General features: G+C 50.6%; 223 protein-coding genes, 6 tRNA genes, 3 rRNA genes, 1 other RNA gene, 10 pseudogenes and 1 other annotated feature (2 of these 244 only partly in view). Of the genes and pseudogenes, 112 read left to right on the forward strand and 131 right to left on the reverse strand.

All coding sequences use genetic code 11. The features are described 5' to 3' along the window. Positions 1–1720 carry the 3' portion of a carbamoyltransferase HypF gene (hypF, locus tag JM656_RS04880; RefSeq protein ID WP_203360250.1) on the forward strand. 521 nt of this gene lie to the left of the window's left edge, so the window shows 1720 of its 2241 coding nt (coding positions 522–2241); its start codon lies off the left edge, out of view; its stop codon occupies positions 1718–1720. Between the two features lie 180 nt (positions 1721–1900). Here the strand turns inward: hypF and norW are convergent, their stop codons facing one another. Together norW and norV are read right to left on the reverse strand one after the other, a co-directional pair. Further along, positions 1901–3034, reverse strand: a complete 1134-nt coding sequence (gene norW, locus JM656_RS04885; protein WP_203360251.1) for an NADH:flavorubredoxin reductase NorW — start codon at positions 3032–3034, stop codon at positions 1901–1903. Then, positions 3031–4479: an anaerobic nitric oxide reductase flavorubredoxin gene (norV, locus tag JM656_RS04890; protein ID WP_203360252.1), complete on the reverse strand. Its 1449-nt coding sequence runs from the start codon at positions 4477–4479 to the stop codon at positions 3031–3033. The genes norW and norV overlap by 4 nt, the downstream gene beginning before the upstream one ends. 187 nt (positions 4480–4666) lie before the next feature. Between norV and norR the strand changes: the two genes are divergently transcribed. Next, positions 4667–6184: a nitric oxide reductase transcriptional regulator NorR gene (gene norR, locus JM656_RS04895; RefSeq protein ID WP_203360253.1), complete on the forward strand. Its 1518-nt coding sequence runs from the start codon at positions 4667–4669 to the stop codon at positions 6182–6184. Here the strand turns inward: norR and gutQ are convergent. Beyond that, positions 6181–7146 carry an arabinose-5-phosphate isomerase GutQ gene (gutQ, locus tag JM656_RS04900; RefSeq protein WP_203360254.1) on the reverse strand — a complete coding sequence of 322 codons (966 nt, stop codon included), beginning with the start codon at positions 7144–7146 and terminating at the stop codon, positions 6181–6183. The genes norR and gutQ overlap by 4 nt on opposite strands. Positions 7147–7435: 289 nt before the next feature. On the opposite strand from gutQ, the gene mltB reads away from it, so the two are divergent. From mltB to luxS, 15 genes are all read left to right on the forward strand, one after another. Next, positions 7436–8515, forward strand: coding sequence for a lytic murein transglycosylase B (gene mltB / locus JM656_RS04905; RefSeq protein ID WP_203360255.1), 1080 nt, complete (start codon positions 7436–7438; stop codon positions 8513–8515). A gap of 215 nt (positions 8516–8730) precedes the next feature. Further along, the gene (pncC, locus tag JM656_RS04910; RefSeq protein ID WP_203360256.1) at positions 8731–9228 is read left to right on the forward strand and encodes a nicotinamide-nucleotide amidase; all 498 of its coding nucleotides are present in this window, start codon (positions 8731–8733) and stop codon (positions 9226–9228) included. Positions 9229–9308: 80 nt separating this feature from the next. Next, positions 9309–10370 (forward strand): recombinase RecA, encoded by a 1062-nt coding sequence (gene recA, locus JM656_RS04915; RefSeq protein ID WP_203360257.1) that lies wholly within the window; start codon positions 9309–9311, stop codon positions 10368–10370. Positions 10371–10474: 104 nt separating this feature from the next. Beyond that, positions 10475–10975, forward strand: a complete 501-nt coding sequence (gene recX, locus JM656_RS04920) for a recombination regulator RecX (RefSeq protein WP_203360258.1) — start codon at positions 10475–10477, stop codon at positions 10973–10975. Positions 10976–11229: 254 nt separating this feature from the next. After that, complete coding sequence (alaS, locus tag JM656_RS04925) at positions 11230–13857, forward strand: alanine--tRNA ligase (RefSeq protein WP_203360259.1); 2628 nt, start codon at positions 11230–11232, stop codon at positions 13855–13857. Between the two features lie 238 nt (positions 13858–14095). Continuing rightward, positions 14096–14281 carry a carbon storage regulator CsrA gene (gene csrA, locus JM656_RS04930; RefSeq protein WP_000906486.1) on the forward strand — a complete coding sequence of 62 codons (186 nt, stop codon included), beginning with the start codon at positions 14096–14098 and terminating at the stop codon, positions 14279–14281. Between the two features lie 344 nt (positions 14282–14625). Next, positions 14626–14718 (forward strand) — tRNA-Ser (locus tag JM656_RS04935). A gap of 3 nt (positions 14719–14721) precedes the next feature. Further along, a tRNA-Arg gene (locus JM656_RS04940) sits at positions 14722–14798 on the forward strand. Between the two features lie 93 nt (positions 14799–14891). After that, positions 14892–14968 (forward strand) — tRNA-Arg (locus JM656_RS04945). Positions 14969–15162: 194 nt separating this feature from the next. Further along, positions 15163–15239, forward strand: a tRNA-Arg gene (locus tag JM656_RS04950). A 62-nt stretch (positions 15240–15301) separates the two neighbouring features. Next, positions 15302–15378: transfer RNA gene (locus JM656_RS04955), tRNA-Arg, on the forward strand. A 269-nt stretch (positions 15379–15647) separates the two neighbouring features. Next, complete coding sequence (gene yqaB / locus JM656_RS04960; protein WP_203360260.1) at positions 15648–16214, forward strand: fructose-1-phosphate/6-phosphogluconate phosphatase; 567 nt, start codon at positions 15648–15650, stop codon at positions 16212–16214. Continuing rightward, positions 16211–16639: a YqaA family protein gene (locus JM656_RS04965; RefSeq protein ID WP_192613202.1), complete on the forward strand. Its 429-nt coding sequence runs from the start codon at positions 16211–16213 to the stop codon at positions 16637–16639. Before yqaB ends, JM656_RS04965 begins: the two co-directional genes overlap by 4 nt. A gap of 72 nt (positions 16640–16711) precedes the next feature. Then, positions 16712–18268 (forward strand): glutamate--cysteine ligase, encoded by a 1557-nt coding sequence (gshA, locus tag JM656_RS04970; protein ID WP_203360261.1) that lies wholly within the window; start codon positions 16712–16714, stop codon positions 18266–18268. A 149-nt stretch (positions 18269–18417) separates the two neighbouring features. Then, positions 18418–18933, forward strand: a complete 516-nt coding sequence (gene luxS, locus JM656_RS04975; RefSeq protein WP_192613200.1) for an S-ribosylhomocysteine lyase — start codon at positions 18418–18420, stop codon at positions 18931–18933. Positions 18934–19061: 128 nt separating this feature from the next. On the opposite strand, the gene emrB is transcribed toward luxS, so the two are convergent. From emrB to JM656_RS05035, 12 genes are all read right to left on the reverse strand, one after another. Next, positions 19062–20597 (reverse strand): multidrug efflux MFS transporter permease subunit EmrB, encoded by a 1536-nt coding sequence (emrB, locus tag JM656_RS04980; protein WP_203360262.1) that lies wholly within the window; start codon positions 20595–20597, stop codon positions 19062–19064. Between the two features lie 16 nt (positions 20598–20613). Then, complete coding sequence (gene emrA, locus JM656_RS04985) at positions 20614–21786, reverse strand: multidrug efflux MFS transporter periplasmic adaptor subunit EmrA (RefSeq protein WP_203360263.1); 1173 nt, start codon at positions 21784–21786, stop codon at positions 20614–20616. Positions 21787–21915: 129 nt separating this feature from the next. Further along, complete coding sequence (gene mprA / locus JM656_RS04990) at positions 21916–22446, reverse strand: transcriptional repressor MprA (RefSeq protein ID WP_203360264.1); 531 nt, start codon at positions 22444–22446, stop codon at positions 21916–21918. Between the two features lie 460 nt (positions 22447–22906). Beyond that, on the reverse strand, positions 22907–24091 hold the full coding sequence (locus tag JM656_RS04995) for an MFS transporter (RefSeq protein WP_203360265.1): 1185 nt from the start codon (positions 24089–24091) through the stop codon (positions 22907–22909). Between the two features lie 133 nt (positions 24092–24224). Beyond that, the gene (proX, locus tag JM656_RS05000) at positions 24225–25220 is read right to left on the reverse strand and encodes a glycine betaine/L-proline ABC transporter substrate-binding protein ProX (protein WP_203360266.1); all 996 of its coding nucleotides are present in this window, start codon (positions 25218–25220) and stop codon (positions 24225–24227) included. Between the two features lie 68 nt (positions 25221–25288). After that, positions 25289–26344, reverse strand: coding sequence for a glycine betaine/L-proline ABC transporter permease ProW (gene proW, locus JM656_RS05005; protein ID WP_203360267.1), 1056 nt, complete (start codon positions 26342–26344; stop codon positions 25289–25291). Continuing rightward, positions 26337–27539 carry a glycine betaine/L-proline ABC transporter ATP-binding protein ProV gene (gene proV / locus JM656_RS05010; RefSeq protein WP_203360268.1) on the reverse strand — a complete coding sequence of 401 codons (1203 nt, stop codon included), beginning with the start codon at positions 27537–27539 and terminating at the stop codon, positions 26337–26339. Before proV ends, proW begins: the two co-directional genes overlap by 8 nt. A gap of 356 nt (positions 27540–27895) precedes the next feature. Continuing rightward, the gene (nrdF, locus tag JM656_RS05015; RefSeq protein WP_203360269.1) at positions 27896–28855 is read right to left on the reverse strand and encodes a class 1b ribonucleoside-diphosphate reductase subunit beta; all 960 of its coding nucleotides are present in this window, start codon (positions 28853–28855) and stop codon (positions 27896–27898) included. Positions 28856–28865: 10 nt separating this feature from the next. Further along, positions 28866–31010 carry a class 1b ribonucleoside-diphosphate reductase subunit alpha gene (gene nrdE, locus JM656_RS05020; protein WP_203360270.1) on the reverse strand — a complete coding sequence of 715 codons (2145 nt, stop codon included), beginning with the start codon at positions 31008–31010 and terminating at the stop codon, positions 28866–28868. Beyond that, complete coding sequence (gene nrdI / locus JM656_RS05025) at positions 30983–31393, reverse strand: class Ib ribonucleoside-diphosphate reductase assembly flavoprotein NrdI (RefSeq protein WP_203360271.1); 411 nt, start codon at positions 31391–31393, stop codon at positions 30983–30985. Before nrdI ends, nrdE begins: the two co-directional genes overlap by 28 nt. Continuing rightward, positions 31390–31626: a glutaredoxin-like protein NrdH gene (gene nrdH / locus JM656_RS05030; RefSeq protein ID WP_203360272.1), complete on the reverse strand. Its 237-nt coding sequence runs from the start codon at positions 31624–31626 to the stop codon at positions 31390–31392. Before nrdH ends, nrdI begins: the two co-directional genes overlap by 4 nt. Before the next feature lie 273 nt (positions 31627–31899). Then, a complete protein-coding gene (locus tag JM656_RS05035) occupies positions 31900–32331 on the reverse strand; it encodes a carboxymuconolactone decarboxylase family protein (RefSeq protein WP_203360273.1) in 432 nt (143 codons plus the stop codon). Positions 32332–32422: 91 nt separating this feature from the next. Between JM656_RS05035 and JM656_RS05040 the strand changes: the two genes are divergently transcribed. After that, a complete protein-coding gene (locus tag JM656_RS05040) occupies positions 32423–33760 on the forward strand; it encodes a PLP-dependent aminotransferase family protein (RefSeq protein WP_203361221.1) in 1338 nt (445 codons plus the stop codon). 50 nt (positions 33761–33810) lie between these two features. Here JM656_RS05040 and JM656_RS05045 read toward each other — a convergent pair whose 3' ends face one another. Beyond that, positions 33811–34137 carry a DUF883 domain-containing protein gene (locus JM656_RS05045; RefSeq protein ID WP_203360274.1) on the reverse strand — a complete coding sequence of 109 codons (327 nt, stop codon included), beginning with the start codon at positions 34135–34137 and terminating at the stop codon, positions 33811–33813. A gap of 161 nt (positions 34138–34298) precedes the next feature. Between JM656_RS05045 and JM656_RS05050 the strand changes: the two genes are divergently transcribed. Continuing rightward, positions 34299–34655 carry a DUF2002 family protein gene (locus JM656_RS05050; RefSeq protein WP_192613190.1) on the forward strand — a complete coding sequence of 119 codons (357 nt, stop codon included), beginning with the start codon at positions 34299–34301 and terminating at the stop codon, positions 34653–34655. Positions 34656–34690: 35 nt separating this feature from the next. On the opposite strand, the gene alaE is transcribed toward JM656_RS05050, so the two are convergent. Then, positions 34691–35128 (reverse strand): L-alanine exporter AlaE, encoded by a 438-nt coding sequence (gene alaE / locus JM656_RS05055; RefSeq protein WP_203360275.1) that lies wholly within the window; start codon positions 35126–35128, stop codon positions 34691–34693. 696 nt (positions 35129–35824) lie between these two features. Here alaE and stpA point away from each other — a divergent pair. Further along, complete coding sequence (gene stpA, locus JM656_RS05060; protein WP_203360276.1) at positions 35825–36226, forward strand: DNA-binding protein StpA; 402 nt, start codon at positions 35825–35827, stop codon at positions 36224–36226. Between the two features lie 94 nt (positions 36227–36320). Here the strand turns inward: stpA and JM656_RS05065 are convergent, their stop codons facing one another. Continuing rightward, entirely contained in the window at positions 36321–36848 is a 528-nt protein-coding gene (locus JM656_RS05065; RefSeq protein ID WP_203360277.1) for a rhodanese family protein, read from the reverse strand. A gap of 9 nt (positions 36849–36857) precedes the next feature. Continuing rightward, a complete protein-coding gene (locus JM656_RS05070) occupies positions 36858–37157 on the reverse strand; it encodes a helix-turn-helix transcriptional regulator (protein WP_203360278.1) in 300 nt (99 codons plus the stop codon). Positions 37158–37340: 183 nt separating this feature from the next. On the opposite strand from JM656_RS05070, the gene JM656_RS05075 reads away from it, so the two are divergent. Then, on the forward strand, positions 37341–37499 hold the full coding sequence (locus JM656_RS05075; RefSeq protein ID WP_192613185.1) for a YqaE/Pmp3 family membrane protein: 159 nt from the start codon (positions 37341–37343) through the stop codon (positions 37497–37499). A gap of 26 nt (positions 37500–37525) precedes the next feature. Here JM656_RS05075 and csiR read toward each other — a convergent pair whose 3' ends face one another. From csiR to JM656_RS05120, 9 genes are all read right to left on the reverse strand, one after another. Further along, entirely contained in the window at positions 37526–38218 is a 693-nt protein-coding gene (gene csiR, locus JM656_RS05080) for a DNA-binding transcriptional regulator CsiR (RefSeq protein WP_203360279.1), read from the reverse strand. 51 nt (positions 38219–38269) lie between these two features. Beyond that, positions 38270–39670, reverse strand: a complete 1401-nt coding sequence (gabP, locus tag JM656_RS05085) for a GABA permease (protein WP_203360280.1) — start codon at positions 39668–39670, stop codon at positions 38270–38272. Positions 39671–39791: 121 nt separating this feature from the next. Continuing rightward, complete coding sequence (gene gabT / locus JM656_RS05090; RefSeq protein WP_203360281.1) at positions 39792–41075, reverse strand: 4-aminobutyrate--2-oxoglutarate transaminase; 1284 nt, start codon at positions 41073–41075, stop codon at positions 39792–39794. A 35-nt stretch (positions 41076–41110) separates the two neighbouring features. Then, positions 41111–42559, reverse strand: a complete 1449-nt coding sequence (gabD, locus tag JM656_RS05095) for an NADP-dependent succinate-semialdehyde dehydrogenase (RefSeq protein ID WP_203360282.1) — start codon at positions 42557–42559, stop codon at positions 41111–41113. 23 nt (positions 42560–42582) lie between these two features. After that, the gene (lhgO, locus tag JM656_RS05100; RefSeq protein ID WP_203360283.1) at positions 42583–43851 is read right to left on the reverse strand and encodes an L-2-hydroxyglutarate oxidase; all 1269 of its coding nucleotides are present in this window, start codon (positions 43849–43851) and stop codon (positions 42583–42585) included. 23 nt (positions 43852–43874) lie between these two features. Further along, entirely contained in the window at positions 43875–44852 is a 978-nt protein-coding gene (gene glaH, locus JM656_RS05105; RefSeq protein ID WP_203360284.1) for a glutarate dioxygenase GlaH, read from the reverse strand. Between the two features lie 290 nt (positions 44853–45142). Further along, positions 45143–46573 carry a DUF2272 domain-containing protein gene (locus JM656_RS05110; protein ID WP_203360285.1) on the reverse strand — a complete coding sequence of 477 codons (1431 nt, stop codon included), beginning with the start codon at positions 46571–46573 and terminating at the stop codon, positions 45143–45145. A 41-nt stretch (positions 46574–46614) separates the two neighbouring features. Further along, positions 46615–47562 carry a hypothetical protein gene (locus JM656_RS05115; protein ID WP_203360286.1) on the reverse strand — a complete coding sequence of 316 codons (948 nt, stop codon included), beginning with the start codon at positions 47560–47562 and terminating at the stop codon, positions 46615–46617. A gap of 542 nt (positions 47563–48104) precedes the next feature. Beyond that, positions 48105–48971 carry a LysR family transcriptional regulator gene (locus tag JM656_RS05120; RefSeq protein WP_203360287.1) on the reverse strand — a complete coding sequence of 289 codons (867 nt, stop codon included), beginning with the start codon at positions 48969–48971 and terminating at the stop codon, positions 48105–48107. A gap of 198 nt (positions 48972–49169) precedes the next feature. Between JM656_RS05120 and speB the strand changes: the two genes are divergently transcribed. From speB to JM656_RS05170, 11 genes are all read left to right on the forward strand, one after another. Then, the gene (speB, locus tag JM656_RS05125; protein WP_203360288.1) at positions 49170–50147 is read left to right on the forward strand and encodes an agmatinase; all 978 of its coding nucleotides are present in this window, start codon (positions 49170–49172) and stop codon (positions 50145–50147) included. Positions 50148–50237: 90 nt separating this feature from the next. Next, on the forward strand, positions 50238–51749 hold the full coding sequence (locus JM656_RS05130; RefSeq protein ID WP_203360289.1) for an aldehyde dehydrogenase: 1512 nt from the start codon (positions 50238–50240) through the stop codon (positions 51747–51749). Positions 51750–51889: 140 nt separating this feature from the next. Further along, positions 51890–53431 carry a cytosine permease gene (locus tag JM656_RS05135; RefSeq protein WP_203360290.1) on the forward strand — a complete coding sequence of 514 codons (1542 nt, stop codon included), beginning with the start codon at positions 51890–51892 and terminating at the stop codon, positions 53429–53431. Then, on the forward strand, positions 53431–55122 hold the full coding sequence (gene betA / locus JM656_RS05140; protein WP_238929195.1) for a choline dehydrogenase: 1692 nt from the start codon (positions 53431–53433) through the stop codon (positions 55120–55122). The genes JM656_RS05135 and betA overlap by 1 nt, the downstream gene beginning before the upstream one ends. Positions 55123–55511: 389 nt before the next feature. Beyond that, positions 55512–55724, forward strand: coding sequence for a cold shock protein CspG (gene cspG / locus JM656_RS05145; protein WP_192613158.1), 213 nt, complete (start codon positions 55512–55514; stop codon positions 55722–55724). Between the two features lie 10 nt (positions 55725–55734). After that, positions 55735–55923, forward strand: coding sequence for a cold-shock protein (locus JM656_RS05150; protein WP_192614395.1), 189 nt, complete (start codon positions 55735–55737; stop codon positions 55921–55923). A gap of 80 nt (positions 55924–56003) precedes the next feature. Continuing rightward, positions 56004–56231: a hypothetical protein gene (locus tag JM656_RS05155; protein ID WP_192613157.1), complete on the forward strand. Its 228-nt coding sequence runs from the start codon at positions 56004–56006 to the stop codon at positions 56229–56231. Between the two features lie 117 nt (positions 56232–56348). Further along, the gene (locus JM656_RS22480; protein WP_193568791.1) at positions 56349–56435 is read left to right on the forward strand and encodes a hypothetical protein; all 87 of its coding nucleotides are present in this window, start codon (positions 56349–56351) and stop codon (positions 56433–56435) included. After that, positions 56425–56598: a GnsA/GnsB family addiction module toxin gene (locus JM656_RS05165; RefSeq protein WP_203360291.1), complete on the forward strand. Its 174-nt coding sequence runs from the start codon at positions 56425–56427 to the stop codon at positions 56596–56598. The genes JM656_RS22480 and JM656_RS05165 overlap by 11 nt, the downstream gene beginning before the upstream one ends. 135 nt (positions 56599–56733) lie before the next feature. Continuing rightward, positions 56734–56907, forward strand: coding sequence for a YnfU family zinc-binding protein (locus JM656_RS22230; RefSeq protein ID WP_255565741.1), 174 nt, complete (start codon positions 56734–56736; stop codon positions 56905–56907). 200 nt (positions 56908–57107) lie between these two features. Next, positions 57108–57464 (forward strand): DUF1294 domain-containing protein, encoded by a 357-nt coding sequence (locus JM656_RS05170; RefSeq protein ID WP_203360292.1) that lies wholly within the window; start codon positions 57108–57110, stop codon positions 57462–57464. Between the two features lie 36 nt (positions 57465–57500). On the opposite strand, the gene JM656_RS05175 is transcribed toward JM656_RS05170, so the two are convergent. The 3 genes from JM656_RS05175 to JM656_RS05185 form a co-directional block, all read right to left on the reverse strand. Next, positions 57501–58199, reverse strand: a complete 699-nt coding sequence (locus tag JM656_RS05175) for an RluA family pseudouridine synthase (RefSeq protein WP_203360293.1) — start codon at positions 58197–58199, stop codon at positions 57501–57503. Between the two features lie 100 nt (positions 58200–58299). Further along, complete coding sequence (locus JM656_RS05180) at positions 58300–58686, reverse strand: hypothetical protein (protein ID WP_203361223.1); 387 nt, start codon at positions 58684–58686, stop codon at positions 58300–58302. Positions 58687–59099: 413 nt separating this feature from the next. Next, positions 59100–59606 (reverse strand): hypothetical protein, encoded by a 507-nt coding sequence (locus JM656_RS05185; protein WP_203360294.1) that lies wholly within the window; start codon positions 59604–59606, stop codon positions 59100–59102. A gap of 597 nt (positions 59607–60203) precedes the next feature. On the opposite strand from JM656_RS05185, the pseudogene JM656_RS05190 reads away from it, so the two are divergent. The 3 genes and pseudogenes from JM656_RS05190 to JM656_RS22235 form a co-directional block, all read left to right on the forward strand. Beyond that, positions 60204–60329 (forward strand): annotated as a pseudogene (locus tag JM656_RS05190) (DNA ligase); the annotation flags it as partial. After that, a complete protein-coding gene (locus JM656_RS05195; protein ID WP_238929231.1) occupies positions 60329–60505 on the forward strand; it encodes a hypothetical protein in 177 nt (58 codons plus the stop codon). The pseudogene JM656_RS05190 and the gene JM656_RS05195, both read left to right, overlap by 1 nt. After that, a pseudogene (locus tag JM656_RS22235) lies at positions 60489–60677 on the forward strand (hypothetical protein). Before JM656_RS05195 ends, JM656_RS22235 begins: the two are co-directional and overlap by 17 nt. Positions 60678–60803: 126 nt before the next feature. Here the strand turns inward: JM656_RS22235 and JM656_RS22240 are convergent. Continuing rightward, positions 60804–60986: pseudogene (locus JM656_RS22240) on the reverse strand (hypothetical protein); the annotation flags it as partial. Positions 60987–60989: 3 nt separating this feature from the next. Between JM656_RS22240 and JM656_RS05200 the strand changes: the two are divergent. The 3 genes and pseudogenes from JM656_RS05200 (at position 60990) to JM656_RS05210 (ending at position 62962) form a co-directional block, all read left to right on the forward strand. Beyond that, positions 60990–61460, forward strand: a complete 471-nt coding sequence (locus JM656_RS05200) for a GNAT family N-acetyltransferase (RefSeq protein ID WP_203360295.1) — start codon at positions 60990–60992, stop codon at positions 61458–61460. A 101-nt stretch (positions 61461–61561) separates the two neighbouring features. Next, positions 61562–61692, forward strand: a pseudogene (locus JM656_RS05205) (helix-turn-helix domain-containing protein); the annotation flags it as partial. A gap of 64 nt (positions 61693–61756) precedes the next feature. After that, positions 61757–62962, forward strand: coding sequence for a DUF4375 domain-containing protein (locus JM656_RS05210; protein WP_203360296.1), 1206 nt, complete (start codon positions 61757–61759; stop codon positions 62960–62962). A gap of 292 nt (positions 62963–63254) precedes the next feature. Here the strand turns inward: JM656_RS05210 and JM656_RS05215 are convergent, their stop codons facing one another. Both JM656_RS05215 and JM656_RS05220 read right to left on the reverse strand, forming a co-directional pair. Next, positions 63255–63605 carry a putative T6SS immunity periplasmic lipoprotein gene (locus JM656_RS05215; RefSeq protein WP_203360297.1) on the reverse strand — a complete coding sequence of 117 codons (351 nt, stop codon included), beginning with the start codon at positions 63603–63605 and terminating at the stop codon, positions 63255–63257. Next, the gene (locus JM656_RS05220; protein WP_203360298.1) at positions 63602–64159 is read right to left on the reverse strand and encodes a type IV secretion protein Rhs; all 558 of its coding nucleotides are present in this window, start codon (positions 64157–64159) and stop codon (positions 63602–63604) included. The genes JM656_RS05215 and JM656_RS05220 overlap by 4 nt, the downstream gene beginning before the upstream one ends. A 236-nt stretch (positions 64160–64395) precedes the next feature. On the opposite strand from JM656_RS05220, the gene JM656_RS05225 reads away from it, so the two are divergent. Beyond that, positions 64396–65488, forward strand: a protein-coding gene (locus tag JM656_RS05225; protein ID WP_203360299.1) for an IS3 family transposase whose coding sequence is annotated in 2 segments (ribosomal slippage) — positions 64396–64649 and positions 64648–65488 — 1095 coding nt in all. Because the reading frame shifts where the segments join, the coding sequence is not laid out codon by codon here. A 793-nt stretch (positions 65489–66281) separates the two neighbouring features. Here JM656_RS05225 and JM656_RS05230 read toward each other — a convergent pair. Together JM656_RS05230 and JM656_RS05235 are read right to left on the reverse strand one after the other, a co-directional pair. Then, a complete protein-coding gene (locus JM656_RS05230; RefSeq protein WP_023317204.1) occupies positions 66282–67634 on the reverse strand; it encodes an SIR2 family protein in 1353 nt (450 codons plus the stop codon). Between the two features lie 888 nt (positions 67635–68522). After that, entirely contained in the window at positions 68523–69515 is a 993-nt protein-coding gene (locus JM656_RS05235; protein WP_063418963.1) for an ankyrin repeat domain-containing protein, read from the reverse strand. Positions 69516–69689: 174 nt separating this feature from the next. Between JM656_RS05235 and JM656_RS05240 the strand changes: the two are divergent. Next, positions 69690–69837: pseudogene (locus JM656_RS05240) on the forward strand (ATP-binding protein); the annotation flags it as partial. Between the two features lie 66 nt (positions 69838–69903). Here JM656_RS05240 and JM656_RS22245 read toward each other — a convergent pair. Further along, positions 69904–70032: pseudogene (locus JM656_RS22245) on the reverse strand (IS3 family transposase); the annotation flags it as partial. 240 nt (positions 70033–70272) lie between these two features. Between JM656_RS22245 and JM656_RS05245 the strand changes: the two are divergent. The 3 genes from JM656_RS05245 to JM656_RS05255 all read left to right on the forward strand — a co-directional run bounded on the left by JM656_RS05245 (position 70273) and on the right by JM656_RS05255 (position 71936). After that, positions 70273–71127: a DUF6387 family protein gene (locus JM656_RS05245; RefSeq protein ID WP_203360300.1), complete on the forward strand. Its 855-nt coding sequence runs from the start codon at positions 70273–70275 to the stop codon at positions 71125–71127. A 122-nt stretch (positions 71128–71249) separates the two neighbouring features. Next, positions 71250–71456, forward strand: a complete 207-nt coding sequence (locus tag JM656_RS05250) for an AlpA family transcriptional regulator (RefSeq protein WP_001064738.1) — start codon at positions 71250–71252, stop codon at positions 71454–71456. A 204-nt stretch (positions 71457–71660) separates the two neighbouring features. Then, positions 71661–71936 (forward strand): hypothetical protein, encoded by a 276-nt coding sequence (locus JM656_RS05255; RefSeq protein WP_001065761.1) that lies wholly within the window; start codon positions 71661–71663, stop codon positions 71934–71936. A 173-nt stretch (positions 71937–72109) separates the two neighbouring features. Here the strand turns inward: JM656_RS05255 and JM656_RS05260 are convergent, their stop codons facing one another. Beyond that, the gene (locus JM656_RS05260) at positions 72110–72415 is read right to left on the reverse strand and encodes a hypothetical protein (RefSeq protein WP_000813690.1); all 306 of its coding nucleotides are present in this window, start codon (positions 72413–72415) and stop codon (positions 72110–72112) included. A 69-nt stretch (positions 72416–72484) separates the two neighbouring features. Further along, positions 72485–73049, reverse strand: a pseudogene (locus JM656_RS05265) (helix-turn-helix domain-containing protein). Between the two features lie 995 nt (positions 73050–74044). Between JM656_RS05265 and JM656_RS05270 the strand changes: the two are divergent. Next, on the forward strand, positions 74045–74470 hold the full coding sequence (locus JM656_RS05270; protein WP_023317202.1) for a hypothetical protein: 426 nt from the start codon (positions 74045–74047) through the stop codon (positions 74468–74470). A 136-nt stretch (positions 74471–74606) separates the two neighbouring features. On the opposite strand, the gene JM656_RS05275 is transcribed toward JM656_RS05270, so the two are convergent. The 8 genes from JM656_RS05275 to JM656_RS05305 all read right to left on the reverse strand — a co-directional run bounded on the left by JM656_RS05275 (position 74607) and on the right by JM656_RS05305 (position 80432). After that, complete coding sequence (locus tag JM656_RS05275) at positions 74607–74927, reverse strand: hypothetical protein (RefSeq protein WP_001594383.1); 321 nt, start codon at positions 74925–74927, stop codon at positions 74607–74609. A 26-nt stretch (positions 74928–74953) separates the two neighbouring features. Beyond that, the gene (locus JM656_RS05280; protein WP_023317201.1) at positions 74954–75340 is read right to left on the reverse strand and encodes a hypothetical protein; all 387 of its coding nucleotides are present in this window, start codon (positions 75338–75340) and stop codon (positions 74954–74956) included. A 49-nt stretch (positions 75341–75389) separates the two neighbouring features. Next, a complete protein-coding gene (locus JM656_RS05285; RefSeq protein ID WP_001594380.1) occupies positions 75390–75662 on the reverse strand; it encodes a hypothetical protein in 273 nt (90 codons plus the stop codon). A 188-nt stretch (positions 75663–75850) separates the two neighbouring features. Then, positions 75851–77110 (reverse strand): relaxase/mobilization nuclease domain-containing protein, encoded by a 1260-nt coding sequence (locus JM656_RS05290; protein ID WP_089582236.1) that lies wholly within the window; start codon positions 77108–77110, stop codon positions 75851–75853. After that, on the reverse strand, positions 77107–77511 hold the full coding sequence (locus JM656_RS05295) for a hypothetical protein (RefSeq protein ID WP_012139001.1): 405 nt from the start codon (positions 77509–77511) through the stop codon (positions 77107–77109). Before JM656_RS05295 ends, JM656_RS05290 begins: the two co-directional genes overlap by 4 nt. A gap of 177 nt (positions 77512–77688) precedes the next feature. Further along, entirely contained in the window at positions 77689–78633 is a 945-nt protein-coding gene (locus JM656_RS05300; protein WP_023317199.1) for an ankyrin repeat domain-containing protein, read from the reverse strand. A 15-nt stretch (positions 78634–78648) separates the two neighbouring features. Beyond that, a complete protein-coding gene (locus JM656_RS22485) occupies positions 78649–79089 on the reverse strand; it encodes a hypothetical protein (protein WP_016246254.1) in 441 nt (146 codons plus the stop codon). A gap of 356 nt (positions 79090–79445) precedes the next feature. Beyond that, a complete protein-coding gene (locus JM656_RS05305; RefSeq protein WP_023317198.1) occupies positions 79446–80432 on the reverse strand; it encodes an ankyrin repeat domain-containing protein in 987 nt (328 codons plus the stop codon). A 519-nt stretch (positions 80433–80951) separates the two neighbouring features. On the opposite strand from JM656_RS05305, the gene JM656_RS05310 reads away from it, so the two are divergent. After that, positions 80952–81616 (forward strand): IS1 family transposase gene (locus tag JM656_RS05310; protein ID WP_223349789.1). Its coding sequence is split into 2 segments (ribosomal slippage): positions 80952–81168 and positions 81168–81616, totalling 666 coding nucleotides; the frame shifts between segments, so codons are not numbered across the junction. A 45-nt stretch (positions 81617–81661) separates the two neighbouring features. Here JM656_RS05310 and JM656_RS05315 read toward each other — a convergent pair. From JM656_RS05315 to JM656_RS05325, 3 genes are read right to left on the reverse strand one after another with little or no spacing between them, the layout of a single operon-like run. Then, positions 81662–84901, reverse strand: coding sequence for a type I restriction endonuclease subunit R (locus tag JM656_RS05315; protein ID WP_001096907.1), 3240 nt, complete (start codon positions 84899–84901; stop codon positions 81662–81664). 58 nt (positions 84902–84959) lie between these two features. After that, entirely contained in the window at positions 84960–86153 is a 1194-nt protein-coding gene (locus JM656_RS05320; protein WP_001356249.1) for a restriction endonuclease subunit S, read from the reverse strand. Continuing rightward, positions 86150–87697: a class I SAM-dependent DNA methyltransferase gene (locus JM656_RS05325; RefSeq protein ID WP_000101606.1), complete on the reverse strand. Its 1548-nt coding sequence runs from the start codon at positions 87695–87697 to the stop codon at positions 86150–86152. Before JM656_RS05325 ends, JM656_RS05320 begins: the two co-directional genes overlap by 4 nt. A gap of 211 nt (positions 87698–87908) precedes the next feature. Here JM656_RS05325 and JM656_RS05330 point away from each other — a divergent pair. Further along, positions 87909–88178: pseudogene (locus tag JM656_RS05330) on the forward strand (integrase core domain-containing protein); the annotation flags it as partial. A 1115-nt stretch (positions 88179–89293) separates the two neighbouring features. On the opposite strand, the gene JM656_RS05335 reads toward JM656_RS05330, so the two are convergent. From JM656_RS05335 to smpB, 6 genes are all read right to left on the reverse strand, one after another. Next, positions 89294–90190 (reverse strand): plasmid partitioning protein RepB C-terminal domain-containing protein, encoded by an 897-nt coding sequence (locus tag JM656_RS05335; RefSeq protein ID WP_000614783.1) that lies wholly within the window; start codon positions 90188–90190, stop codon positions 89294–89296. Beyond that, positions 90187–91083 (reverse strand): ParB/RepB/Spo0J family partition protein, encoded by an 897-nt coding sequence (locus JM656_RS05340; RefSeq protein WP_000936465.1) that lies wholly within the window; start codon positions 91081–91083, stop codon positions 90187–90189. Before JM656_RS05340 ends, JM656_RS05335 begins: the two co-directional genes overlap by 4 nt. Continuing rightward, complete coding sequence (locus tag JM656_RS05345) at positions 91073–92629, reverse strand: recombinase family protein (protein WP_000135613.1); 1557 nt, start codon at positions 92627–92629, stop codon at positions 91073–91075. The genes JM656_RS05340 and JM656_RS05345 overlap by 11 nt, the downstream gene beginning before the upstream one ends. 282 nt (positions 92630–92911) lie before the next feature. After that, entirely contained in the window at positions 92912–94141 is a 1230-nt protein-coding gene (locus tag JM656_RS05350; protein WP_001062342.1) for an integrase domain-containing protein, read from the reverse strand. A 166-nt stretch (positions 94142–94307) separates the two neighbouring features. Further along, positions 94308–94671: a transfer-messenger RNA gene (gene ssrA, locus JM656_RS05355) on the reverse strand. Positions 94672–94917: 246 nt separating this feature from the next. After that, entirely contained in the window at positions 94918–95400 is a 483-nt protein-coding gene (gene smpB, locus JM656_RS05360; RefSeq protein WP_192613142.1) for an SsrA-binding protein SmpB, read from the reverse strand. Positions 95401–95570: 170 nt separating this feature from the next. Between smpB and ratA the strand changes: the two genes are divergently transcribed. After that, positions 95571–96008: a type II toxin-antitoxin system toxin RatA gene (gene ratA, locus JM656_RS05365; protein WP_203360302.1), complete on the forward strand. Its 438-nt coding sequence runs from the start codon at positions 95571–95573 to the stop codon at positions 96006–96008. Then, positions 95998–96288, forward strand: a complete 291-nt coding sequence (locus JM656_RS05370; protein ID WP_203360303.1) for an RnfH family protein — start codon at positions 95998–96000, stop codon at positions 96286–96288. Before ratA ends, JM656_RS05370 begins: the two co-directional genes overlap by 11 nt. Before the next feature lie 63 nt (positions 96289–96351). Here the strand turns inward: JM656_RS05370 and bamE are convergent, their stop codons facing one another. The 3 genes from bamE to nadK form a co-directional block, all read right to left on the reverse strand. Continuing rightward, positions 96352–96696: an outer membrane protein assembly factor BamE gene (bamE, locus tag JM656_RS05375; RefSeq protein ID WP_192613139.1), complete on the reverse strand. Its 345-nt coding sequence runs from the start codon at positions 96694–96696 to the stop codon at positions 96352–96354. Positions 96697–96845: 149 nt separating this feature from the next. Then, positions 96846–98507, reverse strand: coding sequence for a DNA repair protein RecN (recN, locus tag JM656_RS05380; RefSeq protein ID WP_203360304.1), 1662 nt, complete (start codon positions 98505–98507; stop codon positions 96846–96848). Between the two features lie 85 nt (positions 98508–98592). Beyond that, positions 98593–99471, reverse strand: coding sequence for an NAD(+) kinase (gene nadK, locus JM656_RS05385; RefSeq protein WP_203360305.1), 879 nt, complete (start codon positions 99469–99471; stop codon positions 98593–98595). Positions 99472–99593: 122 nt separating this feature from the next. On the opposite strand from nadK, the gene grpE reads away from it, so the two are divergent. Continuing rightward, on the forward strand, positions 99594–100187 hold the full coding sequence (grpE, locus tag JM656_RS05390) for a nucleotide exchange factor GrpE (protein ID WP_203360306.1): 594 nt from the start codon (positions 99594–99596) through the stop codon (positions 100185–100187). A 59-nt stretch (positions 100188–100246) separates the two neighbouring features. Here the strand turns inward: grpE and JM656_RS05395 are convergent, their stop codons facing one another. Next, positions 100247–101533, reverse strand: a complete 1287-nt coding sequence (locus JM656_RS05395) for an HlyC/CorC family transporter (RefSeq protein ID WP_192614393.1) — start codon at positions 101531–101533, stop codon at positions 100247–100249. 19 nt (positions 101534–101552) lie between these two features. Beyond that, positions 101553–102344 carry an inner membrane protein YpjD gene (locus tag JM656_RS05400; RefSeq protein WP_203360307.1) on the reverse strand — a complete coding sequence of 264 codons (792 nt, stop codon included), beginning with the start codon at positions 102342–102344 and terminating at the stop codon, positions 101553–101555. A gap of 165 nt (positions 102345–102509) precedes the next feature. Here JM656_RS05400 and ffh point away from each other — a divergent pair, with 165 nt between their 5' ends. The 5 genes from ffh (at position 102510) to rplS (ending at position 106131) form a co-directional block, all read left to right on the forward strand. Beyond that, positions 102510–103871, forward strand: coding sequence for a signal recognition particle protein (ffh, locus tag JM656_RS05405; RefSeq protein WP_203360308.1), 1362 nt, complete (start codon positions 102510–102512; stop codon positions 103869–103871). A 254-nt stretch (positions 103872–104125) separates the two neighbouring features. Continuing rightward, positions 104126–104374, forward strand: a complete 249-nt coding sequence (gene rpsP / locus JM656_RS05410) for a 30S ribosomal protein S16 (protein WP_162382693.1) — start codon at positions 104126–104128, stop codon at positions 104372–104374. An 18-nt stretch (positions 104375–104392) separates the two neighbouring features. Then, positions 104393–104941, forward strand: coding sequence for a ribosome maturation factor RimM (gene rimM, locus JM656_RS05415; protein WP_203361224.1), 549 nt, complete (start codon positions 104393–104395; stop codon positions 104939–104941). A 30-nt stretch (positions 104942–104971) separates the two neighbouring features. After that, positions 104972–105739 (forward strand): tRNA (guanosine(37)-N1)-methyltransferase TrmD, encoded by a 768-nt coding sequence (gene trmD / locus JM656_RS05420; RefSeq protein ID WP_192613132.1) that lies wholly within the window; start codon positions 104972–104974, stop codon positions 105737–105739. A 44-nt stretch (positions 105740–105783) separates the two neighbouring features. Beyond that, the gene (rplS, locus tag JM656_RS05425) at positions 105784–106131 is read left to right on the forward strand and encodes a 50S ribosomal protein L19 (protein WP_203360309.1); all 348 of its coding nucleotides are present in this window, start codon (positions 105784–105786) and stop codon (positions 106129–106131) included. 162 nt (positions 106132–106293) lie between these two features. Here the strand turns inward: rplS and JM656_RS05430 are convergent, their stop codons facing one another. The 14 genes from JM656_RS05430 to JM656_RS05495 form a co-directional block, all read right to left on the reverse strand. Then, positions 106294–106512 (reverse strand): DNA-binding transcriptional regulator, encoded by a 219-nt coding sequence (locus JM656_RS05430; RefSeq protein WP_097408476.1) that lies wholly within the window; start codon positions 106510–106512, stop codon positions 106294–106296. A 76-nt stretch (positions 106513–106588) separates the two neighbouring features. Beyond that, a complete protein-coding gene (locus tag JM656_RS05435; RefSeq protein WP_203360310.1) occupies positions 106589–107752 on the reverse strand; it encodes a phage late control D family protein in 1164 nt (387 codons plus the stop codon). Continuing rightward, positions 107749–108213 carry a phage tail protein gene (locus JM656_RS05440; RefSeq protein ID WP_203360311.1) on the reverse strand — a complete coding sequence of 155 codons (465 nt, stop codon included), beginning with the start codon at positions 108211–108213 and terminating at the stop codon, positions 107749–107751. The genes JM656_RS05435 and JM656_RS05440 overlap by 4 nt, the downstream gene beginning before the upstream one ends. A 13-nt stretch (positions 108214–108226) precedes the next feature. Further along, positions 108227–110668: a phage tail tape measure protein gene (locus JM656_RS05445; RefSeq protein ID WP_203360312.1), complete on the reverse strand. Its 2442-nt coding sequence runs from the start codon at positions 110666–110668 to the stop codon at positions 108227–108229. Next, positions 110658–110780 (reverse strand): GpE family phage tail protein, encoded by a 123-nt coding sequence (locus JM656_RS05450; protein ID WP_000763322.1) that lies wholly within the window; start codon positions 110778–110780, stop codon positions 110658–110660. Before JM656_RS05450 ends, JM656_RS05445 begins: the two co-directional genes overlap by 11 nt. A gap of 32 nt (positions 110781–110812) precedes the next feature. After that, a complete protein-coding gene (locus tag JM656_RS05455; protein WP_203360313.1) occupies positions 110813–111127 on the reverse strand; it encodes a phage tail assembly protein in 315 nt (104 codons plus the stop codon). Positions 111128–111180: 53 nt separating this feature from the next. Further along, the gene (locus tag JM656_RS05460; RefSeq protein ID WP_001207672.1) at positions 111181–111699 is read right to left on the reverse strand and encodes a phage major tail tube protein; all 519 of its coding nucleotides are present in this window, start codon (positions 111697–111699) and stop codon (positions 111181–111183) included. A 12-nt stretch (positions 111700–111711) separates the two neighbouring features. Next, positions 111712–112905: a phage tail sheath protein gene (locus tag JM656_RS05465; protein ID WP_203360314.1), complete on the reverse strand. Its 1194-nt coding sequence runs from the start codon at positions 112903–112905 to the stop codon at positions 111712–111714. Between the two features lie 135 nt (positions 112906–113040). After that, positions 113041–113619, reverse strand: a complete 579-nt coding sequence (locus JM656_RS05470) for a tail fiber assembly protein (RefSeq protein ID WP_203360315.1) — start codon at positions 113617–113619, stop codon at positions 113041–113043. Beyond that, positions 113619–115322, reverse strand: coding sequence for a phage tail protein (locus JM656_RS05475; RefSeq protein ID WP_203360316.1), 1704 nt, complete (start codon positions 115320–115322; stop codon positions 113619–113621). Before JM656_RS05475 ends, JM656_RS05470 begins: the two co-directional genes overlap by 1 nt. 11 nt (positions 115323–115333) lie before the next feature. Further along, on the reverse strand, positions 115334–115864 hold the full coding sequence (locus tag JM656_RS05480) for a phage tail protein I (RefSeq protein ID WP_203360317.1): 531 nt from the start codon (positions 115862–115864) through the stop codon (positions 115334–115336). Further along, entirely contained in the window at positions 115857–116765 is a 909-nt protein-coding gene (locus JM656_RS05485; RefSeq protein WP_203360318.1) for a baseplate assembly protein, read from the reverse strand. The genes JM656_RS05480 and JM656_RS05485 overlap by 8 nt, the downstream gene beginning before the upstream one ends. 5 nt (positions 116766–116770) lie before the next feature. Further along, positions 116771–117121 (reverse strand): GPW/gp25 family protein, encoded by a 351-nt coding sequence (locus tag JM656_RS05490; RefSeq protein WP_203360319.1) that lies wholly within the window; start codon positions 117119–117121, stop codon positions 116771–116773. After that, a complete protein-coding gene (locus JM656_RS05495; RefSeq protein ID WP_203360320.1) occupies positions 117118–117759 on the reverse strand; it encodes a phage baseplate assembly protein V in 642 nt (213 codons plus the stop codon). The genes JM656_RS05490 and JM656_RS05495 overlap by 4 nt, the downstream gene beginning before the upstream one ends. A gap of 148 nt (positions 117760–117907) precedes the next feature. On the opposite strand from JM656_RS05495, the gene JM656_RS05500 reads away from it, so the two are divergent. Then, the gene (locus JM656_RS05500) at positions 117908–119407 is read left to right on the forward strand and encodes a hypothetical protein (protein ID WP_203360321.1); all 1500 of its coding nucleotides are present in this window, start codon (positions 117908–117910) and stop codon (positions 119405–119407) included. A gap of 50 nt (positions 119408–119457) precedes the next feature. On the opposite strand, the gene JM656_RS05505 is transcribed toward JM656_RS05500, so the two are convergent. The 11 genes from JM656_RS05505 to JM656_RS05550 form a co-directional block, all read right to left on the reverse strand. Then, a complete protein-coding gene (locus JM656_RS05505; RefSeq protein ID WP_203360322.1) occupies positions 119458–119907 on the reverse strand; it encodes a phage virion morphogenesis protein in 450 nt (149 codons plus the stop codon). Beyond that, the gene (locus JM656_RS05510; RefSeq protein WP_203360323.1) at positions 119900–120367 is read right to left on the reverse strand and encodes a phage tail protein; all 468 of its coding nucleotides are present in this window, start codon (positions 120365–120367) and stop codon (positions 119900–119902) included. The genes JM656_RS05505 and JM656_RS05510 overlap by 8 nt, the downstream gene beginning before the upstream one ends. Next, complete coding sequence (gene lysC / locus JM656_RS22250) at positions 120330–120575, reverse strand: Rz1-like lysis system protein LysC (protein WP_238929197.1); 246 nt, start codon at positions 120573–120575, stop codon at positions 120330–120332. The genes JM656_RS05510 and lysC overlap by 38 nt, the downstream gene beginning before the upstream one ends. Then, a complete protein-coding gene (gene lysB / locus JM656_RS05515; protein WP_203360324.1) occupies positions 120463–120888 on the reverse strand; it encodes an Rz-like lysis system protein LysB in 426 nt (141 codons plus the stop codon). The genes lysC and lysB overlap by 113 nt, the downstream gene beginning before the upstream one ends. Next, on the reverse strand, positions 120885–121394 hold the full coding sequence (locus JM656_RS05520) for a lysozyme (RefSeq protein ID WP_097408503.1): 510 nt from the start codon (positions 121392–121394) through the stop codon (positions 120885–120887). The genes lysB and JM656_RS05520 overlap by 4 nt, the downstream gene beginning before the upstream one ends. Continuing rightward, the gene (locus JM656_RS05525) at positions 121378–121599 is read right to left on the reverse strand and encodes an HP1 family phage holin (protein WP_203360325.1); all 222 of its coding nucleotides are present in this window, start codon (positions 121597–121599) and stop codon (positions 121378–121380) included. The genes JM656_RS05520 and JM656_RS05525 overlap by 17 nt, the downstream gene beginning before the upstream one ends. Continuing rightward, complete coding sequence (locus JM656_RS05530; protein WP_096971392.1) at positions 121590–121793, reverse strand: tail protein X; 204 nt, start codon at positions 121791–121793, stop codon at positions 121590–121592. Before JM656_RS05530 ends, JM656_RS05525 begins: the two co-directional genes overlap by 10 nt. Beyond that, complete coding sequence (locus JM656_RS05535; RefSeq protein ID WP_203360326.1) at positions 121793–122299, reverse strand: head completion/stabilization protein; 507 nt, start codon at positions 122297–122299, stop codon at positions 121793–121795. The genes JM656_RS05530 and JM656_RS05535 overlap by 1 nt, the downstream gene beginning before the upstream one ends. Positions 122300–122398: 99 nt before the next feature. Beyond that, positions 122399–123160 carry a terminase endonuclease subunit gene (locus JM656_RS05540; protein ID WP_203360327.1) on the reverse strand — a complete coding sequence of 254 codons (762 nt, stop codon included), beginning with the start codon at positions 123158–123160 and terminating at the stop codon, positions 122399–122401. Between the two features lie 3 nt (positions 123161–123163). Next, positions 123164–124348, reverse strand: a complete 1185-nt coding sequence (locus JM656_RS05545; RefSeq protein ID WP_203360328.1) for a phage major capsid protein, P2 family — start codon at positions 124346–124348, stop codon at positions 123164–123166. Between the two features lie 31 nt (positions 124349–124379). Further along, complete coding sequence (locus JM656_RS05550; protein WP_203360329.1) at positions 124380–125243, reverse strand: GPO family capsid scaffolding protein; 864 nt, start codon at positions 125241–125243, stop codon at positions 124380–124382. 164 nt (positions 125244–125407) lie between these two features. Between JM656_RS05550 and JM656_RS05555 the strand changes: the two genes are divergently transcribed. Then, the gene (locus JM656_RS05555) at positions 125408–127177 is read left to right on the forward strand and encodes a terminase ATPase subunit family protein (protein WP_203360330.1); all 1770 of its coding nucleotides are present in this window, start codon (positions 125408–125410) and stop codon (positions 127175–127177) included. After that, on the forward strand, positions 127177–128214 hold the full coding sequence (locus JM656_RS05560; RefSeq protein WP_203360331.1) for a phage portal protein: 1038 nt from the start codon (positions 127177–127179) through the stop codon (positions 128212–128214). Before JM656_RS05555 ends, JM656_RS05560 begins: the two co-directional genes overlap by 1 nt. Positions 128215–128245: 31 nt before the next feature. Here JM656_RS05560 and JM656_RS05565 read toward each other — a convergent pair whose 3' ends face one another. From JM656_RS05565 to JM656_RS05610, 10 genes are all read right to left on the reverse strand, one after another. Then, entirely contained in the window at positions 128246–128968 is a 723-nt protein-coding gene (locus JM656_RS05565) for a hypothetical protein (RefSeq protein ID WP_203360332.1), read from the reverse strand. Positions 128969–128970: 2 nt separating this feature from the next. Beyond that, positions 128971–129792, reverse strand: a complete 822-nt coding sequence (locus tag JM656_RS05570; RefSeq protein ID WP_203360333.1) for a hypothetical protein — start codon at positions 129790–129792, stop codon at positions 128971–128973. A 395-nt stretch (positions 129793–130187) separates the two neighbouring features. After that, positions 130188–130370 (reverse strand): hypothetical protein, encoded by a 183-nt coding sequence (locus JM656_RS05575; RefSeq protein WP_203360334.1) that lies wholly within the window; start codon positions 130368–130370, stop codon positions 130188–130190. 114 nt (positions 130371–130484) lie between these two features. Next, positions 130485–132707 carry a replication endonuclease gene (locus JM656_RS05580; RefSeq protein ID WP_203360335.1) on the reverse strand — a complete coding sequence of 741 codons (2223 nt, stop codon included), beginning with the start codon at positions 132705–132707 and terminating at the stop codon, positions 130485–130487. 1 nt (position 132708) lies between these two features. After that, on the reverse strand, positions 132709–132930 hold the full coding sequence (locus tag JM656_RS05585; protein WP_203360336.1) for a TraR/DksA family transcriptional regulator: 222 nt from the start codon (positions 132928–132930) through the stop codon (positions 132709–132711). Beyond that, positions 132930–133157: a DUF2732 domain-containing protein gene (locus tag JM656_RS05590; protein ID WP_001246240.1), complete on the reverse strand. Its 228-nt coding sequence runs from the start codon at positions 133155–133157 to the stop codon at positions 132930–132932. Before JM656_RS05590 ends, JM656_RS05585 begins: the two co-directional genes overlap by 1 nt. Before the next feature lie 69 nt (positions 133158–133226). Then, positions 133227–133427: a hypothetical protein gene (locus tag JM656_RS05595; RefSeq protein ID WP_000085637.1), complete on the reverse strand. Its 201-nt coding sequence runs from the start codon at positions 133425–133427 to the stop codon at positions 133227–133229. After that, positions 133414–133641 carry a phage filamentation protein Fil family protein gene (locus JM656_RS05600; RefSeq protein WP_203360337.1) on the reverse strand — a complete coding sequence of 76 codons (228 nt, stop codon included), beginning with the start codon at positions 133639–133641 and terminating at the stop codon, positions 133414–133416. Before JM656_RS05600 ends, JM656_RS05595 begins: the two co-directional genes overlap by 14 nt. Before the next feature lie 7 nt (positions 133642–133648). Further along, complete coding sequence (locus tag JM656_RS05605) at positions 133649–134158, reverse strand: phage regulatory CII family protein (protein WP_203360338.1); 510 nt, start codon at positions 134156–134158, stop codon at positions 133649–133651. A gap of 35 nt (positions 134159–134193) precedes the next feature. Continuing rightward, a complete protein-coding gene (locus JM656_RS05610; protein ID WP_097408529.1) occupies positions 134194–134418 on the reverse strand; it encodes a hypothetical protein in 225 nt (74 codons plus the stop codon). A 125-nt stretch (positions 134419–134543) separates the two neighbouring features. On the opposite strand from JM656_RS05610, the gene JM656_RS05615 reads away from it, so the two are divergent. The 7 genes from JM656_RS05615 (at position 134544) to JM656_RS05645 (ending at position 140066) form a co-directional block, all read left to right on the forward strand. Beyond that, positions 134544–135122 (forward strand): phage repressor protein CI, encoded by a 579-nt coding sequence (locus JM656_RS05615; RefSeq protein WP_238929199.1) that lies wholly within the window; start codon positions 134544–134546, stop codon positions 135120–135122. Between the two features lie 4 nt (positions 135123–135126). Continuing rightward, positions 135127–136152: a site-specific integrase gene (locus tag JM656_RS05620; protein ID WP_203360340.1), complete on the forward strand. Its 1026-nt coding sequence runs from the start codon at positions 135127–135129 to the stop codon at positions 136150–136152. Between the two features lie 99 nt (positions 136153–136251). Then, on the forward strand, positions 136252–136638 hold the full coding sequence (locus JM656_RS05625; protein ID WP_203360341.1) for a hypothetical protein: 387 nt from the start codon (positions 136252–136254) through the stop codon (positions 136636–136638). Next, positions 136635–136928 (forward strand): hypothetical protein, encoded by a 294-nt coding sequence (locus JM656_RS05630; protein WP_203360342.1) that lies wholly within the window; start codon positions 136635–136637, stop codon positions 136926–136928. The genes JM656_RS05625 and JM656_RS05630 overlap by 4 nt, the downstream gene beginning before the upstream one ends. 105 nt (positions 136929–137033) lie before the next feature. Beyond that, positions 137034–137930: a hypothetical protein gene (locus tag JM656_RS05635; protein WP_203360343.1), complete on the forward strand. Its 897-nt coding sequence runs from the start codon at positions 137034–137036 to the stop codon at positions 137928–137930. A 294-nt stretch (positions 137931–138224) separates the two neighbouring features. Beyond that, positions 138225–138635 carry a DUF2946 domain-containing protein gene (locus tag JM656_RS05640; protein ID WP_370552304.1) on the forward strand — a complete coding sequence of 137 codons (411 nt, stop codon included), beginning with the start codon at positions 138225–138227 and terminating at the stop codon, positions 138633–138635. A gap of 63 nt (positions 138636–138698) precedes the next feature. After that, entirely contained in the window at positions 138699–140066 is a 1368-nt protein-coding gene (locus JM656_RS05645; RefSeq protein WP_203360344.1) for a PepSY domain-containing protein, read from the forward strand. Positions 140067–140070: 4 nt separating this feature from the next. Here the strand turns inward: JM656_RS05645 and JM656_RS05650 are convergent, their stop codons facing one another. From JM656_RS05650 to JM656_RS05665, 4 genes are all read right to left on the reverse strand, one after another. Further along, positions 140071–140556, reverse strand: a complete 486-nt coding sequence (locus JM656_RS05650) for an OmpA family protein (protein WP_203360345.1) — start codon at positions 140554–140556, stop codon at positions 140071–140073. A gap of 15 nt (positions 140557–140571) precedes the next feature. Beyond that, positions 140572–141795 carry a diguanylate cyclase DgcN gene (dgcN, locus tag JM656_RS05655; protein ID WP_203360346.1) on the reverse strand — a complete coding sequence of 408 codons (1224 nt, stop codon included), beginning with the start codon at positions 141793–141795 and terminating at the stop codon, positions 140572–140574. Beyond that, a complete protein-coding gene (locus JM656_RS05660; RefSeq protein WP_203360347.1) occupies positions 141788–142306 on the reverse strand; it encodes a YfiR family protein in 519 nt (172 codons plus the stop codon). The genes dgcN and JM656_RS05660 overlap by 8 nt, the downstream gene beginning before the upstream one ends. A 159-nt stretch (positions 142307–142465) precedes the next feature. Then, complete coding sequence (locus tag JM656_RS05665; RefSeq protein ID WP_203360348.1) at positions 142466–142840, reverse strand: DUF2799 domain-containing protein; 375 nt, start codon at positions 142838–142840, stop codon at positions 142466–142468. 214 nt (positions 142841–143054) lie between these two features. On the opposite strand from JM656_RS05665, the gene aroF reads away from it, so the two are divergent. Both aroF and tyrA read left to right on the forward strand, forming a co-directional pair. Beyond that, positions 143055–144125 carry a 3-deoxy-7-phosphoheptulonate synthase AroF gene (aroF, locus tag JM656_RS05670; RefSeq protein WP_162382701.1) on the forward strand — a complete coding sequence of 357 codons (1071 nt, stop codon included), beginning with the start codon at positions 143055–143057 and terminating at the stop codon, positions 144123–144125. 10 nt (positions 144126–144135) lie between these two features. Continuing rightward, positions 144136–145257 (forward strand): bifunctional chorismate mutase/prephenate dehydrogenase, encoded by a 1122-nt coding sequence (gene tyrA, locus JM656_RS05675; protein ID WP_192613126.1) that lies wholly within the window; start codon positions 144136–144138, stop codon positions 145255–145257. A gap of 101 nt (positions 145258–145358) precedes the next feature. Here the strand turns inward: tyrA and pheA are convergent, their stop codons facing one another. The 4 genes from pheA to JM656_RS05695 form a co-directional block, all read right to left on the reverse strand. Next, a complete protein-coding gene (gene pheA / locus JM656_RS05680) occupies positions 145359–146519 on the reverse strand; it encodes a bifunctional chorismate mutase/prephenate dehydratase (protein ID WP_203360349.1) in 1161 nt (386 codons plus the stop codon). 22 nt (positions 146520–146541) lie between these two features. Beyond that, positions 146542–146667, reverse strand: a sequence feature (Phe leader region). Then, positions 146619–146666, reverse strand: coding sequence for a pheA operon leader peptide PheL (gene pheL / locus JM656_RS05685; RefSeq protein WP_102000890.1), 48 nt, complete (start codon positions 146664–146666; stop codon positions 146619–146621). Its footprint overlaps the feature before it by 48 nt. A 162-nt stretch (positions 146668–146829) precedes the next feature. Then, positions 146830–147822, reverse strand: coding sequence for a tyrosine-type recombinase/integrase (locus tag JM656_RS05690; protein ID WP_203360350.1), 993 nt, complete (start codon positions 147820–147822; stop codon positions 146830–146832). A gap of 66 nt (positions 147823–147888) precedes the next feature. After that, on the reverse strand, positions 147889–148197 hold the full coding sequence (locus tag JM656_RS05695; protein ID WP_203360351.1) for a DNA-binding transcriptional regulator: 309 nt from the start codon (positions 148195–148197) through the stop codon (positions 147889–147891). A gap of 102 nt (positions 148198–148299) precedes the next feature. On the opposite strand from JM656_RS05695, the gene JM656_RS05700 reads away from it, so the two are divergent. Genes JM656_RS05700 through JM656_RS05720 form a run of 5 tightly spaced genes read left to right on the forward strand, consistent with a single transcriptional unit; the run spans position 148300 to position 152435 of the window. Beyond that, entirely contained in the window at positions 148300–148587 is a 288-nt protein-coding gene (locus JM656_RS05700; RefSeq protein WP_203360352.1) for a Cox family DNA-binding protein, read from the forward strand. 33 nt (positions 148588–148620) lie between these two features. Then, on the forward strand, positions 148621–148941 hold the full coding sequence (locus JM656_RS05705) for a hypothetical protein (protein WP_203360353.1): 321 nt from the start codon (positions 148621–148623) through the stop codon (positions 148939–148941). A 15-nt stretch (positions 148942–148956) separates the two neighbouring features. Then, on the forward strand, positions 148957–149517 hold the full coding sequence (locus JM656_RS05710) for a 3'-5' exonuclease (RefSeq protein ID WP_203360354.1): 561 nt from the start codon (positions 148957–148959) through the stop codon (positions 149515–149517). A 2-nt stretch (positions 149518–149519) separates the two neighbouring features. After that, the gene (locus tag JM656_RS05715) at positions 149520–149738 is read left to right on the forward strand and encodes a hypothetical protein (RefSeq protein ID WP_203360355.1); all 219 of its coding nucleotides are present in this window, start codon (positions 149520–149522) and stop codon (positions 149736–149738) included. A gap of 39 nt (positions 149739–149777) precedes the next feature. Further along, complete coding sequence (locus JM656_RS05720) at positions 149778–152435, forward strand: toprim domain-containing protein (protein WP_203360356.1); 2658 nt, start codon at positions 149778–149780, stop codon at positions 152433–152435. 66 nt (positions 152436–152501) lie between these two features. Here JM656_RS05720 and JM656_RS05725 read toward each other — a convergent pair whose 3' ends face one another. The 4 genes from JM656_RS05725 to JM656_RS05740 form a co-directional block, all read right to left on the reverse strand. Next, the gene (locus JM656_RS05725) at positions 152502–154262 is read right to left on the reverse strand and encodes an ATP-dependent endonuclease (protein ID WP_203360357.1); all 1761 of its coding nucleotides are present in this window, start codon (positions 154260–154262) and stop codon (positions 152502–152504) included. A 272-nt stretch (positions 154263–154534) separates the two neighbouring features. After that, positions 154535–154864, reverse strand: a complete 330-nt coding sequence (locus JM656_RS05730; RefSeq protein ID WP_203360358.1) for an ogr/Delta-like zinc finger family protein — start codon at positions 154862–154864, stop codon at positions 154535–154537. Beyond that, complete coding sequence (locus JM656_RS05735) at positions 154864–155883, reverse strand: phage portal protein (protein WP_203360359.1); 1020 nt, start codon at positions 155881–155883, stop codon at positions 154864–154866. Before JM656_RS05735 ends, JM656_RS05730 begins: the two co-directional genes overlap by 1 nt. Then, entirely contained in the window at positions 155880–157664 is a 1785-nt protein-coding gene (locus JM656_RS05740) for a terminase large subunit domain-containing protein (protein ID WP_203360360.1), read from the reverse strand. The genes JM656_RS05735 and JM656_RS05740 overlap by 4 nt, the downstream gene beginning before the upstream one ends. A 143-nt stretch (positions 157665–157807) precedes the next feature. Here JM656_RS05740 and JM656_RS05745 point away from each other — a divergent pair, with 143 nt between their 5' ends. Both JM656_RS05745 and JM656_RS05750 read left to right on the forward strand, forming a co-directional pair. Next, positions 157808–158647: a GPO family capsid scaffolding protein gene (locus JM656_RS05745; protein WP_203360361.1), complete on the forward strand. Its 840-nt coding sequence runs from the start codon at positions 157808–157810 to the stop codon at positions 158645–158647. Between the two features lie 34 nt (positions 158648–158681). Next, entirely contained in the window at positions 158682–159878 is a 1197-nt protein-coding gene (locus tag JM656_RS05750) for a phage major capsid protein, P2 family (protein WP_238929201.1), read from the forward strand. Between the two features lie 1031 nt (positions 159879–160909). On the opposite strand, the gene JM656_RS05760 is transcribed toward JM656_RS05750, so the two are convergent. The 3 genes from JM656_RS05760 to bamD all read right to left on the reverse strand — a co-directional run bounded on the left by JM656_RS05760 (position 160910) and on the right by bamD (position 162804). Then, positions 160910–161296, reverse strand: coding sequence for a hypothetical protein (locus JM656_RS05760; protein WP_203361356.1), 387 nt, complete (start codon positions 161294–161296; stop codon positions 160910–160912). Between the two features lie 157 nt (positions 161297–161453). Then, on the reverse strand, positions 161454–161792 hold the full coding sequence (raiA, locus tag JM656_RS05765) for a ribosome-associated translation inhibitor RaiA (RefSeq protein ID WP_162382704.1): 339 nt from the start codon (positions 161790–161792) through the stop codon (positions 161454–161456). Between the two features lie 274 nt (positions 161793–162066). After that, the gene (gene bamD, locus JM656_RS05770) at positions 162067–162804 is read right to left on the reverse strand and encodes an outer membrane protein assembly factor BamD (RefSeq protein WP_203360362.1); all 738 of its coding nucleotides are present in this window, start codon (positions 162802–162804) and stop codon (positions 162067–162069) included. A gap of 131 nt (positions 162805–162935) precedes the next feature. Here bamD and rluD point away from each other — a divergent pair, with 131 nt between their 5' ends. From rluD to kgtP, 9 genes are all read left to right on the forward strand, one after another. After that, on the forward strand, positions 162936–163916 hold the full coding sequence (rluD, locus tag JM656_RS05775; protein WP_203360363.1) for a 23S rRNA pseudouridine(1911/1915/1917) synthase RluD: 981 nt from the start codon (positions 162936–162938) through the stop codon (positions 163914–163916). Continuing rightward, positions 163913–164644: a purine nucleoside phosphorylase YfiH gene (gene yfiH / locus JM656_RS05780; protein WP_203360364.1), complete on the forward strand. Its 732-nt coding sequence runs from the start codon at positions 163913–163915 to the stop codon at positions 164642–164644. The genes rluD and yfiH overlap by 4 nt, the downstream gene beginning before the upstream one ends. A gap of 129 nt (positions 164645–164773) precedes the next feature. Further along, positions 164774–167347, forward strand: coding sequence for an ATP-dependent chaperone ClpB (gene clpB / locus JM656_RS05785; protein ID WP_203360365.1), 2574 nt, complete (start codon positions 164774–164776; stop codon positions 167345–167347). Positions 167348–167800: 453 nt separating this feature from the next. Then, positions 167801–169342 (forward strand): 16S ribosomal RNA (locus JM656_RS05790). 85 nt (positions 169343–169427) lie between these two features. Continuing rightward, positions 169428–169503 (forward strand) — tRNA-Glu (locus JM656_RS05795). Between the two features lie 216 nt (positions 169504–169719). Continuing rightward, a 23S ribosomal RNA gene (locus JM656_RS05800) occupies positions 169720–172629 on the forward strand. Between the two features lie 92 nt (positions 172630–172721). Further along, positions 172722–172837, forward strand: a 5S ribosomal RNA gene (gene rrf, locus JM656_RS05805). Together the 16S, 23S and 5S rRNA genes with 1 tRNA gene alongside form the textbook arrangement of a ribosomal RNA operon. A 229-nt stretch (positions 172838–173066) precedes the next feature. Then, the gene (locus JM656_RS05810) at positions 173067–173213 is read left to right on the forward strand and encodes a hypothetical protein (protein WP_203360366.1); all 147 of its coding nucleotides are present in this window, start codon (positions 173067–173069) and stop codon (positions 173211–173213) included. 121 nt (positions 173214–173334) lie between these two features. Next, a complete protein-coding gene (gene kgtP / locus JM656_RS05815) occupies positions 173335–174633 on the forward strand; it encodes an alpha-ketoglutarate permease (RefSeq protein ID WP_203360367.1) in 1299 nt (432 codons plus the stop codon). On the opposite strand, the gene JM656_RS05820 is transcribed toward kgtP, so the two are convergent. From JM656_RS05820 to trxC, 5 genes are all read right to left on the reverse strand, one after another. Next, positions 174630–174902: a YfiM family lipoprotein gene (locus JM656_RS05820; protein WP_370552330.1), complete on the reverse strand. Its 273-nt coding sequence runs from the start codon at positions 174900–174902 to the stop codon at positions 174630–174632. The genes kgtP and JM656_RS05820 overlap by 4 nt on opposite strands. Positions 174903–174997: 95 nt before the next feature. Then, positions 174998–176353: a CDP-diacylglycerol--serine O-phosphatidyltransferase gene (pssA, locus tag JM656_RS05825; protein WP_203361226.1), complete on the reverse strand. Its 1356-nt coding sequence runs from the start codon at positions 176351–176353 to the stop codon at positions 174998–175000. A 114-nt stretch (positions 176354–176467) separates the two neighbouring features. Continuing rightward, the gene (gene pat, locus JM656_RS05830) at positions 176468–179128 is read right to left on the reverse strand and encodes a protein lysine acetyltransferase (RefSeq protein WP_203360369.1); all 2661 of its coding nucleotides are present in this window, start codon (positions 179126–179128) and stop codon (positions 176468–176470) included. A gap of 35 nt (positions 179129–179163) precedes the next feature. Further along, positions 179164–179862 (reverse strand): tRNA-uridine aminocarboxypropyltransferase, encoded by a 699-nt coding sequence (gene tapT, locus JM656_RS05835; RefSeq protein WP_203360370.1) that lies wholly within the window; start codon positions 179860–179862, stop codon positions 179164–179166. Positions 179863–179931: 69 nt separating this feature from the next. Further along, the gene (gene trxC, locus JM656_RS05840) at positions 179932–180351 is read right to left on the reverse strand and encodes a thioredoxin TrxC (RefSeq protein WP_192613116.1); all 420 of its coding nucleotides are present in this window, start codon (positions 180349–180351) and stop codon (positions 179932–179934) included. A gap of 214 nt (positions 180352–180565) precedes the next feature. Here trxC and JM656_RS05845 point away from each other — a divergent pair, with 214 nt between their 5' ends. Next, positions 180566–181645 (forward strand): tRNA/rRNA methyltransferase, encoded by a 1080-nt coding sequence (locus tag JM656_RS05845; RefSeq protein ID WP_203360371.1) that lies wholly within the window; start codon positions 180566–180568, stop codon positions 181643–181645. Between the two features lie 96 nt (positions 181646–181741). Here JM656_RS05845 and ung read toward each other — a convergent pair whose 3' ends face one another. Beyond that, positions 181742–182431 carry a uracil-DNA glycosylase gene (gene ung / locus JM656_RS05850; protein ID WP_203360372.1) on the reverse strand — a complete coding sequence of 230 codons (690 nt, stop codon included), beginning with the start codon at positions 182429–182431 and terminating at the stop codon, positions 181742–181744. 317 nt (positions 182432–182748) lie between these two features. On the opposite strand from ung, the gene grcA reads away from it, so the two are divergent. Both grcA and JM656_RS05860 read left to right on the forward strand, forming a co-directional pair. Beyond that, entirely contained in the window at positions 182749–183132 is a 384-nt protein-coding gene (grcA, locus tag JM656_RS05855) for an autonomous glycyl radical cofactor GrcA (protein WP_096756118.1), read from the forward strand. A 116-nt stretch (positions 183133–183248) separates the two neighbouring features. Next, positions 183249–183398, forward strand: a pseudogene (locus JM656_RS05860) (LysR family transcriptional regulator); the annotation flags it as partial. Positions 183399–183415: 17 nt separating this feature from the next. Here JM656_RS05860 and srmB read toward each other — a convergent pair. Beyond that, entirely contained in the window at positions 183416–184750 is a 1335-nt protein-coding gene (gene srmB, locus JM656_RS05865; RefSeq protein ID WP_203360373.1) for an ATP-dependent RNA helicase SrmB, read from the reverse strand. A 131-nt stretch (positions 184751–184881) separates the two neighbouring features. On the opposite strand from srmB, the gene trmN reads away from it, so the two are divergent. Next, positions 184882–185619 carry a tRNA(1)(Val) (adenine(37)-N(6))-methyltransferase TrmN gene (trmN, locus tag JM656_RS05870; RefSeq protein ID WP_203360374.1) on the forward strand — a complete coding sequence of 246 codons (738 nt, stop codon included), beginning with the start codon at positions 184882–184884 and terminating at the stop codon, positions 185617–185619. On the opposite strand, the gene nadB is transcribed toward trmN, so the two are convergent. Then, positions 185604–187226 carry an L-aspartate oxidase gene (gene nadB / locus JM656_RS05875; RefSeq protein WP_203360375.1) on the reverse strand — a complete coding sequence of 541 codons (1623 nt, stop codon included), beginning with the start codon at positions 187224–187226 and terminating at the stop codon, positions 185604–185606. The two genes, trmN and nadB, sit on opposite strands and share 16 nt — an antisense overlap. Before the next feature lie 272 nt (positions 187227–187498). Here nadB and rseD point away from each other — a divergent pair, with 272 nt between their 5' ends. The 12 genes from rseD to acpS all read left to right on the forward strand — a co-directional run bounded on the left by rseD (position 187499) and on the right by acpS (position 196994). Further along, on the forward strand, positions 187499–187654 hold the full coding sequence (gene rseD, locus JM656_RS05880; protein ID WP_203360376.1) for a rpoE leader peptide RseD: 156 nt from the start codon (positions 187499–187501) through the stop codon (positions 187652–187654). Further along, positions 187651–188226 (forward strand): RNA polymerase sigma factor RpoE, encoded by a 576-nt coding sequence (rpoE, locus tag JM656_RS05885; protein ID WP_000003307.1) that lies wholly within the window; start codon positions 187651–187653, stop codon positions 188224–188226. The genes rseD and rpoE overlap by 4 nt, the downstream gene beginning before the upstream one ends. Before the next feature lie 31 nt (positions 188227–188257). After that, positions 188258–188908 (forward strand): anti-sigma-E factor RseA, encoded by a 651-nt coding sequence (gene rseA / locus JM656_RS05890; protein ID WP_162379149.1) that lies wholly within the window; start codon positions 188258–188260, stop codon positions 188906–188908. After that, positions 188908–189861, forward strand: coding sequence for a sigma-E factor regulatory protein RseB (gene rseB / locus JM656_RS05895; protein ID WP_203360377.1), 954 nt, complete (start codon positions 188908–188910; stop codon positions 189859–189861). The genes rseA and rseB overlap by 1 nt, the downstream gene beginning before the upstream one ends. Continuing rightward, positions 189858–190337, forward strand: coding sequence for a SoxR-reducing system protein RseC (rseC, locus tag JM656_RS05900; RefSeq protein WP_203360378.1), 480 nt, complete (start codon positions 189858–189860; stop codon positions 190335–190337). The genes rseB and rseC overlap by 4 nt, the downstream gene beginning before the upstream one ends. A 195-nt stretch (positions 190338–190532) precedes the next feature. Next, positions 190533–192332, forward strand: a complete 1800-nt coding sequence (gene lepA / locus JM656_RS05905; protein ID WP_203360379.1) for a translation elongation factor 4 — start codon at positions 190533–190535, stop codon at positions 192330–192332. Between the two features lie 15 nt (positions 192333–192347). After that, the gene (lepB, locus tag JM656_RS05910; RefSeq protein ID WP_192613105.1) at positions 192348–193322 is read left to right on the forward strand and encodes a signal peptidase I; all 975 of its coding nucleotides are present in this window, start codon (positions 192348–192350) and stop codon (positions 193320–193322) included. Positions 193323–193546: 224 nt separating this feature from the next. Continuing rightward, positions 193547–194227 carry a ribonuclease III gene (rnc, locus tag JM656_RS05915; protein WP_162379144.1) on the forward strand — a complete coding sequence of 227 codons (681 nt, stop codon included), beginning with the start codon at positions 193547–193549 and terminating at the stop codon, positions 194225–194227. After that, complete coding sequence (era, locus tag JM656_RS05920; protein WP_203360380.1) at positions 194224–195129, forward strand: GTPase Era; 906 nt, start codon at positions 194224–194226, stop codon at positions 195127–195129. Before rnc ends, era begins: the two co-directional genes overlap by 4 nt. 13 nt (positions 195130–195142) lie before the next feature. Further along, positions 195143–195871, forward strand: coding sequence for a DNA repair protein RecO (recO, locus tag JM656_RS05925; protein ID WP_192614389.1), 729 nt, complete (start codon positions 195143–195145; stop codon positions 195869–195871). Between the two features lie 11 nt (positions 195872–195882). Then, positions 195883–196614 (forward strand): pyridoxine 5'-phosphate synthase, encoded by a 732-nt coding sequence (gene pdxJ, locus JM656_RS05930; RefSeq protein ID WP_203360381.1) that lies wholly within the window; start codon positions 195883–195885, stop codon positions 196612–196614. Continuing rightward, positions 196614–196994, forward strand: coding sequence for a holo-ACP synthase (acpS, locus tag JM656_RS05935; RefSeq protein ID WP_203360382.1), 381 nt, complete (start codon positions 196614–196616; stop codon positions 196992–196994). The genes pdxJ and acpS overlap by 1 nt, the downstream gene beginning before the upstream one ends. A gap of 12 nt (positions 196995–197006) precedes the next feature. Here the strand turns inward: acpS and JM656_RS05940 are convergent, their stop codons facing one another. Continuing rightward, entirely contained in the window at positions 197007–197267 is a 261-nt protein-coding gene (locus tag JM656_RS05940; protein WP_162379139.1) for a YfhL family 4Fe-4S dicluster ferredoxin, read from the reverse strand. Between the two features lie 55 nt (positions 197268–197322). Continuing rightward, positions 197323–198171 carry a MurR/RpiR family transcriptional regulator gene (locus JM656_RS05945; RefSeq protein WP_203360383.1) on the reverse strand — a complete coding sequence of 283 codons (849 nt, stop codon included), beginning with the start codon at positions 198169–198171 and terminating at the stop codon, positions 197323–197325. Between the two features lie 115 nt (positions 198172–198286). Between JM656_RS05945 and murQ the strand changes: the two genes are divergently transcribed. The 4 genes and pseudogenes from murQ to tadA all read left to right on the forward strand — a co-directional run bounded on the left by murQ (position 198287) and on the right by tadA (position 200550). Continuing rightward, entirely contained in the window at positions 198287–199180 is an 894-nt protein-coding gene (gene murQ / locus JM656_RS05950; protein WP_203360384.1) for an N-acetylmuramic acid 6-phosphate etherase, read from the forward strand. A 59-nt stretch (positions 199181–199239) separates the two neighbouring features. Continuing rightward, positions 199240–199359: pseudogene (locus JM656_RS22490) on the forward strand (hypothetical protein); the annotation flags it as partial. Continuing rightward, positions 199356–199991: a phosphatidylglycerophosphatase C gene (gene yfhb / locus JM656_RS05955; protein WP_203360385.1), complete on the forward strand. Its 636-nt coding sequence runs from the start codon at positions 199356–199358 to the stop codon at positions 199989–199991. The pseudogene JM656_RS22490 and the gene yfhb, both read left to right, overlap by 4 nt. 55 nt (positions 199992–200046) lie before the next feature. Continuing rightward, positions 200047–200550 (forward strand): tRNA adenosine(34) deaminase TadA, encoded by a 504-nt coding sequence (gene tadA / locus JM656_RS05960; RefSeq protein WP_162379135.1) that lies wholly within the window; start codon positions 200047–200049, stop codon positions 200548–200550. Between the two features lie 8 nt (positions 200551–200558). On the opposite strand, the gene mltF is transcribed toward tadA, so the two are convergent. Next, complete coding sequence (gene mltF, locus JM656_RS05965; protein ID WP_203360386.1) at positions 200559–202106, reverse strand: membrane-bound lytic murein transglycosylase MltF; 1548 nt, start codon at positions 202104–202106, stop codon at positions 200559–200561. Between the two features lie 256 nt (positions 202107–202362). Here mltF and purL point away from each other — a divergent pair, with 256 nt between their 5' ends. From purL to glnB, 5 genes are all read left to right on the forward strand, one after another. After that, complete coding sequence (gene purL / locus JM656_RS05970; RefSeq protein ID WP_203360387.1) at positions 202363–206250, forward strand: phosphoribosylformylglycinamidine synthase; 3888 nt, start codon at positions 202363–202365, stop codon at positions 206248–206250. 565 nt (positions 206251–206815) lie between these two features. Further along, entirely contained in the window at positions 206816–208246 is a 1431-nt protein-coding gene (gene qseE, locus JM656_RS05975; protein WP_203360388.1) for a two component system sensor histidine kinase QseE/GlrK, read from the forward strand. Between the two features lie 23 nt (positions 208247–208269). Next, positions 208270–209001 carry a two-component system QseEF-associated lipoprotein QseG gene (gene qseG / locus JM656_RS05980; RefSeq protein WP_238929203.1) on the forward strand — a complete coding sequence of 244 codons (732 nt, stop codon included), beginning with the start codon at positions 208270–208272 and terminating at the stop codon, positions 208999–209001. Then, complete coding sequence (gene glrR, locus JM656_RS05985; protein WP_304521088.1) at positions 209001–210335, forward strand: two-component system response regulator GlrR; 1335 nt, start codon at positions 209001–209003, stop codon at positions 210333–210335. The genes qseG and glrR overlap by 1 nt, the downstream gene beginning before the upstream one ends. Before the next feature lie 76 nt (positions 210336–210411). Further along, entirely contained in the window at positions 210412–210750 is a 339-nt protein-coding gene (gene glnB / locus JM656_RS05990; RefSeq protein WP_002914032.1) for a nitrogen regulatory protein P-II, read from the forward strand. 36 nt (positions 210751–210786) lie between these two features. Here the strand turns inward: glnB and hmpA are convergent, their stop codons facing one another. After that, entirely contained in the window at positions 210787–211977 is a 1191-nt protein-coding gene (gene hmpA, locus JM656_RS05995; RefSeq protein ID WP_203360391.1) for an NO-inducible flavohemoprotein, read from the reverse strand. Positions 211978–212302: 325 nt separating this feature from the next. Here hmpA and glyA point away from each other — a divergent pair, with 325 nt between their 5' ends. Next, a complete protein-coding gene (gene glyA, locus JM656_RS06000) occupies positions 212303–213556 on the forward strand; it encodes a serine hydroxymethyltransferase (protein WP_192613087.1) in 1254 nt (417 codons plus the stop codon). A 139-nt stretch (positions 213557–213695) separates the two neighbouring features. Here glyA and JM656_RS06005 read toward each other — a convergent pair whose 3' ends face one another. After that, positions 213696–214889 carry an ROK family transcriptional regulator gene (locus JM656_RS06005; RefSeq protein WP_203360392.1) on the reverse strand — a complete coding sequence of 398 codons (1194 nt, stop codon included), beginning with the start codon at positions 214887–214889 and terminating at the stop codon, positions 213696–213698. Positions 214890–215002: 113 nt separating this feature from the next. Here JM656_RS06005 and JM656_RS06010 point away from each other — a divergent pair, with 113 nt between their 5' ends. The 4 genes from JM656_RS06010 to JM656_RS06025 all read left to right on the forward strand — a co-directional run bounded on the left by JM656_RS06010 (position 215003) and on the right by JM656_RS06025 (position 221861). Next, positions 215003–218269: a DUF5107 domain-containing protein gene (locus JM656_RS06010; RefSeq protein WP_203360393.1), complete on the forward strand. Its 3267-nt coding sequence runs from the start codon at positions 215003–215005 to the stop codon at positions 218267–218269. A gap of 72 nt (positions 218270–218341) precedes the next feature. Further along, positions 218342–219781 (forward strand): sugar porter family MFS transporter, encoded by a 1440-nt coding sequence (locus JM656_RS06015; protein WP_203360394.1) that lies wholly within the window; start codon positions 218342–218344, stop codon positions 219779–219781. Next, entirely contained in the window at positions 219781–220623 is an 843-nt protein-coding gene (locus tag JM656_RS06020) for an aldose 1-epimerase (protein ID WP_203360395.1), read from the forward strand. The genes JM656_RS06015 and JM656_RS06020 overlap by 1 nt, the downstream gene beginning before the upstream one ends. A gap of 89 nt (positions 220624–220712) precedes the next feature. Beyond that, positions 220713–221861, forward strand: a complete 1149-nt coding sequence (locus JM656_RS06025; protein WP_203360396.1) for a 3-phenylpropionate MFS transporter — start codon at positions 220713–220715, stop codon at positions 221859–221861. Here the strand turns inward: JM656_RS06025 and csiE are convergent. From csiE to JM656_RS06060, 7 genes are all read right to left on the reverse strand, one after another. Beyond that, positions 221856–223133: a stationary phase inducible protein CsiE gene (csiE, locus tag JM656_RS06030; protein WP_203360397.1), complete on the reverse strand. Its 1278-nt coding sequence runs from the start codon at positions 223131–223133 to the stop codon at positions 221856–221858. The genes JM656_RS06025 and csiE overlap by 6 nt on opposite strands. Before the next feature lie 241 nt (positions 223134–223374). After that, positions 223375–223980, reverse strand: coding sequence for an SIS domain-containing protein (locus JM656_RS06035; protein ID WP_203360398.1), 606 nt, complete (start codon positions 223978–223980; stop codon positions 223375–223377). Next, entirely contained in the window at positions 223977–225614 is a 1638-nt protein-coding gene (locus JM656_RS06040) for an FGGY-family carbohydrate kinase (RefSeq protein ID WP_203360399.1), read from the reverse strand. The genes JM656_RS06035 and JM656_RS06040 overlap by 4 nt, the downstream gene beginning before the upstream one ends. A 17-nt stretch (positions 225615–225631) precedes the next feature. Next, on the reverse strand, positions 225632–226585 hold the full coding sequence (locus JM656_RS06045) for an ABC transporter permease (RefSeq protein ID WP_203360400.1): 954 nt from the start codon (positions 226583–226585) through the stop codon (positions 225632–225634). Position 226586: 1 nt separating this feature from the next. Beyond that, complete coding sequence (locus tag JM656_RS06050; RefSeq protein WP_203360401.1) at positions 226587–227576, reverse strand: ABC transporter permease; 990 nt, start codon at positions 227574–227576, stop codon at positions 226587–226589. Further along, positions 227569–229077: a sugar ABC transporter ATP-binding protein gene (locus tag JM656_RS06055; protein ID WP_203360402.1), complete on the reverse strand. Its 1509-nt coding sequence runs from the start codon at positions 229075–229077 to the stop codon at positions 227569–227571. The genes JM656_RS06050 and JM656_RS06055 overlap by 8 nt, the downstream gene beginning before the upstream one ends. Positions 229078–229179: 102 nt before the next feature. Next, positions 229180–229415, reverse strand: the final stretch of a protein-coding gene (locus JM656_RS06060) for an autoinducer 2 ABC transporter substrate-binding protein (protein WP_203360403.1). It continues 748 nt past the right edge of the window; only the last 236 of its 984 coding nucleotides appear in the window; its start codon lies off the right edge, out of view — the gene reads right to left on this strand; it ends in the stop codon at positions 229180–229182.

Raw genomic sequence — 229415 nt, forward strand, 5'->3', positions numbered from 1 at the left:
CCACGCGCAGCCTGTCGCGTGTCCGGCGTGCGGGCCACATCTTGCGTGGCGCTCTGCCGATGTGCAGGCAGAAAAAGAAGAGGCGTTGCAGGCGGCGGTAGCGATGCTGAAAGCCGGGGGGATTGTTGCCATCAAAGGGATTGGTGGTTTTCACCTGGCCTGCGATGCGCGCAACAGCGATGCGGTAGCAACGCTGCGGGCGCGTAAGCACCGTCCGGCAAAACCGCTGGCGGTGATGCTGCCGACAGAAAAAGGTCTGCCGGAAGCGGCACACCGTCTGTTGACCACGCCCGCCGCCCCGATTGTGCTGGTGGATAAACAGTACGTTGATTCGCTCTACGACGGCATTGCGCCCGGGCTTGCGGAAGTCGGCGTGATGCTGCCCGCCAATCCGTTACAGCATTTGCTGTTGCAGGAGATGAACTGCCCGTTGGTGATGACCTCCGGCAATCTGAGTGGTAAACCTCCGGCCATTACCAACGCGCAGGCACTGGACGACTTGCAGGCGATTGCCGACGGCTTCCTGTTGCATAATCGCGACATCGTGCAACGGATGGATGATTCCGTGGTGCGTGATAGTGGCGAAATGCTTCGCCGTTCACGGGGTTATGTGCCGGACGCGCTGGCGTTGCCGCCGGGTTTTCGCGACGTGCCGCCGATGCTCTGCCTGGGGGCCGATCTCAAAAATACCTTCTGCCTGGTGCGTGGCGAGCAGGTTGTTATTAGCCAGCATCTGGGCGATCTCAGCGATGATGGTATTCAACACCAGTGGCGTGATGCGCTGCGCCTGATCCAGAGCATTTATGACTTTACGCCGCAACGCATTGTCTGCGATGCGCATCCGGGTTACGTCTCCAGTCAGTGGGCGAGTGAGATGAATCTGCCGACTGAGATTGTGTTGCACCATCATGCCCACGCGGCAGCGTGTCTCGCCGAGCACGGCTGGCCGCTGAATGGCGGCGATGTGATCGCCCTGACGCTGGACGGCATCGGGATGGGCGAAAACGGCGCGCTGTGGGGCGGGGAGTGTTTACGGGTTAATTATCGTGAATGTGAGCATCTTGGTGGACTGCCCGCCGTGGCGCTTGCCGGTGGCGATCTTGCCGCGAAGCAACCCTGGCGTAACCTGTTAGCGCAGTGTCTGCGTTTTGTGCCTGACTGGCAGCGTTATCCGGAAACCGCCGACGTGCAGCGACAGAACTGGAACGTGCTGGCGCGGGCGATTGAACGCGGGATTAATGCACCACTGGCCTCGTCATGTGGGCGTCTGTTTGATGCCGTTGCCGCCGCGTTAGGCTGTGCGCCAGCGTCGCTGAGTTATGAAGGGGAAGCTGCCTGTATGCTGGAAGCACTGGCTTCACAGTGTCAGAGCATTGAACATTCGGTGACGATGCCATTGATCGGAAATCAACTGGATTTGGCGACCTTTTGGCAACAGTGGCTGAACTGGCAGGCAACGCCCGCCGAACGGGCATGGGCTTTCCATGATGTGCTGGCGCGTGGGTTTGCCGCCATGATGCGTGAACAGGCCGCCTCGCGCGGGATCACGACGCTGGTATTCAGCGGTGGGGTGATGCATAACCGCCTGCTGGCGTCGCGTCTGGCCTTTTATCTTGCTGATTTTACGCTGTTGTTCCCGCAGCAATTACCGGCGGGCGATGGCGGACTTTCGCTGGGGCAGGGAGTGATTGCTGCGGCGCGCGGGTTGGCGCAAAAGTAAAAAAAGCCCCGGGACTGGCGGGGCAAAGCAACAGGTAATACGCACTTCCGTGTGCAAGAGGTTACTCAATCAAGGCGTGGCAGTATTGCCGGATGGCGACGCGTAGCGTCTTATCCGGCCTACAAAGCGCCACATGCCGTAGGCCGGATAAGGCACAGCCGCCATCCGGCACCACGTCACTTACGCTGGCAGCGTTTTCAACAGGGCGAAAGCCTCCTTCATTCTGTCTTCACTGACCACGAAGGCGCATAACTGGCCTTCGTCGTTCATCCCTTTGGCAACCATTCCGTCAGCTTCTGCCACGATGTGCCAGTGCAGATCCTGACGTTGGGTTTCCCCGGCCAGATGTAACGGCAATTCCGGCGTTTTGATTTTTACGAGCATCGCGGGCAGTTTCAGCGCAACGTTGCCGCCGAGCAGGTTTTTCGCCAGGTACATTGCGCTGAGCTGAATCGGCTGCAGGAAAGGCAGTACCTGACCATTGATTTCCGCACAGTCACCGAGGGCATAAATATCCGGATGATTGGTTTGCAGGTAGCTGTCCACGCAAATGCCGCGATTGAGAGTGACACCGGCGCGACGCGCCAGCGCCGTTTCCGGACGCAAACCGGTGGCGGCGATCACCACGTCGACCTCGACACTGCGTTGGCGATCGAACGTTGCACGGATCCCGGACGCCGTTTTCTCCAGCCCCTGAAGCTGTGATTTCAGCAACAGATGTACGCCCATCTCGGTCAGGCGATGCTGTAAGCGACTGCTCACTTCTGGCGGCATGAGTGAAGCCAGAATGCTGGCGGCATTATCAATTAACGTCACCGCTTTACCCGCCCGGCAGAAATCCATCGCCAGCTCGCTGCCGATCAGTCCGCCGCCGACAATCAACACCCGGTGCGCGTCGCGCAGTTGCGTTTCACACGCGCGGTACTCCTGCTGACTGTTCAGAGTGAGCATTAACTCACGCCCGGCAACGGGCGGGACAAAGGCTGAAGCGCCAGTCGCCAGTACCAGCTTGTCGTACGCCCACTGCATACCCTGACTTTTCACCACGTGGGCATCGGCATCAATGTCGGTGACCCAGGTGTGCGGGAACAGGCGTAAAGTAAACTGTTCGGCAAACTCCCCCGCCGACTGGCGGGTGAGGTCGTCAGCGCGCTGCGCCTGGCTGATAACGTGGCTAAGATCGGGCTTGTTATATTCATCAATACTGTCAGCCGCAATCAGGGTTAACGGGATATCAGCATCCTGTTTACGGATGTTTTTGACTAACTGGCGGGCGGCGAAGCCCGAGCCAATAATGACAATTCCGTGGCTCATTTTGCCTCCGTTGCCAGTACGTCGAAGACCTCTTTACCCAATGAACATTCCGGGCAGAGGAAGTTGTCCGGAACGTCGCTCCACGGTGTTCCCGGAGCGACATCCTGCAGGGGTTCGCCTTTGGCGGGATCGTAAATCCACTGGCATACGCTGCATTGCATGCTGGGGCCGAGGTCGGCTGCCGCTGCGGCGGCACAGGCGCAGGCTTCTTCTTTGGCGGTCGCTGTGGCGCTGGTTTCCGGCAGCGGAGCGAGCGCCCACTGACGTGCAATCTCGCGACCGTGCTGACGGCACAGTTCCAGCGCATCCAGATCCGGACGCCATTTGGCTTTCAGGCTCAGCGACATCTCGAAACCGGCATCCTGTAAGCGGGTAGAGAGACGGTCAACCGCGCCACCGCTCCAGCCGTGAGATCCAAAGGCGCTGGCGCGTTTGTTGCGAAAACGCAGACCGGTCATCTCTTCGACCAGACCGGCGATTTTCGGCATCATCACGTTGTTCATCGTGGAGGTTCCAACCAGCACGCCCTTGGAGCGGAAGACGTTGGTCAGAATTTCATTTTTATCGCTGCGGGCGACGTTAAATATTTTCACCGCCACGTTCGGGTCCACTTCGTTAATGCCCTGAGCAATGGCATCCGCCATCATGCGGGTATTGTTCGACATGGTGTCGTAGAAAAGGGTGATGCGGTCTTCCTGATAATCCGCCGCCCATTTCAAATACATCTCAACGATCTGTGTTGGGTTGTCGCGCCAGACCACGCCGTGGGAGGTGGCAATCATCTCTACCGGCAGATTAAAACCGAGGATTTCGGTGATTTTCGGCGTCACCAGGCGGCTGAACGGGGTCAGTATGTTGGCGTAATAGCGCTGGCACTGTTCGAACAATTCGGTCTGATCCACTTCGTCATTAAACAGACGTTCATCGCAGTAGTGCTGACCAAAGGCGTCGTTACTGAACAGAACCGCATCGCCGGTCATATAGGTCATCATGCTGTCCGGCCAGTGCAACATCGGGGTTTCAACGAAGATCAGTTGTTTGCCGTTGCCGATATCCAGTGAATCGCCGGTTTTCACCACGTTGAAATTCCACTCCGGATGGTGGTGATGGCCGGTGATAGAATCAATGGCATTCGCGGTGCAGTAGATTGGCGTATCCGGGATCTGCATCATCAGTTCGGTCAGCGCGCCGGCGTGGTCCTCTTCTGCGTGGTTGATGATGATGTAATCAATGTCTGCGAGGTCAATTTCACTGCGCAGGTTTTGCACGAATTCACGGCTGAACTTATGGTCGACGGTGTCGATCAGCACATTTTTTTCTTCACGGATGAGATAGCTGTTGTAGCTGCTGCCGCGCAGCGTTTTATATTCAGTCCCGTGAAAATCACGGACTTCCCAGTCACGTTGGCCAACCCAATGAATGTTATTTTTAACCAGAATAGACATAGCAACCTCAATGAATTCAGTGTTTTCCCAAAAAGATGTCTTTCTGATTGCAGGTTGCATGCCAACTTTTTAATATTTTGATTTTAAACAGTTTTTAAAATTATACTCCTAAATTGGTAGTCAAAATGACTATTCATTAAATGGTCACTATGACAATATGAATGGTCAAAATGACAATGAGGGCGTTATGCGTTTTTCCGTTGATGTACTGGCGAGTATCGCCATTGAATTGCAACGCGATATCGGTCATCAGGACCGGTTTCAGCGCCTGATAACAACGTTGCGGCAGGTGCTGGAATGTGATGCTTCCGCGCTGTTGCGCTACGAGGCGCGCCAGTTTATTCCGCTGGCGATTGATGGTCTGGCCCGCGATGTGCTCGGCAGACGCTTTACGCTGGAAGGGCATCCGCGTCTGGAGGCCATCGCCCGCGCCGGGGACGTGGTGCGCTTCCCGGCCGACAGCGATTTACCCGACCCCTATGACGGATTGATTCCAGGACAAGAGAGCCTGAAGGTACACGCCTGCATTGGCCTGCCGCTGTTCGCCGGACAGAACCTGATTGGCGCGCTGACGCTCGACGGCATGGCGCCAGACCAGTTTGATGTTTTCAGTGATGAAGAACTGCGTCTGATTGCCGCGCTGGCGTCCGGGGCGCTGAGTAACGCGCTGCTGATTGAACAACTGGAAAGCCAGAATATGTCGCCGGGTTCATCCTCCGCGTTTGAGTCGGTGAAAGAGACGCAGATGATTGGCCTTTCGCCCACCATGATGCAGTTAAAAAAAGAGATCGAGATTGTGGCGGGCTCTGACCTTAACGTGCTGATCAGCGGTGAGACGGGGACCGGTAAAGAGTTGGTGGCAAAAGCCATCCATGAAGGCTCGCCGCGTGCGGTGAATCCATTGGTCTATCTCAACTGCGCCGCGCTGCCGGAAAGCGTGGCGGAGAGTGAACTGTTTGGTCATGTCAAAGGGGCGTTTACCGGGGCCATCAGCAACCGCAGCGGTAAGTTCGAAATGGCCGATAACGGCACCCTGTTTCTGGACGAGATTGGTGAACTGTCATTAGCGCTGCAGGCCAAGTTGCTGCGCGTATTACAGTACGGCGATATTCAGCGTGTTGGCGACGATCGTAGTCTGCGCGTTGATGTACGCGTACTGGCGGCGACCAACCGTGATCTGCGCGAAGAAGTCCTGGCCGGGCGTTTCAGGGCCGACCTGTTTCACCGCTTGAGCGTCTTCCCGCTTTCCGTACCGCCTCTGCGCGAGCGCGGTGAGGATGTGGTGTTGCTGGCGGGCTATTTTTGCGAGCAGTGTCGGCTGCGGTTGGGGCTTTCACGCGTGGTGTTGAGTCCTGCCGCGCGCAGTCACCTGTTGCACTATGGCTGGCCAGGGAACGTGCGCGAACTGGAACATGCGATCCATCGTGCCGTGGTGCTGGCGAGGGCAACGAAGGCTGGGGATGAAGTGCTGCTGGAAGCCACGCATTTTGCGTTGCAGGACGCGTCGGCTGTACCGCCGCCGGAACCGACGACAGAATTGCCGCTCAATCACAATCTGCGTGACGCGACGGAGCGTTTTCAGCGGGAGATGATCCGCCGGGCGCTGGCGCAAAATAATCATAACTGGGCGGCCAGCGCGCGGGCGCTTGAAACAGACGTCGCCAACCTGCACCGACTGGCGAAGCGTCTGGGACTCAAAGATTAGAGAATGCCTGCCTGATAAAAATCCTGCAGGTTAATGGCGCCGGTGAGTTTGCCGTTTTCATCCACCACCGGGGCGGCGGTAATTTTGCGCTTCATCAGGATCTCTTTGGCGTCAATGGCGCGGCTTTGTGCCTGTAGCGTGACGCCATTGTGGGTCATCGCGTCACTGACCGGCGTGGTGAGCGCACCGCCGCCCACTAACCAGCGACGCAGGTCGCCGTCGGTAAATACGCCTTTCACATAGGCTTCATCGTCACAGACGGCGACCAGACCCAGCCCGGTTCGACTCAATTCCAGCATCGCGTCCATTACGCTTGTGGCAAGCTGAACCTGAGGCACCGCATCGTCACGACGCATCAGATGATGCACGTTATTCAGCAAACGTGCGCCCAGTGCGCCAGCCGGGTGAGAGCGGGCGAAGTCTTCCTCGTTAAAACCGCGCGCCTGCATTACTGCCATCGCCAGCGCATCGCCCATCATCAGGGTGTTTACCGTGCTGGAGGTTGGTGCCAGATGCATTGGGCAGGCTTCACGTTCGACGGAGATATCCAGCACGGCTTTCGCCGCCAGACCCAGCGGGGATGTGGGTTTCCCGGTCATCGCCAGCAGGGCGACCGATTTGTCTTCGAGGCGCGGAATGATGAGATCCAGCTCTTTCGCGCCGCCGGAATAGGAGATAAACAGCATAACGTCACGACTTTCGATCATCCCCAGATCGCCGTGCAGCGCTTCCGCCGGGTGAACGAAAAAAGCCGGAGTCCCGGTGCTGGCGAGGGTTGCCGCGATTTTTTTGCCAATATGACCGGACTTGCCGATACCGGAGACAATCACCTTGCCTTCGCAGTGGATAATGGTATTCGCGGCGCGGACAAAATCATCGCCCAGACGCTCCGGCAGACGGCTCGCTTCCTGTAGCTCCAGCATTAATGTCTGACGACCCGCGTTCAGTAGTGCATCACTCATTGGTTTCTCCGGTTATGATCACTTCAATCCCTTTTGCCGATGATCAGGGACAACAAAACTGCCGCTGTTCCCGCTTATTCACGCAATAGCAGTACGCGATGATAGTGCATTCAGGCGCCGTGAATCATAGGAAAAGATCATGTTGAAGAGGAATTCATCACTGGCGTGATAAACGGAATCGCGATTTTTGCTGCTAAAAATAGGTAGCGATAGCGACTACCGCTTCCTTGTGCGGCGGAGGATGCTTTACCATACTTCACTCTGGCTGAATTTGTTTAATGGATGGCTCATGTTCAAGCGTCGTTATGTAGCATTACTTCCCCTTTGTGTGTTGTTGGCTGCCTGTAGCAGCAAACCGAAACCTTCAGAGACTCAAACGACAACGGGGACGCCGTCCGGCGGTTTCCTGCTTGAGCCCCAACACAATGTGATGCAGATGGGCGGTGATTTCGCCAATAACCCCAATGCGCAGCAGTTCATCGACAAAATGGTGAGCAAACACGGCTTCGACCGCCAACAGTTGCAGGAGATCCTGTCACAGGCCAAACGTCTGGATTACGTGCTGCGTCTGATGGACAGACAAGCCCCGACGGCTCAAGCGCCTACCGGACCTAACGGCGCATGGCTGCGCTATCGCAAGCAGTTCATCACCCCGGATAATGTGCAAAATGGCGTGGTGTTCTGGAATCAGTACGAAGATGCGCTGAATCGCGCATGGCAGGTTTATGGCGTACCGCCGGAAATCATCGTCGGGATTATCGGGGTTGAAACGCGCTGGGGGCGTGTGATGGGCAAAACGCGCATTCTGGATGCGCTGGCGACGCTGTCGTTCAACTACCCACGCCGGGCGGAGTACTTCTCCAGCGAGCTGGAAACCTTCTTACTGATGGCGCGTAACGAACAGGATGATCCGCTGAACCTGAAAGGTTCCTTTGCGGGCGCGATGGGTTACGGACAGTTTATGCCGTCCTCCTACAAAGAGTATGCGGTCGACTTCAACGGCGACGGTCATATCAACCTGTGGGATCCGGTTGATGCCATCGGTAGCGTTGCAAACTACTTTAAAGGACACGGTTGGGAGAAAGGCGATACGGTGGCGGTGATGGCTAACGGCCAGGCGCCAGGCCTTGCGAATGGCTTTAAAACCCAGTACAGCATCTCCCAACTTGCTGCTGCCGGGTTAACGCCGCAGCAGTCGCTGGGTAATCATCAAAAGGCCAGCTTGTTGCGTCTTGATATCGGTACCGGCTACCAGTACTGGTACGGTTTACCGAACTTCTATGCCATTACCCGCTACAACCATAGCACCCATTACGCTATGGCGGTCTGGCAACTTGGTCAGGCCGTCGCGCTGGCACGCGTGCAGTAATACTCTTTTGCCGGATGGCGGTTTTGCCTTATCCGGCCTACGGGGCTGAGTTCCTTTGTAGGTCGGATAAGATGCCTGAGCATCGTCATCCGGCGCTATTTTTAACGCGGTTAATCTATTTCCTGAATCCTCCTCGTAAAATCGTCACCTCATCCCCATCTCATTGAGGGAAGTGGTATCTTGTCGAGCATATTTTTTAACTGACAGAGGTCGGAATGACTGACAGTGAACTGATGCAGTTAAGTGAACGGGTGGGGCAGGCGTTAAAAGCACGCGGCGCCACGGTAACGACAGCGGAATCCTGTACGGGCGGCTGGGTGGCAAAAGCCATTACCGATATTGCCGGGAGTTCCGCCTGGTTTGAACGCGGGTTTGTTACCTACAGCAATGAAGCAAAAGCGCAGATGATCGGCGTTCGCGAAGAGACGTTGGCCCAGCATGGCGCGGTCAGTGAACCCGTGGTGGTGGAAATGGCGATTGGCGCGCTGAAAGCCGCCAGAGCGCACTTCGCAATCTCGATAAGCGGAATTGCCGGGCCCGACGGCGGTAGCGAAGAAAAACCCGTTGGTACGGTCTGGTTTGCCTTTGCCAGCGCCAGTGGCGAAGGGATTACACGTCGGGAATGTTTCAGCGGCGACCGCGAGGCAGTGCGTCGTCAGGCGACGACTTACGCGCTGCAAACCCTCTGGCAACAATTTCTACAAAACACTTGATACTGTATGACCATACAGTATAATTGCGTCAACAGAACAGAATTCATTATCCGGTTTCATCCGGCATGACAGGAGTAATAATGGCTATCGACGAAAACAAACAGAAAGCGTTGGCGGCAGCACTGGGCCAGATCGAAAAGCAATTCGGTAAAGGCTCCATCATGCGCCTGGGTGAAGACCGTTCCATGGATGTGGAAACTATCTCCACCGGTTCGCTTTCACTGGATATCGCGCTGGGTGCTGGCGGTCTGCCGATGGGGCGTATCGTCGAAATTTACGGACCGGAATCTTCCGGTAAGACAACCCTGACGCTGCAGGTTATTGCCGCCGCGCAGCGTGAAGGTAAAACCTGTGCGTTTATCGATGCAGAACACGCACTGGACCCGGTTTATGCCCGTAAGCTGGGCGTCGACATTGACAACCTGCTGTGTTCTCAGCCGGATACCGGTGAGCAGGCGCTGGAAATCTGTGACGCGCTGGCGCGTTCGGGCGCGGTTGACGTTATCGTGGTCGACTCCGTTGCGGCGTTGACGCCGAAAGCGGAAATCGAAGGCGAAATCGGCGACTCTCACATGGGCCTTGCGGCACGTATGATGAGCCAGGCGATGCGTAAGCTGGCAGGTAACCTGAAACAGTCCAACACGCTGCTGATCTTCATCAACCAGATCCGTATGAAAATTGGCGTGATGTTCGGTAACCCGGAAACCACCACTGGTGGTAATGCGCTGAAATTCTACGCTTCTGTTCGTCTGGACATCCGTCGTATTGGCGCGGTGAAAGAGGGCGACAACGTGGTCGGTAGCGAGACCCGCGTGAAAGTCGTAAAGAACAAAATTGCAGCACCGTTTAAACAGGCTGAGTTCCAGATCCTCTACGGTGAAGGTATCAACTTCTATGGCGAACTGGTTGACCTGGGCGTGAAAGAGAAGCTGATCGAGAAAGCTGGCGCCTGGTACAGCTATAACGGCGAGAAGATCGGTCAGGGCAAAGCGAATGCGACGAACTGGCTGAAAGAGAATCCGGCGACGGCGAAAGAAATCGAGAAGAAAGTACGCGAACTGCTGCTAAACAACCAGGATTCAACGCCAGATTTCTCCGTTGATGATGGCGCAAACGTTGCGGAAACCAACGAAGATTTTTAATCGTTAACCGTGCCTGATGGTGACGCTCTGGCGTTTTATCCGGCTTATAATCAGAGGGCTGCATTTATGCGGCCCTTTTTGCATTTTATTTTTCGAAGGTTGTTATGAGCGAATCTACACCGCGCCGACCCGCTTATTCCCGTCTGTTAGACCGTGCAGTTCGTATTCTGGCGGTACGTGACCACAGTGAACAAGAGTTGCGCCGTAAGCTCTCAGCACCGGTGATGGGTAAAAATGGGCCGGAAGAAATAGACGCGACCGCAGAGGACTATGAACGGGTTATCGCCTGGTGCTATGAACACCAATATCTTGATGACAATCGGTTTGTCGTTCGCTTTATCGCCAGCCGTAGCCGCAAAGGTTATGGTCCGGCACGGATACGCCAGGAACTGAATCAGAAAGGTATCGCGCGTGAAGCAACGGAAAAGGCCATGCGTGAATGCGAGATTGACTGGTGTGAGCGCGCACGTGACCAGGCCTTTCGAAAATACGGCGATCCACTGCCGACAGACTTTTCAGAAAAGGTAAAGGTTCAGCGTTTCTTGCTCTATCGTGGCTACCTGATGGAAGATATTCAGGATATATGGCGAAATTTTGATGATTGAGCACATACGGGATTTTACTTCCCCGTAAAGAAAACTTATCTTATTCCCACTTTTTTCCGTTCGGGCGAGGGTTGTTTTAGGATGACCGCCGTCTGCGACGAATATTCCTTAAATACACAAAATCATTCAAGTCGCATCAAGGCGGCAAGTGAGTGAATCCTCAGGGCTTACTGGAGTAAGTGACTGGGGTGAACAAGCGCAGCCACCGCAGAGGCGGTTTGAAGGATGAAGTGTAGATTGATTTCAGGATAATTATGAGCAAGAGCACCGCTGAGATCCGTCAGGCGTTTCTCGACTTTTTCCATAGTAAGGGACATCAGGTAGTTGCCAGCAGCTCCCTGGTTCCAAACAATGACCCAACTTTGTTGTTTACCAACGCCGGGATGAACCAGTTCAAGGATGTTTTCCTTGGGCTCGACAAGCGTAATTATTCCCGCGCAACAACCTCACAGCGTTGCGTACGTGCGGGTGGTAAACACAACGATCTGGAAAACGTCGGTTACACTGCACGTCACCATACTTTCTTCGAAATGCTGGGTAACTTCAGCTTCGGCGACTACTTCAAACACGACGCGATCCAATATGCGTGGGAGCTTCTGACCGGTGAAAACTGGTTTGCCCTGCCAAAAGATCGCCTGTGGGTGACCGTCTACGAAACCGACGATGAAGCCTTTGAAATCTGGGAAAAAGAAGTCGGCATTCCGCGCGAACGTATCATCCGCATTGGTGATAACAAAGGTGGAGCGTATGCGTCTGACAACTTCTGGCAGATGGGCGACACCGGTCCTTGCGGCCCGTGCACCGAGATTTTCTATGACCACGGCGACCATATCTGGGGCGGCCCTCCGGGAAGCGCAGAAGAAGATGGCGACCGCTACATTGAGATCTGGAACATCGTCTTCATGCAGTTCAACCGTCAGGCTGACGGCACCATGGAACCGCTGCCGAAGCCTTCTGTGGACACCGGTATGGGGCTGGAACGTATTGCGGCTGTGCTGCAACACGTTAACTCCAACTATGAAATTGACCTGTTCAGCACGCTGATTAAGGCGGTTGCGAAGGTTACCGGCGCGACAGACCTCAACAACAAGTCGCTGCGCGTTATCGCTGACCACATCCGCTCCTGCGCATTCCTGATTGCCGATGGTGTTGTCCCGTCGAACGAAAACCGTGGCTATGTGCTGCGTCGCATCATTCGTCGTGCGGTTCGTCACGGCAACATGCTGGGCGCGAAAGAGACATTCTTCTACAAGCTGGTTGGTCCGCTGGTTGAGGTGATGGGTTCTGCCGGTGAAGAGCTGAAGCGTCAGCAGGCTCAGGTTGAACAAGTTCTGAAAACCGAAGAAGAGCAGTTTGCCCGTACGCTGGAGCGTGGTCTGGCGCTGCTGGATGACGAACTGGCGAAGCTGACTGGCGATACGCTGGACGGCGAAACGGCTTTCCGTCTGTATGACACCTACGGTTTCCCGGTTGACCTGACGGCGGACGTTTGCCGTGAGCGCAACATCAAAGTTGATGAAGCAGGCTTTGAAGCCGCCATGGAAGAACAGCGCCGTCGCGCGCGTGAGGCCAGCGGTTTTGGCGCGGACTACAATGCGATGATTCGCGTTGATGGCGCGTCAGAGTTTAAAGGCTATGACCATCTGGAACTGAACGGCAAGGTCACCGCGCTGTTCGTTGATGGTAAAGCGGTAGATGTGATTAATGCAGGGCAGGAAGCGGTTGTCGTGCTGGATCAGACGCCGTTCTACGCTGAATCCGGCGGTCAGGTTGGCGATAAAGGCGAACTGAAAGGCGCAGGCTTCGCATTTGCGGTGAGCGACACGCAGAAATACGGCCAGGCAATTGGTCATGTCGGTAAGCTCTCTGCAGGTTCTCTGAAAGTGGGCGACGCCGTGCAGGCCGATGTGGATGATGTGCGCCGCGCGCGTATTCGTCTGAACCACTCCGCAACGCACCTGATGCATGCGGCATTACGTCAGATTCTGGGCACGCATGTGGCGCAGAAAGGTTCTCTGGTTAACGATAAAGTTCTGCGTTTCGACTTCTCCCATAATGAGGCCATGAAACCGTCAGAAATCCGTGCCGTGGAAGACCTGGTGAACGTGCAGATCCGTCGCAACCTGCCGGTTGAAACCGATGTCATGGATCTGGACGCAGCAAAAGCGAAAGGGGCAATGGCGCTGTTTGGCGAGAAGTATGACGACCGCGTTCGCGTACTGAGCATGGGCGATTTCTCCACCGAGCTGTGCGGCGGTACGCACGCCAGCCGTACCGGGGATATTGGCCTGTTCCGCATTGTTTCCGAGTCCGGTACTGCGGCAGGTGTTCGCCGTATTGAAGCGGTCACCGGTGAAGGTGCAATAGCGACTCTGCATGCGGAAAGCGATCGCTTAAACGATATTGCACAGCTGCTGAAAGGCGATAGTCAGAATCTGGGTGACAAGGTTCGTTCTGTACTGGAACGTACGCGTCAGCTTGAAAAAGAGTTACAGCAGTTGAAGGAACAGGCTGCGGCGCAGGAGAGTGCGAATCTTTCCAGCAATGCTGTCGATATCAACGGCGTGAAGCTGCTGGTCAGTGAGCTGGCGGGTGTTGAACCGAAAATGCTGCGTACCATGGTTGATGATCTGAAAAATCAACTGGGGTCGACGGTTATCGTTTTAGCAACGGTAGATGAAGGTAAGGTTTCTCTGATTGCGGGCGTGTCTAAGGATGTGACCGACCGTGTGAAAGCCGGAGAACTGGTAGGTATGGTCGCTCAGCAGGTGGGCGGTAAAGGCGGTGGTCGTCCGGACATGGCGCAAGCCGGTGGTACGGATGCTGCGGCTCTGCCTGCAGCGTTAGCCAGTGTGAAAGGCTGGGTCAGCGCAAAACTGTAATAACTATAAGCGTTAGCGAGCGCCGTAGATCTGGGTTTACGGCGTTTGCATCAACGCTATCGACAACGATAAAGTCAGGTTGAAGTTGTGTATATCGGCTAAACTTAGGTTTAACAGAATGTGATGCCGTGACTGCTTACACTAAGGTGTTTGTCATCGCTTACTTTTTGGCGTTATATGATGGATAATGCCGGGATACAGAGAGACCCGACTCTTTTAATCTTTCAAGGAGCAAAGAATGCTGATTCTGACTCGTCGAGTTGGTGAGACCCTCATGATTGGAGATGAGGTCACCGTGACAGTTTTAGGGGTGAAGGGCAACCAGGTACGCATTGGCGTAAACGCCCCGAAAGAAGTCTCTGTCCATCGTGAAGAGATCTACCAGCGTATCCAGGCTGAAAAATCCCAGCAGTCCAGTTATTAAGGTTTCCGCGTCTCATCTCGTTCGGTGAGGCGCAACCTGATTCCCGCTCTAAACCCTCTTTTTTATCCCATCAGCTCCATTTTCTTATTCTGCCTCTGTGTTTGTTGACCGACTTTTCCGTTCGCCTCGTTTTTTTGTTCCTCATTGATGCGTGTTAAACACCGATTTGTTTGTTGATAAAACACTCTTTTTGCCGTTTTTGCAGACTAATTGCGCGTGAAGTGTGCAAACGATAAAAGTGCAGGAAAAATTGTTTGACTTATAAGTCCCAGAAAGTAATATGTGCGCCACGCAGCGACGAAGAGCTTTTAACGAGTTCTCCGAAGCACTCGCAAGAGGCGTTTGGTGAGGTGGCCGAGAGGCTGAAGGCGCTCCCCTGCTAAGGGAGTATGCGGTCAAAAGCTGCATCCGGGGTTCGAATCCCCGCCTCACCGCCATTTGCATCCGTAGCTCAGCTGGATAGAGTACTCGGCTACGAACCGAGCGGTCGGAGGTTCGAATCCTCCCGGATGCACCATATTCTCTTTTACTTTCAGTAATGAAAGTATGAGTGAGCGATACGGCTTTAGCAGCGGTATCAAAAATCTGCAGTAAAGTAAGTTTCCCTGATGCATCCGTAGCTCAGCTGGATAGAGTACTCGGCTACGAACCGAGCGGTCGGAGGTTCGAATCCTCCCGGATGCACCATCTTCTCAGAAATAACAATCGGTTTGTTGTTTCATGGTCTGCGATAACATCGTAGATACCAGGGAGGATAACGTTGCTTTAGCAACGACCCACAGGGCGAGGCGCAGCCGAGTAATCCTCCCGGATGTACCATCTCTTACTTGATATGGCTTTTGTGGCGATATCAATATCAGCAGTAAAATAAGTTCCCTGATGCATCCGTAGCTCAGCTGGATAGAGTACTCGGCTACGAACCGAGCGGTCGGAGGTTCGAATCCTCCCGGATGCACCATCTCTTATTTGATACGGCTTTTGTGGCGATATCAATATCAGCAGTAAAATAAGTTCCCTGATGCATCCGTAGCTCAGCTGGATAGAGTACTCGGCTACGAACCGAGCGGTCGGAGGTTCGAATCCTCCCGGATGCACCATCTTCTCGGAAATAACAGTCAATGTGTTGTTTCATGGTCTGCGGACATACCGCAAGTACCAGGGAGGATAACGTTGCTTTAGCTACGGCCCGCAGGGCGAACACCAGTGAGTCATCCTCCCGGATGCACCATCTTCTGCAAAACACTTCGTTTCTTCGCACAAACACTTCTTTCCTTCACACACTGAACAATCCTCACTATCTCCATCAGCGACAAAATCAATCAATTACGATAAAGTAACGTCTGGTCATTAGGCTGGTGAGAACGCAATGTACGAACGTTATGCGGGTTTGATTTTTGATATGGATGGCACCCTCCTGGATACTGAACCGACGCACCGTAAGGCGTGGCGTGAAGTATTAGGACGCTACGGCCTGCGTTTTGACCTTCAGGCAATGGTAGCACTCAACGGTTCTCCAACCTGGCGCATTGCTCAGTCGATCATTGAACTCAATCATGCCGATCTTGACCCCCATTCGCTGGCGCGAGAAAAAACCGATACGGTAAAAAGCATGCTGCTGGACAGCGTCGAACCGTTGCCTTTAGTTGAGGTGGTGAAGGCCTGGTATGGTCGTCGCCCGATGTCAGTAGGAACCGGTAGTGAAAGCACCATCGCTGAAGCGTTGTTGGCTCATCTGGACTTACGTCGCTATTTTGATGCGGTCGTCGCGGCTGATCATGTTCAGCATCACAAACCCGCGCCTGATACGTTCTTGCTGTGCGCGGAACGCATGGGCGTGATTCCAGCGCAATGTGTGGTGTTTGAAGATGCTGATTTTGGTCTGCAGGCGGCACGTGCGGCGGGAATGGATGCTGTGGACGTTCGATTATTGTGAGTGATGGACTGTCGCTCCTGTCACTGTTTGCCAGTAGTTTTCTCAGCGCCACGCTATTGCCCGGAAATTCAGAAGTTGTTTTAGCTGCGATGTTAGTTTCCGGGGTAAGTCATCCCTGGGTCTTAGTCTTAACAGCAACAATGGGTAATAGCCTTGGAGGGTTAACTAACGTTATCCTTGGGCGTTTCTTCCCGTTACGTAAAACGTCGCGCTGGCAAGAAAAAGCCACGGGCTGGCTTAAGCGTTATGGAGCAGTCACACTGCTATTAAGCTGGATGCCGGTCGTGGGGGATTTACTGTGCTTACTGGCGGGATGGATGCGCATCTCATGGGGGCCAGTGCTCTTTTTTTTATGTCTTGGTAAAACGTTGCGCTATGTTGTGGTCGCAGCGGCTACTCTTCAGGGCATGATGTGGTGGCACTAATTGTAGATAGACACACATGGTCACCATTACAATTATGCTAAATAAAACGATTTTGACAGGCGGGAGGTCAATTTGATCCCGGACGTATCACAGGCGTTGGCCTGGCTGGAAAAGCATCCTCAGGCATTGAAGGGGATTCAGCGCGGGCTAGAGCGCGAAACACTGCGCGTTAATGCTGATGGCACATTAGCAACGACGGGTCATCCAGAGGCGTTAGGCTCTGCGCTGACGCATAAATGGATAACGACCGACTTTGCTGAAGCGCTGCTGGAGTTTATCACTCCGGTCGATGGCGATATTCAACATATGCTGACATTGATGCGCGATCTGCATCGTTTCACGGCCAGAAACCTGGGCGATGAACGGATGTGGCCGCTGAGCATGCCTTGCTATATTGCCGAAGGGCAGGATATCGAACTGGCGCAGTATGGCACTTCTAACATCGGCCGTCTGAAGACGCTGTATCGCGAAGGGCTGAAGAATCGTTACGGCGCGTTGATGCAAACCATCTCTGGCGTGCATTACAACTTCTCGCTGCCGATGGCGTTCTGGCAGGCGAAGTGTGGCGTAACGGAAGGCGAAGATGCGAAAGAAAAAATCTCCGCCGGTTATTTCCGTCTGATTCGTAACTATTACCGTTTTGGTTGGGTGATCCCGTACCTGTTTGGCGCGTCCCCGGCGATTTGCTCTTCGTTCCTGCAAGGAAAACCGACCACGCTGCCGTTTGAGAAAACGGACTGCGGCATGTACTACCTGCCGTATGCAACGTCTCTGCGCTTAAGCGACCTCGGTTATACCAATAAGTCGCAAAGCAATCTCGGTATTACGTTTAACGATCTGCATGAGTATGTGGCAGGATTAAAGCGCGCGATCAAAACGCCTTCCGAGGAGTATGCGGAGATTGGCCTGGAGAAAGACGGCAAGCGCCTGCAAATTAACAACAACGTTCTGCAGATTGAAAACGAACTCTATGCGCCAATTCGTCCGAAGCGTGTAACGCGTAGCGGTGAATCGCCGTCAGATGCGCTTTTGCGCGGCGGTATTGAGTACATAGAGGTGCGTTCGCTGGATATTAACCCGTTCTCGCCGATTGGCGTGGACGAGCAGCAGGTGCGTTTCCTTGATCTGTTTATGGTCTGGTGCGTATTGGCGGATGCGCCGGAAATGAGCAGCGACGAACTCCTGTGTACGCGTACTAACTGGAATCGGGTGATTCTGGAAGGACGTAAGCCAGGCCTGACGTTAGGTATTGGCTGTCAAACGGCGCAGTTCCCGCTGCCGAAAGTCGGTAAAGACTTGTTCCGTGATCTAAAACGCGTGGCACAAACGCTGGACAGCATCCACGGCGGAGAGGAATATCAGAACGTCTGCGATGAACTGGTCGCCTGCTTCGATAATCCGGAACTGACGTTCTCGGCACGCATCCTGCGGTCTATGATTGACACAGGAATTGGTGGAACAGGCAAAGCGCTGGGCGAGGCCTATCGTAATTTGCTGCGTGAAGAGTCGCTGGAAGTATTGCAGGAGCAGGACTTTATTGCTGAACGCGAGGCATCGAAACGTCGTCAGCAGGATGTTGAAGCGGCGGATACCGAGTCGTTTGCAGAATGGCTGGAAAAGCACGCCTGACAGAAAAGAAAAAGGCCACTCGGGAGTGGCCAAAATTTCATCTCTGAAAACAGGGATGATGATAACAAATGCGCGTCTTTCATATACTCAGACTCGCCCCGGAACAAAGAGTTCAGTTTATTTTTAAAATAATTATCGGAGGTGGCTAAATGCCGTTGTTAGATAGCTTCACTGTCGATCATACCCGGATGGAAGCACCTGCAGTCCGGGTCGCGAAAACGATGAACACCCCGCATGGCGACGCCATTACCGTGTTTGATCTGCGTTTCTGCATCCCAAACAAAGAAGTGATGCCGGAAAAGGGCATTCACACGCTGGAGCACCTGTTTGCGGGCTTTATGCGTAATCACCTTAACGGTAACGGCGTTGAGATCATCGACATCTCCCCGATGGGCTGCCGTACAGGTTTCTATATGAGCCTGATTGGTACGCCGGACGAGCAGCGCGTGGCGGATGCCTGGAAAGCAGCGATGGCGGATGTGCTGAAAGTGCAGGATCAAAACCAGATCCCGGAACTGAACGTCTACCAGTGCGGTACGTATCAGATGCACTCGCTGAGCGAAGCGCAGGAGATTGCGCGTCATATTCTGGAGCGCGATGTTCGCGTGAACAGCAATGAAGAGCTGGCGCTGCCAAAAGATAAGCTGCAGGAACTGCATATCTAGTTGCTGTGCCGGATGGCGATGCTGACGCATCTTATCCGGCCTACAATGAGAAATGTCCTCGTAGGTCGGGTAAGCGAAGCCGCCACCCGACACAAAAAAAAGCCAGTTCAAAAGAACTGGCTTTTTTACTAGTGCGCACCGCCGCCGCCGCCCGCACCAAAGGGCGGTTTGGCGAACCAGACCAGTCCGAGCAACACCAGAAATATCCCCGCCGACATCCAGAAAATTTCATTGGCAGAGATAATCAACCCCTGGCTGGTTATCTGCTGGGCGAGCCAGCCAGACGCCTGCTGTTCGGTCATGCCCAGCCCCTGGAGCTGATCGTACATGGCCCTTGCATTGGGGTTATACGGATTCACCGCCTCGGTTAACTGTGCATGGTGCATGGACTCGCGGCTGGTCCACATGGTGGTCGTAATGGAAGTACCAATGGAACCCGCCAGCGTTCGCGTAAAGTTCGACAAACTCGACGCCGCCGCCAGACGCTCAGGCGGTAAGCCGGAGAGGGTGATCGTTGTCAGTGGCATAAAGAAGCAGGCCACAGCGAAACCCTGAATAAACTGCGGCCAGGCCGATGCGCCGAAATCCATGCCCGGCTCGAACGTGTATGCGCGCCAGTAGAAGCAGACGGCGTACATAATAAAGCTGAACGTGACCAGCCTGCGCATATCCAGCTTGTGCGCGAAGCGTCCGATAATGGGCGACAGGATCACCGGAATAATCCCCACTGGCGCAGAGGCCAGACCTGCCCACGTCGCGGTATAGCCATACACTTCCTGCAACAGCTGCGGCAGCAGGACGATAGCGCCGAAGTAGAGCATATAGGCCAGACTGATACACAGACACCCTATGGTGAAGTTTCGCGACTTAAACAGCGAGAGATCGACAATGGGGTTATCGTCCGTCAACTCCCAGACAATCAGGAAGCTGATGGCGACCACGGCGACCACGGTCAGAATGATAATCTCCTGCGAGGCGAACCAGTCCAGCTCTTTGCCGCGGTCGAGCATAATCTGTAGGCTGCCGATCCCGACCACCAACAGCGCGAGGCCGATGGCGTCAATCCGCCGCTGCTCGGTGCGGGTTTCCCGTCCGCGCAGGGTTTGCAGCGTCATCAATACGACCACCGCACCGATAGGCACGTTGATGAAGAAGATCCAGCCCCAGTGGTAGTTATCGCTGATATAGCCGCCGAGAATCGGGCCGCAAATCGGGGCGACAATCACCGTCATCGACCATAACGCCAGGGCGATAGAGCGCTTGGCGGGCGGATAGTTATTCAGCAACAGGCTCTGCGAAAGCGGAATTAATGGCCCGGCAACAATCCCCTGTATCACACGAAAGAAGATCAGCATATTGAGGCTGTTGGAGACGCCGCAGGCCCACGACGCAATGACAAAGGCGACGGTGGACCACATGAACAGCTTCACTTCGCCAACGCGTTTCGCCAGCCATCCGGTGATCGGAATCGAAATGGCGTTTGCCACCCCGAATGAGGTGATCACCCATGTTCCCTGGCTCAATGAAGAGCCAAGGTTCCCGGCGATAGTTGGGATCGCCACGTTAGCAATGGTGGAGTCCAGAACCTGCATGAACGTTGCCATCGACAACGCGATCGTCATAATGACGAGCTGTGCGCCTTCCAGCGGTTTTTGCTGTTGCATCACACGCACCTCAGGATTAACCCGCGTTGGCCAGGACTATCTCTTCGATCAGCTTATTGACCGGAGCGAGACTGATTTCTCGGGCATCGCTTTCAGAAACGGGCGTTGTGCGCACCTGGCTTGCCAACACCTGCCCATCGCGATTTGAGGTATCTACCGTCACTAATGTCGATAAACCAATACGCAGAGGATGTTGCGCCAGTTGCTGCGCATCCAGTTCAATACGGACTGGCAGACGCTGTACAACTTTGATCCAGTTGCCGGTGGCATTTTGCGCAGGGAGCAGCGAGAAGGCGCTGCCTGTTCCCATATCGAGACCGACGACTTTCCCGGTATATTTCACGTCATCGCCGTAAATATCGCTGATGACGGTAGCCGGTTGGCCAATGCGCATATGCGCCAGCTGAGTCTCTTTAAAGTTTGCATCGACCCACAGATTGTTCGCCGGAACGACCGCCATCAGCGGTGTGGTCGGGCTAATCTGGGCGCCTGGCTGAACGGCGCGGCGAGACACGTATCCTGTCATCGGGCTGACAATTTTCGTACGTTCCAGCGCCAGCCATGCATTGCGGACTTCCGTCGCCGCTTGTTGCACGGCAGGCTGATCTTCCAGCCGACTACCGAGGATCATGGCCTGATTAGCGTTATATTGTTGAATCGCGACGTCAAGTTGCGCCTGGGCGCTGGCGACAGCATCACGCGCGTGTTGCAGCTCTTCGCGGCCAATCAGGTTGGCGTTACCCAGCGGAACACGACGATTAAAGTCACTTTGTGCCTGGGCCAGCGCGGTTTTCTGCACTTCAATGCTCGCCTGCAACTGCTTGCTGTTGATCATTAACTGGTGTGTTTGACGCACGCTGGAGGCTAATGCTGTTTTGGCTTTTTCAAACGCCTGTTTGGCATCGGTCTGATCGAGCGTGACCAGCACATCGCCTTTTTTGACAAAGTCAGTATTATCAGCCCAGACTTTGGTCACGCTGCCTGATACCTGAGCCATGATTTGCACCTGGTTCCCTGCCACGTACGCATCATCAGTCTCTTCGGCATGACGCAATACTAAAAACCAATAAATCCCATATGCCACGGCAATAATAATAAAGAGCAAGGTGAGAAGGATAAGCATACTTTTACGTTTGCCATTCTTCTTAACCGGTTGCTGCGGGGTTTGAGTCTCCGCATTTGCGCTCATGTTGTTCTCCACGATCTTATTTCTCACATCGGCTGAGCCGACCTGTTTGTCAGAAAGGCCAGCAGTGTCACGTGCTGGCCTGTCAGTTTTTTTCTTTTATAAATCTGGATTTTTGAGCGTGTCGACGCGTTAGCGTAGTGCCTCAAGAACGGCACCGTCCTTATCCATCTGATCGAGACGGGTCAGGAGCTTACGCGTGATGTGCTCAAGCTGATCTTTTTCGGCGGTGCTGAGTGATGACCAGAGCTGATGCAGGCAGTGGTGCTGAGGTGGGAGAACCTCACGCAAAAAATCATGCCCCTTTTCAGTCAATTGCAGGTGCAGACAACGACGATCGTTATCGCTTTCACGACGTTCGATCCAGCCGCGTTTTTCTAACTCATCCGCGATTCGTGTTGCGTTAGTACGGGACGAACCGAGTGCACAACTCAGTTCCGATGGCTGAATACTGTGGTTTTCCTGAGACTCCAGCGTAATCAACGCCATAAACAACGTCTCGTTAATCCCTTGAGCTTTCAGCATTTTATTGCGGTTTTCCAGCAACTTACCCTGCATATGCATGCAAAGACGGGTCAGAAGAATTTCCTGATATGGGAAATCTTCGTAGCGGCTGGCGCGAAATTTTAGCATTTGTTCAATGGGCGTAAACGAACTATCCATTTGGGCATGACCTCATTAATTTCAGCCGATATAGTAACGACAGTGACAAATAAAGTAAATGTATTATTAAATTAAAACGATTCTTGCTGGTTATAAAATCGCCAGTATTTTCCGGGCTAATCCGTAGTCCGGAAAACGCAACGATGCGGGGAGCGAGCAAACAACGAATAAGCAGTACGGGAGGCATGAAACCTGACATGACCCCAGCGGGGGGAAACCCCCGACGGGTAAACGTAAAAGCGAACGGGTTACCGCTGATGACTATCGGTACGCTGTCTTCACATCCCTCAGCGATCGTCGCCGGACTGGGATCAGACAGGTGGGCAGGGCTTTCCATAGGATTATATGATTCGTCACCGATGTTAAATAATCAGGATAAATAATTCCTATAACCTTAACAGACTGGGGGGCACCTTAACACCCTAAGGAGCCCAAACAGGCATAAACGCTTAGCGTCTGCTTAATTTACGGCTTCTTGTCGATGAAAACCTCGCCACCAGACCAGAAGGTTAAGTGCGGCAACGGTCGTCCCCGCCAGACAAACGCCAGTCCACCCTGCATGTTGCCAGGCGGATGCGGACACCAGTGAACCGGCAGCGCCGCCGATAAAATAGCTGGTCATGTAACCCGCCGTCAGACGGTTACGCGCATCCGGGTGAATGCGATAGATAACCGTTTGGTTGGTGATGTGTACGCCCTGAACCGTCAGATCCAGCACCAGAATACCGACAATCAGCGCCAGCACGGAGGTGTGTCCATACCAGATTGCCAGCCAGGAGAGCAGCAACAGCAACAGGCCGATGGTGGTCGTAAGATGGGATTTTCCTTTATCGGCAAAACCACCTGCAGGCCGTGCGCCCAACGCACCTGCGGCACCTGCCAGACCAAACAGGCCAATCATCCCTTCGGAATAGTTAAACGGCGGTGCGGCAAGCAAAAAGGCCATTGAGGTCCAGAGGATGCTGAAGTTGGCAAAGGTCAGGCATCCTAACAGTGCGCGGGTGCGCAGCAGTTTGTCGTGGAGAAACAGGCTGAATACGGAACCCAGCAGTTGCGGATAGTTGAGATGGGTTTCCGGTTTCATCTTCGGCAGTCCACGCCACAGCGCGATAGCCATCAGCGCCATCAACACGGAGGCGACCCAGAACACGGTTCGCCAGCCGCCGAGATTCGCGAGCAATCCGGCGACGGTTCGCGCCAGTAAAATCCCCAGCAGCAGACCGCTCATGATAGTGCCGACCACCTTACCGCGCTTATCCGGCGTGGCGAGGGTGGCGGCCAGAGGAACCAAAATTTGGGCGACGACCGAGAACAATCCGGTGAGCGCCGTCCCCAGGATCATCATGGCAAGCGACTGGCTGCTGGCGGTGATCAGCATGCCGCCTGCCGCCAGCAGTGTCATTGAGACAATCAGCGTCCGGCGTTCAAACATGTCGCCCAGCGGAACCAGAAACAATAATCCGGCCGCATAGCCCAGCTGTGCGGCTGTGACGATAAATCCGGCGGAGCTGGCCGAAAGCGAGAACGTGCGGGCGATGGTGTCGAGCAGCGGCTGCGCGTAATAGTTGCTGGCGACCGCCAGACCGGTGGCGACAGACATCAGGACAATCAGCGCCGGACTCAGTGGATGGGTGGGGTTATTCATTGTTATCAGTATGTTTTGATTGAGTGACAACAATCATAACGAATGAAAATGAATTCAGGTGATGGATTGTGCGGTTTAGCGGGGGAGGTGAAATGTGCCTGATGGCGTCTTGCCATCAGGCATAAAGCTTACATTACTTCTGAGCGGCCAACGCTTCTTTCACCCAGCCGTCAAATTGCTGCTGGTGAGCTTTGATCCAGCCGTCAACATGACCCTGAATATCACCTTCGGAAGCCTTACCTTCATGCATCATCGAGTTTTGGGCGTTGATATCCGCAACTGACAGTTTCATGACGGCAAACAGTTTCGCCGCCGCCGGGTTTTTCTCAGCCCAGGCTTTGTTGGCGACAATATGCATTGTACTCACCGGGAAGCCATAGTTCGCACCGTTCGGCAGTTTGGTGTCGATATCTTTCTGCACACCCGGCAGAGAGGAGAACGGGACCTGCAACCAGACCACATCTTTACCTGGTTTCAACACGTCGCTCACCCAGTACGGTGTCCAGGTGTAGTAAAGCACTGGCTTGCCTTCTTTAAAACGGGCGATGGTATCGGCCATCATCGCCGCATAGTTACCCTGGTTGTGGTCAACGGTTTTCGTCAGGTCATAGGCACCTAACTGATGATTAATGGCCGCTTCACAGCCCCAGCCTGGGTTACAGCCGGTTAAGTCCGCTTTACCGTCGTTGTTGCTGTCGAACAGTTTGGCGATTTTCGGGTCTTTCAATTGCGCGATATTGGTGATGTTGTATTGTTCGGCGGTTTTTTTGTCGATCAGATAACCCTGGGCGGCGCCCGTGACGAATACCCCCTCGCGATAGAACTTCTTATCGCCACCCGCAGCGGCGTACATATCATCATGCAGCGGCTGCCAGTTCACGGCAGTAAACGTGGCATCGCCAGAGGCAATGGAGGTGTAACCCACGTTGTAGTCGACTTCACTCGGTTTACTGACGGTATAACCGAGTTTTTCCAGCGCCCGGCTGACCAGCAGTGTCTGGAAGGTTTCTTCGGAAATAGTGCTTTGAATTGGCTGTACGGTGACGCCTTTGCCCGGTAGGTCAGCAGCGAAAGCGCTGGTAGATACAAGGGTGGCAAACGCTGTGGCAATGATTATTTTCTGTCGCATCGTTGTTCCTTAATTATTGGAGGGACACTGAGGCCCGGCAGGCATCGCGCTACCGGGCAACAGGTGAATTACTTGATGAAAGGGCGGGTAAAAAGCCCAACAGGACCGGTGGTATACCAGCGGCGGTTGCCACGGCTGCGCGCGTCGCGCCCCACGGCTTGTGTCAGACGATCCAGAATGATGGCGAGGATCACTATGCCCACCCCGCCGACAGTGGCCAGTCCCATATCGAGACGACCGATGCCGCGCAGAACCATCTGGCCCAGCCCGCCAACAGCAATCATGGAGGCGATCACGACCATGGAGAGCGCCAGCATCAGTGTCTGGTTGACGCCTGCCATAATGGTGGGCATTGCCAGCGGCAACTGAACTTTGAACAGCATCTGGCGAGGACTGGCGCCAAATGAGCGCGAAGCCTCAATCAGGTCCGCTGGCACCTGGTTGATCCCCAGAATGGTCAGACGCACAATCGGTGGCAGGGCGAAGATGATGGTCACCACCACGCCTGGCACATTGCCAATGCCGAATAGCATCACAATCGGCACCAGATAGACGAACGCTGGCGTGGTCTGCATCGCATCCAGCAACGGGCGGATAATCTTAGATGCCCTGGGGCTACGCGCCAGCCAAATTCCCAACGGTAACCCGATAATGACGCAGAACAGCAGCGCGGTGAGCACCAGCGCGAGCGTAATCATCGCCTGCGACCAGGCACCGATCGCGCCAATGGCAATTAGCGAGACCAGCGTGGCGATCCCCATGCCGAGGCTCGACATTTGCCAGGCGATCAGAGCAAAAAGAATAATCGCCACTGGCGCTGGCATTCCCAGCAGCAGTTGCTGGAAGGCGCTCAGGATATAATCTACCGGCACACGGATCCCCTGAAAGGCTGGGCGGAGGTGAAGTACTATCCAGTCGATCCCCTGCGTCACCCAGCTATCCAGTGGGATCAGCGTCTTATGGAAAGGATCCATAATATTAAAATGTTCCGGCGCTGGCGCAGGCGCGCTGTTCAGCCAGTCTGCACCGCCGCTGTTGGCAGGCGCGCTGCCCCAGGCATCTGCCGATTGTGCGGTGTTCTCTGTTGCCGGTGCGATATCCCACGGATTGTTTTGATCAGCCATTATTTGCCCCCTCGCGATCTAAAGCCTGTAACAGCATGCGTTTTGAAATGATGCCGACATACTGTTGTTCCTCGTCGACGACCGGTACTGCACAGGGCGCCTGACCAACATGAGAAAGCAATTCGCTGAGTGGGGTTTGCGCATCTACGGCTAATGGCTGTTCGATCAATGCCGCTTCCATGCCTTGCGCCTGACTTAATGCCGATTTTAAGGAGTCAATTGACACCACGCCGACATACTTATTTCCGCGTTCAATGACGTAGCCGAATTCGCGGTCTTCATCCTGTAATAATTTCAGCGCAGAACGTGGACCGAACCCTGGGGTTTTACGAATTAATCCCACGGGACTACGGCGGGCAATATCTTTCGCGCTGAACACCTGGCTAATATCAACGCCACGGAAGAAGGTGCGGACATAATCATTCGCCGGATTATTCAGAATCTCATCCGGTGTCCCGACCTGTACGACTTCGCCATTTTGCATAATGGCAATACGATCGCCAATACGCATCGCTTCATCCAGATCGTGGGAAATAAAGACCACGGTTCGTTGATGTTTCGCTTGCAGTTTTACCAGTTCATCCTGCATCTCAGTACGAATTAACGGATCGAGGGCCGAGAAGGCTTCATCCATTAATAAGATGTCAGGATTGATGGCTAATGCGCGGGCGAGACCGACACGCTGACGCATGCCCCCGGAAAGTTCATCCGGGTAGCCGTGAGCATAATTCTCCAGCCCAACCTGGCGTAACGCATCGAGCGCTTTTTCCCGACGTTCATTCGCAGCAATACCGGCTAATTCCATGCCGAATGCTGTATTGTCCAGCACCGTCATGTGCGGCATTAATGCAAATGACTGGAACACCATCGCAATCTTTTTTCTGCGCACCTCGCGAAGTTCTGCATCGGATATTTTTGCAATATCGACACCGTCAATCAGAACTTGCCCGCGGGTGGGTTCAATCAGGCGATTGAGAAGGCGTACCATTGTGGATTTACCCGAACCGGATAATCCCATGATGACAAATATCTCGCCTTCTTCAATGGCCAGACTGGCGTCTTTAACGCCAAGCGATAGCCCCGTTTTATCCAGAATTTGCTCTTTCGAAAGTCCTTTTTCAATATATTTGAAAGCTCGCTGTGGATGCTCACCAAATATCTTATAGAGATTTTTAACTTCTAATTTAATTGCCATGCAATAGATTGTTTCCTGTTATTTATATATGTCAATATGTTACCTGATAGAAATAGTCACCTTTTTCTACCCTAACATACTGAGAATCTGAGACAACCCTGAATTTGTTAATGATGTTAATGCAATGGAATGCTATTCGGCAGGATTTCCCGTGATATAAGGGCTGAGCGCCAATGATGATGTGACGATATTTTTTGTAAGGGGCATTTGAAATGCGCCTGAATTGTCAGTATTCAGGCGGATAAGACGGAAGATAATGAGTGTAGATCACACAATAATAATTGAATGACAAAAATGTGATCGCGTTAAAAATATTAACGCAAATATCAGCGCGATATTTACGTCAATAGCCATTATCAGAAACTCCAGTCTTCGTCTTTGGTTTCTACCGCTTTGCCCATGACATAGGATGATCCCGACCCAGAAAAGAAATCATGATTTTCATCGGCATTGGGCGACAGCGCGGCAAGGATTGCCGGATTAACGTCGGCCATTTCTGCCGGAAACAACGTGTCATATCCCAGGTTCATTAAGGCCTTATTGGCGTTGTAGCAAAGGAAGGCGTTGACCTCCTCGACCCAGCCGGTTTCTGCGTATAATTCTTGCGTATAGCGGACTTCGTTGTCATACAGTTCCATCAGCAGTTCAAGGGCAAAATCCTTCAGCGATTCACGTTCCGATTCTGAGAGTTTCTCCAGCCCTTTTTGGTACTTGTAACCGATGTAATAGCCGTGGACCGCTTCATCACGGATGATCAGGCGGATCAAATCGGCGGTGTTGGTCAGTTTGCCGCGGCTGGAAAAATACATCGGGAGCCAGAAGCCGGAGTAAAACAGAAATGATTCGAGAAATACGCTGGCAATTTTCTTCTTCAGCGGTTCCTCGCACGCGTAACAGGTCAGGATAATGTCTGCTTTACGCTGTAACGGTTCGTTGCGCTCACTCCAGGCATAGGCGGCGTCGACGTCTTTGGTCTGACAAAGCGTCGAGAAGATAGAACTGTACGAACGGGCATGTACGGCTTCCATAAAGCTGATGTTCGACAGCACCGCTTCTTCATGCGGGGTCAATGAATCCGCCATCAACGAGGGCGCACCCGCGATATTCTGAATGGTGTCGAGCAAGGTTAAGCCGGTGAAGACGCGAATAGTCAGTTGTTGTTCAACGGCGCTCAGTGATTGCCAGGCTGGCGTATCGTTAGACAGCGGCACCTTCTCGGGCAACCAAAAGTTGCTGGTCAGGCGATTCCACACTTCCAGGTCTTTATCGTCCTGGATCTGGTTCCAGTTGATGGCGCTGATACGTGATAGTTTCACTTCGATCTCCTTACAGCGCGCATGACACGCAGCCTTCAATTTCAGTACCTTCCAGCGCCCTCTGGCGTAGTCGGATGTAATAGAGTGTTTTGATGCCTTTGCGCCAGGCGTAGATCTGCGCTTTGTTGATATCGCGGGTGGTGGCGGTATCGGGGAAAAACAGCGTCAGCGATAGCCCTTGATCCACATGCTTTGTGGCTTCGGCATAGGTATCGATAATTTTCTGCGGGCCAATCTCATAGGCGTCCTGGTACATCTCCAGATTCTCGTTGGTCATAAATGGCGCCGGGTAGTAAACGCGCCCGGTTTTGCCTTCCTTGCGGATCTCCACTTTCGACACAATAGGATGAATGCTGGATGTCGCATGGTTGATATAGGAGATAGAACCGGTCGGCGGCACCGCCTGTAAATTCTGGTTATAGATACCGTAGCGCATCACATCATCGCGCAGTTGCAACCACATTTCGCGGGTCGGCAGCGTTATGCCGGCACGGGCAAACAGCGCCCGGACTTTCCCGGTTTTTGGTTGCCAGTCGCCGTGCAGATACTGCGCAAAATAGTCGCCGCTGGCGTAGCGGGATTGGGTAAACCCGGCGAAGGTTTTACTGCGTTCGCGCGCCAGCAACATCGAGGTATGCAGCGCATGCCAGGTGACGGTGTAGAAATAGAGATTGGTGAAATCCAGTCCCTCCGGCGAACCATAAGCAATCCCTTCCCGCGCCAGGTAGCCGTGCAGGTTCATTTGTCCAAGTCCGATGGCATGTGAAGCGGCGTTGCCTGCGTCAATCGAGGGGACGCTACGCATATGGCTCATGTCCGATACTGCCGTCAGACCGCGAACGGCGATTTCCACGCTGCGGCCAAAGTGGGGAGAGTCCATGACGTGGGCAATGTTCAGCGATCCGAGGTTACAGGAGATGTCGTGACCGATGTCTACGTAATCCAGGTTTTCGTTATAGGTGGATGCGCTGTTGACCTGCAATATCTCCGAGCACAGATTGCTCATATTAATACGCCCGGCAATGGGACTGGCGCGATTGACCGTGTCTTCGTACATGATGTACGGATAGCCGGACTCAAACTGGATCTCCGCAAGGCGCTGGAAAAAGTCGCGGGCGTTAATGGTTTTTTTACGGATGCGTTCGTCGGCAACCAGCTCATGGTACAGGTCGCTAACTGCAATATCGCCAAACGGCTTACCGTAAATACGCTCCACGTCATAGGGTGAGAACAGCGCCATTTCAGCGTTCTCCTTGGCTAACTGAAAAGTGATATCCGGGATCACCACACCAAGCGACAACGTTTTGATACGGATTTTTTCGTCGGCATTTTCACGTTTGGTATCAAGAAAACGCAGAATATCCGGATGATGCGCGTGCAGCCAGACCGCGCCTGCTCCCTGGCGCGCCCCAAGCTGGTTGGCATAGGAGAACGCATCTTCCAGCATTTTCATTACGGGGATCACCCCCGAGGACTGGTTTTCAATGCGTTTAATCGGCGCACCAGCTTCGCGCAAATTAGAGAGCAAAAACGCCACACCGCCGCCGCGTTTAGAGAGCTGAAGCGCCGAGTTTACCGCCCGCCCAATCGACTCCATGTTGTCTTCAATGCGCAGCAGAAAACAGGAGACCAGCTCACCCCGCTGGCGCTTCCCGCAGTTTAAAAAAGTCGGCGTGGCAGGCTGAAAGCGCCCGGAAAGCATTTCATCAGCGAGCTGGATCGCCAGCGTTTCGTCGCCCTGCGCCAGCGTCAACGCCACCATGGTGACGCGGTCTTCAACGTCTTCCAGATAGCGTTTACCGTCAAAGGTTTTCAACGTGTAGCTGGTGTAGTACTTCCATGCGCCGAGGAATGTCTGGAAACGAAAACCGCTGGCATGTGCCCGGGCAAACAGCGATACCACGAACGCGCGGTCATAGCGGCTGAGCACGTGGTTATCGTAATAGCCTTCACGTAACAGATAATCCAGACGCTCATCCTGGCTGGCAAACGCCACGGAATTGGGCTTCACATGCGTGGTAATGAATACCTCTACCGCCTGGCGGTCTTTGTCGAACTGAATATGGCCCGCTTCGTCATACAGATTCAGCATGGCATTCAGGGCATGATAATCCGTGGTTATCGGCGTCACGCGTTCTGCGGTTGTCGTTGCCAAAATTCGTTCACTCCTTTTCGGACCTTATCGATATCGCCCGGCGTTCCCATCAGCTCAAAGCGATACAGGCAGGGCACGCCGCATTTTTGTGAAATAACGTCTCCGGCGCGGCCATACGCTTCACCGAAATTGCGATTGCCAGAGGCAATAACGCCGCGAATTAACGCCCGGTTGTGTTCATCATTTAAAAAGCGGATCACCTGTCGGGGTACCGCGCCCGCAGTGCCTCCACCGCCATAAGAGGGCACCACCAGAAGGTAAGGTTCATCCACGCGGACTCGTTCCCGCTCATTGAGCGGGATACGGATGGCGGGCAACCCCAAACGCAGCATAAAGCGATGCGTATTTTCGGAGCTGCTGGAGAAGTAGACGAACTGGCTCATGCGTGGGGTTCGGCGCGCAGACGGTTAATCATGTCGGGGCGGAATCCAGACCAGCTGGTTTCCCCGGCGACCACGACTGGCAACTGGCGAAAACCCTGGGCACGCAGGGTTTCTGCCGCATCAGGGAGCCTGTCGACGTTCACCATCTCAAAATCAAAGCCACGGCTTTCCATCGCCCGTTTAGTTGCGTGGCACTGAACGCAATTATCTCGAGTGTAAATAGTTATGCGCATGATTCGTATTTCCATTTAAAGTTAGAGAACGGCGCGAAGGTATGCGTCGGGTTGTATGTGTTTCGATAAAGGAAATACTAGATGCAGTTGTAAAAAGATTCAAACATACAATATATGGGAAATTTAGATTGGTTACGCCCCCACTAATGCGCTCAGCGGGGAGGGGGCGTTATTGGGGGAAATTGCCGGATAGCGACATAAGCGTGTTATCCGGCCTGGGACATATGCACAGCTGTAAGCCTGATAAGCGATAGCGCAATCAGGCAACAAAAGTTACATCCGCATGCTCACTGCCAGACGGTTAAAGCAGTTCATCAGGCCAATCGCAAAGGTCAGATCGCTTACCTCTCTGGCGCTAAAATGGTCGAGCAACGGCAGATAAACGTCATCTTCCGCGCGGGTGCCGACAATATCCGTGACGGATTCAGCCCAGGCGAGCGCTGCGCGTTCCTGTTCACTGAAACGATGGCTTACCCGCCAGCCTGCCAGCGCATCCAGTTTGGTTTGCTCAACGCCGGATTTACGCAGCGCTTTGCTGTGCATTTCAAGGCAAAACGCGCAGCCATTGATTTGCGAAATGCGCAGATAAACCAATTCCATTAGCGTGGTATCCAGCGCACTGTTTTCCAGTGCTTGTTTCGCCTGAACCAGAGCGTTATAGACTTCAGGGCTAAGTTCATAATAGGGCTGGCGTAATGTTGTCATGGTGTTTCTCCTCGTTTCAATGACTGCACTGTAGCACTATAATGGACTGTTAAAGAGAGCCATATTTTCACATAAAAAGCAGGCCATAATGATGCCGCGCTATCAGCAAATCGCCCGTCAGTTAAAAAATGCCATAGAACAAGGTGAACTCAAACCTGGCGCACGGTTGCCGTCCAGCCGCACGTGGGCGCAGGAGTTGGGCATTTCCCGCTCAACGGTGGAAAATGCGTACGGTGAGCTGGTGGCGCAGGGCTGGCTGGAACGGCGTGGACAAGCCGGAACGTTTGTCAGTGGCCATCTGCGTTTGGAAAAACCGCATGCCGCGCCGGCTGTTTTTGCCGGAGAAAGCCAGACGCCGCAGCCTTTTCAGATGGGATTGCCCGCGCTGGATCTCTTCCCACGCGAGATATGGGCACGAGTGATGGGACGCCGTCTACGTACCCAGACGCGTTTTGACCTGGCGCTGGGCGAGGTTTGCGGCGAATCCGTGCTGCGTCAGGCGATTGTCGACTACCTGCGGGTCTCACGCAGCATCGAGTGTGAGCCGGAGCAGGTGTTTGTGACGTCCGGATATGCGTCCTCGATGATGCTCATCCTGCGGGCGCTGGCACAACCTGGGGACGGCATGTGGGTGGAAGACCCTGGTTTTCCTCTGATTCGCCCGGTTATCGAGCAGGAGCGGGTTGAACTATTGCCCGTGCCGGTCGATGGCGATGGTCTGGATGTGTCGGCGGGGATCCGCGCTTACCCACAGGCGCGTTTTGTCCTGCTAACGCCCGCGCATCAAAGTCCGCTGGGCGTGGCGCTGTCATTGACGCGTCGCCATCAGCTCCTGGAGTGGGCCGCCAGTTCACAGGCGTGGATTATCGAGGATGACTATGACAGTGAGTTCCGCTATCACGGTAAGCCGCTGCCTCCGCTGAAAAGTCTGGATGCGCCGCAGCGCGTGGTGTATGCCGGAACGTTCAGCAAGTCACTCTTTCCGGCGCTGCGCACTGCATGGCTGGTGGTGCCGATGAATCAGGTCGCGCGATTTCGTGAGCAGGCGGCATTGATGGCCAGCAGCGTGCCGGTGTTATGGCAGCAGACGTTGGCGGATTTCATCCGCGACGGCCATTTCTGGCGGCATTTAAAAAAGATGCGTCAACATTATGCCGAGCGTCGTCACTGGATAGAAGAGGCGTTAACGGAACAGGGCTTTCACGTGGTGTCGCAGGAAGGGGGCATCCAGATGGTGATTTCAGTAGAAGGTGATGATGTTTCTCTGGTAGAGAAGGCGAATCATGCCGGGTTGGCGGTTCAGGCGTTGAGTCGCTGGCGAATAAGAGAGGAAGGGCAGGGCGGATTGCTGCTGTCGTTTACCAATATCACCACCGCCGCGATGGCGAAACAGGTCGCGCAACAGCTCAGGCAGGCGATAGCGTCGTGAAGCAATGCCGGATAAGACGTTTTGGCGCCATCATCCGGCATATCGGCCTGTTAGCGACGCCGACTCAGTAGCGCGCCGAGAAAAATACCAACCGCCGCTGCGGTACCCACGCTGCACCAGGGTTTGTCGCGTACAAAAGTATCCGCGCAGCCAATGGCGTCCCGGGCTGCCTGCTGGACGCGAGTGCGACCATGCATACGTGCGCGAGTCTCTTTCAGCAAAGCCTGCGCTCTGCGTCGTGCGTCCTCCGCTTCGTCTTTGGCGTCACTCCCCCAGGACTTAAGCACCTCTTCCAGACTGTCAGCTAATCGACTGGCATCATTATGAATATCCTGTACATCTTCATCTACGTCGTTTCGGTTGGGTCTGTTAAACATATGATCCTCCATTGATTTCGATGTGCTTTTCAGTGTAGACCATAATTTTATCTTCCGACGTTCATCACGCTGTATTCGTATGTTTATGGACTTTTCTGAAAGCGCTGCTAATGCTGAATCAGGTATGGTAAGGCCGCGGTAAAAGATGACGAGGAAATTATATGTATTTACGACCAGATGAGGTGGCGCGCGTACTTGAAAAAGTAGGCTTTACCGTCGATGTAGTGACACAAAAAGCATACGGTTATCGGCGTGGCGAAAATTATGTCTACGTGAATCGAGAAGCGCGTATGGGACGAACCGCATTAGTGATTCATCCGACATTAAAAGAACGAAGCTCTTCGCTGGCAGAGCCTGCAACGGATATTAAAACCTGCGATCACTATCAGCAATTTCCACTGTATTTAGCGGGCGAGACGCACGAGCATTACGGTATTCCACACGGATTTAGCTCGCGTATTGCGCTGGAACGTTATTTGAATGGGTTGTTTGGCGAGGCGAAACTGAACGCAAACTAATAAAGCGACTGGCGGGGCCAGTCGCCAGTGATGACTCAGGCGTAACTGCTGACCTTAAACAGGCGACGGCAGTAATCGAGAAAATAACCGTACACTGCACCCATCAACATCGATACCACAATATTCGAACTCACGGCGGCGGTGATTTGATGCCAGTCAGCGCCAACCGTCAGCAAAATAGCGACATAAACCGGCGACTGGAAGGTTACATAAGCCAGAATATCCGCCAGGTTTTTCACCCATCCTGCCGAACTTGCCTTGCGCGAAACGCGCATGAACAGATCCCGGTACATTCCATACGGCCATGCGATAAGGATGTTAACCGGTATAGCCACCAGCCTGGATGAAAGTGACTGTTCAAAGGTCATTCCGGAGAGGAATATCTCGATCAACATGTTCACGACAGAACAGTAAACAACCATCGCGAACGTGTCAGCGACAGCATGACGCAAGCGTGACTGCGGTGAGAACATGTTAATGCTCCTTGTCAAAGGGGATTAATCGTCGTTAAATACTGCCCTGTAGTGAATTAGCGAAGCCTTTTCGCTTTTGCATAGAGTATATCTCTATATAATAACTAGCAATTAGCGTAAAATTTTTATTTATGCGCTTTTTGTCGATAAAATGCTCTGTGATGGTCTGTTTTTTGTACGTTTCGGGATTTTCGGTGTCCGTTTGCAGGAAATGTATTTTAAATCAAATCGTTATAGCGTCTTGTCTTTTCGGTTTTTTTGAGAATCATTGTGAAATGTATCAGATTCAACAGAGAACTCGGCGGCGCAGGCGGTTTTTGTCTTACCAGCATGTTTAATGCTGTATTGGGTTATTTTGCAGTATAAAATTCCATCTAAACGATATGGCTAATTAATCGCTTTTTATAAATTTTTATTCATTACAGCTCCAGCGGTGAGTGAGTGACATTCTCCGTGAGTCGCTTAGTTTTCGCGGATTTTCTGGTACACCACAGGAAAATATATTTTTTTATTTATTCACAAAATGCAATTCGGCTGCAATATATTCACTGGCGGGTGTTTGATAAATAATCATTATAAAGTGACATTTCATAATATTCTTAAACACGCCTGGGTCTGGAAATATCATTAAATATCGAATACACTTCCTTCTGTAATACTGTTTTTGGCTTTCTGCGTTAAAAGGTTTTTATTATTATGAATTTGATGTTACAGAACTTAAATAATATTCGTACGCTGCGTGCAATGGCTCGCGAATTCTCCATTGACGTTCTTGAAGAAATGCTCGAAAAATTCAGGGTTGTCACTAAAGAAAGACGTGAAGAAGAAGAAGAACAGCAGCGTCAACGTGCAGAGCAGCAAGAGAAAATTAATACTTTTCTCGAGCTGATGAAAGCGGACGGCATTAACCCGGAAGAATTACTGGGAATGCAAACTGCGGCACCTCGCGTAACGAAAAAACGTCAGCCGCGTCCGGCGAAATACCGTTTTATCGATTTTAATGGTGAAACGAAAACCTGGACCGGGCAGGGGCGTACACCTAAGCCGATTGCTCAGGCGCTGGCAGCCGGTAAATCTCTGGATGATTTCCTGATTTAATACGGGTCGTGATATGCCGGATGGCAGCATTACACTGCCTCCGGTTTATTACCGGAAACCGGACTCCACATTACAATACTGACCTGCCGGGTTCTTAATGCGCACGACGGTTCCAGGGCATTTTATCGAGCAGACGCGCCATCCCGCAAAAACCGGTGAATCCGGCCAGCATCAGCCCCACGCCGACGAAACCGCTCAGCAGGAAGAAACCCTGACTTACCGCGTATCCCAGCACAACCCCGAGCAAAATCAGCCCGCCAGCGGCAATCTGCACCTGACGCATTAGCGGCAACGGCTGCGATGTGTCCTTTGCGACGGGCAACGACGCCGCTTTCCAGCCATCAATACCGCCTTCCAGCAGCCAGACTTTTGCTGGCGCAGCAACCGCCTGTAGCCTTGCCATACTGTTTTGTGTGCGCCGCCCCGACTGACAATGAAAGATAACGTACTCCCCGCGCAGACGGTCGGGAAATGCGCCCTGTTCAAGCGTAGTGAGCGGAACCAGATGGGCATCAGGAATATGTTCATGCAGATACTCATCGGCATCACGGATATCAATCAGGTTCGCGCCCTGTGCAATGAGTGCCTGCGCCTCGCGTGGGGAAATCGTCCCGTTTGTCATAGTGGCTCCTTATGGGCAATACAGGGTTTTCAATGTGGCGATAAGTGAACCTACCGCCTCATTTTTAATGAAGTAATGAATACGCTGGGCATCCCGCTGGCTGTCGATAAGTCCTTCTTCGCGCATCCGCGCCAGATGTTGCGATGTGGCAGAAGGACTGAGTCCTGTCGCCCGCGCCAGTTCGCCGGCACTGGTGCCCGGCGAGCCGCAGAGCATGCACAAAATCAACAACCGCTTTGGGTTACTCATGGCTTTTAGCAGGGCGGCAGCCTGTTCGGCGCTGGCCTGGAGTTGTTCGAGTTCAGTCATGGTTATTTAAGTATTATCTAAATTAAGGTAATTCTAAAGTAAGGAGCAACAGTATGCCAGCGTCAAGAGCGTAAAAGAGGGTAAACGAAAAGGGGTAAATTGGCAGAGTCGGCTAAACTGACTACGCTTAGAGAGAAAATCTCTTTTTTAAACAATGAGTAATTTTACTTTTTTGGAGTGTGTATGGGTTTCTGGAGAATCGTGATTACCATCCTTCTTCCCCCGCTTGGCGTGCTGCTGGGGAAAGGATTCGGCTGGGCATTTATCCTTAACATCATTTTGACGCTATTGGGCTATATCCCCGGCCTTATCCATGCTTTCTGGATCCAAACTCGCGACTGATTTTTGCCGTACGGCAAGAACAGACCTCAGGTCTGCTCTTGCTGGAGCTTGCCGGACATCGCCTGTTGAATGATCGGAATCGGCGTCAGTAAGTGCTGGCGCATTAACTCGCTGGCGCGTTGTGCATCCCGCGCCAGAATCGCCTCGGTGAGCGTCTGGTGCTGAATGTGTTTGTCCTCCAGCATTTCGACCGACAGCACCGTTTCACGCAGCCAGATAAACCGGTAGCGCGCCGCAAGATCAAACAGGCGTTCACGCATTTGCAGCAGATAATGTGAACCACATCCGGCGACAATGGCGGAATGAAACGCCTGATGACGCTGATCCCACTCATCCAGCATTCCTTCACTGGCGTCGCTTGATTCCAGTTTATTCAGCATATGCGCTCTGGCGAGGATCTCGGCTTCCCACGCGTCGTCTCCGCGCTCGATAGCCAGTCGAACCAGCATGGCTTCCGTATTGGCGCGGGCATCAAATATATCGAGCAGCTCCTGCCCGGACATGGATGCCACACGGTAGCCTTTCTGATTGACGACGGTCACCAGCCGCTCCGCCACCAGTTGGGAAAGGGCTTCTCGTAACGGCCCCACGCCAAGTTCATAGCGTGAGGTCAGTAAACTCATGCGCAGTTTTTCATCGGGCTGATAAATACCGCGGATGATGTCATTTTTAAGCCAGTGGTATCCATCTATGGCCGTCGGTTGGGAAGTGGCGGTCATGGGTACGACTCCTTAAGAAAATCACTATCCCGGCTTGCGCCGGGAACAGGTCTAACGTGTATTTTGTAACGGTGCCTTTTGCCACGATAGCAGTTTTTTCCAGCGTGACATAATCGGGACCGTACAAATGATCCCCAGGCCCAGAAGCCCTGTGGATATCACCTCAAGCTGCTGTGCAGGTCTGAATAACATGGCGATCAGCACGAAGGCGATAAAGGCAATTACCAGCCAGGTTAACCACGGATAGAGCCACATTCTCAGTTTAATTTCGCTCCCCTGTGCCAGCAGAATTTTGCGCATCCGTAATTGAGAGACCGCAATAACCAGATACACCAACAGCGCGATGGCGCCTGAACTGTCGATCAGGAATTTAAACACTTTCGCCGGGGCATAATAATTCACGACAACCGTTAAGAATGCCGCGCCCGTCGAGAGCAGCACCGCCACATAAGGCGTTTTGCTGCGGTTGGTTTTGCCCATAAACGCCGGTGCATCGCCGCGATGGCTCAGGGAGTAGAGCATCCTGGAGGCCGTATACAGCGCGGAGTTCAGGCAACTGGTAACCGACAGTAAAATGACGCAATCCATAATCAGTTTAGCGTACGGAATATTCAGCAGTTCCAGCACCGAACGATATGAACCTACACTCTTCAGTCCTGGCATGTTCCACGGGATCAGCGCCACCACCACGAAAATTGAGCACAGATAGAAGATAGAAATACGCCAGATAACCGAGTTGCTCGCCCGCACGATGTGCTTATCCGGGGTGTCGGACTCTGCGGCGGCGATAGTGACGATTTCCGCCCCCATAAACGAAAACATCGTAATCAGCATGGCGCTCAGTACCGCACCAAAGCCATTTGGCATAAAGCCGCCATGATCCCATAAGCGTGATACACCGCCCACGTCGGCATACGGATAAAAACCACTGATCGCCACCGCGCCCAGCGCAATAAACGCCAGAATGGCAACGACTTTGCACAGCGCCAGCCAGAATTCAAATTCACCGTAGTTTTTGACGCTCAGCAAATTACTGCCCGTCAGGGCGAGCGTGATCACCAGCGAAAACAACCAGATAGGTATGCCCGGGATCCATGAATTCAGGATGATGGCAGCGATATTGGCCTCCAGCGGAATGACCAACACCCAGAACCACCAGTACAGCCAGCCAATGGTATACCCCGCCCACGGGCCGATAGCTTTATCCGCATAGGTGGAAAAGGATCCGGTGTCTGGCGTGGCGACAGCCATTTCAGCCAGCATACGCATGATCATCACCACCAACAGACCGGCGAACAGATAGGCCAGCAGAACAGCAGGCCCGGCTTCAGCAATAGCGACGCTGGAACCGACAAATAAACTCGCGCCGATAACACCGGCAATAGATAACATGGTGACGTGGCGTGATTTCAGCCCGCCCCCTAAAGCATGTGATTCTGACGATTGCCCCATCTTCTATCCTCTCGAAAGTGTGTCACTTGGGAGAGCACCCCGACATTTCCCGCGTCGGGGCACGCGTATTATTGTTGTATTTACTGCATCGTCATCATTCCGTTAGCAACGAGGTATAGCCTTAGCGTTGTTTAACCTCATCGAAACACTGGGCGATAATCTCCAGCCCCTGGCGGATCTGCGCATCTTCAATGGTCAGCGGTACCAGAATACGCAGCACGTTGTAGTAAGGGCCGCAGGAGAGCAGGATCAGGCCTTTGTCGCGCGCGCGGGCGACGATTTCTGCGGTCAGCTTCGCATCGGGTTTGCTGTGATCGCCGTTTTCAAACAGTTCGATGGCGATCATGGCGCCCAGTCCGCGAACATCGCCGATTTCCGGGTGTGTTTCGGCAATCGCCAGCAGCCCTTCACGCAGGGTTTTGCCCAACGTGTTGGCCTTTTGCAGCAGATTTTCCTGCTCGAAAATTTTCAGTACTGCCAGCGCGGCGGCGCAGGCAATCGGGTTACCGGCATATGTACCGCCCAGACCACCTGGGGCAACGGCGTCCATCACTTCGGCACGACCGGTCACGCCCGCCAGCGGGAACCCTCCGGCAATGGATTTGGCAAAGGTCGTAATATCCGGGGCGACGCCCATTTGTTCCATGGCGAACAGCGTACCGGTACGACCTGCGCCGCTCTGCACTTCATCGGCAATCAGCATGATGCCGTGCTCGTCGCAAATCGCGCGCAGGCGTTTCATAAAGGCTGGGGAGGCGGCATAAAAACCGCCTTCGCCCTGGACAGGCTCGATGACGATGGCGGCAATGTCTTCCGGCGCGGCATCGTTTTTGAAGATGCGCTGAATGCTGGCAATCGCATCGTCATCGCTGATACCGTGCAGTGCGCAAGGGTACAGCGCGCGATAAACGTGGCCCGGCATCAGTCCCATCCCGGCAGAATACGGATTCACTTTCCCGGTCAGCGAGAGCGTGTAGTGGGTGCGACCGTGGTAAGCGCCGCTAAACGCTATGGTGCCGCTGCGTTTGGTGGCAGCGCGGGCGATTTTCACCGCATTTTCAACAGCTTCTGAACCGGTGGTCACCAGCAGGGTCTTCTTGGCAAAATCCCCCGGCACTTTCTGGTTCATGATTTCGCACAGTTCCAGGTACGGTTCATAGGCCAGCACCTGAAAACAGGTGTGCGACAATTTTTTCAGCTGTTGTTCTACTGCCGAGACGATCCCCGGATGCAGGTGTCCGGTATTCAGCACCGCAATGCCGCCCGCAAAATCAAGAAACTCACGGCCTTCAACATCCCAGACGCGGCAGTTTTCTGCGCGATCGGCAAAAATGGGGTGAATCTGCCCAACGCCGCGAGGAACGGCGTTGCTGCGGCGCTGCATTAATTCTTTATTGGTGCTCATTCGCTTTCTCCAGTCTTCAATCAGGTAAGGTTTACTTAAAGGCCGATACACATGTATTTGATTTCTAAATAATCTTCGATACCGTATTTGGAACCTTCGCGGCCAAGGCCGGAGGCTTTGATCCCACCAAAGGGCGCGACTTCGTTAGAGATAATGCCGGTGTTGATCCCAACAATGCCGTACTCCAGCGCTTCGCCGACGCGGAAGACGCGGCTCAGATCGCGGGCATAAAAATAAGCCGCCAGACCGAACTCGGTGTCGTTGGCCTGGGCTATCACGTCAGCTTCATCGTGAAAGCGGAACAGCGGAGCGAGCGGGCCAAACGTCTCTTCTTTGGCTACTTTCGCATCACGCGGGACATCCGCCAGAATGGTGGGCTGGAAGAAGTTGCCGCCCAGCGCATGCGCCTCACCGCCCGTGACCACGCGCGCGCCTTTCCCGACGGCATCCGCGATATGTTCTTTTACTTTGGCGACGGCTTTCTCATCGATCAGCGGCCCGGTAGTGACGCCCGCCTGTAAGCCATCGCCGAGATGCAGTTTGTTCACCGCTTGCTGCAGTTGTTCCGCAAAGCGCTCATAAACGCCGTCCTGCACATACAGGCGGTTGGCGCAGACGCAGGTCTGCCCGGCATTACGGAATTTTGAGGCCAGCGCCCCTTCCACGGCTTTATCCAGATCGGCATCGTCAAAGACGATAAACGGTGCGTTGCCGCCAAGCTCCAGAGAGACTTTTTTGATGTCTTTGGCGCACTGTTCCATTAACTGACGGCCAATTTCTGTGGAGCCGGTAAAGGAGAGTTTGCGTACCAGCGGGTTGCCGGTCAGTTCATTGCCGACGGCGCTTGCTGATCCGGTAACGACGTTAAAGACGCCGGCGGGAACTCCGGCGCGATGTGCCAGCTCCGCCAGCGCCAGCGCGGAAAACGGGGTCTGACTGGCGGGTTTGAGCACCATGGTGCAGCCCGCAGCCAACGCCGGACCGGCCTTACGGGTGATCATTGCCGACGGGAAGTTCCACGGCGTAATGGCGGCCGTGACGCCAATCGGTTGTTTGATGACGATCAGACGCTTGTCTGCCTGATGACCCGGAATGGTGTCGCCATAAATACGTTTGCCCTCTTCGGCAAACCATTCAATAAAGGAGGCGGCATAGACGATCTCGCCTTTCGCTTCCGCCAGCGGCTTGCCCTGTTCCAGGGTCATCAGGCGCGCCAGATCGTCCTGGTGTTCCATCATCAGGTTGTACCAGCGACGCAGAATATTGGCCCGCTCTTTGGCGGTCAGCGCACGCCAGGCGGGGAGGGCGCGATTCGCGGCTTCAATGGCCTCGCGGGTTTCGGTGGCCCCCATTTTGGGGACGCTGCCCAGCGGTTGGCCGTTTGCAGGATTGTTCACTGCGATCACGTCGCCGCTTTGGGCATCGCGCCACTGGCCTTCAATAAAAGCCTGCTGGCGGAACAAGGTTGGATCGTTAAGTTGCATGATTGCTTCCTGTCTCAAGGTGTTTAACGGGTAAATGCGGCGTGTAAGGTGTCCACGCTACGTGCCGCACGCAGCGTGCGTCCGGAATTGTGTTGGCTCTCCAGTAGCGTCTGCACTTTGCTGACGATATGGGCACCGATCGGAATAGCCGATGTCGCTGCCGGAGAGGGGGCGTTACAGGTATGGATAGAGCGCGGTGTGGTCACAAACAGAAAGTCGTCGATAAGCTTTCCGTCTGGCGAAACCGCCTGCGCCCGTACGCCCGCAGGCCACGGCTGGAGATCTTTTAATGTCAGGCTCGGGCAGTATTTTTGTACCAATCGCAGGTAGCCGCTTTTGCACAGCGAGTTTTTCATTTCACTGAGGCCAGAACGCAGATTGTTTTGCAGTACACGACGGATCCCGGACGATCCGAGGATCTCCAGCGTGTCGCTGAAGGAGAAGTCGCGCTTACGATAGCCTTCGCGTTTGAAGGCGAGCACGGCGTTGGGGCCGACGGTGACGCTACCGTCGATCATACGGGTGAGATGCACGCCAAGAAACGGCATCGCCGGATCGGGGATCGGGTAGATCAAATGGTTGACGATGTGATTATGCTCGGGCGCCAGGCGGAAATACTCGCCACGGAACGGGCAGATAATAAAACCGGGATCGACACCCAGCATTTTGACCAGTCTGTCGGCCATCAGCCCGGAGCAGCCGATCAGCGTTGAGGCTTCAAATTCCTGCCCCTGCCGGGTGTGGACAACCACGCCGGTCGCGTGCTCTTTCAGGGCGCTAACCTCGGCGTGATAAACAATGTCGCCGCCTTTCGCCTGGAAGATTTTCGCCATTGCTGCGGTGACTTCGCGATAGCTGACAATCCCGCTGGAAGGCACAAAAATGCCGCCCAGTCCGGTAATGTTCGGCTCGCGTTCGCGCAACTCGTCGGCACTGAGCCACTCGCGCTCAATCCCGTTGGCTGCCGTACGATCCCACAGCGCCCGCATCCGTTCCATTTCCAGTTCGGAGGTGGCGACCAGCATTTTTCCGCACTCGTCGTAGCGAATGCCGTTTTGAACGCAGAAGGCTTTGGTGGCCTTGTTTCCCGCCAGGCAAAACTGCGCTTTCAGGCTGCCAGGGGTGTAGTAAACCCCGGCATGAATTACGCCGCTGTTGTGGCCCGTCTGATGACAGGCCGGTGCAGACTCTTTTTCCAGCACCACAATTTTGGCGTCCGGGTAGACATCAATCAGCTGCATGGCGGTCGACATGCCGATAATGCCGCCGCCAATAATCACAAAATCATACATCCGCTCTGTTCCTCGGGTGGCGCTTATTGGTGCGTCTGGTAGCCGTGAGTGGCGTAGGCGAAATAACCGCGCTGGCGCATCAGTTCACGACGTAAATCAGGATGAGCGGTAAAACGATCGCGTCCGTGCAGCCAGAACAGGTTGTTAATCAGCAGGAATTTGCCGACCGGAACGGGAACGGAAAGGATGTTTTTACTGGTTTCCAGCGCATCCGAAAGATCGCTAAGCCAGGTGCCTTCTTCAAAATCTTTCGGCTGCACGAACTGGTCGATGTAACGCATGACCGGACGGCCCAGTGGGTCGACGTCGAACACCGGGTGAAAGACATCGTGACTGACGTTTTTGCTTGGCGGTGCTGCCCAGCGCATCGCCCGGCGTGCCAGAGGATGCGAGAAGTATTCTTCCAGGTGTTCCCAGTCATCAAGATGCAGCAGCAGCGAATTACCGCCTTCCATATTCTGCTCATCGATTTTCATCATCAGCACGTAATCGGTTACCTCTTCGACGAAGGTTCCGTCGTTGTGCAATTCCAGTACGCGGTGAGGCTGGCGCAGGTAGCTGTCTGAACTGTCGACATTTTTCACCACAAACCGCGCATAGTATTGACCGCTCATCGCGTCATAATTGGAACGCCCAATCAGATGCGCCACGGCGGTGGCCAGTTTGACCATGTCGTCAGCCTGCGCCACGTTGTCGACCCCTTCAGCGCCGATCAACAGAGCGCCTTCGCCTCGCTCCAGCAGCGTTTTGATCAGCAGCGGTTGCAGTTGGTTGCCGCAGAGATCGTCGAGGATCTTGCTTACCTTAAAGCGTAAAAATGATTTGTATTCCAGCGCCTGCACCGGCCACTGCGCAACCTGCTGTAAGAATTGTTGGGTCGTGTCGGAGCTAAACGTCAGTTCCAGCAGTCGCGGTGATTGTGCGGACGGGGCGACGGTGAAACCGGTGTAGCTCCGGGCTGAATCCCCAGCGTTGGGTTTTACGGCAGTCAGTGCATTCATCAGAATCGATCCTCTCGGTAGATTGTCGTGGGAGACATGGCGATGCTCATTTCGTAGCCATAAATTAAAAATATCTACATTTTTGATAAACGCATATAAAACGGCCAAATTGTTTAATTTTTGTGATCGACGGCAACAAATATTTAACAATGTGCTTTGTGTGGATAAGGGCGGGAGAGGGACGGCGGGTTAGTTAAATACCATTTAAAACAGTGTGTTAATTAGAGATAACCGCTAGAGGAACGCTCCAGCGGTGTACTCATAGATAAGTCACAGGAGAGGGGATGCTCTCAGCCAGCGCGGTAGCCCATAATGGCGAACAGCGTTTCGCCGCCTTGTGCGCCACTGGCCAGAAAACCTTCAGCAGTGAGCGCTAACGGGCGTCGTGTCACCGAATTCCCGACATTACCGCCGATAATTTCAATTTCATCAGCACCGACGGAAACCACTAAATCCGTATGGCTGCTGTAATTGCCAAGATGCTGGTGATCGTAGTCGACGACTTTATCGGGATCCCGATCCCAGCACACCAGATCGCCCACCTGGGGTTTACGCTCATTCAGCCTGTAACCCCAATACAAGGCATTGGCGTTACCCTGATTTCTGTCCCGGATAGACTTACTGATGTAGGTCGCATGCGAGGCCGAATAGGCAAACCGATGATCGGCCCCCGCCTGGCGCATCACCCATGAGATAAACGCCGCTGACCACGGCCAGTCATGATCCCGCCCGTCCAGATCGTCTCGTCCGATCTTTGCCCAATACAGACCGACGCGCTGCCACCAGCCATCTTCACCCTCTTTACGCCCGGTATGGATAATGCCCCCGCTGCGGTTGTAACGCTGATCGCCGAAAAAGCGCCATTCTTCGGTTGCGATTGTCGCCGCACTGGCGGTAAAACCTGTAACGGAAGAAACCGCAGGTTGGGGTTCTGACGCGGGTGCTGCTGCTCCGTTTCCGCTTGCCGCTTCGTCAATAAACGGCACCGTGCCTTGCTCCGTGAGAGGCATGGCGACCGGAATTACCGGTATACCGGTCGCCGGTCCCACGGGTATGCCGTGGGCATTAATCGGCACCTGCGAAAGATCCCAATTGCCACGTTCAATTTCGACGCGCAAACATTTTGTCCGGTAGACCGTGGGATGCAGTACCGGGTTACTATGGTTGGCTAACCATGAATTTCGCACCCTGACATACTCGGAAATCCACGTGCGTTCATTCCCTCCGCTGGCTGGAGGAACCTCACGAAACCGGGAACGCAGGAACGGCAAAATGCTGCCGCTATGGATAAAAGAGTCATAGATGACCAACATGGAAAGCGCTTCTTTAAAGCCAAACGTTTGTGCCCATTTCAGCGCGGGAGTGAAGTAGCGCTCATCAAAAAACAGGTCCTGAACGGTCTTCATTATCGGGTCGTCGCTGCCTGCGCGACGAAGCAGACTCTTGAACTGCTCATGATCAACCAGCGGTGTATTTCCGATCAGGGGAACGAAGGGGGCAAGTTCGGCGCTGAATTGCCCGTTTGCGTTGACGTATCGGGCGACCAGATCTTTCAGTTTGCCGTATTCGGTGGTTTGCGAACGGCCAAACGTTATTTGTCGAATTTGATGCGGCCCATCAGGGAATATTGCGATGACGGAATAATTCCCCTCGGCTGAACCGGTTTCAAAAGCATTCAGAACGCGTTCACAAATACTTTTTTGCACGGGGGTGAGTATCATAAAACTCCTCCTGTTATCGAGAGTGAGTGAATGCACATTGCTCATTTTTTCTTACGGGCGGGCTGGTCTGGATCGGGGGGTTTTGGGCCGGTGGAGCGTATCTGCATGACGCGCTGAAGTGTGTCGAACCAGAATTGGCCGCCGAGCGAGACCGCGAAAATGGTGACCAGCAATCCCGCTGCTTTTGCCAGGTATTCCCACACGGTGTGCGGCAAACCTTTCCATCCGAATGAGAGGCCGGACGTCTCCAGGGCGGATACCGCCTCTGTATATTTTGTTGTGGCTATTTCGACTTGAGCGTTTGCTTGTGCAACGTTGACAACTATCGTTTTGTTCTTCGCTTTTTCAGCCTGATTTTCCGCGCTGGTCAGGGCCTGCTGCGCAGTGCTCACCATTTTTTCGCGAGCCGCAGGATTTGAGGCCAGTACTGTCGCGATATTGATAGTGTCGACATTTCCGCTGAGAACCAGAAGCGCGGCGATGATAAGCGTGATGGTCTGCGTTTTACGTTTGTACCAGCCGGAGGCGCGGTCCATCACGGCATCGAACTGTTTTGCGACGGCCTGGCGAAACTGAGTTGCATCGTTTTCAGTCTGCATCACAAATGTTTCAAGGATCCCTTTTATACGGTTATTTTCTGCCGTTCCCGGCAGCGAACTCACCCCTGCGGACAGCGTCGCCATGACGGTTTTCCCCACCACCAGCGATTCCACAACCTGCCCGACTATTTCTGGGGGAATATAAGAGGGGAGACCGTTTTGACCTTTGCTAAGGGATTGAATCAAAGGATGCGCATAAAACTGGGTAATAAACTGTTCCTTCGGCGCCAGCTCTCCTGAAAATAACTCTTTCAGCGCCAGGTCAAGATTTTTGCTGCGGATATTGGCCCAGGCAGAAATGGCTTCAACAATAGCGGTGCAGGCAATTCCGAACGTAAAGTATACGGTCATAAGCCCAATCAGTACGTCGAGCGTCTCCAGTCCAAACATGTTGTTTTCCTCACCATCAGGCGTGTTCAATCAACCGCTTTCGGAAATCGCATAGATTTCTCCCTGAAATATGAATCAGATACCATTAATAATCGTTAATATTTTCGTCGTAATTTATCGCGCGATATCAATCATTCGTCGCATCCCGCTGGGGTTCCCGTGTGGAAAACAGTGAGGATGGTGATGCGTCAGGGAAACTGAATAACAAAATGATAAGGCGCGCTGGCGCGGGGGAGGCAGGTCGTCGTCTGAACGATTGAGGTGTATTTTACGTTTATTACCTCTCTATTAGTTATAAATAAATTTTCTGTAAAAAGAGTTAATCACTTTTGGCATAAACTTAATCTTATCTCAATGCCAATATCAGAATAACGACGTGCTTCTTTGTTGATATAAATATCATTGCAGCGGTTGAATGTTTTAACTGAAAAATAAGGCGATAACCGGGGCGCGTTATTATTTGTCCGGCCAGGGCATCACCGGGAATTATCGGCTACTGCCCGCGCGTTGTCATTTCCGGTATTTTTTCTCAATGTTATCTATCAGGCAGACGCGGAATAAGAATGACTCATCAGCTCCTCCAAAAACAGGCGAAGGATCGCCGGTTGTGTGGCTCCCCGTTTTGTTATCGAAGAAAACGGCCATTTAGAGCCAAATTGCTCAGGCTCCAGCTGGCGCATTTGACCCGCGTTAACCCACTGGCGGGCATAGTGCCGGGGGAGAAAACCGAGGTACGCGCCGGTCAGAATGAGAATGGCCTGTGCTTCGACATTGTCGACGGTAGCGGCGGCATAGCTTGATTTGAGCAATTGCAGATCGCGTTGTTGCAGAAAGCCGCGTGCGACAATTTGACTCTCACGAATCGCATCGATGAGGGCATCGCCGCGTGGAGGATTATCGAAAAGCGGATGATAGCGGCTGCAATACAGACCATCAGGCTCATCGTATAACTGCGTATAACTGAGCCCGGCCACCTCAAACGGGAAATGGCCAATGGCGACGTGCAATCGCCCGTCAAGGACGCGTCCTTCTAGCTCTGCGGGCGTGCCAATGTAGATATCCAGTTGCACATCGTGACCGTGGGAGACGAACTGGCGCAACGTACGCGACAGGACGCTGTCGTTGTCAGTGGCGGTATTGTCAATGATGCCCAGATAGAGCTTGCCGGAGATGTGCCGCTTGAGCGCGGAGGTATCCATACAAAACGTATCCACCGCCAGAAACAGCCGTTGCGCCGCCTCGTAGGTGGCGGTGCCGTATTCCGTCAGTCGAAACCCGCAACGCCCGCGTTCGCACAATTTGACGCCGAGGCGAGTCTCCAGGCTGGTCATGTGTTCGCTGATCGTGGACTGGCTCACATTCAACGCCGCCTGAGCTGCAGAAAAACCGTTACATTTCACTATGGTCATGAAAATTCTGAGTAGCTTAAGGTCAATATTCTGCAGTTGATTCACGTCTCTATCTCCTCATGCGTTACTTCGGAAAAGCCGATATGAATATCTGATGTTTTCTATTTTTATCATGCAAATTGTTGTCCATAGTCATTGTTATGGCAAGTCAACCTGTGCCAGGTCGTTTCAGAAAATTCACAGACTGGGGGAGAAAGTATGGGGAACAATAACTACGAGTCCGGACGATTGAATCTGCCGTTTGTCGGCCATTGTACGTTTGCCAAAGCGCCGGTATGCCTCAACTGGGAAGAGATTGATGCCGATGTCGCGATTCTGGGCGCGCCCAACGATATGGGGACGCAGTGGCGCTCTGGTGCCCGCTTCGGACCCCGCGGAATTCGCGAGGCGTCTACGTTATTTTCGTTTGGTCATGCTGGTGCCTATGATCATGAAGACGATGCGCTGTATCTGACGCAAGACCAGGTAAGAATGGTCGATGTGGGCGATGCTGACATCGTGCACACCGATATGACCAGCAGTAACGCAAACATTGAACTGGCGGTACGTAAGATCCTGGCTTCCGGCGCGATGCCGGTGGTGCTGGGCGGCGACCATTCCATTCACGCCCCGGTCATTAAGGCCTATGAAGGGCGCGGGCCGATTCACATCGTCCATTTCGATGCCCACCTCGACTTCGTCGATGAGCGCCACGGCGTGCGCTATGGCCATGGCAGCCCGCTGCGCCGTGCGTCAGAAATGAATCACATCGCGGGCATGACGCAACTCGGTATCCGCAACGTCTCCTCATCCAACCGCAGCGACTACGACGCGGCGCGTGCAGCGGGTTCCAATATTCTGTCGGTACGCGACGTACGCCGTTTAGGCGTTGAAGGCGTGCTGGAGCAGATCCCGCAGGGCTGCAACTACTACCTCACCATTGATATCGACGGTTTTGACCCGTCGATTGCCCCGGGCACCGGTACGCCGAGCCACGGTGGTTTCCAGTACTACGAGGTGCTGGAGATTATTCAGGCGCTGGCGAAACGCAGTGGCGGCAACATTATCGGTATGGATTTGGTTGAAGTGGCGCCCGCCTACGATCCCTCCGGCGTGACCTCGATTCTGGCAGCCCAACTGCTGATGAATAGCATTGGTTTTATTTTCTACGAGCGTAAGCAATCCCAGGCTCGCTAAGCAACAAGTGGGTGGTTAAACCACCCCTCTGAACCCTACCTGCATAACCCGTGAGTTAAAAATCGGGTGTAAAAAAAAGAGGATCATCAAATGGATGCAGCAGTAACGCACTATCTCAATCGTTACGGTATTTTAGACGCGACACGACGCTTTTTGAGCAAACCGCAGAAGATGTTTATTGGCGGAGAGTGGGTTGACGGTAGCGAAGGGGAGGTCAGCGCCGTTATCGAGCCTTCCACGCAGGGTGTGTTGACCACGATCCCGTTGGCTACCGCGTCTGACCTTGATCGCGCCGTGGCGGCGGCTCGCCAACAGTTCGACCACGGTGAGTGGCGTCGTCTTAAACCGCTGGAGCGCGAGCGTATGCTGCATCGCCTGGCCGATCTGATTGAAGCCAATGCCAGAGAACTTGCTGAGATCGAATCCATTGATATGGGGAAATCGGTGAAGCAGGCGCGCGACGTTGATATCCAGGGCACCATCGACACCTTTCGCTACTTCGCGGGCTGGGCCTCAAAACTGCATGGCCGCACGGTAGAACCTTCGCTGCCGGGCAATTATCTGGCGTATACCCGCAAAGAGCCGATCGGCGTGGTGGCTGCGATTGTGCCGTGGAACTTCCCCCTGCAAACCATGGCGTGGAAACTGGCGGCGGCGCTGGCGGTGGGATGTACTGCGGTGATTAAGCCCGCTGAACTGACCTCATTATCGACACTGCGTTTTGCTGAACTGGTTCAGGAAGCGGGTATTCCGGACGGCGTGGTGAATATCGTCACCGGATACGGCAGTGTGATTGGCGCGGCCATGACCGCGCATCCGGGGATCGACAAAGTGACCTTTACCGGTTCGACGCCTGTCGGGCGTTCCGTCGGGCAGACGGCGGTTGAAAACATCAAGCGCGTGACCCTGGAGTTGGGCGGGAAATCCCCGGTTCTGGTGCTGGAAGATGCCGATATCCCTGCCGCCGCACAGGCGGTGGCCAACGGGGTATTTTTTAACTCCGGCCAGGTCTGCGATGCGGGGACCCGCGCCTATATTCACCGCAGTATTTACGACCGTTTCCTGGCGGCGCTCGCCGACTATACCGCCACGCTGAAAATGGCCCCGGGCCTCGATCCGGAGTGCTTCATTAGCCCGCTGGTTTCCGCCAAACAGCAGGACACCGTGCTGTCATACATTGACGCTGGCGTGCGCGAAGGGGCGACGCTTTACTATGGTGGACGTCCCCAGGACAGAGACGGATTCTTCGTCGAACCGACCATTTTTGCTCACTGTCGCAATGATATGCGTATCGTGCGCGAAGAGATCTTCGGCCCGGTGCTGGTCACCGCGCCGTTCGATACCGTCGAAGAAGCGGTTGAGCTTGCCAACGACTCGCCGTTTGGTCTGGCTGCGGCGATCTATTCAAACGATTTGGCCCGCGTGCATACCCTTATTCCCCAGCTACATGCCGGTTCGGTGTACGTCAACGCGCACAGCACCATCGACCCGGCGCTGCCGTTCGGTGGTTTCAAGGAGTCCGGCTTTGGTAAAGATCTCGGCCCAGAGCAGCTTGACTACCTGATGGAAACCAAAACCGTGTGGATCACCTTGCCTTCATAGTCTGACTTATCGGCCCTTCCCGCGCAGCGTCATGCTGCCCGGAAGGGTCTGGTACGGCACAACACACTGAGCTAACGAGCCGGCAACCGCCTGGCTTAATGAATTCTTATTGCTTCACCCTTCCTACCAAGGGGTACCCTATGCAACCAGAATCAACCGCAGTGAAAGGGACAAGCAGTGAACAAAGTCCAATAGAAGGACGCTCGATCGACTTTGTGCCAGAACAGGAACGCACCGATAAACTCTCCAGTCAGGGACCCTTCTGGTTTGTCGGCAATTTTACTTTTTTTACCATGACCATCGGCTTTGTCGGGCCGAGCGTCGGACTTGATGCGCTATGGACTACGCTTGCGGGCACTCTGGGCATCATGTTCGGTACGCTGTTCATGGCTTTCCACGGATCGCAGGGACCGCACCTGGGGCTGCCGCAGATGATCCAGTCGCGCGCGCAGTTTGGCTATCGCGGCGTGGTGCTCGTGTTGTTAGCAACGCTGTTTGTGTTTGCTGGCTTCAATATTGTCAACCTGGTGCTGATGATGCAGGGGTTGAAAACGCTGTTTAGCTGGAACCCGTTCCAGGTCGCGCTGGCGGTGACGGTACCGGCAACCATTCTGGCCATCCTCGGCCACGACTGGATGCACAAAACCTTCAAATGGTCGTTGTTTTTATCGTTGCCGTTGTACGGTCTGGTGACGCTGGCGGTGCTGATGGGCTGGGTTCACGATGCTCCGGCCGTCGAAGGGGCGGCGAAGGCGGCACCTTTGGGTTTCAACTGGACGGGCTTTGTTGCTCAGTTTGCGGCCGCCGCCAGTTACAACATCGCTTACGCACCGTATGTGTCCGACTATTCGCGCTATCTGCCAAAAAATACCTCCAGCGGTAAATTGATCGCCGCCGTGTTTCTGGGGGCATCGTTGTCGGGGGCCTGGATGATCTCGGTGGGCGGCTGGTTGGCGTCGCATCTGCGCGCGACGGATGTGCTGGTGGCGCTTAATACGGTTGGCGCTAACTTTTCTCCTCATCTGGGGACTGCCGTTGTGGCCATCACTATCCTGGCGTTCCTGCCGGTGATTGCGATGAATATCTACAGCGCCAAACTGACAGCTATTACCAGCGTGGACTCCTTCAGGAAGATAGAGCCGACGGCCAAAGCACGCATCGTGGCCATCATCTTTGTGGTGCTCCTGCAACTGGGCGTGGCGATGAGCATCTACAACTCCAGCTCGGGGTTGTCCGTGCTGAATATCTATCTGGTGGTGATGCTGTACTTCCTGGTGCCCTGGACGGCGGTCAATCTGACGGATTATTTCTTTGTACGCAGAGGGCGTTACGCCATCCCGCACTTCTTCCAGCCGCACGGCAACATTTATGGCCGTTGGGGGGCGCGTGGTTTGCTCTCTTACCTCGCGGGTTTTCTCGCGATGGTGCCGTTCTTTTGCATCTTCGACGGCGGTCGTGAGGTGTTTGTTGGGCCGATAGCCCGCGCGATGGGCAGCGTTGATCTGGCCTGGCTGGTAGGGCTTATTGCCTCCAGCATCGTCTACTACGTCTCCTGCCGTTCACTGAACCTGCATCATGAAGAAGCCGTGATTTCGCATATTGAATTACACATGCCGGAGTACACCACGGGTAATAAAGGTGTGCCTGTCGCAATTGTCCAGAACCAAAATGGAGCAAGATAATGATGTCTACTAAACAGTTCGACTACATCATCGTAGGGGCAGGATCGGCCGGCTGCGTACTGGCAAACCGCCTGACTGAAGATCCGCGTGTGAACGTACTGGTTATCGAATACGGCGGAAGCGATCGCAACATTATTATCCAGATGCCCAGCGCGTTTTCGATACCGATGAACACCAAAAAATTTAACTGGCACTACGAAACCGAGCCGGAACCGCATCTGGATGGGCGTCGTCTGCACTGTCCGCGCGGAAAAGTGCTGGGCGGATCGTCATCGATCAACGGCCTGGTCTACATCCGGGGTCACGCTTACGACTTCGATGAGTGGGAGTCGTTAGGGGCCAAAAACTGGGGTTATCGCAACTGCCTGCCTTACTTCCGTAAAGCAGAGAACTACAAGTTTGGCGGCGATGATTATCGTGGTTCAGAAGGCCCGTTGAGCACCAACAACGGCAACAACATGCAGAACCCACTGTATGGCGCCTGGGTTGAAGCCGGTGCGCAGGCGGGCTATATCAAAACGGATGATACGAACGGCTATATGCAAGAAGGCTTTGGCGCGATGCATATGACGGTTAAAAATGGCGTGCGCTGGTCTACCGCAAATGCCTATTTGCGACCAGCTATGACACGACCTAACCTGACCGTCGTCACCAATGCGATGACGCGCAAGCTGGTGCTGGCAGGTAAACGCGTTGTTGGCGTCGAGTATGAGCAGGGGGGAGAAATCCACACCGTGCGCTGTACGCGAGAAGTGTTGATCTCTTCCGGTCCAATCGGTTCCCCGCACTTGTTACAGCGCTCCGGTATTGGCCCCGCCGAGGTTCTGCGTAAAGCCGGAATCGAGGTGAAACACGATCTCCCCGGCGTGGGGGAAAACTTGCAGGATCACGCCGAGATTTATATCCAGTTCCAGTGCAAAGAACCGGTCTCGCTGAACAGCAAAATGGGACTGTTTTCTAAAGCATTAATTGGCCTGCGCTGGCTGCTGTTTAAAGATGGTCTGGGGGCGAGCAACCATTTCGAAGCGGGAGGATTCATCCGTTCAGAAAAGGGGTTGCGCTGGCCGGATATTCAGTTCCATTTTTTACCTGCGGCAATGCGTTACGATGGCGATAAGCCGTTCAAGGGACACGGTTTTATGGTGCTGACCGGCCCTAACAAACCGAAGAGCCGTGGCTATGTGCGGGTACGTTCTGCCGATCCGTATGAGCATCCGGAAATTCGTTTTAACTACCTGGAGCGCGAAGAGGATCGTGAAGGTTTTCGCCGCTGCGTGCGTCTGACGCGTGAGATCATCGGTCAGCCCGCGATGGACAGTTTTCGTGGCGAGGAGTTGGCTCCCGGCCCGAACGTCAACACGGACGAGGAGATCGATGCGTTTGTGCGCGCCAATATGGAAAGCACGATGCATCCGTGTGGCTCCTGCCGGATGGGGGAAGACTCGCTGGCGGTCGTCGATTCCGAACTGCGCGTGCATGGTCTGCAAGGGGTTCGCGTGATTGACTCTTCCGTGTTCCCAACGGAACCGAACGGCAACCTGAATGCACCGACGATCATGCTGGCGGAACGTGCGGCGGATCTGGTTCGGGGCCGCGCGATGCTCGTGCCGTCAGAGGTTGAAGTCGGCCTGGCGGATAAGTGGGAAACGCAGCAACGTACCCACGAACCTCGCCGTAAAGTGGCCGTCTGAACACATTTCGTAACGCGTACGGTGATGGCCGGTCCGGTGCGCAAATGGTGCTTCACATGGGAGGATGACCACGCGTGGATTAACAAAACGTATCCCGCCCGCTAAGCGGGGGAGTGGCGGCAGTGATTAGGGTCATTGCCGCCCGTTTTGGATTTATCCCGGTATTGACGAGGAAAGATAAGAATTATTTTTAAGCAAAACTAAAGCTTGCTATGTTTGGTTAACCATGCGTTAATGACTGTGCGGTTTGATACAAAATTATCTGAAGTAGTCATTGTAATATTTCTCATCATGATTCCCTCTTGAGATTCCCTTTAGGTTTTTTTCTCTCTGATAAATTTTCTTTCGGACTATTTTGCCCAAGGGCTAACTCAATAAGGTAATAATTTATGTCTAATAAAATGACTGGTTTAGTAAAATGGTTTAATGCTGATAAGGGTTTTGGTTTTATCACCCCTAAAGATGGCAGCAAAGATGTATTCGTCCATTTTTCTGCAATTCAAAGTAACGATTTCAGAACGCTTAATGAAAATCAGGAAGTTGAATTTTCGGTAGAACAGGGCCCTAAAGGTCCAACGGCAGTCAATGTCGTGGCGCTCTAAGGTAACTGATATTACTAACCATATTCACTTCCGGTGTCCATGTTGTCATGGTTCACAATACAGAACATCAACGTTTGATGTCACTGAAAGCAATCCCTTCGGCGCAAAATGTATTTTTTGCAAGTCGACAATGATGACATTCGATAATGTCGCGTTGTACGTCCGTTCCGGTCAGGCTCCATTAGATTTCAGAAAATAATGCATATTGGCTCCGCACTGGAGCCATATTTGATTTCAGTATGATAACAGATGGCCTGCAGAGGGCATCACGGTGGGGTTATGAAAAAAGTGATTGTATTTTTTAACGCAGAACCTGCTGCTGTTGTTTCCGTTATGAGTGGCATCACGACAATTTTACGTGAATATCCCAATGGCGAGAAAACGCATTTACCGGTCATGTCTGCTGGATTTCCTTCCCTGACGGGCGATCATCAAGTCGTTCATGTCGCCTCCGATCGCGATATTAGTTCAGAAGAAATTCTGGATGCCGCGAGAAAGTTTCTTTAGCGAAACCGTACATCTCTTCCTCTTTCACTGCTGAATCCCGGCCTGTTTTTGCCTAAAGAATGAGCATCGCCAGTTCTCGGGGTTATTGAATGTTTCAGCAGGATAGCTTATAAATATCTGTGCCTTACAGGCAAACTGAAATCATTAACCTTGCTGGCGCGTTGCTGCCTTTACAAACCAGAAGAGGTCAACAGTGAACATTGAAGACTTAAAAAGAAAAACAGAAGCGGATATATCGGAATTTATCACGAAGAAAATAGTGGAACTGAAAAAGAAGACCGGGAAAGAGGTCTCGGATATTCAGTTTTCCGCTCGTGAGAAGATGAGCGGTCTTGAAAGCTATGACGTAAAGATTAAATTAATTTAATTCTTTTTTCGTTCCTTGAGCTTTATTTATATAAAACATCACTTTTCTCTGAAGTGATGTTTTTTTGTTTTGCGTTGCATACGATTTGACCACCGCGTGATACGATGAAGCTCATTCATTGAAAGGTTAATCATCATGTCATTTTTCGATTACGCAATGAAATTCATTGGTGGCGCTTCTACAACTACCGTCACTTGCCCAGAGTGTGGTCTCAAGTCTTCCCAGTCCGCGTCTAAAATTCGTCTGAAGCAGGCAATGCTTTGCCCTGGATGTAAGGCCCTGTTTATTGTGCCGCGCTCAGGCTCGTGATGTGGATTCTGGTGGCGGTTAATGACGAGAGACGGGATTTCAGAACCGGTATTTTAACATGTGGAAGTTCCGAATTAACCTGCCGATTTTTTAGTCTGGGTGATGAGGGGCAGTTTGACGATAGGTGATTAACGGGTGAAATGAGGTTCATTTCTGGTTTATGCTTCGTAGCGGATTTATGGAGCGGGAAGGCCGTCAATATGAGAATTAATCAACTTTGTTACAGCGTACTGGTGCTCTCATTGATAGCCAGCTATTTCGTTTTTCATTCGTTCTGGGCATGGTTGTTGCTGGTCAATATATTCACTTTTCTGCTCTATGGCGCAGATAAATATGCTGCACGTCGCGACTGGCAGCGCGTGCCAGAAAAGACGCTTCTGATCTTTGGCCTTGTAGGTGGGTGGCCCGGTGGTGTGATCGCGCAGCAGTTGTTCCGGCATAAAACCCAGAAACAACCGTTCAAAACCTGGTTTATGGTGAGTGTTATTGTGAATTTGGTCGTGTTGTTAGGTCTGGTATATCAAAGCGAATTACTTGAGCAAATAACAACACTGTGAGACTGGCGTCTGTTTCACGCTTAGAGATTAGTGGCTTCAGAACGGGCAGGCATGGTTAGCTGTGATCTTTTCCAGGCTTATGGGATGAACAAAATGCAACTGACAGGCGTGCAGCATCAACCGTGGCGTCCGCTCGGTGCCTGGCAACAGGCGCCCACCGTACAGGTCGCAGCCCAAAATAGGGTGGCCCAGTTGCTGGCAGTGAATGCGTAGTTGATGGGTACGCCCGGTCTCCGGGGTTAGCGCTACCCGCGTTACCGGCAGTAACGTTTGATCTTCCCGTTCGTAATACAAGCGCTCAATGACCCGATAGCGGGATCGGGCGGGTTTGCCGTTGATTGCGCAAATTGACATCAGCGGGAACAGCGCGGGGTCTTTGGCAATCGCCGCGTCTATTACCCCTTCATTGTCGTTCAGATGTCCGCAAAGCAGTGCGCTGTACACTTTGGTCACTGTACGCTGACTGAACTGTTGGCAGAGTGCGGCATTGATAGCCTTATTACGGGCAATCACCATCAGCCCGGACGTCCCGAAATCAAGGCGGTGGACCAGGGTGCAACCGGGGAATATCTGTACCAGCCGATGATGCACCGAATCGATATTTTGCGGATTTTTCCCCGAGAGACTGAGCAATCCTGTGGGTTTATTGATAAGGACCAGGTGATCGTCCTGATAGAGTATTTCTATCTTGTCATGGCACGGCGGGGCAATAAAGGAATCGAAAATCGTAGACATCAGGCTGCCCGGATGGAGAGTGAGGACGGATAATAACGAATTTTTAGCTGACTGGCGAATCTTCAGTTTCATTGAGTGGACTGGCGGAGTATCGGTTTTTTCATGTGCTTTTATCCAGCTCAGCAGTGAGTTTTAGGATTTCATCCTGAATGTATTTTCGCCGCTGTTTGAATAAATATCGGGAAGGAATCACCCTCTCAATAAGGGTTGGTTTTCTGCTGACATATCGCGAAACCAGCTCTTTGATATCGTCCTCTGACCATTCGTCTATAACGGGAGTGGGGTTATAAAGAAGGTTTGTCTGCAGAGCGGGGGCGACTTCCTCATCCAGAATAGTAAAAATCTCTTCCCGACTTAGCCCGGAGTCCTTCAGCACTTGCGCCATCCATCTGTAGTCATAGTCCTGGAGATCACGCCAGGTGAAAAGTTCAGATAACGCATACCAGACAGGGGCACGGGTAATCAATTCGGCTTCGCTAAGCTGCATAGACATTTTTTCCCTGTGGTGAAATGTATCGGGTTCCCGCAGATGAAATACCGGGTCGGGCGCGAATGCATACGGCTAAAATTATGCTGTAAAAGCAACCGATGGCCAGAGCCCGGGCGATTTAACAGCATTGGACATCATCACGAACTTCCGAACCCGTTGCATGCTACTTTCAGTAGTGCGTTATGAAACATAAAGCCCGTGATTTAGATTTTTCTCTTTGAGTCAGGGTCTCTGTCGATACTGCGATACAAGGCAGTCTACCGTATCACCGCGTTGTTATATATGCTGTAAATCGTGGGATATAAGGTCTGTACGAAACAAAATCCGCCCATGGGCGGATTTTGGCTGCAACTAATTAGGAACGCGCCGCAGCATATCGATGACTCAGGGGAGAATAACCAGAGTTTGGCTTACAGTTCGATTTTGCATGCTTTGATGAATTTAGTTACGGATTTTTTAGCAAACGAGACAGATCCGGAGCCTGATGAGAGTTGATTCCCTTTGCTATCCATAACTCCAATTAAAAAGTCTTGTCTGGAGGTTTGAGCCTGTAGTTGACGTAGAAGAGTCATAATTTTATCTTTTTCAGTGCTGGTAAGCGCTATAGACTCCGGGCTTCTTCTTATCAATGTCGTGTTCAAGGCTACAGGCTGGTTATCATCAATCTTGATGAGCGTCTGATAACTCCCTTTTCCTGTGACAACCGTATTTCTATCTGCTTCAACCTGACTGATCGCTAACTTTCCTTCAGAGCAATCAAATACAACCGACTGATTTTCATTCGATATTTCTCCAATGAGTTCAGCTTTTTTACCAGCAGAGAATATATCGTTCTCGACAACCGTTTTCCATGATGCCTGTGCAACGGGTAAGTATGTAAATGAAAATAAACTTATAAGCACTATTTTTCTTAACATTTAAGACGCCTTTTTTTGGTTGTCTGGCGGTTCGTGTAACATGTTTCCGCAGTAGAGTAGAGAGTGGATCTGGTATTGAGTCCTGCAAACCGGAAACATTTTAATCAATGTATTGGAATTTATTTTGCTTTTAAGTGGCTTGCCGAAGCGGGGCGGTTGCTAACCAAACACAGTCAGACCAACGATAAACACCGGGGTTGTAACGGTGCTGGTTGTTACACATCTTGGGAGCTGTTGGTTTAGTTTAATGTCTGGTGGTACAACGTCATGACTGTTCATTATTAAACCAGTATCTATAAGCCCACTCTATGATGATAAGGTTACATTACTGCCTTTTTTTAATAATTTAAAAGTGTGGCTTTGTGTATTATTGAATTTGAGTGTGTAATTCAAATTTATGATGAATGAATTTAATTTTAATGATTTTCTGTTTGGATTGTTTTTCAAGATTTATTATTTTGGGGTAAGGTTTGTTAATTATTGGCGAGAGGAACGATCGCTGACCCTGGTCCAAAATAAGTGCTGTGATAAATCAGAGATCTTCGCCTTTCTGGCCGGGATCTCAAAAAGTGCGTGGAACTAAAAGTGGTGTGTTTACACATGGGCCGCATCGTGAAGGTTAACTTCCACGAATACACGCCAGATGGCAGTTTGCGTCACCCACGTCTGAAATGGCCGAAATGTTTGCGCGATACCGAAGACCGTATTGGAGATAAAGAATGATGCTCGGCTGGATGATTGTCTTTTTAGTCGTCGGCATCGCTATCGGCAGTCTGGTGATGTCCAGTAGCATCAACGATTACGTAAAAGCCGGTGTTATGCAAAGGCGCGGCCGCATTTACCGCATTGTAGATATCACGTATACACTGAAGGAGATTAAGGATGATTATGTTAAGTAAACGGGAGAAGGAAACCCTGCGTGAAATCAGCAAATAGTCGTGTTTCCATGCTCACAGGTAGTCAAAGACGCGCGCCAAATTGGAACGCATGAACCTTGTGGCCAACGTTGCGGCAGAAGGTAAAACTGAGAATTACCAACTGACAGAAAAAGGTCTTCGTCTTCTGCTGTAACTGACTGAAGCGGGAGCCATTTAAATGATTCCATACATCGTATTGGCCTTTGCTAAAATGGGGAGTCGTTCTCGGCATGAGGTCCGCTTGGAAAACGGAAAATATCCTACGCTAAGCCTGTTCTTGTTAAAATAACAGCCATGAAAGGCGGCAGTTCGGATATCGAAAATTATTGTATGTTAAGGCTGTTTTTTTAACCCTTTCGACTTTAGCTGGTCTCAGGCGATGAAACTTACCGGAAGCCGGTATCCTGTTGCTTTTCCAGATATAATCGCCTGTCAGATTGATATGCTCCCAGCCTAACGGGGTTTTATGATAATCAGAAGGTTCAATAATGGTGATGAAATTGCGTTATTCAGCATATTTTTATCATCAGTACATACGATAGCTTCACACTACTACACACATGAACAAATAGAGGCATGGGCTCCGGCAGATATTGACCCGAAACAATGGGCCATTCACATGAGAGAACTACGGCCATTTATCGTTGAGATGGATGGTGAAATAGCTGGATACGCAGATGTCCAGCCGAACGGATACATCGATCACTTCTTTGTATCGGGAACCTATCCGAGACAGGGAGTCGGGACACTATTGATGAATACCATTCATGAAGAAGCCAGACAACTTGGAATTGGTGAACTTACGTCAAATGTAAGTAAGGCAGCGGAAGCATTCTTTCTACGACACGGTTTTCATGTAGTGGAGCGAGGTTTTCCTGTTCGTCGTGGCGTAGTATTGCAAAATGCATTGATGCGAAAAAAACTCTTGAAGCAATAAAAAGCTGATTGAAAGGAAGTATCGTCCTTTGCATGCAGTTGATATCAGTCAGTATAAAAAATCATCTTAACGTACAATAATTTCGATATCCAAACTGCCCCCTGAAACGACTACAGGCATTCTACTTCCAGTTAAGAATGTCTGGTGTCAGCAGGAGCGTGAAATAAGGCGCTTCGATGCGGCTTGTCGTTTCGTTTTCAACCATACGCTCGCTCTCCAGGATGAGAACCATGCAAAAATCAGTAATTAATACTCTTCGCAGACATTTTCGTTCCATCTAACCTCAAAGCCCATACATGAAAAATATGACATCCAAAAAGCTTCCAGCCATCTCATGGCCACAATTTTTGCTTTCTGCTCCGTATTTTACCTCCGCGCTGTCCGATTCGGTCAGCGGCAGCTTCTCTGACCTACCAGCTTTGCCAAGAGCCGTGCTCTATTGGGATTTGTTTGATGCCGAGATCAGCAATGGTGGCGTGGCGCAGTACTTCTATAACCAAGCGTTGTCGCTCCCAGGGTTCGACCAGGTGCCCGAGTTCGTTGCGGCTCATCCCGTTCTGAACCAGTATCGGCATTTTGTTGATGAGGTTCACAAGGCATGGTACGACGTCTCAGAACAGGTACATGCTGCGGAGGACGAAGGGGATTGGCCCGAAGAGCTATTTAAGAGTCTCAAGCCTAAATTTGAAGCGTTGGAAACAGCGTTCTTCGCCATCAACCACGATATCTCGCAGGCGTTGAATGCCCATCTACTCGGGGACCCACATGCATATTTCGATATTGCCCCACTTGATGACGTCACCGCGAATGGTCTGGCGTGGATTGAATGCCGAGGCAAGGGCTTTCGTGGCAAGTTACGCTTCGTTGACGGCTTCCCCGTCGGCCCCAACGTCTTTGAGCGCGGGAATAATGGAGAATGCGACGTGGTGTGGTTCTCCAGGGATCGCCAGATCATGGTCTGCGAGCGAGTTGGAGAGGGCGGAAAAGCTCGAAATCGTGACACCATTCATTACCCAAGTTTTCGTACGCATCAAATGAGATTTAACGGGGTGGGCCTGGAGTCGCAATCCGATGGACGTTCGTTCTGGTACAAGGAGGGGCTGCATGAGTCTTACCACGATAACGGGTGTATTAAGTCAAGTAAATTGTATGCGGCGGGTAATGAGCTCGTGATGGAATATTTTCACAAAAGCGGCCAGTTGATGATGCGAACAGAGCAACATGAAGGTCAACAATGCTGTGTGCGATATTGGCCGAACGGTCAGATCAATACCCGCAGCACCAAGGAAGATGCTCACGAGGAGCGATATCAACAGTGCTTCGCTGAGGATGGAACCGACCTGGCTCCCAATGGCAACGGAACTCTGCGTCAGACGATTAGCGATGGAGGTTGGTGTGAGGGTAGACTAGTGGATGGCCTCCTTGAGGGTGAGGTCACATGCCATAAGAAGGACGGCTCGCTGGACGGCAAGGCGTTCTTCAAGCGTGGTAGAGATAATTAACCGCGAACCTGGTAGCACATTTTGTTGGGCTCTGTCGCATTAACGATGGCAGTTCGACCAAATTTGCGTTGTAAAATGGCTGCTATGCCTGCTTAAAAAACAGGCTTAGCGTAGGAGATTTTCCGTTTTCCAAACGGACCCGGGCATCATCAAGTACCATAAAATAATTAGACCGCCTATTAAGGCGGTCTAATTATTACTTCGAGTTAAGTTAAAATCACCATGATGCTATGTCAGCAAAACGTAATTCAACTACGCCGTAAAGAAACAAATAAGCCGATAACAACATGATTTATTTCTTTAAATCTACTACGTTATTTTCATTATCGATAATGAACGTGAAGTAATAATTTTCCCCATCAATGGCATAAGTAGCGTTATACGCCACCCCCTTATCAAGATTGGCATTGAAGCAAGTATCCGGATAAGTAAGCCGGACTGAATCTCTAAACATCAATTCCTTGTAATCCGCTCCATTTGTTGTCAACCCATAGCGAGTAAGGACATCTTGCTTGTCGACTGTAAAGCAAACACGCTCGCCATCGATGTATATCGATCTATGTTTACTCATCTTCGCGCCGTCCTTCCCCGGACAACCTGTAAGCAGAACAATCAAAGGAACTAGTAAAAGCAATTTTCTCATCCGGGGAATCTCCCTAAAACCCGTTCGTATTTCTTCATCAGATCATGTGTTGATTCTGCAGGGTTATAATCCCTGTAATCAATTAGATACGTGTAGCGGCTGAATCCATATGTTTTTAATAGCCAGTAATCGCTTACGATCGAGGCTTGTTGTTCCAGACTGTAATCTAGTAATTTATTCTTATCCAGACTGTATGTGTAATCAGCAAAACGGGAAAACATCCCCCTCATTCTTACCCACATTCCGTGCTGGTGCTGCCAGACGTGCATCATTTCGTGCATGAAAAGGTGTTGCTGTTCTACTCGGCCCTTTTGCGGAGCCGAAAAATCATCTTCATAATTGTCTTGTCGAAACCACATTTCACCATTAGGGGCCATAGCAATATTGGCAGGCTGTAGATTAAATGGCAGATAGCTTTCTAAATGAACCCATACTTTGTTGTAATGGATGCTGTAGTGATATAGAGAACTTGCCAGATAAATTTCACCAATTCTTAATCGTCGAAGACCTCCTTCATTTGTCTTCGGCCAAGTTACAGAATTTGGGTTATTCATTCCTTGCCCCCTCAATAAATTAACACTTAGTCGTAAATCGTATACTAACGGTAGAGCTATTTTTCACGGAAGCCCTTAATAAAGGGGGGAAACCTTGATTTAGGAACTTTCCTACACCAGGTCATTGGAGTTAGCGCGACGCAATGGTCTAGTTGTTTGTAAGTATCCCGCATAATCGAGCCATTCACATTTAGAGATCATCCGGCATAATCAATCTGCCAACGAAGGAGATCGTTATGCGTAAAGCCCGTTTTACTGAGCATCAGATCATCGCTGTGATTAAGTCGGTTGAAGCCGGACGAACTGTTAAAGATGTCTGCCGGGAGGTCGGTATTTCTGAAGCCACCTGGTACAACTGGAAGCCCAGATACGGCGGCATGGAGGCTTCTGATATTAAAAAGATCAAGGGTCTTGAGGGCGAGAACCGACGTCTCAAACAGATGTTTGCCGACCTGAGCCCTGAGAACCGGGCACTGAAAGACGTTATCGAAAAAAGCTTTAAAACCCGCCTTTAAGCATGAGCTGGTCACTCATCTGATAACGACGTTCAGACTCAGTATCCGTCAGGCCTGCCGGAGTCTGAACCTGAGCAGAACGGTTTACCATTACCGCCCGGATACCACGCGTGACGAACCCGTTATTGTCGCGTTGCAGGCAGTGGCAGAGCGATACCCACGATACGGTTTTCCGAAACTCTTCCAGGTTCTGCGGCGGCAGGGATACCCGTGGAATCACAAAAGGATCCACCGTATTTACTGTCTGCTGAAGCTAAATTTTCGCCGTAAGGGCAAACAACGGCTGCCGGTGCGTAATCCCTCGCCACTGGTCACGCCGGAAGCGCTGAACCAGAGCTGGTCTGTCGATTTTATGCATGATTCCCTGGTCTGTGGCCATCGTTTTCGCACGTTCAATGTCGTTGATGACTTTAACCGTGAGGCGTTGTCGATTGAAATCGATCTGAATCTGCCAGCTCTGCGAGTGGTCCGTGTACTCGACAGGATCGCGGCAAATCGTGGCTATCCGGTCATGCTGCGCATGGATAATGGTCCGGAATTTATCTCACTGGCACTGGCTGAATGGGCAGAGAAACATGCAGTAAAACTGGAGTTTATCCAGCCGGGTAAGCCGACGCAGAACGCTTTCATTGAGCGCTTTAACCGGACATACCGTACAGAAATACTCGATTTTTATCTGTTCAGAACGCTGAATGAAGTACGGGAAATCACGGAAAAATGGTTGTCAGAATATAACTGTGAACGCCCGCATAAATCACTGAACAATATGACGCCGGAGGAATATCGACAACACCATTATTTGGCCGGGATCTAAAAAAATGCATGGAACTAAAGCGGGTCTATTTACAGGAGGGCAAGATAGTCTTCACGCGTCATTGATTGGGCGAAACGTCCGCACATAGAAACCTCCAGTCACCAGACTGAAAGTATAGGGAAGGGATACAAAAAAGCCCGCATAAGCGGGCTTTCATGTCACTAAAGAGCCGCGGCTCCTTTGCGTATCCTTTTTTGTCTCCTCACCGTCTGGTCGGTGTCCTGCTGAGACTGCTAACTTCCTGTTTTTGCTAGTGCCGTCCTGGCACTGTCCAATCAAGCTGGCGTCCCTGTGCTTTTAATTATAGTGTATTGATATTTAATGTTTTTGTTTAAATTAATTTCGTTATGGGTTCCAAAAAGGAACCATAAAGTAGAACCACAGAACCTCGCATGGCTCCAACATGCCTAGCGACTTCAAAATAACACGCTCTATGGCAAACTAAATGTAAGTGTGGCTGGATATTTAGCGTCTGATTACTGAGAGGGTCAATAAAAACTGCTCTATCTCAAATACTGTAGTGGCCCATAAACTTGTCCGCTTGAGTCGATGGTGTACCTCGTCCGTTCAGGCCCGGAGTGGCCAATTAGCAGAGTATTCATGTCTGCTATGAGCGAGGATCGGACGTAAAACAACTGTAAAAAACTATTTAACTCAGGCAGACATGTCAAGATTCAGTGAAAATGTCTAATCACTGGTTCGTTAGAAATGCCCATATGTTGAAAAGGCTGCTGCAAAAAAGCCTCTCGCAGCGGCCTCTTTAATATAACGTCATTGTGTGCATCATCTTTAATTATGGGTTTAACTCAAACTGTTCCCCGTTTATTAATTTTCGCAATAAGTCAAGTGCCTCAGATGAGTATTTTCCGACACCACTTTTCCCAGATTTAATGAAAACATGATAATTGTTGTCTGATGCTTTAATGTTAAAGTCGGTTAGTTTTCTTAATTTTTCGAATTCTTGATTAACATAGTGCCACGATCCCATGTCGAGAATCCTTGCCAGATCAGACATTGTATATGGAAAACTAGCATTTAGTGCCTGCCCATTATTGAGTTCAGCGATACCATACATTTTTGCTAATGCATCATCATGCTCTGCAATATTGCGGAACATCTCAAAATCGTATGGAAGTTCTTGTTTAACAAGGGATTCTGATGCGAATGTGTACGTTCTGGCTAGAAATGCACGCACAAGTTTTGGATTAACGCTAATTTCCGGTGTATTAGATGATAACGCATCAAAAATCCAACCAAAATTATTTGCGTATATCACCTTGATTCGAACGCTTTTATTCTCACCAACACCGATTAGCAATTCCTTTTGATGAGAACCAGTGGCCTCGCAGTCCTTACTGAAGGAGACAAGATAAATATTTGGAATCAATGCATTATTGGGAGCGATGATTTCATCTATATCAGAGAGAATTGCCTTTATGTTTTCATCATTGATACTGTACCCAAAGAAAAACAAGGGGTGTTCAGCAAAATATGTTAGCAACTTAGCACTGATATATTTCTTACGTTTATAGAAATCAACATAATCTTCATTTGTAATAACAATACTTTCAACTTCATGACTGCTACCATGAATTTTCATGATTTCGCCATAAGATGAATAATTCACTTTAACAACGTTATGACCAACTATTGCCTGATAATTGTCAAATATTTTTTCTAATGTGTCGTCATAATTTGTTGTGATTATTGCATGAGGTTTTACTTTCCTTAATTTCTGAACTTCCTCTGTATATTCCATGTTCGAGAAATCAACGGAGTTTGATAATTCATTCAGAATGGATGCAATTTCATGCTTAATATAAATATCTTTTGGAGTCGTTCCTTCAAAGTATGTCTCTGGATAGCGATCCTTGCCATCATCCCAAGCCCATTCAGCATAGAAGTCACAAAAATCGCTAGCAATCAAAGGTTTGTTATCACCCTTTGTTTGGCTGTAGTAACCATAAGGGCGTTTGATCAAGGGGCATATTTCCGCTAGTTGCTTTAATAGACCTTCCCAGTCAGGCGCTTTTATATATCGTTGTGAAATACCTGCACCCATGAATAAAATGGGTTGGACTTGTAAGTTTTCAAGGCAAGATTTAACATCTTCGATTATTTCTTCTTGATATTCCGTAAAGTCCATATAGTTACCTCAGGGATAGGTGATTGCTATGTGATGCACCGCGAAACGGTTCGGGGCTTTGTGACACCCAAACTTTACCCCGGTTTCCCAGCGTTTCCTTTGTATATAATATCATTGAAGTTAATTGCGTTTCTCAGAAATCTTCTTAGGATGTGATTGCAATAACGGCAACACAGCGCACACATCGCGGCTGATCAGTGAGTATGAAGTGGTTTACTGAATTTGGCCGCCTGAATCGAGAGACAAAATGTCCGCTCCTGGCACTAAGCAGAAGTTCCCGAACAACGTAAGCTGGCATATGCCCTCGTTCCTCCGTGGGGACTATCGATCTATTTGCCGGTTGTGTTTAAGCAATATCGCCAGCGGCGTGAGCTCTCAGTGCATTCAATCAAGCTCACAAATCACACAGTCTTTACTTTTTTTAGATTCCCTAATGGTTTCGCGTCATAGCCTCAGCCAGATAAACCTGAGCTGCTTTAGGGGTATATGCCTTTCCGAGCATAAAGGATACTGTTTCTATGAAAACTGATCGCGAGAGCACGATTAGGAGATCAGAACCTGATTTGACATTGATACTGGCTATCAGCGATGGGCAGTTCTCGAATACATCTGACAATCATTTACCTCATTAAGTTTTATTTCCAGAAGTGCCGTGATCCAGCACGAGTGCTGATAATCAATATCACTTGGGTAATGATTGACAAGTTCACTAAACAACGAGCAGATATTTTAAAATTGCCTGCAGCTTCCACATCACCAGGCAGAGGCGTCAGACCCTTAGCACCATACGATTCATAGAGTAATTCCCAATATAGTTGATGCTGAATTTCTTTGTTCATGTTGAGGCAGTATATTGAAACAATGAGAATGAATCACACATATAAGCTCTCACAATCTTCCGCCGTTTTTGACTGTTGCAGATATACTTTTAGCAGGTTTTAAATGCCTGGAGATTTCTTTCTGTTCTCGACGGATTTTGTATGAATTAATTTCTTCATAATCCTTGTGTTTATTTATTTTTGATAAATCAACCAAGAGATTATTTCTTATCATCCACTTTACAATTCGCTTGTCGATATCTTTATAGAGAGGGCCGCCTTTATATTTATAGAAGTGAATATCATGAATTTCACTGATGAAATCAAGTATGGATAAGATTTCTTTATAATCACCAATGTAACTGTTAATGGTGAAATGGTCTTTATTAAGTTCTATTTTGAATCCATGTTCAGAAAGGTAATACAAGAAAAAGGCTGAGTCGAGATCACAAAAATCTACATGCAGCGTTCTTCTGTCAAATTTATCAATATGCGAGAGAATGATATCATGTAATTCATAATCATATACATTTTCAATAAATCCTTTCCCTGAATGATCAATTTGATTGACATTGCATCCAGCATCTATTGCTACGGATAAAACTTCCGGGGAAAGGGGCATGAAGAGAATATTCATTCCTTTTTTATCGATGTGATTTATATCACAACCAGCATTAATTAATTCTGTCAATCCTTCAGCATTCCTGTAATGTTCAAAAATGCATGTGTAGCCATTAGTATCCGTATGCGAGGTGTCTAAACCCAGTTCAATCAGTTTCTTCAGTATTTCTGGATTTTTTTGATGAAAGAGCGCATTTTGCCCATGTCCGTTGATATGGTGTATATTAATTCCATAACTGAGCAGGCAATCCATGGCTTCCAGGGTTCTGCAGGCAAAAATGGCATTGTTGCCGTTACTGTTAACAGCATTAATGTCATAGCCTATTTTTAAAGCTTTCTTTATATCATCAGGTGATCTTGCATTGAAGAATAATTCAGAAATGGCAAGGTCTAATGCCTTTTCTAATAATCCCTTTTGTAATAAGGATATGACTAATTCCATAAACACCCCCATGAAAAAATGTTTAAGTCATTAGATATCAGAAATTCTGTGAAATGCAACAACTGGGGAAAGGTGTTCATGATGTGCGGAATAAAAATTTCCACAAACCACCCGTGGATACATCAGAAACACCTGCAGTAAATTTACGCCTGTAACCTGCCGTCCGGACTATAGGACCAAACCTTCGCGGGAGATGCTACCATTACATCGGCAATGTTGAACCGGATTTTACATCACACACGTCGTACAAATAAAAGGAGAAGGCTATCGACTGAAGCAAAAACGGAAAGCCGGGGTTATCGCTGAAGCTAATCCTGAGTAAACAAGGTGGATCAACATTAGACCGTCGGTGGTGGCGGTATGCGGATCACTTTTTACCCGTTGTTGACCCCTGGCGCTCCCAAACCATTTCCAGTGCTCTGATGGTAAGTTTGTTGTCAGGTGAGAATTGAATTTCATTGCCCACCCCTCCGGTTTTTCTGGCGAACAGGTCGAGAACAACGACAAGATACGCCCAGAGTAAAGTAAGAGGCAGGGCGTAGTCGGTCCATGTCCCTGCCTCTCCTTTCCTGACAGGACGTAGACCCTGGCAAGTTGCATCAAAAGATAACAAATTTCTCAGTTCAACTTCCTTCTGGCTAGGTTAACTTGCAAGCAGGAACTGCTTTTCATCGATTAGTGAATACGGTAGTTTTTTCAAACTAACTGAACTCTATTCGTATGACTTAAATCTTTAAGAAGGCAGGAGATTTGAATTTTGAAAAACTGGTCACCAGAGCATACTAAAGAAATCAAAGCTTGGCTTGACATAGATAACTATCGCAAGCTCGAAGACATCAGTTTAAATGCCTTGTATCACGAACTTTGGGCAAGAGCACTTCTGTACAAGCCTGGGCCTACTGACGAAGAAAAGAAAGGGCTATGGGTGTACATGACTGAAATTTTCAGTGGGAACCCCCATCTTTTCAAAGGGAAGCATCTCGATTATCCAACAGTTAACGATACTCTCTACAGTCCTCCACACATTTTTATCACGGATATCACCAGGCTTGCTGAACTTAGTGTGATGGCTCTTAGTGTGAATCTTTTCACCTGGGAGGAAGGAAACGATGAATATTGTGTTAATGCGCCTCATCACGAAGCTTATGTGTCACAACTCTTGTCCCCCTTATGTGAGAAAACGGTGTTGTTTGAAATCGATCTTGGTAGTGGTACTGACGATGAAATAGCCGAATCGATAAAAGCGGCCCTGCCACAATGGAGATCGGTAAAAGGAGTGGAAGTTAATGAAACCGGTATCGTTCGTTTCGGCTATGGAACCATTAAAAAAATCATAAATTACAGGTTGGTTGCGATGCTGGACATCTTACTTTGGGCAAAAAGGAAAGAACTAAGAATCTCAGATGATCGCCTCTCCCGGCTTCTTTATACTGATGAAGATGAAGAAACAACTACCCGTTTAGGGTATCACATTAAAGACTCAGATCGTCCGCTTGCGATGAAAGCTGCAACGATAGACTTCATTAGGCAGTTCAATTTTTTCATGAACCGAAATCCCCACCTGAAAAACATGAGAGTTTCAGATGTGATGAAACTCTCTGATTCTAACTGATCTCGAATTCCCGAAGTCTACTACTGCAGGGCAGACCGTAACCCTGCAGTTAGGAAGCTCGCTCCTTTCTTTTCCCAACTGTTCGTATAGTGATCCCATCACAACGACAAAGGGAAAACAAAATGAACAATCAAAATACCCGCCTAATTCGCTTGCCAGAAGTTATGAACAGAACCGGCTATGGCAAGGCCTGGATTTATCGTCTAATCAACGAAGGTTTATTTCCACAACCAATAAAAATTGGTTCGCGTGCAATTGCATTTGTCGAAAGCGAAGTTGATGAATGGATCGCATCTGCAATTGAACGTTCACGTAAAAATGCAGCCTGATTACGGGGCTAATGATGAGTGTATTAAATTTGGTGTGTAAAAATAAATGGTGCTATTCAACAATGAGCCGAGGGCCGCCTGATATTTTATAAGTAGTATTAGGTTAGGCTTTGGTATTAAGAAGTAATAACAATAGTCATTGGTGGAAATTATGATGGCATTTTTACCGTGACATTATAAATTAATAAGTACAGGAGATTTAAAATGAATAATTCAATCAGAGTACCGGAAGATAAAGATTTTGTATGTGCATTTGTGACTTCACCGGATAGCTTGTATGAGGCTATTGAAACCTATCGTAATTATGTAGATCCAGTCGAAGAGATAGAGTTTGAGCACGTCCTTCTTTATTTGTTGTGTTCTATACTGGTCGAAGGTGCTACAGATGTTACCATTAATGATGAAGTACGAATGTGTATTGAGCACCTTGTCAATGAAAAAAATATTATCAGAAAGAATAACGCAGGTAAAAAGGTGTAAAGTCTGTAATAAATTATCATGGGTACAGACAGCACAAGTCTGTACCTTCTTATTTTAATCCTACTGGTAATGATATATAAAAATTATGTGCTTTTGATAGCGGTCATGTGGTTTTGCTATAGTAAGCATTGCAGGATAGGAATATCCTAAACTTTCATTCTCTGCCCTTTGTTTTATTTAAGATAACTGAAAAATACAGGGTTTAAACGATACTGGTATTTAAACTCAGTAGGTATAATAACATTCGTATCAATCAGTTCATCGATGGCCCGATAAAATCGGGCTGGCGTAATATGTATATCTTCCTGCTGTGCGATGGATGTTGCACGGTGAAAGTTCAGGTAAACAGTGTTTTTATCTGGTGTGTATGAAGCGATTAATGTGAGAAGCCAAAACACATAGTGAGCAGTATTGTTCAGATTGCGTTGTTCATCTGATAATTTATTCTGGTAAAGGTAAGCAGGGAGTCTTTGCTTCATAAAGATATCCTTTGTTTTGTTAAGTTTTTCGCTGGTGTGGGGCGTAAAATCACCGCGCTGTTATGTCTTTTAAAAGGGAATGCCGTCAGTTGGATATCTGTTTCTGGATTTTTTTTACAGGCTTTGTTTTGCGCCCTGCGCGATAAAAGTTGAATGAAGTGGCAAAATCTTCAGTCTCAAGTCTGGATTTACTGAATTTATCCATCAGATCTTCATTGAAACGATGAGGAATACCTTTTACGCATAAATTAGAATTCAGGTAAACCTGACCGTCTTCAGCGTTACGGATCAGTATTTTCCTCTCAAATAATTCTCTGAATGCACGTGAAACATTCGATTTATTCAGTCCTAACTCTCTGGCAGTACGTGACTGTGAAAAGTCAGGGATAATATTTCCATAATCAATGACTGAGAAAAGATAAAGAACAATTCTGAATGCCGTTGGTGTCAGATCCATTCGGGCGAGTGTGGCCGTATTATCTTTGAAGATCATCGAAAAATCGTCACGAAAGGATGTCTTTTTACAGGCACTTGCTTTAACTTTTATTTCTTCCAGATCTTCGGGCATAACATCTAATGCTTCTGCAATGATTGCTTTTTGTTCTTTAGTTAACATAACACTTGTGTTTGACATAATGGCTCCTTTTTTATTATTGTGATAACAGATATGGCATATTAAATTTGTTTGTCAATATTATTAGTAATAAAAATTTAAAAATATTATATTTATTGCTCTGTGATTATTTTTTTTAGTGAAATATTAAGGGTTGTCAGAGTTATTACGAAGGGTGCTAAATTTCACCATCACCCGTTATGTCATTAATAATTTTTGGTTCTGAAAGATACAACCAATATTCTATCTTAACTTGTTGATGTAATTGATTAATTTTCTTTTTGTATTTGCAAGATAAAAGAGTGATAAAGAAACAAGAAACCGAAATTTAGCTTTAGACTGACACAAAATTCAATTGTACACAGTTTGATAAACACTGCTATTGCTGATTTTCCTTCGTAATATTATTCCTTAAGTGAAGCCTGCGCACCTGTATGTTGCGCCACTGGGCTTCAGAACATTGCTATAGTGTTTAACTGTCAGTAGAAATACGCTTCGCGCAGGAGTTCAGACAGTTGGGTTTAGCTCTCAGCACAAATACGCTTCGCGCAGAGATTCAGACTGCTGAGTTTAGCGAAAGAGTGGACCCGACTACATGATTTACCCGTTAACTTAATACGGCTCACGCCGGAACCCCTTCGGAAAAATCCTTTCTGCTTCAGCGAGTGAGTGCTGTGGGCACTCAGCGGCGCTGCAAGAGGGATTAAACGTTGGGTTTTCATCTGACGGGTAAAAATAATCTACATATATCTGTCGTCGGGGGCGTGAGCCGGTGCGTAGCACTCTCTCAAAAAAATTCCTGAAGGGGTTTTATCTGAAATATGGAAACTACCTGGCTTTTGAAAAAAAGAAGTGGTAATGCAATCGATCGGACTCAACATTGCAACAGCGTAAGCTGTTTTCAGTATTAAAAGAATAAATAGTTGTCATTTTAAAATAAAACATTTTCAATTTTGTATTGATTTAAATTTTAAAGCTGATAGTACTTAATTATAAAAACAAAAAAGGAGAGGGTTATGAGTAATATTTGTGTTTCTTCTCAGGAAGAAAAGTTTATATTTGTTGTTGATAAATATATAACACACCATCGCGACAGTGTTAATAACAATATTTTTTACAGAAAACTTTATGTGCTTTTCGCTGGATACCATCTGAAGTATTTTTATTCACGGGCGCAATATCGCAATTCGTGTTATCACGTTGATAATATCATGCAGATGTTTATGGGTGTCGTTTCTACCCTGAAGGCCCCTCTGCTCAGGCAACTCGCAAACAGTGACACATTACTGCATTGCCTGAATTCGCTCGTGAATTATATTTCAGGCAATCTGGATGAAGCAGAGCACATTTATGCTGATTTACTGGCACAGTATGAAAAGAAACGCATTGCACGTTCTCTGGCTTATACACCACCAGGATCCGTGGTCAGGAAAAGGCTGTGAGGCAGCGGATACGTACTGGACAGGGGATGGCAGAGTGACATAAAAGCAGTCGTTTCCCGCAAGACATTACCGGGCATTAAAAAGGCAGGAGCCACCGGTCTGGTGTCCTGCCTGGCGGGATTGTTTTACTGTGGTCTTACTTATCAATGACCTGCCAGCCATCATCCGTTTTGATCAGCGTGACAGCCGCTGTGCGTTTTTCGTTATCGACAACAGCTGTTACATTGCATTTGTAGCTTTTATCCGATAGTTTTTCGCAGTCATGCTTTTTGACAGATTTTAATTCCCGCAGTGCGTCTTTCGGGACATCTTTACCTGCTATGGATTTAACGATGGCATTCGTCTGCTCCATGACCTTATTCATCGCAGTGTAAATATCCTGCTCAGACGGTTCACCGGTACAGCCACTCAGCAAAAAAATGGACGCAATGAGTGTGGTAAATGCATATGTTTTCATAAAATAATCCCAGACTGTAGAGTACGTTATTGAATAAGGCCGGTTTTCATCTTGCTGTTGTTTTCAGAGAACGTCCACTTACTGACCGTTTCGCCTTTAAATTCGATTTCCAGCGTTTTGGCCTGCGTCTGTGAACCGCCTGTCAGCAACCCGACCACTGGAATGAATGTGGTGGCATCAAACTGATTGTTATCCATCGAATAAGTCCATTCTTCATTGCCACTATCAAGTGTAGTTTTGGTTTCGGGCTCACCTAATGCGGTAATGATTTCTGATTTCGTTGTTTTATTTTTTATAATTTTCGACTGCAGACTTTGTGCTGTTTCGTTTTTTAGATGCTGGTTGCCTGATGTTGAACAACCAGAAATAAGGAAAGCAGAAATAAAAAACACAGAAATCATGAATCTGTTCATAAGTTCTCTCATATTAATTTTTTATGTTTACGGTGGTATGAAATTAATATCACCGTATAAAAACAACTCTGTCTGCATATTTCTTTTTAATAATGCAGATAAGAATAATGACGCTGGCAAAAAACGTAATGACTGAGACAGGAGTGCTGCCGGTCAATGAAAATACTAACCAGGCGAGAGCTAATGCCACGAATTGAAACAGGAATGCCACACTGAGCGGACTCTCACCGTAGGCGACTTTTGCATGGCATCCTTTGCAAATCCGCACGCCGTGCGGGCTTTGTGTAAAGCAGAAGGGGCAGCTAATCGTTTTATTATCCATCATGACTCCGTGGCCTGATTTAAGGTGATGTATTTTTGAACATTTTCGATGAATGATCCGCTTTAGTAAAATTGCTTGTACCGATCGATGGATCTCTGTTAATAGGATATAACTATCATAACAAGATTATCGATCTATATAAACGATCAATATTTTATTGACTATCACTAAAGTATGGATTAGTTAACTTATGGTGCAGGATGGGGGTTATTTTTAACTAATTGTTCTTTAATGGGATTTGTTGTCATGGAATGACAGGGTGTCAGAAGATGCAGGTGCAGGATTTGGTGGAAAGGATGTGCAGTGGCATGTAACAGAGACATGCCCCTGCGCCTGAGAAGTGCCACAATATGGCCGAGCAATACAAGCCACGAATGCAGACGACGCTGGCGGGGTATCTGACGAGCTGTATTGTGCAGTTTGCTCCTGAGTTGAATGACACCCACTGTTTCCTGTTGTCTTTCCAGACGAATTTTTTCTTCAAGCTGAAGGATTTTCTCCAGAATCGTTTCCCGGTTTGCAACCTGTTCTTCAGGCTCGCATGATGGCACTGGCACTGGCACTGGCACTGGCACTGGCACTGGCACTGGCACTGGCACTGGCACTGGCACTGGCACTGGCACTGGTACAGTCTGTTGTTGCTCTTTTTTCAGTAAGGCCAGGTGCTCTGGTGTAAAATCAATCTGCGTTTGCAGAGAAGACCAGCCATACTTTTTTCCAAGCTGAGACGCTTTAAAGGCAATACCCTGGTACTGAAATGAAAATCCATTCATTTTTCCGGTCGACGCGATATTGGGTTTACAGGTCACACCTTTCTGTTCCAGCATGTCGATAAAAGTCAGTAAATCGGGACGATGCGTTAAGACATTATCAATCAGGGTCTGCAACTGAGACTTAGGGCAGGGAACTGCTGTTCGTTCTGCCATCATCAGCTCATTGCGTGAGGGTTTTCTTTTAGCCTGAGGGCGACTGCTGGTTGCAGGTGTTGTTTCAGTGAGTCCGTGTATTCGCTCCAGTTCGCTGATAATGCGGGTGCTGATGAGATTTTCATTTTTCCCCATGTACAGCTTTCCACCGGCCATGTTAATGCGACTTGCAATGATATGGATATGCTGCCCGTCGGTATCATCGTGAAGGATATAACAGCGAAGGTGCGTTTCAGTGAACCCCATCCGGGTCATATAATCGTCGGCGAATGCCGCCCATTGTCTGACTGACAGTGTTTCTCCCTTTGGCAGGCGAAGCGAATTATGCCAGACAGGTTTGGCGACACCGGGGCGCAGTAGTCTTGTGCCTTCAAATTCACTGATAAGTTCAGCAGCAGTGCTTCCCGTCATGTTGCCACCGATAATATAAGGCGTGATTTTGTGGTGAGATCCTGACTTAAGGCTATAGAGAACCACACCTGCAAACTGTTTACCCCGCTTTATTTTCTGCATGCCTTTCACTGGTCTTGCTCCAGAAAGGTTGATGGAATAAGGTGATCCCTGAGAGTTTTGATTTGTCTGCGCAGGGCGAAGAGTTCTGTACGGGTCAGTTCGCTGTCAGGGCTTTTGCTGTCGAGATGATTCAGCAGGCGGTTTAAATCCTGTGAAAGGTTGCCGAGTTTAACCCATGCTTCACGATTGATTTCAGGTAATACCGGTGGGAGTTTGTTGAGGGATGCCATTCTTAGCCATTCCCCTTTTTTATAAGGGCCTCTTTTACTATCGAGAATAGATAATTCTTCTTCGTTTAACCGAACGCTGACGCAGTGAGTTCGAACTTCATTAGGTGAATATTTTGCTGTATGGAATTTACCTCTTCTTGAGCTTCTTGATAGATCTTCTTTACTTTCATTTTTATGCATATCTAACCTTTTTTAAAATGTGTTCATGATCTACAGTTAGCGCATTGGTAAAATAAGTCAAGGCAGTGTCGAAATTTATAAATAAGAGAGGTGGAGCAGATTGCTAATTAGGTAATCTGCTCTGGGTAAAAATAGGGTTCATATTAAATTCATTATGACAGTGAGGAGGGGCGGAGGTTACAATCTACGTTTTACTGGCATTAAAGAGATTGTTTGTTTCATAATTTCGCTAAGTTTCTTTCTCTCATGTTCTGCTATATATTTACAAATCTCATCATGTCGAATATGCTGTTCCAGTTGTTTTTTATCTATTTTGATGTCATTGCGGATAAACCATTTAATGGTTTCAATGTCCCCGCGTAAATCATAACCTCGCAGTACAATATGGCGAAAATGTGTGTTGCTGATATCTGTCTTCTTCTTTAGTTCACTGAAGAAAGAGCTCATTTCATTTTCATTGGCACTTAGATAAACCTGGCAGTTATCAGAGATAGTAAAGTTAAGGTTTTTCTTCTGAAGCAAATCCATTATCTGCAGACTTTCGCTGTTGAGGTAGTTGAAAATTACTGGACTGCTATCCTTCATACTAATATGACGAATGAGCATTTTGGCTTTGAAATCGCCTAATGAATAGCAAATTTCAAAAATACCGTGACCCTGGTTATCTTTGTGGTTTATATCGCAACCGGCCTGTACCATCAAATCAAAGATAGAGTGATTTTTTACGTAAAAAAGTATTGTTCTTCCGCATTTATCCACATTGTTGACATTAATTCCAGCATTGATCAGGGTTTTGCAACAGGATATATTATCAGCTAACGAGCATAAACAGGTTTGGCCGAGACCATTTTTGTGGTGTATATCTACGCCGGAATCAATCAATTTTTTCAGTATGTGAGGATTTCGCTGGTTAAACAAAACATTGTGACCATAGTTGTCAGAATGGTTAAAATCTATTCCTGCTTTAACCAGAGTGTCAATCATTTTTGGGTTTTTACAGTAAAACAGTATATTTCTTCCAAACGAATCCAGTGTATTAATATCGGAGCCTGCATTAATGCAAGCCTGAATGTCTTTTGGAGTTTTACAAGAGAGTAATGCATTTATTGCGTTGTTATTCATAATTTTTCTCCTCTGTTAAGCGACTAATCTGATATAGTTGTCATGGTTGGTTTTATATTCCTTTATTTTTTTAATGTCTTCGTAAATTCGAGCGAGTGAAAACCATGAGATCTCTTTCAACATGTTTTTGTTGCTTACATACAAAATGTTACCACCGCGAAATGAAAAAGCATTATGGAATGTACTTTCATTCGTCGTTTTGAGAAATCGAATGAAATTTTTTATTGTCTCTTTTTTGTTCATGTTATAAGAGGTGAATGTATAGATAGAGAATACGGTTAAAATATTTCTCTTCGAGACCATATGTCTTGAGAAATAATCGAAATAAAATCTTTGCTCCTGAGTGTCACTTTTGCAGAAAAAAGAAAATTGTGGATTATATAATCTATAAAGATCTGCGTTCTTTTTTGTTTTGGCGAGATAGTTAGTCAGGCTTGGATATTTTGTTTTATTCATTTTAGTTCTCCTTTATTTAATTAACAAAGGAAATATATATTATTAAATAAACAAAATGCAAATATATTTTTATATTTATTTAATTAAATAGTTATATTTTTATTATATTTCATATAAGGTGTTGTTTTTCATTGTTATTTTATTTTTATCAAAAAGTGCTGTGTTTTATTTGATTGATTTGGTTTGAGAGTAGTGATTGATATAGTATGAATTGGCGATGAGGGTGTTTTAAAAAATAAATTTATCAAAGTGCAAAGGTGCAATGTGGGGCTTTGTATTAAATTAATGATGTTAGCGCCCCTTGGCTATCTAACTAAAGGTTAAAGCCAAGGGGAGAGTGTTCAGGCAGATTCAATTCATAATCTTTTTTTTGTAATTGCTTTACAGGTAACTGGTTGAAGCGTTGTTCGTAAAACCTTTTGCTCTCTCTGTAATTTGTCCTGGAGGATTTCTTCATAAAAGTAGCGTTCTTTTAGCGATTCTATATCAACTTTTATATCATTACGTATTAACCATTTAATTAGCAGTCTTCCTGCATAGTGCGTCAGTAGATATGTACTGCTTATGTAAAACCAAACATGACTAATGTCTGTCAGCTTCTTTAGTTGTAAAATTAATTTTTTAGCGTCGGCATTTGTTGGTGTGATAATGCACTTATCACTTATCTCAAATTCATTTTTTTGCTTTATAAGTAACGACAATAGCTCAATTGATTTAAATGTAATGTTCGTGAATACAATTTTTGAACTGTCTTTAAGATGAATATTACGGATAAGAAAACGAATGTAGTTATCGTTTTTAGATTCCCAGTGCGTATATTTACCAACTATGCTATTATTTTCTGACTGCCAGTGATCGAATGCTGTCTGTCCACTTATATTTTTATGATTAATGTCGCAACCAGCCTCAATTAGTGCATCGTACACATATCCTTCAAATGGAATGAAAAGAAAGGAATTGCCATAGCTATCTTTGGTATGGATATCTAGTCCTGCTTTGATAAGATATTTTACTAACCCTGGTGAAACATCAATATGTTGAATCGCAAGGGTGCCTGACTTATTCCGGTGGTTAACATTAATACCATTGCTGACAAGAAGTTCCACTGTTTCAACATTTTGAGCATAGAATAATGCATTATTACCGTCATTATCCAAGTGGTGAATGTCAATGTCAGCGTCAATCATTGCCTGTATAGCTTCAGGTACATTACAGGTAAAAAGAGCAGTTTGACCTTTACTATTGCACATATTTATATCCATGCCAGCCTTAAGGCAACGAAGGACACCATTTTTAGACTTTACACGGAATAGGTTATTTTTATTATTTTCTCTTGATATCATTGTTTATCTCCTTTTTTGTTGTTTTCAAGATATTAATGACACCAGATTTTACGGTATTCAAATTTATTTTTGTTTTATTAGGGGGTATCTGATTTGGTTTGCTTAAGGTTATTCTTAACTTAATGGAACATAGGGACGTTAAGGTTATCCTATGTGATGTGGATTAACCATTTTCACAAGAATATTTATCCATATTGGAACTAATCTGTATAAAGGAGATAATTAGAGGCTCAGATATTAATACTATAGAGAGTAATGCTATAGGATATGGAAAAGATCATGTAATATAATGGTGGTTATTAATGTTCATCTTAATTTTGGAAATTAAATGAGTAGTGTTTTTTATGAGGTTTTTTGCTGTTGATAATTCTTATTAAAATTTGAAGAGCATCCTTTAAGTTATTCGGCTTGAGGATGCTCATTTAAAATTTAAGCAGCGTAGTCTTTTTCAACAGCCAGGAAGGGGTGATGCTGCCAACTTACTGATTTAGTGTATGATGGTGTTTTTGAGGTGCTCCAGTGGCTTCTGTTTATATCAGCTGTCCCTCCTGTTCAGCTACTGACGGGGTGGTGCGTAACGGTAAAAGTACTGCCGGACATCAGCGCTATCTCTGCTCTCACTGCCGTAAAACATGGCAACTGCAGTTCACTTACACCGCTTCTCAACCCGGTACGCACCAGAAAATCATTGATATGGCCATGAATGGCGTTGGCCTCAACACGATTTTACGTCACTTAAAAAACTCAGGCCGCAGTCGGCAACCTCGCGCATACAGCCGGGCAGTGACATCATCGTCTGCGCGGAAATGGACGAACAGTGGGGCTACGTCGGGGCTAAATCGCGGCAGCGCTGGCTGTTTTACGCGTATGACAGGCTCTGGAAGACGGTTGTTGCGCACGTATTCGGTGAACGCACTATAGCGACGCTGGAGCGTCTTATGAGCCTGCTGTCACCCTTTGACGTGGTGATATGGATGACGGATGGCTGGCCGCTGTATGAATCCCGCCTGAAGGGAAAGCTGCATGTAATCAGCAAGCGATATACGCAGCGAATTGAGCGGCATAACCTGAATCTGAGGCAGCATCTGGCACGGCTGGGACGGAAGTCGCTGTCGTTCTCAAAATCGGTGGAGCTGCATGACAAAGTAATCGGGCATTATCTGAACATAAAACACTATCAATAAGTTGGGACCATTACCAAATAGTTTATATGCTAAAAATTTAGGGAATCATTTTCCTAATTCTCCAGCTAAAAGTTCAGCCTGCTTCAAAACAGTCTCTGTGGCGAGCAATGACATATCAGGCGGATAACCATATTTTTTGAGCAGACGTTTTACCACCACGCGAATTTTTGCTCTTGCTGCTTCTTTCACTGTCCAGTCAAGACTGACATTGTTGCGGATAGCCTCCGTAAGTACGACTGCCAGTTCTCGTAGTTTTTCCTTTTCCATTAACTCGCGAGCACTGTCGTTATCTGCAACAGCAGAATAGAAGGCATATTCATAAGCGCTGAGGTTTAACTGGCTGGCAAGGCTGTCAGATTCCTGGATAGTCTTGGCAAGCTTGATTAGCTCATCAATTACCTCCGCTGCGGTCAGTACCTTGTTCTGGTAGCCATTGATTGCAGAGGTCAGCATATCAATCAGTTTTTTGCCTTGGGTGATACTTTGATTCGAGCGAACCTTGATCTCGTCAGAAAGCAGTTTTTTAAGCGTTTCCAAAGCAATATTTCTGTGTTGGTAATCCTTCATTTCCTGAAGGAATTCTTCAGAAAGAACGGAAATATCAGGTTTTTGTATCCCAGCAGCGTCAAAAATATCAACAACTTTATCGGTAACCAGAGCCTGATCGATAGTCTGTTTTACCCGAACTTCGAGACTGTCATTGTGTTCTTCTTCTGATCCGTCTGAGTTTTCAGTAAATTTATTCAGTCTGGCTTTTACTGCCTGGAAGAATGCTACTTCGGGTGCCGCTTCCATTGCTTTATCGTGCGGTGTCGCCAATGCAAATGCCTGCGATAAGGCTGCAACCGCAGCGAGGAAACGCATTTTACCTTTACCGTTATCCAGCCCTAAAATATGGTTTTCTGATTCAAGAATAATTGTCAGGCGTTGTGAGGTAGTTGCGGCAAAGTAAGCTTTGTAATCGTATCCATGCATCATGCCTTCCAGGATTTCCAGCTTTTCCTGCATGAGCGTTACGGCTTCTTCCTGAACCTCAGCAGGATCTCCACGTCCACCTGCATCAGAGTAAAAGGAGAGGGCTTCTTTTAAATCAGAGGCAATGCCCAGATAGTCAACAACCAGACCGCCTATCTTATCTTTATACACACGGTTCACACGGGCAATTGCCTGCATAAGGTTGTGGCCTTTCATTGGTTTGTCGATATACAGCGTATGCATGCTGGGAGCGTCGAAGCCGGTTAACCACATATCACGCACTATCACCAGTTTCAGCTTGTCGTCGTCATCCTTCATACGGTTAGCCAGAACCTGACGTTCTTTTTTTGTGGTGTGGTGTTTGGCAATTTCTGGCCCGTCAGCAGCAGAAGAGGTCATGACGACTTTTATTATACCGTCATTTAAATCATCGCTGTGCCATTCAGGTTTTAAGGCTATGATTTCTTTATATAGTTCAGCAGCAATACGGCGGGACATGGTAACAATCATGCCCTTACCATGATCGGCATTGGATTTTAAGCGCTGCTCAAAGTGCAGAACCATATCCGCCGCAATCGCTTTAATACGTTTTGAACTGCCAATCAAACCTTCGATTCTGGCCCATTTAGAACGTTCTTTTTGCGTGAGCGTCAGTTCGTCCTCGTTAAACTCATCATCAAAGTCTTCAATAAGCTGACGACCTTCATCACTGATGGCAATTTTGGCAAGACGGCTTTCATAAAAGATACGAACTGTTGCACCATCTTCAACGGCCTGCGAGATATCGTAGATATCAACATAGTTACCAAAAACAGCAGGCGTGTTGACGTCCGTTTTTTCTATGGGGGTTCCGGTAAAGCCGAGATAGGTCGCATTAGGTAAGGCATCACGCATATATTTGGCAAAGCCGTAAACGGTGCGTTTACCTGTTACGTTGCCTTCGCTGTCTTTCACGTCAACTTCTTTGGCGCTGAAACCGTACTGGGAACGGTGTGCTTCATCAGCGATAACGACAATATTGGTTCTGTCTGACAACAACTCATAGATATTGCTGCCATCATCAGGCTGGAATTTTTGAATAGTAGTAAACACCACACCGCCAGAGGCGACACGCAAATATTCTTTGAGTTCTTCCCGGTTGTTGGCCTGTTTTGGTGTCTGACGAAGTAGCTGGGTCGCGGAAGAGAACGTACCGAATAGCTGATCATCTAAGTCGTTACGGTCAGTAATCACAACAACTGTCGGATTATCCAGCGCCAGCACAATTTTCCCGGTATAAAACACCATCGAAAGCGATTTACCGGAACCCTGAGTATGCCAGACTACGCCCGCTTTGCGATCTCCGGTTTTTTGCGCATTAACAAGATCTTTACTGTTACGTCCCTGCTGGCGCAGTGCCACTTCGGCAGAGGGGGAGTCCGCATTCACCGCTGAGGCACGAATAGTGGAAAGAACTGCTGCATTGACCGCGTAGTACTGGTGATAAGCCGCCATTTTTTTAACAGTACGGATACTGATAATCCCTTTGCTGTCTTCATGTTTGCTGGCCTCAAACACGATAAAGTGGCGGATTATATCCAGCAGCGTTACAGGATTAAGCAACCCCTGTAATAAAACTTCAAGCTGTGGTTGGGTACTGGTGGCTTGCGTTTTACCGTTAGCAGTTTTCCACGTCATATAACGACTGAAATCGGCAGAAACCGTCCCCGCTTTGGCTTCCAGCCCGTCAGATATCACATTAAAAGCATTGTAGTTAAACAGACCGGGGATTTGGTTCTGATAGGTTTTAATCTGATTATAGGCACCTGTTACCGTTGCATTTTCGTCAGCGGCATTTTTAAGTTCGATAACGACTAATGGCAGGCCATTGATGAATAAAATAAGATCAGGTCGGCGGGTATGGTTGCCTTCTTTGATGGTGAGCTGATTAATGACCAGAAATGCATTATTAGTGGGATCGTTAAAGTCGATCAGGCTGGCCAGTTCTCCTTGTGTATTACCATCCTTGCTGACTTCGATATTGATTCCTTCGGTCAAAAGGCGATGAAAGGTTAGATTGTTTGCCATTAGGTCAGGTGAGCTGATCTGCATCACCTGTTTTAGAGCTTCTTCACACTTCTGCTCACTAAGGTGCGGGTTAATTCGTTGCAATGCTGTACGCACTTTATCTTCAAGGATAACCTGCTGATAGCTACGTAACGGATTGATTCCACTGGGTTCAATGTCCGGGCCGTAAACATACTCATAGCCCAGCCCTTGCAGGTGCTCAATTGCCATTACTTCAATATCGGATTCGGTCATCTTTGCCATGCGTACTGTCCTTATTGCCGCTTAACCAGAGAGCGGGCTGTACACCCGCATAATTATTTTATGCTACTGATGCGATTGCTTCTTCCGCATACTGAACCCGTACTTCGCCGCTCATCAGTTTGGGAAGGAGAGTGTCGCGCAGAGATTCTATGTTTTTAATTTGTGAGTTGTTAATACTTATTTTTTTCCAGAAGAAATCAATCTGTGTAGTGAATTCTTTCACCATACACTCCGGGGGGAGTTTGAATTCTGGGCGTTGTAATCCGTCAGCCGACAGCTGATTTACAGTTGAACCGTTAGTTGCAGCAACAACTTGCTCATGCATATCTTTGGAGCAAAGTAAATAGTACAGAAAAGCATTGGTTAAGTAACTATCGTCATTGATGCTGATTTTAAATAAATGATGCGTATATATGGATAATTCGCTTTCTGTTTTTGGAATTATAGCAGGATACCCTATGAGTCGATATTCATGGCCCTGTTCTGTATTGGCTACAATGATATCCCCAGGCTTTATAATATGCCTTTCTTTAAAATCACCATTGTAGTATTTTATACCTGCACTCTTATAACCACCGCCCTCAAGTACTGAGTTCAAACTAAAAAGTGGAATGCCGTTATCTGACGTGGTAAGGCCGGCTCCCTTGTAGCTTAATCCCTTAGCTACTGTAATATGACAATCAAGAGTCGTTATTTCCCAATCCGCATGCGTCTCTTCAATAAACCACTGTCTAAATAGGGTTTCTGCCATGGATTCCAGAGTTTTATTCTGGCGATGAAGCAGGTCTATTTTGTCTTTAAGAGAGGACAAAATAGAGGCGATGGCTTTTTGTTCAGATTCATCAATTGGTAAGTAAAGAGGAATCAAATTTAGCGATGCTTTATTTAATTTTGGTTGAGCAGCACCTGTTAAATAAGGAGATAGATCAAGTTGTGAAAAATATTGGATTATCAATGCCGTTAAATGGGGCTTTTTAGCTTTAAGGACATGAGCGTGATTATTAACCCAAAATTTTCCAGTAGCTTCAAATGCTATAGGTGTTTTTCTGGACTTTAAGTTTTCTCCATCTTCAGAAATAAGGATGTAGCTGCCATCAAAAATATAATTGTCGATATAATCGACAATTCCTGACGCTCCATAATATGGAAAATTTCCTTTCTTATGGGCTCGTTCCATAGCACTCAAAGGAATTCTTTGTGCGTTGCAAAAATCTGCTAATTCAGTTATACAAAAATTTCTCCACCTACTCATAAAACCACCTTCGCCAGATTATCAACGATGGCTCTGTTCAGACGCGCCTCTTCTTCCAGTTGCGCTTCAAACTCAGCTTTAAGAGCCGTAAAGCGTTCTTTAAAGTCGAAATCGTCTTCTTCATCAGCAAGACCAACATAACGGCCAGGTGTCAGCACATAATCGAGTTTAGCAACTTCAGCAATGTCTACTGACGCACAGAAACCAGCGACGTCTTCGTAGTCGCCACCTTTGTTACGCCAGTTATGATAGGTATCAGCGATGGTTTTTATATCGTCGTCAGAAAGTACTTTGGTACGACGATTAATTAAATGACCGAGATTACGGGCATCAATAAACAGAATTTCTTTACTACGATCACGATACTGGTTGCTGTTATGACGGTCACGGCGCATAAACCATAATGCAGCAGGGATCTGAGTATTCAGGAACAGCTTTGCCGGTAAGTTGACGATACAGTCAATCACATTGGCATCTTTTACCAGTGCAGCACGAATATCACCTTCACCAGAGCTTTTAGAAGTTAATGCCCCTTTTGCCAGAACAACACCCGCTTGCCCTTTAGGAGACAAGTGATACAAAAAATGTTGCATCCATGCAAAGTTAGCGTTGCCAGCAGGTGGAATGCCATATTGCCAGCGGGCATCACCACGAAGCTGCTCACCAGACCAGTCGGAAACGTTAAACGGTGGGTTAGCTATGATAAAATCAGATTTCAAATCTTTGTGAGCATCGTTAAGAAATGAACCTTCATTATTCCAGCGAACGTGTTCAGAATTAATCCCACGAATTGCCAGGTTCATTTTTGCCAGACGCCAAGTGGTCTGGTTGGACTCCTGCCCATAGATCGAAATATCGTCAATATTTCCCTGATGTGCTTCTACAAATTTTTCTGACTGAACGAACATACCACCAGAACCACAGCAGGGATCAAAGACACGGCCTTTATAGGGTTCCAGCATGTTAACCAGCAGGCTTACAATAGATTTTGGCGTATAGAACTGGCCGCCTTGTTTGCCTTCTGCCAGTGCAAATTCACCTAGGAAGTATTCGAATACGTGACCTAAAACGTCAGCAGAGCGTGCTTTGGCATCTCCTAGTGCAATGTTGCCAATCAGATCTATCAGCTCACCCAGAACAGTGGCGTCGAGGTTTTGTCGGGCATAGACTTTCGGCAACACACCTTTTAACTGTGGATTGCCCGCTTCGATAAGCTCCATCGCATCATCAACCATCTTACCGATTTCAGGAAGCTTGGCCTTAGAAATCAGATAGTTCCAACGTGCAAGCTCAGGGACAAAGAAAACGTTGTAAGCGGTGTACTCGTCTTTGTCTTCCGGATCAGCACCTGCGAACTCGCCTTTACCGGCTTTCAGCAACTCATAATGAGATTCAAAAGAATCAGAAATGTACTTAAGGAAAATGAGGCCTAGTACGACGTGCTTGTACTCGGCTGCATCAATGTTTTTACGCAGTTTGTCTGCCGCTTTCCACAGGATGACCTCTAACGGGTCTGTTTTGATTTCTTTAGGTTTTCTGGCCATTAGCGTAACCTTATGAAGGGGGAAGATGGCCCTATTTTGCCTTAAAGTTCCGCTTGTTACGAGCTTATACAGCGATTAATTATTATCTGGTTTTAGTGTGTTCGTGTAGCTCAGCAAGTGCAATGACTCATGGAGTAAATGCTTTGTAGCGGGATTGTAGATGTCAGGTCATTGCCGTCAATGGAGCCAGTGTCATTGGCATAATTGCTGCACAGCCGATGCCACGCGCACATTCGCTAGTTCACTGTGGTTCATCGTGTGTACTACACCAGTACGCAGTCCGGGAAGTAACGGCATGGCAGAATCGTTTGTAAAGACGTTCAAGCGGGATTATGTGTACGTAGATGATCTGCTGGATGCAGTCTAAATGATGGAAACAATGGCAGAATAGATAGAGGATTATAATAATCTGCATCCACACAAGGGGTTGAACATGAAATCGCCACGCGAATATCGTGATGCCATATTAGCAGTTAATTAGCCGTGTCCGTTTTAGCAGGGACAACTCCAGTATTCAAAAAAGCTTTCTTAGTGCATATGCATGAGGTGAATAGATGTACAGGCTATGACAAACCATAGTTGTAATTTTTAATGTTTAAAATTCTCCGTTACAGTAGGACATTCCTTGTACATTAAATTCCATCTAAGGTTGAATTTTTAATTTAATAAGGTCGCAATCTAAAATGATGTGTATGGGGTTATTTGTAAGATGATTTTTTATTTTTGATAGTGGTGATTAAGGGAGCGGGTAATGTTTGTCTATTCAAAAATATAGAGATTCAAGGTTGGTAGCAGTTTGGCTTCTTTTATAACCGAAGGGCAGAAAAGCAAGGGGAACTCGAAGAAGCAAGCGCAGCGGCTTCGCAGAGTTAGCCCTTGCTTCTCTTATAATTGGCATTATTCATTCAAGAACAATAGGATCTTCGCTTGTACAAGCGAAGCTATAATAAAAACAATCAATTAATAATTTTAAAAGTATTAAACAAGAACCTATTGACATTCATAAAATACAAGTTATTTATAATGTATGCCATAAATAAAAAGTTTTATGTCATATGTATCCTGCACTATGTGCAGTTAATGTACCACTTGTCCCATAGATGGGAATATTGGAAAGGTTACTTTGTTTTGAAGTAGCCTTTCGTCCTTCAATATTAACGATTACTTATTGCTATTACCAAGTCCAGTCGAATCGAAGAACATCTTTTATCTGAAACGACTCCTAATACCCGGTTAAAGCCACAATATCTCTCGCATACGTAGACCAAAGAAAAATTATGATATTAACTATGTGATTTTTTTTAGTGTTAAGTTGAATAATTAAATACTGGAGAGTTTTCTGTGCACTACCAATTGCTGGTTCATCTGTTCTGCCGCTGATGTTTCTGACGAATCTCCCGGTGACACAGAACTGTCCCTCTCTACCAGCCTTTATTCGACTCAATGTCCGGCTGCTGATACGCAGTTATCCCTTCGTATCAATGACTGACACTTAAACGTAATGCTTTGGTTGCTGGCGTATCTGACAGCTTCTTCGGCGTGAAGGTCGTTGTGTAAGTATACTTCTTGGTTTATTTAGGCTATATAAAACCATGACTATGACTTGCTGTTTTCAGTAAGAGTCTTATCATCCAAAGAATTTATTCTAGAAATTCTTTTTAACTCATTAAGATAATCAACCTCGTTTTCTAAGAACCAATGAAGAACTTTAGAATTGCCAAGTAATTTATTAATATATGACTGGATTATAACGAATTTCAACATATCTGAACCATACTCGGTTTGAAGCTTTTTCGTTTCTTCCGAAGTTGTTGCCATTTCTTGTTCCAGACGAAGTATGGTTTTTTTTATGTCCTTTTTATAGGGAGTGTTTTTCCCTTTATTTACTATCATCGATGCCGGTGTTGCATCCAAGATGCTCATTGCAAATTTTTTACTATAATTATCAAAATTAATCATTGTACCGACTGCTTCAATTTGGCGAATTGGCTTCATTTTCCTCAAAACGTCAAATGTAGCCTTAGGTATAGGTTTATCAGAAAGTTTCGCAATTACACTTGGATCTATGCCGTTCATCACATTCGCTTTATCTTTTATGGCATCAACAGATATGCCCAAAGCAGCACTAAGTTTTTCAATTGATACTTTTGCCAGAGACTTAATTATCATTCTATGTTCTTCAACTACATTTATATGATTCACTTGTTTGTTAGGAGTGAAAGCATCATCTATGCTCGAAAGTATACATGGAGCTTTTTCTATACCTAAGTCTTTTAAAGCCTCAACCCTTAAATGGCCATCAAGTATCTTAGTGACATCTTTATCTTTGTCATAGAATACTATTATTGGTTCAATAATACCTAAGCTTTCGATAGAGGTAACTATTTGATGATATTTATGGCTTCGCTTTACGTTTTCTAATAATTCCTTAGATGGAATTAACTTATTAGTTTCCAGGTAAATAAAATTATCGCCAAAACGTATCTGAATCATTTTAATACCTCTTTGTTTACTGGGGTTAATATCTGAGATGGTAGTTCTGAAAGATTCTCTTGTTCAAGTATATGTTGAAAGCTTTTATTCATCATTATGATGTTAAAAATCTCATTTACTATTAGTAGGTTGGTTTTTATGAATTTTGAGTTGTTATAAACAGATTTATGTTCAGCGATACTATTTTCATAAAGCTCAATCAACTCCTCTGCAGTCATCCTTTTTGATGGTTTGTGATAATAAAATCCGGCTGCTTTTGCACCTTTATTCCCAACTGTTCTTTGATTTAGAATGTGTTTTATCTTTATAATGTCCCGACTTTTTATTAATTTTTTATCATATGCTTCGGTAAGAATATCTTGTGCTTCCTCAGTTTCACATCTTGCAAATTGCACTGCGAGATACAGAGGCAAATTACCCCGTTCGACTGCTGAGAGAAGTTTATGCTCTCCCTTATCAAGTAGCATATTAATACTGCTCACCCAGTTCGATGAATATCCAGTAATCTCACTTATTTCGGAGTCTGAAAGTCCTCTGATTTTCATGTCTTTAATCACCTGTAATAACTCATTAGAACGTGGTCTTCTCCTTGCAATGTTTTCAACTAAACTCATAACGTAAGCATCTTCTTCTGATACATCTCTTATAATTGCTGGAATAATAGTTTCACCTAATGCAACGAGAGCCTCTATTCTCCCTTGACCACAAATTAAAGCATATTTGAAATCGCCTTCATCAATAGCTCTTACGCTTATTGGCTTGCTTAATCCTCTTTTTTTTATGCTTTCCTTTATTTCTTCATGCACTACCTTATTTCTTGTTCGTGGGTTAAGAAATTTTATTTTTGCAATCTCAATTTGAATTATTGGGAATTCATTTTTTTCAGGCAGCATATAGTTCCCTCACTTTCATGCGAGTAATAATTTGTAGAAGTTTATCAAGATTATCAAATCTATAGAGATCTAATCGAATGTTGTTTGTTTCCGTCATGCACATTTTATTATATTCGTTTTCAATCTTTGGTATGATATAAAAATCAAGAGGTGAAATATTTTGTGAATTCATTCGTATAACAATTGTTATGTCTGCTTTCTGTGAGTTATCAAACCGGACTTTCCATCTAAGTTTACCTGATTTCATATGTATGCATTTAGTAACAAGGACGGAAATTAAAAACTCATCATTGATGTAAAGCATTGGGGCATATTTATACTCGTCTATATGACAGTTACTTTTTAAAATTTCACCCTTAAAATCCTCAATTATCTCTGAGTAAAATGATCTTAGTGCTTCATTTATTTTGAGATAGCTGTAATCATGTTCTGGCTTATAACCAATCAAAGTATATGCTCTTAAAAGACCACCAAATCGGGTTCTATAAACAGAAGATGAAGGGCCTGTATCATCTTCATCAATGATAAAGCCTGATAGTTTTCCATTAGATTCTAATTTTTGTTTTAGTTTTTCTAATAGATCTTCATTAGTCAAATGAATGGATCGGAGCTGAATTATTTCTTGAGCTTTATTGTATTTTTTCTTTGAAATAATAGGTTTATATGCCTTGTCACATCTAACCCATTCATGTTTGGGGTTTTTTACAAGCCTACTTTTTAATTTAGATGAGGTTTTGTTATATATGTTGTTTCCAATATATTTTTCATTTGTCAAAATTTGATGTATTTTTGCACGAGTCCATAATGTTCCATTTTCTGCAGGTATGTTCTGTTCATTTAATCTCTCAGCAATAATGAATTCTGGGACGTTATTATCTATAAAGAGATCATATATTCTATTTACAATTTTTATTTCATTTTTTGGTCCCGGAATTAATATTACCCTATCTGTTTGAATACTCTTTCTTTTGCGGAAACTCAATATTTCTTTAGCTATGCCATTTTCGTCTACTAAAAGACGTCTCAGCCCATAACCAGCCATACCGCCTTGATGATAACCAAGCTTTATTAAATTTACTTGCCCTATAAATACCTTATCAGATAGATTCCTGCTGTGATATGCAGCACTAGATCTTTTTATATTCAGTATAACAGAGGACTCTAAAGGGAAATCTTTAGTGGGTATAGGTTCGGAACAATATATAAGATCTACACCATTTCTCTCAAATAGAAAGGAATAATATGCCGCTTCATCACTATTTTGAAAACGACCAAAACGGCTCACATCATAAAATAATACAGCCTGTATATCTATTTTCTTTTGTTCTACATCGCTAAGTAACTGCTGCAAAGAATGCCTGCCTACGATACTGACTCCGCTCTTACCTGCATCATCGTAGGTATAAGCGATTTCCATATTGTTCTTTTCAGCATAATCTTTGATATATTCGGACTGATTATGTAAAGAATATTGCTGATGGTCGGTAGACATCCTCAAGTACTGCGCGACCCTAACTCTATGATTTTTGTCATTTTCGCTAGCCATGCACGAAACCTCATGGATGATTCAATACAATGTAGTGGATAAAATTGATCAAATTTCAACCGAATTCAACTGTTTTATCATTGATTAGAGCGAATTTGGTAGATCTTCGAGGTGTATGATAATCGAGAAGAGATGTGAATTATTTAGCTGATATGACCGACAGCTTTCGTTATGTGGACTCAATGTCCCCATTTGTAAATGGCTATGCTTAGTCCACATAGGTTAATGGTGTGATTATTAATTCTTTAACTAAATCAAGATAGTTAATCCATCATGGGAGAGTTATGCGGCAATAACTTTGCATTTTTGAGACGAAACATAGTCACTCCACCATTGCATGAGAACCACCCGTTCAGTGAGATACTCTGCACGATTGTAGGCTGCAATTATTTCATCTTTCTTCGAGTGGGCAAGGGCGGCTTCTAAGACATCAGTCCTAAACTTGCCAGACTCCTCAGCAGCCGTTCTAGCAATGGATCGCATACCGTGAGCTACAAGCTCACCTCCGAAACCCATACGGATTATGGCCGCATTAGCTGTTTGTTCATGCATGTGATTGAGTGGAGCTTTGATACTGGGGAACACCCACTCTCTATGCCCGCTGATGACTTTCATTAAATCCAAAACTCGCAAAGCTTCTTTGCTCAGTGGAACTTTGTGAGGCTTCTTCATTTTCATAAACTCCGCCGGGATGTTCCACATGCCAGTTTCAATATCAATATCTGACCATCTTGTGCGAACAGCTTCACCTGGGCGAACCCATGTGAGAAGTTGCCACTCAATCAGTAGCCTTGTTTCCAAACGGATAGAAGCATTGTTTAGAGCAACCAAGAAGCGAGGGAGTTCGGAAGGGGGTAATGCTGGCATATTCTGTTTTTTTGGCTTGCTGAACCGTTGCCCCAGGTTGTCTGCCGGGTTGAATTCTATGAGTTCTTCTGTTGCTGCATAGCGGAAAATTTCATTCAGGCGGGATATGATGCGGCGAAGTGTTTCAAGGACACCTCGTTTTTCTATGGGTTCTAAATGCTGTTTAAGCATTTTAGGGCGAATCTCCTTAATTGGGGTATCACCCAATGTGGAAAAGATATTTCTCTCTAGGCTTCGCCAGATGTCGTTAGCATGATCTTGGGAGATGCCTGACGTTTTGACTTTCTCATCAAGCCACTTCTTGGCTACTGCTTGAAATGTATGTTCCGTGGCATCTTTCAGTGCATTGGCTTTTTGGTTGTTATGAACTTGGGGGTCTATACCATTTGTAAGCAACGACAAGTATTCATCACGTAAAGCTCGTGCCTTCGCAAGTGTAAGGTGAGGATAGGTTCCTAAGCTCACCTTAGTTCGCTTTTTGGTCACAGGCACTGCATATCTGAAATACCAATTTTTCTTCCCTCCCTTCGCCAGGGGAGCGATTCGCAACAGCAAACCATCGCCGTCAAAAAGGTTAACCTCTTTTTCGGCAGGTTTGGTGCTTTTGATTTCAGTGTCAGTGAGCTTCTTAGCGATTTTGGCCATGTTTGGGACCCTCGATTTTAGGACCCATCTTCGTGGGTCCCATTCAGGGTGCCATAACTCGTAGTTCTCAGCAATTCTCACTAGACTACAATAGACGTAAAAAAGCCCGCAGAGCTTGTGCTGTGCGGGCTTAGTAGACTTTACTGAACTTCAGTACATCAATATTTGGTGGAGCTGGCGGGAGTTGAACCCGCGTCCGAAATTCCTACATCCTCGGTACTACATGCTTAGTCAGTCTTTACATTCGCCTGGCACCTGCGGACAGACACGCCACTACCAGACTAGCCTGATTAGTTTTAACGCTTCAACCCCAGGCAGGGCTTCCACGCGATCTCTTTTGGGTTTGACCTCTCTTTGATCCCCGTCTTAAGAGCGGAAGCTAGGGAGAGAGGGCTCAGAGCAGGTTATTAAGCTGCTAAAGCGTAGTTTTCGTCGTTTGCGACTATTTTTTTGCGGCTTTTTACGAGGCAAACCGCCCCTCGGCATGCACCTTGGGTTTCGCGAATCCCGTCGAATCCAGAATCAGCCCCAATGTGTTAAATTAAGTATAACAGATTAGTGAAGCCCAATACCAGCCTGTATCTGGTCGCTTTGCGCTCATATAGCGCTTCTTTCATGCGGTTATGCGGTTTATTTAGAGAGTCAGCGACGGTTTTCTACCTGACGATCAACGCAGGTCATGATTCCTGATTAATTTGGAGGGACACTACCTGGAGATGAGCATTGAGGAGTGGCCAGTTGCAATAAGGAAACTGGCCACAAAGTTTGGCTGGCGGTTATCGTCCCGCATTTTTCATGATACGAGCTTTATCCAACTGCCATTCACGCTCTTTCACATCCGAACGTTTGTCGTGCTGTTTTTTACCTTTCGCGACGCCAATTTTCACTTTGCACCAGGCGTTCTTCCAGTACAAGGAGAGCGCCACAACGGTGTGGCCTTCCCGGTTCACGCGGCCATAGAGAGAGTCTAACTCACGCTGATTAAGCAGCAGTTTACGGGTACGGGTCGGATCGCACACGACGTGCGTAGAGGCTACTGCCATAGGCGTGAAGTTGGCGCCAAACAGGTATGCTTCGCCGTCTCTCAGGATCACATAGCTGTCGCCAATGTTGGCTTTGCCCGCGCGCAGGGATTTGACTTCCCAACCTTGCAGGGCAAGTCCAGCTTCGAACTCTTCTTCGATAAAGTATTCGTGTCGGGCGCGTTTGTTAAGCGCGATGGTGGCTGAGCCAGGTTTGTGTGCTTTTTTCTTCGTCATAATGCCGCTCAGTATAGGTAATCTGGAATCGAAAAACACCCCATTATCATCCTGCGGGGGGAAGGCATTATCTTAGCATGAACCCGCAAGCACCTGACCGGAGGTATAGCGTTTTTTTTACCAGATGATAAATGGTATTATTTGTTCGATTTATGTTGATGGAAATAACTATGCCTCAGATAAGCCGGACAGCTTTAGTACCTTACAGTGCGGAGCAGATGTATCAGTTAGTGAATGATGTTCAGTCCTACCCCCAGTTTTTACCGGGCTGCATTGGCAGTCGTGTTCTGGAGTCGATGCCAGGGCAGATGACTGCGGCGGTGGATGTCTCGAAAGCGGGGATCAGCAAAACGTTCACCACGCGTAATCAACTGACGGATAATCAGAGCATCCTGATGCATCTGGTCGATGGGCCGTTTAAAAAACTGATTGGCGGCTGGAAGTTTACACCGTTGAGTCATGAAGCGTGTCGCATTGAATTTCAGCTCGATTTTGAGTTTACCAATAAGCTTATTGAGCTGGCGTTTGGGCGTGTCTTCAAGGAGCTGGCCTCCAACATGGTGCAGGCTTTCACCGTTCGCGCTAAAGAGGTTTACAGTGCCGGCTAAAATTGTCGTGGAGGTCGCCTATGCCTTGCCTGAGAAACAGTATCTGCAGCGTGTGACGCTGGCAGAAGGCGCGACGGTTGAAGAGGCTATCCGTGCTTCCGGGCTGCTGGAATTACGCACCGATATCGATCTCACGAAGAACAAAGTTGGTATCTATAGTCGCCCGGTAAAACTTGCCGATGCGGTTCATGATGGTGATCGGGTTGAGATTTATCGGCCATTAATTGCTGACCCGAAAGAGTTGCGGCGACAGCGCGCAGAAAAGTCAGGCAATAAGTAGCTGTGAGATGACAGCCACAATAAAAAAGGTGCTCATTGAGCACCTTTTTTGATATTTGCGAGCTTATTTATTGCTGGTCAGTGCTGGCTTGTTGTCGATGTTAGTTAACACGCCGTTGCTGTTAAAGGTCAGCGTCAGTGTTTGTTGCGTCACACCTTCGTGCCCTGGTTGCTGACGGAACACATAAAACCATGTGTTTGTGCCAAACGGATCGGACATCATTGGAGTACCCAGAGCATAAGCAACTTGTTGTTGCGTCATGCCGACACGCACTTTGGATACATCGTTAGGTGTCAGATAGTTCCCCTGGTTGATATCAGGACGGTAAACCACTCGCTCCAGAGTGGAACAGCCTGCAGTCAACATCAGTAGTACTGCTGCGGCAGCAGTCAGCGTTTTACAGCGCATAGTGATTTGATTCCTTTTCGGGCCCGAGCAGTACGCGGCTCATATGTAATATGCCGATGATAATAGACCTTTCACCACTTTAAAACCTTTTGGTGTCGGCTCTTACGGCGATTTCGTTGTGTACTCTGACCCTGAAGGTGAAAAAAAGTTTACGCCGCCAGCAGTTCTTTCGCGTTTGCGAGGGTATTGCGCGTCACTTCGCTACCGCCGAGTAAACGTGCTAACTCCTGCAGACGTGCACGTTTGTCCAGTGGTTGCATGTGCGTCTCGGTCATTGCGCCGTCGGTTTCTTTGCTGACGAAGAAGTGTTGATGACCACATCCCGCCACCTGCGGCAAGTGGGTGACGCACATCACCTGAGTAGACTCACCAAGCTGACGCAGCAGTTTACCGACGACCGCAGCGGTTGGACCACTGATACCCACATCCACTTCATCAAAGATGAGCGCTGGGGTTTCCATCTTACGTGCCGTGATCACCTGAATAGCCAGCGCAATACGTGACAGTTCGCCACCAGAGGCCACTTTAGCGATCGGCTGCATAGGTTGCCCCGGGTTTGTGGTGACCTTAAATTCAACACGGTCAGCACCGTCCACACTTAAATGGTGCTCGTCAAACTTCACGTCGATGGCAAAAATCCCATGCGGCATGGAAAGGAGATGCATGCTTTCGGTAATGAGTTGCCCCAATTCCTGCGCATACAGCTGACGCTGACCGTGCAGCGTTTTCGCTGTTTCCAGCGCCTGAAGATGGTGCTTATTTACTGCCAGTGTCAGGGTTTCCAGAGAGTCAGCCTGGTCGTCAAGCTGCTGCTGTTCTTCCAGCAGAGACTGATAAAATTGCGGCAATGCTTCCGGACTAACGTGATGTTTACGGGCCAGCGAGATTTGCTTTGAAATCCGCTGCTCCAGTTCGAACAGGCGATTGGGATCTAAATCCAGACGGTCACAGTAGTGGCGCAGTTCATCGCTGGCTTCGCTAAGCTGAATTGTGGCTTCTTCCAGCATGTCGAGAATGCCAGAAAGTTTACCGTCGATGCCTGCCAGTTCACTGACCAGCTGTTTTGCCGTATACAGCTGACTTTGCAAATTAACGTCTTCGCCATCTGCCATGATTGCCAGCGCATTCTGGCTGGTCGTGAGCAGTTGCCCACTGTTGGCCAGACGCTTGTACTCTTCGTCTATTTGTTCAAATTCACCGGGCTGTGGATTGAATTCGTTCAGCTCTTTTAGCTGGTATTGCAGTAATTCGGCCCGGGCGGCGCGTTCCTGGCTTTGTTGCTGGTGATGTGCCAGATCGCGGCAGCTTTGATGCCACAATTGATAACGTGTAGCCATTTCCTGAATCAGCGTGGATTCATTCGCGTAGCCATCAAGCAGATTTTTTTGATGCTCAGACCTGGTCAGGAGCTGATGCGCATGTTGACCATGAATTTGAATGAGCAACTGGCCAAGTTCGCGCAGTTGCGACAGGGGAACGGCGGTACCGTTGATGAAGCCGCGTGAGCGACCATCGCTACTGATTACGCGGCGTAGCAAACACTCGCGGCCTTCTTCAAGCTGATTTTCCTCGAGCCAGCGTAGCGCGGCCGGGGTATCTTTCAGAGAAAAACGGGCGCACAAATCGGCGCGCGAGGCGCCAACGCGCACCATGTCGGCATCGGCCCGTCCGCCCAGGCACAAGCCGAGCGCATCAATTGCAATGGATTTACCCGCCCCGGTTTCACCGGTGATGACGGTCATTCCGCTCTGAAAATCGATCTCGAGTTCACGAACGATAGCAAAATTGCTGATGGTCAGTTGTGCCAACATAGCTGTTTTCCTGTATGAAAAACCATAACTGTAATTACGTACAGTATAAACTGGTTTTTTATACAGTAAAGAGCCTGGCGCTAAATTAGAATAATTTTTTTGACCAGCCCAGTTTGGCGCTTAATGTATTGAAATAGCTGTAATCTTTAGGGTGAATCAGATTCAAGTGATAATCACAGCGGCGAATCAGGACATCTTCTCCTTCCTGTATAGGAAGTGCAATCTGGCTGTCGCAGCTGATCTCAAGATCGTTTCGGCGATGCGAAAAACGCAGGCGTATCGTACTGCTGCTGTTGATCACCAGCGGGCGAGCCGAGAGCGTATGCGGGAACATCGGCACCAGGGTGATCGCGTCCAGCGAGGGGGTCAGAATGGGGCCGCCAGCGGAGAGCGAATAGGCCGTGGAACCCGTAGGGGTGGAGATAATCAATCCATCGGAACGCTGAGAAAACGCAAAAATTTCGTCAATATAAACTTCGAACTCGATCATGTGCGCCACTTTGCCTGGGTGCAGAACCACTTCGTTGATGGCGGTACTGATGCGTTTCTGGCAGTTTTGCTGGCACACCTGGGCTTCAAGCAGGAAGCGTTTTTCACTGATGTAGTGGCCTTCCAGCACATCGGCTAACTGCTGCAGGGCATTGTCAGGGTCAAGGTCGGTCAGGAATCCGAGGTTGCCGCGGTTGATGCCGATGACTTTGATGTCATAGCGCGCGAGGGTGCGTGCCGCACCGAGCATGTTGCCGTCGCCGCCGACCACCACCGCGAGGTCAGCCTGTTGACCAATCTCCGCAAGCGTGCCGGTTTGCACATTGTTGAGCTGTAATTCATGGGCGATTTGCTGCTCCACGATAACCTCATAACCTTTGGTGCATAGCCAACGGTAGAGCATTTCATGTGTGGTCAGTGCCGTGGGGTGACGTGGATGTCCCACAATGCCAATACACTTGAAATGATTATTCATTTTCTCGAGGTCCTTGTAGCGAAGATTGATGACAATGTGAGTGCTTCCCTTGAATCCCTGAATCTGATCCCCATAATAAGCGAAGTTAGCGAGATGAATGCGAAAAAAACGCGGAGAAATTCATGAGTAGTAAAGAACAGAAAACGCCTGAGGGGCAAGCCCCGGAAGAAATTATCATGGATCAGCACGAAGAAGTTGAGGCGGTTGAACCAGACGCTTCTGCTGAGCAGGTGGATCCGCGCGATGAAAAAATTGCGAATCTGGAAGCTCAGCTTGCTGAATCCCAGACGCGTGAACGTGACAGCGTGTTGCGTATCAAAGCGGAAATGGAAAACCTGCGCCGCCGTACTGAGCTGGACGTAGAAAAAGCGCACAAATTTGCGCTGGAAAAATTCGTCAATGAGCTGCTGCCGGTAGTGGATAGCCTGGATCGTGCGCTGGAAGTGGCCGATAAAGCCAACCCTGACATGGCATCTATGGTGGAAGGTATTGAATTGACGCTGAAATCCATGCTGGATGTTGTGCGTAAATTTGGTGTTGAAGTGATTGCAGACGTCAACGTGCCGTTAGATCCGAACGTGCATCAGGCGATTGCTATGGTGGAATCTGAAGATGTTACGCCAGGCAATGTACTGGGTGTGATGCAAAAAGGGTATACGCTGAACGGCCGTACCATTCGTGCAGCCATGGTCACCGTGGCGAAAGCGAAGGGCTAATCTGCCTCTCATAGTGCCGGGTAGCGGCTGACGCCTTACCCGGCCTACAATTCCTGACCTTATTCCGCCACACTTTCCCGCAGCGGTTTTACCGGCAACACCTGCACCTGTTTAATCATATTGTCCTGCACGTCGAGAATATCGATATCGTACTGGCCGATACGTACGCGGGTACCCGCTATCGGGATCTCTTCCAGTGCTTCCAGGATAATGCCGTTTACCGTCCGGGCATCGTCTTCGGGGAGATGCCAGTTAAACGCCTTGTTGATTTCACGAACGTTGGCGCTACCGTCAATGATTACCGAACCGTCATTTTGAGGCGTCACTTCTTCTGCCAGGGTGGGGGACATGGAGGTCGTGAAGTCACCAACAATCTCTTCCAGAATGTCTTCAACCGTCACCAGCCCCTGAATATCGCCGTATTCGTTGACCACCAGACCGACTTTCTTTTTATTACGCTGAAATTTGACCAGCTGCGTACTGAGCGGTGTTCCTTCCGGGACGTAGTAAATTTCATCGGCGGCGCGCAGCATCGTCTCTTTGGTGAACTCTTTCTTTTCCGACATTAGTCGCCAGGCTTCACGAACCCGCAGCATGCTTATGGCATCATCCAGTGACTCGCGATAGAGCACGATGCGTCCGTGCGGCGAGTGCGAAAGCTGGCGCACAATCGACTTCCAGTCGTCGTTGATGTCGATCCCGATAATCTCGTTGCGCGGAACCATAATGTCGTCAACGCTGACCTTTTCCAGGTCCAGCACCGACAGCAGCATATCCTGATTGCGACGGGAAATTTGCGAGCGCGATTCGTTCACGAGGGTCCGCAGCTCATCTTTACTCAGCGAACTACTTATAACGATATCCGTTTTGATGCCCATCATTCGCATCAGCAGACGGGTAATGGTATTGAGCAGCCAGACCAGCGGCATCATCAGTATCTGCAATGGTGCAAGCAGGAAGCTGCTTGGGTAAGCGACCTTTTCCGGGTACAGCGCGGCGATGGTTTTTGGTAAGACTTCCGCGAACACCAGCACCACAAAAGTGAGCACGCCGGTGGCGATCGCTACGCCAGCATCACCGTACAGTCGCATACCGACAATCGTGCCGAGCGCCGACGCCAGAATATTCACCAGGTTATTGCCGATCAGCACCAGACTGATCAAACGGTCCGGCTTGCGCAGCAATTTTTCCACGCGTTTTGCAGGGCGGTTGCCTTGTTTCGCCAGATGACGAAGGCGGTAGCGGTTCAGCGTCATCATTCCGGTTTCGGAGCCGGAAAAATAGGCTGAAATAACCACCATGATGATCAGCGTGACGATCAGCGTGGTGGTGGAAATATGTTCCAGGGGAAACTCCTTAGAGGGTTTAGCTTACAAACTGCTGCAATACACGACTGCCAAAATAGGCCATTGTCAGAATGCCCGCGCCAGCAACGTTAAACCAGACGACACGGCGTCCGCGCCAGCCTTCATGGTAATGCCCCCACAACAGGACAATATAGACAAACCATGCCACGATGGAGAGCACGGCCTTGTCGATATTTTCCATGCTGAACAGGTTATGCATGTAAAACAGACCGGTACAAAGGGTCAGCGTCAGCAGTACGACGCCAATCTGCGTGATGTGAAACATTTTGCGCTCAATGCTCATCAGCGGCGGCATTTCATTACTGAAGGCCAGTTTTTTGTTCTTCAGTTGGTAGTCGATCCACGCCAGTTGTAAGGCGTACAGCGCAGCAATAATGAGCGTTGCGTAAGAGAACAGCGACAGTCCGATGTGTATCATCATGCCTGGCGTGGCTTCGAGGTGAGTAATGTACTCATTCGGCATGAACGTGGCGAAGGCCAGATTGATCAGCGCGAATGCGTAGACAATAGGTAACAAGAGCCAGCCGCGATTGCGTGAGGCAACAATGGTCATCACGGTGCAAATCATCAGGCTGACCAGCGAGCCAACGTTTAACAGGCTCAGGTTTTGTCCGCTGCCGTCGCCCGGCAGAATGCGGGCTTCCAGCGCGAACGCGTGACACACCAGCGCTATGACTGCGGAGAGGATGGCCATACGCCGCCAGCCGCTGTTTTTTTGCAGCAGACCAGGAACGATCAGCGCGAGGCTGATGGAATAGGCGACAAGGGCGAGCAGGGCAAAAACGGGCATATTAAGTGTCGACAGTTGGCCAGTAGGAAGAGAAGCAGTATAGCGTTACGTGACCGCTGCTCCAACCGTTGCATAACAACAAAGACGGCTTCATGTTATACTGCGGCAAAATTCTGTAGATGTGTCGCGCTAGCGACCAACCGTTTCCACCCCAGGCGAGAGACAATGTTTGATAATTTAACCGATCGTTTGTCGCGCACACTGCGCAATATCAGTGGCCGTGGACGCCTTACTGAAGACAACGTTAAAGAGACGCTGCGCGAAGTGCGCATGGCGCTGCTGGAGGCTGACGTTGCGCTGCCGGTAGTGCGTGAGTTTATCAATCGCGTAAAAGAGAAAGCGGTTGGTCATGAAGTTAACAAGAGCCTGACGCCAGGGCAGGAGTTCGTCAAGATTGTCCGTAACGAACTGGTTGCGGCAATGGGCGAAGAAAACCAGACGTTGAATCTGGCTGCACAGCCGCCGGCTGTCGTGCTGATGGCGGGTTTGCAGGGGGCGGGTAAAACGACCAGCGTCGGTAAGCTGGGTAAATTCCTGCGCGAGAAGCACAAGAAGAAAGTGCTGGTTGTCTCTGCCGACGTCTATCGCCCGGCGGCGATCAAACAGCTGGAAACGTTAGCTGAGCAAGTTGGCGTCGATTTCTTTCCATCTGACGTGGGTCAGAAGCCGGTTGATATCGTTAATGCGGCGCTGAAAGAAGCGAAGCTGAAATTCTACGACGTGCTGCTGGTGGATACCGCCGGTCGTCTGCACGTCGATGAAGCGATGATGGACGAAATCAAACAGGTTCACGCCGCGATTAATCCGGTTGAGACCCTGTTTGTGGTTGACGCCATGACCGGTCAGGATGCCGCCAATACGGCGAAAGCGTTTAATGAAGCGCTGCCGTTAACCGGTGTGATACTGACGAAAGTGGACGGTGACGCCCGCGGCGGTGCGGCGCTCTCTATTCGCCACATTACCGGTAAGCCCGTTAAGTTCCTCGGCGTCGGCGAGAAAACTGAAGCGCTGGAGCCGTTCCATCCGGACCGTATCGCTTCCCGAATTCTCGGCATGGGCGATGTGCTGTCGCTGATCGAAGATATCGAAAGCAAAGTTGACCGCGCGCAGGCTGAGAAACTGGCCAGCAAGCTGAAAAAAGGCGACGGCTTCGATCTGAACGACTTCCTTGACCAACTGCGTCAGATGAAAAACATGGGCGGAATGGCGAGCCTGATGGGCAAGCTGCCGGGCATGGGACAGATTCCTGACAACGTCAAATCGCAGATGGATGACAAAGTGCTGGTGCGTATGGAAGCCATCATCAACTCGATGACCCTGAAAGAGCGCGCCAAGCCGGAAATCATTAAAGGTTCCCGTAAACGTCGTATCGCAGCCGGTTGCGGTATGCAGGTACAGGATGTTAACCGTCTTCTGAAACAGTTCGACGACATGCAGCGCATGATGAAGAAAATGAAGAAAGGCGGTATGGCGAAAATGATGCGGGGTATGAAAGGGATGATGCCCCCCGGGTTCCCTGGCCGCTAATCTTACAGGCCTGGCTTATTTGCCATTTCGGCACCGGGGTGTGCTCGCCATCCTCACGTACTGTGTGTACGCTCCGGTGGCTGCGCGCACGCCGGCACCGAACTGTCGGCATCGCCGACGGCCTTTTATAGCAGAGTGATTAACTGCTGATTGCAATTTCCCCAGAAATGAGTAAAATTTTCGGGCTTTTAATATGACACCCGGGCCCCGTCCCTCGATGGGGCCCGGGTGTTCTATTCACACAAGAGGATGTTATGGTAACTATTCGTTTAGCTCGTCACGGCGCTAAAAAGCGTCCGTTCTACCAGGTTGTTGTTACTGACAGCCGTAATGCACGTAACGGTCGCTTCATCGAGCGCGTTGGCTTCTTTAACCCAATCGCTAGCGAAAAAGAAGAAGGCACTCGCCTGGATCTGGATCGCATCGCTCACTGGGTTGGCCAGGGCGCGACTATTTCTGATCGCGTAGCTACGCTGATCAAAGAAGCAAACAAAGCAGCTTAATCTGTCACGGTGGTCATGATGAGCAAGCAACTCGCCGCACAAGTCCCTGTTGAACCCATAGTTCTGGGGAAAATGGGTTCTTCTTACGGTATTCGTGGTTGGCTCAGAGTGTTTTCTTCCACTGAAGACGCCGAAAGCATTTTTGACTATCAGCCCTGGTTTATCCAGAAGGCGGGTCAGTGGCAGCAAGTACAGCTGGAAAGCTGGAAGCACCACAATCAGGATCTGATCATCAAGCTGAAAGGCGTTGACGATCGTGATACTGCGAATCTGCTGACCAATTGCGAAATTGTCGTGGATTCTTCGCAGTTGCCTGCGCTTGAAGAGGGAACCTACTACTGGAAAGACCTGATGGGCTGCCAGGTAGTGACCACTGAAGGCTACGATCTCGGTAAAATCGTCGACATGATGGAAACCGGATCAAATGACGTCATCGTCATTAAGGCAAACCTGAAAGATGCGTTTGGTATCAAGGAACGTCTCGTACCGTTCCTCGATGGGCAGGTTATCAAGAAAGTCGATCTCACTACTCGTACTATCGAAGTAGATTGGGATCCTGGTTTTTAAACCACCGGATAAACGGTAAAAGACGGCGCTATGTGGATTGGCATAATTAGCCTGTTTCCTGAAATGTTCCGCGCAATTACCGATTACGGGGTAACTGGCCGGGCAGTAAAAAATGGCCTGCTGAGCATCCAGAGCTGGAGTCCTCGGGACTTCACGCATGACCGGCACCGTACCGTGGACGATCGTCCTTACGGCGGCGGACCGGGGATGTTAATGATGGTGCAACCCTTGCGGGATGCTATTCATGCAGCAAAAAGCGCGGCGGGTGAAGGCGCAAAGGTGATTTATCTGTCACCTCAGGGACGCAAGCTTGATCAAGCGGGCGTTAGCGAACTGGCAACGAATCAAAAGCTGATTCTGGTGTGTGGTCGCTACGAAGGCATAGATGAGCGCGTGATCCAAACCGAAATTGACGAAGAATGGTCAATCGGCGATTACGTTCTCAGTGGTGGTGAGTTACCAGCAATGACGCTGATCGACTCCGTTTCCCGGTTCATTCCGGGGGTACTGGGTCATGAAGCTTCGGCAACGGAAGATTCTTTTGCCGATGGATTGCTGGACTGTCCACACTATACCCGACCTGAAGTGTTAGAGACGATGGAAGTACCGGCGGTGTTACTGTCGGGGAACCATGCTGAGATACGTCGCTGGCGTTTGAAGCAGTCGCTGGGCCGTACCTGGCTTAGAAGACCTGAACTTCTGGAAAACCTGGCTCTGACTGAAGAGCAAGCAAGGTTGCTGGCGGAGTTCAAAACGGAACACGCACAACAGCAACATAAACATGATGGGCATGCGTAACACGCTCCCGATATATCAGTTTACCCAGGATAAGAGATTAAATTATGAGCAACATTATTAAGCAACTTGAACAAGAGCAGATGAAGCAGGACGTACCTTCCTTCCGTCCGGGTGATACCGTGGAAGTGAAAGTATGGGTTGTTGAAGGTTCCAAAAAACGTCTGCAGGCATTTGAGGGCGTGGTTATCGCTATTCGTAACCGCGGTCTGCACTCTGCATTCACTGTTCGTAAAATTTCCAACGGCGAAGGCGTTGAGCGTGTCTTCCAGACTCACTCTCCGGTAGTTGACAGCATCTCTGTCAAACGTCGTGGTGCTGTTCGTCAAGCTAAACTGTACTACCTGCGTGAGCGTACTGGTAAGTCTGCTCGTATCAAAGAGCGTCTTAACTAAGAACGCTTTCACGCTGCATCCAAAGCGTGTTAGAAAACAAGGGGTTAGCGATATGCTAACCCCTTTTTTTGTCTTTATGTCCACGGAATGTCCACTCAGAATCGTTGTGTGTCCATCAGTGGCCACGGATAGCAGATAATAAAAAACCTGCCGAAGCAGGTTTTAGAGCCAGAGTTGATGTTGCTGATACCTGGTGGGGTGGGGTGGAGCCGGTTCGATTTCACCTGGTTTAACGATGAAGCGGGCTAGGGTCTCATGAGTTACAAAAGTGCATCCACAGTTGATGTTTTGGCATTGATGGTAACGTTCTTTTGTTTCAGAGCTTAAGTACCGGCTTGACCGTGCATGGGCTGCATCCTGGCATAACGGACAATGCATCATAATCTTTCCCCCTCTTTTGCTGACTTGTGGGGATAATAAACCCGCAACTTACATTTGCAAGTTATTGTTTGCTTTTTTAACTCTCATCTTCTTCATACTCAACATCTGTAATTTTGACTTCCAACTCTAAGCCCGTCGTGAAGCCGCTCCCGTTAAGGCTGTGCACCACACGGCTGATTATCCACGCCTGCTCGTCTATAACGCGCTTAAAGCCTTTTACTGCAACTGGTGTTTCAGGAAATAAATCAGCGCGGCCAGTGGCGAGCGTAATCGAAAACTCCGCCACCCCACGCTGTATCCTGTCCCACTTCGCCTGAGCCGCGCGCATGGCCTGCGCCTTTGTCGCGTAGATGGTCGTGAGTTCCAGAACATTGTCGGACTCACCAGCCATATACTCACCTTCCCGCGCTTCCTGCTCCTTTTTCTTTTTAGCCTTTGCCGATGTTTTGACGGCCTTCGGGTGCTGCAGCGCACGCAGGTGCTGCTCTTTGGGTTTGCGTTTGAGCTTCACCTTTTGCTTTTGCGGTTTCGGGTCTCTGGTGTGCAGCCATTTAGCCGTGACGCCGGTGTATGCCTCGCGGTCGGCAATGGCGAACTGATGCCGGTCGCCGTCACCGCGTTCGACGGTCATTTGCGGGATGGCCTTGCCACTGGCCGTCATCGCGCTACCGGCTTTCAGGAATAACAATTTCCCGGCTTTGACCGAAACCGTTGCCCCGTTCCGCTCCGCCAGTCGGGACAAAAATGCCGCGTCGGATTCCTGAGACTGGTCAATATGTGGCACAGCAACAGATTTCAGGGGATCAGCCACGCTGGCCGTCAGTTTGTTACGCTGCGCGACAGCCTCAACAATCACCCCGAGCCTGGTGTCGTGCCATGACTGTTCCCGGCGCGAGTTCAGCGTCCCGCGAAAATCCGCGCTGCGCCCCCGGATGGTCAGCCTGTCAGGCGCACCCCGGTGCTCGATTTCGTCGACCGTGAAACTCCCTTTGTTTATCAGCGCCGAGCCCTGCCAGCCCAGCCACAGTGTCAGCGATGCCCCGCGCGGCGGCAGCTCGACCAGCCCGTCAGAATCATCAAGCTCGATATCAAGCTGGTCAGCCTCGAATCCGCGATTGTCGGTCATGGTCAGCCCGATAAGCCGGTCGCTGAAATTCTGTGTGATATCTGCGCCATCGAGCGTGAGCATAAAGTCAGGGGCGATGCGCCCCCCGGCCTGAATATTCATTCCCGTTATCATCCCGTCAGCCCCCCGAGCCAGTTACCGGCAGACGTGACCAGATTGTCAGCCTGCGTTTTCAGGTCGCCGTAGATGGCCGCGAGGGATTCATCCACCCGCTTAAGCGACAGGCTAAAGTCGATTTTTTTAGCCGCGCCGTCGCTGAATAACTCAGTGTGGTTGTGAGTCACTTTATCGATGACATACATCCCGTGGATCATGCCGGTTCCGTCAATCAGCGGCCATGCGCGCCCCTCGTCGGCCATCAGTTCAATGGCCTGCAGAGACAGACGCCCGCCGGTGATTTCAGGGTAAAGCGTTCCCGACAGCGTGCGCGAGGTTTCCCCCTCCCCGAGATACTGATAAGCCGGTGGCTTTCCAATACGGTCATTTGACACCCAGCGGTAATCCTTCGAATACTGCATTGACTGATGCGGCAGGGTGCGCCGTTCAAACACAAAAAATCCCAGCACCATTAACATTTTTACCCCTCCCTCAGTCGAGTCTCATACTGGATCGCTGGCGCGCACGCTTCTCGCGGTCAAGTTTGTCGACGGCGTCACGGAGCTGGCGGTCAAGGTCACTGCCCGGCGCGACCCCGCCCTGCATGTTGATGTTATATTCGCTTTTGCTCTGGTCGATATAAGACCGGCCTGCGGGCGCTGTGACCGGCTGATACGCCTGATAGCCGCCATAACCTGCGGTCGCAGGGATATACCCGCCATTCGGGGACGCTTTATTCGCTTTCGCGGCGGTCTGGTCGAGGTCGCTGGATTCTTTTTTAATAACGCCGAGTTTTTCCAGCAGCCAGCCAACCTTGCCGCTCAGGCTGTTAAACATCTTGAGCGGCATCATCAGCGCATCAGCCAGCGCCTGACCAAAAGTAACGCCGACATTTTTGCAACTGTTGAGCGTGTCCTGCGTGGCTTTCACCGGCGCAAGCAGGTCTTTAAACCACTGGCAGACGACACCCAGCTTTTCAGCGATGGCGTCAAACACCGGCGCGAGCGGGGTAAACATGTCCCCTACCGGTGCAAAGGCGGCTTTCAGTCCCTCCACCACGCCTGAGAAGAATGCACCGAGCGGCTCCCAGTATTTACGGATCAGCAACGCACCGGCCACCACTGCACCGGCAACCGCCAGCACCGGCAGGCTGATTGCGCCAATGGCCGTGACAATCGCGCCGCCAACCGTACTGAAAACCACACCAAGCACGCCAGCCGCCGCAATGATGGCATTAATCCCCATCACCACCGGCCATGCGACAAGGCCAATCCCACCCATCACACCAATCAGCGCCAGCGCCCCCCCGACCACCACGCCGATGGTGGTCGCCAGCCCCTGATTTTTCTGGATCCAGCCGTCGAGCCTGAGCACATATTGCGTGGCCGTCTGCGTCAGCTTACGCAGTGAGCCCTCCTGCTGATCAAACAGGTCAGTGCCGACCGCCTCATAGGCTGACTGAAACTCTTTAAAGTCGCCGCCGAGGTTATCCTGCATAACCTTAACCAGTTCCTCAGTCTTGCCGTCTGAGGCTTTAAACGCGGCGGTGAGCTGGTCGAGCTTGCCGCTTGATGCGGCGGCCATCAGCACAGCGGCCGCCGAGCTGGCCTCTTCACCGAAAATGGTTTTCATGTATTCGGCTTTCTGACCCGTTCCGAGATTGTTTTTCTCAAAACTGCGCTGCATTTCCTTCAGGATGGAAAATATCGGGCGCGTATTGCCTTTGCTGTCGCTCGTTTTAATGCCGAGCTCTTTGATGGCGTCGTAGGCTTTACCGGTCGGCGCCTGCAGGCGACTCAGAACGGCACGGCTCCCTGTACCCGCCATCGAGCCGGTGATTTTAGAATCGTGCAGCGCCCCCACCATTGCGGCGGTTTCTTCAATACTTACCCCGGCATTTTTCGCCACCGGTGCGGCATAGGTCAGCGCATCGCTCATCCCGTCAAAATCAGCGGCGGTTTTGTTCATCGTCATCGAGAGAACATCACCAATATGCGCGACTTTATCGTTAGAGAGCTGAAACGCGGATTTCATGCCGGTCAGCAGCGCGGCGTTCTCTTCCATTGTGCGCTTGTTGGACAGCGCCATATTCAGTGTGACCGGCGTCGCCGCCTGAATAGCCGCCGCATCGCCGCCGCTTTTGGCAATGATAATCTGCGCACCCGCCGCATCATCGGCAGAGGCAGCGGTATTGTCACCGAGCTGGCGCGCCTGTTTACGCAGCGCCTGCATTTCGGGCGACTGTTTGTCGACACCGAGCACCGCCTGCAGCTCTGAGTTTTTCTGTGCAAATTCATAACCCGGCGTCAGCAGCTTGACCCCGGCCATGGTTCCTGTTGTCGCAATACCGACACCGGCAGCACCAGCCGCCGCCATGCTACCGGCAAGCGATTTACCGGCCTGATACCGCGCTTTCACCCGGCTTAATTTCGCCTGCTGTGCGCTGACTTTCGCCAGTGCCTCACGCTGACGATTGAGCTGTGCGGTGGTCTCACTGATGCGCGATTTGAGCCCCCGCTCATCATTTGCCAGATTACGGGTATTAATCCCGACAGCACCGAGCTCGCGTTGCTGGCGTTTAACAGACTCAGTGAGGCTGTTGTATTTCGTCTGCAGCCCATCGGCGGCACGCTTTGCCGATTCAAGCACCTGCGCCTGCGCACGTGTCGGGCGCTCGGTGTTTTTAAATTGCGTGGCAAGGGCTTGTGCTTCCTGTTTCGCCTTCTCAAGCGAGTGGCCGGTCACGGCAAGCTGTGCGCTGGCTTTGCGGAATCCGTCAATACGGGACGCCTGCGCGTTAAGTTCGCGCAGGCTTTTCTGTGAATTGCGGATATCACCGGACAGGGATTTGCTGGCGTTCTGAATCGCTTTAAGCGGACGGCTTGCCCGGTCGACGGCGTTCAGCAGCACCTCGATTCTGACGTTATTGCTCATGATGGCTTCCGCTTCGTTGCAGCGCCTTATCGCGCCATGTCAGGAGCTCGGTCACGCTCAGGGAATTCAGCTCTGATGGCGGCCAGTGGAAGATCACCGCGATATCCGCCATCAGGTCATCGACCGACAGTTTTTCCGGGAAGGTCAGCGACCCGAAGCCGGTGACAAAAAACCAACCACCTTACCGGCCAGCGAAATCAGGTCTGACGCATCCAGACGCGCGAGCTCGTGCTCGGTCAGTGCCGGATACGTCATGCGCGGCAGCACCTTAATCAGCGCATCAACGTCGGAATTTGCCAGCGACGCCAGCGACACCCCGCGCAGGGTTCCCGCATTTGGTTTGGTTAAGGTGACCTGCTCAATTTTCTGCTCACCGCGCATCAGCGGGGTGTCAAAAATAACGACATTCGGATTAACGTTTTCAGTGTCAGCAACAGCAGTTTCATTGATATTTTTCATTTTCTCTCTCGTCAGAATAAGTGACCGGCCAGTCCCGCTGACCGGTTGAGGGATTACAGGCCAATCGCCTTACGGTGCTCTGCCATACGGTCGACACCGTCGACTTTCAGCACCATGTTGATCACGTCAATCTCGATGACTTCTTTGCCGTCGATCGTGAGCTGGTAATAGGCGCACTCGGTCGCCATTTTGGTCGTACCGCTTTCGCCCTGCTTGTTTTCACCGCCGTCGTATTCTTTATGACGGCCACGCATCACCACTTCGACGGCAGAAATCGCGCCGGTGTCGTCACGCTGATAAGAGCCGGTAAAACGCAGCGGCACGCTGTCAGCACCCGGCGAGGCGTACTGCGCCCACAATTCAATGTCAGGCAGACCGCCGAGCGTCCACTCAAGCGACAGCGCATCATCATCGAGGCCGAGGTCAACCGACACCGCTCCCGGCATCCCGCCGCCGCGATATTTCTCCAGCTTGCGGGTCAGTTTTGGCAGGGTGACGGATTCAACGACGCCCATATAGCTGAGGCCATCGTTGAACATATTCAGGTATTTCAGTTTGCGGGGTAACGCCATGCTCAGAGCTCCTTAGCTGTTGACCGAGTCCGACAGATTCGCCAGATAGGTATCGGTGATGCGCTGGCGCAGGGTCAGGTTTTCCAGCGGCGGGACGGGGGTATAGTCATAATCGATATACAGTTTCCCCACTTTCAGGGTCGCGGTGTCATTCGACTCCGGGTCGTACCAGCAGAAGCCGTCAACGATATAACCGTTGGTTTTCAGCTCGCGGAATTTGGCATTGATACCCGAAACGATGTCGCGAATGAGGGTCGGGGTAATGGGTTTATCCATCGCCCACGCGTGCGCCTCCGCCATCGTGTCGGCCAGTACCTGCGCGGTGCGGGTGTAGTTCTCAAACAGGAAAAGCGGATCATCCGAGCAGGTACGGTTGCCCCAAAATTTGAAACCATCATTGCGGATAAGCGTAGTGACACCGGCCTGATTCAGCAGGTTGGCGTCGGTCGCCGGTTCCTGCAAATCCCACGACACGGAGGCGCTGACGCCTGTCACACCGTTAACGCCAACGTTTGACAGGGTTTTATGCCAGCCGACCGTCTGGTCGATTTTGGCACGCAGACCGAGTGCGCGCGCCGTCGCCCAGGCTGTCGCGGTCGCGTTCGCCGTGGTGTCCCATGCCAGAAAATCAGGGAAGATGACCATCAGCTCGCGCTGGCTGAAATTCTCGCGGTAGTCGATGGCATCGGAAATGGTTTTACAACCCCACGCGCTGACATAGCCAAAGGCGCGCAGGCTCTGACAGGTGGACGCGAGTGCGGTCGCCACCTCCTGTGAATCCAGCCCCGGCACGCCGAGAATCCGTGGCTTAACGCCGGTGACAGTTTTCGCCGTCAGCAGGGCTTTCAGCCCGGTATATTTGCCGTTTTCATCGGTGGTGCCGATGATATTGGAAATGGTCTGTTTCTGCGCCGCCCCGGGGTTCTCTGGATCTTCAATACCTTCGGCCACACGCACGGCCACGATGACCGGCTTGCACTGGTCAGCGATAGCCTGCAGGGACGTCGACAGCGTGCCCTGTTTACCGGCTTTACCGATAGCGCTCTGCACGTTCGTAATGAGCACCGGCTCATTGAGGGGAAATGTTTTTTCGTCAGCATCGCTGGCCGTACAGACCATGCCGATAATGGCGGTTGAAACGGTGGAAATGGTGCGGACGCCATCGTTAATCTCGATGACCTGCACGCCGTGATGATAGTCACTCATCCGTTTAACTCCGTGGTTAAGGGGTGAGTGATATTTTCTGTTGTGTGGCGGGTGCGGGCTATCCGTCAGGGTTGGCTAGAGCCTGAGACAACAGCGGGGCAGGAAAAGGCGGGCAACTGCCCGCCGGATGTCGGTTCAGACTGGCAGTGGTGGCCACTCAATATCCGGGGCATTCTCTGGCTGGATGCGGCTCAGTAAAACACGGTATTTCCTCCATGCCGTGAGCTGCATTTTTTCATCTTCGGTTGCCATCTCCAGATCAACAGCGTCCTGTAATGTCGCAACAGCATCATTTGCCTGCTTAAGAAGCATGCTTTTGTTATTTTTCGCAGACTCAGTCAATGCATTACGTTCTGCATCAGCATCATCAACCCATGCCTTGCCATTCCATTTCTGCCACTGGTTTTCCGGCGCAAGCGGTGTTGTTCCTGCCGGATATTGACCCGGCTCGGTTATCTCCCTCTGATGACCTGTTTCGGTGTCAAAGACAACCTCACCCCGGTGGTCTTCAGTGATGTTCCAGCGTCCGTTTTCAGTGTCATAAACGGGAATAAACCCCGCTCTGGTTTCCGGTGGAATTTCGTTTGTGCAGCAGGAGGGCAGTCCGGTAAATGGTGGGATCAGGGCGTCACCTTTTCCAATAAATTCACAGGTATCTGCGCGATAGTTATAAACAGTGATTGTCCGGCTTTTCCCGGTCATTTTGAAAGTCATCAGGCAAGCCTCACGATATAGTTGAATGCGATGTTTTTGACGGTGTTTTCAGCGTTACCGGCTGCGTTAACAGTGATGTTATGTCCGTGAGCCCCTATTGCCACAGTATGGCTGTGCGCACCAATACCGACAGTATGATTGTGAGCACCAATACCTACAGTGTGCGCGTGTGCTCCCGCGCTTTGGACACGATTACCTGCAACTTTACTTACGTTGGAGGCGTGCAGCGCGCCACCCACGCCCGGGGTTTCCTTATAGGCTGAAGTATTGTTGTATGTAAAATTATGAGTATGTGCGCCGGTGTTATTGGTGCTTTTTGTCCCGTAGTCAAAGGTCGTGGTGGTTTTCGTTCCGTGGTCAAAAGCACTGGTGTTCTTTGTCCCTAAATCGGTATTCGATGCACTGGCACCGTGGGTGTGCGATTTAATGCCGTCCTGCTCCTGAGACAATATCGCCCGACCACTTGCGGGTTTACCTTTAATAATCCAGCCCCGCATATCAGGAATGACACCCGATGGGTACACCACAGCAAGCAGCGGATACGCGGCTTTATCAAAAGTTTGTCCCTGCATGACGGCATAGCCAGCAGGAACACTGTCAGACGGCCACGCAACGGGAGCGCCTACCGGAAAAACATCATCAGGCGTCCACGGTGTCCATGCGCCTGTTGAATACTGGCTGCGAGAGTAGCTCCGGGAGCTGTTATAAACCCGGTATACCTGAGTGACTCCGGCATTTTTATAAATGACCAGCGTCCCGGCGTTATTTTCAGGGTAATGTCTGGCGGCTGAGGTATTGGCGTTCGCTGGCTGAAAGTAAATACCCGGCGTTTTAAGGGTGTCTAAATCTTCCGTTACCAGCCCAATAGCCTGACCATTAAAAATATCCTGCGAGGTGACACTGGTATCAGCATTCAGGGAATGTCCGTTAATTTTGCGCGAGGAAGGAACGCGACCATTGGCATTATCATTCGCCGCTTTCACCGCTTTTGGCGTTGCGGCGAGCGTCTCAGACACGCTATCGGTGGCGCTACTGAGCTGAACAATCCCCTTCTGCGCCGTGGTCGCGTCCTGAGCCGTGTATTTACCTTTCGCAAGGTCATATGCCGCCTTAACTGCTTTCGGCGTCGCGGCAAGCGCCTCAGACGTGCTGTCGGTCGCACTGCTTAACTGCGTGAACCCTTTTTCTTTCAGCGTGGCGTCAGGATGGCGACGGGACTGCTCATGCTCTGCGAGTTTGTCGTCGACATAATCCTGCGTCGCCATCACCAGCGTGGTATCGATGGACAGCTCAACGGTGTCGATATCACTCACCATGATCACCATACGCAACGTCTGCGCACGACCAGACCCTTCCGCCAGTTCGGGCTTGTAGCTCTCCGCCATGTTACCGACCGCAATCAGCGTGCCGGTGTCATCGTAAAGCCCCATTTCACGCAGCCAGAAACCGCCGGTCTCCGGGGGGATCACCAGCTCCGCCACGACATAATTTTTATTTTTTTTGTCCAGGCTGATTTTGTTCAGGGCATGACGCCAGACCTCATTGACGAGTTTTGTCTGACTGGCGTCCGGCTCGGGCAGTTTTCCGCCGCCATCCCCGACGGCCATCGCCGCAAAATTGACTTTCTTCCCGTTCGGGAGCGTGGCCGCCGCAAGTTTCTCCGCACCGGCTCGGGTGATAACGGTTTTATATTTCACTGTCATTGTGTTCTCACTTATCCGGGGTAAACCGTGATGATGTCGCCGTCATAGGTCAGGGCTCCGGTGTAGAGATAACCCGGTATGTCCTGAATAATATTCAGGCCGATAAGATGGCGGCTGGCTGGCTTTGCATCGGCAATAAGCCTTTCCATTTCGTAATACATTTCTTCAGTGATGCCGGTCTCCAGTACGCCGATATCAAGGCGAAATGTCCCCGGCGGATCGTTGGTTTCCCACCATTCCGTCACGTTAATCAGATACCCGAGCGGCTCCACCACGCGACGCACCGCGCCTATCGTCCCTTTGTGCGCATGGATAAACCACGCGCTGCGGATCACCTCACGTTTTGTCTCTTCCGGCCAGTGCTCATCCCAGCGGTCAACCGAAAACGCCCACGCCAGCCACGGCAGCAGATTCGCCGGGCAGGTGTCGGCGTTCCATAAGCGGCGCAGCGGGACGGGGGTGTTCTCGATATCCGCGCAGGCGCGCGCCGCCGCCACCTCAAGCGGCGAGGAGCCCACCGGCAGCAGACGGGTCTCACTCATCGTTACCCCCGATATTTACGCGGTACTCGGTGCAGTGTGACGCCTGCGTATCATCGAGCACGATGTCAGCCACCGGCGCGGCCAGTTCGACACGCTGCACGCCCTCAACATGAAGTGCTGCATAGATGGCAGACTTGCGGATGTCACGGCCAAGCCGGTGCTGCGCGTTGATATAGGTCTGCAGCTTCGCTTTTGCCGCACTGAGCACCGGCTCGCTTTCGGGTCCGGGATAAAGATAAAGCGCGGCATCAATGGTGTAGTCGACAATGACCGCCGACTGCACGGTCACGCGGTCAGCAACCGGCCTCACATCCTCATCGTTGAGCGCATTACGCACCACAGCGAGCAGTTCCCCGGATGCCGCACCGTTATTCTCCCGGGACAGTACCGACACGGTCACGCAGGCAGGCTCCGGGCTGATAACAGAGATATCGGCGACCCGTCCATCAGCGCTGCGGCCATGAAACTGATACGCACCGGTCGACCCGGCCACGCTCATTCCCTCAAAAGCCTGTTGAATACGCAGGCGATAATCGGTGTCCGATTCCATCACGGCAGGTGTCGGCGGCAGCATCGAGTCATCAGCAGGCGTAATAACGAGACGCTCAACGTTGTAATTTGCGCCGAGGTTATCGAGGTCGTTTGCGGCAGCGTAAGCCAGCATCACCGCCCGTGCCGACTCATTCACATGCTGACGCCAGATAACCTCCCGATAAGCATTTTCCTGCAGCAGCTTCACAATCGGCTCAGATTCAAGCGTCAGCGTGCGCGCGACCGCGTCCTGTTGCTCTTCGGGATAGAGTGAGACAAGCGTCGCCTTTCGCTCTGTCAGGATGGTTTCATAGTCCAGCTCCTCCACAACATCAGGTGCGGCGAGCTGGCTCAGGTCAACAATAGCCATAACGTTTAACTCAGTGGAAGGGTGATAGAAAAAGGCTGGCCTGATGCGGAACGCGTGCCGGTCATATCGACGTACATCGCGCCGTCATCCTCTCCGCATTCAAAGGTGATGGTCGACAAACTGACGCGCGGTTCCCACTTCTGGATCGCGGAGTAGCATGCGGCCATAATCTGCAGGCGCAGCGCCGGGGTCTGCGGCTGGTCAATCAGTGCAGACAACAGCGAGCCATATTCGCGGCGCATGACGCGCGAGCCCACCGGCGTGACCAGAATGTCGCGCACGCTTTGCCTGATGTGCTCAACCTCAGAAATACTGAGGCCGGTGTGGCTGTTCATTCCCAGATAACGCACCGTCATTTGACCCCCTTCGTCCAGTTTCCGCCCGGCTCCACGCCACCATGATCGTGGTCATCCACCTGCACGCCGTTTGAGGTAAATTTCCCGCCGGTGTGCTCGATGTTCCCCGACATCTTCCCGCCTTTTTTCACTTCGAGCGTGCCGGTTGTCAGCTTGTTGGTACACACCACCTCGGGTGTATCGAGGGTGATGCGGGTTTCAGCCCTGACCAGTACCAGCGGCACGGTGGCAGTGATGGAATCCGACGCAGTAACGTCGGCAGTTTTGATACCGGATACGGTGAGCGCCCCGTTTTCGGGCTCGTACTCGATAACCGCCCCGTCAGGAAAGGCGACGTGAAGCGCATCAGGCGAGGCCGACGGCGCGGGATGGTCATCAGAGAAAATGCCGGGCAGCACAAACGCTGTGTCGAGCTCGCCGCCTATTGCCAGCAAAAGCACCTGTTCACCAACCGACGGCGCCCACCACACCCGCGAGCGACCGGCACGACAGGTCAGCCAGTTAAGCCATGTGGTTTGCATCCCGCCGGTTTGCACACGACAAAGCCCCTCAACGGGTTCGACGTCGGTCACAATGCCGGTGCGGATAAGGTTGCGGATCGCGCGGGCGATTTCCTGCAGAGAATTTAGATTGTTCATGGGAAAAGGATGCCGCCGGGCAGGGACTGCGGCAATCGGGCAGGGTTTTGCTATCCCCAGCACAACATGGTTAACCTTCATAGAGTAGAATATTTTGTTACGCCTGTTTGTGTATTAACTTTTTGTTGTGTCTTAAATGGAGATTGATATGACTGATGCACTAGACGATTCTAAAGTGATGGAATTTAAGATGAGGCCATTCATATCATCATGGAAGCGATTGTCACCTGAATTAGTTTCTCTAGCTAAAGATCTTCTATTTTTGATAAGGAAGCATGGAATCGAAAAGGTGGGAGAAAAGGATGCCATAAAAGAACGGAGGGATTTTGTATCTGCTGTGCATGAAGGTTGGAAAATAGCACAAAAAACAATTGCTTTTGAGGTGATTCTACGACTGGATGATATCTCATCGTTGAAAGCACAATCGAAAGAATTTCATAGACAGAAAAATAGTAAAGAAAAAATGAGATGCTTAAGGGAGTCTCGGATAAAACAATATGAAATAAAAGTATTAAGAAGATTTATTGATTCAATTGTTTGGGTTTTATTTAATAACGAACACTCAACTATAAGAAGACTTGCCTTACCTGATGGGAACGATAATTTGTCTAAAGATAATATTATTGACTCTATGATTGCGGCAGACTTGATAAATGAAGATGCAACCTCAATTGCTATCGTTTCCGACCTCACGACATTTGTACATGCTGGCGATCTAGTAGTATTCAAAATGGGGGAGGGAGTAACTCTAACGGAGGTTAAATCCGGCGATAAAAATATAGAGTTTTCTCATGCAGCACAATTTTCCGTTGAAACAAAATGTCAACACTTTGATGAGCAATATACTAAAGAATTCAATGAAAAAGATATCAAACATTACACTCGAACAAAAAAACAATGGCAAAGGCTAACGGATATCACCCAAACAATAAATAATGGTACCGGATACGATTATTATCATAAGAAACAGGTCAATATTGAAGATGAAAATTACATACCCATATTTTATAACCAAGATATAGTTAATATATGGAGTGACATTAAGTCAGGAAAGAATTGGAGTATTGAAGTTATTGATAATTGTGTTTATGTTGGCGCTTATAAAGAAACGGAAATGGGATTTTTGGGATTTAATTCATGGATGGATGGAACTAACTTTAAAGGCCGCGTCTTTAATATTTCAGATAGTATTGGCGCGAATTTTGTACAGCCTTTATTCAATTTAGATTTACCCCATGAGTTGATAGAGGACATTATCACTGGGGATTTGATCATTGTATTATGCCTGGACTGTAGGAAATTCATGCAACTAGGAAACGATAGGTATCCCGGACTACTACATTTGGCGCCTCTACCTAAAGCGTTCTCAGACCCTGACGATTATTTTATGATCGATGACAAAGCCATTTTCTCTTATAAAAATGGTGCTATGTCCTTTATTGGAACTGGTTTGGAATCACGTATAATTTTCGATCTTCAGCGTCCTGCAAATATTGTCGACTGGATTTATAAAGGAAGTGACCTTTACACCACTCCAGTTCAAAACAAGCAATCTACTAGTGCTAAAACTGTCAAGAAACAGGCTAAAAGAGCTAAAAAAAACAAGAATAAAAATGCCAAACGTAGTCGACGCTTGAATCGTAAGTAAATAACAAAATTAATAATTCATGCAGGTTAAGTGCTCAAACTCCCAAGCAGTTAACCTGCTAAATGTCTAATGACCAGCTCCTCCACGAGCTGTTTATCGTCCTGACTTAATCCGAGTAACTGGCGTTCCGGGTATTGTACGTCCTGAGCATGAGGGTTTGGCCGGTCTTTGAGTCCGAGTTGATGGATCTGCGCAATACGTTGCACTTTGCCGGTAAAATCCACCACGGCAGCATCATTGCGGCCACTGGCTTTCATATAGAGACTCGTTCGCAGCTTCTGAAACATCGCCCGTTTAATACGTCCCGATTTTGCCCTGAGCGGCTGACTCTTTCGCGACTGATACGGCGTGCCATCAGGTGCTTTTTGCTGTTTGATGCGTTGTTGTTGAGATCTGCGCAATTGCTTTGCGATTTCAGCGGCCAGCTTACGCCGACTCGGAGGTGATATTGCCGCAATCAGTCCCGCCAGCTTGTCATCAAAAGGATTAAATTCATTCATCCCACTTACTCACCAGCTCGCCATTGATATAAAGCTCAGTAGGTCGCGTGACAGGCTCAGGCAATGGCGGCTCAGGCGCATAGCTGACGTGCAGCGCGCCGTTTTCGTCCCTGACGAGGGTACGCTCGGTGAGCTGCAGGCTGATACTGATATCCACATTATCCCCATCGTTTAAATCCATCTGGAATCGATAGCCCTTTTTACGCCCCTCATCCAGCGTGCAGATATCCGGCTGGTTCTCACGCAGCCACGCCGCCACCGGCACAAAAATCAGGTCAGGGTCGCCCACAAAATCACAGACGATCACATTCAGGGTGTAAATTTTTTCGTGCGACAGAGAGGCCGCCAGACGCGCATCGATATTTCCCTCATCGGCAAAGATACGCATCATTTCGGGATTGGTTTTTAACTGCGGTACGGCGTCAGTAAGCGCCTGGCGCAGGCTTTTCATTTTCTGCATCGATTTTGTCCTGGCAGTCTTTGATAGTTTCGACCTTTATCGCGCAGGTGGTGAGCGCGTGCTCAAGCCTGCGAATATCAGCACTCAGGTCGCCGTTAGTCGTGGGCTCGCTTCCCGGCATCGGGCAAAGGCTCACCTTCGGGCAGGCGTTGTAAACAATGACCGGCGGAGGCGCAGCCGGTGCGGGTGTGCAACCTGCGCACAACATCAGGCAAATCAGCGCTATACCAGCGGCGCAAATCCTCGTTTTCATTCAGCAGTCTCGTAATGGTGTGTTCACGTCTTGCCGCCAGCTCACCGGCGGCGTTCAGCTCGTCACTGAGTCTGACCTGCGCGGCTTCATTCGTCCTGGCGATGCGCTGCGATACGGCAAACTGATTTTTCAGCATGCCAATCGTCGTCTTTTGCTCGCTGGCGACCCGGTTCGCTTTCTCGAATGATCGGGATAAATTTGCGTTGTCATGACGCAGCCACAGCACCACGGCGAGCAGCCCGGCCAGCAGAATAATCAGCACTTTCATTGCATCCCCTTCACGCAGTAAGCCCACTCCCGATCGCGTCGGTTTTCCAGCCCCCGGTTTCGGACACCATTCACATACACCCAGCGGGTGAGCTGGTCGCACGCCTGCCACCACTGATGACGCTTGATATACGAGACCAGCGTCGAGCGGCAGGCTGCGCCCGTTCCCACGTTAAAGGCAAAACTGACCAGCGTGTCATAGACGCGCGGCGGCATATCCACCGGCACACAGACCGCGAGTCGTTGCTCAGTGTTGAGCACATCCGCGACAAGGTTTTCCGCCGCGCGCTGTTCAGTGATATCCCCCTTTGGGACAACCCCGGCAGTGTGGCCGATACCTGACGTCCACACGCCCGCGCTGCACTGGTAAGGCGTCAGGCGACATCCTTCGAGGTCAGCAATCAGCGCCAGCCCCTCGGGCGAGGTGTTAAGCAGACGAAAGTCAGGCACCAGTGCCGCCAGCGCCAGCACAGCGGCCACACTGCAGCGTTTAATGATTGAGCTCACGTATCGCCCCCTTATCGAGTCCGAGCGATTTCAGATAGCGGTAGGTTTTGCGCTTAAACCAGTAGTTCGTCAGCGCGGTAAAAATGGCGCAAGCACTACCCACATACAGCGCCAGCTTTTCGGGCGACATCGCCCCGAAATAGGCCAGCCCCACGGCCAGCCAGTAAGCGATAAACGTCGTGATTTTTTCCACACTCAGTCCCATAGATTCACCGTTTCGGTTTTCGGGGCGCTGTCGGTTTCGGGCAGTTCAATGGCTGTGCCGTGCGGCAGAATAACGCCCAGCTCCGACAGCCCCGGATTCGCCTGCAGCACCGTTTCAACGACACCCTCAGTGCGCCCGTAATACCGGGCGCAAATCGCGTCGAGGGTGTCACCCTGCATCGCGTAAACCTTCATCAGATTTGGCCGACAATGCAGCGCGGCTTGTCCTGAATACGCGCCACAGACCAGCGCATATCCCGCCACAGTTCATCGATAACCGCCTCGGTGCTTTCCGCCTTGCGGTCGCCTTTCGCCGTCGCATCGATGCCGCGATAGCGTTCAAACAGGGTGGCACTGGTCATGGCGCAGACGGCGCGGAAATAGTGGAAACAGCGCACGCTTTCACCGTCGATCTCATCGGCAGGCACATCCGCCAGCGTCTGATGACCTGCGGCCATCTGGTCAACCCGCCACAGGGCAAGCTCCGCATTGGTTTCGGCCATACCGGCTTTAATCGCATCATTCAGGCGCAGCGGGGAAACGGTCTGCTCCAGACGCATCAGCTCACGCACGCGCTTCGGATCAACATCAGGAAAAAAGAAGGTATTTTTTATTACCGGCTCGCTCACGCCCGGTGGCGGTATCACCACGCCCGGCACGTCCTGCGGCTCTTTTTTTGGCTCAATAATCACTGTCGTCATGACAACCTCGGGTAATGGGTGGGCGGTGGACGCCGGTCGCAGTCAGGGCAATCAATACCCGCATTGACCGGCGTGCCGCCCGGCTCGGGGAGCGTTCTGTTAACCGGTGACTTTCTTCGGGCGTCCTCGCCCTCGTTTCACCGGTGAATCTGGTTTTTTAGCGGGTGCCTTTTTCGCAGCGGTTTTCTTTGCCGCTCTTTTGACGGCGACTGGCTTCGGGTTCAGCTCACGACCGAGGGTCTCAACGTCTTTTCGTACCCCGACGTTGGTGTCGAGCTGTAGGGCGCGTTGCAGGTGCGCCAGCGCTTCAGGAAGCCGACCAGCATCACGCAACGTCAGGCCGGTGACCTTATGCAGCCGGGCGCGCACTTCGTCAGGCATATCGGCGGCATCGGTCAGACCGATGACCTCGAGCAGATGTGCGGCGTCGACCGGCTCACCGGCGATACGGGCGCGGAGTGCCGCGAGCGCCACCTCTTCGGCCAGCATGTAAGGCGCGGTGCGGGAATGGTTTTCCGGCATCGACAGACCGAAACGCAGCGCATAGCGCGCAATCTCGATAGCGCCGGTGATATCCCCCGCATCGAGACGCCAGAGCATCACCGTCATCAGAATGTCATCCTGTGCGCCGGAGCCGCTTTCCAGTACACCAGCGACCCACGGCAAGTACAGCGGGAGTAATTCGCGTTTTTTATCCGCTTTGCGTTCTTTCGAGCGGATTTCTGATAGCGTCCGGCGGTCTGCGGCCAGCTTGACGAGCATTTGCTCGTAAGGTGAGGCATGACGCAGCGGGGCGTTATCCCGCTGCGATGCCCTGATAGCCGAGACCCGCATCGCGTGACGCTGTGCGGGGGTTGCCATCGGTTACGCCTCCACGCCGTCAGTGGTGCCAGCGTCACCGCCAGTAATTTCAGCGCTGGCCGGTGCTGCGGTAGCGGTCATCGACTGCATCGCCTTGACCATTGCCGCAGCGAAGACTTCCGCGCTGGTCGCTTCCGGTGTGGCAGTCTCGTCCTGTTCGAGGATCTCGATATTCTCAATCAGGCACCCGGCCTCGTAGTCTTCGATAACGAAATCGACTTTGACCTGTTCGTAGTTTTCCACCTGGTCGAGTTTCGGGTTTTCGACGATGTGGCGGCGGTGGCCGTCCTCGTACAAATAAATCGAAATGTTATCCAGCGTGGTGATGAAGACACTGTTGGCTGGGAAGAACGGCGCGCGCACCGCCTGAAGCTGACCGATGGTTTTCTGACTGATAATCAGCTCACCAGCGAGTTGTTCGCTGTTCGCCTGGAATTTGTTAATCATCGGGAAGTATTTGTCGGTCAGGATACGGCGACCACAGATAACAACCATTTCCGGGTTTTCGCGGTGAATCTCAGCGACCAGCGATTCAAATGCATCCATGACCAGCGCGTCGAGGTTGGCGTAATGACCACCTTTACCCACCTTGATGGTGTTTGAGATAACGGTGCCGTCTTTAGCGGTGATGCTGGACATAACGCGCTCAGGCGCATCGTTGCGGTATTTCTGCAACCAGCCGACAGCCACGTCCTGAAGCAGCGGATTCTGAGCACGGTCAGAGGTCGCCGCCCGGCTCACGCCGTTAAAGCCGATAGTGATGTAATCCAGCGCCTGACGCTTGATGATGGCGTTACGGATTCGGATCTGGAAATCCTGAAAACGCGCCCACAGGTCGAGTTTGTTGTACTTCAGGTGATAGTCGAAGTTCACCGGGTGGCAGAAATAGCGATACGCATCGAGCTTCGCGAAATCAGCGGTTTTACGCTCGACCCCGCCGTCGGTGTCAGCGGTGCTGGCAATGGAGCCGGTCACATCGATGCCGACTTTCTCTTCGGTCAGCTCGGAAACGGTCACCATGTTGATGAGCTTCAGGAAGCTGGACGACTGCTGAATTTTGTCAAACAGGGTCTGAGTGACCGACGGCTCGACGGTAAATTTTTTGTCGAGGTCGCTGGCCTCGATGCCGTTCAGCTCGGCGATACGGCTCAGATATTTATTGAATTGAAAACGGGTCTCTTTACGCATGAGTTTTGTATTCCTTCGGGTTTATCAGGGGTTAGCAGTCGGTCAGCGTGGAGCCCGCCGAATCACCGTCGCCACCGGTGCTTAACTTGCGGCGCGGTTGCGTTTTGTCTTCGGTGTTTTCCAGCGTGTTTTTGATGGTGCTGAATTGCTGCGTGGTGGTTGCGGCCTGCTCGGTCAGCGCTTTTTTGACGGCAGCGACATCGCTTTCAAGCTGGCTGAAACGCACCTCAGCGCTTTCGCCGCCGGTCTGCACCTGCTCGGCGATGGCGGTCACGGCTTCGTGCACGTCACCGAATCGCGCATCGTCGTCAGCCTGTTTACGGCTGAAGATGCTTTTCACGGTGTCGCTCAGCCTGGTGATGATGGTTTCGGGCTGGTCTTCGAATACCAGCTCGGCAAAGGTCGCCACAGAGAACAGGTCACCCGGCTGGTCTTTCTTCCCGGCCAGTGGGTTTTGCTGTGCGCGGGAGCAGAATTGCAGGTATTCAGTACCGAGACTCGCCGGATCATCGGTCACCGCCAGCCCGATAAGGTGACATTTGCCGGTTTTGGCAAAGTTCGGGCGAATCTCCATCGAGGTGTAAACCTTCTGGCCTTTCGCCAGCATCGCGAGCAGGTTGTCGAGCGGGGCGATTTTGCCGAAGAGCGCCAGCTTGCCGTTGAGCGCCGAATCGTCGTCGATCACTTCCGCTTTCACTTCCACCACGTCGCCGTAGCGGCAAAACGGACTGTCGGGGTAAATCCCGCGAATATGCTCGAGGTTGATACGACAGCCATAGACGCGCGGGTCAAAGCCGTCGGCCATGTCCTGAATATCAGTCGCATTGATTTCGCGACCGTCGCAGGTGTCACCCTCGACACCGATGCGAAACCATTTAGAAATTTTTTTAGCCATGAGTCAGGTGTCCTGAGTTGGGTTATCGGGTCGGATGTAGTTTCCCGACTCAGCCCTTCACCAGCCACCGGTTACAGAAGTGCAACCCCTGACACAACAGGGGGTTAGCGATTCATCCCCCCTGAATCTTTAGCCTTGCCGTGTACTCATCACGGCGAGGTTTTATGACCACTACAACCGACACATCACTACTCAGCGATCCGCGACGACAAGCCGCGCTTTTGTTCTGGCAGGGCTTTTCCGTGCCACAAATCGCAGAGCAATTGCAGGTTAAGCGCCCCACGGTGCAGAGCTGGAAACAGCGTGATAAATGGGAAGAAACCGCCCCGCTAAACCGGGTCGAATTCACGCTCGAGGCGCGACTGATTCAGCTTTACGCAAAGCCCGACCTGACGGCTCACGACTTTAAGGTCGCGGATTTTCTGGCGCGCCAGATGGAGCGCCTTGCGCGGGTCAATCGCTACGGCCAGACCGGCAACGAAGCGGATTTAAACCCGAACGTCGCCAACCGCAACAAAGGGGAAAAGAAGAAACCGAAAAAGAACTTTTTCAGCGAAGAGGCTATCGAGAAACTCGAAGAGATTTTCCTCGACCAGTCTTTCGACTATCAGCTCGAGTGGTGGCGCGCGGGGCTGGCGCACCGTATCAGGCACATCCTGAAATCACGACAGATTGGCGCGACGTTCTACTTTGCACGTGAGGCGCTGTTACAGGCGCTGAAGACCGGCCACAACCAGATATTTTTATCGGCCAGTAAGACACAGGCTTACGTATTTCGAAAATACATCATCGCCTTTGCCCGGCTGGCTGGCGTCGAGCTCACCGGCGACCCGATTGTGCTCGGCAACAACGGCGCAGAGCTGATGTTTCTCGGCACCAATGCCAACACCGCACAGAGTCACAACGGCGACCTGTACGTCGACGAAATATTCTGGATCCCCAACTTTCAGAAACTGAAGCGCGTCGCCGGTGGTATGTCGTCACAGGAGCATTTACGCACGACCTATTTTTCGACCCCATCGTCGCTGGCGCACGGAGCCTACCCGTTCTGGTCGGGTGAGCAGTTCAACAAGGGGCGCTCAGACAAGAGCGAGCGCGTCGATATCGATATCAGTCACGCCGCACTCGCGAAGGGCGTCGCTTGCCCGGACGGCCAGTGGCGACAGATCGTCACCATTGAGGACGCACTCGCCAAAGGGTGCACCCTGTTTAACATCGATACGCTGAAGCGCGAGAACAGCGTCGATGAGTTCCGCAACCTGTTTATGTGCGAGTTCGTCGACGATAAAGCATCGGTCTTCCCGTTCGAAGAGCTCCAGCGTTGCATGGTCGACAGCCTCGAGAAATGGGAAGACTACCAGCCATTCGCCGACCGGCCATTCGGTCACCGCCCGGTGTGGATTGGTTACGACCCGTCATTACGTGGCGACAGCGCCGGGTGTGTCGTCATCGCGCCGCCAGTCGTCGCCGGTGGCCGGTTCCGTATTCTCGAGCGCCATCAGTGGAAAGGGATGGATTTTGCCCAGCAGGCCGAATCCATTCGCGAGCTCACGCAGAAATATACCGTCGAATACATCGGCATCGATGCGACCGGGCTCGGTCAGGGCGTCTTCCAGTTGGTGCGCTCGTTCTACCCGGCCGCGCGTGAAATCCGCTACACGCCGGAAATGAAAACCGCAATGGTGCTCAAAGCCAAAGACACCATTCGTCGCGGTTGCCTTGAGTACGACGTCAGCGCGACCGACCTCACGCAGTCGTTTATGTCTATCCGCAAAACCATGACCAGCAGCGGCCGCAGCTCGACCTATGAGGCCAGCCGCACCGAGGAAGCCAGTCACGCCGATCTCGCATGGGCAACCATGCACGTATTAATCAATGAGCCGCTGACCGCCGCGACCGGCGAACAGTCATCCAGTATTATGGAGTGGAACTAATGAGCAAGAATCGCAACAAGCGCCAGCAGCAGCCGTGCACCCAAAATCACACCGCCGCACCGGCACAGAGCATGGAGGCATTCACCTTTGGCGAGCCGACGCCGGTACTCGATCGCCGCGACATTCTCGATTATGTGGAGTGCATCGACAACGGCCAGTGGTATGAGCCGCCGGTGAGTTTCTCCGGGTTGGCGAAGAGCATGCGCGCCGCCGTTCATCACAGCTCACCGATTTACGTGAAGCGTAATATTCTGGTGTCGACCTACATCCCGCACCCGCTGTTATCCCGTCAGGACTTCACCCGTTTCGCGCTTGATTATCTGGTGTTTGGTAATGCGTTTATCGAACAGCGTCGAGGTATGACCGGTAAGCCGCTGAAGTATGAAACCTCACCGGCTAAATACACCCGTCGTGGCATCGAGGATGATGTGTACTGGTATATTCAGTCCTACACCCAGCCGCATGAGTTCGTGCCCGGTTCTGTCTTCCACCTGCTCGAGCCCGATATTAATCAGGAGCTGTACGGGATGCCGGAATACCTGAGCGCACTCAATTCAGCCTGGCTGAATGAGTCGGCTACGCTGTTTCGTCGTAAGTATTATCAGAACGGCGCCCACGCCGGGTACATCATGTATGTGACAGACGCCGCTCAGAACAGCACAGACGTTGAGGCGCTGCGAAAGGCGATGCGCGACTCGAAAGGGCTCGGCAATTTTAAAAATCTGTTTTTCTACGCGCCGCACGGTAAACCGGACGGGATTAAAATTGTGCCGCTGAGCGAAGTCGCGACGAAGGATGATTTTTTTAATATCAAGAAAGTCAGCGCCGCTGACCTGCTAGACGCGCACCGCATCCCGTTCCAGCTGATGGGCGGCAAGCCGGAGAATGTCGGCTCCGTGGGTGACGTTGAGAAGGTGGCAAAGGTCTTTGTGCGTAACGAGCTGACCCCACTACAGGCACGCTTCATGGAGCTTAACGAGTGGGCGGGTGAAGAGATTATCCGCTTCGAAAAATATTCACTCGATACTAGTGAATAACCCACAAAGCCGCCGAAAGGCGGCCTTTATTTTATATCACCGTATAACGAGCCGCGTACTCTCTAAGCCCCTCTCGGTCTAATATCTTTGTTGCTTTAATATATTTCATTGCATCCCAATCATAGTAGATGCTAAGAATTACAATCATGCTTATTATTTTTACATCAGTTAGATTTACTAGTGATTCATACATTTCTTCACGAGAGTTTTTTGAAATGGTGTTGTCATCCACTAGTTTTACAATAAGGTAAAATCTTCTTGTAAGTGAAAAATATGCACCATCATCATCTAGATCATCTAACCAAGTGCGGATTCTGGAAGTGTTTATTTTGGCATCGACGAGGATGGATAACTCATTCTCTATATGAGAAACAGCAGTGTTACCATTAAATATTTGAGATGTTCCATCTTCATTATCTCCTACATTCAATTTGAATCTCTGAAAACTAGTTTCTTGCGACTCTAGTAATTTGAAAAATCTAGATTCAAATTTCTTATAATCTTCCAATTTTTCTTGGCGTTTTATTTCATTAACTAAACAATCATTGGATTCCCTCTGTAAGCCAATGGATCTTATAAGTAAATATATTGTAAAGAAAGTTAGAATAGGGTTTACTACACCACCCACATAGTCCCCAAACTGCCCCCATACCTCAGTATTATTGGATAAGGTGCCTTTTAGCCCAAAATTTAGATAGTATCCTCCCCAAGTGAAAACAATCGTTATCAGACATACCCACTTGACTCTGCTCATACTTATTCCAAAACGTTCGCTGAATGTACTAAGTATTTAATTGTTTCGCCGCTTTTAATTACAACCTTACTAACAGACATTTTTAGGTAAGTAAAGTCTTCTCTTCTTCCTGTGTTTACATAGAGATTCAAGGACATTATTTTTCTTTGAGCTCCAGATACAGTCCCATATGGAACGAAAAACCCAAATGCAATAGTATCATTTTCGCCTTCAAGAACTAAACGCCCATTTCCTGTACGGGAGTTAAATCTCGTTACAACAGCAATGACATTAATCCTCTCACGCTCTATTTTTGTGTAGGTTAAATTTGAGAGCGTGCGAGCATCAAGATTGACGATTTTTCTTTTTTGTAAACCGGATTTATAGTTGAACTCAATATCCCATTTCTGGCGGTTATTCACTTCGTGCATTTTTCTTAATGGGTTTCGAATTCTATTTACCAGTTCATCCTCCATCTCTTCGAGCTCTTTTATATAGTGTAAGGCGTTGGCCGATAAAGGTGGGTTTTGAATGTATAATGCTTCAGATATATAAAAACTCATGATTTCTGTAAAAACGGGGTTGGTTATTTCAACTAACCGAGCATTTAACTTTGGATCATCAATAATCAATTCAAAATTCTGCCCATAAGAACTTTTAAAACTTTGATGTAATATAGCCCTAGCAGGGCTAGACTCAGTTCGCCTTTTAACAACTTTCTTACGTAAGATAGCTTCAGCTAGTAGGCAAGTTACATCTGAAGCGCCAGCCAATGTATCAAGTGCGTAGTCCATATCGACTGCGTTGTCACCACTCTTGATAACCAGATCATAATTGACAGTCATACGTGTCCTTTAGAAAATTCCGTTTAATCTCATAGTTAAAGCACACTGATACCATTTTCTAGAAAATAATCAATACTTTTATGCTGTTGCGCGCAATGCTATCCCCGCCACGCCTGCCCGCTTTATGGGTCGCTTTTAATGCAGTTGCATGACTACTCTGGATCCGCGCCAGTTCTGGCTGCACACGGCCAGAACGTGCAACCCATGACGCATGCAAAATCATGCACCTGATGCATGCACAGCTAAAAAACGGGAAATTCGCGGAAAAATGGCATAAAAAACGACTTTGAAAATACCGGTCATGGTCAGATTTTCAAGGGCAGGCTAACGCCTCGCGAGGCTCGTTGTTCAAACCCGCTGACGCCAAAATCTAGTTTTTGCATCAGCGCGTTTACCTATTCAGCTTTATAGAAAATTTCGTCTTTTTCTTCGTTGCTTTCGCTGTTAGCTAGGTCGGCAATCAGAGTTAGTGCCAGCTTCAAATCTGCCGGTTTGCAGTTGGCAATAAGAGATACCTCGGCGATGAATTGCACACAAGCCCACTTTTGCTGCGTTCGGCTGAAATGTTCCCCAACCATGAAATCCCTCCCAATATGATGACTGTATATTTATACAGTATCACGTATTGGCAAATGATGGGAAGAGAAAAAGTGAATCAAGCAGGTGTTGTATGTGCATGATATGGATGTGAATTAGTCGATTTTTAGCTTTGATGCTTCTGCCAACGCTGCAACACGATTGAGGATTTTCCTAGCCTTCGCTTGGTTCGATGGAACAGTGGAAAATATCTCCCCTTTAGATGTTCCCCTTAGCCATTTTCCATCAAAGCAGCTTTTACCACCGGCCATAAGATGCAGGGCTTCGCCCCGGCTGATGTTGATGCCGGTTGTCAGATGGATATCGTCGATAGTCTTCTCTATCGCGGCGTTTTGCTCATCCGTGCCGTGGATAAATTTCTCCCTTTTTGGTGGCTTTGGCTTCTTGAGTCGGTTCGTCAGCTCTCGCCTTTCGCGCCGGCTCAGGGGTTTTGATAAATCGAGTACCGGTGGATCGCTTTCGCTTCCCGTACAGTTATTGACAGAACTCCGAGAGGGCGCAGGAGCGCCCTTAACGTCAACGGCCAAATCAACGGCACGCTTCGGTACAATTTTCCATTGCGTGAGTCGGGTTAAAATCGGGGTGCCAGCACCGACAGCAGAATCGTACACGCCGCGAATGCAGACAGTTTCCTCACCATACTGGTTAAACTCGGTGCGCGGTTCGTAAAGCGTGCGCACCTGCAAATCATCGCGACGGACAAATGGACCACCCTGCGCATTAACATAGCCAGCCCAGTCACCAGCGTCAGCGGCGTCATGGACAGCCGCGAACTCAACACTCAGACCGTGCGCAGTCTCGGTATCTGCAAGGCGACGCAGTTCACGATAAACAGTCACTGGTGCACCGCCGATAAACTGAAACTGACGAATATGCCAGCGTGCCGCCCATGCTGAAACGGCGGGGGCAGTCTCTTTCAGTAGCTCACCGTTTTCGTCATCTGTTTCGTCATCAAGAGCGTAGCCGTCGATATTTTTCGAGATGTATTTCGCGACGTAGCCGGTTGCGCTGCCTTTCTCCGGATCAATGGCTTCTGCGTGGAAACGTGCTTTTTTGGCTTTATCGCTTTTGAGTTCGTGAAAATCTTCCTGCCATGCGTAGTCCCGAATAATGCCACGAACGGTATCGACGTCCTCCGGGAGCATAAACATCAGCATATGCCAGTGAGGACATCCATCATGGTGAGGCTCTGCAACTCGGATCCCGAAAATACGAATTTCTTCACGGTGGAGTTTTGCGCGTATGCGAGCCCACAGGCTTGTAAGATAGTTTTGCGTATCGGATGGGTTGGCTCCGTTCCATTTGGTGTTACGGTAGCCTGCCTTTGTCGTGGCGTGATATTTAGACGGCGCGGTCAGGGTGTAAAACTCACCAACATAACCGAGCTCATTGCAGATATTTTCAAATCCACGAATGCGGGTCATAAGCTCGCATCGCCGAATAGCGGGGTTAGCGACTGAGCCGTCGTATTTTTCAATCAGGCTAATACGGTTGCCGTCCTCGTCTTCGAGCTCCAGACCCTTGAGAAATTCGCGCGTTCTGCGCTTCTGCTCACGCCAGTCTGTCACGCAGTTTTTACTTGCGTAGACATGTTTTTTCTTACTGACATTTCCGATTGCGATTTGCAGGTGTTCGCGCCACGCAGCCGCAACGCGACGCAGACGGCCACGCCACCATTTTTCTGAAAACATACGGGCAATTGCTGGAGCGACTTTATCCTGATCCCAATATTTATCCCGCGACTTTTCCCACTCTGGTGGCATTATCCTGAATTGCAGAGTGATGAAACCAGCATGCATATACCAGGCATTTAATGTCTCCAGTTCACACATGTCAGAATCGTCAATGTTGACTAACTCTGCACGGATAAAATCGGCGATATCAGCAGCCAGCAGGTCGATGTCGGCGCGTGCCATATCCGGGAGTCGGTTGCATCTGGCGACCATGTTGACCATGCGAGACGCCAGATATTGCATAAGCTGGGTATCGAAATGACAACCGAAAACAGCGGCTGATACGTTGCTGTTAATACCGGTGCACTCGTATTTTTTTGCGACCAGTTCAAGACGCGGCAATGCCTTTTTGCAGAAACTTATTAAAAAAGCATTGGCTCGTTGACTGCCCTGATTTTGCTCCAGTACCGCAGCAGTGCGATAAACATCAAAGCGCACACATTCGGGCTGGAGCGAAAGCACTTTTCTCGCATGCAGCAAAGCCGCGAACATACGGTCGCGGCGATACTGTTGGTCGTAGGTAAGATATGGACTGGTTATTGCCGACCGTGGAGCATTCCACGGAAAAGCGAATTGAACAGCCAATTCATACCCCCCGATAATGCTTTGATTTAAGCTCGGCGATTTGCTGGCAGGTCACGCACAAGCCCACACCCGGAAGTGCAATGCGTCGGGCTTCCGGAATCGGTGCGTCACATACTTCACAGAGAAAACGAGAAGGCGCAGCAATACGACTGCGCGCGTTGCTGATGTGGCGTTCGCGCTCTTCCTGCTCGCGCTGTTGTGCTAAATCCATTGCGTCGGCCATTAGTGCAACTCCTGAGATTCATTTTCAAAGCGGGTGGCTTCACGGCGTAGCAATTCAGCGGCCTCTTTGCCGTTCATACCTTCTTTGGTTATATGGATAGCCAGCGCCTCAAGACGGATTGAGACGGCGAGTGCGCGGTCTTTGCGTTCTTCTTTTTTGGCATCTGTCAGCAGTACGGCCAACGCGTCACTATCAGTGTTAAAACTACGAGGTTCGGTATTGCGCATAACTAACTCTCCTGATTTCGGGCAATAAAATGCCCGGCGGGTTTACGCCAGATAATTAATTGTGATTAATTAGCTATAGCCAAATACAACGGCAGGTTTACTTTTTAACTGGCTGATAATTTCAGCTTTCAGACCATCCTTAAACTCTTTGCAGCACTCCCACTCAGGGTCAACACGAAGTATTGCACCGTCGCGGGTTTTAATTTCAAAGCCGTCTTCCATATTCGGAATCATGGCTCCCAAAACAATTCTTAATTCATCGCGTGACATGTTTAATCCCTTTAATAATAAAGTGGACAATACGAATAATTAAAAAGCCTGACGACTTCGGCGGCTTTGTTTCCAGCGCTTTTAATAATTCGGACTGTGAGCAGCACGGATGCCAGCGCTTACCATCTTTCCCCGCAATCCAGCCGTGACCGTAATGCATGCCGGGACTTTGCTTAACGAGCAGAGAGGCGAATGAAGGTTCATTTTTCAGCACAGGCACCTCACACCAAACCGAATGTTGCGCCAATGCCGGTCATGGTGTCGACCACGCTCGACATTGCCGGGTTAGCCTGGATGCGAGCCTGTAACGCCAGCGCCGACAATGACAACATGCGAATACCGGCGTTAACGCTTTCAACCATGTTGTGCTTACGAGCAGAGGTCAGGCGTTCATCAGATGCAGCACCGCTCGCCAGTTCGCCGAGTTCACTCATTGCGCGCATGACATAAGTCTGCAATTTGTCTTTAGCCAACTCGTTAACCGGCACGCATGGCAGACAATGTATCTGCGCCAGAAAGCCATCAACGAGGGTTGAGTCTTCGGTCAGGTCAGTCAGCAGCCATAACTCAGGCGGCGTGAATTGGTGAGGCTGTTCCGGGTTGAGCTTGTTACGTAACGTCTGAACATTCATACCCGCACGATCGGCCAGCTTCGCCATGTTGTGACGCTGCGCGAAAGCCCGGCACGCTTCGTCATAGTGGGGATGTTTGGAAATTTGAAAATCAAACATGTATTTTCCCTCGCTATCTTAAATAATCGAGTTGCTCAGGCTGCCACATAGCGGCAATTAAGTCCCTGAGCCAAGAGTCGAGCACGGAAGGCAACCATATTGATACGCGCTGCACCACCGTCTTTTTTACGAGGCATCAGGAGGAGGTCTCCATCAGCAACCATCTGTTTTACAGTGCGAATGCAGTAGCCGTAGCATTCGGCAAATTCGTCATAAGTCATGAGATCAGCGCCGGGCGGGATTGCAATTTGTGGAGTCATAAGTAATCATCTCCGGTTACTAGTTGGTTTGGTGCATTGGCGTGCATTTTTAAATTCAAGTGAGAATCTTATCTCGAAAATGCGAGATGTCAATTTGGATTTTCGCGATAACTCGGATTTTTAAGATGAGATTGGATGAGTTAGAGGGTGGAAAAGCAGTGCTGCAGCGCATTCTTGATGCGTATGGCTTCACCATGCAAAAACAACTCGGTGACTTGCATGAGCTGTCATCGGGAACAATCAGCACTTGGGTTAGGCGTAATTTTTTCCCCGGGGATGTTGTTGTTGCATGCGCTTTGGACACTGGGGTGTCTTTACGTTGGTTGGCAACAGGGAAGGGGAACAAGTTTGATGCAGACCATACTAATGGCGAAATGAAAACATTAGACCGATTGGATATTGTTGCAGGTAAGCTGCAGGAAAACGGTCATTGGATTGTTGATGCTAACCTCTTTTCTAATGAGGCGACGCACCCCAATTACATAGTAAAAGGCCAGCAATCTTGGATAGTTGACTTTGATATGACTGATATAGCAAATGGGCGATGGATGCTCAGTATCGACGGGGATCATGATATCTATGACGTTGCAAGGATCCCGGGGAACAGAATAAAAGTCAGCAACTCTGATGCCGATTTTCAATGCTCAGTTTCTGAGGTTAAGTGTATTGGCATGGTGCTGGTAAGCCTGACGAAATCTAGCTAATGATATGAGTGTTAAAAAACTGACATCGGGTGAATGGCTTTGTGATTTCCGCGTCGACGGGGCTGAAAGTCGCCGCGTGCGTAAGAAGTTTTCAACCAAAGGTGAAGCCGTTGCCTTCGAACAGTATTACCGAGAAGAGGCACAAAATAAGCCGTGGATGGGTGAGAAGGAAGACCGTCGACGTTTGAGTGAACTGATTGAGCTGTGGCATAACCTCCATGGTCAGTCGCTCGCTGCCAGCAAATCACGATTGGCCAAACTGCACATTGTTTGCCGGGGTCTTGGCGACCCGATCGCTACCCAGCTTACCGCCAAAGATTTCGCACATTATCGGGATAAACGCCTCAAGGGTGAAATCGACAATGGCTACCACGCAAATCCTGAAAAGTGGATTGCGAAACCTGTGACTGTGAACCGGGAACAACAGTACCTCGAAGCTGTTTTCAATGAGCTGAAGCGCTTGGGTGAGTGGAGTCTGCCAAATCCTCTCGAAGGTGTGCGAGTTTTCAAAGAAGCCGAAAAAGAAATGTCCTGGCTTACCCAGCCTCAAATTCGCGAAGTGCTCAACGCGTGCGAATGTTACGGAAAAATTTACTTAACTCGTATCGTCAAAGTATGCCTTGCTACTGGCGCTCGATGGAGCGAGGCCGAGCGTCTTACTCGTTCACAGCTTTCGCCCCACAAGTTGACTTTCACGAAAACTAAGGGAAAGAAGAATCGTACAGTACCGATCCCTCGGTGGCTATATGACGAGTTGGCTCCTTTGCAGGGAAAAATGTTCCACCCCTGCTATCAGGAGTTCAAGAAAATGCTTGCTCTAACCAATATACAATTAGCTGAGGGGCAGAAAACGCATGTTCTTCGACATACTTTTGCTAGCCATTTTATGATGAATGGAGGGAATATCTTAGTTCTCCAGAGAATACTTGGGCATGCTAACATCCGTGAGACTATGCGTTACGCGCATTTTGCTCCTGATCACTTGGAGGAAGCTGCTACTTTAAATCCAATATCGGAGCTGAATGGGTGATTGTTTCCCTTGATTTATTGCATATTGAATAAATATGCATCAGTATATCATTACTTTTGGTTCTATGGGCTTAGCCTTCATTTTGCGGATGTGTATGTCATGTTTGAGCAATTCGGGCGTCTCTCACAAAGTGCAGTTAAAAATCTTCATATAAAGAGTGCACTAAATCCAATTCTATGGCTATGCGCTATTGCAATACCTATGCTTGCATGGGTTGCTATTTATTTTTCGAAAACACCATTCTATCTGGTAGTTTATATCATGGTGTTCTTAATAAGTCTTTTAGTCCTTGTCGCTTGTGGTGTTTTTATTTATTTCGCTGTAAGAAAACCAGAAAAGCTTCAATCAGAAGACTATCAATTGCGGCATGAATCCATACAGTGGATGCAACAAAAAGGTGGGGATCTTAGTTTTACTCCAGCCTCGGTTGAACAAATAATAAATCCAGCAATAAGCCAATCGGCTAACAAGGAGGGTGAGCAATGAAAGTGTTTATGCTGTCTTTTATGTCTTCCTCGGGAACGATAACCAGACAAAAAATTCAGGATTTTCTTGATGAACAACGTGAGGTTTTGAATTGGTTCGGAGCGATGCCAAACACAATTATTATAATATCTAATGAGGATGTTTTTGACTTGTCACAGCCGTTAAGAGAGCATTTTGGTGCTGATTTTACTTTTATACTATCGGAGATTGAACCAACTAAAACAGATGGCTTTATCAATAAAAAAGTTTGGGATTTTATAAATTCCCCTAAGGCCTCCGGGCGTTGGTAAGGATGATATAATGTATGAGTTAAAGCTGTCAGGATGTTTTTGATATGCTTAGCGCATATGAATTTTTTCAAAATTTATGGTTTATTTATTTTATGAGGTTCTAGGATGAGTGCTGAAGATAAGGATGATAAGCTTACAAAAGAAGATTATATAAAGGTTATCAAATATAAACGAGGTACGCTCAATTTTATAGAGATATGTTTTGTTTTCATATTTTGTAGTGTGATATTTAGTTTGGGGTGGCTAGATTCAACTATCAATTTTTTATTGCAGTCTAATAGTAGTGATTTTCGTAAGATGCCCGCAGGTATTCAGATTATATTTGCTACCTCGCTAGATATAGCTTACACGGTCATTTATGGCATATCTCCCATCCAGAAAATTATCTTGAAAATTTCAGGGTATGAGGATAAAAATGACGGGAGAAAAAATGGTCGGATCATGCCAGATATTGTAAGTAACCCTGATAAAATTGAAGATGAATCATTCGAAAGTTATCTTCAAAAATTGATTAAAGGATCTGAACGTCTCTCAAATACTATTCTTTCTCGTGGGAGTCTCTATTTATTTTTAGGAATTTTATTCTCTATATGTGGGCTATCCTTTTTTTACATGCAGGCGCACACTCTTAACCCTGAGTATGATATTACAAGACAAATAATATCATTGCTTCCGAATTTTGGCGTTTTGTTTTTTATTGAGTTGATTTCATTTTTCTTTTTAAAACAGTACAGGGTAACGATGGATGAGTTTAGATATTATGAAGCTATAAAGCGTTCTCGAGAAGAAATGTTGACGGTGATTAAGCTCTATCTATCAATCGGAAAAGAATCGGATTTAAGCGATGTTTTGGACAAAATCAGCTTTAGCTCTCAGGTTGGTAAGTTAGAATCAGGGCAATCAACGGAATTACTTGAGTCAAGAAAGCTTGATAAGAATGAATTGGACTCATTGACTAAAATCATAGAGGCTGCGATAGGAAAGCTTGGTTCTGGAAAATGAGATGAATATTGGCTAACAAAATTAGGTTACTGATGTCCACATCCTGCCCACGTAGCATGTTTTTGGCTGCACTTGATTGCACCAGTGATACATATAACTAACTGTTTATAATAAAAAATGTATGTTTATCAATGGTGTCAGGTAAAAGCGTCTTAACTAAGATATCGCTCAGGCGACATCCTGTTAAAAAGGGCTGGCCAATTGGCTGGCCCTTTTTTTATGGCTGATTAGTTCATTTTGTTAACTTTTTTGTCATGTATCATTTACAATGCCTCCGTCGTCGCAGGAGGAACCGTGGATATCGGGACATTTCGCCAGTCAGATCATCAATACAACGCGGCATGGCTCGCGCTGTTCGCGATCCTGCTGGTTGTTGTCGCGCCGCTGATCTCGGTTTCTCTGCAAAAAGACCCCATGAGTGCAATGCCGGGCATGCATCATGAGATGAGCATGATGGCTGAACCCGATGAGCATCATCAACAGTCTGCGCCCGCAACGATGCCTGTCGACCATGGAGAAGCGTGCGGCTATTGTGTCTTGTTCGCGCATGTTCCTGGGTTGATTCTGGCGATTGTGCTTCTGCTGTGCGCAATACTGCTCCGGCAGAAAAGTGCGCCCCCGCGACCGATTGTTAAACACTGGCATTTCTTTCCCTGGCTTCTCCCCAATACGCGCGCGCCGCCGCGCAGGTCTGCTATTTCCTGATTCTTACAATAAGTTTGTGCGCGAAAGCGTCATGACACTCTTTTGCTTGTTCTGAGGAAAAGTATGACCACCTGCACTTCACGCGCGGCATGGATTACCCTGCTGCGACGTCTTCATTTCTATATTGGTCTGTTCGTCGGGCCATTTATTTTCGTGGCGGCCTTAACAGGGACGCTGTATGTGGCGACGCCACAGCTGGAGGAGGCGCTCTATTCGCAAGCGCTGCAAGGCAGTGTTCAGGGTGAGACGCAGCCGCTGGCGGCCCAAATCGCCATCGCTGAACAGGTAACCGGCGGACATTTGCGATTGCATGCTGTGCGTCCGGCTCTGGAAGCGGGGCAAACGACACGCGTCATGTTTGCCGACCCTGTATTGAATGCGTCGGAGAACCGGGCAATTTTTATTGATCCGGTTACGCTGGCGGTAACAGGCGATATGACGGTCTATGGCACCAGCGGTATTTTACCGCTGCGACAATGGATCGACTATGCGCACCGCTCTTTGCTGCTCGGCGATGTTGGGCGAATTTATAGCGAGCTGGCCGCCTCCTGGATGTGGGTGGCGGCGCTGGGCGGCATTATGCTCTGGTATTTTACCCGTCCTAAACGTCTGCTGAAAAACCGCGTACAGAATCATCGCCGTCTACATGTCACGCTGGGATGGCTTTTGCTCGTGGGGATGCTGCTTTTCTCGGCAACCGGCCTGACATGGTCGCAGTGGGCTGGCGGCAATGTGGATAAAATGCGGGCCACTTTTGGCTGGCTAACACCGCAGGTGAACACACAACGGGATGGCGTTATGCCAGTGCAGGATGAACATGCTGGTCATCATGGGCACTCTGCGGGAATGCCGATGCCTGCAAAAAGCGTTGATGCAAACGCGTTTGATGCAGTGTTGCATGTCGCGCAGGTATCAGGAATTGATGCCAGAAGGCTGGAGATCCGACCGCCAAAGGACGTGCAGCATGGCTGGACGGTGACGGAAATCGATCGCCGTTGGCCAACTCAGGTTGATGCTGTTTCTGTGGATCCTCAAACCTTGCACGTTATCGATCGTACGCATTTTTCTGATTTCCCGCTCATGGCGAAACTGACGCGCTGGGGTGTGGATTTTCATATGGGGATACTGTTTGGCGTGTTAAACCAGGTCGCGTTGATCGCGTTCGGGGTTGGGCTGTGTCTGATGATTGTGATCGGCTACCGACTGTGGTGGATCCGTCGCCCGGCACGCTCAGTGGTTAATCCCGTTCAGACGCTTGCACAGGGGATTCTCGCGATCAACTGGCAAGGAAGGGTCGGCCTGGCGGTGCTGGCTGCCGCGCTGGGGGTAGCGATGCCAGTGTTGGGAGTCAGTCTCTTGCTGTTTATGGTTGTTGACTGGCTGCGCTGGTTCAGTGCTTCTCGTACTCTCCAGACGCAGTCAGCCGACTAAATGATTAAGGCGTGCTGATAACGATGGCAACACGACGGTTTTCAGCACGGCCTTTTGCCGTTTGATTACTGGCGACCGGGTATTTTTTGCCTAAACCCTGGGTCGTCAGGTTCGTACGCGGAACGTTCGCACCTTGAGCCCAGGCATCTGCCACCACATTTGCACGCTTGAGCGATAACGCTTCGTTGTAGCTGTCTTCGCCGTAGTTATCCGTGTGGCCGTCCAGGCGGGCATGGTTCAGTCCGGTAGACGATAATCGGGAAGCCATACTTTGGATCTGCTTCTGGCTTTCCGGGCGCAGTTTGTAGTCATTTTTATCAAACAGAATGGTATCGGAAAGTCCCAAAGACCAGTCTCCGGCGGATTCGGTAAATCCGTATGACTTCATCGCTGCAATCTGCTCTGGGGTAAATTTGCCCTGCGGCTGTGCCTGACAACCCGTCAAAATCAAGGTGGCCAGAATAAATGGAGAAAAAAGACGCTTCATCATGTGTGTAATTCCTTATTATTTAATCCAGCGTGCAGAACGCTGATGTTTAGCCTGATACATATTACGATCGGCCAATTCTTGTAATTTTTCAGCGGTCGCATTTTCCCACGTCAGGGCGAAACCAATACTCAGCGTCATGTTCGCCAGATGCCCATTAAGCAGATCAAAAGGCCGGTTAAACTCTTGCGAGAGTGCGGCGCAAATGCGTTGGACTTCATATTCTGAATGAACGCCATAAAGTACCATGGCAAATTCGTCCCCGCCGAGGCGGTAAGGGTGATGGCGTTTACCACCAAATTCCGCCAGCCTTTTCGCCACTTCAATTAAAACCCGGTCGCCAGCTGCATGACCCCAGGTGTCATTAATTAATTTAAAATTGTCGCCATCCAGGAATAACAATGCCGAGCTGCTACGGGCGGAATTATCGTTCATCAACGCGTTAATGCTGCTGCGAAATGCAGCCCGATTCGCAAGACCGGTTAAAGGATCGTGCAATGCAGTACGCAACAACTGGGCATTTTTAGCCTGAAGTCGTAATTGCCACTCTTCCATTTCATCCAGCAGACTATTGAAATCCTGCGCAAACAGATGAAACTCTTCAATGCGCTCCTCGGAAACCCGGCGTGAGAAATTACGATTAGTGCGCACGTCGTGTACCACGTCCGTGATATTTTGCAGTGCATCAACCACGCCATTGTGCAAATAGCGAGTGAGAAGAATCGCAATGCCTGTCGCCAGTAAAATACACCCGGTAAGGACCGCCAAAGACAACCAGATAAAATGGCTGATGAGGCTGTCACGGGCGGTCAGGCGAACTTCACCGATCACATTGCCGTTATGCCAGACCGGTTGAGTGACCGGTAGCGGAAACAGCCAGTGGTTGACTAAGCTACTCAGCTTGTCGTCGGTGGCTCTGGCATCATAATGCCAGGTTGCGAGCAATTTCTGATTTTTGTCGCGGACTTCTGCCGCTGAAAATTGGCCTTGTCGCCCCAACGCCGCCAGCGTTTCTGCCGCAGCAGTCCCATCAGAAAACACCAGCGCAGCCTCAAGGCTGTGGGTCATTGTGGCGGCGGTCAAATCCAGATTTTTTTGCGCATACTGTTTCAGCGTCAAAACAGACGCCACGCATAACAGCAACCAGATCAGGGTCATCGTCACTACGACGCTAATCATACTGATGCGTCGTAATGTCCGTTTGAACGTCGGCCGCGTGATTGGGGAGAGATTCTTACCCATGCTTTTGATTCCGTGCAAGCATCAATACGTCCGGATTTACTCTGACGCCACTGCGCGAGAGTGCATCCAGATTAACGGAGAATCTGACTTCATCATTGTTAATAATCAAACAAAAAGCGCTGCCGATAATACACTCGGGATTTTGTTCTGCAATTAATAACAATGCCTTAGACGGATATTTATTCGTTAATTCCACCTGATAGGTAGGGGATTCATTTCCGAAATAAAAACCATCGCAACGCGCGGTCAGTGCTTCCTGTTCCGAGCGGATGATAACTGGCTGGTAGGGTAATGACCCCGAATGACTATCTCCAAGTGCACTGGTGAAACGAGACGAGGAGAAAATACACAACCTTGGTGGTTCTGATAACGAAGGCCAGCGTGTATAGCTGACGATGCCAGAAACTATCGAACGCACAGATTTGGCTTCGTCGGTCATGCTCGCAGCGTAAAGTGGCAATCCCGCCATTAAAAGCGTTAGCAGTAATATGAGTCGGTGAGAAAATATCATAGACAGGTCCTCACCAGCATCAGCTGTAAAGCATTTAAATACATCCGTGATTGTTTACAACAAAATAACATTATTTTGCCTGAGAGTCATTACACCCTACAGATTAATAGATGTCTCTTAAGGTAAATCTCATGCGAGTATTTATTCGTAAGGTTTTTATTAATTGAGCCGAATTGCGCTTGCCCCTTCGTCGGCACCTTTTTGCCAGGCGCTGCGTATCTCACTGGCATTTTCTACGGTATCGCAGCTGGCGGGGAATGTTTTCCCTGCCAGGCCTCTGGCATACGCTAAATCTTGCTGGCAGGTTTTTCGCTGGCCTTCTGCATAACCTTTAAGGTATTGCGCCCGGTCGACTTCCGGGTCATTAAATGTATCGGCAAGCATGTCGTTATCTTTAACGGCATATCCTGCAATTGCATCTTCAATACCGGCATCGTACCAGTCAGTACCGGTCCAGGTAGGGGAGAACGTATAAGGATCTATCTGACATCCGCTGAGAAATATTATGAGTAGTGCGCCTGCGAATCGCTTCATTGCCTGTTCTCCTGTGTTTTTCAAAGCATAGCGGATTAATAAATACCGGAGTGTAAATTTATAATTACATAAAGATGCTTACTGGCTGCACTAAAGTTGATGTCTGTAAAATAAAATTTACGGAATGTGGATTGAAATCTTTACCTGTTGTGGTATCGTTACGCCATCCTCACTGAGGAAAACTATCGCAAACGAGCTAAACAGGATCACCATCATGCAAAAAGACGCGCTGAACAACGTACACATCACTGACGAACAGGTACTGATGACGCCAGAACAACTGAAAGCGGAATTCCCGCTGAGTTTGTCACAAGAGGCGCAAATCGCCCAGTCACGTAAAATCATCTCTGACATTATCGCCGGTCGCGATCCTCGTCTGCTGGTGGTGTGTGGGCCATGTTCTATTCATGATCCTGAAACTGCGCTGGAATATGCTCGTCGATTTAAAGCCCTTGCCGAAGAGGTCAGCGATAGCCTCTACCTGGTGATGCGCGTCTATTTTGAAAAACCCCGGACTACCGTTGGCTGGAAAGGGTTGATTAATGATCCTCATATGGATGGCTCTTTTGATGTGGAAGCCGGATTGAAAATTGCGCGTCAGCTGCTGGTTGACCTGGTCAATCTGGGACTGCCGTTGGCAACAGAGGCATTGGATCCTAACAGCCCGCAATACCTGGGCGATCTGTTCAGCTGGTCCGCTATTGGCGCTCGTACCACTGAATCGCAAACTCACCGCGAAATGGCATCGGGTCTTTCCATGCCGGTTGGGTTTAAAAATGGTACGGATGGTAGCCTGGCGACAGCGATCAATGCGATGCGTGCCGCTGCACAGTCGCACCGTTTCGTTGGGATCAATCAGGCGGGCCAGGTTGCGCTGTTGCAGACTCAGGGTAATCCGGATGGCCATGTGATACTGCGCGGCGGCAAAGCACCTAACTACAGCCCTGCCGATGTCGCACAATGCGAAAAAGAGATGGAACAGGCAGGACTGCATCCTTCTCTGATGGTAGATTGCAGCCATGGTAACTCGAATAAAGATTACCGCCGTCAGCCTGCCGTGGCTGAGTCTGTGGTTGCGCAGATTAAAGATGGAAATCGCTCAATCATTGGCTTAATGATTGAAAGCAACATTCACGAAGGCAATCAGTCTTCTGAGCAGCCGCGCAGCGATATGAAATACGGTGTGTCTGTGACAGATGCGTGTATTAGCTGGGAAACCACCGATGCACTGCTGCGTGAAATTCGTGGAAATCTGAACGGTCATCTGGCGGCGCGTGTAGCATAAGAGGCTTGTTATGGTTGCTGAGTTGACCGCATTACGCGATCAAATAGATGAAGTGGACAAGGCGCTGCTGGATTTGCTGGCGCGCCGTCTGGAATTAGTGGCTGAAGTCGGTGAAGTTAAAAGCCGCTTTGGACTGCCGATTTACGTACCTGAGCGAGAGGCCACGATGCTGGCTTCGCGCCGTGCTGAGGCTCAGGCGATGGGGGTTCCACCCGATCTCATCGAAGATGTGCTGCGCCGGGTCATGCGTGAGTCCTACTCCAGTGAGAATGACAAAGGGTTTAAGACCCTTTGCCCTTCTCTGCGTCCGGTGGTTATCGTCGGTGGTGCCGGTCAAATGGGGCAACTGTTCGAGAAAATGCTCACGCTTTCAGGATATCAGGTACGCATTCTTGAGCAGCAGGACTGGGATCGCGCCGGGGAGATTGTTGCCGATGCCGGGATGGTGATTGTCAGTGTGCCAATCCACGTGACTGAGCAGGTGATTGCAAAACTACCGCGTTTACCGTCCGACTGCATTTTGGTCGATCTGGCATCGGTGAAAAACGGCCCTGTGCAGGCGATGCTGGCGGCGCATGCCGGACCGGTTCTTGGTCTGCATCCGATGTTTGGTCCGGACAGCGGCAGCCTTGCGAAGCAGGTGGTGGTCTGGTGTGACGGTCGCCAGCCGGAGGCCTACCAGTGGTTCCTGGAGCAAATTCAGGTCTGGGGAGCACGTCTGCACCGCATCAGCGCTGTCGAACACGATCAAAATATGGCGTTTATTCAGGCCCTTCGCCATTTTGCTACCTTCGCTTACGGGCTGCATCTGGCAGAGGAAAATGTCCAGCTTGAACAGCTTCTGGCGCTTTCTTCTCCTATTTATCGCCTTGAACTGGCGATGGTGGGACGCCTGTTCGCCCAGGATCCGCAGCTGTATGCCGATATTATTATGTCGTCAGAAAGCAACCTTGCGTTGATCAAGCGTTACTACAAGCGTTTTGGTGAAGCTATCGAGTTGCTGGAGCAGGGGGATAAACAGGCCTTTATTGACAGCTTCCGCAAGGTCGAACACTGGTTTGGTGATTACGCCAAACGCTTCCAGAATGAAAGTCGTACGCTGCTACGTCAGGCGAATGATAGCCGTCAGTAAGTAAGATGCCTGATGACCACGCTGGCGCGTCTTATCAGGCCTACAAAAATTGCATGAATTGTAGGCCGGATAAGCGCAGCGCCATCCGGCATTGTTAAACGTTAGCTCGGATCCACCGGCACCACGTTCTCGCTGGGATAACAACCCAGGACCTTCATGGAACGGGTGATCTCTCCCAACTCCTTCAGCGCTTTCTGCATCTCCGGTAATTCCAGGTTAGCCTGGATGTCGAGGTAAAACATCTCTTCCCACGGATTACCGTGGATCGGACGTGATTCCAGTCTGGTCATGATTAGATTGTGGTTGCGCAGCACCAACAGTGCTTCAACCAGCGCCCCCGCCTGTTGGCCAGTTGCCATTAACAGTGTCGTTTTTGCCGGAACCTGATCGGAAACGTTGATTGCTTTGCGTGCCAGTACGACGAAGCGGGTAATATTTTGCGTCTGGTTCGCTTCAATACGCTCAAGGACCTGCAAACCGTGTAATACGCCGCCAGCCTCACTTCCCAGCGCGGCAACGTGTGGAGAGTTCGCCTGTGCCACTTTTTCCATCGCTGCAGACGTGCTTTCGGTGTATTCGATTTTCCAGTGTGGGTGACGGCTCAGGAACTTGCTGCACTGCTGGAAGGGTTGCGGGTGGCTGTATACCGTTTCGATGGTATTCAAATCGGTCGTGCCAGAAACCAGTACACAGTGGTCGATAGTGATGGTCATCTCGCCGACGATGGACAGCGTCGTGTGCTGCAGGAGATCGTAAACGTCGTTGATGGCGCCGGAGCTGGTGTTTTCAATCGGCACGACGGCGTAGTCTGCTTGTCCGGTTTCGACCTGATTAAAGATATCGGCAAATTTTGCACAACCGCTTTCGATAAACTGCTCAAAGTGGCGGGCGGCATACTGACGGGCGGCGAGGTGAGAGTAAGAACCTTTGGGCCCAAGGAAAGCCACACGCGCAGAGTGAGGGTTAATCTTATTCAGATGTTGCTGCAGCAGGGCCTGTTGGGTAAGTACGGAGTCTTCAATAATGAGCTGGAACAGGCGGGTGATATAGTGCGCATCCAGATGATGCGCTTTGCCGAGCGTGATCAATCTGTCGAGCAAATCACGTTCACGATCGATATCGCGCACCGGGCGATGAGAGAGCAATTTAGCTTTGCCCACTTCAACCGCCAGCTCACGACGTTCAGCCAGCAAGGCCAGCAATTTTTCATCCAGCGAGCTGATCTTCTCTCGCAGTACCAGTAACGGGTTTTCCGATGTCATAGTGTTGCCTTTCTTGTTATCAATAAAAAAGGCCCCCCGGTTTGGGAGGCCTTGTTGTTCGTCTTCGCATTCTTTTTCACACGACGAAACGCCTCCCATTCAGGGGAAGGTAAAAAAGAATGCGAAGAAGAACGGTGTTGGTTTCATGTCATTTTCCTTTGGTGACAAGAGTAAAGTACCCGCACTGTTTTAACCCTGTCAACAAAAAACGCGCCCGAAGGTGCGTTGAGAAGGCCCGTCAGATAAGGCGCTCATTGATGAATCAATATGTTATGAGCGCCTCATTAGCCCTAATACACCCTAAAATGCCCTAGTTCATGGACATTATGTGGACACTTCCGTGCATTGGATTAAATCGTATGGCATCAGTCAGATAATCTGGGGCGAAGTGTGCATATGTCATTGTTTGCTCAATTGTCGTATGCCCCAAAATGCGCTGTAGCGTGATGATATTCCCACCGTTGATCATGAAATGTGTTGCGAAGGTATGGCGTAAAACATGCAGTGCCTGACCTTTCGGCAAGTCTGGTTTTATCTTGCGCAAAACATCACGAACCCGTTCATAGTTGGTATCGAACAATTTCCCCGATTTACGAGTGAGGATATAGTCTGCTATTTCCTCTGATATCGGTACAGTACGAGCTGGGCCAGTTTTTGTCTTAACAAAGGTTACACGGTTACTTATAACGTGCTCAGCTTTGAGATTACTGGCTTCACCCCATCGTGCACCAGTATTCAGACAAAGAACGACAACCCTGCGGTCATCCCCGGTAAGAGCATTCAGCAAGTTGCAGATCTCTTCTTCAGAGAGAAACGACATTTCTGTATTTTCCAGACGCAATTTCTTCACTGTATGGAATGGGTTTTCGTGATGGAACTCTTCCATATCAATCAGCAGACTGAACATGCTGGATATGACACAGAAATCCCTGTTAACCGTTCCGGCCGAGACTCCGCTATGAAGCCTTTCTGCACGATATTTCATCAGAAAGTTACGAGTAAGTTCGTACACTCTGGGTTCGGCCATTTCGCGATTGATTTTATCCAGGCGCTTTTTATATGAGTCACCATAATTGTGATTCTTTCCATGGTAACTCCACCATATAGCAATCAAATCAGATAGTAGTCTTCTGTCTGCGGGTTTATCCTGCCACTCTTTATCGTGGAAGTTTGTCAGAACATACTTTTCATATGCCTGAGCTTCCGCTTTACGACTAAATTTGCGACGAATTCTTCTTCCTGAAGCTCCGCGCGGTCTTACGTCCACTTCAAAACGACCATCATCGAGCTTCTTGATCGACATAGCGAAGCCCTCCGATATCTGAGTCATTATGTAACTTTTGATTTAAAGCATAGAAAAACCAGACAATTAACCAACCTTCTGGGTGGAAGGGGACGATTTTTTGTCGCCTTGCCCATCAGGGGAGAGAGACGGGGCTATTTGTCCTGCAGCTGGTGCCGTTTTGTCTGTCATTAACCAAAGGGTGTATTTCGTGAATCGTGGATGATTTACAACTTTATCAATTATCCCCATACCAGCCTCCCGCTGTCCGCTCTCGTAATTTCTGACTGTTCCTAAGCCAATTTCCATCATTTTTGCAAAATCAGCTTGGGTAATTCCTTCGGCGATTCGCATATCTCTTAGTTTTTTTGCATGACTTCTTGACGATGTCATCATTTGAGGATTATCCTTTGGTTGTGTCATCATTTGATGACGAAAAACACACCCTAGGACGCCTTAAAGCATCCTAGAAATCCAAACTGACGGAGGATACCACAGATGAAGGAAGCAGCAGATAACACGCTGTCAGAGCTGGTGACGCCAGAGCTTTTTGCTGAATATATTGGCAAAACACCTGCCGCAATTCGCAAGATGGCGATGGCTGGAAAATTGCCAGTGATCCGCATGAAGGATCCTCTGAACCCATCGAAGAAAGGTGGTGAAATTTATATTCATCGTGGCGAGTGGGATTCTTATGCAGAACATCTTGCAAAAGAGGCTCCACCCGAGTGGCACGATTGGAAAAATCGGCTATTCACAACCGAAAAATACAGAACTCAGAATTAAATATTAACTTCATTAGATAATGTGAAATTAACTATGAAAAGCAAATATGCCACGCTTATTCGGAATTTGTTGCAAAGCTATCACGCACAGGCAACAGTGATTGATAAAGAAAATTTCTCTGTCCACAGTGACGGTATTCATTTGATGGAGTTGAATCTTCAGTTGGCTAAGTGTCTGGAAGGAATATCTGCAACAGCACGATTTAATAATGATGTTGATGATTTTGCTGAACTTCACAAAATTACCCTGATGGCATTTAAGGGCGATATACCAACGGAAGATAATGTTCCAGTGCTTTCTTCTCTTGCTTCAGGGGTAATGAGAAAAAGCAATTCTAATCTGAAAGCTGTTTAACATTAAGGGAATGCCATGAATCATTTAATGATTGACATTGAAGCAATGGATGATAAATCTACCGCAGCAATTACGGCTATTGCTGCAATTTTCTTTAATCCTGAAACTGGTGAAATCGGTGAAACATTTTATCGTCGAATCAGTCTTGATGATGCTATGAGCAACGGTGGTACAGTCAGTGCGGAAGCTATAGAGTGGTGGTTACGCCAGTCCTCTGAAGTCCGTTGTCAGTTACTTGATGATGATTGTCAGGATATAGAACTGGCAATCTGTGATTTCTATTCATTCGTTAATGAAAATGCTGACCCCGCGAGTGTGAAGTTATGGAATGGGTGTCCATCACTTCACAGTTCTGTGTTGCGGCATGCTTTGAATAAGTTTGCAGGACAGTGTTTTACCCGCGGCAATGAGCAGTCCGTTATTACGATTGTTGAACTTGCCTCGACGCTGGGGCTTAACATGGACAGTATTATTCCTTATACGTTCACTCGCAATGCATATAACCATGCAATCCACAACATAAAAATTGTTTCTTATGTCTGGATGTATCTTGTCAAAATAGCCAGTGTGAAATAATCATGCTGAAAGTGACCTCTCATGCAAGTGAAAGTGTCATTAATAAGGCATTTTCAGCGCTGGCGGAATATTACAACGGCAAAAAGGTATATCAGGTTATTAAGCCGAATCAATATTTCTCTGTTCATGTTTCCTATCGCTGGCGTTTACTAAGCAAGGATAGAGGCAGAAGCTGGGAATTAATGACGCATGAAAGATATAACAAGCAGTACAGAATATAACTTTTGCCTTTTATTCATTATTTCACACATGGATTATATATGAACGCAACGATACAACAGGACGTTGTGCGCCGTCTTGTTCAGGATTTTGAGTTTAAAGAGCGGGATAAGTATTTGCAGCAGGGTGTATGCCCTAAGTGTCGTAAGCGCGAATTATTCACCAGCATAGATAAGCCCTGGATTCTGAAGTGTGGCCGCGAAAATAACTGCGGCCATCAGGTCATTGTTAAAGAGCAGTATCCGGATATATTTGAGGACTGGTCTAAGCGGTATCAGGACACGCCTGAAACCCCACACGCAGCTGCGGAGGCGTATCTGCGTGAGGCCAGAGGACTGGATACCGAACCACTGAAAGGTATTTTCACCCAGGGCGCGTTTGTTAAAGATGGCATGGGATCGGCAACAGTCAAATTTAAGCTGGCATGTGGTGCGACGTGGGAGCGCATTATTGACCAGCCCCAACGCTTTGGTAAGCAAAAAGCCAATATCAAAGGGAGCTATGTTGGTCACTGGTGGGTGCCACCTTCTGTCAACCTGCTGGAAGTGAACGAAATCTGGATCACTGAAGGAATATTTAATGCGCTGAGTCTTTGCCAGGCGGGTTTACCCGCAGTTGCCACACTGAGCAGTAACAATTACCCGTTGGCCGCACTGGATATGCTGGCTAAAGAACTGGGCGAAAAACCGCGCCCACGCCTTGTATGGGCGTTTGACGGTGATAAGGCCGGCACAAAGCACACGCTGGCGTTCGTTGCCCGTAGTGAGGATGCTGGCTGGAAAGTTCGCGCGGCGCAGCCGGTGAAATCATCCTCCAGCCTTGACTGGAATGACCTTCTGCTGCGTGACCGGCTCAGCAAATCGGACATCAAAAATTATCGCTACTATGGCGATATTCTGCTGGCGAAAAGCCCGACAGAAAAAGCCCTGCTCATGCATCAGCATAACGAATGGCATTCGTTTTACTTTGAGCATAATTCCCGCATGTACTGGTTTGAACTGGATCTGGACAGGTACATGCGAGCCTATGAGCGAATCAGTAGCACTGGTAGCGAAGTTATCCAGGACTGGGAAGCCAAAGAACGGGCTGTGAAAGAATCTGGCGGCGTAACAGAAATTGCTAACTGCTGGCTGACTCCGCTCTATTTCCAGCGTTCTGAACCTACAGACGAGTCCTGGTATTACGTTAAGGTCAACATGCCAAACCGGCCAGCAGTGAAGGATACCTTCACGGCGAACCAGCTCACTAGCTCCGCCGAGTTCAAAAAACGTTTGCTGCATATTGCCAAAGGGGCGGTATATACCGGCAGTACCAAACAGCTGGATAAGTTCATCCAGATGCGCCTTCCTGAAATAAAAGAAGTTAAGACGCAGAATTTTATCGGCTACAACAAAGATTATTCTGCGTGGCTTTTTAACCGCGTGGCCGTGAGCGATGGTCGGCTGTATGAGATGAACGATGAAGACTATTTTGAAATCAATCACACCAGTGTAAAAAGCCTGAGCCTGACACCATCGCTGGATCTGAATCCAAAACTGAATGAATTTACCACTGGCTGGATTGACGATATCTGGACGGCATTTGGTGAGAAAGGGTATGTGGCGCTGGCGTTCTGGCTGGGGTCGCTGTTTGCCGAACAAATCCGTGAGCGCGATAAGTCATTCCCGTTTCTGGAAATCGTGGGTGAACCGGGGACTGGTAAATCCACGCTGATTGAATTTCTGTGGAAGCTCGTCGGCCGTGAGGAATACGAAGGGTTTGATCCTTCTAAGTCTACGGCCGCAGCGCGTGGGCGCAACTTTGCCCAGGTCGGCAACTTGCCGGTTGTGCTAATCGAAGGCGACCGCACCACGGATAATGCTAAACAACGTGCTTTTGACTGGGATGAACTGAAATCACTGTATAACGGCCGTGCTTCCCGTGCAGTGGGGATAAAGTCCAACAATAACGAGACATACGAGCCGCCATTCAGGGGCAGTATTGTAATTGCACAGAACGCTGATACAGACGGCAGCAAGGCATTTCTGGAGCGTATTATCCATATCTATACCGATAAGCGCGGGCAGTCCATTCATACGCGCCATGCAGCGGAGCGGCTTGAACAACTGCCCGTCAGCCAGGTATCCGGATTCACATTGCTGGCCACCATGCGCGAAAAAGAAATCATGCAGACGTTCGGCAAGGGGTACGAACGTGCCAGGAATGAGCTGGAGTCTAACAGCAGTATTCGCCATATCCGTATTGCCAAGAATCACGCGCAGCTTGTGGGTTTGCTGGAGGCGCTCGCGCTTGTTGTGCCGGTACCGGTTGAACGCATAGAAAAGACGCGTGAATCGATCACTGCGCTGGCTGTGGAACGCTGTCAGGCGCTTAAAAAGGATCATCCTATGGTTCAGGAGTTTTGGGATCTGTTTGATTACCTGGATGAACTGGCCCCCTACGGCGTCAATCACTCGTCAGATGAAAGTGAAATTGCGGTTAACTTTAACCATCTGGAGGAGGTCGCCGCAGCACACCGGCAGCGAATTCCGTTCACTTTAACGGAAATTAAAAAGCTGTTAAAAAACGGTAATGAACGGCGATTTATCAGACAAAGCACCACGCGCAGCGCGGTTAGTGAGCGCCATAATCGTGGTAAAGGGGATATGCAAAGAATGCCAGACACATTTCGATGCTGGATTTTCAGAAAAGAAAATTAGCAATTGAACATTTTTGCCCCGACACATTAACCATTAAGTTCATGTGTCGGGAACAATTATTTTAAATTAAATCCAGTTTATAAAATCTTCCATTTCATCATAATTTTTAATGACTCCCTTCGCATCTTTGGTGTCATCACATAAGCAATCTAAAAGATTGTCCCATTCGCTTTGTTTTTTACCAAATCCATATACTTGTTCAATGTCGCCAGATTTCCAAATGTATATTCCTTCATTTCTTAGTTTTTGATGAATGATATCAATATATTTTTTTGTTTCTTCATGGTTACATAGTGCAATAAAATCTTTACTTGAGCTGGTTTTTAATGAATCAATTGAAGTAATTGGGTTTTTTAGTTGTAATGAAGCTGGATCTTTTAGTGAGTTTAAAGCAGTTAATAGATCGTCACATTCAGTTCTGAACTTTGCACTATGAGTGGTTGGAAGAATGATGGATAAAAAGTCGCAATCAGCCAGTATTCGTGTTTTTATTCCGATTGCGTTTATCACATCAGCCATTTTAAAGAGGCTTCCCTTACCATCAACAGCTACTATACATGTTCTGCTCGGGTTAAGTTCGCGCCCTCTAATTTTTTTGTATAAAGCGTATAGGACATTTGTTTCAGTTTTTCCTTCAACTAACAACACTTCTTCAGAAAATAGGAAAAGAGATGAATTTGATAGAGTAAATGCTGAATGTAATTGCGGAGAAGATGATTCATATAACTCTTTAATCTTTTCTGAAATAGTTTTTCTGGCAATAGTCCCATCAGCATTTTTACACACCTGGATTGCATTTGGCGCATGTTTAGCTGATAGCATACTTGCTGAGTGAGTAGATATAATTACTTGATATCCGGAATCACTTAATGAAACAAGTGACTCTCTTACTGAATCTATTGCTGATGGGTGTAGGTAAAGTTCAGGTTCATCTATAAAAATTAACGTATTTGATTTTTTAGTATCCTCGCTTTTTTTCTTTATTTCCGCAAGGTATTGGATTAATGCCATTTGAATAGAGCGTTGAGTTCCGTGACCAAATCTGCTTATGTCCCGCATCACAGAACCATCTTCACGATTTTCAAATACCTTTAAGGTTCCTGATTTAAATATATCATCAAGTGTAGGCGTCGGGAAGTGTAGTTTTACGCTCACATCCGGGAAGAATTTATTTACTTTTTCATTAACCCCGGAGTCTATGTTATTTAGGCCGTCTAACCGATTTTCTCCATCATGAGAAAGGTACTTGCCTATTTCTGAAATATTTTGTGAAAACTTTTCTTCATGTTCTTTTTTTATTTCGGAGACGATAGCTAAAAGTATTTTTCCAATTGTGGTTGATGTTTTATATTTAGTGGCATCTTCAACCGCATCAGACATTGCAGGAATATGTATGGGTTCAGGGAATATATTTGATATTGAACCATCAATCCCGCCAGGATTTTTTTTCCAATTAGTACCATCAAAGACATCAATACTTTTTTTTGTCTTTCCTGTTTCTTCGTCAATTTGTTGTGTTCTTAAGAAATTCAATTTTCCATCAATGATAAAAGGTGCTATCTTTTGTTGGTTCTCTTCAGTGAGTAAAGTTAGAGTGTCATCTGTTATACCTTCTATAACTCCTTCTACAGTGACAGGTTTCCTTGGGTCATACATGTCTTCGATGGAAATCGGTGAACCTTCTAAAAGCCATTTTATTGCTAAAATAATATTTGATTTCCCTGCGTTATTATAACCAACTAATGCAGTAAAAGGTCGCAGGACAGCGGTTGTTGACTTGCAAGACCTAAAGTTATTTATATTTACTTTTGTAAGACGCACAGTCATTTTTTATTTCCTTGAGCATTGTGTGATTGTAATATTAAAACTTACTGGATTATTGTATTGCAAATTTAGGAAACATAAACAAAGAAGTAAAGAGAGTGTGATGTGCAATGGTTTTTGGAAAGTTTAAAATAATGGGGTGCAATTATATCTTGCTTTATAATAACGATGTGAAAGGATTTGTGTTGTAAAAGTGAATATGCAAGATAAATTTTAATGCTGTGTTTATGTTAGATAAAACTGATAGCAATAGGCACCAGTATCGGTGCCATTTGTTATGCCGGCGCAGTACCGTCCTGACTCAGAAACTTGAGCATCAGCTGTTTTTGCTGCATATCAAGGCTATTGCAGATAGTGGTGATCAACGCATCGCTGGATTTGGCGCTGGGGCTGATGGTGTGTGAAAACGTCATATTCATCACAAAAGTGTGACCGCATTCAACATCAGTACAGGCGCAATATAAATCAGACAGCTCCTTGTGTTTTCTGGCTGTTTTTTTGATAACAGCCCTTGCCTCACATACCGGACAGTAAACCTTCATTACCCGCATATCCATCGCTCCGGGAGTTGGAAAACGATGATATTTTAGCCTTTTTACGGACATTAATCACCTTCCAGCTCACTGTCTTTCAGGAAATTAAGGTACAGATGGGGCGGTACATCGCTTTCCTGTTCCACTGCGGCGGTAAACATGCGCTGAATGGGTAAAATCTCTGCTTTGCGGTAGGTTTTGGCCGCTTTTTCAATATCTCCCATCACTGCCCCGTTCGTGGGGATGATTCCCGCCAGACCTGCCGGGAAACGGTGTGCGGTCAGTACGTCCTGAGCGCTGATACTTTTCACGTTCTGAAACTCATCTTTGGCGCTGATATCGCCAATCGGGATAAATTTGATAGCATCCGGATCGCCTTTGGGGATGTTCACAAACATGGTACTGAAATTCCCGATACCCTTTGACTGCTCCAGCTTCTGAATGATTTCTTCTTCCACTTCATCAGTCATATTCGGGTCATTGGAATAGAGCACACCGCCCGTGTGAGCGCCGTTGTGATAGTAACGCCGGCGAAAAATCGTGGCTTCACCGTTAAGCAGGGCGGAATGAATGCCGCTGATGTAATCCGGCAGACCATAAATCGCCTGTTGCGGATCGTACTGCTTGAGAAAAATGATATCTTCAGGCGGGTAAATTATCGGTTCACCCTGTTGCAGTACAACAAATTCCCCGGTCTTGCGCTGGCGGGTATAGAGTGCCGGCAGTGGGTGCAGCGCTACCACATCCCCCCAGCCGTTACGCACTTTCAGAATGGCCACATCACCGAACGTCAGCCAGTCAAACACGGCTGCGCCCAGCTGTTCATGAGTCAGGCCTCCGCCATCATAATTTGCTTTCACCATGTTGCGACGGGCATACAGTACACCGCCGTGCTGTGCGTTCAGGTTCACCAGTTGCGCCAGCGCCAGTCGGTCAATCGGGAGCGTCCAGTGTTCCGCTTCATTGTCATACCAGACGTCTGTATAGTTCGTGCCGGTCGTCAGGATGGGTTCCGGTTTACCCAGGGTGACAAGGCTCATGTGTCGCTGCTTGCTCACGGTGCGAGGTTCCCTGTATTTCCGTTTTTTCATGCTGCTTTCCCTAAGTTCCCCCAGCGTGATTTACGCTGGTTTTCAAAGTTTAATGGTTCGTTGTCAATGGCATGGGCGATAGCCCAGAAGCTGTCAGCGTGGCCAGTTTCTGCCGTGCGGTCGGCAACAAAGGTCATGGCGTTACCGCTGGCCGTGGACGTTCTGCGGATGGTCATAAAGCTGGCGGCGATTTCGGTTTTCTCCTTATCCCATTCCACGCGGTTGTCTTCGATAACGTCGATCATCTTCATCACCAGGCGGTTTTTCGTCTCCACACCGTAGCGGATGGCTACCGCCTGGCGTATGGCGAAGTGCTGCACATCTTCAAAGACACCGCTCCCCAGCCCGGTGATATCAATGCCGATGTAGGTCATGTTGTACTGGCCAAACAGCTTTTTAATTTGTGCCGCCTGCCATTTCCAGTTCATCCCCTGCCAATGGAAAACGCGCAGCACGCGGAATTTTTCGACGGCCACTATCGGCGGGGCGACAATTACAAAAGTGGAGGTGTCACCGCTTCGAGCTGGGTCATAGCCCGCCCATACTTCCCGATTACCGAACGGCCGGGGCAGGTTTTCGTCATGATCTTCCCAGATATCCGGATCAATACAGCAGCGTTCCACCTGGGAGAATGAAAAAACGCTGTCTTTGCTGTCCACGAATACGCACATGTACAGCATGTTGAAGGTGTCGCGGTTGTAGCGATTGCGCAGCTTTTCGATGCTGGCCAGATTGAACCCGCCCGCAATCGCGTCTTCCAGCGTGATGATGTAGCGCCACTGGCCATCAGGGCATAACCGCCCGCCGTCACGCAGCTCCTTCTCCGTTGGGAACGCCACGCGTGCGCGTTTCTTGTCGCCGCGTTTCCATTCTTCACCTGTCCAGAACGGGTAAGCCTGGTGCGTTTTGCTGCTGGGGGTGGAAAAGTAGGTGGTGCGCCATTTGTCGTGTGTGGCCATTGCGCTGGCCACTTCGTTTAATTTTGCAAAGTTGGGTACCCAGAAATATTCATCACAGTACAGATGGCCACTGTATGACTGGGCGGTGTTCTTATTGGTGGACAGGAAGCGCAGCTCCGCGCCGTTTGACAGACGGATGGGGTTGCCTGTCAGCTCCACGCCGAAATACTGCTCCGCAATGTTGACGATATAGCTGCGGAATACTTCAGCCTGAGCCTTTGATGCGGACAGGAAGATTTGCGGATCACCCGTCATAACCGCATTCTCAAAGGCTTCTATTGAGAAATACCAGGTTGCACCAATCTGGCGGCTTTTCAGGATGTTCCTGACTTGCTGATGGAGATTGGCGCGAAGGTGTTGCTGGTAGCCGAAAAGGTGCTCGAGCGCGAACCGGTCAAAATCTTCCTGTGTCAGCCCGCTGATATCATTCTTTTTGTATTTGCCACGTTTACGGTTTTTTTCGTCGCCACCGGACTGGCGGGATACCGGCGCATCACTTTCGCTGTGCTTAATTTCCTCCAGCTTTTCCTGATGCTTATTGTGCTGTGCACGCAGTTTCACCAGGTGAGAAACGAGGCTGTCCAGCTCCCGCAGTTCCAGCTCCGATTTCCCCTCACGTAATGTCAGCGACTGAATACGGCGGTTTAATGCGTCTTCTGTTGATTCATGACTGAGTAATTCCGTCCAGCAATATTTCTCCGCCCAGTAATAGACAATGCGTCTGTTAGGCAGATTTAATTCACTGGCAATTTCCTGCGGGGTATAGCGTTTTAAATAAAGCGCCCGCGCAACGCCTTTTAATTCTTCAGAGTATTTAGCCATACGCACATTATGCACGGGCGTTTCTATATTAAATCCCGCTTTATTTCTGATGTGTTCGGCTAATTGCTTATATCCGAAATGAAGTGAATGCGGTGGTTAATTTAATTGGCGATACTGAAAACCGCAGCAGGAAGGGAGGCAATATGTCAGGTTCACAGCTGGCAACAAACTGGATTTGTATCGCCACTGCGGGTGAAACGGTTGATAAGCGAACCATTGAGGAACAGTGGTTACTGGATGCTGCCGAGTTATATGACTACTCACTTTATCCTGCCTTGTTATGGCCGGAACATACCCGTAACTACGGAAATATGGGTGAGGTACTGGAATTAAAAGCTGAACGTGATGATGAAGGAATCTTGCGTTTATATGCGCGTCTTTGCCCGGCTATTTCATTGCTTCAGGCAAATGCAAAAGGTCAGCTTTTATTTTTATCACCGGAGTTTACCCCGGACGGTAATTTCAGAAGTACAGGTAAAACCTATCTTGAGGGGCTGGCTGTTACTGACAGTCCAGCAGGAGTGGGTACTACTCGGCTACGTTTCAGCCGCACAAAAGGAAAACGCATCGGCCCATATAAGCCGCTGGCGTTTGATGAAGTCAGGGAATTTAAAAAGGAAAAGGGAATGTCAAAGACCGCGAAAAAGGGCTGGCGCCATTTTTTCAGTATTGAAGAGCCAGGTCAGGGCACTGAGCCGGATAAGTCGCAGCCTGATGCTTTACAGGCGCTGGCTGAAGCGCTGGATGCCATTGATAAGCGCGTATCTGCAATCGAAACGCGTCTGGGTGAGGCTGAAGAGGCCGTATCTGATGTGCAGGAAGACGTGGACACCGTTAAGGAAGTGGTGGATACCGAAGATTTTGCGCGTCTGGTGGGTAATCTGCCGGAACTGGTGAAGAACTTCAGCAAGCTGAATAACAAAGTCACCCAGTTGCCGGACAAGAAATTCAGCAAGGGCAAGAAAGGCTTCAATTTCCTGTAAGGGATAACACAACTTTTCTTTAAGGAAAAAGAATATGCAATTAAATGCGAAAGCCCGTGAGTTTCTGCGTCAGTACCACACCGGACTGCGTGAATCCTACGGTGCGACCGATGGTGACCGCTGGTTTGCGCTGTCAGATCCGAAAGAAACCCAGATGCGTAATGCGCTGCTGGAAGAGTCTTCTTTCCTGAATCTGTTGACGGTTGCTGATGTTGACCAGTTACAGGGGCAGGTGGTACCGGTCGGCAGTTCTGGCCTGTATACCGGGCGTGTGCTGGATGGCCGTTTCCGTAAGAAAGTGGGCGTCAGCGGGAATGATTACAAACTGGTAGAGACTGATTCATGTGCTGCTCTGACCTGGCAGTTGCTTTCTGTCTGGGCGAACGCCGGCGATGAAAACGAGTTTTTCCAGCGTGTTCAGGAGTTCACCAATCAGGCGTTTGCGCTGGATATGCTGCGTATCGGCTTCAACGGTAAATCTGTTGCAGAGACCACGGATGCCGAAAAGAACCCGAACGGCGAAGATGTGAACAAAGGCTGGCACCAGATTGTTAAAGAGTGGGATGGCGGTAAGCAGATCGTCACCGATTCTGTTGTGCTGGACGGTGACGGCAAGGGTGACTATGTGTCACTCGATGCGATGGCATCCGATCTTATCAATGCCAAGATTCCGGCACAGTACCGTAATGACCCGCGTCTAGTGGTTCTGGTGGGAGCTGACCTGGTGGCGGCGGAGTCGTTCCGTCTGTACCAGAAAGCCGATAAACCCACTGAAAAGATTGCGGCACAACTGCTGTCTGACAGCATCGCCGGCCGCACGGCTTATGTTCCGCCGTTTATGCCTGGTAAACGCATGATTGTTACCACACTGCCTAAGCGCGATGTGCTGTTGCCCCGCTGGATGCCGACCGCACAAACCTGGCTGGAAAGTGACAGTACGCATCAGAATCCCGTTTTTGCCTGGTGTGTCGTCTGGCTGTTTGATACCGGCCAGTTTGATCAGGCGCTGGACTGGGCGGATGTGGCTATCGAGCGGGGGCAGGAAACCCCGGCCGCGTTCGGCAGTGCGTTTCCGGTATTTGTGGCTGATACGGTACTGGCCTGGGCGGAGATGGAAGCCGCACAGGGGCTGGATGTGGAGCCGTATTTCAGCCGTACGCTGGGAAACGTTTTGCAGCACTGGAATGTGTATGAAGTCATTAAGGCCAAATACCAGAGCATCATTGCCTGACCATCCCATCAGCCCGCGCATATTGCGGGCTTTTTTGTACCCGCTCCCAGACCTCACCAGACGCATTCTGAGCACCGCTATTATCTGCACCCGTTCATCCCAACTTAATTAACTTTAGAAGCACAGCAAGGCGCTGATGCAGCCTGCCGCGACGAAATAACGACGGAAGTGACGAAAACGGCGCTACACCGCACCCGCCTGCGGTTTTCGTGTTGAGAATGATTTCAGTTTTTCCGGTGGTACAAAACACATCGCCAGACCGCGCCAGTACTGGGGCTTTGGCGGTAGTTCGCCAACTGAAATGTGTGAAACAGATTTCAAGGATTTCAGTTTTTATGCGATTGCCGGCTGTGGGTGAAAAATATCGGAGCCTGATTACATGCGGGAACAACAGCGATTACGTGACTTTTTACGTAACGGCCGCAGCGAGATCAGGTAAGTGGGGGAAAGTGTCCAGGCCTTATCTGGCGCGCTCTGACGTGGAATGGCAGTGAAATGCGGAACTGAAATACTTTGCACAGTCTGAACCATCGCCATACCGGCATTAACGTACCCGCGCCAGTGCTCAAATCACTAACAGATAGATATACAAAATAACCAACAAGTCAGGGTGATTTCTGACCACTCTTGGTTTTTTCAAAAATTTAGGGGGAGCATCGGAAAACCGTCACAAACGTCACAAGATTTAAAAATAGTATCTATATATATGATATATATAAGTAAATTACTATATTGAAAACCATCACAAAACTATCACAACAGCATCACAGTGTGACGGTCTCAAAACATCACAACTCTGTTTTATAACTCACTGAATTTATTGGGTGTGACGGTTTACGTTACGTTTTGTGATGGTTTTACCGTCACAGCATTTATTCAGGATAATCAGTTGGTTAATGTGTGATTTTGAGAGGCGTGATGGTTGTGACGGTTTTCCGATGGCCGTCTTAAATATGAGAAGCGGGGGGGGACAAATTCATTAACATTATGCAGATACAAAAAAGCCCCAGAGAATGGGGCTATTGCGTCGTTTACTGGTCGTCTTGTTTGGGCTTCACAACCACTGATGCCAGCTTGTCGATCAGACGTTCGCAAGCCTCAACATCTTTCAGACTCCGCAATTTTACCTTTGCTGTTTTCGGTTCATCACCGCGAGTGCAAAGATTCAGTTCGATTTCAACATCATTCCTGTTCAGTAACCCCATAATAACCCCTGCTAACTTCCTTGCCTGAGTGGCCAGTTCAAAGATGAAATCGAGTTTATCCGGGGCGTTTGCGGAAAAGCAAATCGTATGGCCAACATCAAAGCCGTTACTTTTGAAGTAATCTTGTATTGAAGTTGAAAGTTCAGGAGGGCAAACAAGCCGAACGCCGGCTAGTTTTGACTGGTGTAATGGTGCTCCTTCTAACTCTTGCATTTAAGACTCCATATGAAAAAACCCCAGATTCGGGGTTTTTTGTTGTCGATGTGGTCGATATGTGGACGTTGGTTGAAATAAATCCTTTTATTTCAATATGCTACAGTGAAATAAAACGCGCCCGAAGGCGCGTTGGCGATACACTCAATGTAAGGGACTACTCTTCTTCTGCTTCGACGAAGTTGGCGTCTTTTACTGAAGTTGTTGCACGACGGGCTTCGCCTTTGTGCTGCACTTTATTGAGCTGCCGTTCCAGCTTGTTGATCAAATCATTAATGGCGGTGTACATATCTTCGTGTTTTGCGCTGGCGACCAGATGTCCGTTCGGTGTATTGATGGTGGCATCAGCAGTGAAACCCTGTGGCTCCTTAGACAGAATGATATGTGGATTAATTAGGTGAGTTTGCCATTTATCCAGTTTGGAGAGACGGTCTGCGACATGCTGGCGAATTGCCGGAGTAATTTCCATTTGTTTACTGGTAATGTTCATTGTCATAAATTTTACCTCTTGTCTTTCCCGTCTTGGTGAACCCAGCATACCGTTCCTAATGTCAAAATGTGTGATTTAAATCACATTTTTTTGTCACTTTTTGTCAGGGATATCTTTTTGTGAGGCATCGCAGGAACAGGGGATCTTTTACTTGAGGAATACCTGAAAGCAGGCCATATTTGATAGGATGCGTTGCAGCTAAACCGCTTCAGTTGCGGCGTTTACGGATAACAAAACGGCAGCCATTGGGCTGCCGTTTTGTTTTGCATTCGGAGATGAATCAGGTGTTGCTGCTGTTAGCGGCAATAATTTTCGCCACTTTGTCAGCCTGAGCATTCATCTGCAACTGACGATAGGCATTTTCCATCAGCGGCAAAGCATCACGCGTTGCCTGGGTATCCGGGTAGTCGCGCATCATTCCCTCTACGCGGTTCACGACGGCAATCCATGCGCCACGCGCGGTGTAATAATCGGCAACAGAGTATTCGTATTTCGCCAGACGGTCTTTCAGGAACACCAGACGCTTGGTGGCATCGGTTGTGTATTGGCTGTTCGGATAGCCACGCACCAGTTTGGAGAAATCGTTGAACGCAGCTCGGGCGTGTTGTGGATCGCGATCGCTGCGATCAACACCAAAGAAGCCTTGCAGCGCACTGTCATCCAGCGCCATATTGGTCAGGCCGCGCATATACATGACATAATCAATATTTGGGTGCGTTGGATTAAGACGGATAAAACGATCGATAGCAGCCTGAGCCAATGGCAGATCGGCGTTTTTGTAGTAGGCGTAGATGAGATCCAACTGCACCTGCTGGGAATACGGTCCAAATGGATAACGGTTATCCAACGCTTCCAATTGCGTTATTGCCTGTTTCCAGTTACCGTCCTGCAGCTTTTGCTGAGCAGTCGCGTAGATTTCATTAGGCGGATTATCGGGCACCTCTTCCGTTGAACCAGAGCAACCCGCCAAAAACAGGCTCAACGTGGCTGCTGCCACCAGATATTTCATGCGCGTCATGACGTTTTGACTTTCCTCAAAATGTAATACGGGAGATTCTCTGTTCCTGCTCCCGGTTAAGACCAGCTACAATAGCACACTATATTAAACGGCAAAGCCGTAAAACCCAACGTTAAACGAAGAAGCAGTTTATGGCACAACGAGTAGAACTCACCGCAACAGTCTCCGAAAATCAGCTCGGTCAACGCTTAGATCAGGCTTTGGCCGAATTGTTCCCTGATTATTCGCGTTCACGCATAAAAGAATGGATCCTCGACCAGCGAGTGCTGGTAAATGGGCATCTTTGCGATAAACCGAAAGAAAAAGTATTGGGCGGAGAACGTGTCTCCATCAATGCTGAAATTGACGAAGAAATTCGTTTTGAAGCGCAAGATATCCCGTTGGATATCGTCTATGAAGATGACGACATTCTTGTCATCAACAAACCACGTGACTTCGTGGTGCATCCTGGTGCAGGTAATCCTGATGGCACGGTACTGAATGCGTTACTGCATTACTACCCGCCAATCGCGGATGTCCCGCGTGCGGGGATTGTGCACCGTCTGGATAAAGACACCACCGGATTAATGGTTGTCGCAAAAACTGTCCCGGCGCAAACGCGTCTGGTGGAGTCATTGCAGCTGCGTGAAATCACGCGTGAGTACGAAGCCGTGGCGATTGGTCATATGACTGCGGGTGGTACGGTAGAAGAACCGATCAGCCGTCATCCAACCAAACGTACGCATATGTCTGTGCATCCAATGGGTAAACCGGCGGTGACTCACTACCGTATTATGGAACACTTCCGTGTGCACACGCGTCTGCGGCTGCGTCTGGAAACCGGACGTACGCACCAGATCCGCGTGCACATGGCGCATATTACCCATCCGCTGGTGGGCGATCAGGTTTATGGCGGCCGTCCGCGTCCACCGAAAGGGGCATCGGACGAATTTATTTCTACGCTGCGTAAGTTCGATCGCCAGGCGCTGCATGCCACCATGCTGCGTCTTTATCATCCGATCTCCGGTATCGAAATGGAGTGGCATGCGCCGATCCCGCAGGATATGGTCAAACTCATTGAAGTCATGCGCGCTGATTTTGAAGAACATAAGGATGATGTTGCCTGGTTATGAGTAAGCTAATTGTCCCGCAGTGGCCACTGCCGAAAGGCGTTGCGGCCTGCAGTTCTACACGTATTGGGGGTGTCAGTTTGCCTCCTTACCATTCGCTGAACCTGGGTGCCCACTGTGGCGATAACCTGGAACATGTCGAAGAGAACCGAAAACGACTGTTTACTGCGGGCAATCTGCCTTCGAAGCCGGTCTGGCTGGAGCAGGTGCACGGTAAGGATGTGCTGAAACTGACGGGTGCGCCCTATGATTCTAAAAGGGCGGATGCGTCGTACAGCAACACGCCAGGCACCGTTTGCGCAGTGATGACGGCGGATTGCCTGCCCGTGCTATTTTGTAATCTCGCCGGAACGGAAGTGGCGGCAGCCCACGCGGGGTGGCGTGGATTGTGTGAAGGCGTACTGGAAGAAACCGTTGCCTGCTTTGCTGATAAACCGGCAAACATTATGGCCTGGTTAGGTCCAGCCATCGGTCCTGCGGCTTTTGAGGTAGGGCCTGAAGTTCGTGACGCGTTTATGGAGAAAGATGCGAAGGCGCAGGCTGCCTTTTTGCCACGCGGAGAAAAATATCTGGCGGATATTTATCAGCTTGCACGTCAGCGCCTGACAAACGTCGGGATCACCCACATTTATGGTGGCGACCGCTGCACATATAGTGAAAGTGAGACATTCTTCTCTTATCGCCGCGACAAGACCACTGGTCGGATGGCAAGTTTTATTTGGCTGATATAACCTAAAGAATCAAGACGATCCGGAACGCGCCGTTTTCTTTTCACATAATTCAGGTCATTCACCTTGAATAATTGAGGGATGACCTCATTTAATCTCCAGTAGCAATTTTGACCTGTTATGGGAGGAGTTATGCGTCTGGATCGTCTTACTAATAAATTCCAGCTTGCTCTCGCCGATGCCCAGTCACTCGCACTGGGGCACGACAACCAATTCATCGAACCTCTTCATCTAATGAGCGCCTTGCTGAATCAGGAAGGGGGTTCGGTTCGTCCTTTATTAACGTCTGCTGGCATCAATGCTGGCCAGTTACGCACCGCGATTGATCAAGCGCTGAGCCGTCTACCGCAAGTGGAAGGGACCGGTGGCGACGTGCAACCGTCTCAGGAGCTGGTGCGTGTACTGAATCTTTGCGACAAGCTGGCGCAAAAACGTGGGGACAACTTTATTTCGTCGGAACTGTTCGTTCTGGCGGCGCTTGAGTCTCGCGGCACGCTGACCGACTTATTGAAATCGGCTGGGGCAACAACGGCCAATATCACTCAGGCAATTGAACAAATGCGCGGAGGTGAAAGCGTGAACGATCAAGGGGCTGAAGACCAACGCCAGGCCTTGAAAAAATACACCGTCGATCTGACCGAGCGTGCCGAACAAGGCAAACTCGATCCGGTTATTGGCCGTGATGAAGAAATTCGCCGTACCATTCAGGTACTGCAACGCCGTACCAAAAACAACCCGGTACTCATCGGTGAGCCCGGTGTGGGTAAAACAGCGATTGTGGAAGGGCTTGCTCAGCGCATCATTAATGGTGAAGTGCCGGAAGGTTTAAAAGGCCGTCGCGTACTGGCGCTGGATATGGGGGCGCTGGTAGCCGGGGCAAAATACCGCGGTGAGTTTGAAGAGCGCCTGAAAGGTGTGCTGAACGATCTCTCGAAACAGGAAGGCAACGTCATCCTGTTTATCGACGAATTGCACACCATGGTGGGCGCAGGTAAGGCCGATGGCGCAATGGACGCCGGGAACATGCTGAAACCGGCCCTGGCTCGTGGTGAACTGCACTGTGTGGGCGCGACGACGCTGGATGAGTATCGCCAGTACATCGAAAAAGATGCTGCGCTGGAACGTCGTTTCCAGAAAGTGTTTGTTGCCGAACCGTCAGTGGAAGATACCATCGCGATTCTGCGTGGTCTGAAAGAACGTTATGAGCTGCATCACCATGTGCAGATAACCGACCCGGCCATTGTGGCGGCGGCAACGTTGTCGCATCGTTATATTTCGGATCGTCAACTGCCGGATAAAGCTATCGACCTTATCGATGAGGCTGCCTCCAGCATTCGTATGCAGATTGATTCCAAGCCGGAAGAGCTGGACAGACTCGATCGCCGTATCATCCAGTTAAAGCTGGAACAGCAGGCGTTGATGAAAGAGTCTGATGAGGCGAGCAAAAAACGCCTCGATATGCTCAACGAAGAACTGGACGACAAAGAACGTCAGTATTCGGCGCTGGAAGAAGAGTGGAAAGCCGAGAAAGCATCACTCTCCGGAACACAAACCATCAAAGCCGAACTGGAACAGGCGAAAATCGCCATTGAACAGGCGCGTCGTGTTGGCGATCTGGCGCGGATGTCTGAACTGCAGTACGGCAAAATTCCAGAACTGGAAAAACAGCTGGAAGCAGCCACTCAGTCTGAAGGTAAAACCATGCGCCTGTTACGTAATAAAGTGACAGATGCAGAAATTGCCGAAGTGCTGGCGCGCTGGACGGGTATCCCGGTTGCCAGAATGCTCGAAGGCGAGCGTGAGAAACTGCTGCGTATGGAGCAGGATCTGCATAACCGCGTAATTGGTCAAAATGAAGCGGTTGAGGCGGTATCGAACGCGATTCGTCGTAGCCGTGCGGGTCTGGCTGACCCTAACCGTCCGATTGGTTCGTTCCTGTTCCTTGGGCCGACCGGTGTTGGTAAAACCGAACTGTGTAAAGCGCTGGCTAACTTTATGTTCGACAGCGACGACGCGATGGTGCGTATCGACATGTCCGAGTTTATGGAGAAACACTCTGTATCTCGTCTGGTCGGTGCGCCTCCGGGATATGTGGGTTATGAAGAAGGGGGCTATCTGACAGAAGCGGTACGTCGTCGTCCTTATTCCGTCATCCTGCTGGATGAAGTGGAAAAAGCGCACCCGGATGTGTTCAACATTCTGTTGCAGGTGCTCGACGACGGTCGTTTGACTGACGGGCAGGGGAGAACGGTCGACTTCCGTAATACGGTGGTCATCATGACCTCTAACCTGGGGTCTGATTTGATCCAGGAACGTTTCGGTGAACTGGATTACGGGCATATGAAAGACCTGGTGTTGGGCGTGGTCAGTCACAACTTCCGGCCGGAATTCGTTAACCGTATAGATGAAGTTGTGGTATTCCATCCGTTGGGTGAACAACACATTGCTTCTATTGCCCGGATCCAACTGCAGCGTCTGTACAAACGTTTGGAAGAGCGTGGTTATGAAATCCACATCTCTGACGAGGCGCTTAAACTGCTGAGCGTGAATGGCTACGATCCTGTCTACGGGGCGCGTCCATTGAAACGTGCTATCCAGCAACAGATCGAAAACCCGCTGGCGCAACAAATCTTGTCTGGTGAGCTGATTCCGGGCAAAACGATTCGTCTGGAAGTGAATGACGATCGCATCGTGGCAGTGCAGTAAGTCACAAAACAATAAAAACGGGCCCTGTGGGGCTCGTTTTTGTTTAAAAACCAGGCGAATATAGGCGCTCATTGTGATTTTTGATTGAAAAGTAATCGCTTGATAAGTTTTTTGTATTTTGGGCTTGTCAGCCGGAAATAACTCCCTATAATGCGCCTCCACTGACACGGAACAACGGCACACAAGCCGCCGGGTCAGCGGGGTTCCACTGAGAACTCCGGCAGAGAAAAGCAAAATTAAATGCTTGACTCTGAATGAGGAGAGCGTATTATACGGGACCTCGCAACGGTGAGCGAAAGCCGCGTTGCACTGCTCTTTAACAATTTATCAGACAATCTGTGTGGGCACTCGAAGATACGGATTCTTAACGTCGCAAGACGAAAAATGAATACCAAGTCTCAAGAGTGAACATACGTAATTCATTACGAAGTTTAATTCACGAGCATCAAACTTAAATTGAAGAGTTTGATCATGGCTCAGATTGAACGCTGGCGGCAGGCCTAACACATGCAAGTCGAACGGTAGCACAGAGGAGCTTGCTCCTTGGGTGACGAGTGGCGGACGGGTGAGTAATGTCTGGGAAACTGCCCGATGGAGGGGGATAACTACTGGAAACGGTAGCTAATACCGCATAACGTCGCAAGACCAAAGAGGGGGACCTTCGGGCCTCTTGCCATCGGATGTGCCCAGATGGGATTAGCTAGTAGGTGGGGTAACGGCTCACCTAGGCGACGATCCCTAGCTGGTCTGAGAGGATGACCAGCCACACTGGAACTGAGACACGGTCCAGACTCCTACGGGAGGCAGCAGTGGGGAATATTGCACAATGGGCGCAAGCCTGATGCAGCCATGCCGCGTGTATGAAGAAGGCCTTCGGGTTGTAAAGTACTTTCAGCGGGGAGGAAGGCGATACGGTTAATAACCGTGTCGATTGACGTTACCCGCAGAAGAAGCACCGGCTAACTCCGTGCCAGCAGCCGCGGTAATACGGAGGGTGCAAGCGTTAATCGGAATTACTGGGCGTAAAGCGCACGCAGGCGGTCTGTCAAGTCGGATGTGAAATCCCCGGGCTCAACCTGGGAACTGCATCCGAAACTGGCAGGCTAGAGTCTTGTAGAGGGGGGTAGAATTCCAGGTGTAGCGGTGAAATGCGTAGAGATCTGGAGGAATACCGGTGGCGAAGGCGGCCCCCTGGACAAAGACTGACGCTCAGGTGCGAAAGCGTGGGGAGCAAACAGGATTAGATACCCTGGTAGTCCACGCCGTAAACGATGTCGACTTGGAGGTTGTGCCCTTGAGGCGTGGCTTCCGGAGCTAACGCGTTAAGTCGACCGCCTGGGGAGTACGGCCGCAAGGTTAAAACTCAAATGAATTGACGGGGGCCCGCACAAGCGGTGGAGCATGTGGTTTAATTCGATGCAACGCGAAGAACCTTACCTACTCTTGACATCCACGGAATTTAGCAGAGATGCTTTAGTGCCTTCGGGAACCGTGAGACAGGTGCTGCATGGCTGTCGTCAGCTCGTGTTGTGAAATGTTGGGTTAAGTCCCGCAACGAGCGCAACCCTTATCCTTTGTTGCCAGCGGTTCGGCCGGGAACTCAAAGGAGACTGCCAGTGATAAACTGGAGGAAGGTGGGGATGACGTCAAGTCATCATGGCCCTTACGAGTAGGGCTACACACGTGCTACAATGGCATATACAAAGAGAAGCGACCTCGCGAGAGCAAGCGGACCTCATAAAGTATGTCGTAGTCCGGATCGGAGTCTGCAACTCGACTCCGTGAAGTCGGAATCGCTAGTAATCGTGGATCAGAATGCCACGGTGAATACGTTCCCGGGCCTTGTACACACCGCCCGTCACACCATGGGAGTGGGTTGCAAAAGAAGTAGGTAGCTTAACCTTCGGGAGGGCGCTTACCACTTTGTGATTCATGACTGGGGTGAAGTCGTAACAAGGTAACCGTAGGGGAACCTGCGGTTGGATCACCTCCTTACCTTAAAGAACCTGCCTTTGTAGTGCTCACACAGATTGTCTGATGAAAAGTAAATAGCAAGGCGTCTTGCGATTGAGACTTCAGTGTCCCCTTCGTCTAGAGGCCCAGGACACCGCCCTTTCACGGCGGTAACAGGGGTTCGAATCCCCTAGGGGACGCCACTTGCTGGTTCGTGAGTGAAAGTCACCTGCCTTAATATCTCAAAACTGACTTCCGAGTCATGTTTGAGATATTTGCTCTTTAAAAATCTGGATCAAGCTGAAAATTGAAACGACACACTGTGTCTGTTCTCCGTAATAAGAACAGACAAGCGGTGTGTTCGAGTCTCTCAAATTTTCGCAACACGATGTGTTTTACGAAACACCTTCGGGTTGTGAGGTTAAGCGACTAAGCGTACACGGTGGATGCCCTGGCAGTCAGAGGCGATGAAGGACGTGCTAATCTGCGATAAGCGTCGGTAAGGTGATATGAACCGTTATAACCGGCGATTTCCGAATGGGGAAACCCAGTGTGATTCGTCACACTATCATTACGTGAATACATAGCGTAATGAAGCGAACCGGGGGAACTGAAACATCTAAGTACCCCGAGGAAAAGAAATCAACCGAGATTCCCCCAGTAGCGGCGAGCGAACGGGGAGCAGCCCAGAGTCTGAATCAGCATGTGTGGTAGTGGAACGGTCTGGAAAGTCCGGCGATACAGGGTGATAGCCCCGTACACAAAATCGCATGTGTTGTGAACTCGAAGAGTAGGGCGGGACACGTGGTATCCTGTCTGAATATGGGGGGACCATCCTCCAAGGCTAAATACTCCTGACTGACCGATAGTGAACCAGTACCGTGAGGGAAAGGCGAAAAGAACCCCGGCGAGGGGAGTGAAAAAGAACCTGAAACCGTGTACGTACAAGCAGTGGGAGCCTTGATTTATCAGGGTGACTGCGTACCTTTTGTATAATGGGTCAGCGACTTATATTCTGTAGCAAGGTTAACCGAATAGGGGAGCCGAAGGGAAACCGAGTCTTAACTGGGCGTTAAGTTGCAGGGTATAGACCCGAAACCCGGTGATCTAGCCATGGGCAGGTTGAAGGTTGGGTAACACTAACTGGAGGACCGAACCGACTAATGTTGAAAAATTAGCGGATGACTTGTGGCTGGGGGTGAAAGGCCAATCAAACCGGGAGATAGCTGGTTCTCCCCGAAAGCTATTTAGGTAGCGCCTCGTGAACTCATCTTCGGGGGTAGAGCACTGTTTCGGCTAGGGGGTCATCCCGACTTACCAACCCGATGCAAACTGCGAATACCGAAGAATGTTATCACGGGAGACACACGGCGGGTGCTAACGTCCGTCGTGAAGAGGGAAACAACCCAGACCGCCAGCTAAGGTCCCAAAGTCATGGTTAAGTGGGAAACGATGTGGGAAGGCACAGACAGCCAGGATGTTGGCTTAGAAGCAGCCATCATTTAAAGAAAGCGTAATAGCTCACTGGTCGAGTCGGCCTGCGCGGAAGATGTAACGGGGCTAAACCATGCACCGAAGCTGCGGCAGCGACACTATGTGTTGTTGGGTAGGGGAGCGTTCTGTAAGCCGTTGAAGGTGGCCTGTGAGGGTTGCTGGAGGTATCAGAAGTGCGAATGCTGACATAAGTAACGATAAAGCGGGTGAAAAGCCCGCTCGCCGGAAGACCAAGGGTTCCTGTCCAACGTTAATCGGGGCAGGGTGAGTCGACCCCTAAGGCGAGGCCGAAAGGCGTAGTCGATGGGAAACAGGTTAATATTCCTGTACTTGGTGTTACTGCGAAGGGGGGACGGAGAAGGCTATGTTGGCCGGGCGACGGTTGTCCCGGTTTAAGCATGTAGGCGGAGGTTCCAGGTAAATCCGGTTCCTTATTAACGCTGAGGTGTGATGACGAGGCACTACGGTGCTGAAGTAACAAATGCCCTGCTTCCAGGAAAAGCCTCTAAGCATCAGGTAACACAAAATCGTACCCCAAACCGACACAGGTGGTCAGGTAGAGAATACCAAGGCGCTTGAGAGAACTCGGGTGAAGGAACTAGGCAAAATGGTGCCGTAACTTCGGGAGAAGGCACGCTGATATGTAGGTGAAGCGACTTGCTCGTGGAGCTGAAATCAGTCGAAGATACCAGCTGGCTGCAACTGTTTATTAAAAACACAGCACTGTGCAAACACGAAAGTGGACGTATACGGTGTGACGCCTGCCCGGTGCCGGAAGGTTAATTGATGGGGTTATCCGTAAGGAGAAGCTCTTGATCGAAGCCCCGGTAAACGGCGGCCGTAACTATAACGGTCCTAAGGTAGCGAAATTCCTTGTCGGGTAAGTTCCGACCTGCACGAATGGCGTAATGATGGCCAGGCTGTCTCCACCCGAGACTCAGTGAAATTGAACTCGCTGTGAAGATGCAGTGTACCCGCGGCAAGACGGAAAGACCCCGTGAACCTTTACTATAGCTTGACACTGAACACTGGTCCTTGATGTGTAGGATAGGTGGGAGGCTTTGAAGTGTGGACGCCAGTCTGCATGGAGCCAACCTTGAAATACCACCCTTTAATGGCTGGTGTTCTAACGTAGACCCGTGATCCGGGTTGCGGACAGTGTCTGGTGGGTAGTTTGACTGGGGCGGTCTCCTCCTAAAGAGTAACGGAGGAGCACGAAGGTTAGCTAATCCTGGTCGGACATCAGGAGGTTAGTGCAAAGGCATAAGCTAGCTTGACTGCGAGAGTGACGGCTCGAGCAGGTGCGAAAGCAGGTCTTAGTGATCCGGTGGTTCTGAATGGAAGGGCCATCGCTCAACGGATAAAAGGTACTCCGGGGATAACAGGCTGATACCGCCCAAGAGTTCATATCGACGGCGGTGTTTGGCACCTCGATGTCGGCTCATCACATCCTGGGGCTGAAGTAGGTCCCAAGGGTATGGCTGTTCGCCATTTAAAGTGGTACGCGAGCTGGGTTTAGAACGTCGTGAGACAGTTCGGTCCCTATCTGCCGTGGGCGCTGGAGAATTGAGGGGGGCTGCTCCTAGTACGAGAGGACCGGAGTGGACGCATCACTGGTGTTCGGGTTGTCATGCCAATGGCATTGCCCGGTAGCTAAATGCGGAAGAGATAAGTGCTGAAAGCATCTAAGCACGAAACTTGCCCCGAGATGAGTTCTCCCTGAGACTATAAGTCTCCTGAAGGAACGTTGAAGACTACGACGTTGATAGGTCGGGTGTGTAAGCGTAGCGATACGTTGAGCTAACCGATACTAATGAACCGTGAGGCTTAACCTTACAACGCCAAAGGTGTTTTGGCGAAGAGACCAATAATCAGCTTGATACAGATTAATCGACAGACCGTAGAGGTGTGTTGAAAACAGAATTTGCCTGGCGGCTGTAGCGCGGTGGTCCCACCTGACCCCATGCCGAACTCAGAAGTGAAACGCCGTAGCGCCGATGGTAGTGTGGGGTCTCCCCATGCGAGAGTAGGGAACTGCCAGGCATCAAACAAAAGCGAAAGGCTCAGTCGAAAGACTGAGCCTTTTGTTTTATCTGCTGTTTGTCGGCGAGCGCTCTCCGGAGCAGGACAAAATCGTCGGGAACGATTTTGAATGCCGTTTACGGAGGCCCGGCAGGGGCGAGTATCAGGATGATACGAGTACTATGGAGTCGGTAGCGGATTTGAACGTTGCGCAGCACCGGCCCGCCATAAACTGCCAGGCATCAAACAAGTGAAGAAGCCCATCCTGACGGATGGGCTTTTTTGCGTCTGTGGTCTGCGGAAAATGCCGGATGGCGCTGCGTTTCTCAGACCAGATCCGGTATACGGGTTAGTCGATCCTGCTCTGGCTTATACCTCTAAATCGTTGGCCTGCTAATTAAAAGCTAGATTCCTGTCACATATTTATATATAACAATTATATAACATTTTATTCACTTCAAGTGACAATAATAAGCGCCGATATTTTCGGTTGGATCCTTGGCAGGAGTACAATTCTAATGACTGAAAGCAGTGTAACTGCGAACGGGTCACTGACTGACAGTGATACCCGTCGTCGCATATGGGCTATTGTGGGGGCATCATCCGGGAATCTGGTCGAATGGTTTGATTTCTATGTGTACTCGTTCTGCTCTCTCTACTTCGCCCACATTTTCTTCCCATCAGGAAATACGACGACTCAGCTTTTGCAAACTGCCGGCGTTTTTGCCGCAGGGTTCCTGATGCGTCCTATCGGTGGATGGTTATTTGGTCGCATTGCCGATAAACACGGTCGTAAAAAATCGATGCTGTTGTCGGTTTGTATGATGTGCATGGGATCGCTTGTGATCGCCTGCTTACCCGGCTACGAAACCATTGGCACCTGGGCTCCGGCGCTTTTGTTACTGGCTCGTTTGTTTCAGGGCTTGTCTGTTGGCGGGGAGTACGGAACCAGTGCAACCTATATGAGTGAAGTGGCTGTGGAAGGTCGCAAAGGGTTTTATGCCTCATTCCAGTATGTCACGTTGATCGGCGGACAACTTCTGGCATTGTTGGTTGTTGTGGTTCTCCAGCAAACGCTGGATGATGCCGATCTAAGAGCATGGGGCTGGCGTATACCGTTTGCGTTGGGGGCGGCATTGGCCATTGTCGCGTTGTGGTTACGTCGCCAACTGGATGAAACGTCTCAGCAAGAGACGCGCGCACTGAAAGAGGCGGGGTCGTTGAAGGGATTATGGCGTAATCGTAAAGCGTTCATGATGGTGCTGGGTTTTACCGCTGCAGGTTCGCTCTGTTTCTACACCTTCACAACGTATATGCAGAAGTATCTGGTCAATACCGCCGGAATGCATGCCAACGTGGCAAGCGGAATTATGACGGCGGCATTGTTCGTTTTTATGCTTATTCAGCCTTTGATTGGTGCGCTATCGGATAAAATCGGGCGACGGACATCGATGTTATGTTTTGGCTCTCTGGCCGCTATTTTTACTGTGCCGATTCTCTCGGCATTGCAGAACGTCACTTCGCCTTATGCCGCCTTTGGACTGGTCATGTGCGCATTGCTCATCGTGAGTTTTTACACCTCAATTAGCGGGATCCTGAAGGCTGAGATGTTCCCGGCACAGGTGCGTGCGTTAGGCGTTGGTCTTTCTTATGCCGTGGCGAATGCGTTGTTCGGGGGTTCTGCTGAATATGTTGCGTTGTCGCTGAAGTCCATTGGTATGGAGACGTCATTCTTCTGGTACGTTACAGCTATGGCTGTCGTGGCATTTTTTGTTTCATTGATGCTGCATCGTAAAGGCAAAGGTCTGCGTCTTTAGTCATGAGCCATTTGCCAGACGGTGTAACCTGTGGTTGCGCCTGCGACATCCCAGGCAAAATCTTTCCAGCTCCAGCCGCTTCCTTCGGAGCGGCTGTCCCATAATTCTTTTGATGCACCGAGGCTGACGGAAAACATCAGACCGAATGCGGCACTGCGATCGCGGCTCATTCCCTGGCGCTGAGCGTATTCATTTCCTGCGGCGGAGAGCATAGCAGAAGCGATAAAATGTTGCGCTTTATCCTGTCCGCTCCAGCGGTCATTCGCCATATGGCTACAACCGGTAAGAAGCAGAACAACAATAAGGATAAAGAAGCGCACCGACACCTCCACAGGAAAAACCCCGTCACTGGACGGGGTTTTGTTTACAGAATACGGCTAATTAATTTGTCGATTCGAATGCGGCGTAGTCGACGGATCAGCTTGCGGACTTTAACGGGGTAGTCGGCAATACTCTGCAGGTCGCGATAATGCTTAACAATCGTAGTATGCGTGCGGATAAGCTCCAGCTCTTTCTCACGCTGAGGTGCTAACTCTTGTTTTGGATCGTGGATCAATATCGCGTTTTCAAGATCCAGGCGCCAGGCCCGAGGATTCAGGTTGTTACCGGTGATGAGCATCCATTTGTCATCGACCCACATCCCTTTCAGATGATAGGTATTGTCGTCATCCTTCCACAGGCGCACAACGAGTTGATCGGTATTAACGTAATATTGCAGACGGCTCAGGAAGCGACGCAGGTTAATCTCGTAAAGATAAGGAAGCGCGCCGATGATTTTGAACGGTTCATTCTCGGGGATGAAAAAGTCGTTCGCCGTTTTATCACCGACAATGATCTCGACCTTTTTGCCATCACGCAGTAACTGAATAATGCTGCGCACCAGAACTGCAGGCAGGTTGAAATACGGTGTACAGATAGTGAGCTTTTGCTCCGTGCACGGCATAAGATGGAAAATCGTCTTGTTCAGCAGACTGGATTTCCCTAATCCGACCAGGGGTGTCACGGACAGTTGCTCGTTATCGGCATCTCCCTGGAAATGGTATGACGCATCGCGTAGCTCCTGGCGGAACAAACGGATGTCATTTTTAATCTCAGGGCTTTTCGGACGATGCATATCATCCAGACGGTTCACGCCACGGCCGTTCATCAAATTCTGAGTGACCCACTCATACATGATGTCCGCCATTTGCGCATTGCGAATGAGCTGATAACGGTCGTAACGGTATTTATCATGTTGATGCAGATAAACATCGTTCAGGCTGGCGCCGCTATAGATGACGCTGTCATCGATAATAAAGCCTTTAAAATGCAGGACACCAAGCGCTTCCCGCGTGTTAACCGGTACGCCGTAGACGGGGATCTCAATACCGGGGTTTTCTTGCGCCACTCGGCAATACCAGTCAGCGTTGGTGTTGGACGCTGCTGCGCCAATACGCCCACGCTGCGCACGATGCCAGTCGACAAGCACCCGGACATCCAGCTCGGGACGCTGCCGTTTAGCCGCATAAAGCGCGTCGAGTATGCCTTTGCCGCCATCATCCTGTTCAAGATACAGGGCAATAATGCAAATACGTCGTGTCGCGCTGGCTATTTTCTCCAGCAGAGCCTCCCTGAAATTAGCGGGAGCATAAAAGAAATCTACATCATCAACTGACTGAGAAATCTTAGGTAGTTGGGCAAGGTGTTGTTGATGTTTATTACGCTTAAATTTTGACAACATCACAGTGCATTTCTTCTCTGTTCATTGAAGGGTCCTCTGTACTATGCAGACGACATAAGCGGGCAATGATAACATCAGTACCCATTAAAGTGGTCAACATTTCCAGTACCTTACTCACGATTCCTCATGCTGGGCAAGATTAAGCGTTAGCCCAACAATTCCGTCTTCGAGCTGGATATCAACCTCAAAACCGAGCTTTCTGGCCAGTGCCACCATGCCGCGATTGTTTGGCATCGTAATACCATTGAGGCGTCTCAGTCCGTGATCCCGAGTATAAGCAATCAATTTTTCCATTAATCGACGTCCCAAACCTAATCCCTTGAGATCTGAGCGCACCAGTACAGCAAACTCAGCATCAATATTATCCGGGTCGGAGATCGCGCGCGTGACGCCGAGGATCTCTTCGGTGTGATCATGACGACGTACGGCGACAAACGCCATTTCCCGATCGTAGTCGATCTGGGTCATGTTGGCTAAATCTTCATGAGTGAATTCGTTGATCTCGCTAAAATAACGATAATAAAGATCTTCTTTTGTGACCTGGGAAATGAACTGCTGAAGCTGCGGTTCATCCTCAGGGAGGATAGGGCGGAACAGGCAACGTTCACCATTTTTCATCTCTACCCACTCTTCGAGATGCTGCGGATACGGACGTACAGCAAGCCGGCTTTCGTTATCGCCTTTGAAAGGGGCGATATCCAGCGTCACATCAAGCGCCGTGAATTCGTCAGCAGATGCGAGCAGCGGATGGATATCCAGACGCTGAATTTCCGGGCAATCGACGATCAGGTTCGACACCTGCACCAGCAACTGGCTTAAACCTGCGACATCCAGCGGACGTAGCGCGCTCCGACCGCGGATTTTTTTATTCTTTATTCCCTGAATCACTAAATAGCGCGCCAGGTTCATGTTTAGCGGCGGCAGCGCAACAACTGCCTGCTCTTCAGGGCGCCACTCCATGCCACCTTCGCCAAGCATAATCAGAGGACCAAAGACCGGATCGTGTTCCACCACTACACGCAACTCTTGTGCACCCGCACGGTTGGCCATGCTTTGTACCAACAGGCCGTGGATCCGCGCCTGCGGCCAGGCCATTTTTACGCGATCAAATATGGCATTGGCGGCTTGCTGAACTTCATTTGCCGTACGCAGGTACAGCATTACCCCCTGAACTTCAGACTTATGCGGAATATCCGGAGAGCGTAGTTTTAACGCCACCGGATAGCCGATTTGTTCCGCGATATGCACGGCTTCCGCACTGTCACTGGCAATCCAGGTCGGCAACGTCTGCAGGCCGTAGGCCTGTAGAATAGGCTGAACTTCATGGGTATCCAGTGACGTTGCACCTTCATCAATGGCCTGCTGCAGTAACTTGTGCGCCTCGGTCGTATTTGACGTCAGGTTCGTCGGCAGTGCTGGCGTTTCCCGCAGTTGTTTCTGGTTCCGGCGGTATTCCACCATGTGCATAAAGGCCGTGATAGTGCCTTCCGGCGTACGATAGGTGGGAAGCCCCGCTTCGCTGAATAATTTGCGGGCTTCCTGAGAGGAGAATTCGCCACACCAGTTGGTTAGCAACGAAACGTATTTCCCTCTGGGATGATGCTTCACCGCTTCAATCAGCGCGTGAGCGTTTTCGGTTCCCGGGGCGACGGCGCTGGGGGAGTGGATCACCATCAAAGCGTCGAAATCCTGGCTGGCCAGCAAAATGTCTACCGTTTTGACAAAATGATCGCTGCTGGCGTCATCACACAGATTCAATGGGTTAGCGATGTTGACGTGGTCAGGCAGCGCTTCTCGCAGTTTGCTACATGTCTCTTCGCTCAACGTGGCTAATTTGCCATTACGTGACCAAAGCTCATCCAGCGCCAGGGCGGCAGGGGCTGCGCCATTACTGATGATCATCAGTCTGTCACCGCGCAGTGGGCGCATGTGGCTTAAGGTTTCGACCGCAGAGAAGAGTTCGTGGGTATCCTGGACGCGCAGCAACCCGGCACGCTGAATTGCGGCATCCCATGCGGGATCCATCCCCGCGCTGGTGTTGAGTAATTGCTGAGCCGCCGGACTTCGGCCGCTTTTAATGACCAGAATGGGTTTGTTACGTGATGCGCTACGGGCGGCAGAAACAAAGCGCCGGGCATCGCTTAAATGTTCAAGATAAAGCAGGATCGCGCTGGTCTTGCTGTCTCGCGCAAGGTAGTCCAGCAATTCATCGACATCAATGTCCAGACTGTCGCCTAGCGCGATAAAGTAGGAAAAGCCCATTTCCCGCTGCTGCGCCCAGTCCAGAATGGTATTGGAGACTGCCGCTGACTGAGAAATAAACGCGAGTTTGCCGCGCTTAATCGGCACCGGCGAGAAACTGGCGTTCAGACCCTGCCAGGGCGCCAGTAATCCCAGACTATTCGGGCCAAGCAGTCGCATGTTGAAACGACGGGCGCAGGACTGAAGCTCTGTATGCTGAGACGCTGGTGCCGACAAGATAATGCAGGTTTTGCACCCTTTCTCTCCCAGAGCCTCCAGTAGAGCAAGATTGCGGCTGGCATTGGTACAAAGAACCGCGAGATCGGGCGTAAAAGGCAGGCTGGCAATATCTGGCCAGGCAAGAACGCCTAAAACGGCCTTCCAGGTGGGCGTCACCGGCAGGACAGGACCGTTGAACCCTCCGGCCAGCAGGTTGCGCATCATCAGGTAGCCCGCTCGATGGGGCTTCATTGACGCGCCAATCACCGCAATAGATTTTGGTCGCAGTAGCGCTTCCAGACCACGCTGACTCATATCGGCTTCCTTATGACACCAGTGACCGAATGATTTTAAACGCTTTCTGATAAGTCTGCTGTGACACTCCCTTGATGTTGCGTTTTTCCTGCCAGGTAACGCGTTTTAAAGCGGGAGAAGTGTTCGCCCAGGCTGCTTGCTGCGTTGGCGTCGCCAGCCAGGTCCAGCAGCGCAATAGCCACTTCGGCGGTGCAGTATTGCCCCTGTGCATGGACTTCGCGCAGGTGATAAGCCGAAAGCCGTGACAAATCGACTGAAATCACCGGCAGGTTGTCGAGATAAGGGCTCTTACGAAACATTTTACGCGCTTCCGGCCAGGTGCCGTCGAGCATAATAAACAGCGGCGGTTTGCCTGTCGGGGGCGTGAATATCACGTCGCGCTCTTCACCCGCATAGGAAGCCGGGAACACCACCATCGGTTGATAATCCGGGTTTTTTACCAGATCGAGCAGCGCCTGTGGCGGTTCAGTACGCGACCATTGAAACGCAGTGGTATCGGGTAAAATATCCGCAATTAAACGCCCCGTATTGCTGGGCTTCATCGGCTCGGTATCAAACATCACCAGACAAAAGCGGCTTTTTGCCTGAGAAGGCGTTAGCGTACCGCACAGGCATTGCTTCAATGGCAGCAGGCATCGCTGACAGCGACGAATGCGGTTACCTCTGGCAAGGAAAGGACGTGTGGCGCGCGCGAGGCGTTCGGCGCGTAACTGGAGTACAGCGTTATCAGTCATGGGAGAATGCGTTGAAAAACGCTATTGTCGCAGAGGTGAAAACGGGGCACAAGATGCGCCCCGATGAGATTACAGCGATTCGTTCAACCAGCTATCAAAAGGGGCTTTTGGCACTGCGCCATTCAGCATATCGACAACTTCGCCTTTCTTGAAAATCATGATGGTTGGGATACTGCGAATGCCAAAACGGGCGCTCAGTTCACGTTCCGCTTCCGTATTCACTTTAACAAAGCGAACTTTGCCGCTACGCTCTTCGGCGACATCTTCAAAGATTGGGGCAAAATTACGGCATGGGCCGCACCACGGCGCCCAGAAATCAACCACCACCGGAAGATCGTCCTTCAGCAGTTTATCCAGCGTTTCACCGGTCGCATTGATCACTTCTCCGTCAAACAGGTCGTGACCACAGCGTCCGCATTTTGCCGCTTCCTCAATACGATCATCGGGAATGCGGTTGATAGCCTGGCAGCTGGTACAAACGGTATTCATAACTAACCTCTGGAAGAGTAGGGTAGACTTCCCGACAATCACGTCCACGTCGGTATGTTTCTATTATGTTACATATTATCGGGGAGACTGTTTTAAACAACAATGTGTTTTATTCGATGGGTACAATAGTCATTAGCTTTTAAATGAAATAATGGCTAACCGATGACACATCAGGTAATCTGCGCGCTTCGCGCAGCGCAGGTGGAGAAATGAAATGAGCGACGAACTGAAGAACAAAAACGGCAAGGTCAAAGTGATGTACGTCCGCAGTGATGATGACTCGGACAAACGCACTCAAAATCCACGTACTGGTAAAGGCGGCGGTCGCCCCGGTACTTCCCGAGCCGAAGGCGGTCGTCGCCCTGCCCGTGATGACAGAAAAGGCCCGAACAGTGAACGCGGCCGTGAACGTGGTCGTGACCGCGATGTTGAACGCGACCGTAAGCGTGAAGACTCACCGTGGCGTACGGTTTCCCGTGCCCCGAGCGATGACACGACGGAAAAAGCCGATCACGGCGGAATCAGCGGCAAAAGTTTTATCGATCCTGAAGTATTGCGTCGCCAACGTGCGGAAGAGACCCGCGTCTACGGCGAGAACGCCTGTCAGGCGCTGTTCCAGAGCCGTCCGGATGCGATTGTACGCGCCTGGTTTATTCAGAGCGTGACCCCGCGTTTTAAAGAAGCGCTACGCTGGATGGCGGCAAACCGCAAAGCCTATCACGTGGTTGACGAAGCGGAACTGGCGAAAGCCTCTGGTACGGAACACCACGGTGGTGTCTGTTTCCTGATCAAAAAACGCAATGGTACGACGGTTAAACAGTGGGTAGGCCAGGCGGGGGCACAAGATTGTGTGCTGGCGCTGGAAGATATTGCTAACCCGCATAACCTCGGTGGAATGATGCGTAGCTGTGCGCACTTTGGCGTAAAAGGCGTCGTGGTGCAGGATGCCGCGCTGCTGGAGTCTGGTGCGGCGATCCGTACTGCTGAAGGTGGCGCAGAGCATGTGCAACCTATCACGGGCGACAGCCTGGTTGACGTGCTGGATGATTTCCGTCAGGCGGGTTACACCGTGGTCACGACGTCCAGTGCTCAGGGTAAACCGCTGTTTGCGACCGCACTGCCTGAGAAAATGGTGCTGGTGCTAGGTCGTGAACGCGACGCTTTGCCGGAAGCAGCGCTTTCCGCAGACGACCTGTGCGTTGCGATTGACGGTACGGGTAATGTTGACACGCTCAACGTCTCAGTGGCGACAGGTGTGTTGCTTGCTGAGTGGTGGCGTCAAAACAAAGCGTAATTGCGCTTTGTGTGTTAGCCGGATAAGGCGCTTGCGCTGCCATCCGGCAATGTGCCCGGTGGCGCGATGCTTACCGGGCTCACAGCCTGCAATAGGTTATTCACTTTTCTCCGGTACCACGGGCATCCAGTCAATTGGCTTTTCGCCACGCTGTTCCAGCCACTGATTTGTCAGAACAAAGTGATTGCTGCCAAAGAAACCACGATGCGCGGACAGCGGCGACGGATGTGGCGCTTTCAACACGTGATGGCGCTGGGTGTCAATAATGGCGCCTTTCTTCTGCGCGTGCGCACCCCAGAGTAAAAAGACCACCCCTTCCCGATGTTCATTGATAAGACTGATGACCTTATCGGTGAACGTTTCCCAGCCGAGGCTGGCGTGTGAATGCGCCTGGCCCGCCCGCACGGTTAGCACGGTATTGAGCAGCAACACGCCCTGACGCGCCCAGCTTTCCAGATAACCATGCGTGGGGCGCGTAAAGCCAGGTATTGAAGCCTCCAGCTCTTTATACATATTTAACAGCGACGGAGGCGGGGCGATCCCGGGAAGCACTGAAAAGGCAAGACCATGCGCCTGGCCGGGTCCATGATAGGGGTCTTGCCCCAGAATCACGACTTTAACATCACCCAGTTCAGTGAAGCGAAATGCATTGAAGACATCCTTTTGCGGCGGATAAATCGTCATTCCTGACTGACGCTCTCCAGCGACGGTATGTAGCGTGTTAACAAAGTAAGGCTGCTGCTTTTCATCAGCCAGTACGTCATGCCAGGTTAATTCGGTGGCCATCTCGCTCTCCTGCGAATTTTTCAATGCGCCTAGCTTAACTGCTTCTTTCTACGGCGCAAAATTCTGCATGCCGCAAAGCCAGGATTCGCCTAAAGAATGTTGAAAATTTATGTAAAAAGTTTATAGATGCGTGGGGTGTAAGTTGATGTAAAACAATAAAATCCACTCATCACCCTTGTTGTGGTGTGGTTTTTATTGATTTAAATCAAAGAATCAAGGGTGTGTGAGGGGTATATATACACTCAAGCAACAATGGTTTTACCAATTGGCCGCGATAGGCCAACCGAAATCAATTAATTTTGCCGGGGAGGCATCACATGATTACAGGTATCCAGATTACTAAAGCTGCTAACGACGACCTGCTGAACTCTTTCTGGCTGCTGGACAGCGAAAAAGGCGAAGCACGCTGCATCGTTGCGAAAGCAGGTTTCTCAGCAGACGAAGTCGTTGCCGTCAGCAAACTGGGCGAAATCGAATACCGTGAAGTTCCGGTAGATGTGCAACCGGAAGTTCGCGTGGAAGGCGGTCAGCACCTGAACGTTAACGTTCTGCGTCGCGAAACGCTGGAAGATGCGGTTAAGCATCCGGAAAAATATCCGCAGCTGACCATCCGTGTTTCTGGCTATGCTGTGCGTTTTAACTCTCTGACACCAGAACAGCAGCGCGACGTTATCGCTCGTACCTTTACTGAGAGCCTGTAAGGCTCACGGGGGAATCCCCCAGTAATCCGATAATCAAAAGCGGAGGATGCAAGCGCATCTTCCGCTTTTTTGCATTCCATCAGTAAAAAATCCGCACTGCGTAGTAGGCCAACAGCATTAAAGAACTGCCATTCGACACGACACCGCCTTCAATCATGGCGTTGTGCGCGCACCATGCGGGGAAAGCCGTCAGCCCGGCGATGCAGATTTTTATGGAGTGTGTTGAGGCGTGTTTTTCAGCAGGAGATAAAAAAATGCCGGGCTAAATAACCCGGCGATTCTTTTACTCTTCGTTCTTCTGCGGTGGCGTACCCGCGTTGGCAGGCTTGCGACGCTTACCGATATTTTTAGCATCACGGTGACGTTTCTTCACGCGTGGCTTCTCTTTGTCTTTCTCTTTTTTCTTCTCAGCGCGTTTAGCCAGCACTTTTTTAGACGGTTTGCCGGTCAGTTTCTCACTCGGCGCACGCGTTGTCGGGCGAAGTTCATCAATGACACGCGCTTTCAGCGGTTCTTCAATGTAGCGACCGATCTTTAACAGCAGCAGGTGATCGTGGGTTTCGACCAGCGAAATGGCGGTACCTTTGCGACCGGCGCGGCCTGTACGACCGATACGGTGCAGATAGGTATCACCACTGCGCGGCATATCAAAGTTAATGACGTGACTCACGTCAGGAATATCGATACCGCGCGCGGCAACGTCGGTGGCAACCAGCACGTTTACGCGACCGTCGGTGAGTCGCTTAATGCCTTCGTTGCGTTTGATCTGCGGCATCTCGCCTTCGAGATAGCAGTTGTTGATCCCTGCGGTGCGCAGCATCCCGGCAAGTTCGTGTACACGCTCGCGCTTACGCACAAACACGATAGTACGTGTGGCATCGTCTTGTTTTAGCAGGTGCTTCAGCAGTTCGACTTTATGCTCTAAATTATCGGCGCGGTAGTACCATTGATGGATCTTTTTACGCTCGCGAGTGGAAGGCGTGGCAGAGACTTCAACCGGTTCTTTCAGCAGGCGCTCAGCAAAATCTTTAATGGCTTCGCCTTCAAGCGTCGCGGAGAACAGCATCGTCTGATTACGCCAGCGTGTTTCCCCAGCGATATGTTCAATATCCTGAGCAAAACCCATGTCCACCATACGGTCAGCTTCGTCGAGGATCAGGGTTTCGACGGCACGGCAGTCGAAGTTTTCTTCTTTAATATACTGCAACAGGCGACCGGTGGTGGCGACCACGATGTCCTGGTTTTCGCTAAACACTTCTGCGTGGTTCATGTATGCCACGCCCCCGGTGATGGTTGCGATATCCAGATGGGTGTTTTTCGCCAGTTCACGGGCGTGATCGGCAACCTGCATCGCCAGTTCGCGGGTCGGCGTCAGAATCAAAATTCGCGGCGGACCGGATTTTTTGCGCGGGAAGTCGAGCAGGTGCTGCAACGCTGGCAGCAAATATGCCGCCGTTTTACCGGTGCCTGTTGGCGCAGAACCGAGGACATCACGGCCATCGAGCGCAGGCGGAATGGCGGCAGCCTGAATGGCGGTCGGGCGAGTGAAACCTTTATCCTGGAGTGCTTCCAGCAGGCTTTCATCGAGTTCAAGTTCGGAAAAAGTCGTTACAGTCATGTTCTACCTCTGTGTGGGGCGCTGATTATAGACGTTACGGCTGCAATCTTCATCTGTTTGTATGGATATCGCTTCTCAGGTATTGTTTTCACTCGGTGCTATTGCCGTTTTTCCTGCAAGGTTGTGTTTTCATGCCCCAGTCTACATCCGTCGTCCGTCGTAATGGATTTACTTTTAAGCAGTTTTTTGTGGCGCATGACCGTTGCGCGATGAAAGTGGGAACTGACGGCATTCTCTTAGGTGCCTGGGCGCCAGTCGCGGATGTAAAGCGAGTCCTTGATATTGGTACGGGTAGTGGGCTGCTGGCGCTAATGTTAGCGCAGCGTACTGACGAAAGCGTCATCATTGATGCTGTAGAACTGGACGCCACCGCCGCCGAACAAGCGCAGGAAAATATTTTACAGTCACCGTGGGCGCATCGCGTGACGGTACACTGCGAAGATGTTCAGCAATGGGTTCCTCGTCAGACCGTTCGTTTCGATCTGATCATCAGTAATCCTCCTTATTATGAGCAGGGCGTAGAATGCGCCACGCCACAGCGTGAACAGGCGCGATATACCACGACGCTGGATCACCAGACGTTGCTGGCCAATGCCACGGAGTGCATCACGGAAGAGGGATTCTTTTGCGTTGTGCTGCCAGAACACATTGGCAACACATTCACGCAACAGGCGTTAAGCATGGGCTGGCATTTGCGACTGCGTACCGATGTTGCGGAAACGGAAGCTCGCTTGCCGCATCGGGTGCTGTTGGCGTTCTCTCCGCAGGCGGGAGAGTGTTTTAGTGACCGGATGGTGATCCGTGGGCCAGACCAGCGTTACTCTGAAAGTTACACGGCGCTGACCCAGGCGTTTTATCTGTTTATGTGAGTGCTTAACGGAGAGAGTACCGACGGGCCGGATTCAGGCAACAAGGCGGGATAATCCAGCGTGTAATGCAAACCCCGGCTCTCTTTACGTTGCATCGCACAGCGGACGATAAGTTCAGCCACCTGCACCAGGTTACGTAGTTCCAGTAAATTATTCGACACGCGGAAATTGGCGTAATACTCGTCGATCTCCTGTTGCAGCATGGTGATGCGGCGCAGGGCGCGCTCCAGACGTTTTGTGGTGCGGACAATACCGACATAGTCCCACATAAACAGGCGCAATTCGTGCCAGTTATGCTGAATGACCACCAATTCATCCGGATTCTCAACGCGACTTTCATCCCAAGCCGGGAGTTGATTAACGCCACGGGCATAGGGCATGCGGCGGTCAATATCTTCAGCAGCTGACCAGCCGTAGACCAGGCATTCCAGCAGTGAATTAGAGGCCATGCGGTTTGCGCCGTGCAGACCGGTATAGCTCACTTCTCCGATCGCATACAGACCATCGACATCGGTGCGGCCAAAATCGTCCACCATGACGCCGCCGCAGGTGTAGTGCGCGGCAGGAACGATGGGCACGGGCTCTTTGGTGAGATCAATCCCCAGACCTAACAGCTTTTCGTAAATCATCGGGAAGTGCTGACGGACAAACTCAGCGGGTTTATGGCTGATGTCGAGGAACATACAATCTGCGCCAAGACGCTTCATTTCATGATCGATGGCTCGGGCGACAATATCGCGTGGTGCCAGTTCGGCACGCGCATCAAAGTCCGGCATAAATCGTGTGCCGTCAGGGCGTTTAAGGTGCGCCCCTTCGCCGCGCAGCGCTTCGGTGAGCAGGAAATTTCGCGCCTGTGGGTGATATAACGCGGTGGGGTGAAACTGATTAAACTCGAGGTTGGCGACGCGACACCCGGCGCGCCAGGCCATAGCAATACCATCACCCGAGGAGATATCCGGGTTGGTGGTGTATTGATACACCTTTGATGCCCCGCCCGTTGCCAGTACAACCGACTTGGCGTGGCAGGTTTCGACGGCTTCTTTATTACGATTCCAGATCCATGCGCCAACCACCCGGCGGGTTCCCGGCAAGCCAATTTTGTCGGAGATAATTAAATCAACGGCATTGCTGCGTTCCAGAACACGGATATTAGGATGGTTTTGCGCCTTGCTGACCAGCGTGGTTTCGACTTCTTTGCCGGTGGCATCGGCAGCATGCAGAATGCGGCGATGGCTATGTCCACCTTCACGGGTCAGGTGATAGCTTTCTTCCCCATTAGCCTGAACGTGGGTGTCAAACAGGACGCCCTGATCAATCAGCCATTGAACGCATGGGCGGGCATTGCTGGCGACGAACTCCACCGCGTGGCGATCGCAAATACCGGCGCCTGCAACCAACGTATCTTCGACGTGGGAGTCAATACTGTCGGTCTCATCGAAAACGGCGGCAATACCGCCTTGCGCATAAAATGTCGAGCCTTCGCTGACCGGTCCTTTACTCAGGACAATGACCTGATGCTTTTCAGCCAGGCGTAGTGCCAGAGAGAGTCCGGCAGCACCGCTGCCAATAATCAACACGTCACAGGAAAGTTCAGGAATCGTATTCATTGCGTTTGTTTAATTTACTAAACAGTGTTTGGTCAGCATAGCACCACACTGCGTTTTACAGCACGTTTTATTTTAAATGTGTTGCAACCACTAAACATGAAAGGATAAGACAGTGAGCGGTAGAATAGGGAAAATATTTTGCGAAGCAGGTCGTTAGCGCCAGATTATGTGATGAAATAAAGGCGCTGTTGGGTTACTCTGCAAGCGACTAAATGGGCATTTCTAAACAGATAGTGCGTTGTTCAGACTCTGTAGACTTATAATGAGAGATAATGACCTGTCTACAACATGACAAACAAAAACAAATGCGTAACGGAACTTTACGAAACTCTGACACTCTAACCCATTGCTTGCTCATAGTGCAGCTGATGGAGTGGCGTTTCGAGAGCGCGTGGAAATTTGGTTTGGGGAGACTTTACCTCGGATGAGCGAGCAGTTAACGGACCAGGTCCTGGTTGAACGGGTCCAGAAGGGAGATCAGAAAGCCTTTAATTTACTGGTGGTACGCTACCAGCATAAAGTGGCGAGTCTGGTTTCCCGCTATGTGCCGTCGGGCGATGTTCCCGATGTGGTGCAAGAGTCATTTATTAAGGCCTATCGCGCGCTGGATTCTTTCCGGGGAGATAGTGCTTTTTATACCTGGCTATATCGAATTGCAGTCAATACAGCTAAGAATTACCTGGTCGCTCAGGGGCGCCGCCCGCCATCCAGTGATGTGGATGCGATTGAAGCAGAAAACTTCGAAAGTGGCGGTGCGCTGAAAGAAATTTCGAACCCTGAGAACTTAATGTTGTCAGAAGAGCTGAGACAGATAGTTTTCCGAACTATTGAGTCCCTCCCGGAAGATTTACGCATGGCAATTACCTTGCGGGAGCTAGATGGCCTAAGCTATGAAGAGATAGCCGCTATCATGGATTGTCCGGTGGGTACGGTGCGTTCTCGTATCTTCCGAGCGCGGGAAGCTATTGATAATAAAGTTCAACCGCTTATCAGGCGTTGACGATAGCGGGATACTGGAAAAGGTATTAGGCATGCAGAAAGAGAAACTTTCCGCTTTAATGGATGGCGAAACGCTGGATAATGAGCTGCTTAAAGCGCTGACTCATGACCCGGAAATGCAGAAAACATGGGAGAGTTATCACCTGATCCGCGATTCCATGCGCGGAGACACAGCTGATGTTCTCCATTTCGATATTTCCGCGCGCGTTATGGCCGCGATTGAAAGCGAGCCCGTACGCCAGGCGACGCCGTTGATCCCTGAAGCCCAACCCGCACCGCACCAGTGGCAAAAAATGCCTTTCTGGAAGAAAATGCGTCCGTGGGCGGCGCAACTCACCCAAATGGGCGTAGCGGCATGCGTATCGCTTGCAGTTATTGTTGGCGTCCAGCACTATAACGGACAATCTGAAACGTCCCAGCAGCCTGAAACGCCGGTATTCAATACCTTACCAATGATGGGTAAGGCGAGCCCGGTGAGTCTGGGGGTACCTTCTGATGCAACGGCCAGCGGTGGCCAGCAACAGCAGGTACAGGAGCAGCGTCGTCGTATCAATGCCATGCTGCAGGATTACGAACTGCAACGTCGACTGCACTCCGAACAGCTTCAGTTTGAGCAGGCGCAAACACAGCAAGCCGCTGTGCAGGTGCCAGGAATTCAAACTTTAGGAACGCAATCGCAGTAATGAAGCAACTTTGGTTTGCCATGTCACTTGTGACAGGTAGCCTGTTCTTTTCTGCTAACGCCTCGGCCAACCCTGCGTCCGGGGCGTTGTTGCAGCAGATGAATCTGGCCAGCCAGTCACTCACCTACGAGCTGTCATTCGTCAGCATCAATAAACAAGGCGTTGAGTCTCTGCGTTATCGGCATGCGCGCCTCGATAACCGTCCGCTTGCACAATTGTTGCAACTGGATGGCCCGCGCCGGGAAGTTGTCCAGCGTGGAAACGAAATCAGCTATTTCGAGCCTGGACTCGAGCCGTTCACCTTAAACGGTGACTACATCGTTGATTCCCTGCCTTCTCTGGTCTATACCGACTTTAAGCGACTCGCTCCCTTTTATGATTTTATCTCTGTCGGGAAAACGCGTATCGCTGACCGTTTGTGCGAAGTGATCCGTGTAGTTGCGCGTGACGGCACTCGATATAGCTACATCGTCTGGATGGACGCAGAGACCCGATTACCGATGAGGGTTGATCTTCTGGATCGCGATGGCGAAACGCTGGAACAATTCCGCGTGATTGCCTTTAACGTGAATAATGATATCGGCAATACGATGCAGGCCCTGGCAAAAGCTAATCTGCCGCCTCTGCTTTCTGTTCCGGCGGGGGAAAAGACCAACTTCAACTGGAGCCCATCCTGGCTTCCGCAAGGGTTCAGTGAAATCTCCAGTAGCCGCCGCCCGATTCCGACCATGGAAATGCCCATTGAGTCCCGTCTGTACTCCGATGGTTTGTTCAGTTTCTCGGTGAACGTTAACCGTGCGACGCAAGCCAGCACCGATCAACTGCTGCGTACCGGGCGTAGAACGGTAAGCACCAGCGTGCGTGACAACGCAGAAATCACCGTTGTGGGTGAACTTCCGCCGCAAACCGCCAAACGCATTGCAGACAACATTAAGTTCAGGGCTGCGAAATGATCAAAGAGTGGGCAACGGTTGTCTCCTGGCAGGATGGTCAGGCGATGGTGAGTTGTGATGTTAAGGCATCCTGCAGTAGCTGCGCTTCCCGTGCGGGATGCGGTACACGGGTGTTGAATAAACTGGGACCACAAACGACGCATACGATTGTGGTACCGAGTGCTGAACCGTTGGTTCCAGGGCAGAAAGTCGAACTGGGTATTGCCGAAGGCAGCCTGTTGGGGTCAGCGATGTTGGTATACCTGTCGCCGCTGGCTGGACTTTTTCTGTTTGCTTCCCTGTTTCAGGTCTTGTTCGGCTCAGACATTGCTTCATTGAGCGGTGCGATATTAGGCGGGGTCGGGGGATTTTTGATTGCGCGTGGTTTCTCCCGCAAACTGGCAAAGCGAGAAGCCTGGCAACCGGTGATTCTGAACGTTGCCTTACCGCCGGGAATGCTCCGCATCGAGACCCCTCCAGCCGAAACGAGCCAGTGATTTCACTGGCTTTGTTGTATTTTGCATTGCAAAAGCGATGTTGTTTCCAGTTCCCGCTATCCTTGCTCTATGAACATTTCCTCGCCTCAGCGTTGTAGTGTAGAATGCGGCGTTTCACTTAAACAGACGTTAAGCTCAGAACAGCGACTTCTCAAAGCCTGTCGAACCAGGCGTAAGGCACAATAATTACACTATATGAAGAACATACGTAACTTTTCAATCATAGCTCACATCGACCACGGTAAATCGACGCTGTCTGACCGTATTATCCAGATCTGCGGTGGCCTGTCTGACCGTGAAATGGAAGCGCAGGTTCTCGACTCGATGGATCTTGAGCGTGAGCGCGGTATTACGATCAAAGCGCAGAGCGTGACGCTCGATTTCAAAGCATCTGATGGTGAAACCTATCAGCTTAACTTTATCGACACCCCAGGCCACGTTGACTTCTCTTATGAAGTTTCCCGTTCACTGGCGGCGTGTGAAGGTGCATTGCTGGTGGTTGACGCCGGACAGGGCGTAGAAGCACAAACCCTGGCGAACTGCTATACCGCCATGGAAATGGATCTGGAAGTAGTTCCGGTCCTTAACAAAATTGATTTACCTGCCGCCGATCCTGAACGTGTGGCAGAAGAGATTGAAGATATTGTCGGCATCGACGCCACCGACGCTGTGCGCTGCTCGGCGAAAACTGGCGTGGGCGTGACCGACGTTCTGGAACGTCTGGTGCGTGATATTCCGCCGCCGGAAGGCGATCCGGAAGGCCCGCTGCAGGCGCTAATCATCGACTCCTGGTTCGATAACTATCTTGGCGTTGTTTCGCTGGTGCGTATTAAAAACGGCACCATGCGTAAAGGCGACAAAATTAAAGTGATGAGCACCGGGCAGGTCTACAACGCAGACCGTCTGGGCATCTTTACGCCGAAACAGGTTGACCGTACGGAGCTGAAATGCGGCGAGGTAGGTTGGCTGGTTTGTGCGATTAAAGACATCCTCGGCGCACCGGTTGGCGATACGTTGACGCAGGCGCGTAACCCGGCGGAGAAAGCGCTGCCAGGGTTTAAAAAGGTTAAACCGCAGGTTTATGCGGGTCTTTTCCCGGTCAGTTCAGACGATTACGAAAACTTCCGCGATGCGCTCGGTAAACTGAGCCTGAACGACGCTTCTCTGTTCTACGAGCCGGAAAGCTCAACGGCGCTGGGCTTCGGCTTCCGCTGTGGCTTCCTGGGGCTGTTGCACATGGAGATCATTCAGGAACGTCTGGAACGTGAATACGATCTGGATCTGATCACCACCGCGCCGACCGTTGTTTACGAAGTCGAAACGACCAGCAAAGAAACTATCTATGTCGACAGCCCGTCCAAACTGCCGCCGCTGAACAACATTTATGAGTTGCGCGAGCCGATCGCAGAATGTCACATGCTGCTGCCGCAGGCTTACCTGGGCAACGTTATCACGCTGTGTATCGAGAAGCGTGGCGTACAGACCAACATGGTATACCACGGTAACCAGGTTGCGCTGACCTACGAAATCCCGATGGCGGAAGTGGTGCTCGACTTCTTCGACCGTCTGAAGTCAACGTCTCGTGGCTACGCTTCGCTGGACTATAACTTTAAACGCTTCCAGGCATCGGACATGGTTCGTGTTGACGTGTTGATTAACAACGAGCGTGTTGATGCGCTGGCGCTGATCACTCACCGTGGTAATTCGCAAAGCCGTGGCCGAGATCTGGTTGAGAAGATGAAAGAGCTCATCCCGCGCCAGCAGTTTGACATCGCTATCCAGGCCGCGATTGGGACACACATTATTGCGCGCTCGACGGTGAAACAGCTGCGTAAGAACGTGTTGGCGAAGTGCTATGGCGGTGATATCAGCCGTAAGAAAAAACTGCTGCAGAAGCAGAAAGAAGGTAAAAAACGAATGAAGCAGATCGGTAACGTAGAGCTGCCTCAGGAAGCGTTTCTCGCCATTCTGCATGTCGGTAAAGACAGCAAATAACCCTAAGGAGTTGGCATGGCGAATATGTTTGCCCTGATTCTGGTGATTGCCACACTGGTGACGGGCATTTTATGGTGCGTGGATAAGTTTATCTTCGCGCCAAAACGTCGGGAGCGTCAGGCAGCGGCACAGGCCGCTGTCAATGAGTCGCTGGACAAAGCCACGCTAAAAAAAGTGGCACCTAAGCCCGGCTGGCTGGAAACCGGCGCGTCGGTGTTTCCGGTGCTGGCGATTGTGCTGGTTGTGCGTTCATTTATCTATGAACCCTTCCAGATCCCGTCAGGTTCGATGATGCCGACACTGTTAATCGGTGACTTTATTCTGGTGGAAAAATTCGCCTATGGAATTAAAGACCCGATTTACCAGAAAACCTTGATTGAAACCGGTCATCCTAAACGTGGCGATATCGTGGTCTTTAAATACCCGGAAGATCCGCGTCTGGATTACATCAAACGCGCTGTCGGTTTACCGGGTGATAAAGTCTCGTACGATCCGGTAGCGAAAGAAGTCACCATTCAGCCAGGGTGCAGTTCAGGCCAGGCATGTGAAAATGCGCTGGCGGTAACCTATTCCAATGTTCAGCCGAGCGATTTCGTTCAGACGTTTGCCCGTCGTAACGCAGGCGAAGCCAGCAGTGGATTCTTTGAAGTGCCGTTGAACGAAACCAAAGATAACGGTATTCGTCTGACTGAGCGCAAAGAGACGCTGGGTGAGGTAACACACCGGATCCTGACCGTGCCAATCGCACAGGATCAGGTCGGGATGTATTACCAGCAGCCAGGTCAGCAACTGGCTACCTGGATTGTGCCGCCGGGACAATACTTCATGATGGGTGATAACCGTGATAACAGCGCGGACAGCCGTTACTGGGGATTTGTACCGGAAGCAAACCTGGTCGGTAAAGCGACGGCGATCTGGATGAGTTTTGATAAACAAGAAGGTGAATGGCCTACCGGCGTGCGTTTAAGCCGTATCGGCGGTATTCATTAATTCCTGATAAATGTTCATGTTGTCGTCGTAATGGCGACAACATGAATTATTTATTGGATAAATTCCCTCAGACTAACGACATCCTTTGTCGTTGTGTATAGAATATTCCCCCGAAGTTTAAGGTTGGCGCCGTCTGGTCGCCACGGCACACGAAACAGCATTGGTTTCAAATACAGGTCTGTTTCGTGTGCTGGATTGTTGACGCATTCATTTATTGGTATCGCATGAACCCCATCGTAATTAATCGGCTTCAACGGAAGCTGGGCTACACTTTTACTCATCAGGAGCTGTTGCAGCAGGCATTAACCCATCGTAGTGCCAGCAGCAAACATAACGAGCGTTTAGAGTTTTTAGGCGACTCTATTTTGAGCTTTGTCATCGCTAATGCGCTATATCACCGTTTCCCACGTGTGGACGAAGGGGATATGAGCCGTATGCGCGCCACGCTGGTGCGTGGTAACACACTTGCGGAATTAGCCCGTGAGTTTGATCTGGGTGAATGCTTGCGTTTGGGGCCGGGTGAATTGAAAAGCGGCGGCTTCCGTCGTGAATCTATTCTGGCCGATACCGTAGAAGCGTTAATTGGTGGCGTATTCCTCGACAGCGATATTCAGACCGTCGAGAAACTGATCCTTAACTGGTATCAAAGCCGTCTGGATGAAATTAGCCCGGGCGATAAACAAAAAGATCCGAAAACGCGTTTGCAGGAATATTTGCAAGGTCGTCATCTGCCGTTACCGTCTTATCTGGTGGTACAGGTGCGTGGTGAAGCGCATGATCAGGAATTTACTATCCACTGCCAGGTCAGCGGCCTGAGTGAACCGGTGGTAGGCACAGGTTCAAGCCGTCGTAAGGCTGAGCAGGCTGCCGCCGAACAGGCGTTGAAAAAACTGGAGTTGGAATGAGCATCGATACAACCTATTGCGGATTTATTGCCATCGTCGGTCGCCCGAATGTAGGCAAATCTACCCTGTTGAATAATCTGCTTGGGCAGAAGATTTCAATTACTTCCCGTAAGGCGCAAACCACACGTCACCGCATTGTCGGTATCCATACCGAAGGGGCGTATCAGGCTATTTATGTCGATACCCCGGGTTTGCACATGGAAGAAAAACGCGCCATTAACCGCCTGATGAACAAAGCGGCGAGTAGCTCTATTGGCGACGTTGAACTGATCATTTTCGTTGTAGAAGGCACCCGCTGGACGCCAGACGATGAGATGGTGCTGAACAAACTGCGCGACGGTAAAGCTCCGGTTATCCTGGCAGTCAACAAAGTGGATAACGTGCAGGAAAAAGCGGATTTACTGCCGCACCTGCAATTCCTGGCGAGCCAGATGAATTTCCTCGATATTGTGCCGATGTCTGCGGAAACCGGTATGAACGTGGATACGGTTGCGGGCATCGTGCGTAAACACCTGCCGGAGGCCATCCATCACTTCCCGGAAGATTACATCACCGATCGTTCCCAGCGCTTTATGGCTTCGGAAATCATCCGTGAAAAACTGATGCGTTTTCTGGGTGCTGAGCTGCCGTACTCCGTTACCGTTGAGATTGAACGTTTCATTACTAACGAACGCGGCGGCTACGACATCAATGGGCTGATCCTCGTTGAGCGTGAAGGGCAGAAGAAGATGGTCATTGGCAACAAAGGGGCCAAAATCAAAACCATCGGTATTGAAGCGCGTAAAGATATGCAGGACATGTTTGAAGCGCCAGTACATCTGGAACTGTGGGTGAAAGTGAAATCCGGCTGGGCCGATGACGAGCGCGCGCTGCGCAGTCTCGGCTATGGCGACGACGTGTAAGACGAAGAATATAATGGAAGGCTGGCAGCGCGCATTCGTATTGCACAGCCGTCCGTGGAGCGAAACCAGCCTGATGCTGGACGTCTTCACGGAAGAGTCAGGTCGCGTGCGTCTGGTCGCCAAAGGCGCACGTTCCAAACGTTCTAATCTGAAAGGCGCTTTGCAGCCCTTCACACCGCTCCTGCTTCGCTTTGGCGGTCGCGGTGAGGTGAAAACCTTACGCAGCGCAGAAGCCGTCTCCCTGGCGCTCCCTCTCAGCGGTATTACGCTTTACAGTGGTCTCTACATCAACGAACTGATCTCTCGTGTGCTTGAGTATGAGACGCGCTTTTCTGAACTCTTTTTTGATTATCTGAACTGTATACAAACACTGGCAGGTGTCACGGGGACTCCCGAACCCGCTCTGCGTCGCTTTGAGCTTGCGTTGCTCGGTCACCTGGGTTATGGGGTGGACTTCACGCATTGCGCAGGCAGCGGTGAATTGGTGGATGACACCATGACGTATCGCTATCGTGAAGAGAAAGGGTTTATCGCCAGCGTGGTGATTGATAACAACACCTTCACCGGACGACATCTGAAGGCGCTTGAAGCAAGAGAATTTCCTGATGTTGATACATTGCGCGCAGCGAAACGCTTTACCCGTATGGCGCTAAAGCCGTATCTTGGTGGTAAGCCGTTAAAAAGCCGGGAGCTGTTCCGGCAATTTATGCCAAAACGCGCAGTGAAAACGAATAACGATTAACGAGGATTGTCATGGCTGAATTACTGTTAGGTGTCAACATTGACCACATTGCTACTCTGCGTAATGCGCGTGGCACCGCATACCCGGACCCGGTACAGGCTGCATTTATTGCCGAACAGGCGGGTGCCGACGGTATTACCGTGCACCTGCGTGAAGATCGCCGCCATATCACTGACCGTGACGTGCGTATTCTGCGCCAGACGCTGGATACCCGCATGAACCTGGAGATGGCGGTGACGGAAGAGATGCTGGCGATTGCCGTTGAGACGAAGCCGCATTTTTGCTGTCTGGTGCCGGAAAAACGCCAGGAAGTGACCACCGAGGGCGGCCTGGATGTGGCGGGTCAGCGTGACAAAATGCGCGATGCCTGTAAACGTCTGGCAGATGCAGGGATCCTCGTATCATTGTTCATTGATGCCGATGAAGCCCAGATCAAAGCCGCCGCAGAAGTTGGGGCGCCCTACATTGAAATTCATACTGGCTGCTACGCGGATGCCAAAACCGACGCTGAACAGGCGCAGGAGCTGGCGCGTATCGCCAGGGCGGCGACCTTTGCGGCAGGTCTGGGGCTGAAAGTGAATGCGGGTCACGGCCTGACGTATCACAACGTGAAAGCCATCGCGGCGTTGCCGGAAATGCACGAGCTGAATATCGGTCATGCCATTATCGGACGCGCGGTGATGAGCGGCCTGAAAGAGGCGGTTGCTGAAATGAAACGTCTGATGCTGGAAGCGCGTGGCTAATGGCGATCCTGGGTTTGGGCACGGATATTGTAGAGATTGCTCGTATTGAGGCAGTTATCTCGCGGTCGGGCGATCGTCTTGCAAGAAGAGTGCTCAGCGACAATGAATGGGCCATTTGGGAAACGCACCAACAACCGGTGCGTTTTCTCGCCAAACGTTTCGCGGTAAAAGAGGCCGCGGCAAAAGCTTTCGGCACCGGGATTCGCAACGGTCTGGCGTTTAACCAATTTGAAGTGTTTAACGATGAACTCGGCAAGCCGCGTTTGCGGTTGTGGGGAGAGGCGTTGAAGCTGGCGGAAACCCTCGGTGTTGCCAGTATGCACGTCACGCTGGCCGATGAACGACACTACGCCTGCGCCACGGTGATTATCGAGAGTTAACCAAGGGCCGTTTTAGAGTTTGTCCGCGTGGTGCATCAGGACAAACTTATCCCACAACTGCTCCTGCGTTTCGACGTGTGCCGGATCTTTCAGAATTGTATTCGGGATCGGGCATACTTTCTGACAGGTTGGCGTGTCGTAATGACCAACGCATTCAGTACACTTGTCGCTGTTAATCTCATAGATAGCATCGCCCATGGAAATGGCCTCGTTTGGGCATTCCGGTTCGCACATATCGCAATTGATGCATTTTTTGGTGATTAACAGCGCCATCAGGATACTCTCAAAACATCACAAATCGGGCGGGCATTATACGCGCATTCTTTGCTCAGACCAGTTTTTTTACCAGCGCCTCGCTGTGTCTGATACGTCCCGGAGCGTGTTCCAAATCCTGTTGCACCAACGCCATAAAAAGCACATCGGTGAGCATCATTTGAGCATGCGTGGATGAAATAGCCCCACTACGGGTGGCCTGCTCCTCCGCAATCGTATACAGGCAATGTGTGGCGCGCTGCTGCAATGCGTTAGGCGTAAATCCGGTGATGGCCAGGATTTTCCCTCCCACCAACAATGTTTCATCTGCCGCCAGATTAAGCTCTCTGCGTTCACCCGTGTAGGAGATGGCCAGCAGCAGATCCTCTGAAGAGAGCGCCTGAACCGTCGCCAACAAGGAGTGCATATCGCGTTCGACGACGGCATTAAAGCCTATCTTCATAAGCTTCCAGGCAAAGTTTTGCGCAACAAGGCCTGAAGCGCCAATCCCGGTCAGGACAATTCGGCGGGCGCGACGTAGCATCGTCGCACTCTCGATCAGCTTTTCTTCGCTGTTGACGTCGAGCGTAGCGTGCATCGCCGCCACATTTTCTTTAATCAGTTTTTCGCCAACCAGACGCATAGGATCGTCACCACGGATCAGGTTGTGGACGGGAACAGACTGAGGATTCGGATTGCTCACCAGCGCTTCGCTGATTGCCAGTTTAAGTGCCGGAAATCCTTTAAACCCCATTTTTTGCGCGAATTTCACCACGCTGGACTGACTGATGCCCACTTCGGCGGCAAGCTGCTGCGAACTGAGATGCCGCGCGTTATCCGGTTGCGAAAGAAGATAATCCGCAAGCCTCTTGTCGCTTTGGGCAAGATGGGGATAACGTTGACGAATACGGACCAAACAGTTCATGGGCTCTCCTGGCGAAAACGTGATGGCGACAGCGACACAAATTTCACTCGCCTGAATGAATATAATATTCCATTATAGGCAATTAGTTTGAATTAAAAATTCCTGAGGAGAAAAAATGAATCTCGGCGCGTTAGTTTCAGAAACCCGTAATCCACAGACTATGGACCTCGATGCTTTATCCACGCTTGAGCTGGTTCATCGTTTTAATCAACAGGATACGCAGGTAGCGCTCGCAGTAAAAGAGACGCTGCCGGAGGTAGCGCGTGCAGTCGATGCCGCTGCAAATGCGTTAAAGGCAGGAGGGCGCATTATTTATATGGGTGCTGGCACCAGTGGAAGGCTGGGAGTGCTTGATGCGTCTGAATGCCCGCCAACTTTTGGCGTGCCGCATGGGCTGGTCGTGGGATTAATTGCAGGGGGACCCGGCGCGTTGTTGAAGGCGGTTGAAGGTGCCGAAGATAGTCTGCAGTTAGGGGAAGATGATTTGAAGGCGCTCAATCTGACCGCGCAGGATCTGGTGGTTGGACTGGCGGCATCAGGTCGCACACCCTACGTGATTGGTGGCTTGAAGTATGCCAACCAGACAGGATGCACCACGGTCGCGATTTCCTGTAATCCGGACTCTCCGATCGCACGTGAGGCGGACATTGCGATTTCGCCGGTGGTCGGCCCCGAGGCGCTGACGGGGTCAACGCGACTGAAATCAGGTACTGCGCAAAAGCTGGTGCTCAATATGATCTCCACTGGCGCGATGGTGAAATTCGGCAAGGTCTATCAAAACCTGATGGTGGATATGAAGGCCACCAACGTCAAACTGATCGACAGAGCGTGTCGCATGGTGGTGGAAGCGACAGGGATTACGCGAGAAGACGCTGAGGCGCTTCTGAAACAAACCGATTTTGACGTCAAACCGGCCATTCTGATGGCGCTCTCCGGGCTGGACGCGGCAGCCGCCAGAGAAAAACTGTCGGCTCACCAGGGATTTTTACGGGCGGCATTAGAAAACTAAACAGACGAGCATACAGCGACGGGGAGTAAGCCGTTTATCATTGATGTGACACGCTGTGCGCATTAACGATTGTTGCCGGAAAAGTGATGTTCTATCTGTTAGGCTATTTAATAGCAGTTAGCGCCAGGTTCTCGTTGACCAGGCTTCAGAGTTCAACTTTCCAGAGGTGCAGGGTTTGACCAGCCACGAGCGTCGTGTCGTATTTTTTGATTTGGATGGTACGTTGCACCAACAGGATATGTTTGGCAGTTTCCTGCGTTATCTGTTGCGTCGCCAGCCGCTGAATGTGCTGCTCGTGCTGCCTTTACTGCCGATCATTGCGATTGCGTTGATGATAAAAGGGCGCGCCGCTCGCTGGCCCGTGAGTCTCCTGTTGTGGGGATGTACGTTTGGTCACAGCGAAGCGCGTCTGAAAGCGCGTCAGGCTGACTTCGTGCGTTGGTTTCGGGATAACGTCACCGCGTTTCCGATTGTGCAGGAACGACTCACCACCTATTTGTTGAGTTCTGATGCCGATATCTGGCTTATCACCGGCTCGCCGCAATCGCTGGTCGAGCAGGTCTATTTTGATACCCCGTGGCTGCCGCGCGTTAACCTGATCGCCAGTCAGATCCAGCGAGGCTACGGTGGCTGGGTATTGACCTTGCGTTGCCTGGGGCACGAAAAAGTCGCGCAACTTGAGCGGCAGATTGGCACGCCGCTGCGTCTGTATAGCGGATACAGCGACAGCAAGCAGGACAACCCATTACTCTACTTTTGCCAGCATCGCTGGCGCGTCACGCCACGCGGTGAGCTCCAGCAACTGGAATAGTGCAAAGCAGAGCGTCTGTGTATAATGCGCCCGCTTTTATTACTGGAGTTTCCCTTTGTCTGAAGTCGAATTTAGCCACGAATACTGGATGCGTCATGCGTTGACGCTGGCGAAGCGCGCCTGGGACGAACGTGAAGTGCCGGTGGGTGCGGTATTGGTGCACAACAATCGCGTCATCGGTGAAGGGTGGAATCGGCCGATCGGTCATCACGATCCCACTGCGCATGCGGAAATTATGGCGTTACGACAAGGGGGGATGGTGCTGCAAAACTACCGTTTGCTGGACACCACGCTGTACGTCACGCTGGAACCGTGCGTCATGTGTGCGGGCGCGATGGTCCACAGTCGGATTGGTCGGGTTGTTTTTGGCGCGCGTGATGCAAAAACGGGCGCGGCAGGCTCGCTGATGGATGTCTTGCATCACCCGGGTATGAATCACCGGGTGGAAATCACCGAGGGCATCTTGCGTGATGAATGTGCGACGCTGCTGAGCGATTTTTTCCGCATGCGTCGTCAGGAGATCAAAGCACTGAAAAAGTCATCGGCGACGCCTGAATAAACGTCGCGTTACTCTTTTTCTTTTTCCTTCGGCGGTAACAGTAATGTCGGCGAAGGCGTCAGGTAGGCCGAAGACGACTGCGACAAAAACGAGGAGAGGGAGAGCCTCTCTTTACCAAACTCCGCCGCAGACACCGCCGGGTAGTCCTGCGCCAGTTTCAGTGTTTCTGCGGCCTGTTTCTCTTTCTCCTGCAGATAGCCGACCAGGCTTATCTGATACTTTCGAATATTTTCCACATAGGCGTAAGCTTCGTGCCCGCGCGCATAGCCGTAGGTCAACTTGCTGTAATACGGTTTCTGGCTGAGCAGCGGCAAGCGCTGTTTTACATCGGTCCAACTGTCCGGATTCCCTTTGGTTTTTACCGTTAACGCCCGGGCGTCAAGCATGTGCGCATAGCCCATATTGTAAGCGATGAGCGCAAACCAGATACGCTCTTCTTCGGGGACGGTATCAGGGACTTTGCTCATCATGTCCTGTAGATAACGCGCGCCGCCGCTGATGCTCTGTTCGGCGTCGGTCCTGTCGGTCAATCCCAGACTCTGGGCGGTATTTCTGGTGAGCATCATCATGCCGCGGACGCCGGTTGGCGAGGTGGCCTGCGCATCCCAGTGGGATTCCTGATACGCGATAGCCGCCAGTAAACGCCAGTCAATCTCCTGCGCATACTTCTGAAATAGCGGTTTCAGCTCTGGCAGCACGTTATCTACAGCGCGTAAGAAGGTGCGGGTATCAACGTAATCAAAGTCGCCGCCGTGACCCAAATATTTTTCTTCCAGTCGCGCCAGAGAACCGTCTTCATTAATGGTGTTAAAAAAATCGAGCAGGGCTGCCGAGAGCGTGTTGTCATCATCCAGTTGGCTGAACCAGGTGACCGGTTGCTCATCGGTGACATCCAGCGCAACGGCCAGCTCAGGGTGTACGCGCTGGAACAAGCTGATGGCCACCGAGTCTGCGATGGTGTACTCCAGTTCGCCACTGATCACCGCTTCCATCAGTTCCGTCGTGCCCTTTTTGTCATCGACTTTCCAGCTGAGTTCGGGGAACTTTGTCTCTTTCAGGGTGCGTAGGTCATTCAGGACCACATGACTTGGCGCAATGGTGAGTTGGTTTTCATTCACGGTGGCAAGCGTTCGCGGGCGATATTGTCCGACCCGATAGACCACTTGCTGAGAAACAGAATAGTACGTTGGACCCGATTGGTAGTTTTTCACGCGTTCGCTGTTATAGACCAGACCTGCGGCCAGCAGGTCGGCCTTGCCACTGTCCAGATCGTCAAACAACTGGCTGATGTTCTGACGTACGGTGACCTTCAGCTTTACGCCTAAGTAGTTGGCGAACAGCTGCGCCAGCTCATAATCCAGACCGTACTTTTTTCCATTGAGGGTTGAGTAGGTTAGCGGTGAGTCAATGGTACTGACGCGCAGCTCTCCCCGCGCCTGAATGGCGGCGATACGATTATCGGCTTTACCGAACCAGGGGATTGATGGCCAGAGGGCCGCTGCCAACAGCAGCGTCAGTATGCCGATGAACAGATAATTAATCTTTAATTTTTTCAATTAGTTAATTCTCTGGATCGTGCGGTTTCTCAGCCTGAAAATGTAGTGATTAAAGCCAGTGTGAGTCATTGATGTGCGGCATTTTGCGTAACAATACGCCAGTTGGCAACTAATTCGGAATCAGTGGCGCATCGGATGATAAGAAACGGCGGTGATTTTATTTCCACGCAAACGGTTTCGTCAGCGCGCCAGATTCTTTATAATGGCGCCCGTTTCCCCACTTGGGCACACCGAAAGCTTAGAAGACGAGAGACTTATGATGGAAATTCTGCGTGGTTCGCCTGCACTGTCTGCATTCCGTATTAACAAACTGCTGGCGCGTTTTCAGGCTGCCAACCTCCAGGTCAACAATATTTACGCTGAGTATGTCCATTTTGCCTGCCTGAATGCGCCGCTGAACGATGATGAGCATGCGCAGCTTGCCCGTTTGCTGAAGTATGGCCCGAGCTTACGCAGCCATACCCCGGAGGGAAAACTGCTGTTAGTTACCCCTCGTCCTGGCACCATCTCTCCCTGGTCTTCCAAAGCAACGGATATTGCACACAACTGTGGCCTGCAACAGGTGAGCCGTCTGGAACGTGGCATTGCCTGGTACGTTGACGCTGAGCCGCTCACCGCTGAGCAGTGGCAAAGCGTTGCCGCTGAACTGCACGACCGCATGATGGAGACGATTTTCTCCTCGTTGAACGACGCAGAAAAACTGTTTGTTCACCACCAACCGGCACCGGTTGCCAGCGTTGATGTGCTGGGCGAAGGTCGTCAGGCACTGATTAACGCTAACCTGCGTCTGGGCCTGGCGCTGGCGGATGACGAAATTGATTATCTGCATACTGCCTTCAGCAATCTGGGCCGCAATCCAAACGACATTGAGCTGTATATGTTCGCCCAGGCGAACTCCGAACACTGCCGTCACAAGATTTTCAACGCCGACTGGGTTATTGATGGCGAACAGCAGCCGAAGTCGCTTTTCAAGATGATTAAAAACACCTTCGAGACTACGCCGGACCACGTGCTTTCTGCCTATAAAGATAACGCGGCGGTAATGGAAGGTTCTGAAGTGGGGCGCTACTTTGCCGACCATGAAACGGGTCGTTATGACTTCCATCAGGAGCCAACACACATCCTGATGAAAGTCGAAACCCACAACCACCCGACCGCAATTTCGCCGTGGCCAGGTGCTGCGACCGGTTCCGGTGGCGAGATTCGTGACGAAGGCGCGACCGGGCGCGGTGCGAAGCCGAAAGCCGGTCTGGTTGGTTTCTCCGTTTCTAACCTGCGTATTCCGGGCTTTGAACAGCCGTGGGAAGAAGATTTCGGTAAGCCGGAGCGTATTGTTACCGCGCTGGACATCATGACCGAAGGCCCGCTGGGCGGCGCCGCATTTAACAACGAATTTGGTCGTCCGGCGCTGAACGGTTACTTCCGTACGTATGAAGAGAAAGTGAATAGCCACAACGGCGAAGAGCTACGCGGCTATCACAAACCGATCATGCTGGCGGGCGGGATCGGCAACATCCGCGCCGATCACGTACAGAAAGGCGAGATCGTCGTTGGCGCGAAGCTGATCGTGCTCGGTGGTCCGGCGATGAACATCGGTCTTGGTGGCGGCGCGGCGTCTTCTATGGCGTCCGGCCAGTCCGATGCCGATCTGGACTTCGCTTCCGTACAGCGCGACAACCCGGAGATGGAACGTCGCTGCCAGGAGGTTATCGACCGTTGCTGGCAGTTGGGCGACGCTAACCCGATCCTGTTTATCCACGACGTGGGCGCGGGCGGTCTCTCAAACGCGATGCCGGAGCTGGTGAGCGACGGCGGGCGCGGCGGCAAATTTGAACTGCGTGACATCCTCAGCGACGAGCCGGGTATGAGCCCGCTGGAAATCTGGTGTAACGAATCCCAGGAACGTTATGTTCTGGCGGTTGCCGCTGACCAGTTGCCGCTGTTTGATGCGCTCTGCAAGCGTGAGCGCGCGCCGTACGCCGTGATCGGTGAAGCGACCGAAGAACAGCATCTTTCGATGAATGACCGTCATTTCGATAATCAGCCTATCGATCTGCCGCTGGATGTTCTGTTGGGCAAAACGCCGAAAATGACTCGCGATGTGCAGCGGCTGCAAGCAAAAGGCGACGCGCTGGATCGTCGTGATATTACCGTTGCCGATGCGGTCAACCGCGTACTGCATTTACCTGCAGTGGCGGAAAAAACGTTCCTCGTCACCATCGGAGACCGTACCGTCACCGGTATGGTGGCGCGCGATCAGATGGTTGGCCCGTGGCAGGTTCCGGTGGCGAACTGTGCGGTTACCACCGCGAGCCTTGACAGCTACTACGGCGAAGCCATGTCGCTGGGCGAACGTGCGCCGGTCGCGTTGCTGGATTTCTCCGCGTCCGCCCGTCTGGCGGTTGGGGAAGCGCTCACCAACATCGCGGCGACGCAGATTGGTGATATCAAACGTATCAAACTGTCTGCAAACTGGATGGCGGCAGCAGGCCACCCGGGCGAAGATGCCGGCTTGTATGAAGCTGTAAAAGCGGTGGGTGAAGAACTCTGTCCGGCGTTGGATCTGACCATTCCGGTGGGCAAAGACTCTATGTCGATGAAAACCCGCTGGCAGGAAGGCAGCGAGCAGCGCGAGATGACCTCTCCATTATCGCTGGTGATCACCGCGTTTGCCCGCGTGGAAGACGTCCGTCACACCATCACGCCGCAGCTCTCCACGGAAGATAACGCCCTGCTGCTGATTGACCTTGGCAAGGGCCATAACGCGCTGGGGGCAACAGCGCTGGCGCAGGTTTACCGTCAGCTTGGCGACAAACCGGCAGACGTGCGTGACGTCGCGCAGCTGAAAGGCTTTTATGATGCGATGCAGGCGCTGGTGGCGCAGCGCAAACTGCTGGCTTACCACGACCGTTCTGATGGCGGTTTGTTGGTGACGCTGGCTGAGATGGCCTTTACCGGTCACTGCGGCATTCGGGCGGATATCACTGCCCTGGGCGACGATCGTCTGGCGGCGCTGTTTAACGAAGAGCTGGGGGCCGTCATTCAGGTTCGTGCGGCGGATCGTCAGGCCGTCGAAACCGTGTTGGCGCAACATGGTCTTGGCGACTGCGTTCACGCGTTAGGTCAGGCCGTTTCCGGTGACCGTTTTGTTATCGAAGCGGATGGCCAGGTTGTCTTCAGCGAAAGCCGTACCACCTTGCGTACCTGGTGGGCTGAAACCACGTGGCAAATGCAGCGTCTGCGAGACAACCCTGAATGTGCCGATCAGGAACATCAGGCGAAAACCAACGATGCCGATCCTGGCCTTAATGTGAAGCTGTCGTTTGATATCAGCGAAGATATCGCTGCGCCATACATCGCGACCGGCGCACGTCCAAAAGTCGCGGTGCTGCGCGAACAGGGCGTCAACTCGCATGTGGAAATGGCAGCTGCTTTCCACCGTGCGGGCTTTGATGCAATCGATGTACACATGAGTGACTTGCTGGCGGGGCGCACTGGTCTTGATGACTTCCAGGCGCTGGTGGCGTGTGGCGGCTTCTCTTACGGCGACGTGCTGGGGGCGGGTGAAGGTTGGGCGAAATCGATCCTCTTTAACAACCGCGTGCGTGATGCGTTTGAAACCTTCTTCCACCGTCCGCAAACGCTGGCGCTTGGCGTGTGTAATGGCTGCCAGATGATGTCCAATCTGCGTGAGCTGATCCCAGGCAGCGATCTGTGGCCGCGCTTTGTGCGTAACCATTCCGACCGTTTTGAAGCGCGCTTTAGTTTGGTAGAAGTGACCCAAAGCCCATCTCTGTTACTGCAGGGAATGGTGGGCTCACAGATGCCGATTGCGGTTTCTCATGGGGAAGGGCGTGTGGAAGTGCGTGATGGTGCGCATTTGGCTCAGCTTGAGAGCAAAGGTCTGGTGGCGCTGCGCTATGTCGATAACTTCGGCAAAGTGACCGAAACCTACCCGGCGAACCCGAACGGCTCGCCGAACGGGATTACGGCGGTGACCACTGAAAATGGCCGCGTGACCATCATGATGCCGCATCCGGAGCGCGTTTTCCGCACGGTGAGCAACTCCTGGCATCCGGAAAACTGGGGCGAGGACAGCCCGTGGATGCGCATCTTCCGTAACGCGCGTAAGCAGTTAGGTTAATCAACACCTGCGAAAGGCCCGGTAGCCTGATGCTTACCGGGCCAGCTAAATGGCAGGCCGGATAAAACGAAATAGCCAACCGTGGACGCTTTTTGTCGGGGAATCACGACAAAGGGTAGATTGCGGTGTCTCCAAAAGGAGACGTTTAATTGATTGATTTTTATAGAGTGTGCTGAGTTTGAGATTTGGTGTCTCTTTTTGACGACATAAAGGCGAAATCTTACTCACTTTGGCTTTGCTGCTTTTTTGTCATAAAGTTAAATAAAATCATGATGTTAATATAATGCTTTAACTATTGGCATGGTTTCTGCATAATACTAAGCAGTGGCTCATTCACCTTCTTATGTCAGCCCCTTCGGGACGTGCTACATAAACTTCGAATGACGCACAACAAGGTGCCTGCCGTCCAACATCTGATAATAGCGCTGCTTTATCAACCATCGGGCGAAACGTCGAGTTAGGCACCGCCTTATTCCATAACAGAGCCGGGTTAAGCCCGGCTTTGTTGTATCTGAGGTTTCCCTCAGTTAGCATCCTTCTATTCGTCTCCGATGAGAGTAACGCTTTGAAGCGCTGGTCTGTATTTCCCCGGTCATTACGCCAATTGGTTATGCTGGCATTCCTGCTGATCCTGCTTCCTTTATTGGTGCTGGCATGGCAGGCATGGCAAAGTCTCAATGCCCTGAGTGCGCAGGCGGCGTTAACCAACCGCACAACCCTGATTGATGCTCGTCGTAGCGAGGCGATGACCAATGCGGCGCTCGGGATGGAACGCAGCTATCGTCAGTACTGTGTGCTGGACGATCCTACGCTTGCGAAGGTCTATCACGGCCAACGAAAGCGCTACAGTGAAATGCTGGACGCGCATGCCGGCGTACTGCCGGATGACAAGCTTTATCAGGCATTGCGTCAGGATCTGAACGCGCTTACCCAACTACGCTGTACAAACAGCGGTCCGGATGCGGCGGCAGCGGCAAGCCTGGAAGCGTTTGCTCACGCCAACACCGAGATGGTGCAGGCGACGCGAACCGTTATTTTCTCTCGCGGTCAACAGCTTCAGCAGGAAATTGCCGAGCGCGGACAGTTCTTTGGCTGGCAGGCGCTGGTGCTGTTTCTGGTCAGCCTGGCCATGGTGCTGCTCTTCACCCGTATGATCATTGGGCCGGTAAAAGGGATTGAGCGGATGATTAATCGGCTAGGGGAAGGGCGTTCGCTGGGGAATGCCGTTTCGTTTACCGGTCCCCGTGAACTACGCTCAGTGGGCCAACGTATTATCTGGTTGAGCGAGCGTTTGTCCTGGCTTGAATCACAACGTCACCAATTTTTACGCCATCTCTCACATGAACTGAAAACGCCGCTGGCCAGTATGCGCGAGGGAACAGAGCTGTTGGCCGATCAGGTTGTGGGGCCGCTGACGCCTGAGCAAAAAGAGGTGGTCGGCATTCTCGACAACAGCAGCCGTAACTTACAGAAGTTGATTGAGCAACTGCTTGATTACAACAGAAAACTGGCAGATAGCGCCATTGAACTGGAAAGCGTTGAGATTGAACCGCTGGTCGATATGGTGGTTTCCGCTCACAGTTTGCCAGCCCGCGCTAAAATGATGCATACCGACGTCAGACTGGATGCGAATACGTGCCTGGCGGAGCCGATGCTATTGATGAGCGTGCTGGACAATCTTTACTCCAATGCGGTGCACTATGGTGCTGAATCCGGTAACATTTGTATCAGTAGCCGTCTGCAGGGTGCCACGGTACATATTGACGTCACAAATACCGGCACCCCGATTCCAGAAACAGAAAGAGCCATGATTTTCGAGCCGTTTTTCCAGGGGAGCCATCAGAGAAAAGGGGCTGTGAAGGGCAGCGGGCTGGGATTAAGCATCGCCAGGGACTGTATCCGTCGTATGCAGGGAGAACTTTATCTGGTCGATGAGAATGCGCAAGAGGTGTGTTTCCGCATAGAGCTGCCGCTATCTGCATCGAAAAACCATTAAAAATGAAGCTAAGTCTGGTGAGTATGCCACACGTTTTTGTTCGAGTGTTTAAACGACTTTTTTCCCGACGGATGTTATTCGCGAGCGTGCCGTGTCTGGCGCTGATGGGGTGTGCCCCGCACGCGGCTAAACATCTCGTCGGCGATCCATCTCAGGAAAAAATCCCGCCTTATCAACTGGCGGATTACCTTTCTACCGAGTGTGCTGACATTTGGTCATTACAAGGGAAGTCCACGGAGAGCAATCCGCTTTACTGGCTGCGGGCAGTTGACTGCGCCGATCGTCTGCTGCCGATTCAGTCGCGTAACGAGGCGCGCGCGCTTGAAGATGACACCTGGCAGAGTGCCTTTAAGCGTGGGATTTTACTGGCGGATGCCAAAATATCGCCCATTGAGCGGCGCGTTGCCGTTACCCAACTGGATGCCCTGAGTTCACAGATCCCCGCCCAGGTTCGCCCTCTTTATCAACTCTGGCGCGATGGGCAGATGTTGCAATTACAGCTTGCCGAAGAGCGGCAGCGTTACAGTAAGCTTCAGCAAACGACAGACAGCGATCTCGATACGTTGCGTCAGCAGCATCAGCATTTACAGGCTCAGCTCGATCTCACCACCCGCAAGCTGGAGAATTTGACCGATATTGAGCGCCAGCTTTCCACGCGTAAACCCGCCGGTAACTACAATCCTGACGCGACGCGCGGTAACGACAAACCTGACGAAACGACGCCAGCGTCATCACAAGATGAGGTAACGCCATGATCAGCCGCAAACCGGCGCATTTACTGCTCGTGGATGACGATCCGGGCCTGTTAAAACTGCTCGGGATGCGACTGACCAGCGAAGGTTACAGTGTCGTCACGGCAGAAAGCGGCCAGGAAGGGCTGCGCGTACTGAATCGTGAAAAAGTAGATTTGGTGATAAGCGACCTGCGCATGGACGAAATGGACGGTATGCAGCTGTTTGTTGAGATCCAGAAAGTACAGCCGGGTATGCCGGTCATTATTTTGACCGCGCACGGTTCGATTCCCGATGCGGTAGCCGCAACTCAGCAAGGTGTTTTCAGCTTTCTGACCAAGCCGGTAGACAAAGACGCGTTGTATAAGGCAATCGACGAAGCGCTGGAGCAGTCGGCTCCCGCGACAGATGATAGCTGGCGTGAATCTATCGTCACCCGTAGCCCGTTAATGCTGCGTGTGCTGGAGCAGGCGCGCATGGTGGCGCAGTCGGACGTCAGCGTCCTGATTAACGGGCAAAGCGGTACCGGGAAAGAGATCTTTGCGCAGGCTATCCATAACGCCAGTCCGCGCAGCAGCAAACCGTTTATTGCGATTAACTGCGGCGCATTGCCGGAGCAGTTGCTGGAGTCTGAATTGTTTGGTCACGCACGCGGAGCATTTACCGGCGCGGTAAGCAATCGCGAAGGGCTGTTTCAGGCGGCAGAAGGCGGCACGCTATTTCTGGATGAGATTGGTGACATGCCCGCACCGCTACAGGTCAAACTGCTGCGTGTCCTGCAGGAGCGCAAAGTCAGGCCGCTCGGCAGCAATCGCGATATCGACATTGATGTGCGGATCATCTCTGCTACTCACCGTGACCTGCCCAAAGCGATGACGCGGGGCGAATTCCGTGAGGATTTATACTATCGCCTGAACGTGGTGAGTCTGAAAATTCCCGCGCTGGCCGAGCGTGCGGAGGACATTCCACTGCTGGCGAATTATCTGCTGCGTCAGTCGGCAGAGCGGCATAAACCGTTCGTACGCGCTTTTTCAACGGATGCGATGAAACGGCTGATGACGGCAGGGTGGCCGGGGAACGTCCGTCAACTGGTGAACGTTATCGAACAATGCGTGGCGCTCACCTCTTCGCCGGTGATCAGTGATGCGCTGGTGGAGCAGGCGCTGGAAGGGGAGAATACGGCGCTGCCAACCTTCGTTGAAGCACGTAACCAGTTTGAGCTTAACTATCTGCGAAAACTGCTGCAAATCACCAAAGGCAATGTGACCCATGCAGCGAGAATGGCTGGGCGCAACAGGACTGAATTCTATAAATTACTCTCCCGTCACGAGCTGGATGCAAACGACTTCAAAGAGTAGTTTTGATGCCGTAAAGTAACGTGAATTGTGGTACGGTAACCCGATCAAAAGACAGGCGACCTTTTCAAGGAATAGCATGAAAAAGATTGATGCGATTATTAAACCCTTCAAGCTGGACGATGTCCGTGAGGCGTTGGCAGAGGTGGGTATCACCGGTATGACGGTTACGGAAGTGAAAGGTTTTGGCCGCCAGAAAGGCCATACCGAGCTGTACCGTGGCGCGGAATATATGGTGGATTTTCTGCCGAAGGTGAAAATTGAAATTGTGGTGACCGACGACATCGTGGACACCTGCGTCGACACCATTATTCGTACTGCACAGACGGGTAAAATCGGCGACGGTAAGATCTTCGTCTTTGACGTAGCTCGCGTGATCCGTATTCGTACTGGCGAAGAAGACGACGCGGCGATTTAATTTCAATGCCCTCTCTGACGAGAGGGCATCTTATTGTTACAGCACCTTATGCGGGCCGAAACATTCGTAATGAATGTTTTCGTTTTTCACACCGAGATTCACCAGCTGCTTCGCGGCAAATTGCATAAAGCCGACCGGACCGCAGAGATAAAACTGCATTGACGGATCGCTGATTGCGCCTTCCAGTTTGTTTAAATCCATCAGACCCACGCTATCGAATCCGCCTTTGGTGCGATCGTCTGTGGTCGGTTCACGATACCAGGTATGTGCGGTAAAGCGCGGCAGCGTTTTGCCCAGTTCATTCACTTCATCGGCAAAGGCATGTACGTCGCCATTTTCCGCCGCGTGGAACCAGTTCACCTGTGCGGTGTGATGCGATTTCGCCAGCGTGTCCAGCATCGCCAGCATTGGCGTCTGCCCGACGCCTGCGGAAATCAGAGAAACAGGGGTATCGTTGGCAACGGCCATAAAGAAATCCCCCGCCGGGGCCGCTAAATGCACCACGTCGCCCACGTTTGCATGGTTGTGCAGCCAGGTTGAAACCTGGCCGCCATCTTCGCGTTTAACGGCAATACGATAGCCTTTGCCATCCGGCTTGCGGGTCAGTGAATACTGACGAATCTCCTGATGCGGGAAACCTTCCGGTTTCAGCCAGACCCCCAGATATTGCCCAGGATGGTACTCTGCGACGGCGCCGCCATCGACAGGCTCGAACTCAAAACTGGTAATCAGCGCGCTACGCGGCGTTTTATTCACGATACGGAACGGACGCGTCCCTTCCCAGCCGCCGGTTTTGCCTGCGTTCTCGCTGTAGATTTGCGCTTCGCGATTGATAAAGACGTTAGCCAGGACACCGTAGGCTTTTCCCCACGCGTCCAGCACCTCCTGACCCGGGCTAAACATCTCGTCCAGCGTGGCCAGCAGATGGGCACCCACGATGTTGTATTGCTCTGGTTTGATCTGGAAACTGGTGTGCTTCTGCGCAATTTTCTCGACCGCAGGCAGCAGGGCTGCCAGGTTTTCAATATTGCTGGCATACGCGGCAATCGCATTAAACAACGCTTCGCGTTGATCGCCATTGCGCTGATTACTCATGTTAAAAATTTCTTTGAGTTCAGGATTATGCGTAAACATGCGATCGTAGAAATGGGCGGTCAGTTTAGGACCCGTTTCAACCAGCAGGGGAATGGTGGCTTTTACAGTGGCGATAGTTTGAGCGTCAAGCATGCGGGCTTCCTTTTAATTAAATTTTTAATGATGCATATCAAATGCATCTTATAAAAATACCCCTGCATTGTAAATGGTTCTTTGTGATTTTGCGTTTGTAACGTTACAAAATGAAAAGTCTGCATCACAAACCTGAAAAGAATTCCGCTAAAATCCGTAAGACCTTAATTCGGCAAAGCCTTGTGCTGCTTGAAGGTAATCGTTTGCGTAAAATCCTTTGTCAAGACCTGTTATCAACGGATGATTCAGTTATACTGTTGGTCGTTGTCCAACGGGACTGCCTTTTAAGGCCAAATTTTATCGTTAGCTGAGTCAGGAGATGCGGATGTTAAAGCGTGAAATGAACATTGCCGATTATGATGCCGAACTGTGGCAGGCTATGGAGCAGGAAAAAGTACGTCAGGAAGAGCATATCGAACTGATCGCCTCCGAAAACTACACCAGTCCGCGCGTCATGCAAGCGCAGGGTTCTCAGCTGACCAACAAATATGCTGAAGGATATCCGGGTAAACGCTACTACGGCGGTTGCGAATATGTGGATGTCGTCGAGCAACTGGCGATCGACCGCGCGAAAGAACTGTTTGGCGCAGATTACGCTAACGTCCAGCCGCACTCTGGCTCTCAGGCGAACTTCGCGGTCTACACCGCGCTGCTGCAGCCGGGCGATACCGTGCTGGGGATGAACCTGGCGCAGGGCGGTCACCTGACTCACGGTTCTCCGGTTAACTTCTCCGGTAAACTGTATAACATCGTGCCTTACGGCATCGATGAGTCCGGTAAAATTGACTACGCCGACATGGCGAAGCAGGCTCAGGCCCACAAACCAAAAATGATTATCGGCGGCTTCTCTGCCTATTCCGGTATCGTTGACTGGGCAAAAATGCGTGAAATCGCCGACAGCGTTGGCGCGTACCTGTTCGTCGACATGGCTCACGTCGCGGGTCTGATTGCCGCTGGCGTTTACCCGAACCCGGTTCCACACGCTCACGTTGTCACCACCACCACCCACAAAACGCTGGCTGGCCCGCGCGGTGGACTGATCCTGGCGAAAGACGGCAGCGAAGAGCTGTACAAAAAACTGAACTCTGCCGTCTTCCCAAGCGCTCAGGGCGGCCCGCTGATGCACGTTATCGCGGCGAAAGCCGTGGCGCTGAAAGAGGCGATGGAGCCTGAGTTCAAAACCTACCAGCAGCAGGTAGCGAAAAACGCCAAAGCGATGGTGGAAGTGTTCCTGAACCGTGGCTACAAAGTAGTGTCTGGCGGTACTGAGAACCACCTGTTCCTGCTGGATCTGGTCGACAAAAACCTGACCGGTAAAGAAGCGGACGCAGCCCTGGGTCGCGCCAACATCACCGTCAACAAAAACAGCGTACCAAACGATCCGAAGAGCCCGTTCGTGACTTCCGGTATCCGTATCGGTTCCCCGGCTGTGACTCGCCGCGGCTTTAAAGAAGCGGAAGTGAAAGAGCTGGCTGGCTGGATGTGTGACGTGCTGGACAACATCAACGACGAAGCGGTTATCGAACGTATCAAAGGTAAAGTGCTGGATATCTGCGCACGTTTCCCTGTTTACGCGTAATTCTGCTCTCAGAAATACCAAAGGCCGCGCAAGCGGCCTTTTTGCATTTAATGTCTCGGTGTCAGTTCTGACATCTATTGTTCCTGAACTGCGCGGATGTACCGCCAGCCGATTCTCTGGCCTCCAGAATCGTCAGTACTCACAGATCGTTAAGCTGTGACTCAACGTACAAATAGCCGATTCCCAAAATTTGTTGGGGGCGACTGAGCTGACCAAAACCGATGTGTGTCGCTTTTGCGCTGGGCCCGTCGTCACGATCAAAGGGGTTAAATCCGGTCTGGCGAATGATCGTGTTCAGCCAGTTTTCACCGAACGCGCAGCTGCGTCCGTAAATCCATATCTGATTGATATTAAGAATGTTCAGGAAGTTATACAGGCTCAGACCAATCGCATTAGCGGCACTCTCCACCCATGCCTGTACCTGGACGTCGCCGCGCTCCCAGGCGCGAATAAGTGCCGCTGTTGTTAGCTGGTCCGGAGACAATTCTGCGCCAGGTTGTGTTTTCAGCCAGACCCGGGCCTGTTTTTTCAACGCACTTAATGAAGCGACCGTTTCCAGACAACCGTAGCGACCGCAATCGCAGGCGATACCGTCAGGATTCACAATGGTGTGTCCAATTTGCCCGCTACCGTACAAGTTACCCCGGTAGATCTGATCGTTAATGACGAACGATGAACCGATGCCATAATCGACGTTAATGACGCAGAAATCCTGGTGTGTGGTGCGGTTTTGCCATTTCTCCGCCAGCGCGAGCATGACGCAGTCATTATCCAGCCGCACCTGTACACCCAGTTGTTCTTCCAGCAAATACTTTATTTCGATTGGCGTTTTCCATCGCGCCTGGGGCATGGTTTGCGACACGCCAGTGACCGGATCGACCTGCCCATGCACACCCAGCGCCAGGTTGATCTGTTGTGTCGGATGCTGCTGTCGATAGTATCGCCAGCACTCCGCAATCGCCTTGAGCAGCGCCTGGGGTTCAGGGGCGTCAACCGAAATGTGCTGATGTTCGCCCACCGCCAGTAACCGCGAGTCGGCAAGCTGGCACTCAATGCTGGTGGGTGAAATTGTCATGCACAGGGTCCACGCGCCCTGCTGCGGAATTTGATAGCTGCCGCTGTTAAGTCCACGGGCACTCATATTTTCGAGAGAGTGGCTGATGCGTCCTTCGTCCAGCAACTCTTCCAGAATGTTACTGACGGCCGGAATCGACAAGCCGGTTCGTTGGGCGAGTTGCGATTTACTGAGCTGTTTTTCTCGCCATAAATGTGACAAAAACAGTGCCTTGTTAGCCTGGCGGACCCGCGCATTATTGAGACCCAATCGCAACATATACTTAACTCCCTTAACTGTATTGCGTGAACGTTGCGTATTTTAGCAGCGAACTGGCGCTATAAACTCACCGTATTCTCTTTTTTACTTTATTTCATTTAGTGGAGAAACGCATGTACGGTTCAGTCAAGGTCTGGCAGGAAACGATCTCACTCCCTACGTGGACCACCGGCGAAGAAGATACTAACCCGATGTTTTTGGAAAATCGTGTTTATCAAGGATCGTCTGGCGCGGTTTACCCTTATGGCGTCATTGATACGTTGACCGGACAACGTGAGATGCGCGAATACCACGCAGTATGGATGGAGAATGATTTTATTCGCATCATGTTGCTGCCGGAGTTAGGTGGGCGCATTCATCGCGCATATGACAAAGTGCAGCAACGCGATTTTGTCTATTACAACGAAGTCGTGAAACCTGCCCTGGTTGGATTGCTGGGGCCCTGGATTTCTGGCGGTATCGAATTTAACTGGCCGCAGCATCACCGTCCCACCACGTTTATGCCGGTAGACTTCACTCAGCAGGCAGGCGAGCATGGCGAACAGACCGTGTGGATGGGGGAAGTGGAGCCCATGCGCGGCCTACAGGTCATGACCGGATTTACGCTCTGGCCGGATCGTGCCTTGATCGAAATCACCGGTAAAGTTTTCAATGGCAATGCGACTCCGCGTCACTTTTTATGGTGGGCTAATCCGGCGGTCAAAGGCGGCGATGACCATCAGAGCGTCTTCCCTCCGGATGTCACGGCTGTATTCGACCACGGTAAACGTGATGTTTCCGCCTTTCCGATCGCCAGCGGCACCTATTACAAAGTGGACTACTCCGCTGGTGTCGATATTTCCCGCTATAAAAACGTCCCGGTCCCCACGTCCTACATGGCGGAAAAGTCGAATTATGATTTTGTTGGCGCCTGGCACCATGGCGAGCGTGGCGGGTTGCTTCACGTAGCCGATCACCATGTTTCTCCGGGGAAAAAGCAGTGGACATGGGGATACGGTGATTTTGGCGTTGCCTGGGATCGCAATCTGACCGATGACAATGGTCCGTACATTGAATTGATGACAGGGGTGTTTACCGATAATCAGCCAGATTTCACCTGGCTTGCCCCTTATGAAGAAAAAGTGTTTGTGCAAAATTTCCTGCCTTACAGCGAATTAGGTATGGTGCAAAACGCCAGTACCCAGCTTGCGCTGCACCTGGTTCGGGATGCTGCGCAACTGTCGATGGGTGTTTACGCGATTGCGCCGTTGCATAACGTGCAGGTCACGCTGTCTGCACAAGGGCAGCCGTTCTTTGAAAAAACGCTGACGCTGGAGCCGGGGCAAAGCTGGAAAACCTGCCTTTCTGATACGGGCTACGAACGTGTGACAATGACGGTCAGTCAACAGGATGGCAGCGTGTTGCTTGATTACGAAGAGCATATCGCTGAAGAGCTACCGTTACCTTCAGCAGCCAGCGCACCGGCATTACCGGAAGAACTCGCCAATACTGATGAGCTTTATTTTATTGGTCAGCATCTGGAGCAGTACAACCACGCCAGTCGCTATGCGGAAGATTATTACCGTCGGGCGCTGGAGGTTGACCCGCTGGATTATCGCAACAATGTGGCGCAGGGTACGCTGGCGCTAAACCGTGCTGACTGGACACTGGCGGAACAATGCGCGCAATCCGCGTTACTACGGGCGCACAAACTCAATAAAAATCCACGCGATGGCGAAGCCAGTATGCTGCTTGCGACGGCGCTTGAACGGCAGGGCAACGATGATGCGGCCTGGGATCATTACTACAAAGCGACCTGGAGTGGAAACTGCCGTGATGCCGCTTTCTGGTCGCTTGCCCGTATTGCCATGAAGCGTAAGGATTACGCTGACGCGCTGGAAAAAGTGAACCAGAGCCTGCGTTTTAACGGTAGCAACAATCTGGCGATGGGCATGAAAGCGTTGGTTCTGGCGAAACTCGGCCGTACTGCGGATGCGCAGTCGTACATTACACAACAGCTTGTTGAGTATCCTCTGAGCTATACCCTGCATTATGCGCGCTGGGCTATCACCCAGGATGACACAGCAAAAACCGGGTTAATCACTGTCACGGGGCGACGCGGTACCAATGCCTGCGAATTGGCGGGATGGCTAATTTCCTTTGGCCTGAGAGAGGCCGCCCGCGAAGTGCTGGAGGTGTTGGATAGCCAGGAAACGCTGCCTATGTTGTGGCGGGCATCACTGAGCGACAATCCACAACCGTTTATTACGCGTGCCCAGGCGTGCCTGAACAACCGCGTGCGTTTTCCCAATTCGCTGGACGAAGTGCAAATGCTGCAAACCCTTCCGCATTGCGCTTTTGCCCGCTACCTGCTGGGATGCTTCTGGTATAGCAAACGCCGTTACGAAGAGGCGGTGTCCTGCTGGCGTTTTGCACTTGAGCAGGAGCCAGATTTTGCACCGGTTCATCGACTGCTGGGCGTTTATGCCTGGAATAAACAACATGATGCACAACTGGCGGCACAGTATTTGTCTCAGGCGGTAGCGCTTGAGCCAGAAAATGCACGCTTCTTGTTTGAACTCGACTACCTCAACAAACTGACGGCTAAACCGGTGGCACAGCGTTTGCAAATGCTTGAAGACCGTAAAGACGTCGTTTTTCATCGCGATGACCTGACCGTAGAGTTAATCAGCTTGTGGAACGGCCAGGGTAAATATGACGCCGCTGCCGCAGTGCTGAGCGAGCGCGTATTCCATCCCTGGGAAGGGGGAGAGGGCAAAGCCACCGGGCAATATCTGCTGAATCAACTTCATCGTGCGCTGGCGGCGATTCAAACGGGCGATCTACCAACGGCGATGACGCTGCTCCAGCAGGCGTTGCAGTACCCACACAATCTGGGAGAAGGGCGGTTACCGGGGCAAACCGATAATGACATCTGGTATTTACTGGGTTACTGCGCACGATTGCAGGGACACATTGATGAGGCGCAGCGCTACTTTACCCGGGCGACCCGGGGAGGTCGCTCACTGGATGCCGGGCGCTATTACAACGATCAACCTGTGGATTATCTCTTCTGGCAAGGGATGGCGCTAAGAGCGTTGGGTGATAACGCAGCGGCTGACGCGCTCTTTCATAGTTTCGGTCAGTGGGTCGATTTGCAGCGCGACGAGGTCCCGGACGTTGATTTCTTTGCGGTGTCGCTGCCGGATCTGGTGGTGCTGGATACACCCGCTAAAGAAAAACACCAACAACATTGCCAGTTCATTGCGGCATTAGGCGCGCTTGGATTAGGCGATCTTCCTGGGTGTCAGCGCGCGCTCAATACGCTTCAGACACTCAATCCGTCGCATGACAAGGCGTTGTTGTTACGACACGCGTTAAACATACCACTATTTCAATAACACGTTGACCCGGTGGGGGAAACCCCACCTGAACCTCTCTGTTCCCTGCGTTTCCCTGAAAGAGGAATCATAATGAACAACACGCAGACACATTTAAAAATTGGTTATGTCTGGACTATCTGCCTGGTTGCCGCCTGCGGCGGTCTACTGTTTGGCTATGACTGGGTGGTGATCGGCGGAGCCAAACCGTTCTATGAAGCCTGGTTCTCAATTACCGATCCCGCGCAGTCCGGTTGGGCGATGAGCTCGGCGCTGGTCGGATGTATTTTTGGTGCGCTGATTTCCGGCTGGTGTGCGGACAAATTTGGACGAAAAATGCCGCTGATCCTGTCGGCAGTTCTGTTCAGCGCCTCAGCCTGGGGAACGGCGGTTTCCAGCAACTTCGACATGTTTGTTATCTACCGTATTGTCGGCGGGGTGGGGATTGGCCTGGCATCGGCACTCAGTCCTCTTTATATCGCGGAAGTCAGCCCGGCAGAAAAACGGGGTCGTTTTGTGGCGGTTAACCAGTTGACTATCGTCATTGGCGTACTGGCGGCGCAGTTAATTAACCTGATGATTGCCGAACCCGTCGCTGCTGGCGCTACGCAGCAGACGATCGTCGAAAGCTGGAATGGGCAAATGGGCTGGCGCTGGATGTTTGGTGCGGAGCTGGTACCTGCGCTGGCGTTTCTGGTGCTGATGTTTTTTGTGCCTGAGTCTCCGCGTTGGTTGGTCAAAGCGGGTAAACCCGAGCGCGCCCGCGCGATGCTACAACGGATTGGTTCGCCAGAGTATGCCGAAAAAACACTGAAAGAGATCGAACAGACCTTACAGAAAGACACGCAACAAGTGGCCTGGTCTACGTTATTACAGCCGCAGATCAAACCGATCGTGATTATCGGGATGGTTCTGGCTGTCTTCCAGCAGTGGTGCGGGATCAACGTGATCTTCAACTATGCGCAGGAGATCTTCGCCTCCGCCGGATTCGATATCAATAGTACGCTGAAATCGATCGTTGCAACCGGGGTCATCAACCTTATCTTTACCCTCGCCGCGCTGCCGTTGGTGGATAAAATTGGCCGCCGGAAGCTGATGCTGTTTGGCGCGTCCGGCCTGACGGTCATTTATGTGCTGATCGCCGGCGCATATGGGTTAGGTATTATGGGCTGGCCGGTGCTCGTTCTGGTGCTGGCGGCGATTGCCATTTATGCCCTGACGCTGGCTCCTGTTACCTGGGTTCTGCTGTCGGAAATCTTCCCTAACCGTGTGCGTGGTCTGGCGATGTCATTAGGCACACTGGCGTTATGGATAGCCTGTTTCTTGCTGACTTATACCTTCCCGCTGTTGAATGCCGGGTTGGGGGCGGCGGGGAGTTTCCTGCTGTATGGCGTGATTTGTGCGATGGGCTACGTTTACGTCCTGCGTAATGTACCGGAAACCAAAGGCGTAACCCTGGAGGCGCTGGAAGAACAACTGGCCGCACGACACACAAAAGGCAATCTCTCTGCTCAGCAACGCCGGGCCCAGTAATGGACAGCACTGTAACTCTGCAAAACGCGCATCTGAGGATGCGCGTTGATCCGCAAGGCGGTACGTTGTTGGATCTGTTTTCGTTACCCCATCAACACGCGGTTTTACGGGCGGGCAAAGGGTATGCGGCGGGTGATTGCGCTCTGTTCCCCATGCTGCCGGTCGCAAACCGGGTGGCGGACAATCGCTTTAGGTTGCATGGCGATGAGGTGATTTTGCCAAACCATAATGCGGATGAACGCTTCTTTCTGCACGGTGACGGTTGGCTAAAACGCTGGGATCTCGTCAGCGTTGCCGGTGACCGTTGTGTGTTGCAATTGCGGAGTCGGCTGGCATGCGGTTACGACTATCTGGCGGAACTGCACTATCAACTGGACGGCGCGACACTCAATGCCTCGCTGACGATAACGCATCTGGGGGAGCGTCCAATGCTTTACGGCTGCGGTTTTCATCCGTTTTTTGTGTTTGATGCGCAAAGCACCGTGCAGTTTTCCGCCAGCGGGTACTGGCCGGAAGATGCACAGCATCTTCCGTTGGCGTGGCAGGCGAAAATCCCCGGGGCTGCGAATTTCGCACATGCGCAATTTGGCGAGGATGCCTGGCTAAATGTGGGATATTCCGGCTGGAGCGGGAAGGCGGTCATACAACGTGATGTGATGTGTATCACGCTTTTAGCGCAAACTCCGTGGCTGATGCTTTTCAGAATGTCGGGTGGCGGGTTCCTTTGTCTTGAGCCGCAGTCGCATCCGGTCAACGCCCATAATATGCCGGGGCAGCCGGGATTGCGGGTCTTAGCTCGGGGGGAGAGTTGCCATTTCACCATGCAAATCATCGTCGATTAGCCTAAAAACACATGTTATATCACTGTTAATACTCACTTGCGCCAGCCAGCGTTTATCGCCAGACTATCGCCTCCTAACGGGAGGGAATCATGGTTTTGCACTCCACGCGCTGGCTGGCGCTCGCTTATTTCACCTATTTCTTTAGCTACGGTATTTTTTTACCTTTCTGGAGCGTCTGGCTCAAAGGTCTGGGATTAACGCCTGAAACCATTGGTCTTCTGCTGGGCGCAGGGCTGGTGGCGCGTTTCCTCGGTAGCTTGCTGATCGCCCCTCGCGTGAGCGATCCTTCCCGTCTGATTTCCGCGTTGCGTGTTTTGGGCTTGCTGACGCTGGTCTTTGCCCTGGCGTTTTGGGCAGGAACACACGTTGCATGGCTGATGGTGGTGATGGTGGGTTTTAACCTCTTCTTCTCACCTCTGGTGCCGTTGACGGATGCGCTGGCAAACACCTGGCAAAAACAGATAACGATGGACTATGGCCGGGTCAGACTGTGGGGGTCGATTGCGTTTGTGATTGGTTCCGCGCTGACCGGTAAGCTGGTGAGCCTATTCGACTATCAGGTCATTCTCGCACTGCTGAGTCTTGGCGTGGCCTCTATGCTGTTGGGAATGCTGTTGCGCCCGAGCGTGTTACCGCAAGGGGAAAGTCGTCACCAGGAGAGCGCAGGCTGGCCAGCCTGGCGTGCGTTGATAACACAAAGCTGGCGCTTTCTGGCCTGTGTGAGCCTGTTGCAGGGGGCGCACGCCGCGTATTACGGCTTTAGCGCGATTTACTGGCAGGGGGCGGGGTACTCCGCGTCGGCTGTCGGCTATTTATGGTCGCTGGGCGTGGTCGCGGAAGTCATCATCTTTGCGCTCAGTAATAAGCTGTTCCGTCGTTTTAGCGCCCGTGATTTGTTGCTGCTTTCCACCGTTTGTGGGGTGGTACGCTGGAGTTTGATGGGCTGGAGCACCGCGTTGCCGTGGCTGATTGTGGTGCAGATCCTGCACTGCGGTACTTTTACCGTTTGCCACCTGGCGGCGATGCGCTACATTGCCGCGCGTCAGGGGAGCGAAGTGATCCGCCTGCAGGCCATTTATTCCGCTGTGGCAATGGGCGGGAGTATTGCCATCATGACCGTCTTTGCCGGGTACCTCTATCAGCATCTGGGGAGCGGCGTGTTCTGGGTGATGGCGCTGGTTGCGCTGCCCGCGATAGCCATCCGGCCAAAAGTGGCAGCGCGCTCGCCAGCGCTATGATTCGAGGATACGGCGGATCTGCTGTTGCTGATGCGTCGTTAACGCCTGCTCGGCATGAATCAGCGGGGGTGAAAAGAGCGGTAGCGGTGTGGTGTAGGGGGTGACAATCAGCGTCACCCCACGCAGCGAACCTTCTTTTTGAAACGCCATCATGGGCATGCGTTTAATATTGAGCGGCAGAAGCGTGAGTTCACGCAGTTGCTGCTCAATGTCTTCCTCGCGGTTTTTGTCATTGCCCGTCAGGAGAACAATTTGCTTTTCGTGCAGATCGTTTTCCTGCATCAGCCATGCGCCGAAAATCACCGCGACCAGTCCGGCCTCTTCTTCAGAAAACTGCACATTGTATTCCGCCTCAAGCCCACTGAGCGCATCGCGGGTGGTACGCACCAGTCGCGGGTAAAGCTTTGCGAACTCTTCAGGTAACGTATTATCGATACCGATAGCGAACATGCTGCGGTGCAACGCCTGTGCGAGATGAATGTAGAGCTGATCGTGCAACCCTTGCTCGTCGTTGAAGCGGGTGTTGCCCATCTCTCTAAAGCGCAACACCAGTCTGGCGACGGCCAGGCGTAGCTGTCGATCCTGCTGATGATTGTCGCGGATAGGATCAGGGATGCGAATCATTGAAAACAGCAGGGCGATAAACAGCGACTCATTCAGTGGCGCATTTTGCATCACGCGGCGTTGCCAGTGACGGCCAATCTCCAGAGCGAGTTGATACTCTGCACAGGATTGCGCCCACCGTTGCTGTATCGGGTTAAATTCCGGGGAGATACCGGCATGGTGTTGCAGCAGGCAATACTGCAAAAACAGCCGCAAAAACTGGATATCACGGCACTCAAACGGTTTTTGCAACCGCCGCGAGCAGAGATTAATCAGTGCGTGAAGATTCGTGTCGTCATATAACGTACGCGCAATACCTCGCTGTTTAAGCTCGGTTTTCAGCGCATGCGTAAACTGTTGCGTAACAAACGTCGGACACAGCCGTAGGCCGCGTCGTAACCACTGTACCAGGCACAGACGTTGATTGAGCGCTGAACCTTCAATCCGGTAGCGACCGTTTTGGCCAGTGGTGATGGTGAGCTGATGATAGCGCTGGATCTCCAGGCGGGTTTCGGTGATATCCTCACGAACAATCTCATCATCAACGCCATTTAGCGCGCTGAGGGTTTCCGTAGTGGCATTTTGCCCCGGCTGGAAAAGCGTCAGTAGCACCTGGCAGCGGCGCTGGGGACCGGAAAATACAGATGGTGTAGTGAGTGTTGGCATCATCCGTCTGGCCTCCCGTTAGTATGTTAGATAAGAATAGCTAAAGTTTGCCTGTGAAAGTGGGGTTAAGGTCGCTTTACACCAGGAATGCTGAAGAGCATCACAGAATTTTTAACGTGAGGAAGAGATGCAGGTAGTGAAACGCAGCGCATTAATACACTTTTTCGCTGTTTTATCTTTTGCTTAAGGTAAAAAAAACCGCCAATTGCTGGCGGGGTTGGAAAGGTGAGTAGAAATGCCCTTTCTATATCTTCTGTTCCTGGCTCAGCGTTAATCCCACATCACCGCCGGGATGCACGGCCAGCAGGGTTTCCTTTGAGTATCCACTCTCGCTCATCAGACAAGCGCAGGCGGCATCAAATATCGCCAGTACCAGAATAATTGAAGTGGTTGCCAGCATATTCAGCGGATCGGCCTCACGCTGTACTCCCGTGGAAATAACCAGTCTGGAAGCGCTGGCGATGGCTGAGTTCGGGTTTTCAGTGACGCTAATTATCGGCACATTTTTTTCGGTAAGCCCTGGCAACAGACGGGTCAGTTCATCCGAATTTCCCCCGCGTGAAAGCATGATCACCAGATCATCGGTGCGTAAAAAACCCAGGTCGCCATGAGCTGCATCAGTGGCATTGAGGTAAATCGCCGGACGTTCAACGCAGGCGAGCATATGCGCCACTTTACGCGCCGCAATACCGGAGGTGCCCACGCCGGTCACCACGATTTTCCCTGTGCAACTGCGCAGTTCGGCCATTAAAGACTGCCAGATCTGTTCATTCAGATGCTGCTGCAGACCGGCGAGGGCATCACTGTAGAGATGCCACACGCCGGTGGCCTGAGGCCATGAATCACTCATGCCTCCTCCTGCATCAGCTGGCGGTATTTCATATGGTCCTGATACATCTCGTGGAAAACCCGATATTTGCGATCGTAGTACTGCTTAATTCGGTTGGTTTGCGGGGTGACCGTTTTACCAATTCGGCTCATGGCAGACATCGCCTCAGGGAAGGTATCGAATACGCCCGCCGCGATAGTCCCCATCATTGCGCCGCCCAGCAGCATGGCTTCACTCTCTTCCGGCAGCAGCATGGCGCAGCCGGTAGCGTTGGCATGTTCCTGAACGAAAATCGGGTTTTTCGTGCCGCCGCCGCTGGCCATAATCGTATCAATGGTGTAACCGCTTTGATTCATCGTTTCGATAATATGACGAGTCCCCAGGGCAATGGACTGGATGGTCGCCAGATACTGTAGCGCCATATCTTCTGGCGTGCGGGACAGCTTAAGCCCGGTGATGGCACCCGTGAGTGTCGGGTTTGCACGCGGTGAGCGGTTGCCGTGGAAATAGGGGAGAATATGCATGTCGCGGGTCAGAAATGCGATATCTTCCGGCTCGCCGGCCATTTTGCGCAATAGCGCATTCAGCACTTCGTAAATGGTCTGTCCCTGCGATTTTGCCTGTGCCAGCAGGGTATCGTAGCAAGGGTGCGACTGAATAACATGGTCGATTAACGCCCCCGTCGCTGACTGCCCGCCTTCGTTGAGCCAGTATTCCGGCAGGACGGCAGAGTAGTAAGGACCCCAGACGCCGCCGATAAAACGCGGTTCTTTGGAAATTGCCATATGACCGGTGGAGGTACCGCCAATCAGCGCAACACGGCGGTCGAAATCGGCTACCTCGCCAGAAACGCCGCAGGCGCCAAGGGTGCCGAGCGTACCGGCGTGTGCGTCAATAATCGATACGCTGACCGCGGTTCCTGGAATCAGCCCCATTTCGCTGGCGGCACGCGTGGAGAGTCCATGACCGAGCGGCTCACCCATGGTTTTTACGTAGCGGCCAATTTTTTCCGCATCGTGCTCGAGCAAGTCTTCCAGCCCAATCTGGCGGAAATAGCTGGCATCCCATTTGTCCTCATGGCCCATATAGGTCCATTTGCACACCGTCGAGCACAGTGAGCGCGTGTCATCCCCGGTGGCGCGCCAGGTCAGGAAATCAGGCAGGTCAAAATAGTAGCCTGCATTCGCCCAGGTGTTGGGCATATGCTGTTTCAGCCACAGCAGTTTTGGCGTTTGCATTTCTGGCGAAATAATCCCGCCGACGTAGTCCAGCACCCGATGATGTAGCGCGTTAATTCGCTCTGCCTGAGTGATGGCGCGGTGATCCATCCATACAATAATGTTCTGCTCGCTGCGCCCGGAAGGGCTGACAGTCAGTGGCTTACCGTCTTTATCCAGCACCACCAGCGAACAGGTGGCGTCGAAGCCCAGACCTTTAACCTGAATCGGGTTGATATCTGACTGGTTAATCGCATCGCGAACCGCGTTACACACAGCCTGCCAGATGTTATCAGAGGACTGCTCAACAAAATCAGCTTGCGGGCGGTAAATCTCAATAGCCCGACTGGCCTGACCGACCATCCTGCCGTTGAGATCAAACACGCCAGCACGGGCGCTCCCGGTTCCTACATCCACACCGATAAAGTAACTTGCCATAATTTTTTCTCCTGAAATCAGGCTTTACGATTCTGTAATGCAATAAAGAGGATCAGCACCGCGCCCCAGAGCGCCATTGTCAGATAGCTACTGACCCCCAGCAAGTTAAGGCCGCTTTCCAGCATTTGCAGCACAATGAGCGCCAGTACCAGGCCGATAATGCGCCCGAAACCGCCATCCGGGTTGATGCCGCCAAGTACGGAGGCAAGGATGGTGACCAGCAGGTATGATTCACCGTATCCGGCTTTTGCCGAGTTGAATTTTGCCATCATCAGAATGGCGGCAACCCAGCCGAGCAGGGCAGAAATGACGTACACGGAAATCTGCACCCGAACCGTATTTACACCGCTATAGCGGGTCGCCTGTTCATTGGAGCCGACGAGATAAAGGCTGCGTCCCAGCGTGGTGTGCTCCAGCAGAACCCACAGCAAGATGGCTACCAGCAAAAAGAGCAACAGCGCCACAGGGATACCGGCAATCGTGGCGTTACCAAGGTATTGAATCGCAGCCGGGAACCCGGAGATGACCGTCCCGTTGGAGAGCAGAATATTAAGCCCGGAAATCAGCGTCATCGTGCCGAGCGTGGCGAGAATAGGCGAGACGCCGACCCAGGCGATCAGCGCGCCGTTCAGCGTGCCAATGGCAACCGCCACGGCGGCACCCGCCAGCAGGGCGAGAACCAGAAAAAGTGGGTTATCCGGATGAGTGACGATCACCGCAGCCATCACCAGCGAGCAGGCGTTAGCCCCGGCGATAATCGACAGGTTAATGCCGCCGGTCAGCATAGTCATACCCATTCCCAGTGCCAGCATCCCGAGGATCGGTAACTGCGAGCCGATGGATTGGAAGTTGGCTACGCTGAAAAAGCGGCTGCCGAGCAGGGCCGAGAAGACCAGCGCCACGACAATAATAATCACGCATTGCAGACGAATGATGGCATCACCGGGTAAAAATCTGGCGAACGTTTTCATCTCAAAGCTCCCTTGCCAGTTTGCGTTTTTCGTTCCAGGCCGTGGCGCTAATGCTGACCAGAATAATGGCGCCGCTGAAAACGGTGTGCCAGTAAGAGGAGACGCTCAGCAGCGTCAGGCCGTTTTGTAAGAAGGCCAGCAGAATAACGCCCAGCAGCGTACCGGTGAGCGTACCGCGCCCACCGCTCATGCTAGTACCACCGAGTACCACTGCCGCCAGCACCGTTAGCTCAAAGCCGATCAGAGAGTTGGGCGCGACGGATTGGGTTATCTGCGCCTGCACCACGGCGGCAACGCCCGCCAGAATGCCCATGTAGCCATACACATAGAAATGCAGCTTCAGCAGATTCAGTCCCAGTCGTGATGCCGCGTCGCGGTTGCCGCCCATGGCGTAAACCTGGCGCCCGAGGCGGGTATAGTTCATCAGCACGGCGGTAAAAATAATCACCGCTGCCAGGCACAATAGGGGCAGGGTAAGACCGTAGTCGTAGCCGTCCGCCGCGGTGAACGAAAACCAGTTGATGCCGTTCATAAACCAGTCCGGGAAGCCGTACAGCCAGGTGCCTTTGGTGGTGTAAACCAGCAGACCGTAGTAGACGTTCAGCGTGGCGATGGTAATGATGATCGCCGGAACGCGTAGCCAGTAGACCAGAAAACCATTGATAAGCCCGAGCAGCAGCCCGACGGCAATGGCGATAACCAGCGCCAGCGCGAAGTTGCCGCCGTGGCCGATAACCCAACTGGCCATCGCATACTGGGCTATGGCGGTCATGGCTGGAAATGAGATGTCGATACCGCCAGAAATCAGCACCACAAACAGCCCGCAGGCGAGGATGCCGAGTATGGCGTAGCTGGTGGCAACATCCGTCAGGTTCCCCAGTGACAGAAACTCATCGGTGCTGACGCTCAGGCCGACGGCGAGGGCAACCACCAGCAGCCCCAGCCAGAATTCATGTTGCCCAATTAAACGGGAGAAACGCAGACTATTCATTGATTACCTCGACCACTTCAGCAATCTCCTCTTCACGACAGTGATGAGGATTAAATTCCGCCACCAGCTTGCCGCGACGCATCACCAGCACGCGATGGCTGTTGTAATACGCTTCCGGAATTTCATCGCAAATCATCAGTACCGCCATCCCCTGTTCGGCCAGATCGCGGGCAATCTGGTAAATGCCTTCTTTGTTGGCGATATCGACGCCAACGGTGGGTGAATCAAGGATCAGAATGCGCGGATGGGTTGCTACCCATTTGGCAATAGCGATGCGCTGAGCATTACCGCCGGAAAGTGTTTTAACCGGCAGGTGCGGATCGGACACTTTAATATTCAGTTCACGGATAAGGTCGGCAACACGTTGTTGTGCTTTGCCGTGATCGAGCAGACCGCTGCGGGTATGCAGTTTGTCGAATATTGTCACGATGGTATTGTCGTAGATCGACTGTTCCATGATCAGCCCTTGCGTCAGGCGATCTTCTGAGACATAACCGATCCCGTGTTTGATGGCATCGTGATTATTACGAAGCTGGACGGGCTGACCGTTAATACGTATTTCACCGCTTTCCGGGGGCGTCATGCCAAACAGGCTGAGGCAAAGCTCGGTACGCCCGGCGCCAAGCAGGCCGACAATCGAGACAATCTCGCCGCTGTGCAGCGACAGATTAATGTTCTGGTATTTTCCTTGACGACTCAGGTTGCGCAGTTCCAACAACGGTTCCTGCTCAATGGCCGGTTTCTCTGGCAGCGGGCTGTAGTGGAAGCGCTGTCCGGTCATCAGGAAGGCCAGTTCGTTGCTGTCCAGCTCGCTGGCAGGGAAAGTGCCCACCAGTTTACCGTCGCGCATGACGCTAATGCGGTCTGCTACTTCCATGACTTCATCAAGACGGTGGCTGACAAACACCACGCAGATTCCGGCGGCTTTCAGTTCATTAACCACCCGCAGCAGGCCGTTGACTTCCTGCCGGGTTAACGAGGCGGTAGGTTCATCCATGATAACCAGACGTGCGTCGGCAGCAATCGCGCGGCAAATAGCCACCAGTTGACGGTCTGCGATAGAGAGTTTTTCGACTTTTTTATCGGGATCGATTGTCACGCCGATGCGCTTCATTGCGGCCAACGCCTGCTGCTTCATGGCACCGCGACGCACCCAGATATCGCCACCGGGCAGGTAGCGGTTTACCGCAATATTTTCCGCGACGCTAAAATTGGGAAACAATGACAAATCCTGGTAAATAACCTGAATGCCGTAATGTGAAGAAAGCTGTGGCGTCAGATGATGGAACAATTTGCCATCGAGTAAAATCTGCGCCCCTTTTTCAGGGTGATAGACGCCAGAGATTACTTTAATGATGGTGCTCTTGCCGCAGCCGTTTTGACCCGCCAGACAGTGAACTTCGCCTTTTTTCAGCGTCAGATTCACGTTATCCAGCGCCAGCACGCCCGGGAATTGTTTGCTGATATTCTCAAGGGTGATAAATGCGGTGGTGTCTGTCATGGACAATACCCCTGCGAGCGTCCTGGTGGACGCTGAGTGTTAGTGTTGTGGATAGCGCCGACCAGGCGGTCGGCGTGAGGTTCCCTGGTGTTGGCTAAGGCCTTAGAAACCGAGCGATTGTGCGTTGTCTTTGGTGACTTCGAGGATCTTGTTAAAGCGGATCACTTTCTTCTCCATGTCGATATCGGCTTTCCCTAAACCATCAATGCTCAGATCGGCGTTGACGTCTTTGCCCTGTAACAGTTGGTCAGCAACCGTGACCAGCGCGTAGCCCGCGTCTTTCGGATCCCACAGCAGCGCTTTTTTGATATCACCGCGCATCAGGTAAGGTGCAGCCT

Source organism: Citrobacter sp. R56, from assembly GCF_016811995.1.
GTDB classification, from domain to species: Bacteria; Pseudomonadota; Gammaproteobacteria; order Enterobacterales; family Enterobacteriaceae; genus Citrobacter_D; species Citrobacter_D enshiensis.

Bases quoted from the DNA above. Each gene is read 5' to 3' on its own strand.
- JM656_RS06010 (WP_203360393.1), top strand. From the start codon at position 215,003: ATGTACGGTTCAGTCAAGGTCTGGCAGGAAACGATCTCACTCCCTACG.
- JM656_RS05700 (WP_203360352.1), top strand. From the start codon at position 148,300: ATGAAGGAAGCAGCAGATAACACGCTGTCAGAGCTGGTGACGCCAGAG.
- JM656_RS05075 (WP_192613185.1), top strand. From the start codon at position 37,341: ATGGGTTTCTGGAGAATCGTGATTACCATCCTTCTTCCCCCGCTTGGC.
- JM656_RS05695 (WP_203360351.1), bottom strand. From the start codon at position 148,197: ATGATGACATCGTCAAGAAGTCATGCAAAAAAACTAAGAGATATGCGA.
- JM656_RS05270 (WP_023317202.1), top strand. From the start codon at position 74,045: ATGAGTAATATTTGTGTTTCTTCTCAGGAAGAAAAGTTTATATTTGTT.
- JM656_RS05230 (WP_023317204.1), bottom strand. From the start codon at position 67,634: ATGGACTTTACGGAATATCAAGAAGAAATAATCGAAGATGTTAAATCT.
- proV (WP_203360268.1), bottom strand. From the start codon at position 27,539: ATGGCAATTAAATTAGAAGTTAAAAATCTCTATAAGATATTTGGTGAG.
- JM656_RS05565 (WP_203360332.1), bottom strand. From the start codon at position 128,968: ATGAGCAGAGTCAAGTGGGTATGTCTGATAACGATTGTTTTCACTTGG.
- JM656_RS05710 (WP_203360354.1), top strand. From the start codon at position 148,957: ATGAATCATTTAATGATTGACATTGAAGCAATGGATGATAAATCTACC.
- JM656_RS05110 (WP_203360285.1), bottom strand. From the start codon at position 46,573: ATGATACTCACCCCCGTGCAAAAAAGTATTTGTGAACGCGTTCTGAAT.
- JM656_RS05705 (WP_203360353.1), top strand. From the start codon at position 148,621: ATGAAAAGCAAATATGCCACGCTTATTCGGAATTTGTTGCAAAGCTAT.
- JM656_RS05050 (WP_192613190.1), top strand. From the start codon at position 34,299: ATGTATTTACGACCAGATGAGGTGGCGCGCGTACTTGAAAAAGTAGGC.
- speB (WP_203360288.1), top strand. From the start codon at position 49,170: ATGGGGAACAATAACTACGAGTCCGGACGATTGAATCTGCCGTTTGTC.
- JM656_RS05460 (WP_001207672.1), bottom strand. From the start codon at position 111,699: ATGGCGTTACCCCGCAAACTGAAATACCTGAATATGTTCAACGATGGC.
- ung (WP_203360372.1), bottom strand. From the start codon at position 182,431: ATGGCCACCGAATTAACCTGGCATGACGTACTGGCTGATGAAAAGCAG.
- JM656_RS05215 (WP_203360297.1), bottom strand. From the start codon at position 63,605: ATGAGAAAATTGCTTTTACTAGTTCCTTTGATTGTTCTGCTTACAGGT.
- acpS (WP_203360382.1), top strand. From the start codon at position 196,614: ATGGCGATCCTGGGTTTGGGCACGGATATTGTAGAGATTGCTCGTATT.
- JM656_RS05575 (WP_203360334.1), bottom strand. From the start codon at position 130,370: ATGGTTGGGGAACATTTCAGCCGAACGCAGCAAAAGTGGGCTTGTGTG.
- recX (WP_203360258.1), top strand. From the start codon at position 10,475: ATGAGCGAATCTACACCGCGCCGACCCGCTTATTCCCGTCTGTTAGAC.
- JM656_RS05535 (WP_203360326.1), bottom strand. From the start codon at position 122,299: ATGACGACAGTGATTATTGAGCCAAAAAAAGAGCCGCAGGACGTGCCG.
- glyA (WP_192613087.1), top strand. From the start codon at position 212,303: ATGTTAAAGCGTGAAATGAACATTGCCGATTATGATGCCGAACTGTGG.
- alaS (WP_203360259.1), top strand. From the start codon at position 11,230: ATGAGCAAGAGCACCGCTGAGATCCGTCAGGCGTTTCTCGACTTTTTC.
- JM656_RS05560 (WP_203360331.1), top strand. From the start codon at position 127,177: ATGAGCAAGAATCGCAACAAGCGCCAGCAGCAGCCGTGCACCCAAAAT.
- JM656_RS05635 (WP_203360343.1), top strand. From the start codon at position 137,034: ATGAGTGCTGAAGATAAGGATGATAAGCTTACAAAAGAAGATTATATA.
- purL (WP_203360387.1), top strand. From the start codon at position 202,363: ATGATGGAAATTCTGCGTGGTTCGCCTGCACTGTCTGCATTCCGTATT.
- glnB (WP_002914032.1), top strand. From the start codon at position 210,412: ATGAAAAAGATTGATGCGATTATTAAACCCTTCAAGCTGGACGATGTC.
- JM656_RS05325 (WP_000101606.1), bottom strand. From the start codon at position 87,697: ATGGCCAGAAAACCTAAAGAAATCAAAACAGACCCGTTAGAGGTCATC.
- JM656_RS05260 (WP_000813690.1), bottom strand. From the start codon at position 72,415: ATGAAGCAAAGACTCCCTGCTTACCTTTACCAGAATAAATTATCAGAT.
- rpoE (WP_000003307.1), top strand. From the start codon at position 187,651: ATGAGCGAGCAGTTAACGGACCAGGTCCTGGTTGAACGGGTCCAGAAG.
- JM656_RS05195 (WP_238929231.1), top strand. From the start codon at position 60,329: ATGCTCGGCTGGATGATTGTCTTTTTAGTCGTCGGCATCGCTATCGGC.
- JM656_RS05120 (WP_203360287.1), bottom strand. From the start codon at position 48,971: ATGACCATAGTGAAATGTAACGGTTTTTCTGCAGCTCAGGCGGCGTTG.
- dgcN (WP_203360346.1), bottom strand. From the start codon at position 141,795: ATGGGTAAGAATCTCTCCCCAATCACGCGGCCGACGTTCAAACGGACA.
- JM656_RS05200 (WP_203360295.1), top strand. From the start codon at position 60,990: ATGATAATCAGAAGGTTCAATAATGGTGATGAAATTGCGTTATTCAGC.
- JM656_RS05555 (WP_203360330.1), top strand. From the start codon at position 125,408: ATGACCACTACAACCGACACATCACTACTCAGCGATCCGCGACGACAA.
- norW (WP_203360251.1), bottom strand. From the start codon at position 3,034: ATGAGCCACGGAATTGTCATTATTGGCTCGGGCTTCGCCGCCCGCCAG.
- rluD (WP_203360363.1), top strand. From the start codon at position 162,936: ATGGCACAACGAGTAGAACTCACCGCAACAGTCTCCGAAAATCAGCTC.
- betA (WP_238929195.1), top strand. From the start codon at position 53,431: ATGATGTCTACTAAACAGTTCGACTACATCATCGTAGGGGCAGGATCG.
- JM656_RS05660 (WP_203360347.1), bottom strand. From the start codon at position 142,306: ATGATATTTTCTCACCGACTCATATTACTGCTAACGCTTTTAATGGCG.
- pdxJ (WP_203360381.1), top strand. From the start codon at position 195,883: ATGGCTGAATTACTGTTAGGTGTCAACATTGACCACATTGCTACTCTG.
- trxC (WP_192613116.1), bottom strand. From the start codon at position 180,351: ATGAATACCGTTTGTACCAGCTGCCAGGCTATCAACCGCATTCCCGAT.
- JM656_RS05550 (WP_203360329.1), bottom strand. From the start codon at position 125,243: ATGGCTAAAAAAATTTCTAAATGGTTTCGCATCGGTGTCGAGGGTGAC.
- csiR (WP_203360279.1), bottom strand. From the start codon at position 38,218: ATGACCGCCACTTCCCAACCGACGGCCATAGATGGATACCACTGGCTT.
- recN (WP_203360304.1), bottom strand. From the start codon at position 98,507: ATGTTGGCACAACTGACCATCAGCAATTTTGCTATCGTTCGTGAACTC.
- lhgO (WP_203360283.1), bottom strand. From the start codon at position 43,851: ATGTATGATTTTGTGATTATTGGCGGCGGCATTATCGGCATGTCGACC.
- norV (WP_203360252.1), bottom strand. From the start codon at position 4,479: ATGTCTATTCTGGTTAAAAATAACATTCATTGGGTTGGCCAACGTGAC.
- srmB (WP_203360373.1), bottom strand. From the start codon at position 184,750: ATGACTGTAACGACTTTTTCCGAACTTGAACTCGATGAAAGCCTGCTG.
- JM656_RS06020 (WP_203360395.1), top strand. From the start codon at position 219,781: ATGGACAGCACTGTAACTCTGCAAAACGCGCATCTGAGGATGCGCGTT.
- JM656_RS05070 (WP_203360278.1), bottom strand. From the start codon at position 37,157: ATGACTGAACTCGAACAACTCCAGGCCAGCGCCGAACAGGCTGCCGCC.
- bamD (WP_203360362.1), bottom strand. From the start codon at position 162,804: ATGACGCGCATGAAATATCTGGTGGCAGCAGCCACGTTGAGCCTGTTT.
- proW (WP_203360267.1), bottom strand. From the start codon at position 26,344: ATGGCTGATCAAAACAATCCGTGGGATATCGCACCGGCAACAGAGAAC.
- JM656_RS05335 (WP_000614783.1), bottom strand. From the start codon at position 90,190: ATGATTCAGATACGTTTTGGCGATAATTTTATTTACCTGGAAACTAAT.
- JM656_RS05625 (WP_203360341.1), top strand. From the start codon at position 136,252: ATGTTTGAGCAATTCGGGCGTCTCTCACAAAGTGCAGTTAAAAATCTT.
- ffh (WP_203360308.1), top strand. From the start codon at position 102,510: ATGTTTGATAATTTAACCGATCGTTTGTCGCGCACACTGCGCAATATC.
- JM656_RS05170 (WP_203360292.1), top strand. From the start codon at position 57,108: ATGAGAATTAATCAACTTTGTTACAGCGTACTGGTGCTCTCATTGATA.
- JM656_RS05605 (WP_203360338.1), bottom strand. From the start codon at position 134,158: ATGTTTGATTTTCAAATTTCCAAACATCCCCACTATGACGAAGCGTGC.
- nrdI (WP_203360271.1), bottom strand. From the start codon at position 31,393: ATGAGCCAGTTCGTCTACTTCTCCAGCAGCTCCGAAAATACGCATCGC.
- JM656_RS05615 (WP_238929199.1), top strand. From the start codon at position 134,544: ATGAGATTGGATGAGTTAGAGGGTGGAAAAGCAGTGCTGCAGCGCATT.
- JM656_RS05470 (WP_203360315.1), bottom strand. From the start codon at position 113,619: ATGACTTTCAAAATGACCGGGAAAAGCCGGACAATCACTGTTTATAAC.
- JM656_RS06040 (WP_203360399.1), bottom strand. From the start codon at position 225,614: ATGGCAAGTTACTTTATCGGTGTGGATGTAGGAACCGGGAGCGCCCGT.
- alaE (WP_203360275.1), bottom strand. From the start codon at position 35,128: ATGTTCTCACCGCAGTCACGCTTGCGTCATGCTGTCGCTGACACGTTC.
- trmD (WP_192613132.1), top strand. From the start codon at position 104,972: ATGTGGATTGGCATAATTAGCCTGTTTCCTGAAATGTTCCGCGCAATT.
- JM656_RS06050 (WP_203360401.1), bottom strand. From the start codon at position 227,576: ATGAATAGTCTGCGTTTCTCCCGTTTAATTGGGCAACATGAATTCTGG.
- JM656_RS05340 (WP_000936465.1), bottom strand. From the start codon at position 91,083: ATGCTGCCTGAAAAAAATGAATTCCCAATAATTCAAATTGAGATTGCA.
- JM656_RS05735 (WP_203360359.1), bottom strand. From the start codon at position 155,883: ATGAAAAAACGGAAATACAGGGAACCTCGCACCGTGAGCAAGCAGCGA.
- stpA (WP_203360276.1), top strand. From the start codon at position 35,825: ATGAATTTGATGTTACAGAACTTAAATAATATTCGTACGCTGCGTGCA.
- JM656_RS05315 (WP_001096907.1), bottom strand. From the start codon at position 84,901: ATGGCAAAGATGACCGAATCCGATATTGAAGTAATGGCAATTGAGCAC.
- JM656_RS05745 (WP_203360361.1), top strand. From the start codon at position 157,808: ATGTCAGGTTCACAGCTGGCAACAAACTGGATTTGTATCGCCACTGCG.
- lepB (WP_192613105.1), top strand. From the start codon at position 192,348: ATGGCGAATATGTTTGCCCTGATTCTGGTGATTGCCACACTGGTGACG.
- JM656_RS22230 (WP_255565741.1), top strand. From the start codon at position 56,734: ATGTCATTTTTCGATTACGCAATGAAATTCATTGGTGGCGCTTCTACA.
- bamE (WP_192613139.1), bottom strand. From the start codon at position 96,696: ATGCGCTGTAAAACGCTGACTGCTGCCGCAGCAGTACTACTGATGTTG.
- JM656_RS04995 (WP_203360265.1), bottom strand. From the start codon at position 24,091: ATGAATAACCCCACCCATCCACTGAGTCCGGCGCTGATTGTCCTGATG.
- JM656_RS05210 (WP_203360296.1), top strand. From the start codon at position 61,757: ATGAAAAATATGACATCCAAAAAGCTTCCAGCCATCTCATGGCCACAA.
- JM656_RS05945 (WP_203360383.1), bottom strand. From the start codon at position 198,171: ATGAACTGTTTGGTCCGTATTCGTCAACGTTATCCCCATCTTGCCCAA.
- JM656_RS05595 (WP_000085637.1), bottom strand. From the start codon at position 133,427: ATGTCACGCGATGAATTAAGAATTGTTTTGGGAGCCATGATTCCGAAT.
- JM656_RS05760 (WP_203361356.1), bottom strand. From the start codon at position 161,296: ATGCAAGAGTTAGAAGGAGCACCATTACACCAGTCAAAACTAGCCGGC.
- JM656_RS05665 (WP_203360348.1), bottom strand. From the start codon at position 142,840: ATGAAGCGATTCGCAGGCGCACTACTCATAATATTTCTCAGCGGATGT.
- JM656_RS06045 (WP_203360400.1), bottom strand. From the start codon at position 226,585: ATGAAAACGTTCGCCAGATTTTTACCCGGTGATGCCATCATTCGTCTG.
- ratA (WP_203360302.1), top strand. From the start codon at position 95,571: ATGCCTCAGATAAGCCGGACAGCTTTAGTACCTTACAGTGCGGAGCAG.
- kgtP (WP_203360367.1), top strand. From the start codon at position 173,335: ATGACTGAAAGCAGTGTAACTGCGAACGGGTCACTGACTGACAGTGAT.
- qseG (WP_238929203.1), top strand. From the start codon at position 208,270: ATGCCACACGTTTTTGTTCGAGTGTTTAAACGACTTTTTTCCCGACGG.
- JM656_RS05485 (WP_203360318.1), bottom strand. From the start codon at position 116,765: ATGGCTATTGTTGACCTGAGCCAGCTCGCCGCACCTGATGTTGTGGAG.
- JM656_RS05430 (WP_097408476.1), bottom strand. From the start codon at position 106,512: ATGATGCATTGTCCGTTATGCCAGGATGCAGCCCATGCACGGTCAAGC.
- JM656_RS05300 (WP_023317199.1), bottom strand. From the start codon at position 78,633: ATGAATAACAACGCAATAAATGCATTACTCTCTTGTAAAACTCCAAAA.
- JM656_RS05400 (WP_203360307.1), bottom strand. From the start codon at position 102,344: ATGCCCGTTTTTGCCCTGCTCGCCCTTGTCGCCTATTCCATCAGCCTC.
- JM656_RS05220 (WP_203360298.1), bottom strand. From the start codon at position 64,159: ATGAATAACCCAAATTCTGTAACTTGGCCGAAGACAAATGAAGGAGGT.
- JM656_RS06035 (WP_203360398.1), bottom strand. From the start codon at position 223,980: ATGAGTGATTCATGGCCTCAGGCCACCGGCGTGTGGCATCTCTACAGT.
- JM656_RS05255 (WP_001065761.1), top strand. From the start codon at position 71,661: ATGAATAATTCAATCAGAGTACCGGAAGATAAAGATTTTGTATGTGCA.
- rplS (WP_203360309.1), top strand. From the start codon at position 105,784: ATGAGCAACATTATTAAGCAACTTGAACAAGAGCAGATGAAGCAGGAC.
- JM656_RS05065 (WP_203360277.1), bottom strand. From the start codon at position 36,848: ATGACAAACGGGACGATTTCCCCACGCGAGGCGCAGGCACTCATTGCA.
- era (WP_203360380.1), top strand. From the start codon at position 194,224: ATGAGCATCGATACAACCTATTGCGGATTTATTGCCATCGTCGGTCGC.
- trmN (WP_203360374.1), top strand. From the start codon at position 184,882: ATGCCCCAGTCTACATCCGTCGTCCGTCGTAATGGATTTACTTTTAAG.
- grpE (WP_203360306.1), top strand. From the start codon at position 99,594: ATGAGTAGTAAAGAACAGAAAACGCCTGAGGGGCAAGCCCCGGAAGAA.
- JM656_RS05505 (WP_203360322.1), bottom strand. From the start codon at position 119,907: ATGAATGAATTTAATCCTTTTGATGACAAGCTGGCGGGACTGATTGCG.
- JM656_RS05155 (WP_192613157.1), top strand. From the start codon at position 56,004: ATGAAAAAAGTGATTGTATTTTTTAACGCAGAACCTGCTGCTGTTGTT.
- JM656_RS05610 (WP_097408529.1), bottom strand. From the start codon at position 134,418: ATGACTCCACAAATTGCAATCCCGCCCGGCGCTGATCTCATGACTTAT.
- JM656_RS05445 (WP_203360312.1), bottom strand. From the start codon at position 110,668: ATGAGCAATAACGTCAGAATCGAGGTGCTGCTGAACGCCGTCGACCGG.
- tyrA (WP_192613126.1), top strand. From the start codon at position 144,136: ATGGTTGCTGAGTTGACCGCATTACGCGATCAAATAGATGAAGTGGAC.
- JM656_RS05280 (WP_023317201.1), bottom strand. From the start codon at position 75,340: ATGAACAGATTCATGATTTCTGTGTTTTTTATTTCTGCTTTCCTTATT.
- rseD (WP_203360376.1), top strand. From the start codon at position 187,499: ATGACCTGTCTACAACATGACAAACAAAAACAAATGCGTAACGGAACT.
- lepA (WP_203360379.1), top strand. From the start codon at position 190,533: ATGAAGAACATACGTAACTTTTCAATCATAGCTCACATCGACCACGGT.
- raiA (WP_162382704.1), bottom strand. From the start codon at position 161,792: ATGACAATGAACATTACCAGTAAACAAATGGAAATTACTCCGGCAATT.
- JM656_RS05495 (WP_203360320.1), bottom strand. From the start codon at position 117,759: ATGAACAATCTAAATTCTCTGCAGGAAATCGCCCGCGCGATCCGCAAC.
- JM656_RS22485 (WP_016246254.1), bottom strand. From the start codon at position 79,089: ATGAATAAAACAAAATATCCAAGCCTGACTAACTATCTCGCCAAAACA.
- JM656_RS05690 (WP_203360350.1), bottom strand. From the start codon at position 147,822: ATGTCGATCAAGAAGCTCGATGATGGTCGTTTTGAAGTGGACGTAAGA.
- nadK (WP_203360305.1), bottom strand. From the start codon at position 99,471: ATGAATAATCATTTCAAGTGTATTGGCATTGTGGGACATCCACGTCAC.
- JM656_RS05620 (WP_203360340.1), top strand. From the start codon at position 135,127: ATGAGTGTTAAAAAACTGACATCGGGTGAATGGCTTTGTGATTTCCGC.
- JM656_RS05130 (WP_203360289.1), top strand. From the start codon at position 50,238: ATGGATGCAGCAGTAACGCACTATCTCAATCGTTACGGTATTTTAGAC.
- JM656_RS05480 (WP_203360317.1), bottom strand. From the start codon at position 115,864: ATGAGTGAGACCCGTCTGCTGCCGGTGGGCTCCTCGCCGCTTGAGGTG.
- smpB (WP_192613142.1), bottom strand. From the start codon at position 95,400: ATGACGAAGAAAAAAGCACACAAACCTGGCTCAGCCACCATCGCGCTT.
- mprA (WP_203360264.1), bottom strand. From the start codon at position 22,446: ATGGATAGTTCGTTTACGCCCATTGAACAAATGCTAAAATTTCGCGCC.
- csiE (WP_203360397.1), bottom strand. From the start codon at position 223,133: ATGATGCCAACACTCACTACACCATCTGTATTTTCCGGTCCCCAGCGC.
- JM656_RS05630 (WP_203360342.1), top strand. From the start codon at position 136,635: ATGAAAGTGTTTATGCTGTCTTTTATGTCTTCCTCGGGAACGATAACC.
- JM656_RS05465 (WP_203360314.1), bottom strand. From the start codon at position 112,905: ATGAGTGACTATCATCACGGCGTGCAGGTCATCGAGATTAACGATGGC.
- emrB (WP_203360262.1), bottom strand. From the start codon at position 20,597: ATGCAACAGCAAAAACCGCTGGAAGGCGCACAGCTCGTCATTATGACG.
- yfiH (WP_203360364.1), top strand. From the start codon at position 163,913: ATGAGTAAGCTAATTGTCCCGCAGTGGCCACTGCCGAAAGGCGTTGCG.
- JM656_RS05490 (WP_203360319.1), bottom strand. From the start codon at position 117,121: ATGACGGTGCGTTATCTGGGAATGAACAGCCACACCGGCCTCAGTATT.
- recO (WP_192614389.1), top strand. From the start codon at position 195,143: ATGGAAGGCTGGCAGCGCGCATTCGTATTGCACAGCCGTCCGTGGAGC.
- rseA (WP_162379149.1), top strand. From the start codon at position 188,258: ATGCAGAAAGAGAAACTTTCCGCTTTAATGGATGGCGAAACGCTGGAT.
- lysC (WP_238929197.1), bottom strand. From the start codon at position 120,575: ATGTTGTGCGCAGGTTGCACACCCGCACCGGCTGCGCCTCCGCCGGTC.
- rpsP (WP_162382693.1), top strand. From the start codon at position 104,126: ATGGTAACTATTCGTTTAGCTCGTCACGGCGCTAAAAAGCGTCCGTTC.
- JM656_RS06005 (WP_203360392.1), bottom strand. From the start codon at position 214,889: ATGTTGCGATTGGGTCTCAATAATGCGCGGGTCCGCCAGGCTAACAAG.
- pncC (WP_203360256.1), top strand. From the start codon at position 8,731: ATGACTGACAGTGAACTGATGCAGTTAAGTGAACGGGTGGGGCAGGCG.
- JM656_RS05295 (WP_012139001.1), bottom strand. From the start codon at position 77,511: ATGCATAAAAATGAAAGTAAAGAAGATCTATCAAGAAGCTCAAGAAGA.
- gutQ (WP_203360254.1), bottom strand. From the start codon at position 7,146: ATGAGTGATGCACTACTGAACGCGGGTCGTCAGACATTAATGCTGGAG.
- JM656_RS05185 (WP_203360294.1), bottom strand. From the start codon at position 59,606: ATGTTAAGAAAAATAGTGCTTATAAGTTTATTTTCATTTACATACTTA.
- rseB (WP_203360377.1), top strand. From the start codon at position 188,908: ATGAAGCAACTTTGGTTTGCCATGTCACTTGTGACAGGTAGCCTGTTC.
- JM656_RS05720 (WP_203360356.1), top strand. From the start codon at position 149,778: ATGAACGCAACGATACAACAGGACGTTGTGCGCCGTCTTGTTCAGGAT.
- JM656_RS05570 (WP_203360333.1), bottom strand. From the start codon at position 129,792: ATGACTGTCAATTATGATCTGGTTATCAAGAGTGGTGACAACGCAGTC.
- JM656_RS05305 (WP_023317198.1), bottom strand. From the start codon at position 80,432: ATGATATCAAGAGAAAATAATAAAAATAACCTATTCCGTGTAAAGTCT.
- JM656_RS05500 (WP_203360321.1), top strand. From the start codon at position 117,908: ATGACTGATGCACTAGACGATTCTAAAGTGATGGAATTTAAGATGAGG.
- murQ (WP_203360384.1), top strand. From the start codon at position 198,287: ATGAATCTCGGCGCGTTAGTTTCAGAAACCCGTAATCCACAGACTATG.
- JM656_RS05040 (WP_203361221.1), top strand. From the start codon at position 32,423: ATGCCGCGCTATCAGCAAATCGCCCGTCAGTTAAAAAATGCCATAGAA.
- recA (WP_203360257.1), top strand. From the start codon at position 9,309: ATGGCTATCGACGAAAACAAACAGAAAGCGTTGGCGGCAGCACTGGGC.
- JM656_RS05740 (WP_203360360.1), bottom strand. From the start codon at position 157,664: ATGGCTAAATACTCTGAAGAATTAAAAGGCGTTGCGCGGGCGCTTTAT.
- lysB (WP_203360324.1), bottom strand. From the start codon at position 120,888: ATGAAAGTGCTGATTATTCTGCTGGCCGGGCTGCTCGCCGTGGTGCTG.
- cspG (WP_192613158.1), top strand. From the start codon at position 55,512: ATGTCTAATAAAATGACTGGTTTAGTAAAATGGTTTAATGCTGATAAG.
- rnc (WP_162379144.1), top strand. From the start codon at position 193,547: ATGAACCCCATCGTAATTAATCGGCTTCAACGGAAGCTGGGCTACACT.
- JM656_RS05530 (WP_096971392.1), bottom strand. From the start codon at position 121,793: ATGAAGGTTTACGCGATGCAGGGTGACACCCTCGACGCGATTTGCGCC.
- luxS (WP_192613200.1), top strand. From the start codon at position 18,418: ATGCCGTTGTTAGATAGCTTCACTGTCGATCATACCCGGATGGAAGCA.
- JM656_RS05545 (WP_203360328.1), bottom strand. From the start codon at position 124,348: ATGCGTAAAGAGACCCGTTTTCAATTCAATAAATATCTGAGCCGTATC.
- JM656_RS05275 (WP_001594383.1), bottom strand. From the start codon at position 74,927: ATGAAAACATATGCATTTACCACACTCATTGCGTCCATTTTTTTGCTG.
- JM656_RS05750 (WP_238929201.1), top strand. From the start codon at position 158,682: ATGCAATTAAATGCGAAAGCCCGTGAGTTTCTGCGTCAGTACCACACC.
- JM656_RS05320 (WP_001356249.1), bottom strand. From the start codon at position 86,153: ATGAGTAGGTGGAGAAATTTTTGTATAACTGAATTAGCAGATTTTTGC.
- norR (WP_203360253.1), top strand. From the start codon at position 4,667: ATGCGTTTTTCCGTTGATGTACTGGCGAGTATCGCCATTGAATTGCAA.
- JM656_RS05650 (WP_203360345.1), bottom strand. From the start codon at position 140,556: ATGATGAAGCGTCTTTTTTCTCCATTTATTCTGGCCACCTTGATTTTG.
- mltB (WP_203360255.1), top strand. From the start codon at position 7,436: ATGTTCAAGCGTCGTTATGTAGCATTACTTCCCCTTTGTGTGTTGTTG.
- proX (WP_203360266.1), bottom strand. From the start codon at position 25,220: ATGCGACAGAAAATAATCATTGCCACAGCGTTTGCCACCCTTGTATCT.
- gabD (WP_203360282.1), bottom strand. From the start codon at position 42,559: ATGCAACTTAACGATCCAACCTTGTTCCGCCAGCAGGCTTTTATTGAA.
- yqaB (WP_203360260.1), top strand. From the start codon at position 15,648: ATGTACGAACGTTATGCGGGTTTGATTTTTGATATGGATGGCACCCTC.
- JM656_RS05590 (WP_001246240.1), bottom strand. From the start codon at position 133,157: ATGCGCAATACCGAACCTCGTAGTTTTAACACTGATAGTGACGCGTTG.
- gabP (WP_203360280.1), bottom strand. From the start codon at position 39,670: ATGGGGCAATCGTCAGAATCACATGCTTTAGGGGGCGGGCTGAAATCA.
- pat (WP_203360369.1), bottom strand. From the start codon at position 179,128: ATGAGTCAGCGTGGTCTGGAAGCGCTACTGCGACCAAAATCTATTGCG.
- JM656_RS05540 (WP_203360327.1), bottom strand. From the start codon at position 123,160: ATGGCAACCCCCGCACAGCGTCACGCGATGCGGGTCTCGGCTATCAGG.
- JM656_RS05725 (WP_203360357.1), bottom strand. From the start codon at position 154,262: ATGACTGTGCGTCTTACAAAAGTAAATATAAATAACTTTAGGTCTTGC.
- JM656_RS05940 (WP_162379139.1), bottom strand. From the start codon at position 197,267: ATGGCGCTGTTAATCACCAAAAAATGCATCAATTGCGATATGTGCGAA.
- nrdH (WP_203360272.1), bottom strand. From the start codon at position 31,626: ATGCGCATAACTATTTACACTCGAGATAATTGCGTTCAGTGCCACGCA.
- JM656_RS05455 (WP_203360313.1), bottom strand. From the start codon at position 111,127: ATGAAAAATATCAATGAAACTGCTGTTGCTGACACTGAAAACGTTAAT.
- pssA (WP_203361226.1), bottom strand. From the start codon at position 176,353: ATGTTGTCAAAATTTAAGCGTAATAAACATCAACAACACCTTGCCCAA.
- JM656_RS05845 (WP_203360371.1), top strand. From the start codon at position 180,566: ATGAGCGACGAACTGAAGAACAAAAACGGCAAGGTCAAAGTGATGTAC.
- JM656_RS05115 (WP_203360286.1), bottom strand. From the start codon at position 47,562: ATGTTTGGACTGGAGACGCTCGACGTACTGATTGGGCTTATGACCGTA.
- JM656_RS05645 (WP_203360344.1), top strand. From the start codon at position 138,699: ATGACCACCTGCACTTCACGCGCGGCATGGATTACCCTGCTGCGACGT.
- JM656_RS05450 (WP_000763322.1), bottom strand. From the start codon at position 110,780: ATGGCGGATATCGCGGTGATCTTCCACTGGCCGCCATCAGAGCTGAAT.
- grcA (WP_096756118.1), top strand. From the start codon at position 182,749: ATGATTACAGGTATCCAGATTACTAAAGCTGCTAACGACGACCTGCTG.
- JM656_RS05250 (WP_001064738.1), top strand. From the start codon at position 71,250: ATGAACAATCAAAATACCCGCCTAATTCGCTTGCCAGAAGTTATGAAC.
- rimM (WP_203361224.1), top strand. From the start codon at position 104,393: ATGAGCAAGCAACTCGCCGCACAAGTCCCTGTTGAACCCATAGTTCTG.
- clpB (WP_203360365.1), top strand. From the start codon at position 164,774: ATGCGTCTGGATCGTCTTACTAATAAATTCCAGCTTGCTCTCGCCGAT.
- JM656_RS05715 (WP_203360355.1), top strand. From the start codon at position 149,520: ATGCTGAAAGTGACCTCTCATGCAAGTGAAAGTGTCATTAATAAGGCA.
- emrA (WP_203360263.1), bottom strand. From the start codon at position 21,786: ATGAGCGCAAATGCGGAGACTCAAACCCCGCAGCAACCGGTTAAGAAG.
- JM656_RS05525 (WP_203360325.1), bottom strand. From the start codon at position 121,599: ATGGGACTGAGTGTGGAAAAAATCACGACGTTTATCGCTTACTGGCTG.
- JM656_RS05440 (WP_203360311.1), bottom strand. From the start codon at position 108,213: ATGTTAATGGTGCTGGGATTTTTTGTGTTTGAACGGCGCACCCTGCCG.
- hmpA (WP_203360391.1), bottom strand. From the start codon at position 211,977: ATGCTTGACGCTCAAACTATCGCCACTGTAAAAGCCACCATTCCCCTG.
- csrA (WP_000906486.1), top strand. From the start codon at position 14,096: ATGCTGATTCTGACTCGTCGAGTTGGTGAGACCCTCATGATTGGAGAT.
- JM656_RS05510 (WP_203360323.1), bottom strand. From the start codon at position 120,367: ATGCAGAAAATGAAAAGCCTGCGCCAGGCGCTTACTGACGCCGTACCG.
- JM656_RS05285 (WP_001594380.1), bottom strand. From the start codon at position 75,662: ATGGATAATAAAACGATTAGCTGCCCCTTCTGCTTTACACAAAGCCCG.
- nadB (WP_203360375.1), bottom strand. From the start codon at position 187,226: ATGAATACGATTCCTGAACTTTCCTGTGACGTGTTGATTATTGGCAGC.
- gabT (WP_203360281.1), bottom strand. From the start codon at position 41,075: ATGAGCACCAATAAAGAATTAATGCAGCGCCGCAGCAACGCCGTTCCT.
- JM656_RS05820 (WP_370552330.1), bottom strand. From the start codon at position 174,902: ATGGCGAATGACCGCTGGAGCGGACAGGATAAAGCGCAACATTTTATC.
- rseC (WP_203360378.1), top strand. From the start codon at position 189,858: ATGATCAAAGAGTGGGCAACGGTTGTCTCCTGGCAGGATGGTCAGGCG.
- glaH (WP_203360284.1), bottom strand. From the start codon at position 44,852: ATGAATGCACTGACTGCCGTAAAACCCAACGCTGGGGATTCAGCCCGG.
- JM656_RS05345 (WP_000135613.1), bottom strand. From the start codon at position 92,629: ATGGCTAGCGAAAATGACAAAAATCATAGAGTTAGGGTCGCGCAGTAC.
- JM656_RS05235 (WP_063418963.1), bottom strand. From the start codon at position 69,515: ATGGAATTAGTCATATCCTTATTACAAAAGGGATTATTAGAAAAGGCA.
- JM656_RS05350 (WP_001062342.1), bottom strand. From the start codon at position 94,141: ATGGCCAAAATCGCTAAGAAGCTCACTGACACTGAAATCAAAAGCACC.
- JM656_RS05180 (WP_203361223.1), bottom strand. From the start codon at position 58,686: ATGCAGCTTAGCGAAGCCGAATTGATTACCCGTGCCCCTGTCTGGTAT.
- pheA (WP_203360349.1), bottom strand. From the start codon at position 146,519: ATGACATCGGAAAACCCGTTACTGGTACTGCGAGAGAAGATCAGCTCG.
- JM656_RS05730 (WP_203360358.1), bottom strand. From the start codon at position 154,864: ATGTCCGTAAAAAGGCTAAAATATCATCGTTTTCCAACTCCCGGAGCG.
- JM656_RS05435 (WP_203360310.1), bottom strand. From the start codon at position 107,752: ATGATAACGGGAATGAATATTCAGGCCGGGGGGCGCATCGCCCCTGAC.
- JM656_RS05585 (WP_203360336.1), bottom strand. From the start codon at position 132,930: ATGGCCGACGCAATGGATTTAGCACAACAGCGCGAGCAGGAAGAGCGC.
- JM656_RS06025 (WP_203360396.1), top strand. From the start codon at position 220,713: ATGGTTTTGCACTCCACGCGCTGGCTGGCGCTCGCTTATTTCACCTAT.
- JM656_RS05045 (WP_203360274.1), bottom strand. From the start codon at position 34,137: ATGTTTAACAGACCCAACCGAAACGACGTAGATGAAGATGTACAGGAT.
- JM656_RS05175 (WP_203360293.1), bottom strand. From the start codon at position 58,199: ATGTCTACGATTTTCGATTCCTTTATTGCCCCGCCGTGCCATGACAAG.
- JM656_RS06015 (WP_203360394.1), top strand. From the start codon at position 218,342: ATGAACAACACGCAGACACATTTAAAAATTGGTTATGTCTGGACTATC.
- JM656_RS05035 (WP_203360273.1), bottom strand. From the start codon at position 32,331: ATGACAACATTACGCCAGCCCTATTATGAACTTAGCCCTGAAGTCTAT.
- tapT (WP_203360370.1), bottom strand. From the start codon at position 179,862: ATGACTGATAACGCTGTACTCCAGTTACGCGCCGAACGCCTCGCGCGC.
- aroF (WP_162382701.1), top strand. From the start codon at position 143,055: ATGCAAAAAGACGCGCTGAACAACGTACACATCACTGACGAACAGGTA.
- JM656_RS05135 (WP_203360290.1), top strand. From the start codon at position 51,890: ATGCAACCAGAATCAACCGCAGTGAAAGGGACAAGCAGTGAACAAAGT.
- JM656_RS05475 (WP_203360316.1), bottom strand. From the start codon at position 115,322: ATGACAGTGAAATATAAAACCGTTATCACCCGAGCCGGTGCGGAGAAA.
- JM656_RS06055 (WP_203360402.1), bottom strand. From the start codon at position 229,077: ATGACAGACACCACCGCATTTATCACCCTTGAGAATATCAGCAAACAA.